The 230686-nt window shown below is 72.0% G+C and carries 194 protein-coding genes and 2 pseudogenes (2 of these 196 running past the window's edge); 112 read left to right on the top strand and 84 right to left on the bottom strand.

The window, feature by feature from the left end:
* Positions 1 to 1136, top strand: the end of a protein-coding gene (locus K1T35_RS18770; protein WP_220261417.1) for an FtsX-like permease family protein. It extends 1327 nt beyond the left edge of the window; only the last 1136 of its 2463 coding nucleotides appear in the window; its start codon lies beyond the left edge, outside the window; its stop codon occupies positions 1134 to 1136.
* A 102-nt stretch (positions 1137 to 1238) separates the two neighbouring features.
* On the opposite strand, the gene K1T35_RS18775 is transcribed toward K1T35_RS18770, so the two are convergent.
* Together K1T35_RS18775 and K1T35_RS18780 are read right to left on the bottom strand one after the other, a co-directional pair.
* On the bottom strand, positions 1239 to 2849 hold the full coding sequence (locus tag K1T35_RS18775; protein WP_220261418.1) for an MFS transporter: 1611 nt from the start codon (positions 2847 to 2849) through the stop codon (positions 1239 to 1241).
* Positions 2850 to 3768: 919 nt separating this feature from the next.
* A complete protein-coding gene (locus K1T35_RS18780) occupies positions 3769 to 4221 on the bottom strand; it encodes a hypothetical protein (RefSeq protein WP_255622204.1) in 453 nt (150 codons plus the stop codon).
* Positions 4222 to 4385: 164 nt separating this feature from the next.
* On the opposite strand from K1T35_RS18780, the gene serA reads away from it, so the two are divergent.
* Positions 4386 to 5576 carry a phosphoglycerate dehydrogenase gene (serA, locus tag K1T35_RS18785; RefSeq protein ID WP_370645512.1) on the top strand — a complete coding sequence of 397 codons (1191 nt, stop codon included), beginning with the start codon at positions 4386 to 4388 and terminating at the stop codon, positions 5574 to 5576.
* A gap of 42 nt (positions 5577 to 5618) precedes the next feature.
* On the opposite strand, the gene K1T35_RS18790 is transcribed toward serA, so the two are convergent.
* The gene (locus K1T35_RS18790) at positions 5619 to 7466 is read right to left on the bottom strand and encodes an ABC transporter ATP-binding protein (protein WP_220261420.1); all 1848 of its coding nucleotides are present in this window, start codon (positions 7464 to 7466) and stop codon (positions 5619 to 5621) included.
* Between the two features lie 35 nt (positions 7467 to 7501).
* Between K1T35_RS18790 and K1T35_RS18795 the strand changes: the two genes are divergently transcribed.
* Complete coding sequence (locus K1T35_RS18795) at positions 7502 to 7918, top strand: MarR family winged helix-turn-helix transcriptional regulator (protein WP_220261421.1); 417 nt, start codon at positions 7502 to 7504, stop codon at positions 7916 to 7918.
* Between the two features lie 78 nt (positions 7919 to 7996).
* Here K1T35_RS18795 and K1T35_RS18800 read toward each other — a convergent pair whose 3' ends face one another.
* Complete coding sequence (locus tag K1T35_RS18800; protein ID WP_220261422.1) at positions 7997 to 9013, bottom strand: SDR family NAD(P)-dependent oxidoreductase; 1017 nt, start codon at positions 9011 to 9013, stop codon at positions 7997 to 7999.
* A gap of 73 nt (positions 9014 to 9086) precedes the next feature.
* On the opposite strand from K1T35_RS18800, the gene K1T35_RS18805 reads away from it, so the two are divergent.
* Positions 9087 to 10025: an AraC family transcriptional regulator gene (locus K1T35_RS18805; RefSeq protein WP_255622209.1), complete on the top strand. Its 939-nt coding sequence runs from the start codon at positions 9087 to 9089 to the stop codon at positions 10023 to 10025.
* A 19-nt stretch (positions 10026 to 10044) separates the two neighbouring features.
* On the opposite strand, the gene K1T35_RS18810 is transcribed toward K1T35_RS18805, so the two are convergent.
* Positions 10045 to 11439, bottom strand: coding sequence for an FAD-binding oxidoreductase (locus K1T35_RS18810; RefSeq protein WP_220261424.1), 1395 nt, complete (start codon positions 11437 to 11439; stop codon positions 10045 to 10047).
* Positions 11440 to 11445: 6 nt separating this feature from the next.
* The gene (locus tag K1T35_RS18815) at positions 11446 to 12120 is read right to left on the bottom strand and encodes an HAD family hydrolase (protein WP_220261425.1); all 675 of its coding nucleotides are present in this window, start codon (positions 12118 to 12120) and stop codon (positions 11446 to 11448) included.
* A 216-nt stretch (positions 12121 to 12336) separates the two neighbouring features.
* Here K1T35_RS18815 and K1T35_RS18820 point away from each other — a divergent pair, with 216 nt between their 5' ends.
* Positions 12337 to 13692 (top strand): MFS transporter, encoded by a 1356-nt coding sequence (locus K1T35_RS18820; RefSeq protein WP_220261426.1) that lies wholly within the window; start codon positions 12337 to 12339, stop codon positions 13690 to 13692.
* 33 nt (positions 13693 to 13725) lie between these two features.
* A complete protein-coding gene (locus tag K1T35_RS18825) occupies positions 13726 to 15336 on the top strand; it encodes a PucR family transcriptional regulator (protein WP_255622214.1) in 1611 nt (536 codons plus the stop codon).
* A 79-nt stretch (positions 15337 to 15415) separates the two neighbouring features.
* On the opposite strand, the gene K1T35_RS18830 is transcribed toward K1T35_RS18825, so the two are convergent.
* Positions 15416 to 16333, bottom strand: a complete 918-nt coding sequence (locus tag K1T35_RS18830; RefSeq protein WP_220261427.1) for a LysR family transcriptional regulator — start codon at positions 16331 to 16333, stop codon at positions 15416 to 15418.
* Positions 16334 to 16435: 102 nt separating this feature from the next.
* Between K1T35_RS18830 and K1T35_RS18835 the strand changes: the two genes are divergently transcribed.
* From K1T35_RS18835 to hpaD, 10 genes are read left to right on the top strand one after another with little or no spacing between them, the layout of a single operon-like run.
* Positions 16436 to 17626: a cytochrome P450 gene (locus K1T35_RS18835; RefSeq protein WP_220261428.1), complete on the top strand. Its 1191-nt coding sequence runs from the start codon at positions 16436 to 16438 to the stop codon at positions 17624 to 17626.
* Between the two features lie 14 nt (positions 17627 to 17640).
* Complete coding sequence (locus K1T35_RS18840; RefSeq protein WP_220261429.1) at positions 17641 to 17967, top strand: 2Fe-2S iron-sulfur cluster-binding protein; 327 nt, start codon at positions 17641 to 17643, stop codon at positions 17965 to 17967.
* Positions 17945 to 19180: an NAD(P)/FAD-dependent oxidoreductase gene (locus K1T35_RS18845; protein WP_220261430.1), complete on the top strand. Its 1236-nt coding sequence runs from the start codon at positions 17945 to 17947 to the stop codon at positions 19178 to 19180. The genes K1T35_RS18840 and K1T35_RS18845 overlap by 23 nt, the downstream gene beginning before the upstream one ends.
* A gap of 8 nt (positions 19181 to 19188) precedes the next feature.
* The gene (locus K1T35_RS18850; protein WP_220261431.1) at positions 19189 to 20367 is read left to right on the top strand and encodes a cytochrome P450; all 1179 of its coding nucleotides are present in this window, start codon (positions 19189 to 19191) and stop codon (positions 20365 to 20367) included.
* Positions 20368 to 20420: 53 nt separating this feature from the next.
* Positions 20421 to 21443, top strand: a complete 1023-nt coding sequence (locus tag K1T35_RS18855) for an MFS transporter (protein ID WP_370645456.1) — start codon at positions 20421 to 20423, stop codon at positions 21441 to 21443.
* 12 nt (positions 21444 to 21455) lie between these two features.
* Positions 21456 to 22883, top strand: a complete 1428-nt coding sequence (locus K1T35_RS18860; RefSeq protein WP_220261433.1) for a fumarylacetoacetate hydrolase family protein — start codon at positions 21456 to 21458, stop codon at positions 22881 to 22883.
* A complete protein-coding gene (locus tag K1T35_RS18865) occupies positions 22880 to 23539 on the top strand; it encodes a GntR family transcriptional regulator (protein WP_220261434.1) in 660 nt (219 codons plus the stop codon). Before K1T35_RS18860 ends, K1T35_RS18865 begins: the two co-directional genes overlap by 4 nt.
* Complete coding sequence (gene dapA / locus K1T35_RS18870; RefSeq protein WP_220261435.1) at positions 23536 to 24468, top strand: 4-hydroxy-tetrahydrodipicolinate synthase; 933 nt, start codon at positions 23536 to 23538, stop codon at positions 24466 to 24468. The genes K1T35_RS18865 and dapA overlap by 4 nt, the downstream gene beginning before the upstream one ends.
* Positions 24465 to 25958, top strand: a complete 1494-nt coding sequence (gene hpaE / locus K1T35_RS18875; protein ID WP_220261436.1) for a 5-carboxymethyl-2-hydroxymuconate semialdehyde dehydrogenase — start codon at positions 24465 to 24467, stop codon at positions 25956 to 25958. Before dapA ends, hpaE begins: the two co-directional genes overlap by 4 nt.
* A gap of 2 nt (positions 25959 to 25960) precedes the next feature.
* Positions 25961 to 27031 carry a 3,4-dihydroxyphenylacetate 2,3-dioxygenase gene (gene hpaD, locus K1T35_RS18880; RefSeq protein WP_255622222.1) on the top strand — a complete coding sequence of 357 codons (1071 nt, stop codon included), beginning with the start codon at positions 25961 to 25963 and terminating at the stop codon, positions 27029 to 27031.
* Positions 27032 to 27084: 53 nt separating this feature from the next.
* On the opposite strand, the gene K1T35_RS18885 is transcribed toward hpaD, so the two are convergent.
* From K1T35_RS18885 to K1T35_RS18905, 5 genes are all read right to left on the bottom strand, one after another.
* The gene (locus K1T35_RS18885; RefSeq protein WP_255622225.1) at positions 27085 to 27654 is read right to left on the bottom strand and encodes an ATP-binding protein; all 570 of its coding nucleotides are present in this window, start codon (positions 27652 to 27654) and stop codon (positions 27085 to 27087) included.
* 84 nt (positions 27655 to 27738) lie between these two features.
* Positions 27739 to 28134: an STAS domain-containing protein gene (locus K1T35_RS18890; RefSeq protein WP_220261438.1), complete on the bottom strand. Its 396-nt coding sequence runs from the start codon at positions 28132 to 28134 to the stop codon at positions 27739 to 27741.
* 311 nt (positions 28135 to 28445) lie between these two features.
* A complete protein-coding gene (locus tag K1T35_RS18895) occupies positions 28446 to 28853 on the bottom strand; it encodes a hypothetical protein (protein ID WP_220261439.1) in 408 nt (135 codons plus the stop codon).
* Positions 28854 to 28866: 13 nt separating this feature from the next.
* Positions 28867 to 29043, bottom strand: coding sequence for a hypothetical protein (locus tag K1T35_RS18900; protein ID WP_220261440.1), 177 nt, complete (start codon positions 29041 to 29043; stop codon positions 28867 to 28869).
* A 57-nt stretch (positions 29044 to 29100) separates the two neighbouring features.
* Positions 29101 to 29265: a hypothetical protein gene (locus tag K1T35_RS18905; RefSeq protein ID WP_220261441.1), complete on the bottom strand. Its 165-nt coding sequence runs from the start codon at positions 29263 to 29265 to the stop codon at positions 29101 to 29103.
* Between the two features lie 407 nt (positions 29266 to 29672).
* Here K1T35_RS18905 and K1T35_RS18910 point away from each other — a divergent pair, with 407 nt between their 5' ends.
* From K1T35_RS18910 to K1T35_RS18940, 7 genes are all read left to right on the top strand, one after another.
* A complete protein-coding gene (locus tag K1T35_RS18910) occupies positions 29673 to 31124 on the top strand; it encodes an amidase (protein ID WP_220262701.1) in 1452 nt (483 codons plus the stop codon).
* A gap of 19 nt (positions 31125 to 31143) precedes the next feature.
* Positions 31144 to 31347 (top strand): PfkB family carbohydrate kinase, encoded by a 204-nt coding sequence (locus K1T35_RS18915; protein WP_255622608.1) that lies wholly within the window; start codon positions 31144 to 31146, stop codon positions 31345 to 31347.
* A 140-nt stretch (positions 31348 to 31487) separates the two neighbouring features.
* Positions 31488 to 32141: a dienelactone hydrolase family protein gene (locus K1T35_RS18920; RefSeq protein WP_220261442.1), complete on the top strand. Its 654-nt coding sequence runs from the start codon at positions 31488 to 31490 to the stop codon at positions 32139 to 32141.
* Between the two features lie 183 nt (positions 32142 to 32324).
* Positions 32325 to 32807: an ATP-binding protein gene (locus tag K1T35_RS18925; protein ID WP_255622229.1), complete on the top strand. Its 483-nt coding sequence runs from the start codon at positions 32325 to 32327 to the stop codon at positions 32805 to 32807.
* 1 nt (position 32808) lies between these two features.
* Positions 32809 to 33576 (top strand): tRNA(His) guanylyltransferase Thg1 family protein, encoded by a 768-nt coding sequence (locus tag K1T35_RS18930; RefSeq protein ID WP_220261443.1) that lies wholly within the window; start codon positions 32809 to 32811, stop codon positions 33574 to 33576.
* Positions 33577 to 33850: 274 nt separating this feature from the next.
* Positions 33851 to 34765, top strand: a complete 915-nt coding sequence (locus tag K1T35_RS18935) for a serine protease (RefSeq protein WP_220261444.1) — start codon at positions 33851 to 33853, stop codon at positions 34763 to 34765.
* Positions 34762 to 35016: a carboxypeptidase-like regulatory domain-containing protein gene (locus tag K1T35_RS18940; protein WP_220261445.1), complete on the top strand. Its 255-nt coding sequence runs from the start codon at positions 34762 to 34764 to the stop codon at positions 35014 to 35016. Before K1T35_RS18935 ends, K1T35_RS18940 begins: the two co-directional genes overlap by 4 nt.
* 156 nt (positions 35017 to 35172) lie before the next feature.
* On the opposite strand, the gene K1T35_RS18945 is transcribed toward K1T35_RS18940, so the two are convergent.
* Positions 35173 to 36024 carry a helix-turn-helix domain-containing protein gene (locus K1T35_RS18945; protein ID WP_220261446.1) on the bottom strand — a complete coding sequence of 284 codons (852 nt, stop codon included), beginning with the start codon at positions 36022 to 36024 and terminating at the stop codon, positions 35173 to 35175.
* Between the two features lie 190 nt (positions 36025 to 36214).
* Between K1T35_RS18945 and K1T35_RS18950 the strand changes: the two are divergent.
* Positions 36215 to 37351, top strand: a pseudogene (locus K1T35_RS18950) (MFS transporter); the annotation flags it as partial.
* Positions 37352 to 37600: 249 nt separating this feature from the next.
* Here K1T35_RS18950 and K1T35_RS18955 read toward each other — a convergent pair.
* Entirely contained in the window at positions 37601 to 38386 is a 786-nt protein-coding gene (locus K1T35_RS18955; protein WP_220263339.1) for an IclR family transcriptional regulator, read from the bottom strand.
* 90 nt (positions 38387 to 38476) lie between these two features.
* On the opposite strand from K1T35_RS18955, the gene hutH reads away from it, so the two are divergent.
* From hutH to hutI, 6 genes are read left to right on the top strand one after another with little or no spacing between them, the layout of a single operon-like run.
* Positions 38477 to 40021, top strand: a complete 1545-nt coding sequence (hutH, locus tag K1T35_RS18960) for a histidine ammonia-lyase (protein ID WP_255622237.1) — start codon at positions 38477 to 38479, stop codon at positions 40019 to 40021.
* 26 nt (positions 40022 to 40047) lie between these two features.
* Positions 40048 to 41715, top strand: a complete 1668-nt coding sequence (locus K1T35_RS18965) for a urocanate hydratase (RefSeq protein ID WP_220261448.1) — start codon at positions 40048 to 40050, stop codon at positions 41713 to 41715.
* Positions 41716 to 41770: 55 nt separating this feature from the next.
* Positions 41771 to 43201, top strand: a complete 1431-nt coding sequence (locus tag K1T35_RS18970; protein WP_220261449.1) for a cytosine permease — start codon at positions 41771 to 41773, stop codon at positions 43199 to 43201.
* The gene (locus K1T35_RS18975; RefSeq protein WP_220261450.1) at positions 43198 to 44376 is read left to right on the top strand and encodes an allantoate amidohydrolase; all 1179 of its coding nucleotides are present in this window, start codon (positions 43198 to 43200) and stop codon (positions 44374 to 44376) included. The genes K1T35_RS18970 and K1T35_RS18975 overlap by 4 nt, the downstream gene beginning before the upstream one ends.
* Positions 44373 to 45701 carry a formimidoylglutamate deiminase gene (locus K1T35_RS18980; protein ID WP_220261451.1) on the top strand — a complete coding sequence of 443 codons (1329 nt, stop codon included), beginning with the start codon at positions 44373 to 44375 and terminating at the stop codon, positions 45699 to 45701. Before K1T35_RS18975 ends, K1T35_RS18980 begins: the two co-directional genes overlap by 4 nt.
* The gene (gene hutI, locus K1T35_RS18985) at positions 45698 to 46879 is read left to right on the top strand and encodes an imidazolonepropionase (RefSeq protein ID WP_220261452.1); all 1182 of its coding nucleotides are present in this window, start codon (positions 45698 to 45700) and stop codon (positions 46877 to 46879) included. Before K1T35_RS18980 ends, hutI begins: the two co-directional genes overlap by 4 nt.
* 120 nt (positions 46880 to 46999) lie before the next feature.
* Here hutI and K1T35_RS18990 read toward each other — a convergent pair whose 3' ends face one another.
* Positions 47000 to 47950, bottom strand: coding sequence for a LysR family transcriptional regulator (locus tag K1T35_RS18990; RefSeq protein ID WP_220261453.1), 951 nt, complete (start codon positions 47948 to 47950; stop codon positions 47000 to 47002).
* 73 nt (positions 47951 to 48023) lie between these two features.
* Here K1T35_RS18990 and pcaD point away from each other — a divergent pair, with 73 nt between their 5' ends.
* Positions 48024 to 48830 (top strand): 3-oxoadipate enol-lactonase, encoded by an 807-nt coding sequence (gene pcaD, locus K1T35_RS18995; RefSeq protein ID WP_220261454.1) that lies wholly within the window; start codon positions 48024 to 48026, stop codon positions 48828 to 48830.
* A gap of 25 nt (positions 48831 to 48855) precedes the next feature.
* On the opposite strand, the gene K1T35_RS19000 is transcribed toward pcaD, so the two are convergent.
* The 3 genes from K1T35_RS19000 to K1T35_RS19015 form a co-directional block, all read right to left on the bottom strand.
* On the bottom strand, positions 48856 to 50442 hold the full coding sequence (locus K1T35_RS19000; RefSeq protein WP_220261455.1) for a hypothetical protein: 1587 nt from the start codon (positions 50440 to 50442) through the stop codon (positions 48856 to 48858).
* 328 nt (positions 50443 to 50770) lie between these two features.
* On the bottom strand, positions 50771 to 51133 hold the full coding sequence (locus K1T35_RS19005) for a MerR family transcriptional regulator (protein WP_220261456.1): 363 nt from the start codon (positions 51131 to 51133) through the stop codon (positions 50771 to 50773).
* A 426-nt stretch (positions 51134 to 51559) separates the two neighbouring features.
* Positions 51560 to 52312 (bottom strand): MerR family transcriptional regulator, encoded by a 753-nt coding sequence (locus K1T35_RS19015; protein ID WP_220261457.1) that lies wholly within the window; start codon positions 52310 to 52312, stop codon positions 51560 to 51562.
* 128 nt (positions 52313 to 52440) lie between these two features.
* On the opposite strand from K1T35_RS19015, the gene K1T35_RS19020 reads away from it, so the two are divergent.
* Positions 52441 to 53148 carry a DUF3159 domain-containing protein gene (locus K1T35_RS19020; RefSeq protein WP_255622239.1) on the top strand — a complete coding sequence of 236 codons (708 nt, stop codon included), beginning with the start codon at positions 52441 to 52443 and terminating at the stop codon, positions 53146 to 53148.
* A 32-nt stretch (positions 53149 to 53180) separates the two neighbouring features.
* Here the strand turns inward: K1T35_RS19020 and K1T35_RS19025 are convergent, their stop codons facing one another.
* Both K1T35_RS19025 and K1T35_RS19030 read right to left on the bottom strand, forming a co-directional pair.
* Positions 53181 to 54497 carry an MFS transporter gene (locus K1T35_RS19025; protein ID WP_220261458.1) on the bottom strand — a complete coding sequence of 439 codons (1317 nt, stop codon included), beginning with the start codon at positions 54495 to 54497 and terminating at the stop codon, positions 53181 to 53183.
* A gap of 28 nt (positions 54498 to 54525) precedes the next feature.
* Positions 54526 to 55746, bottom strand: coding sequence for a glycoside hydrolase family 1 protein (locus K1T35_RS19030; RefSeq protein ID WP_255622240.1), 1221 nt, complete (start codon positions 55744 to 55746; stop codon positions 54526 to 54528).
* Positions 55747 to 55830: 84 nt separating this feature from the next.
* Here K1T35_RS19030 and K1T35_RS19035 point away from each other — a divergent pair, with 84 nt between their 5' ends.
* The 11 genes from K1T35_RS19035 to K1T35_RS19085 all read left to right on the top strand — a co-directional run bounded on the left by K1T35_RS19035 (position 55831) and on the right by K1T35_RS19085 (position 67063).
* A complete protein-coding gene (locus K1T35_RS19035) occupies positions 55831 to 57045 on the top strand; it encodes an ROK family transcriptional regulator (RefSeq protein ID WP_220261460.1) in 1215 nt (404 codons plus the stop codon).
* Positions 57046 to 57126: 81 nt separating this feature from the next.
* The gene (locus K1T35_RS19040; protein ID WP_220261461.1) at positions 57127 to 59529 is read left to right on the top strand and encodes a tetratricopeptide repeat protein; all 2403 of its coding nucleotides are present in this window, start codon (positions 57127 to 57129) and stop codon (positions 59527 to 59529) included.
* A gap of 47 nt (positions 59530 to 59576) precedes the next feature.
* The gene (locus K1T35_RS19045; RefSeq protein WP_220261462.1) at positions 59577 to 59954 is read left to right on the top strand and encodes a hypothetical protein; all 378 of its coding nucleotides are present in this window, start codon (positions 59577 to 59579) and stop codon (positions 59952 to 59954) included.
* 73 nt (positions 59955 to 60027) lie between these two features.
* Entirely contained in the window at positions 60028 to 60822 is a 795-nt protein-coding gene (locus tag K1T35_RS19050; protein ID WP_220261463.1) for a S9 family peptidase, read from the top strand.
* A 247-nt stretch (positions 60823 to 61069) separates the two neighbouring features.
* Entirely contained in the window at positions 61070 to 61963 is an 894-nt protein-coding gene (locus K1T35_RS19055) for a polysaccharide lyase family 7 protein (protein ID WP_220261464.1), read from the top strand.
* Between the two features lie 143 nt (positions 61964 to 62106).
* A complete protein-coding gene (locus K1T35_RS19060; protein ID WP_220261465.1) occupies positions 62107 to 63015 on the top strand; it encodes a cation diffusion facilitator family transporter in 909 nt (302 codons plus the stop codon).
* Between the two features lie 41 nt (positions 63016 to 63056).
* Complete coding sequence (locus K1T35_RS19065; protein WP_220261466.1) at positions 63057 to 63278, top strand: hypothetical protein; 222 nt, start codon at positions 63057 to 63059, stop codon at positions 63276 to 63278.
* A 258-nt stretch (positions 63279 to 63536) separates the two neighbouring features.
* Positions 63537 to 64139 carry a hypothetical protein gene (locus tag K1T35_RS19070; protein ID WP_220261467.1) on the top strand — a complete coding sequence of 201 codons (603 nt, stop codon included), beginning with the start codon at positions 63537 to 63539 and terminating at the stop codon, positions 64137 to 64139.
* Positions 64139 to 64468, top strand: a complete 330-nt coding sequence (locus K1T35_RS19075) for a hypothetical protein (RefSeq protein ID WP_220261468.1) — start codon at positions 64139 to 64141, stop codon at positions 64466 to 64468. The genes K1T35_RS19070 and K1T35_RS19075 overlap by 1 nt, the downstream gene beginning before the upstream one ends.
* 160 nt (positions 64469 to 64628) lie before the next feature.
* Positions 64629 to 65573 carry a UDP-glucuronic acid decarboxylase family protein gene (locus K1T35_RS19080; RefSeq protein WP_220261469.1) on the top strand — a complete coding sequence of 315 codons (945 nt, stop codon included), beginning with the start codon at positions 64629 to 64631 and terminating at the stop codon, positions 65571 to 65573.
* Between the two features lie 5 nt (positions 65574 to 65578).
* Positions 65579 to 67063, top strand: a complete 1485-nt coding sequence (locus tag K1T35_RS19085; RefSeq protein ID WP_220261470.1) for an NAD(P)/FAD-dependent oxidoreductase — start codon at positions 65579 to 65581, stop codon at positions 67061 to 67063.
* A gap of 30 nt (positions 67064 to 67093) precedes the next feature.
* On the opposite strand, the gene K1T35_RS19090 is transcribed toward K1T35_RS19085, so the two are convergent.
* The 3 genes from K1T35_RS19090 to K1T35_RS19100 all read right to left on the bottom strand — a co-directional run bounded on the left by K1T35_RS19090 (position 67094) and on the right by K1T35_RS19100 (position 71372).
* Positions 67094 to 68539 (bottom strand): serine/threonine-protein kinase, encoded by a 1446-nt coding sequence (locus tag K1T35_RS19090; protein ID WP_255622241.1) that lies wholly within the window; start codon positions 68537 to 68539, stop codon positions 67094 to 67096.
* Between the two features lie 71 nt (positions 68540 to 68610).
* Entirely contained in the window at positions 68611 to 70269 is a 1659-nt protein-coding gene (locus K1T35_RS19095; protein WP_220261472.1) for an iron ABC transporter permease, read from the bottom strand.
* Positions 70260 to 71372, bottom strand: a complete 1113-nt coding sequence (locus K1T35_RS19100) for an extracellular solute-binding protein (RefSeq protein WP_220261473.1) — start codon at positions 71370 to 71372, stop codon at positions 70260 to 70262. Before K1T35_RS19100 ends, K1T35_RS19095 begins: the two co-directional genes overlap by 10 nt.
* A 60-nt stretch (positions 71373 to 71432) precedes the next feature.
* On the opposite strand from K1T35_RS19100, the gene K1T35_RS19105 reads away from it, so the two are divergent.
* The 4 genes from K1T35_RS19105 to K1T35_RS19120 are packed head-to-tail and all read left to right on the top strand — an operon-like array spanning position 71433 to position 75766.
* A complete protein-coding gene (locus K1T35_RS19105) occupies positions 71433 to 72443 on the top strand; it encodes an ABC transporter ATP-binding protein (RefSeq protein WP_220261474.1) in 1011 nt (336 codons plus the stop codon).
* Positions 72440 to 73915, top strand: a complete 1476-nt coding sequence (locus K1T35_RS19110; RefSeq protein ID WP_220261475.1) for a hypothetical protein — start codon at positions 72440 to 72442, stop codon at positions 73913 to 73915. Before K1T35_RS19105 ends, K1T35_RS19110 begins: the two co-directional genes overlap by 4 nt.
* On the top strand, positions 73912 to 74844 hold the full coding sequence (locus tag K1T35_RS19115) for a glycosyltransferase (protein WP_220261476.1): 933 nt from the start codon (positions 73912 to 73914) through the stop codon (positions 74842 to 74844). The genes K1T35_RS19110 and K1T35_RS19115 overlap by 4 nt, the downstream gene beginning before the upstream one ends.
* Entirely contained in the window at positions 74837 to 75766 is a 930-nt protein-coding gene (locus K1T35_RS19120; protein ID WP_220261477.1) for a Gfo/Idh/MocA family protein, read from the top strand. Before K1T35_RS19115 ends, K1T35_RS19120 begins: the two co-directional genes overlap by 8 nt.
* A gap of 29 nt (positions 75767 to 75795) precedes the next feature.
* On the opposite strand, the gene K1T35_RS19125 is transcribed toward K1T35_RS19120, so the two are convergent.
* From K1T35_RS19125 to K1T35_RS19145, 5 genes are all read right to left on the bottom strand, one after another.
* Positions 75796 to 77298 (bottom strand): alkaline phosphatase family protein, encoded by a 1503-nt coding sequence (locus K1T35_RS19125; protein WP_220261478.1) that lies wholly within the window; start codon positions 77296 to 77298, stop codon positions 75796 to 75798.
* A 21-nt stretch (positions 77299 to 77319) separates the two neighbouring features.
* Positions 77320 to 78159: a glycosyltransferase family 2 protein gene (locus tag K1T35_RS19130; RefSeq protein WP_220261479.1), complete on the bottom strand. Its 840-nt coding sequence runs from the start codon at positions 78157 to 78159 to the stop codon at positions 77320 to 77322.
* Positions 78156 to 79433: a hypothetical protein gene (locus tag K1T35_RS19135; RefSeq protein ID WP_220261480.1), complete on the bottom strand. Its 1278-nt coding sequence runs from the start codon at positions 79431 to 79433 to the stop codon at positions 78156 to 78158. The genes K1T35_RS19130 and K1T35_RS19135 overlap by 4 nt, the downstream gene beginning before the upstream one ends.
* A 17-nt stretch (positions 79434 to 79450) precedes the next feature.
* Positions 79451 to 82525 (bottom strand): arabinosyltransferase domain-containing protein, encoded by a 3075-nt coding sequence (locus K1T35_RS19140; protein ID WP_220261481.1) that lies wholly within the window; start codon positions 82523 to 82525, stop codon positions 79451 to 79453.
* Positions 82526 to 82625: 100 nt separating this feature from the next.
* Positions 82626 to 83726, bottom strand: coding sequence for a substrate-binding domain-containing protein (locus tag K1T35_RS19145; RefSeq protein ID WP_220261482.1), 1101 nt, complete (start codon positions 83724 to 83726; stop codon positions 82626 to 82628).
* Positions 83727 to 83873: 147 nt separating this feature from the next.
* Here K1T35_RS19145 and K1T35_RS19150 point away from each other — a divergent pair, with 147 nt between their 5' ends.
* From K1T35_RS19150 to K1T35_RS19185, 8 genes are read left to right on the top strand one after another with little or no spacing between them, the layout of a single operon-like run.
* Positions 83874 to 84893, top strand: a complete 1020-nt coding sequence (locus K1T35_RS19150; RefSeq protein ID WP_255622246.1) for a hydroxyacid dehydrogenase — start codon at positions 83874 to 83876, stop codon at positions 84891 to 84893.
* Positions 84890 to 86755, top strand: a complete 1866-nt coding sequence (locus tag K1T35_RS19155) for a DUF2264 domain-containing protein (protein WP_220261483.1) — start codon at positions 84890 to 84892, stop codon at positions 86753 to 86755. Before K1T35_RS19150 ends, K1T35_RS19155 begins: the two co-directional genes overlap by 4 nt.
* 54 nt (positions 86756 to 86809) lie before the next feature.
* Complete coding sequence (locus tag K1T35_RS19160) at positions 86810 to 88078, top strand: ABC transporter substrate-binding protein (RefSeq protein ID WP_220261484.1); 1269 nt, start codon at positions 86810 to 86812, stop codon at positions 88076 to 88078.
* A 49-nt stretch (positions 88079 to 88127) separates the two neighbouring features.
* The gene (locus tag K1T35_RS19165) at positions 88128 to 89066 is read left to right on the top strand and encodes a carbohydrate ABC transporter permease (protein WP_255622249.1); all 939 of its coding nucleotides are present in this window, start codon (positions 88128 to 88130) and stop codon (positions 89064 to 89066) included.
* Entirely contained in the window at positions 89063 to 89953 is an 891-nt protein-coding gene (locus K1T35_RS19170; RefSeq protein ID WP_220261485.1) for a carbohydrate ABC transporter permease, read from the top strand. The genes K1T35_RS19165 and K1T35_RS19170 overlap by 4 nt, the downstream gene beginning before the upstream one ends.
* Positions 89950 to 90633: a hypothetical protein gene (locus K1T35_RS19175; RefSeq protein ID WP_220261486.1), complete on the top strand. Its 684-nt coding sequence runs from the start codon at positions 89950 to 89952 to the stop codon at positions 90631 to 90633. Before K1T35_RS19170 ends, K1T35_RS19175 begins: the two co-directional genes overlap by 4 nt.
* 34 nt (positions 90634 to 90667) lie before the next feature.
* Positions 90668 to 90856: a LacI family DNA-binding transcriptional regulator gene (locus tag K1T35_RS49785; protein WP_370645513.1), complete on the top strand. Its 189-nt coding sequence runs from the start codon at positions 90668 to 90670 to the stop codon at positions 90854 to 90856.
* Positions 90795 to 91064 carry a hypothetical protein gene (locus K1T35_RS19185; protein ID WP_220261488.1) on the top strand — a complete coding sequence of 90 codons (270 nt, stop codon included), beginning with the start codon at positions 90795 to 90797 and terminating at the stop codon, positions 91062 to 91064. The genes K1T35_RS49785 and K1T35_RS19185 overlap by 62 nt, the downstream gene beginning before the upstream one ends.
* Positions 91065 to 91112: 48 nt before the next feature.
* Here K1T35_RS19185 and K1T35_RS19190 read toward each other — a convergent pair whose 3' ends face one another.
* From K1T35_RS19190 to K1T35_RS48965, 3 genes are all read right to left on the bottom strand, one after another.
* Positions 91113 to 91325, bottom strand: a complete 213-nt coding sequence (locus K1T35_RS19190) for a hypothetical protein (protein ID WP_255622252.1) — start codon at positions 91323 to 91325, stop codon at positions 91113 to 91115.
* A 58-nt stretch (positions 91326 to 91383) separates the two neighbouring features.
* Positions 91384 to 91548 carry a hypothetical protein gene (locus K1T35_RS19195; protein ID WP_220261489.1) on the bottom strand — a complete coding sequence of 55 codons (165 nt, stop codon included), beginning with the start codon at positions 91546 to 91548 and terminating at the stop codon, positions 91384 to 91386.
* A gap of 870 nt (positions 91549 to 92418) precedes the next feature.
* The gene (locus K1T35_RS48965) at positions 92419 to 92547 is read right to left on the bottom strand and encodes a hypothetical protein (RefSeq protein WP_255622254.1); all 129 of its coding nucleotides are present in this window, start codon (positions 92545 to 92547) and stop codon (positions 92419 to 92421) included.
* Positions 92548 to 92692: 145 nt separating this feature from the next.
* On the opposite strand from K1T35_RS48965, the gene K1T35_RS19200 reads away from it, so the two are divergent.
* Both K1T35_RS19200 and K1T35_RS49790 read left to right on the top strand, forming a co-directional pair.
* Positions 92693 to 93421 (top strand): ABC transporter ATP-binding protein, encoded by a 729-nt coding sequence (locus K1T35_RS19200; protein WP_220261490.1) that lies wholly within the window; start codon positions 92693 to 92695, stop codon positions 93419 to 93421.
* Positions 93418 to 94884 carry an ABC transporter permease gene (locus K1T35_RS49790; RefSeq protein ID WP_220261491.1) on the top strand — a complete coding sequence of 489 codons (1467 nt, stop codon included), beginning with the start codon at positions 93418 to 93420 and terminating at the stop codon, positions 94882 to 94884. The genes K1T35_RS19200 and K1T35_RS49790 overlap by 4 nt, the downstream gene beginning before the upstream one ends.
* A gap of 67 nt (positions 94885 to 94951) precedes the next feature.
* Here the strand turns inward: K1T35_RS49790 and K1T35_RS19210 are convergent, their stop codons facing one another.
* The 10 genes from K1T35_RS19210 to K1T35_RS19255 form a co-directional block, all read right to left on the bottom strand.
* On the bottom strand, positions 94952 to 95536 hold the full coding sequence (locus tag K1T35_RS19210) for a TetR/AcrR family transcriptional regulator (protein ID WP_220261492.1): 585 nt from the start codon (positions 95534 to 95536) through the stop codon (positions 94952 to 94954).
* Positions 95536 to 96450 (bottom strand): SDR family oxidoreductase, encoded by a 915-nt coding sequence (locus K1T35_RS19215; protein WP_220261493.1) that lies wholly within the window; start codon positions 96448 to 96450, stop codon positions 95536 to 95538. The genes K1T35_RS19210 and K1T35_RS19215 overlap by 1 nt, the downstream gene beginning before the upstream one ends.
* Before the next feature lie 43 nt (positions 96451 to 96493).
* On the bottom strand, positions 96494 to 98167 hold the full coding sequence (locus K1T35_RS19220; RefSeq protein ID WP_255622257.1) for a bifunctional UDP-sugar hydrolase/5'-nucleotidase: 1674 nt from the start codon (positions 98165 to 98167) through the stop codon (positions 96494 to 96496).
* A 102-nt stretch (positions 98168 to 98269) separates the two neighbouring features.
* Positions 98270 to 101422, bottom strand: coding sequence for an AAA family ATPase (locus K1T35_RS19225; RefSeq protein WP_220261494.1), 3153 nt, complete (start codon positions 101420 to 101422; stop codon positions 98270 to 98272).
* Positions 101412 to 103415: a serine protease gene (locus K1T35_RS19230; protein WP_220261495.1), complete on the bottom strand. Its 2004-nt coding sequence runs from the start codon at positions 103413 to 103415 to the stop codon at positions 101412 to 101414. Before K1T35_RS19230 ends, K1T35_RS19225 begins: the two co-directional genes overlap by 11 nt.
* 16 nt (positions 103416 to 103431) lie before the next feature.
* On the bottom strand, positions 103432 to 104436 hold the full coding sequence (locus K1T35_RS19235) for a serine protease (RefSeq protein WP_220261496.1): 1005 nt from the start codon (positions 104434 to 104436) through the stop codon (positions 103432 to 103434).
* Positions 104437 to 104470: 34 nt separating this feature from the next.
* Positions 104471 to 105370: a DNA/RNA non-specific endonuclease gene (locus tag K1T35_RS19240; protein ID WP_220261497.1), complete on the bottom strand. Its 900-nt coding sequence runs from the start codon at positions 105368 to 105370 to the stop codon at positions 104471 to 104473.
* Positions 105367 to 106980 (bottom strand): S8 family serine peptidase, encoded by a 1614-nt coding sequence (locus tag K1T35_RS19245; RefSeq protein WP_220261498.1) that lies wholly within the window; start codon positions 106978 to 106980, stop codon positions 105367 to 105369. Before K1T35_RS19245 ends, K1T35_RS19240 begins: the two co-directional genes overlap by 4 nt.
* Positions 106981 to 106998: 18 nt before the next feature.
* Positions 106999 to 108741: a M4 family metallopeptidase gene (locus K1T35_RS19250; protein WP_220261499.1), complete on the bottom strand. Its 1743-nt coding sequence runs from the start codon at positions 108739 to 108741 to the stop codon at positions 106999 to 107001.
* Between the two features lie 1366 nt (positions 108742 to 110107).
* Entirely contained in the window at positions 110108 to 111055 is a 948-nt protein-coding gene (locus K1T35_RS19255) for an ABC transporter substrate-binding protein (RefSeq protein WP_255622260.1), read from the bottom strand.
* A gap of 185 nt (positions 111056 to 111240) precedes the next feature.
* Between K1T35_RS19255 and K1T35_RS19260 the strand changes: the two genes are divergently transcribed.
* Genes K1T35_RS19260 through K1T35_RS19280 form a run of 5 tightly spaced genes read left to right on the top strand, consistent with a single transcriptional unit; the run spans position 111241 to position 140180 of the window.
* Positions 111241 to 112566, top strand: coding sequence for a lysine N(6)-hydroxylase/L-ornithine N(5)-oxygenase family protein (locus K1T35_RS19260; protein ID WP_220261501.1), 1326 nt, complete (start codon positions 111241 to 111243; stop codon positions 112564 to 112566).
* Positions 112567 to 112572: 6 nt separating this feature from the next.
* Positions 112573 to 114276 carry an ABC transporter ATP-binding protein gene (locus K1T35_RS19265; protein WP_220261502.1) on the top strand — a complete coding sequence of 568 codons (1704 nt, stop codon included), beginning with the start codon at positions 112573 to 112575 and terminating at the stop codon, positions 114274 to 114276.
* Between the two features lie 50 nt (positions 114277 to 114326).
* On the top strand, positions 114327 to 116081 hold the full coding sequence (locus K1T35_RS19270) for an ABC transporter ATP-binding protein (protein WP_255622263.1): 1755 nt from the start codon (positions 114327 to 114329) through the stop codon (positions 116079 to 116081).
* Between the two features lie 38 nt (positions 116082 to 116119).
* A complete protein-coding gene (locus tag K1T35_RS19275; protein WP_220261504.1) occupies positions 116120 to 139939 on the top strand; it encodes a non-ribosomal peptide synthase/polyketide synthase in 23820 nt (7939 codons plus the stop codon).
* Between the two features lie 19 nt (positions 139940 to 139958).
* On the top strand, positions 139959 to 140180 hold the full coding sequence (locus tag K1T35_RS19280) for an MbtH family protein (protein ID WP_220261505.1): 222 nt from the start codon (positions 139959 to 139961) through the stop codon (positions 140178 to 140180).
* 7 nt (positions 140181 to 140187) lie between these two features.
* On the opposite strand, the gene K1T35_RS19285 is transcribed toward K1T35_RS19280, so the two are convergent.
* A complete protein-coding gene (locus tag K1T35_RS19285; RefSeq protein WP_220261507.1) occupies positions 140188 to 140991 on the bottom strand; it encodes an SDR family NAD(P)-dependent oxidoreductase in 804 nt (267 codons plus the stop codon).
* Between the two features lie 87 nt (positions 140992 to 141078).
* Here K1T35_RS19285 and K1T35_RS19290 point away from each other — a divergent pair, with 87 nt between their 5' ends.
* Positions 141079 to 141930: a helix-turn-helix transcriptional regulator gene (locus tag K1T35_RS19290; RefSeq protein WP_220261508.1), complete on the top strand. Its 852-nt coding sequence runs from the start codon at positions 141079 to 141081 to the stop codon at positions 141928 to 141930.
* Here the strand turns inward: K1T35_RS19290 and K1T35_RS19295 are convergent.
* From K1T35_RS19295 to K1T35_RS19310, 4 genes are read right to left on the bottom strand one after another with little or no spacing between them, the layout of a single operon-like run.
* Positions 141920 to 142831, bottom strand: a complete 912-nt coding sequence (locus K1T35_RS19295; RefSeq protein WP_220261509.1) for an ROK family protein — start codon at positions 142829 to 142831, stop codon at positions 141920 to 141922. The two genes, K1T35_RS19290 and K1T35_RS19295, sit on opposite strands and share 11 nt — an antisense overlap.
* Positions 142828 to 144042 (bottom strand): sugar ABC transporter permease, encoded by a 1215-nt coding sequence (locus K1T35_RS19300; RefSeq protein WP_220261510.1) that lies wholly within the window; start codon positions 144040 to 144042, stop codon positions 142828 to 142830. The genes K1T35_RS19295 and K1T35_RS19300 overlap by 4 nt, the downstream gene beginning before the upstream one ends.
* The gene (locus K1T35_RS19305; RefSeq protein ID WP_220261511.1) at positions 144039 to 144806 is read right to left on the bottom strand and encodes an ATP-binding cassette domain-containing protein; all 768 of its coding nucleotides are present in this window, start codon (positions 144804 to 144806) and stop codon (positions 144039 to 144041) included. Before K1T35_RS19305 ends, K1T35_RS19300 begins: the two co-directional genes overlap by 4 nt.
* Positions 144807 to 144826: 20 nt before the next feature.
* Complete coding sequence (locus K1T35_RS19310) at positions 144827 to 145918, bottom strand: sugar ABC transporter substrate-binding protein (RefSeq protein WP_220261512.1); 1092 nt, start codon at positions 145916 to 145918, stop codon at positions 144827 to 144829.
* A 180-nt stretch (positions 145919 to 146098) separates the two neighbouring features.
* Between K1T35_RS19310 and K1T35_RS19315 the strand changes: the two genes are divergently transcribed.
* Positions 146099 to 147277 (top strand): ROK family protein, encoded by a 1179-nt coding sequence (locus K1T35_RS19315; protein ID WP_220261513.1) that lies wholly within the window; start codon positions 146099 to 146101, stop codon positions 147275 to 147277.
* Between the two features lie 38 nt (positions 147278 to 147315).
* Complete coding sequence (locus K1T35_RS19320) at positions 147316 to 147468, top strand: hypothetical protein (protein ID WP_220261514.1); 153 nt, start codon at positions 147316 to 147318, stop codon at positions 147466 to 147468.
* A gap of 74 nt (positions 147469 to 147542) precedes the next feature.
* Here the strand turns inward: K1T35_RS19320 and K1T35_RS19325 are convergent, their stop codons facing one another.
* Positions 147543 to 148628 carry a M48 family metallopeptidase gene (locus K1T35_RS19325; protein ID WP_220261515.1) on the bottom strand — a complete coding sequence of 362 codons (1086 nt, stop codon included), beginning with the start codon at positions 148626 to 148628 and terminating at the stop codon, positions 147543 to 147545.
* 178 nt (positions 148629 to 148806) lie between these two features.
* Between K1T35_RS19325 and K1T35_RS19330 the strand changes: the two genes are divergently transcribed.
* The 3 genes from K1T35_RS19330 (at position 148807) to K1T35_RS19340 (ending at position 152781) form a co-directional block, all read left to right on the top strand.
* Complete coding sequence (locus K1T35_RS19330) at positions 148807 to 149985, top strand: TerC/Alx family metal homeostasis membrane protein (RefSeq protein ID WP_255622267.1); 1179 nt, start codon at positions 148807 to 148809, stop codon at positions 149983 to 149985.
* 1816 nt (positions 149986 to 151801) lie between these two features.
* A complete protein-coding gene (locus tag K1T35_RS19335) occupies positions 151802 to 151969 on the top strand; it encodes a hypothetical protein (RefSeq protein ID WP_220261517.1) in 168 nt (55 codons plus the stop codon).
* A complete protein-coding gene (locus K1T35_RS19340; protein ID WP_220261518.1) occupies positions 151966 to 152781 on the top strand; it encodes a S9 family peptidase in 816 nt (271 codons plus the stop codon). The genes K1T35_RS19335 and K1T35_RS19340 overlap by 4 nt, the downstream gene beginning before the upstream one ends.
* Here the strand turns inward: K1T35_RS19340 and K1T35_RS19345 are convergent.
* The 4 genes from K1T35_RS19345 to K1T35_RS19360 all read right to left on the bottom strand — a co-directional run bounded on the left by K1T35_RS19345 (position 152741) and on the right by K1T35_RS19360 (position 155660).
* A complete protein-coding gene (locus K1T35_RS19345) occupies positions 152741 to 153760 on the bottom strand; it encodes a LacI family DNA-binding transcriptional regulator (protein ID WP_220261519.1) in 1020 nt (339 codons plus the stop codon). The genes K1T35_RS19340 and K1T35_RS19345 overlap by 41 nt on opposite strands.
* Positions 153761 to 153850: 90 nt before the next feature.
* Positions 153851 to 154255: a tRNA (N6-threonylcarbamoyladenosine(37)-N6)-methyltransferase TrmO gene (gene tsaA / locus K1T35_RS19350; protein ID WP_255622270.1), complete on the bottom strand. Its 405-nt coding sequence runs from the start codon at positions 154253 to 154255 to the stop codon at positions 153851 to 153853.
* Between the two features lie 65 nt (positions 154256 to 154320).
* Complete coding sequence (locus tag K1T35_RS19355; protein ID WP_255622273.1) at positions 154321 to 154830, bottom strand: DUF1772 domain-containing protein; 510 nt, start codon at positions 154828 to 154830, stop codon at positions 154321 to 154323.
* Positions 154827 to 155660: an NAD(P)H-binding protein gene (locus tag K1T35_RS19360; RefSeq protein ID WP_220261522.1), complete on the bottom strand. Its 834-nt coding sequence runs from the start codon at positions 155658 to 155660 to the stop codon at positions 154827 to 154829. Before K1T35_RS19360 ends, K1T35_RS19355 begins: the two co-directional genes overlap by 4 nt.
* A gap of 107 nt (positions 155661 to 155767) precedes the next feature.
* On the opposite strand from K1T35_RS19360, the gene K1T35_RS19365 reads away from it, so the two are divergent.
* Positions 155768 to 156685 carry a LysR family transcriptional regulator gene (locus K1T35_RS19365; RefSeq protein ID WP_255622275.1) on the top strand — a complete coding sequence of 306 codons (918 nt, stop codon included), beginning with the start codon at positions 155768 to 155770 and terminating at the stop codon, positions 156683 to 156685.
* Between the two features lie 6 nt (positions 156686 to 156691).
* Here K1T35_RS19365 and K1T35_RS19370 read toward each other — a convergent pair whose 3' ends face one another.
* Together K1T35_RS19370 and K1T35_RS19375 are read right to left on the bottom strand one after the other, a co-directional pair.
* Entirely contained in the window at positions 156692 to 157270 is a 579-nt protein-coding gene (locus K1T35_RS19370; protein ID WP_220261523.1) for a DUF4232 domain-containing protein, read from the bottom strand.
* Between the two features lie 104 nt (positions 157271 to 157374).
* Positions 157375 to 158148, bottom strand: a complete 774-nt coding sequence (locus K1T35_RS19375) for a methyltransferase domain-containing protein (protein ID WP_220261524.1) — start codon at positions 158146 to 158148, stop codon at positions 157375 to 157377.
* A 54-nt stretch (positions 158149 to 158202) separates the two neighbouring features.
* Here K1T35_RS19375 and K1T35_RS19380 point away from each other — a divergent pair, with 54 nt between their 5' ends.
* The 3 genes from K1T35_RS19380 (at position 158203) to K1T35_RS19390 (ending at position 160601) form a co-directional block, all read left to right on the top strand.
* The gene (locus K1T35_RS19380; protein ID WP_220261525.1) at positions 158203 to 158718 is read left to right on the top strand and encodes a helix-turn-helix domain-containing protein; all 516 of its coding nucleotides are present in this window, start codon (positions 158203 to 158205) and stop codon (positions 158716 to 158718) included.
* A gap of 277 nt (positions 158719 to 158995) precedes the next feature.
* Positions 158996 to 159979: a TerC family protein gene (locus K1T35_RS19385; protein WP_220261526.1), complete on the top strand. Its 984-nt coding sequence runs from the start codon at positions 158996 to 158998 to the stop codon at positions 159977 to 159979.
* A 28-nt stretch (positions 159980 to 160007) separates the two neighbouring features.
* Entirely contained in the window at positions 160008 to 160601 is a 594-nt protein-coding gene (locus K1T35_RS19390; protein ID WP_220261527.1) for a dienelactone hydrolase family protein, read from the top strand.
* Positions 160602 to 160634: 33 nt separating this feature from the next.
* On the opposite strand, the gene K1T35_RS19395 is transcribed toward K1T35_RS19390, so the two are convergent.
* Positions 160635 to 161045, bottom strand: coding sequence for a DUF4870 domain-containing protein (locus K1T35_RS19395; protein WP_220261528.1), 411 nt, complete (start codon positions 161043 to 161045; stop codon positions 160635 to 160637).
* A gap of 201 nt (positions 161046 to 161246) precedes the next feature.
* On the bottom strand, positions 161247 to 161813 hold the full coding sequence (locus tag K1T35_RS19400; RefSeq protein ID WP_220261529.1) for a YceI family protein: 567 nt from the start codon (positions 161811 to 161813) through the stop codon (positions 161247 to 161249).
* Positions 161814 to 161958: 145 nt separating this feature from the next.
* On the opposite strand from K1T35_RS19400, the gene sigJ reads away from it, so the two are divergent.
* Entirely contained in the window at positions 161959 to 162846 is an 888-nt protein-coding gene (gene sigJ, locus K1T35_RS19405; protein ID WP_220261530.1) for an RNA polymerase sigma factor SigJ, read from the top strand.
* On the opposite strand, the gene K1T35_RS19410 is transcribed toward sigJ, so the two are convergent.
* The 4 genes from K1T35_RS19410 to K1T35_RS19425 all read right to left on the bottom strand — a co-directional run bounded on the left by K1T35_RS19410 (position 162841) and on the right by K1T35_RS19425 (position 166315).
* Entirely contained in the window at positions 162841 to 163452 is a 612-nt protein-coding gene (locus tag K1T35_RS19410) for a gamma carbonic anhydrase family protein (RefSeq protein WP_220261531.1), read from the bottom strand. The two genes, sigJ and K1T35_RS19410, sit on opposite strands and share 6 nt — an antisense overlap.
* 68 nt (positions 163453 to 163520) lie before the next feature.
* Positions 163521 to 163898 (bottom strand): DUF6319 family protein, encoded by a 378-nt coding sequence (locus tag K1T35_RS19415; RefSeq protein WP_220261532.1) that lies wholly within the window; start codon positions 163896 to 163898, stop codon positions 163521 to 163523.
* A 63-nt stretch (positions 163899 to 163961) separates the two neighbouring features.
* Positions 163962 to 165623: an amidohydrolase gene (locus K1T35_RS19420; protein WP_220261533.1), complete on the bottom strand. Its 1662-nt coding sequence runs from the start codon at positions 165621 to 165623 to the stop codon at positions 163962 to 163964.
* 110 nt (positions 165624 to 165733) lie between these two features.
* Positions 165734 to 166315 (bottom strand): TetR/AcrR family transcriptional regulator, encoded by a 582-nt coding sequence (locus tag K1T35_RS19425; RefSeq protein ID WP_220261534.1) that lies wholly within the window; start codon positions 166313 to 166315, stop codon positions 165734 to 165736.
* Between the two features lie 164 nt (positions 166316 to 166479).
* On the opposite strand from K1T35_RS19425, the gene K1T35_RS19430 reads away from it, so the two are divergent.
* The 6 genes from K1T35_RS19430 to K1T35_RS19455 all read left to right on the top strand — a co-directional run bounded on the left by K1T35_RS19430 (position 166480) and on the right by K1T35_RS19455 (position 172831).
* Positions 166480 to 167742 (top strand): NAD(P)/FAD-dependent oxidoreductase, encoded by a 1263-nt coding sequence (locus tag K1T35_RS19430; RefSeq protein WP_220261535.1) that lies wholly within the window; start codon positions 166480 to 166482, stop codon positions 167740 to 167742.
* A 15-nt stretch (positions 167743 to 167757) separates the two neighbouring features.
* The gene (locus tag K1T35_RS19435; protein ID WP_220261536.1) at positions 167758 to 168066 is read left to right on the top strand and encodes a hypothetical protein; all 309 of its coding nucleotides are present in this window, start codon (positions 167758 to 167760) and stop codon (positions 168064 to 168066) included.
* Positions 168063 to 169451 carry an APC family permease gene (locus K1T35_RS19440; protein WP_220261537.1) on the top strand — a complete coding sequence of 463 codons (1389 nt, stop codon included), beginning with the start codon at positions 168063 to 168065 and terminating at the stop codon, positions 169449 to 169451. Before K1T35_RS19435 ends, K1T35_RS19440 begins: the two co-directional genes overlap by 4 nt.
* A gap of 77 nt (positions 169452 to 169528) precedes the next feature.
* Positions 169529 to 170455, top strand: coding sequence for a helix-turn-helix domain-containing protein (locus K1T35_RS19445; RefSeq protein ID WP_220261538.1), 927 nt, complete (start codon positions 169529 to 169531; stop codon positions 170453 to 170455).
* Positions 170456 to 170558: 103 nt separating this feature from the next.
* A complete protein-coding gene (locus K1T35_RS19450) occupies positions 170559 to 172001 on the top strand; it encodes an aldehyde dehydrogenase (RefSeq protein WP_220262710.1) in 1443 nt (480 codons plus the stop codon).
* 44 nt (positions 172002 to 172045) lie between these two features.
* Positions 172046 to 172831: an IclR family transcriptional regulator gene (locus tag K1T35_RS19455; RefSeq protein WP_220261539.1), complete on the top strand. Its 786-nt coding sequence runs from the start codon at positions 172046 to 172048 to the stop codon at positions 172829 to 172831.
* Between the two features lie 454 nt (positions 172832 to 173285).
* On the opposite strand, the gene K1T35_RS19460 is transcribed toward K1T35_RS19455, so the two are convergent.
* A complete protein-coding gene (locus tag K1T35_RS19460; protein WP_220261540.1) occupies positions 173286 to 173705 on the bottom strand; it encodes an Imm7 family immunity protein in 420 nt (139 codons plus the stop codon).
* A 462-nt stretch (positions 173706 to 174167) separates the two neighbouring features.
* Here K1T35_RS19460 and K1T35_RS19465 point away from each other — a divergent pair, with 462 nt between their 5' ends.
* The gene (locus tag K1T35_RS19465; protein ID WP_220261541.1) at positions 174168 to 174509 is read left to right on the top strand and encodes a hypothetical protein; all 342 of its coding nucleotides are present in this window, start codon (positions 174168 to 174170) and stop codon (positions 174507 to 174509) included.
* A 461-nt stretch (positions 174510 to 174970) separates the two neighbouring features.
* On the opposite strand, the gene K1T35_RS19470 is transcribed toward K1T35_RS19465, so the two are convergent.
* The 3 genes from K1T35_RS19470 to K1T35_RS19480 are packed head-to-tail and all read right to left on the bottom strand — an operon-like array spanning position 174971 to position 178568.
* Complete coding sequence (locus K1T35_RS19470; RefSeq protein WP_220261542.1) at positions 174971 to 175900, bottom strand: hydroxymethylglutaryl-CoA lyase; 930 nt, start codon at positions 175898 to 175900, stop codon at positions 174971 to 174973.
* Positions 175897 to 177117: a CaiB/BaiF CoA-transferase family protein gene (locus tag K1T35_RS19475; protein ID WP_220261543.1), complete on the bottom strand. Its 1221-nt coding sequence runs from the start codon at positions 177115 to 177117 to the stop codon at positions 175897 to 175899. Before K1T35_RS19475 ends, K1T35_RS19470 begins: the two co-directional genes overlap by 4 nt.
* A 26-nt stretch (positions 177118 to 177143) precedes the next feature.
* Entirely contained in the window at positions 177144 to 178568 is a 1425-nt protein-coding gene (locus tag K1T35_RS19480; RefSeq protein ID WP_220261544.1) for a GntP family permease, read from the bottom strand.
* Between the two features lie 186 nt (positions 178569 to 178754).
* Here K1T35_RS19480 and K1T35_RS19485 point away from each other — a divergent pair, with 186 nt between their 5' ends.
* Positions 178755 to 179390, top strand: a complete 636-nt coding sequence (locus K1T35_RS19485) for a cupin domain-containing protein (RefSeq protein ID WP_220261545.1) — start codon at positions 178755 to 178757, stop codon at positions 179388 to 179390.
* Here K1T35_RS19485 and K1T35_RS19490 read toward each other — a convergent pair.
* On the bottom strand, positions 179315 to 180712 hold the full coding sequence (locus tag K1T35_RS19490) for an amidohydrolase family protein (RefSeq protein ID WP_220261546.1): 1398 nt from the start codon (positions 180710 to 180712) through the stop codon (positions 179315 to 179317). The genes K1T35_RS19485 and K1T35_RS19490 overlap by 76 nt on opposite strands.
* A 123-nt stretch (positions 180713 to 180835) precedes the next feature.
* Between K1T35_RS19490 and K1T35_RS19495 the strand changes: the two genes are divergently transcribed.
* Positions 180836 to 182083 (top strand): NAD(P)-binding domain-containing protein, encoded by a 1248-nt coding sequence (locus K1T35_RS19495; protein ID WP_220261547.1) that lies wholly within the window; start codon positions 180836 to 180838, stop codon positions 182081 to 182083.
* Positions 182084 to 182092: 9 nt separating this feature from the next.
* Here K1T35_RS19495 and K1T35_RS19500 read toward each other — a convergent pair whose 3' ends face one another.
* Together K1T35_RS19500 and wrbA are read right to left on the bottom strand one after the other, a co-directional pair.
* Positions 182093 to 183544 (bottom strand): MFS transporter, encoded by a 1452-nt coding sequence (locus K1T35_RS19500; protein ID WP_220261548.1) that lies wholly within the window; start codon positions 183542 to 183544, stop codon positions 182093 to 182095.
* 25 nt (positions 183545 to 183569) lie between these two features.
* Entirely contained in the window at positions 183570 to 184250 is a 681-nt protein-coding gene (gene wrbA / locus K1T35_RS19505; protein ID WP_220261549.1) for an NAD(P)H:quinone oxidoreductase, read from the bottom strand.
* Positions 184251 to 184325: 75 nt separating this feature from the next.
* Here wrbA and K1T35_RS19510 point away from each other — a divergent pair, with 75 nt between their 5' ends.
* On the top strand, positions 184326 to 184805 hold the full coding sequence (locus K1T35_RS19510; RefSeq protein WP_220261550.1) for a MarR family winged helix-turn-helix transcriptional regulator: 480 nt from the start codon (positions 184326 to 184328) through the stop codon (positions 184803 to 184805).
* A 17-nt stretch (positions 184806 to 184822) separates the two neighbouring features.
* On the opposite strand, the gene K1T35_RS19515 is transcribed toward K1T35_RS19510, so the two are convergent.
* Together K1T35_RS19515 and K1T35_RS19520 are read right to left on the bottom strand one after the other, a co-directional pair.
* Positions 184823 to 185635 carry an alpha/beta fold hydrolase gene (locus K1T35_RS19515; RefSeq protein WP_220261551.1) on the bottom strand — a complete coding sequence of 271 codons (813 nt, stop codon included), beginning with the start codon at positions 185633 to 185635 and terminating at the stop codon, positions 184823 to 184825.
* A gap of 13 nt (positions 185636 to 185648) precedes the next feature.
* The gene (locus K1T35_RS19520; protein WP_220261552.1) at positions 185649 to 187163 is read right to left on the bottom strand and encodes an NAD(P)/FAD-dependent oxidoreductase; all 1515 of its coding nucleotides are present in this window, start codon (positions 187161 to 187163) and stop codon (positions 185649 to 185651) included.
* Positions 187164 to 187306: 143 nt separating this feature from the next.
* On the opposite strand from K1T35_RS19520, the gene K1T35_RS19525 reads away from it, so the two are divergent.
* Both K1T35_RS19525 and K1T35_RS19530 read left to right on the top strand, forming a co-directional pair.
* A complete protein-coding gene (locus K1T35_RS19525) occupies positions 187307 to 189043 on the top strand; it encodes a sigma-54-dependent Fis family transcriptional regulator (RefSeq protein WP_220261553.1) in 1737 nt (578 codons plus the stop codon).
* A gap of 146 nt (positions 189044 to 189189) precedes the next feature.
* A complete protein-coding gene (locus tag K1T35_RS19530; RefSeq protein WP_220261554.1) occupies positions 189190 to 189549 on the top strand; it encodes a hypothetical protein in 360 nt (119 codons plus the stop codon).
* A 10-nt stretch (positions 189550 to 189559) separates the two neighbouring features.
* Here the strand turns inward: K1T35_RS19530 and K1T35_RS19535 are convergent, their stop codons facing one another.
* Positions 189560 to 190219 carry a FadR/GntR family transcriptional regulator gene (locus tag K1T35_RS19535; protein ID WP_220261555.1) on the bottom strand — a complete coding sequence of 220 codons (660 nt, stop codon included), beginning with the start codon at positions 190217 to 190219 and terminating at the stop codon, positions 189560 to 189562.
* A gap of 122 nt (positions 190220 to 190341) precedes the next feature.
* Here K1T35_RS19535 and K1T35_RS19540 point away from each other — a divergent pair, with 122 nt between their 5' ends.
* From K1T35_RS19540 to K1T35_RS19550, 3 genes are all read left to right on the top strand, one after another.
* Complete coding sequence (locus K1T35_RS19540) at positions 190342 to 191226, top strand: fumarylacetoacetate hydrolase family protein (protein ID WP_220261556.1); 885 nt, start codon at positions 190342 to 190344, stop codon at positions 191224 to 191226.
* A gap of 15 nt (positions 191227 to 191241) precedes the next feature.
* On the top strand, positions 191242 to 192003 hold the full coding sequence (locus K1T35_RS19545) for an alpha/beta fold hydrolase (RefSeq protein ID WP_220261557.1): 762 nt from the start codon (positions 191242 to 191244) through the stop codon (positions 192001 to 192003).
* A 74-nt stretch (positions 192004 to 192077) separates the two neighbouring features.
* Positions 192078 to 193307 (top strand): amidohydrolase family protein, encoded by a 1230-nt coding sequence (locus tag K1T35_RS19550; RefSeq protein ID WP_255622290.1) that lies wholly within the window; start codon positions 192078 to 192080, stop codon positions 193305 to 193307.
* Positions 193308 to 193359: 52 nt separating this feature from the next.
* Here K1T35_RS19550 and K1T35_RS19555 read toward each other — a convergent pair whose 3' ends face one another.
* Complete coding sequence (locus K1T35_RS19555; protein ID WP_220261558.1) at positions 193360 to 193797, bottom strand: VOC family protein; 438 nt, start codon at positions 193795 to 193797, stop codon at positions 193360 to 193362.
* Between the two features lies 1 nt (position 193798).
* Complete coding sequence (locus tag K1T35_RS19560; RefSeq protein ID WP_220261559.1) at positions 193799 to 194371, bottom strand: DinB family protein; 573 nt, start codon at positions 194369 to 194371, stop codon at positions 193799 to 193801.
* A gap of 61 nt (positions 194372 to 194432) precedes the next feature.
* Here K1T35_RS19560 and K1T35_RS19565 point away from each other — a divergent pair, with 61 nt between their 5' ends.
* The 9 genes and pseudogenes from K1T35_RS19565 to K1T35_RS19605 all read left to right on the top strand — a co-directional run.
* Positions 194433 to 195398, top strand: a complete 966-nt coding sequence (locus K1T35_RS19565) for a YafY family protein (RefSeq protein ID WP_220261560.1) — start codon at positions 194433 to 194435, stop codon at positions 195396 to 195398.
* A 133-nt stretch (positions 195399 to 195531) separates the two neighbouring features.
* Positions 195532 to 196197 (top strand): hypothetical protein, encoded by a 666-nt coding sequence (locus K1T35_RS19570; RefSeq protein WP_220261561.1) that lies wholly within the window; start codon positions 195532 to 195534, stop codon positions 196195 to 196197.
* A gap of 27 nt (positions 196198 to 196224) precedes the next feature.
* Complete coding sequence (locus K1T35_RS19575) at positions 196225 to 196935, top strand: FadR/GntR family transcriptional regulator (RefSeq protein WP_220261562.1); 711 nt, start codon at positions 196225 to 196227, stop codon at positions 196933 to 196935.
* Between the two features lie 157 nt (positions 196936 to 197092).
* On the top strand, positions 197093 to 198397 hold the full coding sequence (locus tag K1T35_RS19580; RefSeq protein ID WP_220261563.1) for an SLC13 family permease: 1305 nt from the start codon (positions 197093 to 197095) through the stop codon (positions 198395 to 198397).
* A gap of 14 nt (positions 198398 to 198411) precedes the next feature.
* A complete protein-coding gene (locus tag K1T35_RS19585; RefSeq protein ID WP_220261564.1) occupies positions 198412 to 199596 on the top strand; it encodes a CaiB/BaiF CoA-transferase family protein in 1185 nt (394 codons plus the stop codon).
* The gene (locus tag K1T35_RS19590; RefSeq protein WP_220261565.1) at positions 199593 to 201041 is read left to right on the top strand and encodes a carboxyl transferase domain-containing protein; all 1449 of its coding nucleotides are present in this window, start codon (positions 199593 to 199595) and stop codon (positions 201039 to 201041) included. Before K1T35_RS19585 ends, K1T35_RS19590 begins: the two co-directional genes overlap by 4 nt.
* Before the next feature lie 9 nt (positions 201042 to 201050).
* The gene (locus tag K1T35_RS19595) at positions 201051 to 202502 is read left to right on the top strand and encodes a YdiU family protein (RefSeq protein WP_220261566.1); all 1452 of its coding nucleotides are present in this window, start codon (positions 201051 to 201053) and stop codon (positions 202500 to 202502) included.
* Positions 202503 to 202644: 142 nt separating this feature from the next.
* On the top strand, positions 202645 to 203757 hold the full coding sequence (locus K1T35_RS19600; protein WP_220261567.1) for an FAD-dependent oxidoreductase: 1113 nt from the start codon (positions 202645 to 202647) through the stop codon (positions 203755 to 203757).
* Between the two features lie 207 nt (positions 203758 to 203964).
* Positions 203965 to 204635 (top strand): annotated as a pseudogene (locus K1T35_RS19605) (LLM class flavin-dependent oxidoreductase); the annotation flags it as partial.
* Positions 204636 to 204875: 240 nt separating this feature from the next.
* On the opposite strand, the gene K1T35_RS19610 reads toward K1T35_RS19605, so the two are convergent.
* Positions 204876 to 205229 (bottom strand): TetR/AcrR family transcriptional regulator C-terminal domain-containing protein, encoded by a 354-nt coding sequence (locus tag K1T35_RS19610; protein ID WP_304940862.1) that lies wholly within the window; start codon positions 205227 to 205229, stop codon positions 204876 to 204878.
* Between the two features lie 28 nt (positions 205230 to 205257).
* The gene (locus tag K1T35_RS19615) at positions 205258 to 205953 is read right to left on the bottom strand and encodes a GNAT family N-acetyltransferase (protein WP_220261568.1); all 696 of its coding nucleotides are present in this window, start codon (positions 205951 to 205953) and stop codon (positions 205258 to 205260) included.
* Positions 205954 to 206040: 87 nt separating this feature from the next.
* On the opposite strand from K1T35_RS19615, the gene K1T35_RS19620 reads away from it, so the two are divergent.
* Genes K1T35_RS19620 through chrA form a run of 3 tightly spaced genes read left to right on the top strand, consistent with a single transcriptional unit; the run spans position 206041 to position 208335 of the window.
* Positions 206041 to 206517, top strand: coding sequence for a Chromate resistance protein ChrB (locus K1T35_RS19620; RefSeq protein WP_255622296.1), 477 nt, complete (start codon positions 206041 to 206043; stop codon positions 206515 to 206517).
* The gene (locus K1T35_RS19625; protein WP_220261569.1) at positions 206514 to 206957 is read left to right on the top strand and encodes a chromate resistance protein ChrB domain-containing protein; all 444 of its coding nucleotides are present in this window, start codon (positions 206514 to 206516) and stop codon (positions 206955 to 206957) included. The genes K1T35_RS19620 and K1T35_RS19625 overlap by 4 nt, the downstream gene beginning before the upstream one ends.
* 13 nt (positions 206958 to 206970) lie before the next feature.
* Positions 206971 to 208335 carry a chromate efflux transporter gene (chrA, locus tag K1T35_RS19630; RefSeq protein ID WP_220261570.1) on the top strand — a complete coding sequence of 455 codons (1365 nt, stop codon included), beginning with the start codon at positions 206971 to 206973 and terminating at the stop codon, positions 208333 to 208335.
* Here the strand turns inward: chrA and K1T35_RS19635 are convergent.
* Both K1T35_RS19635 and K1T35_RS19640 read right to left on the bottom strand, forming a co-directional pair.
* Positions 208283 to 209548, bottom strand: a complete 1266-nt coding sequence (locus K1T35_RS19635) for a lactate racemase domain-containing protein (protein WP_220261571.1) — start codon at positions 209546 to 209548, stop codon at positions 208283 to 208285. The genes chrA and K1T35_RS19635 overlap by 53 nt on opposite strands.
* Positions 209545 to 211101 (bottom strand): class I adenylate-forming enzyme family protein, encoded by a 1557-nt coding sequence (locus K1T35_RS19640; protein WP_220261572.1) that lies wholly within the window; start codon positions 211099 to 211101, stop codon positions 209545 to 209547. The genes K1T35_RS19635 and K1T35_RS19640 overlap by 4 nt, the downstream gene beginning before the upstream one ends.
* Positions 211102 to 211182: 81 nt before the next feature.
* Here K1T35_RS19640 and K1T35_RS19645 point away from each other — a divergent pair, with 81 nt between their 5' ends.
* Genes K1T35_RS19645 through K1T35_RS19675 form a run of 7 tightly spaced genes read left to right on the top strand, consistent with a single transcriptional unit; the run spans position 211183 to position 216822 of the window.
* On the top strand, positions 211183 to 211734 hold the full coding sequence (locus tag K1T35_RS19645) for a 2-oxoacid:acceptor oxidoreductase family protein (protein WP_255622299.1): 552 nt from the start codon (positions 211183 to 211185) through the stop codon (positions 211732 to 211734).
* On the top strand, positions 211731 to 212792 hold the full coding sequence (locus tag K1T35_RS19650; RefSeq protein WP_220261574.1) for a hypothetical protein: 1062 nt from the start codon (positions 211731 to 211733) through the stop codon (positions 212790 to 212792). The genes K1T35_RS19645 and K1T35_RS19650 overlap by 4 nt, the downstream gene beginning before the upstream one ends.
* Entirely contained in the window at positions 212792 to 213586 is a 795-nt protein-coding gene (locus K1T35_RS19655; protein WP_220261575.1) for a thiamine pyrophosphate-dependent enzyme, read from the top strand. Before K1T35_RS19650 ends, K1T35_RS19655 begins: the two co-directional genes overlap by 1 nt.
* Positions 213586 to 214329 (top strand): GntR family transcriptional regulator, encoded by a 744-nt coding sequence (locus K1T35_RS19660; RefSeq protein WP_255622612.1) that lies wholly within the window; start codon positions 213586 to 213588, stop codon positions 214327 to 214329. The genes K1T35_RS19655 and K1T35_RS19660 overlap by 1 nt, the downstream gene beginning before the upstream one ends.
* Entirely contained in the window at positions 214326 to 214547 is a 222-nt protein-coding gene (locus K1T35_RS19665; protein WP_220261577.1) for a ferredoxin family protein, read from the top strand. Before K1T35_RS19660 ends, K1T35_RS19665 begins: the two co-directional genes overlap by 4 nt.
* Positions 214544 to 215851 carry an MFS transporter gene (locus K1T35_RS19670; protein ID WP_255622302.1) on the top strand — a complete coding sequence of 436 codons (1308 nt, stop codon included), beginning with the start codon at positions 214544 to 214546 and terminating at the stop codon, positions 215849 to 215851. Before K1T35_RS19665 ends, K1T35_RS19670 begins: the two co-directional genes overlap by 4 nt.
* 23 nt (positions 215852 to 215874) lie before the next feature.
* The gene (locus K1T35_RS19675) at positions 215875 to 216822 is read left to right on the top strand and encodes a 2-dehydropantoate 2-reductase (RefSeq protein ID WP_304940863.1); all 948 of its coding nucleotides are present in this window, start codon (positions 215875 to 215877) and stop codon (positions 216820 to 216822) included.
* A gap of 5 nt (positions 216823 to 216827) precedes the next feature.
* On the opposite strand, the gene K1T35_RS19680 is transcribed toward K1T35_RS19675, so the two are convergent.
* Positions 216828 to 217568: an SDR family NAD(P)-dependent oxidoreductase gene (locus K1T35_RS19680; RefSeq protein ID WP_220261579.1), complete on the bottom strand. Its 741-nt coding sequence runs from the start codon at positions 217566 to 217568 to the stop codon at positions 216828 to 216830.
* A gap of 8 nt (positions 217569 to 217576) precedes the next feature.
* A complete protein-coding gene (locus tag K1T35_RS19685) occupies positions 217577 to 218338 on the bottom strand; it encodes an SDR family NAD(P)-dependent oxidoreductase (protein ID WP_220261580.1) in 762 nt (253 codons plus the stop codon).
* A gap of 79 nt (positions 218339 to 218417) precedes the next feature.
* On the opposite strand from K1T35_RS19685, the gene K1T35_RS19690 reads away from it, so the two are divergent.
* From K1T35_RS19690 to K1T35_RS19705, 4 genes are all read left to right on the top strand, one after another.
* Entirely contained in the window at positions 218418 to 219293 is an 876-nt protein-coding gene (locus K1T35_RS19690; RefSeq protein ID WP_220261581.1) for an SDR family oxidoreductase, read from the top strand.
* A gap of 2 nt (positions 219294 to 219295) precedes the next feature.
* Positions 219296 to 220444, top strand: a complete 1149-nt coding sequence (locus K1T35_RS19695) for an acyl-CoA dehydrogenase family protein (RefSeq protein WP_220262713.1) — start codon at positions 219296 to 219298, stop codon at positions 220442 to 220444.
* Entirely contained in the window at positions 220441 to 221550 is a 1110-nt protein-coding gene (locus K1T35_RS19700; RefSeq protein ID WP_220261582.1) for an acyl-CoA dehydrogenase family protein, read from the top strand. The genes K1T35_RS19695 and K1T35_RS19700 overlap by 4 nt, the downstream gene beginning before the upstream one ends.
* Positions 221551 to 221626: 76 nt before the next feature.
* Positions 221627 to 221959, top strand: a complete 333-nt coding sequence (locus tag K1T35_RS19705) for a hypothetical protein (RefSeq protein WP_220261583.1) — start codon at positions 221627 to 221629, stop codon at positions 221957 to 221959.
* A 101-nt stretch (positions 221960 to 222060) separates the two neighbouring features.
* On the opposite strand, the gene K1T35_RS19710 is transcribed toward K1T35_RS19705, so the two are convergent.
* The 3 genes from K1T35_RS19710 to K1T35_RS19720 form a co-directional block, all read right to left on the bottom strand.
* On the bottom strand, positions 222061 to 223308 hold the full coding sequence (locus K1T35_RS19710; RefSeq protein WP_220261584.1) for an MFS transporter: 1248 nt from the start codon (positions 223306 to 223308) through the stop codon (positions 222061 to 222063).
* A gap of 88 nt (positions 223309 to 223396) precedes the next feature.
* Entirely contained in the window at positions 223397 to 224170 is a 774-nt protein-coding gene (locus K1T35_RS19715) for an SDR family oxidoreductase (protein WP_220261585.1), read from the bottom strand.
* The gene (locus K1T35_RS19720) at positions 224167 to 225321 is read right to left on the bottom strand and encodes an acetyl-CoA C-acetyltransferase (protein ID WP_220261586.1); all 1155 of its coding nucleotides are present in this window, start codon (positions 225319 to 225321) and stop codon (positions 224167 to 224169) included. The genes K1T35_RS19715 and K1T35_RS19720 overlap by 4 nt, the downstream gene beginning before the upstream one ends.
* Before the next feature lie 45 nt (positions 225322 to 225366).
* Here K1T35_RS19720 and K1T35_RS19725 point away from each other — a divergent pair, with 45 nt between their 5' ends.
* Complete coding sequence (locus tag K1T35_RS19725; RefSeq protein WP_255622303.1) at positions 225367 to 226929, top strand: FadD3 family acyl-CoA ligase; 1563 nt, start codon at positions 225367 to 225369, stop codon at positions 226927 to 226929.
* Positions 226930 to 226950: 21 nt separating this feature from the next.
* On the opposite strand, the gene K1T35_RS19730 is transcribed toward K1T35_RS19725, so the two are convergent.
* From K1T35_RS19730 to K1T35_RS19745, 4 genes are all read right to left on the bottom strand, one after another.
* Entirely contained in the window at positions 226951 to 227640 is a 690-nt protein-coding gene (locus K1T35_RS19730; RefSeq protein WP_220261588.1) for a DUF899 domain-containing protein, read from the bottom strand.
* A gap of 11 nt (positions 227641 to 227651) precedes the next feature.
* Entirely contained in the window at positions 227652 to 229418 is a 1767-nt protein-coding gene (locus K1T35_RS19735; RefSeq protein ID WP_255622304.1) for an FAD-dependent monooxygenase, read from the bottom strand.
* Positions 229419 to 229455: 37 nt separating this feature from the next.
* The gene (locus tag K1T35_RS19740; protein ID WP_370645467.1) at positions 229456 to 230238 is read right to left on the bottom strand and encodes a dihydrofolate reductase family protein; all 783 of its coding nucleotides are present in this window, start codon (positions 230236 to 230238) and stop codon (positions 229456 to 229458) included.
* Positions 230239 to 230551: 313 nt separating this feature from the next.
* Positions 230552 to 230686, bottom strand: partial view of a DUF2306 domain-containing protein gene (locus K1T35_RS19745; protein WP_220261591.1) — the final stretch only. It continues 576 nt past the right edge of the window; only the last 135 of its 711 coding nucleotides appear in the window; its start codon lies beyond the right edge, outside the window — the gene reads right to left on this strand; it ends in the stop codon at positions 230552 to 230554.

Genomic DNA, 230686 nt, shown 5'->3' on the forward strand with positions numbered 1-230686 from the left:
TGGTGCCCCGCCTGGTCCGGATCGTCGGGGTGCTGCTGGGCGCACGGGGGAGACTCGCGACCGAGAACGCCGTGCGCAACCCGCGCCGGACGGCTGCCACCACCGCCGCCTTGCTGGTCGGGGTCACCCTGACCACCGCGGTGCTCACCGGGATGGCCACCTGGCGGGCGGGGATGGACGAGGTCCGGGTCCGGCACAACCCCATCGACGCCGCGCTCACCTCGCTCGACGAGCCGGTCGGCACCGACCTCCTCGACCAGGTTCGTCGTACCCCCGGTGTCGAGCAGGCCATCGCGGTGGACGGCGCGGTGGCCCAGGTGTCCGGGTTCGACGATCCGCTGCCGGTCCTGACCGCGCCGGGCGCGGCGGGGGTGGCCCGCGACGGCGGGAGTTTCGCCCAGGGGGTGGACTCGGGGACGATCAGGATCGATCTGGGTGCCTTCGTGGACCCGAGCATCAAGCCGGGGGATCAGGTCACGGTGCGGGTCGGGGACCGTCAGGTCCAGTTGAAGGTCATCTCCCTCTCCGGCTGGGGCCGGGCCGGGCTGGTCGCGCCGGAGACCTTGGCACAGCTCACCGACGCGCCCGAACCGCGTGTCATCTGGGTCCGCGCCGCCGCCGACGCCGACCCGTTGACGCTCGTCGACGACCTGGACGGGCTGGCGGACGCGGCCGGGATTCAGCTGGAGGACCAGCTACAGGCCCAGGCGGCGGCGAACCGGGAGCGGGACCTCCTCGCCGGGGCGGCGATCGGGCTGCTGGGTGTCTCGGTGGCGATCGCGTTGATCGGGATCGCGAACACCATGGGGTTGTCGGTGCTGGAACGGGCCCGTGAGCATGCGCTGCTGCGTGCGCTCGGGCTCACGCGTGGGCAGTTGCGGCGAATGCTGGCGGCCGAGGCGGTGTTGCTGTCGGCGGTGGCGGCCCTGCTCGGCACCGTGATCGGAGTCGGGTTCGCCTGGGTCGGTTATGAGACGTTCGTGAAGCGGGCCCTGACCCATGCCACCATGCAGGTTCCGTGGCCGTCGCTGGGCGCGGTCGTCCTCGTCGCCGCCCTTGCCGGGCTCCTCGCCGCGGTTGTCCCGGCACGGCGGGCCGCCCGGGTGACCCCGGCCGCGGGGCTGTCCCTCGACTGAACCTTCGTCAACCGCTCGACCAGCGGCCGACGAAGCCCGCCATGCGCGGCATCGTGCACGGGACTCGTCCATGCTCGGGGGCATGGACGAGTCCCATCCTTCCTAGTTGTCCCGGTGGGCAGGGAAGAGGTGCGCGCCTTCTGGCTCCTCGATGGTCAGGGCGTTGGCGCGTTCCTCCCGTTCCCGATCGGTGCCGGTGAGCCGACCGGTGTGCTGGCGCAGGTGCTCCTCCCAGGTCGGGTACAGCGCGACCAGGACGAACGTCGACGGCTCAGCTCCGTCGCGATACAGCGAGCAGCTCGTCGCGCCCGTGCGAAGGCGGCCCAGCCGTACCAGCTCCATCGCGTCGAGGAACTCCGCTTCGTGTTCCCGGGACACGACGTAGCGCACGGTGACCAGGACGGGGCCTTCGTGCGGGTCCGGTTCGTAGGCGAGTTCTGGTTCGGGCCAGTAGACGGCCGAAGTGCGGTCCCAGTCCGCGACGTCGGGTAGCGGCCAGATCCGCACCGTCGCCGCCCCTGCCGCCATGACCACGGCGGCGGCGACGAAGGTCGGCACCAGCCCGAACCACTGGGCGACGACCCCCCACAGCAGTGAGCCGAACGCCTGTGACGCGGCGAAGGCGACGTTGAACATCGACAGGCCGCGGGCGCGCACCCAGCCGGGCAGGAACACCTGCAGCGCCCCGGTGATGCCCATCAGGACGGCCAGCCATGCCATGCCGGCCGGCACGAGCAGTGCCGCCAGTACGAGCAGGTTGGTCACCGTGACGCAGGCCAGCAGTGACGCGGCGAAGAGACCTCCGGACACCACGAGCAGCTGGTTGGGCGACAGTCGCCCGCCGACCTGCGGCAGGACGGCTGCGCCGAGGACGGCGCCGGCACCGAGGGTGCCCAGCAGCAGGCCGTAGCCGGTGGAACCGGTGTGGAGCAGGTCGGCGGCCACCACGGGAAGCAACGCCCAGATCGCGGCACCGGGTAGTACGAACAGCACGACCCGCAGCAGCATCCGCCGCACGGCGGGCGAGTTGCGCACGTAGCGCCCGCCGGCGCGCAGCGCGCTGGCGAATCGCTCCGGCGGCAGCCCGACGTCGGGTGGTGGCCGGCGGGTGACCGCCAGGCCCAGCACGAACGCCAGCGCGGCCACGGCGGTGACCGCGAAGACGACGCTCGGGCCGACCTGCGCGAGCAGCGCGCCGGCCAGCGCGGGACCGACCGCGCGCGCTCCGTTGACCGCGACCCCGCCGAGCGAGGCGACCGCGCGGACCTGGTCGCGCGGCACCAGTTCCTGCACGACCACCTGATAGGCCGGCAGCGTCGCGGCCAGGCAGGAGCCGAGCAGGAAGGTGAAGGTCAGCAGCAGCGCGGGCGGCATCAGGTCGAGCGCGGTGAGGATGCTGAGGCCGGCGCCGACCGCCAGCTGGAACAGCTGCACCGTGATCAGGAGCCGACGCCGGTCCATGATGTCGGCCAGCGCGCCGGCCGGCAGGGCGAACAGCAGCATCGGCAACGTCGTGGCCACCTGGACGAGGGCGACCAGCGCCGCCGAGTCCGGGGTCCCGACCAGGATCCACTGCGCGCCCACGGTCTGCATCCAGACGCCGAGCATGCTGCCGAGCTGGGCGAACCAGAGCACCCGGAACGAACCGATCCGCAGCGGCGCCCACACCGATTGCGCAGACGCATGGTCCGCGCGCGTTACCCGGTCGGTCACGGATGACGCCCGTTCGCGGCAGCGGGGGAGTTCGACGGAGGTCGCCGACCGCGGACGACCACGCCCATGGCACCCATGGAGCGGACTCTACGTTCGCCGCTCTCGTCGCACCGGGCCGACCACTCCGACCGCGGCCCGGTCTATCGGCCGAAATAGTGGACGAGGACGATCGCTCCGAAGATCACCAGGGTCCAGAGCAATATCATGCCTGTCATCGTGAGTGCATATCCCCAAGCGACTGGCATCTCCGACCATGACCACATCATCGTGCGTCACTCCTCACTGGATTCGAATTCGTCGGGCGATCGACTGCCCGGCCGCGTGGGGTTTCCTGGTCGTGCACCGGGGGAGCACGGGACCTTCCGCGTCGTCCTTCACCGCCATAACGACCAGGGCGGCGGGTCGTCACGGTGGGTAGCTTGATCATTACGGGGAGAGAGGTTCGCTGCGTCGGGCAGTGTTGGTCAGCCCGAGGGTGAAGGCTCAGTGCCCTCGCTGGATCTTGCGGGAGTCCCGCAGGTGGGATGCGTGCCCGCTTCGCGTCGAAGGCAACCGAGACCCGGCCAGTGCGGCGATCAAGGGGCTGTTCGCCGCGATCGAAGATCACCTAGTGGGGTGACCGCATTCGCTCGCCGGGGTCTGGTCGGGCCGGGTGTGGACCTGGGGCATGCAGCGCGGGCTGGCCAGGGGCCTGCCCCTCAGGGCGCGCGGCGCCACCGGAGGCGGTTCAGGCGGGCATGATCGAGGCTTCGGCGCGTTCTCGGGCGAAAATGACCCGGGAACGCGCCGAACTGCTGATCAAGCTGCCCATTCTGGGGGTAATGCGGCGATCAAGGCGAAATGGTCGCTAGATGATCTCCGATCACGACCATTAGCCCTTGATCGCCCCGGTGATCTGCCGGTATCGGGTGCGGATGGGTCAGCTCAGCTGTTCGGCCACCCGCGCGAGGCCATCCCTGATCATCTGCCCGTAGTCGTCGTCGCCCAGTGCGTCGATCGTGGCCTGCGCCTGCTGGAGGTGCTCACGAGCACGGTCGAGGTCGCCCAGCTTCCGATGGCACTCGCTCAAGTTCAGGTGCAATGACGGGTACAAGCCGCCTGCCGGAAGCGGCACCCCGGCCTGCGCCACGCGCTCGTCGGTGATCAGGTCGGCGGCCGCCAGCGCTCGCTGGTCCCAGACCAGCTCCTCGCGCACGTCGTCCTGCACATCGGCCATCGCGTGCGCGAGCGTGCACCGGTGCAGGGGATCCCCCTGCTCGCCGCCGATCTCGTCCCAGATCTCTGCGAAGAGGAGACGAGCGGCCTCTCGCTCGCCCTGGTGGCTCAGCTGCACCGCCTGGCCGATCCGGATGAGCGTCGGATCCGTGATCACCGTTGGTCCTCCCCGGTTTCCTCCCAGGACAGCGACCGTAATCGCCGATCCGAGCAGTCGTGCGCCGCGAGTGCCGCCCCCCGATCGGTCGATCGCCGGTGAGGGCTGCACGAGCCGGCTTCCGCCGCGATGCCGTCCACGCCTAGGTTTGTCGGGTGAAGGCGATGCTGCTGGAGAACATCCACCCGGTCGCGGCGGCGGCGTTCCGGCGCGCAGGCTGGGAGGTCGATGTGCGTTCGAGCTCCCTGAGCGAGGACGAGCTCGTCGCCGAGCTGCCGGGGGTGTCGGTGCTCGGGATCCGGTCCAACACCACCGTCACGCCGGCGGTGCTCGACGCCGGTAAGGACCTGCTGGCGGTGGGGTGTTTCTGCATCGGGACCAACCAGGTGCACCTGGAGAGTGCGGCCGAGCGGGGCCTGGCGGTGTTCAACGCGCCGTACTCGAACACCCGCAGTGTCGTCGAGTTGGTGCTGGGGGAGATCGTCGCGCTGGCGCGCCGGCTCACGGAGAAGACCCAGCGGATGCACGAGGGTGTCTGGGACAAGTCGGCGAAGGGCAGCCACGAGGTGCGCGGTCGCACTCTCGGCATCGTCGGCTACGGCAACATCGGCACCCAGCTGTCCAACGTCGCCGAAGCCGTCGGCATGCGGGTGATCTTCTTCGACACCGCCGACCGCCTGGCCCACGGCAACGCGCGTCGGGTCGGGTCGTTGGAGGAGCTGCTGGCCGAGTCGGACGTGGTGACCATCCACGTCGACGGCAGGCCCGGCAACGCAGGGCTCTTCGGGGCCGAGCGGTTCGCGATGATGAAGCCGGGAGCGGTGTTCATCAACGCCTCCCGCGGAATGGTCGTCGACGACGCCGCGCTGCGCGATCACATCCGGTCCGGGCACCTGTCCGGCGCCGCCATCGACGTCTTCCCGCTCGAGCCGAAGGCGCAGGGCGATCCGTTCGACTCGCCGTTGCGCGGCCTCGACAACGTCATCCTCACCCCGCACGTCGGCGGCTCCACGCAGGAGGCGCAGGAGGAGATCGGGCACTTCGTCTCGAACAAGCTGCTGCAGTTCGTCGAGGCGGGGAGCACGGCGCTCTCGGTCAACCTGCCGCAGGTGGCTCCGCCGCATCCCCAGGGCGCGTTCCGGATGGGGTACCTGCACGAGAACCTGCCCGGCGTGCTGGCCGAGATCAACCGGTTGCTCGCCGACGCCGGGGTGAACGTGGTCGGCCAGTCGCTGTCGACCCGTGCTGGACACGGGTACGTCCTGACCGACACCGACGCCGTGCTGTCGGACGTCACCCTGTCCGCGCTGCGCCGGTCGCCCCAGATGGTGTGGTTGCGATCCTGGCAGCTCTGACTCGCACGCGGTGACACCGGAGCCGGGATCCCGCTGCGGTGGTCAGGCGGCCAGGCCGGCGTAGCGACCGTCACGGGCGACGAGGCTGTCGTGGGTGCCCGTCTCGGCGATCCGGCCGTGATCGAGCACGACGATCTGATCGGCGGCCCGCACCGTGGAGAGCCGGTGGGCGATGGTGATCGTCGTCCGGCCGCGGCTGAGCTCGTCGAGGGCGCGTTGCACGGCGCGTTCGGTCCGGGTGTCGAGCGCGCTGGTCGCCTCGTCGAGGACCAGGATCCGAGGGTCGCGCAGCAGGGTCCTGGCGATCGCGATGCGCTGCTTCTCCCCGCCGGAGAAGCGGTGGCCCCGGGAGCCGACGACCGTGTCGTAGCCGTCGGGAAGGCTCGTGATCAGGTCGTGGATCTGCGCGGCCCGCGCTGCCGCCTCGATGTCGGTGTCGGTGGCGTCGGGCCGGGCGTAGCGCAGGTTCTCGCGGATCGTGGTGTGCAGCAGGTAGGTCTCCTGGCTGACGACGCCGACGATGCGCGCGAGGTCGGCCAGGCGCATGTCTCGCAGGTCGATGCCGTCGATGGTGATGCGCCCGGCGTCGGGGTCGTGGAGCCGCGCGATCAGGGCGGCGAGGGTGCTCTTGCCCGAACCGGTCTCACCCACCAGCGCGAGGGTGGAGTTCGCGGGCACGTCCAGCGTGATCCCGTCGATGGCCGCGGCGGCGCTGCCGGGATAGGTGAACCTGACGTTCTCGGCGCGGACGTGTCCCTCGACCCGAGCCGGGTCGATGTCCACCGGTGTGGCCGGGTCGTCGACCTCCACCAATAGGTCGAGGTACTCGAAGATCCGTGCGAACAGCGCGAGCGAGCTGACCAGCGACACCCCGACGTCGAGGAGGCCGACGATCGGCCGGAACAGCCCCGCCTGCAGGGTGGTGAAGGCGACGAGCGTGCCGATCGTCATCGTCGCGGCGGTGACCGGCAGGCCCGCGCTGAGGTAGATGATCGCCGGGATGGCGGCGAAGACGACGGTGGTGGCGGCCATCCGCCAGCGCCCCGCGAGCTGGGCGCGTAGCTCGAGATCGACCAGTCGTTCCGATGAGGCGCTGAACCGCTGGACCAGCGCCGGCCCGGTGCCCAACGTCTTGGTCAACTGCACGCCGCTGATCGACAGCCCTTCCTCGATGACGACGTTCAGGTCGGCCAGCTCGCGTTGCTGGGCCGCGGTGATGGCCCGCCGCATCCGCGCCACGCGACGGGTCAGCCAGATCGACGGCGGCAGCACCAACAGCGAGACCAGCGTCAGCTGCCAGCTCAGGGCGAGCATCGCGACGAGGGTCGCGACGACGGTGGTGAGGTTCGAGGCGAGCGAGGTGGCCGTCGACGTGACGACGGTCTGCATGCCGCCGATGTCGTTGGTGATCCGCGACTGCACCTCACCGGTGCGCGTGCGGGTGAAGAAGGCGATCGACTGGCGCTGCAGGTGGGTGAAGACGTCGGTGCGCAGCCGGTGCATGACCTTCTGACCGACGTTCGTCGAGATCCAGGCCTGGACCACGCCCATGGCCGCGGTCACGGCGGCGACGGCGACCATGCCGATGACCAGCCAAACGAGGAGGGTCAGGTTCTGGTGCGGCAGGGCATCGTCGATGACGGCGCGCAGCAGGAACGGCGAGGCCATCGCGACAACGGACGACATGACGATGATCGCGGTGACCGTCGCGATGGACCAGCGGTGCGGGATGAACAGCCGTGCGATCCGGCGCAGTGAGACGTCGCGTGCCTGCGCCTTGTCCGCGGCGCTCACGGTGTGCCGGGCCGGCCGGCTCAGCTTGTCGGTGGGGATGTCGGGTCCCAAGTCGGGTACGTCCTTCCGTCGAGATTGTTGAGGTTGCCTCAACATGAGGGAACAACGGTACCTGTTGCTAGGGTATTCCGGTGCCCGAGGAGCCGGAGGAGTCGCTGGCCGAGGCGTTCCGTGGGGTGGCGCGGCAGCTGCGGCACCAGACCCAGCGCACGCTCGCACCGTGGGACGTCACCCCGGCGCAGGCTCGCGCGCTCGGGGTGCTCACCCGGCACGGGCCGATGCGACTCGGCGCGCTTTCCGAGCACCTGCGCATCGCCCCGCGCTCCGCGACCGAGGTGGTCGACGCGTTGGAGGAGGCGCGGCTGGTCGAACGCCGCCCCGACCCCGACGACCGTCGCGCCACCCTCGTCGCGCCCACCGGCCGAGGCGAGGAGGTGGCCGCCGGGATCCGAGCCGCGCGAGCCGCCGAGGCAGAGGGCTTCTTCGCCCGCCTCGACGAGGCCGATCGAGCGTCGCTCGCCCGCATCCTGCACGCGCTGCGGAGCTGATCCGCGTTCGCCGCGAGTCGGGGGACATGACGTCCACATTCGGACGATATGTCCCGATCCTGTCGATCAGGTGACTCCTCACCGTTCGAGCAGTCGCTCGCTCAGCTCCCAGAGCCGCCGTGCCGACTCCGGGTCGACGGCGTGCGGCACGACGTCGGACGAGACGACGGGCTCGGCGCCGAAGTTGATGGGCTTCGGGTCCTCGTCCAGCGGCGAGATGTCGTTGTCCTTCAGGTAGACACCGCCGATCTCGGCGAGCAGCGGGCTGGTCGCGGCGAACACGCTGGTGCTGGCCCCCTGTTGCGGCGTCTTCATCTCACGGTCGGGGTCGCGGACCGGCCGGCCCTGTTCGTCGATCAGTCCCATGGCCCGCAGCTCGTCGTCGCTCTGCCACGGTGTCCGCACCTCGCCGTCGACGAGGAAGGGCCCCAGGTTCGTGCCGAGGACGACGCCCGGGTGCACCGCGTAGCCACGGATGCTCTCCGCGGCCCATCGGCGGTCCAGCTCGACGGCGAACAGGACGTTCGCTGTCTTGGACTGGCCGTAGGCGAGCATGCCGTCGTAGCCGGTGGTGAAGTGCGGGTCGTCCCAGCGAATGTCGGACAGGCGGTGGCCACCGGAGGTCAGGTTGACGACGCGGGCGCCGTGCGCGGCGCGCAGCGCCGGCAGCAGGGCGAGGCTCAGCTGGAAGTGGCCGAGGTGGTTGGTCGCGAACTGCGACTCGTAGCCGCGGGCGTCTCGCACCAGTGGGCCGCCCATGATGCCGGCGTTGTTGATCAGGATGTGGAGGGGGCGGCCGGAGTCGAGGTACCGGGCGGCGAAGGCGTTGATCGATGCGGGGTCGAGGAGGTCCAGCCGACCGACCTCGGCGCGCTCGACCCCGGCCAGCGCGGCTGCGGCGCGGTCCGGGTTGCGCGCGGCGACGGTGACGGACGCGCCCGCCCCGCTGAGTGCGCGGGTGGTCTCGAGGCCGAGCCCGATGTGACCTCCGGTGACCACGACGTTCCGGCCGGAGAGGTCGATGCCCTCGAGGATCTCCTCGGCCGTCGATGCCGCGGTGAACCCGGACCCGAGGGGGTGTTGCTTCTGAGTCATGTCTCCACCCTGCGACCGTCCGTCCGTACTTTGAATGATTGACGGTGCGCATTTCTTGCGCGATCGTACGAACGTGGTCGGCGATCAACTGTCCGAGGTTTTCGACTTCGTCGAGGTCCGCGGAGTGCTGTCGGGCGGGATCGCGGTGCGGGGCCCCTGGGTGTCGCGCGCCGTCATCACCGACTCGCTGAAGTTCATCGCGATGGTGTGCGGCCGGGCCCGGCTGGTCACCGACGGCGTCGACGGGCCGATCGAGCTCGAGCCGGGCGACGTCGCCATCCTGAACAACCGGTCGTGGGTGGAGCTGCGGGGCGGCACCGGGGACGGGTTGCCTCGCGAGGTCGTGCCGGAGGAGAACGATCTCTCGACCCGCCTCGTCGGCGCCTCATGGGACCCTGACGACGACGTCGTCGTCGGCGGTCATGTCGACCTCAATCCGGCCGGACGGGCACTGCTGCTGCAGGCGCTCCCACCGCTGGGGCACGTCCGGGCATCGGCTGCTGCGGGGACCAACCTGCGCGGCACCCTCCACCGGCTGTTCCGCGAGGTCACCGAGAACCGCACGGGCTCCTCGTTCGCGATCCGGCAGTACGGACAGCTCCTGCTGCTCGACGTGCTGCGCGCCTACGTCGACCAGTCCGAGCTGCCCCCGGGATGGCTGCGGGCGCTCACCGACGAACGGTTGCGTCCCGCGCTCACCCTCATGCACGCCGAACCCGGCAAACCGTGGCGGTTGGACGAGTTGGCGCGTGCCGCGGCGATGTCGCGGACCTCGTTCGCCGAACGTTTCCGGACCGTGGCGGGCATGCCGCCGCTGACCTACCTCAGCCGCTGGCGGATGCTGCTGGCGCAGCGCGCTCTTCGGCACGGCGATGCCCGCGTCGGGTCGCTGGCGGCCGAGCTGGGCTATGCGTCGGAGAGCGCCTTCAGCACCGCGTTCAAACGGGAGGTGGGGGAGTCACCGCTGCACTACCGGTTCCGGGTACGCGAGGAGCAGCCGTCACCGATGTGATCTGTGCACTGCCGATCGGTCACGGGCGGCGCGTGACGAGATCGGCGAGCTTCGCGAGCCGGGACTCGCGCCCGCCCCTGAGCTCCTTGCGGTCCGCCCAGCCGTAGGCCAGGTACATCGACCGGACACCGAGCCAGCGCAGCGGCTCGAGCTCCCACTTGCGCGAGGCGTGCCCCACCCAGGGGAGCCGGGTGAGCTCGGTGTCGCGCCCGAGCACGAGGTCCCGCAGGGTGCGGCCTGCGAGGTTGGTGGTGGCCACGCCCTGGCCCACGTACCCACCCGCGTACCCCAGTCCGGTGCGGGCGTCGAAGGCGGCGCTGGAGCACCAGTCGCGCGGCACCCCGAGCACACCGCACCATGCGTGCACGACGCGGTGGGCGCGGGTGGCGGGGAACCGGCGGTGCAGGATCTCGACGAGGGAGCGGATCGCCGCCTGCTGGGTGGCTCCGTCGCGGTCGGTGGCCGATCCGAACCGGTAGGGGATGCCCCTTCCACCGATGGCGATGCGGCCGTCCGACGTCCGCTGGCCGTACATGTGGGAGTAGCACTTGTCGCCGAGGGTCTCGCCGCGGTTCCAGCCGATCTCCTCCCATACCGCTTGGGGCAGCGGCTCGGTGACGATCATCGAGCTGTTCATCGGCAGCCAGGTCCGCCGCTCACCGGCCAGGGAGGCGGTGTACCCCTCGGTGGCGCGAAGGATCATCGGTGCGCGCACCACGCCGCGGTCGGTGTGCACCGACCCGCGCTCGATGCGGGTGGCGGTGGTCGACTCGTGGATGCGCACGCCGAGCGACTCGACGACGTCGGCCAGCGCCCGCACGTACCGCGCGGGTTGGATCCGGGCGCAGTGCGGTGTGTAGGCCGCCGCCACGACCTCGGGGATGCGGATGCGGTCCAGTAGCTCGTTCCGCTCGAGGATGCGCGACTCGTGAACCCCCCAGTGGTGGTCCTCCTCGACACCGGCCCGCAGCCGCCGCGCCTGGGCAGGCGTCGACGCGATGCGGATCGTGCCGCCCTTGACGACGTCCGCCGCGATCCCTTCGGAGGCCGCGACGGCGACGAGCTCGTCGACGGCCTCGTTAATCGACCGCTGCTGCGCCCGGACCGCGTCGGCGCCGTGCAGCGTCGCGAACCGGTCACGCGACCCGGCGATCAACCCCGACGCCCAACCGCCGTTGCGCCCTGAGGCGCCGAACCCGGCGAACTCGCGCTCGACCATCGTGATGTCGAGCGAGGGGTCGGCCTTCTTGAGGTAGTACGCCGTCCACAACCCCGTCAGGCCAGCACCGACGATGCACACGTCGGCGGTGCGGTCGCCGGCCAGCGCTGGCCGTGGCGACGGACGGCCACCCAGGGCGTCGAACCAGAACGAGATGTTGCCGTTGACCAGATCTGTGCTCGTCGCAGTGCTCATGGCCGGTTAGAGCCCCAGCAGCGCAGGGAGTTCGGACAGGTCGCGGATCTCGTCGTAGGGATGGTAATGGTCACTGCCCTTGACGCCGTACCGGTTGACCCAGACGCGGCGATGGATGCCGAGGGCCTTGGTGGGCATGATGTCGTACTCCCAGCCCTGCGCGACGTGGGTGATCTGGTCGCGCGTCTGGGGAAGCACCTCGAAGAGCTTCTCGAAGGCCTCGCGCCGTGGCTTGTAGGCGCGCGCCTGCTCAGCGGTGACGACGTGGTCGAACGGCACGCCGATGGCATCGAGGTGGTAGGGGATCAGGTCGTCGTCGCTGTTGGTCAGGATGGCGATGTCGTAGCGCTCCTTGAGCCTGCGCAGCGCGTCCGGCACCTCGGGGAAGGCGGGGAACCCCTCCGCGGCGGCGATCAACCGGTCGTAGTCCTCGTCGCGGAACTCGACGCCGTGCAGCAGCATGCAGTGCTCGAGCGTGTCGCGGACGATGTCGCGGTAGCGCCGGTAGGGCCGCTGCACGACCCCCTGGAACCGCATGACGCGCAGGTCGTCGAGGAACACGTCGTGGCCGACGCCGATCTCGTCGAGACGGTCGCGGACGATGGGCAGCGTCTCGCGGTTGAGGTCGAAGTCGACGAGGGTGCGATAGCAGTCGAAGGTCACGACTTGCCGTGCGTTCATGGCGGGTTCCTCTGTCTCACTCGCGGACGGGCTCGTGCACTTCCCGGGTGCCTTTCCAACATGTAGCGCAACGGTCATGGCGGGGATACACGGCGGCGGAGACTCGGAACGTCGTGTCAAGTGGACCTGCCGACGAGGTGACAATCTGCGTCTGTCCGCGTGGGGTGACGCCGCGCACAGTGGTCGGAATTCGCCTTCCGACGAGAGGCCGTGCCGATGACGACCAGCTTGGACGATGTCCCCGTCACCCGGTTCCACCGCCGCCTGGTGGCGATCGCGATGGGTGGGCCGTTCTGCGACGGATACCTGCTCGGCATCATCGCGGTGGCGCTGAGCCAGATCACGCCGCAGCTGCAGCTGGGGTCGGTGTGGTCCGGCCTGATCGCCAGCTCCGCGCTGATCGGCGTGTTCGCCGGCGCGATGATCTTCGGCGCGATCACCGACCGGATCGGGCGGCGGTTGATGTACGTGCTCAACCTCGCGGTGTTCGTCGCGGCATCCATCCCCCAGTTCTTCGTGACCGAGGCCTGGCAGCTGTTCGTGCTGCGCCTGGTCATCGGGATCGCCGTCGGCGCCGACTACCCGATCGCCTCGGCCATCACGGCCGAGCTGGTGCCCCGCAAGCTCCGCGGACCCGCGCTCGCCGGGCTGATCCTGTCGTGGTGGGTCGGCTACGGCATCAGCTACTGGGTCGGTCTCGGCATGACCTACCTCGGCGACGACGGCTGGCGCTGGATGCTGCTGTCCGGAGCTGTTCCGGCGTTCCTGTTCCTGCTCGTGCGTGCCGGCGTGCCCGAGTCACCACGCTGGTTGGCGAGCAGGGGCCGGCTGGACGAGGCGACCGCGATCGTGCGGCGCTACGTCGGGCCCGACGTGCGGCTCGACGACCTGGTGCGGGAGGGATCGGCGCCACGGCGGGGCGGCTCCGGGTTGGGCAACATCGGTGAGCTGTTCCGCCGCGGCTACACCAAGCAGGTCGTGTTCTGCTCGACGTTCTTCCTGTGCCAGGTGGCGACGGGCTACGCCATCCGCACCTTCCAGCCGCAGATCCTCGAGTCGATGGGCGTCGGCAACGCGACCGAGAGTGCGGCGGTGATGATGCTGATCCCGATCCTGGGTGTCGCGACCGGCCTGTTCCTGGTCAACCGGGTCGGTCGGCGCCCACTGCTGATCGGCAGCTTCATCGCGATCTTCGTCTCGCTGTTCTGCCTCGCCGTGCTGCCGCTGCACCTGGCCCTGCCGATCGTCCTGCTGTTCGTGGTGTTCCACTTCGCCGAGGCAGCAGGCAGCGCGCTGCAGTTCCTGTATCCCAGCGAGCTCTTCCCCACCGATCTTCGGGCGACGGGGGTGGGGTTCGCGTCGGCGATGAGCCGGTTCGGCTCGGCCGGGGGCACGTTCTTCCTGCCGCTGCTCATCGCCGGGGTCGGCAACACCGCAACGCTGCTGATCGGCGCGGTCATCACACTCGTCGGCCTCGGCGTCTCGCTGGCCATCGCCCCGGAGACGAGGGGCCTTGCGCTGGCCACCGCGAGCGGTACCGCCACGTCCGCGGGGGAGAAGGCGCTGTCGTGACGGTGACGACGTGAACCCGCTGGTCCCACGACCGTGACGCGCGTTGCGGCCGACACCCGGCAGGTGCAGGGTGTGCCGGTGAGTGACGGCGGGACGATGACGGTGGCCGAGGTGCTCGCCCTGCCGGTGCTGGCTCGAGGCCTGCCGAAGGTGCTGGCGGGCCATGACCGGTTGGACCGGCCGGTCCGGTGGGTGCACGTCACCGAATGGGCGAGCCCCGCCTCGGCGCTGCGCGGGGGTGAGCTCGTGCTCACCACGGGACTCGGTTTCCCGGCGCGGCTGGACGACTACGCGGCCGAGCTCGCCGACATCGGCGCGGCAGCCGTCGTGCTCGAGCTCGGCCGTTGCTACCGGGAGACGCCGTACGAGCTGGTCGCCGGGTGTCGCTCGCGAGGCGTGCCGCTGGTCGTCCTGCACCGCGGGGTCAAGTTCGTCGACGTGACCCAGGAGGTGCACGCGATGATCCTCACCGGCCAGCTGCGCACGCTCCGCTCGGCGCAGCGCATCCACGACACGTTCACCGCGCTGTCCCTCCGCGGTGCGGGGGCCGACGAGATCGTCAGGGCAGCGGCGACGATGACCGGCCGGGCCGTCGTGCTGGAGAACCTGGCGCACCAGGCGCTGGTGTGCGCGCCCGGCGAACTTGGCCTGGAAGAGGTGCTCAACCGGTGGGAGGAGCGATCCCGCGCCACGCCGTCGGCCGCGGAGCGCACCGGGGTCTGCGGGCAGGAAGGCTGGCTGGTCACGTCGGTGGAGTTCCGCGGGCAGCGATGGGGCCGGCTGGCCATGCTGCCCGACAACCCCGCCGAGCAGCAGTTCCACAGCGAGCACGTCATGGTCCTCGAGCGCGCGGCCATCGCGCTCACACTGGCTCGGCTGACGCACGAGTCGCGATGGGAGGAGCAGGCCCACCGGGATGCGTTGCTCGACGTGCTCGAGCGGCGGCAGCTGTCATGGCGCGACACCCGGTCCAGGATCACCGCGCTCGGCGTGCCGACGCACGGGCGCAGGCTGGCCGTCGTGATGGTGCGCGCCGACGACCGGGCGGGCCTGCTCGACAAGCTGCGGACGCGGCTGGAAGGCAGCGCACTCGTGGGCGACCTCGGCGAACGGGGCGTCGGCGTGCTGCTGGCGTTCCGCGAACCCGGCGGCTGGCGCCAGCTCGCCGAGGAGATCGCCACGCTGGCCGGCACCGCCGTTCACGTCGGGGCGGAGGTGGGTGAGCTGTCCGAGGTGGCCCTTTCCGCGGCCGAGGCGGAACAGGTCGCGGATGCCGTCCCGGCGGGTGGACCGCGGCAGGTCTACACGGTGAGCGACATCGGCCTTCCCGAGTTGCTCTACTCCCTGCGGGACGACCCCCGGGTGCAGGCCTACGCCGAGCGCCAGCTGGCGCACTTGCTCGCTCACGACCAGCGGCACGGCACCGACCTACTGGCCACATTGCGCCACTTCCTGGGCGCCGCCGGGAACAAGTCGATCGCCGCGCGGCGGAGCCACCTCTCCCGCCAGGCGCTCTACCAGCGGCTGAGCCTCATCGGCCAGATCCTCGACGGCGATCTCGAGTCCGGCGACCTCCGCGCCCAGCTGCACGTCGCGGTGGCGGCACTCGATGCCCAGCGCGCGCGGCGATCGGCCGGTGCCTGAGCGCGGCGGTGCAGCAGCAGCGGACGACCTCGGCGATGCAGGATCCGCACGCAGCTTCTCGGCCGTCAACGGTAGATGATCATCGCATGCGTGGGTCGATCTCGTGGGCGTGTTCGGTGGCGAAGGTGACGAGGGCCGCGGCGCGGTCCGAGAGCCGCACGTGCCGCGGCCAGATCATCCGCACTCCTCCGCTCGGGTCGGCGGGCGTGATCTCCCTGACGGCCAGCGGCAGGCCCTCGTAGGAGCGGTCGACGGCGGGCCGCTGGATGAGGATCGAGTAGCCCAACCCGCGGGCGACCAGCGCACGGGTGAGCTCGAAGTCGGAGGTGCGCTGCGCGACCCGCGGGGTGATGCCGGCCCGTTCGAACAGCAGGAGCGTGTGTTGTGCCGCCGGCGGGATGTCGAGCATGATCATCGGCTCGGCCGCCAGGTCGGCCAGACCGACGACCTCCTGCGCGGCGAGGGGGTGGCCGTCGGGCAACAGCGCGTAGGCGGGTGCCCGGTACAGCAGCACGGAGTCCAGCCCGTCCGGCAGTGCGATGTCGTAGCCGATCGAGAGGTCCAGCGCCCCGGCGAGTAGCCGATCGGGCAGCTCGAGCTGGCTGCCCGTCACGACGGTGAGCTCGACCTTCGGGTGGTGCTTCGTGATCCATTCCATGAGCATCGGCACGATCGTCGGCGCCATGGTGACGTAGCAGCCGAGGACCAGTGGCCCGGCGAGCTCCGTGCCGCCGCTGGCTGCGGCGAGCTCCAGCTCCTCGGCGTCGCGCAGCAGCGTCGAGGCGCGCTCGCGGAGGTAGGCGCCGGTCGGCGTGAGCGCCACGCCGTGCGCCTTGCGCCTGACCATCAGCTGGGTGTGCAGAACGCGCTCCAACTCGGTCATCGCCGACGCCACCGCGGTGGGCGTGACGTGCAGTTTCTCCGCCGCCCCGCTGATCGAGCCCGCCTCGGCGACCGCGACGAAGTAGGCGAGCTGCCGCAACGTGTACGCCGTCATACCGAACTCCTGCTTGGGATTCGTCGAAGTTCTTTGAACTTTACGTGTGGAGATGGCCGCGCTCACACTTCTCCACGTCTCCAATGCGGGAGGACGTCGACGATGACAGTGGAAGCGACCAGGGCCGAGCCCATCCCGGTGGCGGAGTGGGTGACCATCCCGGACCTGTACGCCGACCCGTACCCGATCTACCGGCGGCTGCGTGCGGTGGCCCCGATCCACTGGGTCCCGGCCGTGAACCGCTACCTCGTGATCGGCTACGACGCCTGCCACACGATCGAGTTGGACCAGGAGCGGTTCTCGGCCGACGAGACCGGCTCGTTGATGAAGCGGTCGATGGGGCACAGCATGCTCCGCAAGGACGACCCGGAGCACGACGCCGAGCGGAGATCGTACGGCGGCGTGCTGCGCCCGAAGGCGATCAAGCAGCACTGGCAGGCGGTGTTCGAGCGCAACGCCACGACATACCTGGGCCGGCTGCGTGCCGCCGGGCCGGGCGCGGACCTCGTGGCCGAGTTCGCCGCGCCGTACGCGGCGGAGAACCTGCGGGCTGTCCTCGGGTTCCACGGCGCGACCCAGGAGGACATGCAGCGCTGGTCGCAGACCCTCATCGACGGCACCGGCAACTACGCCGACGACCCGGAGGTGTGGGCGGCAGCGGAGCGGTCGTCCCGCGAGGTCGACGAGGCGATCGACGAGATGCTGCCCCACCTGCGGGCGAACCCGGACGCCAGCCTGCTGTCCCAGCTGAGCGGCATGCCGATGCCACTGGAGGCGCTGCGCGCGAACCTCAAGATGACGATCGGCGGTGGGCTGAACGAGCCGAGGGACGCCGTCGCGACCACGGCGTGGGCGCTGCTCTCGCACCCGGAGCAGCTGGCGAGCGTGCTCGCGGGCGGCCGGTGGGCGGAGGCGTTCGAGGAGTCCATCCGCTGGGTCGCGCCGATCAGCATGTACCCCCGCCAGGCCACCCGCGACACCGAGCTCGCCGGCATGGCCGTACCTGCGGGCGCGCGCATGGGCGTGGTCGTCGGCGCCGCCAACCGCGACCCCGTGGTGTTCACCGACCCCGAGTCCTACGACATCGACCGGCCGAGGAAGCCGCACCTCGCGTTCGGCGGCGGCAGCCACTTCTGCGCCGGCGCCTGGATCGCAAGGGCGTCGGTGGTGGGAGGCGCGTTGCCGAGGCTCTTCGCCGAGCTCCCCGGCCTGCGCCTCGACCCGGCCCGGCCTGCGGTCGTGGGCGGCTGGGTGTTCCGCGGCGTGCTCGGCCTGCCCGTGCTGTGGGACTGACGAAGGAGCATCGCATGCCGAAGGTGATCTACCACCACGAGGACGGCGCGACCGAGACGGTCGCCGCCGACGCGGGCTCGAACGTGATGCGGGCCGCCGTGCAGAACGGAGTCGCCGGCATCGTCGGCGAGTGCGGCGGGCAGGCGATGTGCGCCACCTGCCACGTCTACGTGCGCGAGGCCCACCTCGACTCCCTTCCCGAGATCGGCGAGGACGAGGAGGAGATGCTCGACTGCACGGCCGCGCCACGGGACGAGCGGCGCAGCAGGCTCGGTTGCCAGCTGACGCTCGGCGGTGACCTCGAGGAGGTCGAGGTCGATGTGCCCGCGACCCAGATCTGAGCGAGTCGTCGTCATCGGCGCCGGTCACGCCGGGGTTCAGGTGGCCGACTCGCTGCGGGCCGCCGGTCACGACGGGCCGCTGGCGGTCGTGGGGGACGAGCCCGCGCCGCCGTACCAGCGGCCGCCGCTGTCGAAGGAGCACCTCGCGTCCACCGGGACGGCCATGCCGTTGCGGGCCGAGCGCTTCTTCCGGGAGAACCGGATCGAGCTGCGCACCGGGGTCACCGCGACCGCGATCGACCGCGCCTCGCGGATCGTCCACCTCGACGACGGCGGCACGGTGCCGTACGACGTCCTGGTGCTCGCCACCGGGGCGGCCAACCGAACCCCCGCGGTCCCCGGGGCGGACCTGCCCGGGGTCCACGCCCTGCGCACCCTCGCCGACGCCGATGAGGTGGCTGCTGCGCTGCCTCGGGCGCGGTCGGTGCTCGTGGTCGGCGCCGGGTTCATCGGGCTCGAGGTCGCGGCGGCCGCCCGTGCGCGCGGCCTGCCGGTGACGGTCCTCGAGGCCGCGGACCGCCCGCTGGGCAGGGCCGTGTCGCCGGTGATGGCCGAGCACCTCGCCGACGCCCACCGGCGCATGGGCACGACGTTGCGTCTCGGCGAGGCCGTCGCGGCCTTCACCGGCCGCGGCGTCGTGAGCAGCGTGGGCCTCGAGTACGCCACGGATCTCGTGGTCGTCGGCATCGGCGTGGTGGCGCGCACCGCGCTCGCCGCGGCGGCCGGGCTGCCGGTGTCGGACGGGATCGTCGTGGACGAGAACCTGCGCACCGCCGACCCGGCGATCTACGCCGTGGGCGACTGCGCGAGCCACCCCAGCGCGCACACCGGCACCCGGATCCGGCTCGAGTCGGTGCAGAACGCGACCGATCAGGCTCGGCACGTCGCCACCGCGATCCTCGGCGACAGTGGCTCTGGTCCGTACGCCGAGCTGCCGTGGTTCTGGAGCCACCAGGGCCCGCTGAAGCTGCAGATCGCGGGCGTCCGCCTGCCCGACGACGAGAGCGTGCCGTGCGGCGATCCCGCCACCGGCCGGTTCTCCGTCTGCTGCTTCCGGGACGGCCGGCTCGTTGCCGTCGAGTCGCTCAACCGGCCCGCGGACCACATCGCGGCGCGCCGCCTGCTGAGCGCCGGGCGGTCGCCGCACCCCGGCCAGGTCGGTGATCCGGCGTTCAGCCTCAAGGACTTCGCCCGGCGGCCCGTCGCGGCATGAGGAGCCTCATGACAACTCCGGTTGCAGAGTGGGTCGAGCCCGTCGAGATGCTGGCCGACCCCTATCCCACCTATCGCAGGCTGCTGGACGAGTCACCCATTGCATGGGTGCCGGCGCTGAACCGGTACCTGGCCACGTCCGCGGCGGCCTGCCGGGCGATCGAGGAGGACCAGCAGACCTACACCGCGAACGTGAGCGGTGGCAGCGCGCTGATGGCCAGGGCACTCGGCGCCCGGCCGATGTTGCGCAAGGACGACCCCGAGCACGCCGCCGAGCGGCGGCCGATCAACCCCACCCTCCGACCGAAGACGCTTCGCGGGCGGTGGGCGCCGGTGTTCGAGCGCAACGCGCGCACCCAGCTGGCGGTGCTGCGCGAGCGCGGCCCGGACGACGCCGACCTGAACCGCGACTACGCCGGTCCGGTCGCGGCGCAGAACCTGATCGACCTCCTCGGCCTGACGGGCGCCGGGGTCGACGACATGCAGCGGTGGTCGCACGCGTTCATCGCAGGCACCGGCAACCTGCACGACGACCCCGACATCTGGCGGCGCTGCGACGAGGCCCGCCGCGAGGTCGACGCGCTGCTGGACGAGCTGATCCCGCACTACCGCGCGCACCCCGACGACACGATCACCTCGGCGCTCGTCCACGCCGGGCTCCCGCTGGGCGACGTCGCCGCGAACGTCAAGCTGACGATCTCCGGCGGCATGAACGAGCCGCAGCACGTGGTGACGAACGCGGTGTGGGCGCTGTCGCGGCACCCCGGCCAGCGCGACCGGGTGCTCACCGACCCGTCCCAGTGGCCCGCCGTGTTCGACGAGACCGTCCGGTGGCTCTCGCCGATCGGCATGTACCCGCGGGAGACCACGAGGCCGGTCGTGCTGCACGACGTGCCGCTCCCCGCCAGGGCGCCGATCGGCGTGGTCGTGGCCGCGGCCAATCGCGACGCCACGGCGTTCGAGCGGCCCGACGCGTTCGACATCGCGCGCCCACGCGAGCCGCACCTGGGCTTCGGCAGCGGAACGCACCTGTGCGCCGGGCACTGGGCGGCCCGCATCTCCGTCGGCGAGATCGCCGTACCGCTGCTGTACGCCGAGCTCCCGGGCCTGCGCACCGACCCCCGCCGCGCCGAGGAGTGGCACGGCTGGGTCTTCCGCGGGCTCACCACGCTCCCCGTCACCTGGTAGTCGCACCCAACCCCCGAGGAACCGATATGAACTCCACGAGGCGGCGGGTGGCGATGGCCACCGTCATCGGCACCACCATCGAGTGGTACGACTTCTTCATCTACGGCACGGCCGCGGGCCTCGTGTTCTCCCAGCTGTTCTTCGCCCCGGCAGGCGCGGAGATCGGGCTGCTGCTCTCGTTCGCTACGGTCGGGATCAGCTTCGTCTTCCGCCCGCTCGGAGCGTTCCTCGCCGGGCATTTCGGCGACCGGATCGGGCGGCGCGCGATGCTCGTGCTCACCCTGGTGCTGATGGGCGGCGCGACGAGCCTCATCGGGCTGCTGCCCACCTACGAGACCGCGGGCATGCTCGCGCCCGTCCTGCTGCTCGTCCTGCGCATCCTGCAGGGCATCTCCGCAGGCGGGGAGTGGGGCGGCGCCGTGCCGATGGCCGTCGAGCACGCCCCGCGGGACCGCCGTGGCCGCGCCGGGGCGTTCCCACAGCTCGGCGTGCCGCTGGGCATGCTGCTCGCCTCCGGCGTCACGGCCCTCATGACCGGCGTGATCGCGCCGGGGCCCGCGTTCCTCGAATGGGGCTGGCGCGTCCCGTTCCTGCTGAGCGTGGTGCTGATCGGCGTCGGCTACGTCGTGCGCCGCTCGGTCGACGAGAGCCCCGTCTTCGCCGAGATGGCCGAGAGGAAGCAGCGGACGACGGTGCCGGTCGTGGAGCTGTTCTGCAAGCATGGGCTGCTGGTCGTGCTCGCGGCGCTCATCTTCGCCGGCAACAACGCCGCCGGTTACATGACCACCGGTGGGTTCATCACCAGCTACGCCACCAACCCCGACGGGCCGGTCGGCCTCGGCCGCACACCGGTGCTGCTGGCGATCACCGGCGCCGCCGGGCTGCTCCTGCGGGACCGCCCCGGCATCGACCTCGGGGTGGACAACCAGGCCGAACAGGAGGCCGGCGCGACCGTTCTCGGCGCCCGTCGCGAACTGGGACGGCGCCGGTCACGTGAGGGCACTTCCGTGCGTCCGCGGGGTCGCGTCGTGACCCGAGAAGATATACGATCCCGTACACGATCGGATGCGACGTGAAGGAGCCCGTACATGGACGCGGTGACCGAGTTACTCGGGAGGCGACCGGGCAAGATCATTGCGGTCCACCTCAACTACCCGTCGCGCGCGGCGCAGCGGGGGCGGACGCCCGGCGCGGCGTCGTACTTCCTGAAGCCGTCCTCGTCGCTGGCCGGCTCAGCGGCCGTGGAGCGGCCGCGGGGCACGGAGCTGCTCGCCTTCGAGGGGGAGATCGCCCTCGTGATCGGGAAGCAGGCCCGGCACGTGCAGCCGGAGGACGGCTGGTCGCACGTGGGCTGGGTGACGGCGGCCAACGACATCGGGTTGCAGGACCTGCGCACCGCCGACCGCGGTTCGAACGTGCGCTCCAAGGGCGGTGACGGCTACACCCCGCTCGGGCCGTCGCTGCTGCCCGCGGCCGAGCTGGACCCGGAGCGGCTGCGGGTGCGCACCTGGCTGGACGGGGAGCTGGTGCAGGACGACACCAGCGACACGCTGCTGTTCGGCTTCGCGCACCTGGTGGCCGACCTGTCCCGCATGCTCACGCTCGAGGAGGGCGATGTCGTCCTCACCGGCACCCCGGCGGGCGCATCCGTAGCGCAGCCGGGACAGGTCGTCGAGGTCGAGGTGAGCACCGTCGACGGGACGCGCAGCACCGGTCGGCTGCGCACCGAGGTCGTCGACGGCCTACCGCTCGCACCGTGGGGATCGCCCCCGCACGTCGACGACGCCGTACGGGCCGACGCGTGGGGCACACCGCCCGCGCAGGGGCCGATGCTGCCCGACGAGCTGCGCGAGCGGCTGAACCGCGTCGCCGTCGCCACGTTGTCGGTGCAGCTGCGCAGGCGGGGGTTCGACGACGCGAGCATCGACGGCGTCCGCGCACTCGTGCCGGGCAGGCGGCTGGTCGGCACCGCGCGCACACTGCGTTTCGTCCCGTTCCGGCCCGACCTGTTCGCCTCGCACGGCGGCGGCTACAACGCGCAGAAGCGCGCGGTGGACTCCCTCCGGGAGGGCGACGTGCTCGTCATGGAGGCCCGCCGCGACCCGACCGCGGGCACGCTCGGCGACATCCTCGCGCTGCGGGCCCAGGTCCGCGGCGCGGCCGGGATCGTCACCGACGGCGCCGCCCGCGACGCCGCCGCGATCGCCGCCCTCGACCTGCCGGTCTACACCTCGGGACAGCATCCCGCGGTGCTCGGTCGCCGGCACGTGCCGTGGGAGACGGACGTGACGATCGCCTGCGGCGGCGCCACCGTGCAGGTCGGTGACGTGATCGTCGCCGACGACGACGGCGCGGTCGTGATCCCGCCGGGCCTTGTCGAGGACGTGCTCGCGGCCGCGGAGCAGCAGGAGCGCGAGGAGGCGTGGATCGCGGGCCGGGTGGCGGACGGCGCCGGGCTGGAGGGCCTGTACCCGCTGGCGGGAGAGTGGCGGCAACGCTACGAGGAGTCCCGGTGACCCTCCCGACCGCCTCGAAGGTCGACCTCGCCCACGACCTCATCCGCGGCCGCATCCGCGACGGCGCCTACACCCCCGGCTATCGGCTGGTGCTGGGCACGCTGGCCAAGGAGCTGGGCGTCTCCACGGTGCCGGTGCGCGAGGCGGTGCGGCGGCTGGAGGCCGAGGGCCTCGTCGAGGTGGTGCGCAACGTCGGCGCGACCGTCCGCGGGCTGGACCCCGTCGAGTACCGGTGGACGGTGGAGACGCTCGCCGTCGTCGAGGGCGCCGCCACCGGCATGGCCGCCGCCCACCTGTCCGCCACCGCACTCGCCGAAGCGCGGCGGCTCAACGCCGCAATGCGCGATGGCCTCGACGACCTCGACCCCCTGCGCCACTCACGGCTCAACGAGCGCTTCCACCGGGTGCTCGCCGATCCGTGCCCCAACCCCCACCTGCTCGACCTCGTCGAGCGCGGGTGGACACGGGTGTCCGCCCTGCGCTCGTCGGTGTTCTCCTTCGTGCCGGAGCGCGCGGCCGAGGCCGTGCGCGAGCACGACGCCCTCCTCGGCCTCATCGCACGCGGCGCACCCGCGGCCGAGATCGAGGCCGCCACCCGGGCCCACCGCGAGGCCACCCTGCACGCCGTCCTGCACCACACGAAGGGATCAGCATGAGATTCCGCTCCGACCCCGCGCAGATCCGCGGCTCGATCGCGCCACTGGTCACCCCGTTCACGAATACGGGCGACGTCGACCACGACGGCCTGCGCAGGCTCGTGCGCTGGCAGCTGGAGGCGGGCACCCACGGGATCTCGCTCGGCGGGTCGACCGGGGAGCCGTCGGCGCAGTCGATCGCCGAACGCGCCGAGGCCATCCGGACCGTCGCCGGGGAGATCGGCGACCGCGTGCCGTTCCTGCCCGGCACCGGTTCGGCCAAGCTCGCCGAGACCCTGGAACTCACCGCGGCCGCCCGGGACGCCGGAGCGGACGCGGTCCTCGTGATCACGCCGTACTACGCGCGCCCCACCCAGGAGGCGCTGTACGTGTGGTACTCGACGGTCGCTCGGGAGTTCCCCGACCTGCCGATCGTCGCCTACAACGTCCCCTCCCGCACCGCCGTCGAGATCACCCCGGAGACGGTCGGGCGGCTGTTCCGCGACCACGACAACTTCGTCGGGGTCAAGGAGACCACCAAGGACTTCGAGCACTTCTCCCGCGTGCTGCACGCCGCGGGCCCCGACCTGCTCGTCTGGTCGGGAATCGAGCTCCTGTGCCTGCCGATCCTGCCGCTGGGCGGCGCCGGCTTCGTCTCCGCGCTGGCCAACATCGCGCCTGCCGCCGTCGCCGAGATGTACGACGCGGCCGTGGCGGGCGACGCGCAACGGGCCCGGGAGATCCACTTCGGCGTGCACCCGCTCGTGGACCTGCTGTTCGTCGAGACCAACCCGGCGCCGGCGAAATGGCTGATGAAGGAGCGGGGCCTGATCGCGAGCGACCACGTCCGGCCGCCGCTGATCCCGCTCACCGAGGCCGGCCAGTCGACGGTGCGTGCACTCGCCGCCGCAGGCGAGCGGTACCTCACCCCGGTCGGGGTGCCCGCATGATCCCCACCGGGCTCCCCACCCATCTGCAGCACTTCATCGACGGCAAGCCGTGCGACTCCATCGGTGGCGCCACGTTCGAGGTGCTCGACCCGGTCTCCAACCGCACCTACGCCACGGCGGCCGCCGGCCAGGCCGAGGACGTCGACGCCGCCGTCGCCGCGGCCCAGCGGGCCTTCACCGACGGTCCGTGGCCCACGATGGCGCCCCGGGCACGGGCCCGCGTCCTGAACCGGATCGCCGACCTCGTCGAGGCACAGGACGCCCGGCTCGCCGAGCTGGAGACGTTCGACACCGGCCTGCCGATCACCCAGGCGCTCGGCCAGGCACAGCGGGCCGCGGAGAACTTCCGGTTCTTCGCCGACCTGATCGTCGGCCAGACCGACGACGCCTACAAGGTGCCCGGCCGCCAGATCAACTACGTCAACCGCAAGCCGGTGGGCGTCGCCGGGCTGATCACGCCGTGGAACACCCCGTTCATGCTGGAGTCATGGAAGCTCGCCCCCGCGATCGCGGCGGGCTGCACCGTGGTGCTCAAGCCCGCGGAGTTCACCCCGCTCTCGGCGAGCCTGTGGGCGGAGATCTTCACGGACGCCGGGCTGCCCCATGGCGTGTTCAACCTCGTCAACGGCATCGGCGAGGAGGCGGGCGCCGCCCTTGTCACGCACCCCGGCACGCGGCTGATCTCGTTCACCGGGGAGACCACCACCGGCCAGACGATCTTCCGGGAGGCGGCGTCGCACCTCAAGGGGCTGTCGATGGAGCTGGGCGGCAAGTCCCCTGTGGTGATCTTCGCCGACGCCGATCTGGACGCGGCGCTGGACTCGTCGCTCTTCGGTGTCTTCTCCCTCAACGGTGAGCGATGCACGGCGGGCTCGCGCATCCTCGTGCAGCGCGGCGTTTACGACGAGTTCGTGCGGCGCTACGCCGCGCGGGCGCGCGCCATCGTCGTCGGGGACCCGCACGACCCGAAGACCGAGGTCGGCGCGCTCGTGCACCCGGAGCACTACGAGCGCGTGCTGAACTACGTCGAGATCGGCACGACCGAGGGACGGCTCGTCGCGGGTGGCGGCCGGCCCGAGCACCTCACCGAGGGCAACTACCTCGCCCCCACCGTCTTCGCCGATGTACCGCCGACGGCACGGATCTTCCAGGAGGAGATCTTCGGGCCGGTCGTCGCGCTCACCCCGTTCGACGACGAGGCGGAGGCGATCGCACTCGCCAACGACGTGAAGTACGGGCTCGCAGGCTACGTCTGGACGCGGGACCTGACCCGCGGCCACCGCGTGGCCCAGTCGATCGAGGCCGGCATGGTCTGGCTGAACTCGCACAACGTGCGCGACCTGCGCACCCCGTTCGGCGGGGTGAAGGCATCCGGCCTCGGCCACGAGGGCGGCCACCGCTCCATCGACTTCTACACCGAGGAACAGGCCGTGCACGTCACGCTCGCCGAGGTGCACACGCCCCGGTTCGGCATCACGGAAAGGCCCTGACGATGGCCCAGACGATGGTCCCGCCACCCGACGTCATCCGCTGCGCCTACGCCGAGCTCGTCGTCACCGACCTCGCCGCGGCCCGGTGGTTCTACGTCGACCTGCTCGGTCTCGTCGTCACCGCCGAGGAGCCCGACGCGATCTACCTGCGCGCCTTCGAGGAGTACCTGCACCACTCCCTCGTGCTCCGGCAGGGCGAGGTGGCCGCATGCGCGCGGCTCGCGTACCGCGTGCGATCGGCCGCGGAAGTGGACCGTGCCGAGGAGTACTACCGGGCGCTCGGCGTCCGGGTCGAACGGGTGCCGGCCGGGGCGACCCGGGGCATCGGCGAAGCGGTGCGGATCGAGGACCCGCTCGGCTTCCCCGTCGAGTTCTTCTTCGACGCCGAGCACGTCGAGCGCCTCACCCAGCGCTACGACCTGCACGGCGCGGGGGCGATCAGCCGGCTCGACCACTTCAACGTCGTCACGCCGGACGTCCCGGCCGCGCAGCGCTACTACGAAGGCCTCGGGTTCAGGGTGTCGGAGGACATCGAGGACGCAGAGGGCACCGTCTACGCGGCTTGGCTGTACCGCAAGCCGACGGTGCACGACGTCGCTCTCACCGGTGGCGACGGGCCCCGCCTGCACCACATCGCGTTCGCCACCCACGAACGCGGCCAGATCCTGCACCTGTGCGACCACCTCGGCGCTGCCCGCCGTTCCGACATGATCGAACGCGGCCCCGGCCGCCACGGCGTGTCCAACGCCTTCTACCTCTACCTGCGCGACCCCGACGGCCACCGCATCGAGATCTACACCCACGACTACTACACCGGCGACCCCGACAACCCCGTCGTCCGCTGGGACGTCCACGACAACCAGCGCCGCGACTGGTGGGGCAACCCCGTCGTCCCCTCCTGGTACGCCGAGGCCTCCCCGGTGCTCGACGTCGACGGCACACTGCAGCCGCTGCGCGAGCGGACGGAGGCCCGCGAGGCGGACGTGACGATCGGAGCCGACGGGTTCTCCTACACCCGTGCGGAGGAGGCAGGGGCGGGCCCGCGGGGGTTCAAGCTCGGCAGCCAGGTGTAACTGGCGGGACGGAACTCGGGCCCCCCATGGTGGTGGAGACGTAGGCCGGCGGTTCAGTTTCTGGGTGCTGGGGCACTGGTGATGGTCAGCTCCGTTCCACGCGGCGAATTCTGTTCGCCGCGGCGGACGGTGACGTGGGCGGCCAGTGCCGCGATCGCGGCGAGTCCGTGTCCCCGGTGTCCCTGGGCCGGGTTGACCGGCTTCCAGGCGCCGCGGTCGGCGACCCGCACCTGCACCCGCCAGCGCGGCCGAGCCCGCCCCTCGGGGTGTTCGGGCCGGGAGGGGGGCTCGGTGTCGAATCGCAGCCGGGCCTCGACATGGATCGGGCCCTCCGCGGTGTCCGGCGGATAGGCGTGTTCGGCGGCGTTGCTGATCGCCTCGCTGGTGATGAAGATCAGGTCATCGATCCATGCGGGTGGGAACCGCAACTGTTCCAGCCACCGCCGGAGCCGGGCCCGGCCCAACCAAGCGGCCGCCGGTACGGAACGGAGGGAGAACGAGATCGTCGGATCAGCGAGCGAGCCGTCGCCATCCGCTGCGCTCGGGTTCGATGTCGAGTGAGCCGTGTCGCGGGGTCGAGCCGGTTCCGGCGCGCTGGGGTCGACGTCACAGGGCGGCGCCATGAAGGCCAGTGTCACCCCTCCCGCAAATCGACGCAGCCCAAGCCCGCTGACACGGCTCCCGCCCTTCTTGCCGCGGCGCTGGGCTCAGCTGACGTCGACCTCCGGGCTGCCGGTCAGCGCGTCATCCAGCGTGTGGAACAGGCTCAGGACACGGCCGAGTCCGGACAGCTGCAAGGGGCGGATCACCGGTCTGGCCTCGTCCACCACGACCCGCAACGGCTGCAGAACGCCCGCCGACCGGTGGGCTTCGGCCAGGATGGCCAATCCGCGAGACGCGAGGAACGACACCGCTGTCAGATCGACCACGACCGGACGCATGCCGGCGTCGTTCAGCGCATGATCCAACGCTTCCCGCAGCTGCGCGGCCGTCGCGATGTCGACCTCACCCTCGACCGCCAAGACAACCGCGCCATTACGAGCCGCGCGGTGCAATGACATCAGCTCCTCCGGCGGTGGCATCCCACCGTGCCCGCTGCCCATCGTCCACACCGTACGCCGTGCTCGACCGTCCCCCGCGGTTCTGCCCGGCCCTTGTCGAAGGCGCCGCCTGGGCGCCGCGCAGTAGGCCTGAGTTGATCGGGACGCTAGAAATGCGGGTCCGGAGGAGGCGGCGGCGCCGGCGGAATCGGCGGCGACGGCTCCGGGCCAGGAGTCGGCGGCGGGGTCGGCTCGGGGCCCGGCACCGGCGGGCCCGGGTCCGGAGGCCGCGGCAGCGTGACCTCCGGTGCGAAGCGTGTGCGGTAGACCGCCGAGGTGGTCATATGCAGCACCCCCTTTCGAGTTCAGGAATGTCAGCGGGTGATGCGGGCGGCGAGCATCTGCTTGCCCTGCTCGGCACCCTTGCGGCTCTCGTTCTGCGCGCGCCGGAAGAACTCGGAGAGCTCCTCGTCGCCGGTGCGTTCGGGGTGGGTGTAGCGGGACGGGATCAGGTCGTGTTCGACGAACGCGGTGCTGCGCAGGACGACACCGCTTCGCGCGGCGAGCCGGTCGTCGGCGTCGGGGGTGCCGCGGCTGTCCCCGCCGACACCCGTCGGCCCGGCGGCCCGATCGGGGTCGCCGAGCGGGATGGGTGGGTGGTCGCGCCGGAGCTCCTCGTTCGCCGCTGCGTCCGCGTGGTGGTCGGGTGTGCCCGAGTTGTCGTGCTGCGCCCGGAGGCGGGCGCGTCGGACGTCGTAGTGGTGGCTGCCGGGTCGCGGCATCCGGGCCTCCTCGTCAGGTCTTGCTCTTCCCGCGTGCCGCCGAATGCTCGTGGCGGTCCTTCTTCGTCCGGACGTGGTCGCGTTGCTTGGACGCGCCGGTGGTGGCTCCGGCCTCGCTCGGTGACTCGCCGCGCCGATGCGCATCCCGGGCGGCGGCTCGGGTCTCGTCTGCGTTCGGCTTCTTGGCCATGTCTTGCGGGTTCCCGCGCAACCGGGGCTCATGCGTGGTGGGCTCCGGTCACCCCGATCACTCCCAGTCGTGTGCCTCTCGCTTCGCCTTGATGGGGTCCTCTCCCTTGTCCACCTTGCGCAGGGCCTCTCGCAGCTGCTCCTCGTCCATCTTCGAGTTGCCGCGGATGCCTGCCTCGTGTGCCTGCTGGCGCAGGTCCCGCAGCTCCTTGTCGTCTGCCATGCCGTCTCCTGCTGTCCTCGAGCCCCATCCAGGTCACCCAGGCTGAGCATGCCCACGACCCGGCCGTCCCGGACCACGGGCTCCTTCCTGCTGTGCGCGGTCGCCGTCGGGCTACCCGCGCGTGCCGTGACAGCAACGCGATCGAGCGCGTGCGTGGTTGGTTCGTGCCCTCACGTGCGGGCCGACGACGGCGGCACAGCGCGCAACCTGCCGTCGCCGGTCCACTCGATGAAGGCGATCTGAGTCATCAGCTCGGGCCGCACCAATGGGCGCCGCGCTCGCGCACGTCGTGCAGCGGGCGGGCGACTTTTCTGTGGCCGGAGACCAGCATGACGAGTTGAGACATCTATCCCGTTGTGCGAATCGGCATTTTATGGCCTCTCCAATACGCCGATACGGTCGGATTCATGGAGTGGAATTTTCCGACGGCCGAGGAACTCGTGGCTGCCTTGCGTGCCGGTGAGGTGACCTCGGTGGAGCTGACCGACGAGGCGATTGCCCGCATCGAGCGCGACGACAAGGTGATCAACGCGATCTGCGTGCGGGACTTCGACCGTGCGCGGATCGCCGCGCGCGGTGCCGACCAGGCGCGCGCCCGCGGCGAGGATCGGCCACTGCTTGGTATTCCGGTGACGGTCAAGGAGTCCTACGACATCGCCGGGCTGCCCACGACCTGGGGCATGCCGCTGTACCGGGACCATGTGCCGGCCGAGGATGCGGTACAGGTATCGCGGGTCAAGGCCGCCGGGGCGGTGGTGCTCGGTAAGACCAATGTGCCCTTGGGGCTGCAAGATCTGCAGAGCTTCAACGAGATGTACGGCACCACGAACAACCCGTGGGACCACGATCGTACGGCGGGCGGGTCCTCCGGCGGATCAGCGGCGGCCCTGGCGGCTGGATTCGGCGCGCTGTCCCTCGGCTCCGACATCGGCGGCTCGCTGCGCACGCCCGCACACTTCTGCGGTGTCTACGCGCACAAGCCGACCCTCGGGCTGGCGGCGAACCGCGGCATGATCCCGCCAACCACGCCGGCATTGCCGGTCGACCTCGACCTCGCCGTCGTCGGTCCGATGGCGCGGACCGCCCGCGACCTCACGCTCCTGCTCGACGTCATGGCCGGGCCGGACCCGCTGACGCTCGGCGTGGCGTACGAGTTGACCCTGCCGCCCGCACGCCATGAGAGACTCGGCGACTTCCGGGTCCTTGTCCTCGACGAGCATCCGTTCATTCCGACGGGATCCGCCGTGCTGGCGGGCGTGAACCGGGTGGCCGACGCGCTTGTCGACGGCGGCGCCCGCGTCGAACGGCACAGCCCGCTGCTGCCCGACCTGGCCGAAGCCGCGACGCTCTACACGCAGTTGCTGTTCTCGGGCTCCGTTGCGCGCCTTCCCGGCGAAGCGTACGAGCAGCTGCGGACCCGCGCCGCAGGCCTGAGCGCGGACGACCAGAGTCTCGGCGCGGCGCGGCTGCGCGGGATGGTGTTCAGCCACCGCGACTGGATCGAGGCGAACAACCGTCGCGAGCTCCACCGTCACGGCTGGCGGCAGCTCTTCGCCGAGTTCGACGCCGTGGTGTGCCCGATCACGCCGACTCCCGCGTTCCCGCACGACCACAATCCCGATCTGTTGGAACGCCGGATCGACATCGACGGCGTCGAGTACCCGTTCCTCGACCAGCTCGTCTGGGCTGGTCTGGCCACCATGCCCGGCCTGCCCGCCACCGCCATACCAGCGGGCCGGCCCTCCGAGGGTCTGCCGGTGGGGGTGCAGCTCATCGGTCCGATGTTCGAGGACCGCACCCCGCTGCGGCTGGCCGAACTGCTCGAGCAGAGGATCGGCGGCTTCCAGGCACCGAGGTAGGGCTGACCGTGAGCAGCTGATCGACGCGCCGGTGGTCGAGCCGACCGGGGCGGAGGACACGTTCGTCGCCGGGCTGGTCGCCGGGCTCGACCGCGGTCCGTACGAGGCGGCTCGCTGTGGCTCGGCGGCCGCGGCGCTGACCGTCGGTCATCTGGGCGGGCGCCCCGACCTGTCGCAGGACACGCTGCACCAGCAGGCATCCGGGACAGCCGCTCGAGGATGACGAGCGAGCCGAAGCGACCGACGTGCTGCGCGAGTGCTCGATGTCGCGTGCCGGCTGTGCGCGGAACCACGGCTAGGTGCCTGCATCGATCCGCGCGGGTAGCCCCGGTACGACAGGCAATCCGCTGTGAGGAGACGACCATGGCCCAGGCGAGCGCCACCCCGATTCGCATCACCCAGGCCGACGGCGTCGTCGTGGACGGCGACCTGGCAATCCCGGACGCGGCAACCGGGCTCGTCGTGTTCGCCCACGGCAGCGGCAGCAGCCGGCACAGCCGCCGCAACCGGCACGTCGCCAGCGCGTTGCAGCAACGCGGCCTCGCCACCCTGCTCATGGATCTGCTCACCCCCGACGAGGAAGCGATCGACGCGCAGACCAGCGAGTTCCGGTTCGATATCGAGCTGCTCGCCCGCCGCCTCGTGGGCGCCGCCGACTGGCTCGCGGACGAACCCAGCACCCGAAACCTGCGCCTCGGCTACTTCGGGGCGAGCACCGGCGCTGCGGCCGCGCTCGTCGCAGCCGCGCGCAACGACCGAGCCGCCGCCATCGTCTCCCGCGGCGGCCGCCCCGACCTCGCCGGCGGCCACGCCCTGCACGCAGTACGCGCCCCCACCCTGCTGATCGTCGGCGACCAGCAGGTGATCGAACTCAACGAGGTCGCCGAGGACCGGATGCCCGCCGAACGACAGCTCGTCATCGTCCCTGGCGCGACCCATCTGTTCGAAGAACCCGGCGCGCTGGACCGAGTCGCCGAACTCGCCGGCAACTGGTTCGTCCAGCACCTGACCGAGTAGCTCACTCGTCGGCGAACTCCTCGCCACCGGCCGATCACTCCTGATCACGCTCGGCACGGCGGAACATCCTTAGCGGTGGCGTGCCTAGCGAGTGGCTCCGGCGCCGTTGTGGGCGGCCGAACCGCCATGGACTCACCGAGGCCTTCCGCATCCTCGATGCATGATCGTGCAGACTTGCCCAGCGTGGCTGAAGGTGTCCGAGAGGTAGACGTGGTGATCCTCATCGGCCTGCAGGCATCGGGCAAGACCACCTTCTATCGGCAGCGGCTCGCCGCCGACCACACCCACGTCAGCAAGGACGCCTTCCCCAACGCGCGCAATCGCCAGCGGCGCCAGATGCGCCTCATCCACGACGCCCTGGCCGCCGGACGTAGCGTTGCGGTCGACAACACGAACCCCTCGCCCGAGGAGTGGCAGCCCATCATCGCGGTCGCCCGTGAGCACGCGGCGCGGGTCGTCGGTTACTGGTTCCCACCCGACGTCGCCGTCTCCATGAGTCGCAACGCCGCCCGGTCGGGGAAAGCCCGGGTGCCCGATGTCGGTTTGTACGCCACCCTCACACGGCTGCGGCGTCCGCGGCTGGTCGACGGGTTCGACGGGCTGCACGTCGTGGAGTCCGACGGAACGGGCGGATTCACGATCCGGCCCTTGAACGAGGAGGGTTGAGGTGGACGCCGACGAGTTCGAGGTGCGGCAACGCGCCCGCGAATGGTTCCACTCGATGCGGGTGCTGCCCGGCGCGTGGACGGTCGTCCGGGTGGACGGCCGCAGCTTTTCCCGCTTCACCGAGGAGCGCTTCGACAAGCCGTTCGACCTGCGGTTCTCCGCATTGATGGTCGAGACAGCGCAGACGCTGCTGACCGAGCTCGCAGGTCGCTACGCCTACACCGAGAGCGACGAGATCTCGGTCCTGCTCGATCCGTCGTTCGACCTGTTCGGCCGCGGCGTCGAGAAGATCGTCTCGATCTCGGCGGGCATCGCCTCCGCTGCGTTCACCCACGCCGCGGGCGAACCAGCGCACTTCGACGGCCGCGTCTGGATCGGCACCAGCACCACCGACGTCGCTGACTACTTCTCCTGGCGGCAGAGCGATGCCGCGCGCTGCGCCCTCAACGGCTGGTGCTACTGGACGCTGCGCAAGGACGGCAAGACCCGCGCGGAAGCCACCCGGGCCCTGGAACGAGCGACGATCGCGGACAAGAACGAGCTGCTGTTCGGGTACGGGATCAACTTCAACGACCTGCCCGCATGGCAACGCCGCGGCGTCGGCCTCTGGTGGGAGACCTACCAGCGCCCCGGGTACGACCCGATCCGCGAGATCGACGTCGCCGCCTCCCGACGTCGCGTCCACGTCGAGCGCGAGCTGCCGATGAAGGACGCGTACCGCGACGTCGTCGACCGGTTGCTCGCCGCCGAACGCGGCGCCGAAGCCTGAAAGAGATAATGAGCCGCAGTCACCGGCCGGTGGTTCCTGCCTCGATCGAAGTCCGCGAGCCGACCGGTGTCCGCTGCAAGGCCCCCCGGGCTCCCGCAGTTAGAACAGATTGGTGCGCACGGTCACCAACAGCGTGGACCGCCCGCACTCGCACATCGAATTGGTGTGCGAGCCCCCAGTGCCAATCGGCGAACCCGGGTGGGACACGTATCACCGATGCCGCTGTCGGCCTCATCGGTCAGCCGGCAGACGTGTACGCCACTGGGGAGTCGACATGATCGATCTGAAGTCGGTGACGAAGAGGGTCTCTAGCCTCGAGTCGGTAGTACCGCAGGAGGAGTCGCGGTTCACCACAGGTAGTCCCGGATCCGCGTCCAAAGAGGAGTCGCGCAGCAGCCGGCTGCTGGTGGCCGTCGGGAAGAGCGAGCCGATCGGGCCGATCGGCTCGCCGCTCGAGAGCGTGATCGGGATCGACCAGCGGGTACGCATCCTGGACACCGAGCTGTCGCCGTGGCGGATGATCTGTGCTCTGCGGATGCAGGCTCCGAACGGCGCCGCGGCGATCGGCACGGGTTGGTTCGTGGGCCCGCGCACCATCGTGACCGCGGGCCACTGCGTGCACAGCACGCAGTTCTTCGCCGGCTGGGCCGACACGATCGAGGTGATCCCCGGCCTGATCGGTGCCGGCCCGGTAGCCACCATGCGACCGTTCGGCAGCATCGCGAGCGGCAGGTTCTCCTCGGTGGACCGGTGGATCGACCAGGCAGACCCCGACTTCGACATCGGCTGCATCCACCTCGACGAACCGCTCGGGGATACGGTCGGCTGGTTCGCCATCGGGACGCTCTCGGTCGACGAGCTCACCGGGTTCCTGGTGAACATCTCCGGCTACCCGGGCGATCGAGGCAACGGCAACGAGCAGTACCATGCGGTGAACCGGGTGCTCCAGGTGTCGGACCGGCGGATCTTCTACGACGTGGACACGTTCGGTGGGCAGAGCGGTGCCCCGGTCTGGATCCAGGAGAGCGTCGAGTCGCCCCCGGTCGCGGTGGGCATCCACGCCTACGGGATCGGCGGGACGCCGGGCACCTTCGGGATCACCGCGAACTCCGCACCGCGGATCATCCCGGAGGTCTTCGACACCATCCGCGGCTGGATCGACGAGGACGGCGGGCTGCCGGCGGGATGAACGAAAGCGTGCCCTGCACGGGCCAGGTCGTCGGCCGCGACGGCCGGCCCGTGCCACACGCCTTCATCGTGATCGTCGACGGCCCGGCCCCGGTGCCCGAGATCGCCCTGGTGGCCGACGACGACGGACGCTTCTCCTTCGCCCTCCTGCCGGGGGAGTGGACGGTGCAGGCCCGCGGGGATGGCGGGGCCGGCGAGACCCGGGTAGCCGTGAGCCCGCCGGAGATCGGCTTCGTGATAACCATCCCCTGATCCACCGCGCAGCCCGCTGGTCGAGTAGCGGAGGCGGCCTGCGCCGGAGCGTATCGAGACCCCCTCTGCTTCTGGTGGGAGCGCGGGGAGGTGGTCTCGATACGGGCCGCCGCTGGCGCGTCGGCCCTACTCGACCACCGGGTTTCGCGGGCTTGATCACGCCCGTGCGAGGCGGCATTGGTGCGCCAGGACCTGCAACGCGTCGGCGGAGCTCGGGTCGTTCGGAGTGTAGATCTCGAGCCGGTGGTCGGGACTGTCGGGCTGAAGCCACACCTGGTAGGCGACGTTCGCGGCGCCGACGGTGGGGTGCTGCAGCTCGATGGTCCCGACGGTGCAGTCCGCGACGTCCCCGCCCGCCCACATCCTGGCGAACTCGTCGCTGCGCATCGAGAGCTCCCCGATCAGCGCGGCCAGCCGGGCGTCGGTGGGATACCGGCCCGCGGTGAGCCGGAGGAACGCGACGTGGGCGGCCGCGACCTCGTCCCAGTTGCGGTACAGGTCGCGGGTGAGCGGGTCGAGGAAGACCATGCGCGGCATCGACGGCCGGTGTGCCGGGTCCGCAGGCGCGTCGAAGTCGACGTGCTCGGCCTTGAGCGCGTGACCGGCGCGGTTCCAGGCGAGCACGTCAGCGCGCCTGCCGAGCACGACCGCGGGCGTCGTGTCGCCGAGGGACCGCAGCAGCGCGAGTACGCGTGGATGGGGTTCCTCCGGCGGAGGTTCGGCGAGCCCGCGGCCGGCGGGTTGGCGAGCGAGGTTGTGCAGGTGGACGGTCTCGATCTCGTCGAGCTGCAGGACGCGCGCGATGGCGTCGAGAACCTGGGCGGACGCGGTCTCGGCCTGCCCCTGCTCCAGCCGCGTGTAGTACCCCGCGCTCACCCCCGCGAGCTGGGCGAGCTCCTCGCGGCGCAGGCCGGGCACGCGGCGGGCGGACCCGTGGGTGCGCAGGCCGATCCGGGCCGGGGTGACCCGATCACGACGGCTCTTCAAGAAGGCTCCGAGGCTCTCCACGACGCCGACGTTAGGCGGCACCGAGGCGCGGTGGGTACACCTGCTGGATCTACCCACGGCACGGGGATGGCTGGCCGGCCGGTCCTGCCGCAGCGTCGCATGCATGTCTCGACAGCACGCACAGAACTCCCCGGGCCTGCGGGCATGGCTCGGGCTACTGGTGATCCTCGGGCCCGTACTGCTGGTCTCCATGGACGGGTCGATCCTCTTCCTGGCAATGCCCCGGATCAGCCAGGCTCTCACACCGACCGCCGACCAAGCCCTGTGGATCCTGGACATCTACGGCTTCGCCGTCGGCTCCCTGCTGATCACGTTCGGCGGCGTCGGCGACCGGTACGGCCGGCTGCGGCTGCTCCTGATCGGGGCCACCGTCTTCGGCGCCGGCTCGGCCGCGGCCGCGTTCGCGCCGAGCCCCGAGCTCCTCATCGCCGCCCGTGCGCTGATGGGGGTCGCGGGCGCGACCCTCCTGCCGTCGGCACTGGCGGTGTTGAGCGAGCTGTTCACCGACCCGCGGCAGCGGGCGCGGGCCATCGGCATCTTCGCCGCCGCGTTCGCGGCAGGGTTCGCCGTCGGACCGGTGCTCGGCGGCCTCCTGCTGGAGAGGTTGTGGTGGGGATCGGTGTTCCTGATCAACCTTCCCGTCATCATCGCGTTCCTCGTCCTCGCGCCGATCCTGCTCCGCGAGGTTCGCGCGAGTCGTCCCGGTCGCGTCGACGTCGCCAGTGTCGTGAGCTCAACGGCCGGCCTCCTGTTCACGATCTTCGGTGTCAAGCACACCGCCGCCGAAGGCCTGTCGGCGGTCCCGGTCGTCGTGGGCGTCGCGGGCCTGGTGCTCCTGGTGTGGTTCGCCAGGCGTCAGCGGCACCTCGAGCACCCGCTGATGGAGTTCTCGCTCTTCCGCGACCGCGTGTTCACGGTGGCGATCATCACCGGCCTGCTGCCGTTGGCGGCGTGGTCGGCGGCCGCCTACCTGTCAGGGGTGTACCTCCAGTCCGTGCTCGGCCTGCCGGTCCTGCACGCGGCGCTCCTCGCGATCCCCGGCGCCGTGGTGCTCACCGCGACCTGCGTTGTCACGCCGTTCGTGGTCGACCGCGTCGGCAAGCGCACCGCACTCGTCGTCTGTGCCTTCTCCATCGCGGCCGGCCTGCTGTTGCTGCTGCCCACCACGATCACGGGCGGCGTCGGCTGGTACGTCGCGTCCACGGCCGTCGCGGGTGTCGGCTACGGCATCTCCTTCTCGCTCGTCGCCGACACCGCCGTCGGCGCCGTCCCCGCCGAGCGCGCCGGCTCGGCCGGCGCGATCGCGGAGACCAGCAACGAGATCGGCAACGCACTCGGCATCGCGCTCCTCGGTTCCCTCGCCGCGCTGTTCTTCCGGCTCGAGGGACCCGACCTCGCCCCCACCCTCGGCGAGACGCTCCAGCTCCCGGAGATCGCGGCGGCGACGGTCGTGGACGCGAAGACCGCCTTCGTCACTGGCCTGCACACGGTCGCGGCGGTGGCCAGTCTCCTGCACGTCGCACTCGGGGTCCTCGCCCTCCGCTGGATCCCCGCATCGGCGGCTGGCTCCCCGTCGTCAGAGAGCGGGGGGATGGGTGTGGCCGCTGATCCGCGCGGCGATCGCCCGCGCGGTCCGGGCGACCTCCGCGACGACCACGTCGCTCAGATCCGGGTTGAGCTCCGATCGGGGCATGGTGACGGCGACGCTCGCGACCGGGTGCCGCGTGTGGTCGAGCACGGCCACGGCGATCGAGACGAAGCCCGGTGTCACCTCGCCGTCCTCGACGGCGTGTCCGCGACGCCGGGTCTCGACGAGGAGCTTCCGCAGCGCCGAGAGTGAACGGGGGCCTGGCTCGTGCCGGGTCACGAAGGCCTCCGGCTGCGGGAACAGGGCCCGTACCTGCGCCGCGGGCAGGGCCGCGAGCATCGCGCGCCCGCTGGCGGTGAGCTGGGCGGGAAGGCGGACCCCGACGTCGGTGACCAGCGGTGGGCGACCGGGTGCCCGCTCCTCGATGAGGTAGATGACCTCGCGCCCGTGCAGGACGGCCAGGTGCGCGGTGTACCCGGTGCGGTCGACGAGCCGGGCGAGCGGCACCCGCGCGACGCGTTGCAGCGGCGCCTGGCGGGCGTAGCCGGTCGCGAGCTCGTAGGCCGCCAACCCGAGGCTGTAGCGCCGTTCGTCGGCGAGGTGCACGACGAACCCGCTCTCGGCGAGGGTGGCAAGGAGCTGGTACGTGGTCGAGCGGGGGAGCCCCAGCTCCCGCGCGATGGTCGCCGCCGGCACCGGGCCCGCCTGCCGCCCGAGATGCCCCAGTATGGCCAGAACCTGGTGTGCCGCGGGCGCCTTCACCTGGCGAGGCACGCCGCCGAGGCTAGCAACTGTCCGGTACCCCGGACAGAAACGAGCGTTGATCCATGGTGCGGCGGCGCTGCGAGGGTGTCGGATGCAGCGGTGCATGAGAACACCGTCGAGGTCGGGACCGGGCCGCTGACCCCCGCAGAGATCCTTGCTGTCGCCCGTGGCGGGGCGGGCGTTCGCCTGTCCGCCGATGCCGAGAGCGAGATGGCGGCGGGGCGGAAGGTGGTGGAGGCGCTCGCCGACGACGTGGAGCCCCACTACGGGATCTCGACCGGGTTCGGGGCGCTCGCCGTACGGCACATCCCGGTGGACCGGCGGGCCCAGCTGCAGCGCAGCCTGGTGCGCTCGCACGCGGCCGGGAACGGCCCCGAGGTCGAGCGCGAGGTGGTGCGGGCGCTGATGCTGCTGCGCCTGTCGACGCTGGCGACCGGGCGCACGGGGGTTCGCCCTGAGACGGCGCGGGTGTACGCGGCGATGCTCACCGCGGGGATCAGCCCGGTGGTGCACGAGTACGGGTCGCTGGGCTGCTCGGGGGACCTCGCGCCGCTGGCGCACTGCGCGCTGGCGGCGATGGGCGAGGGCGAGGTGCGCGACGACTCTGGGGTGCTGCGGCCTGCGGCCGACGCGCTCGCCGCCGCGGGCATCGAGCCCGTCGAGCTGGCGGAGAAGGAGGGCCTCGCGCTGATCAACGGCACCGACGGGATGCTCGGCATGCTCGTCCTGGCCTGCCACGATCTGCGCGCTGTCCTGCGCACCGCGGACGTGGCCGCCGCGATGAGCGTGGAGGCCCTGCTGGGCACCGACGCGGTGTTCGCCGCCGACCTGCAGGCGCTGCGCCCGCACCCGGGGCAGGCCGACAGCGCCGCGAACCTCAGGGCGCTGCTGTCCGGGTCCGGGATCATGGCCAGTCACCGCACGCCGGACTGCACGCGCGTCCAGGACGCGTACTCGCTGCGCTGCGCGCCGCAGGTGCACGGCGCCGCCCGGGACACCGTCGTGCACGCCGAGACCGTGGCTGGCCGCGAGCTGGCGGCGGCCGTGGACAACCCGGTCGTCACCGCCGACGGGCGGGTGGAGAGCAACGGCAACTTCCACGGCGCTCCCGTCGCGGCCGTGCTGGACTTCCTCGCGATCGCCGTCGCCGATGTGGCCTCGATGAGCGAGCGGCGCACCGACCGGTTCCTGGATGTGGCCCGCAACCACGGGCTGCCGCCGTTCCTCGCCGACGACCCGGGGGTCGACTCGGGGCACATGATCGCCCAGTACACGCAGGCGGGGATCGTGTCGGAGCTCAAGCGGCTCGCGGCGCCCGCGTCGGTCGACTCGATCCCGTCCAGCGCGATGCAGGAGGACCACGTCTCGATGGGCTGGGCGGCAGGCCGCAAGCTGCGGCGTGCGGTCGACGGGCTCACCCGGGTGGTGGCGATCGAGCTGCTCACCGGCGCACGGGCGCTGGATCTGCGTGCCCCGCTCGCGCCCGCCGCGGCCACGGCCGCCGTCCGGGACCGGGTGCGCGCCGAAGTGGCAGGCCCTGGTCCAGACCGGTGGCTGGCGCCCGAGATCGAAGCCGCCGTGCGACTCGTCGCCTCCGGCGAGGCGCTCGCCGCCGCGGAGCGCGTCACCGGCTCCCTGCATTGAGAGCACTGAACTGAGAGGAGTTCGTCATGGAGGGTGCTCGTCCGGTCCGCGCCGCGCGCGGGACGACGCTGACGGCCCGGTCCTGGCAGACCGAGGCCCCGCTGCGGATGCTGTGCAACAACCTCGACCCCGAGGTGGCCGAGCGGCCCGATGATCTGGTCGTCTACGGCGGCACCGGGCGCGCGGCGCGCGACTGGGCGTCGTTCGACGCGATGGTCCGCACGCTCACCACGCTCGCCGACGACGAGACGATGCTCGTGCAGTCCGGCCGCCCGGTCGGGGTGCTGCGCACGCACGAGTGGGCGCCGCGGGTGCTGATCGCCAACTCGAACCTGGTGGGCGACTGGGCGACCTGGCCGGAGTTCCGCCGCCTCGAGAAGCTCGGCCTGACCATGTACGGCCAGATGACCGCGGGCTCGTGGATCTACATCGGCACCCAGGGCATCCTGCAGGGCACCTACGAGACGTTCGCCGCCGTCGCCGAGAAGCGGTTCGGTGGCACCCTTTCCGGGACGCTGACCGTCACGGGCGGCTGCGGCGGCATGGGCGGCGCGCAGCCCCTCGCCGTCACGCTCAACGGCGGCGTGTGCTTGGTGATCGACGTCGACCCGGTCCGGCTGCGACGCCGCGTCGAGCACCGCTACCTCGACGAGCTCGCCACCGACATCGACGACGCCGTCGCCCGCGTCACGGCGGCGAAGAAGGACCGGCGGGCGCTGTCGGTGGGGCTGGTCGGCAACTGCGCGGCGGTGCTGCCTGCGCTGCTGCGCCGCCGGGTGGAGGTCGACATCGTCACCGACCAGACGTCCGCGCACGACCCGCTGTCCTACCTGCCGGACGGCGTCGACCTCGACGACTGGGACGACTACGCGGGGAAGAAGCCCGAGGAGTTCACCGACCGGGCGCGCGAGTCGATGGCGCGGCACGTCGAGGCGATGGTCGGGTTCCTCGACGCGGGCGCGGAGGTGTTCGACTACGGCAACTCGCTGCGTGACGAGGCCCGCAAGGGCGGCTACGAGCGGGCGTTCGCGTTCCCCGGGTTCGTGCCCGCCTACATCCGGCCGCTGTTCTGCGAGGGCAAGGGCCCGTTCCGCTGGGCGGCGCTGTCTGGCGACCCGGCCGACATCGCCGCCACCGACGAGGCCGTGCTCGAGCTGTTCCCCGACCACGACCGGCTGCACCGCTGGATCCGCGCCGCCCGCGAGCGGGTGGCGTTCCAGGGCCTGCCCGCGCGGATCTGCTGGCTCGGCCAGGGCGAGCGCGACCGCGCCGGGCTGCGGTTCAACGAGATGGTCGCCGACGGACGGATCTCCGCGCCGATCGTGATCGGCCGCGACCACCTCGACACCGGCTCCGTCGCCTCCCCCTACCGCGAGACCGAGGGCATGGCAGACGGCTCCGACGCCATCGCCGACTGGCCGCTGCTCAACGCGCTGGTCAGCACGTCGTCCGGGGCGAGCTGGGTGTCCATCCACCACGGCGGCGGGGTGGGTATCGGCCGCTCCATCCACGCAGGCCAGGTCACCGTGGCCGACGGCACCGACCTGGCCGCCGCCAAGATCGAACGGGTGCTGACCAACGACCCCGCGACGGGCGTGCTCCGCCATGTGGACGCGGGCTACGAGCTGGCGGAGACGACGGCGGTGACCCACGGCATCCGCGTCCCGATGGCCGAGGGAACCGCCGCCCCGTGAGGTTCCTGAACCTCCGGGAGCCCGCCACCCCCTTTGACGACGCCAGGAGGAGCTGATGGATCCGGAGGTTCCGCTGCCCCCGTCCCGCATCGAGCGCCGTTCCATCGACGTGGTCCCGGACGCCGAGCGGCACGGGTCGCCGCTCAACCAGTTCACGCTGTGGTTCGGCGCCAACATGCAGATCACGGCGATCGTCGACGGCGCGCTCGCCGTCGTGTTCGGTGCCGACGCGCTGTGGGCGATCATCGGGCTGCTGATCGGCAACCTCGCGGGCGGCTGCGTGATGGCGCTGCACTCGGCGCAGGGGCCCCGGCTCGGGCTTCCGCAGATGATCTCCAGCCGGGCGCAGTTCGGGGTGTACGGCGCCGTCGTCCCGCTGGTGCTCGTCGTGTTGCTGTACCTCGGGTTCGCGGCCACCGGCACGGTGCTCGCCGGGCAGGCGGTCAACGAGATCGTCGGCGTCGACGCCCCGGTGGTGGGCATCGTCGTCTTCGGCGCGCTCACCGGGATCGTCGCGACGCTCGGGTACCGCTACATCCACATGCTCGGGCGCATCTCCACCGTTGTCGGCGTCGTCGGCTTCACCTACCTCGGCATCCGGCTGCTCGTCGAGCACGACGTGCCCGCCTTGCTCGGCGTCGTGCCGTTCGACCCCGCCACGTTCCTGCTCGCGATCTCCCTCGGCGCCGGCTGGCAGCTGACCTTCGGCCCGTACGTGGCCGACTACTCCCGCTACCTCCCGCGCCACACCAGCGAGCGCGCGACGTTCCACACGACGCTGTGGGGGAGCGTGCTCGGCTCGCAGTGGTCGATGAGCCTCGGCGCGCTGATTGCCGCCATCCCGATGGCAGCCGGCGGCGACTTCCTGGACAACCAGGTCGGCTTCCTCGGCGAGCTGAGTGGCGGGGGTGCCGCGGCGATCGCGATCTTCCTCGTGATCGTGGTCGGCAAGCTCACGGTCAACTGCCTGAACGCCTACGGCGGCTTCATGTGCCTGCTGACCACGGTCACCTCGGTGACGAGGGCCGCATCAGTGTCGCGGGCCGGGCGGGTGGCGTTCATCGGCGCGTTCCTCGCGGCGTCCGTGCTGATCGCGCTGCTCGCGTCGGAGAACTTCCTGGACAACTTCCGGCAGTTCATCCTCGCGCTGCTGATGGTCTTCACACCGTGGAGCGCGGTGAACCTGATCGACTACTACCTGATCTCCCGGGAACGGGTCGACGTGCCCGCGCTCTACGACCCGGACGCCCGCTACGGGCGGTGGAACGCGGTCGCGCTGGTGTCGTACACCATCGGTGTGCTCGCCCAGATCCCGTTCATGGCGCAGGCCCTGTACACCGGTCCGGTGGCCGAGGCGCTCGACGGCGCCGACATCTCCTGGCTGGTCGGCCTCGCCGTCACCGCCGCGGTGTACTACCCGTGGGCGAAGCGGACGACGGACGTGCCCGCCGAGATGATCTACCCGGCCGGGACGGTGGTGCGATGACCTTCGACGCGATGTGGGCCGACCTGCACCCGGTCGGCCGGGATTCCCGCAGCGGCGGCTACCGCCGGTTCGCCTGGACCGCCGAGGACGCGGCCCTGCGGGAATGGTTCACCGGCGAGGCGGCGGCGCGCGGGCTCGACGTCACCTCCGACCGCGCGGGCAACCTGTGGGCCTGGTGGGGCGACCCGGACGCCGACGGGCCCGGCCTCGTCCTCGGCAGCCACCTCGACTCGGTGCCCGACGGAGGCGCGTTCGACGGCCCGCTGGGCGTCGTGTCCGCGCTCGCGGCCCTTGACGCGCTGCGGGAGCGGGGATGGACGCCGGGCCGCCCGCTGGGTATTGCCGTCTTCGCCGACGAGGAGGGGGCGCGGTTCGGCATCGCGTGCGCGGGCAGCCGGATCATCACCGGCGCGCTCGACCCGGATCGCGCCCGCTCGCTCGCCGACGCCGACGGCACGACCGTCGCCGAGGCGATGGCCGCGGCCGGCCACGATCCCGCGCAGGTCGGCCCGGACGCCGCCACCTTGGCGCGAGTGGGCACGTTCGTCGAGCTGCACGTCGAACAGGGCAGGGCACTCGTCGACGCACCGGACAAGGCGGCGGTCGGCGTTGCGAGCGCGATCTGGCCGCACGGCCGCTGGCGCCTGGACCTGCGCGGCCGCGCCGACCACGCCGGCACGACGCGGCTCGAGGACCGGGACGACCCGATGCTGCACCTCGCCGATGCCGTCACCGCGGCACGGCGGGCGGCGCGGGGACACGACGCGCTCGCCACCATCGGGAAGCTGCGGGTGGAGCCCAACGGGGTCAACGCGATCCCGTCCCGCGTCACCGCATGGCTGGACGCCCGCGGCCCCGACGAGGGGGACGTGCGGGCCGTCGTCGCCGCGGTGGCGGCTGCAGCCGGGAGCGAGCCGGTCGAGGAGTCGTGGACCGGGCCGACCGCCTTCGACGCCGGCCTGCGGGAGCGGCTGGCCGCGCTGCTCGGCGCGCCGGTGCTGCCGACGGGGGCGGGTCACGACGCCGGGATCCTCGCCGCGGCCGGGATCCCGGCGGCGATGCTGTTCGTCCGGAACCCGACAGGGGTCTCCCACTCGCCCGATGAGCACGCCGACCCCGCCGACTGCCACCGTGGCGTCGAGGCGCTCACCCGGGTCGTCGAGGAGCTCGGGTGACGGCGGGGTACTGGTGCGAGCGGGCCTGGCTGGAGGGCGGCCCGCGCGACCGGGTCCGCGTCACGACCGACGGCGACCGGATCGCGGACGTGACGACCGGTGTCGACCCCGGCCCCGAGGACGTGCGCCTCGCGGGCCTGGTCCTGCCGGGCTTCGCGAACGCCCACAGCCACGCGTTCCACCGCGCCCTGCGCGGCCGCACGCACGACCGCGGCGGCACGTTCTGGACCTGGCGGGAGCGGATGTACGAGGTGGCGGCGCGGCTCGACCCGGACCGCTACCTCGCACTGGCCCGGGCCGCGTATGCGGAGATGGCGCTGGCCGGCGTGAGCTGCGTCGGCGAGTTCCACTACCTGCACCACGACGAGGACGGCACCCCGTACGCCGACCCGAACGCGATGGGACAGGCGCTGATCCAGGCGGCCGCCGAGGCGGGCGTGCGGCTCACGCTGCTGGACACCTGCTACCTCGCCGGTGGGCTCGGCGCGTCCGGCCACACCCCGCTCGACCCGGTGCAGGCGCGGTTCGGCGACGGTGACGCCCACGCCTGGGCGGAGCGCGTCGCCCGGCTCGCGGACACCGACGGGGTGCGGGTGGGCGCGGCGGTGCACTCGGTGCGGGCGGTGCCCGCCGCGCAGCTGCCCGTCGTCGTGCGGGCCGCGGGCCGGCGGCCCCTGCACGTCCACCTGTCGGAGCAGCAGCAGGAGAACGACGCGTGCCAGGCGTTCTACGGGGCCACGCCCACGGCGCTGCTGGCCGAACAGGGCGTCCTCGGGCCGGGCACGACCGCGGTGCACGCCACGCACCTGAGCGCCGCCGACATCGCCCGGCTCGGCGGCTCGGGCACCAGCGTGTGCGCCTGCCCGAGTACGGAGGCCGACCTCGCCGACGGCATCGGCCCGTTCCGGGCGCTGCGGCGGGCCGGGTCGCCGCTGACGGTCGGCAGCGACCAGCACGTCACGGTCGACCTGCTCGCCGAGGCCCGACTCGTCGAGTCCCACGAGCGGCTGGCCTCCGGCGAGCGCGGCCGCCTGACACCCGCCGCCCTCGTGGATGCGCTCACCGAGCACGGGCACGCCTGCCTCGGCTGGCCGGACGCGGGACGGATCGCCTCCGGCGCGCGGGCCGACCTGGTCGCGGTCGGGCTGGACCGCCCCCGCACCGCAGGCACGGCCCCCGAGCAGGTGGTGATGACGGCCTGCGCCGAGGACATCCACACCGTCGTGGTCGACGGGCGTGTGATCGTGCGCGAGGGCAGGCATGTGCTGGGGGACGTGGGCCGGCTGCTGGCCGACGCCATCGCCCCGCTCTGGGAGGAGCCATGAGCACGCTGGTCACGGGCATCGCCGAGCTGGTCACCAACGACCCCGCGCTCGGCCCCGGCCCGCTGGGGATCGTGGCCGACGCGGCGCTGGTGGTCGACGACGGCCTCGTCGCATGGGTGGGTCCCTCGGCATCGGCTCCCGCGGCCGACGCGCGGATCGACGTGGAGGGCCGGGCCGTGTTGCCCGGTTTCGTCGACAGCCACGCCCACCTGGTGTTCGCAGGCGAGCGCTCGGCCGAGTTCGAGGCGCGGATGTCGGGCGTGCCCTACGACGGCGGCGGCATCGCCTCCACGGTCACGGCCACCCGCGCGGCCGACGACGACCAGCTCCGGGCGCGTCTCCGCGCCCTCGTGGCGGAGATGCGAGCACAGGGCACCACGACGGTCGAGGTCAAGAGCGGCTACGGCCTGACCGTCGCCGATGAGGCGCGCGCGCTCCGGCTCGCCCGCGAGGTGACCGACGAGACCACCTTCCTCGGCGCGCACGTCGTGCCCCCGGAGTACGCGGGCCGGACCGATGAGTACGTCGCGCTGGTCACCGGCCCCATGCTGCGGGCGTGCGCGCCGTACGCGCGCTGGGTGGACGTGTTCTGCGAGCCCGCCTCCCCACACGCTTTCGACGGGGGCGCCAGCCGCGCGGTGCTGGAAGCGGGCCGGGCCGCCGGTCTCGGCCTGCGGGTGCACGGCAACCAGCTCGGGCCCGGCCCCGGCGTGCGGCTGGCCGTCGAGCTGGCCGCCGCGAGCGTCGACCACTGCACGTACCTGACCGATGCCGACGTCGACGCGCTGGCGTCCGGTGACACCGTGGCGACCCTGCTCCCTGGCGTCGAGTTCTCGACCCGGCAGCCCTATCCGGACGCCCGCAGGCTGCTCGACGCCGGCGTCACAGTGGCGCTGGCCACGGACTGCAACCCGGGCACGTGCTTCTCCTCGTCCATGTCGATCTGCATCGCGCTCGCGGTGCGCGAGATGCGGATGACGCCGGCCGAGGCGGTGCGGGCGGCGACGGCCGGTGGCGCGGCGGCGCTGCGTCGCGCCGATGTGGGGCACCTGGGTGTCGGCGCGCGCGCCAACCTCTCCGTGCTGGAGGCGCCGTCCTACCGGCATCTGGCCTACCGGCCCGGTGTGCCGCTGGCCCGTGCGCTGGACATTCCCACCCACTACCCGCAGCTCGAGTAACGCCGACCCCCTCTTCCGGTGGTCGAGTAGCGCCGGCCCGCCAGGGCCGGCGCGTATCGAGACCACATGCCGGTCTCGGTGTTGGTGGTCTCGATACGGGCCGGCGCTGGGGCGCCGTCCCTACTCGACCACCGGGAGTCTGGTTCCCTTCGCCCTCGGCACGCGGCCCAGCCCAGGCCGCAGCACCGGTGCTTCGCGAGCCAGGAAGTCCCACAGCTGGTCGGCGACCGGTCCGTGCGGCCGGTCGCGCCGGCGCGCCGCCGAGAGGTTCTCGACCACACCGGGAAAGTGTCGTCCGGCGATGGACAGCAGGCGCCCGTCGCGCAGCTCGGGCTCGATCATGAATCGGGGCAGGTGGCCCCACGCCATGCCGTGCAGGACCAGCTCCTTCTTCATGAGGTGGTCCGGCACGGAACTCCGGGGTGCGCCCTCGACCAGGAAATGGCCCTGTTCGGTCGGGTGCCGTGCCGAATCCCGGATCACGCACTGGGTGAAGGCCCGCATCCGTTGCGGCGTGATGTCCGAGGCCGGGGGGAAGGGCAGGAACCCGGGCGCCACGACCGGGACCATCGCGACGCGGCCGAGATCGATCCACTCCATCCGCACGTCGCTCTTGGGGACGCGGTGCACGATGAGGTCGGTCTCGTCCTCCAGCAGCCGCTCCCACGGGCCGGTCACGGTCTCGAACTGCAGGTGCATCCGCGTCTGCGGGCAGCTCGCGAAGAAGCGGCTGAGCAGGGCCAGCACCGGCGGCAACGGGCACAGGTCCCCGAGCACCACCCGCAGCTCGGCCTCCTCGCCCATCGCCAGCTGCGTGGCGTAGGTCCGCAGCTCCTCGGCCTCGTGCAGCAGGACGGCCACCTTGCGGTGGAAGGCCTGCCCCGCCTCGGTGAGCCGCACCCGGTAGCCCGAGCGGTCCAGCAGGTTCAGGCCCAGCTGGCGTTCCAGCTTGGCCACCGCCGCGAAGACCGACGGATGCGAGCGGTGCAGCCGCTCGGCGGCGGCCTGGAAGCCGCCGTCGCTCACGACGGCGTCGAAGCACTGCAACTCGTGGAGTGTGAAGCTGGACATTGTCGTGTGAGCCTACATAGCTCGTCCGATCTTTGTAATGGAAATCAGCAACGTCGTGCACGAGGCTGAGGGCATGGACCCCCAGACATACAAGGCAATCACCACCGGTGATGGCGTCCGCATCGCCTACCGCTTCGACGGTGAGCAGGACATGCCGGTGCTGCTGCTCTCGAACTCCATCGGCACCGACCTCCACATGTGGGACGGCCAGGTGGCCGCCCTCACCGAGCACTTCCGGCTGCTGCGCTACGACGCGCGCGGCCACGGCGCCTCCGGCGTGCCGAGCGGCCCGTACTCACTGGACCGGCTGGGGCGCGACGTGGTCGAGCTGCTGGACGCGCTGGGCCTGCAGCGGGTGCACGTGCTGGGTCTGTCGCTCGGCGGGTTCGTCGCGCAGTGGTTGGCGATCCACGTGCCGGAGCGGGTTGACCGCCTGGTGCTCTCGAACACCGCCGCATACCTCGGCCCGCCGCAGCAGTGGGATCCGCTGATCGCCGAGCTGCTGGCGGCCCCCGACATGCAGGCAACCGCGGAGATGTTCCTGCGGAACTGGTTCCCGGCCCACATGTTGGAGGGCGACAACGAGGTCGTCGAGGGCTTCCGCCGCACGCTGCTCGCGACGCGGCGGGAAGGCGTGGCCGGCAGCTGGGCCGTGGTGCGCGACGCCGACCTGCGCCGCACGGCATCGCTCATCCGCAACCCGACGCTGGTGGTCGCGGGCGAGTACGACACGGTCACCTCCGCCGCTCATGGGAAGGAGATCGCCTCGGTCGTCCCCGGCGCGCGGTACGTCGTCCTGCCCGCGGTGCACATGGCGAATGTCGAGCGGCAGGCGGAGTTCCTGGACGCCGTGGTGCCCTTCCTCGCCGAACAGGCTTGACGGTCACCGCGGCCGCCGCCGAGGTTCATCCGCTGTCGGTGCGGCTGTCATCGGTGCCGCTGTCACCGCCGTCGGTGCCGTCCGTCGAGCCGCCGTCGTCGGTGGTGCCGGTGCTGTCGTTGTCGGTGCTGTCGTTGTCGGTGCTGTCGTTGTCGGTGCTGTCGTCGTCGCTTCCGGTGTTCTCGTCGCTTCCGGCGTCGCTTCCGGCGTCGCTGCCAGCCTCGCCGTCGCCGTCGCCGTCGCCGGTGTCGGTGTCGTAGCCGGTGTCGGCGGGAGCTTCGTCGGCCGCCTCGGGTTCGTCGCCGGCTTCGGCGTCCGCGTCGTCGGCGTCGGCCGTGGAAGCGGGGCCGTCCGCCGTCCTCCTCGGCTCGCTCGCGTCCGCGTCGGGGTCCTCGTCGTCCGAGCCGGCGAGCGACACCGCGGGCAGTTCGACGTCGGGGAGCGCTACCGCCACCGGTCCCAGCGCGAGGTCCGGCGTCTCGATCCGCGAGGCCGAGATGGCCACGGCGGGGAGCGTCACCTCCGGTGGCGCGTCGGTGGACAGTGCAACCCGGGCATCGGAGACCTCGACGTCGGGCGTGCTGACGCTCGCCCCGGAGGCGGAGAGCACACCGACCCTGACGTCGGAGACGGCGACGTCCGGCGCGCCGATCTTCGCCTTCGTCGTGGCCGCCTCCACCCCTTCCGGGCCGAGTGCGGCGCTGACCGCGGGCGGGGTGACCGCGCCCGGTTCCACCGTCACCGCGGGGCCGCGAACCGGACCGACCACGGGCAGCTCGACACCCGCGCTCGGCACGTGCACCCCGGGCGTCACCACCGCAGGCGGGGACAGCGCCACGGCGACCCGTGGAGGCCCGGAAGGAGCGGGGCTGCCCGGTGCGCCACCGGGATCGTCGCCACTCGGAGCCCCGCCGCCGGGAGCCCCCGATCCGGGAGCCGGCGCGTGAGGTCCGTCGCTCGGTCCCCACGGCCATGGCGATGCCCCGCCGCCGGGCTGGGTGGTGCCGGGCGAGGGCATGACGGCGGGCTCGGCCGACGCGGGGTGCGGCCCGCCCGCGGTCGGCCGGTCTCCGAGGGCGACGATCCGGCCATCGCCCGGCGCCGCCCCGCCGACCGCCCCGCCGACCGCCCTGGTGTCCACATCGGAGGAGACGGCGTCGACGAAGAGCTGTCGCACCGCTGCCGCGACGAGGCCGTCGGAGGCGGCGGCGTCGACGAGTGCCCCTCGGCCGGGCAGGTCCGTGAGCGGGAGCGGGACGGCGGTGCCGACCCCGGGCTCCGAGTGCCCGGGCCCGTCGTCGAGCACCGAGGGCCCGAGGATCGCGGTGGCGGCGAACAGCGCACCGGCCGCCGCGGTCGCCTTGCGGACGTTGCGGCGGGGCGGACCGGCTGGTGGGACCGCGATACGGGCGTGCCCGCGTGGCAGCAGCGGGCGGTCGGCCTTGTGCGACCCGCGCCCTTCGCGGCGGAGCAGCGCCGCGACCGACACCGCGTCGCCCGTGCCATGTCGCGGTGTCGCGAGAACGGACATTCCCTGGTACTTGGCGAGCAGCTCCGCGACGGTGATCCCGTCGCCGCTGCTGCGGCCGTGCGGGTGGACGGGCGGTTCCAATGGATCGCCTTCCTGGTGCGTTCATGCAGCTCAGTGCGCAGACGATCCGTCGTTTCCGGCCCGGCCCGCGTTGCAGCCGTCCGCAGGCCGTTCGCCCGTTCGACGCACATCACCCGAACGGCCCGGTGGGTCCCCGGGAGCCGTCCGGCGCGCTTCGCGGCCCGTCCATCGGGACGGCCACCGGCAGATCCCCTGCTCGCGGTCGCCGCGGATGTCCGAACGGTGCGTCGGAGGTGGTCGCGGCCGCGGCGCGGCGATCGCGGCGGCGTTACCGTGGGTAACGGCTCTCACTCGTACGGTGCTGTGCGATCCGTGGGGGCGTACCGGCTCAGGCTGATGCGTTGCGGTGGGCGCGGTTGCCCGCGATCAGCCCGTCGAGAACGTCGCGGGCGTGGATCAGCTCGCCGATGTGGGCGTCGAGCCGCTCGCGTTCCTCGATCATCCGCGCGAAGGCGGCGTCGGTGTTGTCGTCGCTGGGTGAGTCGACGCACGGCAACAGCTCGGCGATGGTCCGGCTGGACAGACCGGCGGCGTAGAGCCATTGCAGGAACCTCACCCGCTCCAACGCGTCCTCGGTGTAGTGGCGTTGCCCGCCCGCACTGCGGGCGCTCGCCAGCAGGCCTTGCTCCTCGTAGTAGCGCAGCGCCCGGACACTCACCCCTGCCCGCTCCGCGAGCACTCCGATCCGCACGGCGCCTCCTCCTGCGATCCGCGACGCAAACCCTCGCCTCTGACGTCAGAGTCAGCTTCTAGCGTAGCGCGGGACATTCCGGAGGAGGAAACCGTGACCAGCCTGTTCGACCGCTACCAGCTCGGCGTGCTGACCCTGCCCAACCGCGTGGTGATGGCGCCCATGACCCGGGTCCGCGCCACCGCCGACGGGCGGGCGACGCCATCGATGGCTGGCCCTCGGTGCCGACCTGATCAGCTTCGGGCGGGCCTTCATCGCCAACCCGGACCTGGTCGAACGACTCCGCTCACGCCTGCCGATCACGGAGGACGACCAGGACACCTGGTACCAGGGCGGCAACGCAGGCTACGTCGACTACCCCGCCTACCGGCACACCGCCTGACCACTGTCCGGTGGTCGAGTAGCGCCGGCCCTGGCGGGCCGCCGCTACTCGACCGACGGGAGGCGTCCGTTCGCTCGGGGTTCCGTGAGCAGCGCGTCGACGCGCCGCAGGACGTCCAGCTGTGCGGGGTTGTACAGGTCTCTGACGGCCTTCCCGATCGTCTTCCTCGCGAATTCCTCACCGTGTGGCGCGTCGACGTGCGGTGCGCGCAGTGCCGGGTGCTCGTCGAACAGTTTCCGGACGTGGGGCGCCCAGCGCTCGGCGACGTCCTTGCGGGTCTGCTCGTCGGCATCGGCGGGGAGCGTGTCGAACTCCTTGCCGACGGGGTCGCCGGTGTAGTTCTGCAACATGTCCGCGTAGGCCTGGCGCGGAGCCGATCCGAGGACCCGCGTCATCACCGTGATCAGGGATCGGTCGGCGTCGGACATCTCCGCCGTCGCGGCCGAGGCGAACTCGGGCGGCAGGTCGGTCGGCAGCGACTGGCGCATGATCAGGGCGAGTTCGACGCGGGCCAGCTGGAGGCGTTCGATGGTGGCCGCGAGCTCGGCGTCGAGAGCGCGCAGAGCGTCGTCAGGGTGGTCGTCGGCGTCGCCCATGTCAACGATCTGCGACAGCGAGAAGCCGAGGTCGGTGAGGCGCTTGATGCGCAGTACCCGGATCAGGTGCGCGACGCCGTACTGCTTGTAGCCGTTGGCGCGTCGCTCGGGTTCGGCCAGCAGCCCGACCTCGTGGTAGTGCCGGACCGCTCGCAGGCTGGTTCCGGCGAGCTCGGCGATCTCACGGGTGCTCCAGGCCATGCCCCCAGTTCACACCGTGCCGTAGCGGCATGGTCAAGGCGGCGTGTGACGTCCGCCATGAACATCTTGACCATGCCGCAACGGCACGGGCTGTCGTGGATCCACCGCGCCGACGGAAAGGACGAAACGTGATCGACCAGAAGGACGCCCGCGAGGCGGACCTGCCCACCGAGCCGATGTCCACCGAGCCGATCCCGGTTGCCGGGCAGGCCGCGGCGCAGCCGACGCTGCTCGACCACATGGGCGGCCCGATGGGGTTCGTCTACTCCACCGTCCCGGTAGTGGTGTTCGTGGCGGCCAACGCGTTCCTGCCGCTGCCGATGACGATCGGCGTCTCGGTCGCCGCCGGGCTGGCGCTGACCGGGTTCCGGCTGCTGCGCGGTGAGCGCTTCACGTCGGCGATCGGCGGGCTACTCGGCATCGCGGCCGCCGTGGGCATCGTCGCAGTCACCGGATCCGCGAAGGACTTCTTCGTCATCGGGATCTGGGCAGCGCTGGCAGGCTTCGTCGTCACCGCCGGTTCCGTGCTGGTCCGCAGGCCGCTGACCGGCGCGATCTGGAACCTGATGCACGGCGGCCAGCACGCATGGCGTGAAGACAGGGCCGTGCTACGGGCACACGACGTCGCCACCCTCGCAGCGGCGCTCGTGTTCGGCGCCCGGTTCGCGGTGAAGCAATGGCTCTACCTGGCCGACTCGACCACATGGCTGGCCGTCGCCAAGATCGCGATGGGGACACCGCTGACGGTGCTGGCCGCGCTGGTCATCGTGTGGGCGTTCCGGCGCACCACCAAGCGCCTCGCTACACCGCCGCGGAGTCACCGTCCGGCAGCGTGATCCCGCTCGGCGGCTCGCTCAAGCCACCGAGCTCAGGTCGCACGCAGCGGCTGGTGGGCGGTCTCCCTGATGAGCAACGCGCCGACGAGGGTGAAGAGCAGGGCGGCGACGCAGTAGAACACGACGACCGTGGGGTTCCCGGTGAGCCCGACCAGCCACAGGACGACGAACGGTGCCGTGCCCCCGAAGAGTGCGTTGGCCAGGGTGTAGGCGACCGACAGGCCGCTCATGCGCACGGTGGTGGGGAAGAACTCCGACAGCAGGGTGGGCACCAGGCCCATGATCGCTGCCGCTGCGATGCCGAACAGTGCCTGGCCCGCGGCGATGGCGGGCAGAGTGCCGATCTCGTCAATGCGGAAGATCGGGTACATGAGGACGACGAGGACGGCCGCGCCGCCGATGACGAACGGTTTCCGCCCGTAGGTGTCCGACAGCCGGCCCCAGAGCAGCGCGGCGGCGGCATAGACGAGGATGCCGATCACGTTGCCGCCGAGTGCGACGGGCAGCGGCACGTCCAGCTCGGTGTTCAGGAACGCCGGGATGTAGTTGTGGAAGACGTAGGTGGTCACGGTGCCGCCGGTGACGATCGCGGCGCCGAGCAGGATCAGCCGCCAGTGGTGCCGGAGCGCCTCGGCGATCGGCAGGGACGGCTTGGCCTTCAGGTCGTGCTGCAGCTCGTGGACCCGCCGGTAGTCGGGGGTGTCCTCGAGCTTGAGTCGCATGTAGAGGCCGATCAGGCCGAGGGGCAGGGCGATGGCGAACGGGATGCGCCATCCCCACGAGTCGAGCTGCTCCGGGGACAGGATCGCGGTGAACAGCAGGACGAGCGCGGTGGCGGTGGCGGAGCCGAGGCCGACGGTGGCCGTCTGCCACGAGCCGTAGCGGCCCCGCTTGCCGTCGGGGGCGTACTCGACGATGAAGGTTGCCGAGCCGCCGAACTCGCCGCCCGCGGTGAACCCCTGCAGCGCTCGGATGATCAGCAGGAGCAGCGGTGCCCAGAGACCGATCTGGGCGTAGCCGGGCAGCAGGGCGATCGCCGCGGTGCCGATCGACATCACCAGGACCACGCCGGCCAGCACGTTGCGCCTGCCGACGCGGTCACCGAGGTTGCCCAGCAGCAACGCGCCGAACGGCCGGGCGACGAAGGCGACGCCGAAGGTCGCGAAGGTGGCCAGCAGCGCCGCCTGCGGGTCGGCGTTCGAGAAGAACACCCTGGCGAGGATCGGCGCGGAGGCGCCGTAGAGGACGAAGTCGTACCACTCCACGAAGTTGCCGATCGCGCCGGCGACGACGGCCTTCTTGGACACGGCCTCCCCGGGCCGCTGGACGGGAGGAGTGGGATGCGCCATTGCGGATCCTTCCTGCGAGATGGAGACGTCAGGTGGCGCGGAGCGTGGCGATTCGCCCGGTCGCGGCGATCCGGGCGAAGGCGTAGGCGCTCGGCTTGGGGACGCGGGTGAAGTCCTTGTCACGGTCGACGGCGATCAGGCCGAACTTCGGGCCGTACCCCTCGGACCACTCGAAGTTGTCGAAGGCCGACCAGTGGATGTAGCCGCGGACGTCGGCCCCCTCGGCCCTGGCCTGCGTCACGGCGGCGAGGTGGGATTCGAGGTAGTCGAGGCGTTCGGTGTCGTCCTCGGTGGCGATGCCGTTCTCGGTGACGTAGAGCGGCAGGCCCGTCGCGGCCGCGCGGTGGAGCATCTGCCGCAGCCCGTCCGGGTACACCGCCCAGCCCATCTGGGTGCGGGCGAAGCCGGCAGGCGGGTCGGCGAACAGCCACGGCGAGGCGGGGTCGACCCACTGCTTGCGGTAGTACTGCACACCGAGCCAGTCGCCGGGGTCGTTCTCGGTGAGCCCGTCGAGGTGCAGGTCGACGATCTCGGCCCGCATGCGGTCGCAGAACGCCCGGCACGTCCCGTCGTCGCGCGCGGGCGCCAGCAGCGGGAGCTGGACGGCCAGTCCTGGCCTCGACCCGCCCCGCCCGTCGCGCACGGCACGGACCGCGGCGTGGTGGGCGTCGAGCAGGACGCGCCCGGCCCGCCTCCACAGCACGGCGTTCGTGATCCCCGGCGGGTGGTAGCCCTCCAGGTAGCCGTGCAGCGCGACCATCTGCGGCTCGTTGATCGTGCAGACGAACGGCATCAGATCGCCCAGCTCGGTGACGACGCGGCGGCAGTAACGCTCGAACAGCGGGATCGCCTCGGGCCCGAGCCAGCCGCCCTGCGCGGCGAACCAGCGCGGCAGCGTGAAGTGGTGCAGCGTCACGAACCCGGTCAGTCCGGCGTCGGCCAGCGCCGTGAGCATCCGGCGGTAGTGCGCCAGTGCGCTCTGGCTGAACTCACCGGGCGCAGGCTCGATCCGGGACCACTCCAGGGAGAGCCGGTGGCAGTTGTGTCCCAAGGACTTCAGCAGTGCGAAGTCCTCCGCGTAGCGGTGGAACTGGTCGATGCCGTCGCCGGAGGACTCCCGCGCGGCCGATGCGGGGTCGTGCTCGAAATCCCACCAGTCGTTGTTGGTGTTGCCGCCCTCGACCTGGTGGGCCGCGGTGGCGGCGCCCCAGAGGAAGCCGGCAGGGAAGTCGGCGTCGGTGGCGGTCACACGGGCTCCTAGTGTCGGTCTCGGCGACCTTATGTCCCGTTGGGACATAAGACAACCCGCTGGGACCTTTCTAGGATGCATGCGATGACACGGTCAGCGAGGTTGGTGCCGTCCGAAGGCCTGTTCCTCGTACTCGGCCTGCTCCGGGCGGCGGGCCCGATCACCCGCGCCGAGCTCGCCCGGCGCACCGGCCTGAGCCGGAAGGTCGTGACGCAGCGCGTCGACGAGCTCATCGCGAGCGGGTTGGTGGAGGAAGGTGAGATCGGCCGGTCCACCGGTGGCCGGGCCCCGCGCGAGGTCCGGTTCCGCGCCGGTGCGGCGCACGTGCTCGTGGCCGAGCTGGCCGCGACGAGCGTGACAGTGGGGCTCGCCGACCTCGGCGGCACCATCCTCACGGAGATGCACGAGGACGCCGATCCGGCGGCGGGCCCGGACGCGACCCTCGGGCGCGTCGAGGAGCTGTTCGACAAGCTCCTGGCGGCGCGTCCCCCGCAGCGCCCGCCGCTGCGCGGCATCGGCATCGGCATCCCGGGACCGGTCGCGATCGCCACGGGTCGCCCGGTCGGGGCGTTGTCCGTTCCCGAGTGGGCCGACTACGCGGTCCGCGACCGGCTCTCGACCCGCTACGACGTGCCCGTTCAGGTCGACAACGACGCCAACCTGATGGCGCTCGGCGAGCTCCGCGCGGGGCTCGCGAAGGGGCACGACGACGTGCTCTTCATCAAGGTCGGGCGCGGGATCGGTGGAGCCGTCATCTCCTCGGGTGCCCTGCACCGCGGAGCCGAGGGATTCGCGGGCGAGTTCGGGCACGTCTTCGTCTCCGCCGATGTCGAGGACGCGTGCTGGTGCGGGCACACCGGATGCCTCACGCAGGTCGCGGGCGCACGGGCGATCGGGCGGCAAGGTCATCGGGCGGCCGTCGACGGCCGCAGCGCCATACTCGCAGCCATCAGGGGGCAGGGGCGTGCCATCGGTGCGCGCGAGGTCTTCACCGCGGCCGCGGCGGGCGACCCCGTGAGCGCCGAGATCCTCACGCGGGCAGGTGAGGCGCTCGGTGCGGTGAGCGCGGCGCTCGTCAGCGGGCTCAACCCGTCGCTGGTGCTCGTCGACGCCGGTCTGGTGAGCATCGACGACCCGTTCATGTCCGCGTTCCGCGCGACGGTCCTCGAACGCTCGCTCCCGAGCGCGGCGCGGCGCCTGCGGTTCGCCATCTCGTCGCTCGGCAACTCTGCCGGGCTCGTCGGCGCCGCCTTCGTCGTCGTCGACGAACTGCTCTCGCCCCGCCTGCTCGGCAGGTAGCACCGGGCGCCGAGTCGCGCGGGCGTGGTCGGCGGGTCGCTGGTCGTGGCACGCTGACGGCCACGCTCCGTTCGAGATCGGATGGGTCCCAGCTTGCCGGTCGATCCGCACGCAGTGCCCAGCGACGTCGACGCGCGCTGGGCTCGTGGTGTGCAGGTCGGCGATCAGACCACGCAGATCAACTATTTCCTCGATCGTCCCCGACCGGTCTCCTGGCCGGTACGGGTCGGTGTGATCCCGCCCCTCGCCGACGGCCACCAGCTACGAGCTTCTCCGACACCGCTCACCGAGAACGCCCCGACCGTGGTGCTGTCCGGGCTCGGCGGGGTCGGCAAGACGCAATGGGCGGCCGAGCTCGCCCGAGCAAGGGCAGCGCAGGTCGATCTGCTGGTGTGGATCACCGCGTCCAGCAGGGCGGCGATCATCGAGGGCTACAGCCGCACCGCGGTGGAACTGGGCCACCACCACGGCGACGCGCAGGCCGAGGCGTCGTGGTTGCTGACATGGCTGCAGGGCACCGACCGGACGTGGCTGATCGTCCTGGACGATCTCGCGGATCCGGTCGACCTGCGGGGACTGTGGCCGGACGGGCCGGGTGGCCAGACCCTGGTCACCACGCGGCGCGCCGACTCCGCGCTGTCGACGCGCCGACGGCACCGGATCGACGTCGAGACGTTCACCCCGGAGCAGGCACGGCGCTTCCTGATCGACCGGCTCGGGCTCGATCCCAGTTCCGAGCTCGGCGATGTCGACCTGCTCGCGGCCGACCTCGGGCATCTCCCGCTCGCGCTCGCCCAGGCGGCATCGTTCATCGCCGACCGGGGCGAGACCTGTGCCGGTTACCTGCGGCGTCTGGCCGATCGGCGCCGCGTGCTGGCCGACCTGTTCCCGCCCGACGCGGTGGCCGACGACTACATCAGCACCGTCGCCGCGACCTGGCTCCTGTCCGTGGAGGCCGCCGACCGGCTACCGCCGCGTGGGCTCGCCCGACCCCTGCTCGAGCAAGTCTGCGTGTTCGACCCGAACGGGTGCCCGAGCGCCCTCGTCACCTCGTTCGCCGCCGATCAGCTCGCCATGACCGTCCGGCCCGGGGCGCCGGCTGACGATCTCCGGGATGCTCTGCGGAACCTGGTACGTCTGAGCCTGGTTTCCCTTGGGCAGGGAGACGGGACGGACGTGATCAGGATCCATGCGTTGGTCCAGCGGGCGACGCTGGACGGCGTGGACCCGCAACGGCGAGCCGACCTGGTCCGTGCGGGGGCGCGTGCGTTGGTCGCGATCTGGCCGGAGATCGACCGCGACGCCGAGTACGCCCGGATGCTGCGAAGCAATGCCACTGCCGTTTTCGAGCGGGACGCCGGCGCCGTGTGGGCCGGACACGACGAGCGGCAACTGCTGTGGCGGCTCGGCCGCAGCATCGGTGAATCCGGCCAGTACTCAGCAGGCATCCGGCACTGGGAGATGGTCAGGGATGAGGCCGAGCGTCGATTCGGTGGGGATCATCCCAGCACGCTGTCGGCGCGGTGGAACCTCGGTGAGTGGCTCGGCGAGGCCGGCAGGCATGCCGACGCCGTGGCCGTGCTCGAGAAGGTGGTCGCCGACCAGCAGCGTGTACTGGGACCCGAACACCCCGACGTCCTGCACAGCCGGGGCGGCCTGGTGCTCAATCGCGGGTCGAACGGTGATCCCGCCGGGGCCGCCGCCGCGTTCGAGGAGTTGCTGCGCGACTGCATCGAGCATCTCGGTCCGGACGATGCGTTCACCCTGACCACCCGCTACAACGTGGCCAGCTGGCGCGGGGAGGCGGGCGACGTGGCCGGCGCACTCGCCGGGACCGAGGAGCTGCTGGCCGACCGGCTGCGGGTGCTCGGCGCCGACCACCGCCACACCCTCTTCAGCCGCGCCGGCCTCGCCGATTGGCGCGGAAAGGCCGGAGACCACGACGGGGCGATCCGGGAAGCCGAGCAGCTGGTCCGCGAGTCACGGCGGGCGCTCGGCGCCCGCCATCCCCAGACCCTGGCCGCCCGGGGCATGGTGGCTTGGTGGCGGGGTGAGTCGGGGGACGCGGCAGCAGCCATCGACACACTCACCCCGCTGCTCGCCGAGGCCCGACACGCCCTCGGGGGCGATCACCCGGTGGTCCTCGGGATAGCGCACAACCTCGTCGTGTGGCGCGGCGAAACCGGAGACTTCTCCCGCGGCGTGGCCGAGGCCGAGGTGCTCCTCACCGACAGCACGCGGGTCCTCGGCCCGGAGCACCGGCTCACGCTGGAGACGCGTCACCGGCTTGCTGAATTGCGCGGCCGGGCAGGCGACGTCACGGGCGCGATCACCGGCGCCGACCAGCTGCTGGCCGACGCGACCCGCGCGCTGGGCCCCGATCACCCATTGACCTGGAACACCGGAGAAACGCTCACGTACTGGAACCAGCACGCGAACACCGCGGAATCCGAGCCGTCCGGCAGCGGACCGGCCACGGCATGATGAGCGGCAGTTGTTCGACGAGGGCGGGGGCGGGGCTCATGGATCCGGTGTCGTTGATCGTGGGCGCGTTGACGGCGGGCGCGCTCGCGGCGTTGGAGGGCACGGCCTCCACCGCGGTGACCGACGCGTACAACGGGCTGAAGGCGCTGGTGAGCCGCCGCCTGTCCGGGCGCGGTGCGGGAGAAGTGGCGCTGGCCCAGCACGAGTCGAAGCCCGAACAATGGCAACCCGCCCTCGAGGCCGAACTGGTCGAGACCGACGTCGCGGCCGACGCCTCGGCCGTGCAGGCGGCGCAGCGGCTGATGGCGCTGCTGGACGCGGCCGGTACCGCGGCAGGCAAGTACACCGTCGATCTCCGCGGCGCACAGGGCGTGCAGGTCGGCGACCGCAACACCCAGACCAACACCTTCGGAACATCGTCCTGAAGCGATCGCGTCGGCTTTCGCTGGTGGCGATAACCGATGCCCGGCACGCGGCCCCAGACCTAGCGTGACCCGCATGACGTCACCGATCACGGGCACGGCCGCCGGAGTGCCGTTCACCGCGCTGCCGCCCGCCGGCGACGGCCCCGCGCCGTTGATCGTCACCTGGCACATGCTGGATGCGCCGCGGTCGGACGCCGCGTTCGCCGCCGCGTTGCCGATGAACGGACTGCCCGCGTGGCGGGTGCACCTCGGCATGCCGATGTGTGGGGCGCGCATGGTCGACGGCAGCACGGACGCGATCGTGGCGCTGTTCCAGAAGGACCCGCTGATGTCCTTCCTGCATCCGTTCGTCCGGCAGGCCACCGAGGAGTTCCCGGCCGCGCTGGCGTCGATCCGTGCCCAGCTGCCGGTCGGGGACGGCCCGATCGGCGTGCTCGGCGGCTCGCTCGGAGGGGCCGTCGCGCTGCGGATCCTCGCCGACACCGAGATCCCGGTCTTCGCGGGCGCCGTCGTGAACGGTGCCATCAGGATCCGGTCCGTCGTCGACCTGTTCCCCGGCGACTACCCGTACGACGCCGAGTCCGAGGAGATCGTCGACGCCCTGGACGTCGTCGCCGATGCGGGCCGCATCGCCGCCCGAGCGCCGCTGCTGGTCGTCAGCGGCGAGCAGGACCACCCTGCGCTGCGTGCCGATGCGCTCGACCTCGTCGACGCGATGGGGGATCGGGCCGAACTGCTGTCGATCCCGGGGCTGGCGCATCCGCTCGCCGACGAGCCAGGGATCGAGCCCGCGCCTCAGCTGCCACCGGCCCGCGAGGTGGATGCCGGCCTGGTCGAGTGGTTCCGGCGCCACCTCGCGCCGGCCTGATTCAGGATCGCGGCGTCGAGAGCTGCCTGACCAATCCTCCCGTCGGGGTTCACCCGGGTGGCTGGGAGCCAGCACGTTCGGGTCACGCTGCGAGTGATCCGGCGCGCGGCGGCGGAGCCGGCCATACGATCACGTTCACCGACGACGTGAACCGTCGTCACCGTGAGCGGTTCGGCCATCCGCTCGTCACGAGTCCCCGCCTGCACCTCCGATGACGGGAGAGCCATGCCCGAAACCGTTCCACCCGGTGTTCACGTCCCCCGTCCGCGTCGCGTCGGGTAGCGCCGTGCCGGACCTCATCTCGCCCATGGCCCTGGTCGCGACCGCCGTGCTGGCCCTCCAGCCCGCTCCGGTGCCGGCCGCGGTGTCCACACCCGACCCGTGCGCGATCGTCGTGGCCGCCGGGGTCGGCGGGTTGCTGGATGCGGTACGGCCGCCGTGCCTGCCGCCGGTGATCCCGGAGGCCGAGCCGCCGCGCACGCAGGGCTCCGCCGACCGGCCGGGAGACCTCCTCGATCTCGAGAACTGGTTCCTCACGCTGCCCATCGGCCCCGACGGCGACCCGGACTCGATCGACCAGCCCGAGCTGCTGGACTACCGCAGCGAGTGGTTCGACCTGACACCGGACGGCACCGGTGTGGTGTTCCGCGCCCCGGCAGGCGGCGTGACCACGAAGAACAGCAAGTACCCCCGTTCGGAGCTGCGCGAGATGAACGGGGAGGACAAAGCGGCGTGGTCCAACACGGAGGGCACCCACACGCTCGAGACCCGGCAGGCGATCACCGAGGTACCACGCGCCAAGCCCGAGGTGGTGTCCGCCCAGATCCACGACGGCGGCGACGACGTCCTGCAGATCCGGCTCGAGGGCCCGACCCTCGTCGCCCAGTACGACGACGGGCGAGAACAGATCGTCATCGATCCGGCCTACCGGCTCGGCACCCCATACGACCTGCGGGTCGAGGCGGCGAACGGGCGGATCATCGTCTTCTACAACGGCGAGCAGCGCGCGGAGATCGAGCGCAGCGGGAGCAGCTGGTATTGGAAGATCGGCGCCTACACGCAGTCCAACCCGGAGCGGGGCGAGGACGCCGACTCCGAGGGCGTGGTGGTGGTGTACTCGCTCTCGATCGAGCACCGGTGACGCCGGGCGGCTGAGCCCGAATCGTGAAGCGATGTTGGGCCGCGCTCGGTTCGGCTGCTCCGCCGCGTGATGCTGCACCCCGAGCTAGACATGCACGAGTACGCATGTTTCTATGGTTGGGCTGATCGCGATCGGAGGCGTCGATGGGGCACGGACACGGGCACGGGCATTCGCCCGAGAGCGACCGGAGGCGGCTGGGCGTCGCACTCGCCGTGACGCTCGCGGCGGCGTTGCTCGGGGCGGTCGGTGCCGTGCTGACCGGGTCGCTCGCCCTCCTCGCCGACCTCGGACACCTGCTCACCGACGCGGGTGCGCTGGCCGCGGCGCTCGTGGCGTCCGTGCTGGCCGCGCGGCCCGCGAGCGCACGCCGCACCTACGGGCTCGGCCGGGTGGAGGTGCTGGTCGCGGGGCTCAACGGGATCGCGCTGATCGCCGTCGTCGTCTGGGTCGCCTACGAGGGTGTCAACCGGTTGTTCGAACCCGCTGAGATCCCCGGCTTGCCGCTGCTGGTGATCGGCGCGCTGGGGCTGATCGGCAACATCGTGTCGCTGCTCGTGCTCGCGGGAGGCGACCGGCGGAACATGAACATGCGCGGAGCCGCCCTGCACGTGCTCGGCGACGCGCTCGGTTCGGTCGGGGTGCTCGTGGCGGCGGTGGTGCTGCTCAGCACCGGCTGGCCCTACGCCGACACCGTGGCGTCGCTGTTCATCGCCGCCCTGATCGTGCCGCGCACGATCGGGCTGCTGCGCGAGGTCGGGCACGTCCTGCTGGAGGGAGCGCCGAAGCACATCGACGTGGACGAGGTGCAGCACGCGCTGCGCGGCGTACCGGGCGTGCGTGACGTGCACGACCTGCACGTCTGGGCGATCAACGACCGCAAGCCCTCCGTGTCCGCGCACGTCGTCGTGGACGAGGATGGTCACGGGCCGTGCGGGGAAGGCTCGGTCCTCGACCGGGCGGCCCACGTGCTGCGGGAGCGGTTCGGGCTTTCGCACAGCACGCTGCAGGTCGAGCACCACCCCCACGCCGACCACGAGGACCGCTGCGACTGACTGTCGACCGCCATTGCCGTTAGTGAGGGCTTGCTAGGGCGGTGACCACATTCGTTCGCCGGGTCTGGTCGTGCTCGCCACGACGCACGCAGGCCAAGGGCCTGCCCGATGGGGTGCGCGGCGCCACCGGAGGCGGTCCGACGGGCATGATCAATGTTTCGGCGCGGAAACGGGCGAAAACGACCCGGGAACTCGCCGAACTGCTGATCAAGCCGCCATTCCGGGGTCAATGCGGCGATCAAGGTGAAATGGTCGCTAGATGATCTCCGATCGCGACCATCAGCCCTTGATCACCGCGCTGACCTGCCGGTATCGGGTACAGATGGTTGTTGTCGCGACGAATGTAACGATCACAGCTGGAGTACTGGTCCGGCAATCGCGCTACATCGGTGTCGGGTGATCACCTGACACCGTTCGGGTCGTCTGCTTCGTACGTTTGCGTCAGCCCGCCGGTGTGAGTCGGGTCCGGCTAGGCGGTGCGCGTCCGTCCGAGTGGGGCTGTCGCAGGAACAGGGAGATCAGTGCCAGGTCTGCCACAGCTCACGGGAAAGGCACGCCGGATCGCGATCGGGGTGATCGTGGCGGTCGTGTTCGGCGGACTCGGCGCCGGGATGGCGCTGACCCTCTCGAGGACCCCCGAGACGGTCACCGTCCCGACCACCCCCGAGGGGCTGGCCCTGCCCTCCGACGCGTCTGATCCAGCAGTCGAGGACCTCGAAGCGGCACGCGAGGACCTCGACGCGGCAGGCGAGGACCTCGATGCGGCCACCGAGGAGCTCAATGCGGCCACCGAGGAGCTCGCGGTGAAGCTGTTGGCCAGTCTGCTGCAGGTGCACCTCGGCTTCCAGGACGCCGAAGGGCTGCTCGTGACCCTCTGCGAGGCCGATGCGGACGGCAACCGGGTCCGCAGCGAGCTGATGTCGATCCCATTCCTCGACCCGAGCAGCCCGGAGTACGCCCGCGGGGTCACGTTCTCGAAGCCGACCATCAAGCCGACCGACGAGGGCTACGTGATCGCCTTCAGCGGCACCTACGGCAACACCGGCGAACCGATCGACATCACCTTCCGCGCGAACGTCCATGGGTTCAGCGCGAACTGGTGCGGCGTCGAGGGTCGATGGTGATGGATGCAGCGAAGACCGGTCCCGATCCGGATCGGGGTTCAGAGTCCGAGCGGTCGCCCGCAGCGACGAACGGGACCGTCGCGGACGACGTCGGAGGCCGAGCGGACGGCCCGACCGAGCCTCCGACGCCGGATCAGGGGGCGCCGCGCAGACGGCGCTCGAGGACGATCATCGCCGCGCTGATCGGGGTGGCCGCGATCTCCCCGATCGGCGAGCCCCTCACCGGCCACCGCGAGAACGTGTACGCGGTTGCCACGGCAGAGCTCGAGGGGCGCCTCGTCATCGTCTCAGGCGGGGAGTACGCCACCATCCGCACGTGGGGATCTTGACTGCCCCCGCGCGAGCCGGAGGCCGAGGTTCCACGTGATCCCGACGACGGATCGGGTGGTTTGATCCGATTCGCCGAATCCTTAGGCTAGGGTTTCCACACCTTTTCAGTCGTCGGGGCCGATCAGGGGTTGGTGGGCTGTGGCGCGACCGCGGGCTGTCGTGACGGGCGGGGCCGGGTTCCTGGGCTCGCACCTGTCGGAACGGTTGCTGCACGATGGCTACAGCGTGCTGTGCCTCGACGACTTCTCCACCGGCTCGCCGGCGAACGTCGCCCACCTCGCGGAGGCAGGGCCGTTCCGGCTGGTCCGGGCGAACGTCACCGACTTCGTCCACGTGGTGGGGGACGTCGACGTGGTGCTGCACTTCGCCTCGCCCGCGTCGCCGGTCGACTACCTGCGGATGCCGATCGAGACGCTGAAGGTCGGCTCGATCGGCACCCTGCACACCCTCGGCCTGGCCAAGGAGAAGAAGGCGCGGTTCCTGCTCGCGTCGACGTCCGAGGCCTACGGCGACCCGCAGGTGCATCCCCAGCCGGAGACCTACTGGGGCCACGTCAACCCGGTCGGGCCGCGCGGGGTCTACGACGAGGCGAAGCGGTTCGCCGAGGCGATGACGATGGCCTACCGGCGGTCACAGGGTGTGGACACCGCGATCGTGCGCATCTTCAACACCCACGGCCCCCGGATGCGCCCCGACGACGGCCGCGCGGTGCCGACGTTCATCCGGCAGGCGCTCTCCGACGAGCCGATCACCGTGGCAGGCGACGGCAGCCAGACCCGCTCCATCCAGTACGTCGACGACCTGGTGGAGGGGTGCATGCGGCTGCTGCACTCGCGGGAGGCCGGTCCGGTCAACATCGGCAACCCGCACGAGGTCTCGATGAGCGAGTTGGCGCTGCTCGTGCGCGAACTGGTGGGATCCGCCAGCCCGCTGGAGTACGTGCCGCGGCCCGAGGACGACCCGACCGTCCGCAGACCCGACATCTCACTGGCCCGCGCCGCGCTCGGCTGGGAGCCGCGGGTCGATCTCGCCGACGGTCTGCGCCGCACCATCGGCTGGTTCCGCGCAGCGCTCGACGACCCGGCCGCGGCACGGGCCGTCTGACCTGGATGTCGTCAGAGCCTGAGCCCCGGCCCGACCTGGACGTCGTCGTCATCGGCGCGGGACCGGCCGGACTGACCGCCGCCGCCGAGCTCGTGGCGGCCGGTGTCCCGACGACCGTGGTCGAGGCCGACGCCGTCGTCGGCGGCATCAGCCGCACCGTGGAGCGCGAGGGCTGGCGGTTCGACATCGGAGGGCACCGGTTCTTCACCAAGGTGGAGCGCGTCTCGCGGTTCTGGCACGGCCTACTGGGCGACGACGAGTTCCTGCTCCGCCCCCGGCGCAGTAGGATCCTCTACCGCGGCCGGTTCTTCGAGTACCCGCTGCGGCCGTGGGACGCGCTGCGCAACCTCGGCCTCGTCGAGGCGGTGCGCTGCATCGCGTCCTATCTGTGGGCGCGGGTGCGCCCGCCTGCCGACCAGACGAACCTCGAGGGCTGGGTCTCCGCCCGCTTCGGCTCGCGGCTCTACCAGCACTTCTTCAAGAGCTACAACGAGAAGGTGTGGGGGATGCCCGCCTCGGCGATGCCGGCGGACTGGGCGGCCCAGCGGATCAAGAACCTCTCGCTCGCGGCGGCGGTGCGCAGCGCCGTGTTCCCGAGCCGGCGCCCGGCCGGGATCGTCTCGCTGATCGAGCGGTTCCACTACCCGAACCTGGGCCCCGGCCTGATGTGGGAGCGCTGCGCCGAGCGGGTGGAGGCCGCCGGGTGCAAGGTGCTCCTCGAGCAGCCGGTCACCCGCGTCCACCGAGTCGGCGGGCGGGTCGTGAGCGTGGAGACGACGGCGGCGGGCGCGGCCACGCGATACCCGTGCACGCACGTGATCTCGTCGATGCCGCTGCCGGAGCTGCTCAGGGCCATGGATCCGCCCGCCCCGCCCGCTGTGCTCGCCGCGGCCGACGGGCTGCGGTTCCGCGACTTCCTCACGGTCGCGCTCGTCGTGCCGGACGACTGCGCCTTCCCGGACAACTGGATCTACGTGCACAGCCCGGACGTGGCAGTCGGACGGATCCAGAACTTCGGCGCGTGGTCGGAGGCCATGGTGAAGCCGGGCCGCACCTGCCTCGGGTTGGAGTACTTCGTCTTCGAGGGTGACGAGCTGTGGGAGCTGCCCGACGAGGAACTGGTCGCGCTGGGCACGCGGGAGCTCGCCGGGATCGGCCTGGTCCCGGCGGACCGGGTCGAGGCCGGCTACGTCGTGCGGATGCCGAAGGCCTACCCCGTCTACGAGGAGGGGTTCGCCGAGCGCGTCGCGCTGCTGCGGTCCTGGCTCGCCGAGCACGCGCCGAACGTGCACCCGGTGGGACGCAACGGCCAGCACCGCTACAACAACCAGGACCACTCGATGCTGACGGCGATGCTCGCCGTGGAGAACGTCCTGGGCGTCGGCGACCACGACATCTGGTCGGTGAACGTCGACGCCGACTACCACGAGGAAATCGGCACCGGCCGCGACGCGCCCGTGCTCCCGCGCGTCGGGGGCCGGGAGGGGTAGGCCTCGCCTGCTGTCCCGTCGCCGGTGGCGTCACCGGAAGACGAGGCACGAGGTCGAGGCGTAAGCCGTGGCACTGCTGTTCGTGGCGAGGACGCGGCCTTGGTCGTCTGCGATCGTGCAGGAGACCGTGGTGTCGCCCTTCGACGAGGTCGAGCCGGCGGTGAGCATCGGCCTGGCGTCGGCGCCCCACACGGTGGTGCTCACGTTGACGGTCCACGGCGCGTCGACCGACGACAGGGTGACTTGGTCGCCCTTGCTGTCGGTGTAGATGATCATCACAGGGTAGTTGGACTCGACCGTGTAGACGTAGGTGGCCGGTCTGCTGCCACCGCTCGGGGCGGGCACGACCGGTGCGGCGGTCACCCTCGGTGTGATCGATCCAGCTGCCGGACTCGTGGTCGTCGGCAGTGAGGCCGAGTCGGTCGACGCCGGCCCTGAACTCGCCGCGACCTGCGCTTGTGCGGATCCGGCCGAGTGGCCCAGGGCGAAACCGATGACGCCGGATCCAGCCGCAACTGCGAGGATGCTGGCGACGAGTCCCAGGACCCGCGACCGGCGCGGTGGTGTCGGCGTTGCCTGGACGAGCGTCGCCGCCGGCCGGGCCGGGCCGGTCGGCACGGGTGCGGACGGCAGGCCCCACTGGTGCAACGCGTACTGAGCGGCGGCGGCGAGGTCGCGTGCCGTCGGGTAGCGGGCTGCCGGGTCCTTCGCCATTCCGCGGGCGATGACCTCGTCCATGGCAGCCGGAACGTCTCGCCGTTCCAGGCTGGGGCGCGGCGGCGCGGCCGACAGATGCGCTTTCATCAATGACGGCAGGCTGGTCGCAGCGAAGGGCCTGCGCCCGGTGAGGCATTCGGCGAGCGTGCACGCCAACGAGTAGATGTCGGATCGGCTGTCGGGCGGGCCGCCCTCGAACCGCTCGGGCGCCATGTACGCCAGGGTCCCGATGGTGGCGCCGCTCTGCGTCAGTGCTGTGACATCGCCGTCGACCGCCCGCGCAATGCCGAAGTCGACCAGGTAGACGAAGTCTGATCGAGTCACCAGGATGTTCGACGGCTTGACATCGCGGTGCTGAACGCCATGCGCGTGGGCGTCGGTGAGCGCCTCGGCGACCTGGGCGATCAGCGCGACGGCCCGGCGAGGCTCCAGCGGTCCCGACGCGATGATCTGGTCGAGCCCGACCCCATCGACGAGGCGCATGTCGATGTAGAGCCGACCCTCGATCTCGCCGAAATCGTGGATCGGTATGACGTGCGGATCCTGAAGGCGCGCGGCGCTGTCGGACTCCCGGCGGAAACGAGCGCGGAAGTTGTCGTCTCCCGCCAGCGCGGGCGGGAGGACCTTGAGGGCGACTGCGCGGCCGCGTCGGGTGTCGAACGCTCGATAGACCTCACCCATCCCGCCTCGTCCGAGAAGTCCCTCGAGGCGGTACGGCCCCAGCACGGCATGCCCCTCCGCGACAGCGTCGGCGTTCAAGGGCCCTCCCATCCATCGACATCCTGGGTGGTCGTCGCGTCTCGCCCGAGATCGTTACGAGCGCTGGAATGTCAGGACTGCGGAACGGGAGGGACGGCTCCGTTGGCGGCTGGGCCCCGGCGCCCCCACAGCTTCACGAGGACGACCACCGGGACGAGCCCGACGAGCACGATGAGCAGCGCGGGCAGGGCGGCGGTGTCGAAGCGGGAGTCCTTCGTCGCCTCCCACGTCATGATCGCGAGCGTGTCGCGCCCGAGTGGCCGCAGCAGCGCGGTGGCGGGCAGCTCCTTGATGACCTCGACGGTCACCAGTAGCGCCGCCGTGACGATCCCCGGCCACAGCAGGGGCAGGTGGACGTCGGTGAGCACCCGCGCCCGGTCGGCGCCGAGTGCCCTTGCGGCGTCGTCCAGGTGCGGGTTGATGCGGCCCATGCGCGACTCGACCGCGGAGTAGGCCTGCGCGTGGAAGCGCACCACGTACGCGCCGACCAGGCCGAGGATCGTCCCCGTGAACAGCAGCCCGATCTCGGCGCCGAACCAGGTCTCTGCGGCCGCGATGAGGCGCCGGTCCACCCAGACCAGCGGCACGTAGATCGCGACGGCGATCACGGCGCCGGGCACCGCGTATCCCACCGCCGCGAGGCGGGCGGCGACGGCGCCCACGCGGGTCGGCCGTACCCGCTGGCCGTAGGCGACGGTCGTCGACGTGCAGACCGCGACCGCCGCGGCGGCCACGGCGAGCAGCAGCGTGCTGAGCGCGGCCTCGCCGAGCCGGTCCGCGACCCGCCCGGTGAGGACGGTCTCCACCGACCACGCCGTGAGCTGTACGACCGGGAGGGCGAAGACGAGCACGAGGAGCAGCACCGGGACGGCGCAGGCGATGCCGGCCCGCCAGCCGGTCAACCGGCGGGGGAGCACGGCGTCGCTGTGGGCGAGCGCCTGGTGGTAGCGCGCCCGGCCGCGCAACGCCCGTTCGAGCACGACCATCAGCAGCGCGAGCCCGACCAGCACCGTCGCCAGCTGCAAGGCAGCTGTGGTGTCGAAGGCGCCGTACCAGACGCGGTAGATCGCGTCGGTGAGCGCCTGGTAGCCGAGCAGGTTCACGGCACCGAAGTCGGCGAGCGCCTCCATCACCGCGAGTGCGACGCCGCCGGCGAGCGCCGGGCGCGCCAGCGGCAGCGCCACCGTCCACACCGCGCCGAGGTGGCCGTGGCCGAGGCTGCGGGCGGCTTCGAGGGCCTGCCGGGACTGCCCGAGGAACGCGCTGCGTCCCAGCACGTACACGTACGGGTAGAGCACCGCGGTGAGCACGCCGATCGCGCCGGCCGGGCCGCGCAGGCCCGGCAGCTGGAACCCGCCGCCGAACAGACTGGCATGCAGCGGGTCGGCGTAGCCGAACTGGCCGACGATCACGAACACCAGCACGTAGCCGGGGATCGCGAGCGGGAGCACGAGCGCCCACTCGAGGACGGGGCGGCCCGGGAAGTCGTAGAACGAGACGAGCACGGCGAGAGCCCCGCCCAGGACGAGCGTCCCGACGCCGACACCGACACCGAGCAGGACACTGCGGCCGAGCGCCGGCGGCAGCAGGGTGAGCGTGACCGCGTCGACGTCGCCGAGCACGAAGCTCGCGGGCAACGCGGCGAGCGGTCCGGCGACCCCGAGCGCGACCAGCACCCCGAGGACGGCCCAGCCCGACACCCTCCGCCGGGACGGTGCCGCTACGTCCACCCCACCCTCAGCATCATCTCGACGGCCTGCTGGAGCGTCGGGCCTGCGTGCTGGCCGTCGATCGGGTCGATCTTGACGTTCGCCCAGCCGCTGATGTGCGCGGGCGGCGCGACGGCGGGGTTGGCGGCGAACTCGCTGCCGGCGATGATCTGCTCCTGCGCGGGCGGCGAGGTCAGCCACTCCATCAACGCGACGGCGGTCGGCACCGCGTCGGAGCCCGCGACGACCCCGACTCCGGAGACGTTCGCGTGCGCGCCCGCTGCCTGCTGGTCGGGCCATGCGGGCGCGACCGGGAAGGCCGGGTTCTCCTTCAGCGTCCGGCCGAGGTAGTAGTGGTTGGCCAGGCCGACGTCGCACCCGCCGCCCGCGATCGTCGCGAGCATCTCGCCGTCGGAGTTGATGATCTGCGGCTCGTTGGCCATCCAGGAACGCAGCAGCTGCTCGGTCGCCTCCGGCCCGCGCTTGACGATCATGTCGGCGACCAGCGACTGGTTGTACTCGTTGTTGGACGTGCGCAGGCAGGTGCGGCCGCGGAACCTCGGGTCGGCCAGCGACTCGTAGCTCGTCACCGCGCCCGCCGGGACCCGCTCGGTGGAGACCACGGGCACCCGCAGGCGCGTCGAGACCGCCCACCAGTTGCCGTCGACGTCGTGCAGGCCGTCGGGGACCTGCGCGCGCAGCTCCGGGCTCGTCACGCCCTGCAGGAGGCCCGCGTCCTCGGCCCGCCACAGATTGGCGAGGTCGGTGGTCACGAGGACGTCGGCGGGGGTGTCGGCGCCCTCCCGGCGCAGCCGTTCGAACAGCTCCGGCCCGGTGCCGCCGCGCAGCTCCAGGCGGACGCCGGTGGCGGCCTCGAAGTCGCGGAACACCTGCTCGTCCCCGTAGTGCGAGCGCCCGTTGTAGACGACGAGCGTCTCGGCGTGCTGGATGCCGTCGGTGTTCACCTCGGCCGGTCCCGATCCGGGTGGGGCGGCCGCCGCGTCGGACGGGTCCGGGTCGGACCCGCCGTTCAGCACGGTGACCGCGAGTGTGACGACGAGCGCCACGGCGACGACCGGAACGGCGATCAGCAACCACAGGCGTCCGCGGGAAGATGCGGCCATTCAGCGCTCCGGGTTCAGCGAGGCTCGGGTCCAGCGAGCCTAGGCTAAGTTGAACGCGCTATGGCAGACCTCGCGATCGACGCCACGGGCGTGACGAAATCGTTCGGCGCGAACCGCGCCGTCGATGGGGCTGACCTGCAGGTGGGCCGGGGCGAGCTGGTCGCGCTGCTGGGCCCCAGCGGGTCGGGCAAGACCACGCTGCTACGGCTCGTCGCCGGGTTCGAGACACCGGACGGCGGCACCGTCCGCATCGGCGGGCGCCTCGTGGCGGGGGACGGGGTCTGGGAGGAGCCCGACCGGCGCCGGATCGGCATGGTGTTCCAGGACGGAGCGCTGTTCCCGCACCTCACGGTCGGCGAGAACCTTGCATTCGGCAGGCCGCGCCCCGAGCGGGCGGAGGAGTGTCTCGCCCTCGTCGGGCTCGCCGACCGGGCGAAGTCCTACCCGCACGAGCTCTCCGGCGGGGAACGGCAGCGGGTCGCCCTCGCTCGCGCGCTCGCCGTCGACCCCGACGTCGTCCTGCTCGACGAGCCGTTCGCCGCGCTCGACGAGGGGCTGCGCGCCGGGCTGCGCGAGGAGGTCGCGGCCGTCCTGCGCACGGCCGGGGCGAGCGCACTGCTGGTCACGCACAACCAGGAGGAGGCGCTCTCGCTCGCCGATGTCGTGGCGGTCATGCGCAGCGGGCGGATCGAGCAGGTCGGGGCGCCTCGGGAGATCTACGAGCGCCCGGTGTCGCGCTGGGTCGCGGAGTTCCTCGGCGACGCCGACGCGGTGCCGGGTTCGGTGTCGGGCGACGTCATCTCCACCGAGCTCGGCTCGTTCCCCGCTCCAGGGGTGCGCGACCGGGCTCAGGTCCTGCTGCGTCCCGAGCAGGTCCAGATCGTCGACAACGGGGCAGGCCCTACGGCGACGGTGATCAGCCACTCCTACTTCGGCCACGACCAGATCGTGTGGCTCGAGCTCGCGAGCGGGGTCCGGCTGCGCAGCCGCACGCTCGGCAGGGCGTCGTGGGGAGCGGGGGAGACGGTCCGGGTTCGGCTCAGCGGCGATCCCATCGTCCTTCCTGCATGAGCAGTTCAGCAGGCACCGCCGTCGCCGACGCACCGGAGGCTCCCGCAGCCGCGGATCCGGCCGTTCCACGACGCCGCTACGCGGGGCTCGCCGTGCTCGTCGGGTGCACCGGGGTCGCGACGGCCTCGCTGGCGCTGCCCGCGCTGCTCGGCTTCGACCCCTGGGTGTGGCTGATCTGGGGCCGGGAGGCGCTGCGCGGCGGGATCGCGACCGACGGGTCGGTGGCGTGGAAGCCGCTGCCGGTGCTGGTCACCGCCCCCGCGGCCGTGTTCGGCGAGGCCGCGCCCGCGCTGTGGACGGTCGCGGTGCGGGCATGCGGGCTGTTCGGGCTCGTGCTGGTGGTGCGGCTCGCCGTGCGCATCGCCAAACCGCACTGTGGCGCCATGGCCGGTTCGGTGGCAGGCGTGGTCGCCGCGGCGGCGTTCCTGCTGAGCCCCGACGGGGAGTCGCGCTGGCTACGGCACATGCTGCAGGGCAACATCGAGCCGGTCACCGTGATGCTCTGTCTCTGGGCGGCAGAGCGCCATTTGGACGGGCGGCGCCGACACGCGCTGCTGCTGCTCTGCGCCGCCGCGCTGACGCGCCCGGAGGCGTGGCCGTTCCTCGGCGGGTACGCCGGGTGGCTGCTCTGGTGCGAGCGGCGCCGGTGGTGGTGGGCGGCGCCCACGGTGCTCGCGGTCCTCGCCGCGGTGCCGGTCCTGTGGTTCGCGGGCGACCGGCTGGTCTCCGGGAACGCACTGAGCGGCGCCACCGTCGCGCAGGTGCTCATGGGCACCACACCGACCCAGCGCTGGATCCTCGCGATCGACAACGTCGCCGCCTGCGTGATCGCGCCGGTGTGGGTGGCGGCCGCGGTGTGCGTGGTCTGGGCGGCGCATCGGCGCCGGGGGCTGCCCGCCGCGCTGGCCGCCTGCGCGCTGGTGTGGGCGGCCGAGGTGGCGGTGATGGCAGGTGTGTTCGGCTACGCGGCGCTCGGCCGGTTCCTCGCCCCGGTCTCGGCGCTGCTCTGCGTGCTGGCCGGAGCCGCGGCCGGATGGGCGGTGACCGCGCCGCGCCCGGTGCTCCTGCGGGCCGCGGTCGCCGTCGCGATCGTGGCGGTCGCCGTGCCGTTCGCGGCGCCGCGGGTGGCCTGGCTGCCGCTGCAGCTGCAGCATGCCGAGGAGCGCTCGGCGTACGAGCACGACCTGTACGCGGTCGCGGCGGCCCTCGGTGGCCGCGACGGGCTGGTGGCTTGCGGGAACCTCGCCATCGACGCCGTCCGGCCGGCCGTCGAGCTGCGCCCCGCGCTGGCCTACCGGCTCGACGTGCCGCTCGCCGGGGTGAACCACACCCCGGGCCCCGGCACCACGATCGCCCAGGTCGGCAGCCCGCTGCACGCGCTGCTGCTCCAGCGGCCTGCGGGCGAGGTGACCCTCGTGGCGCGGAGCGCGCGCTGGGCCGTCTACACCGAATCCTGCGGGAGGCCAGGATGATCACCCTGTCGGTCGTGGTGCCCGCCACCGACGCACCCGCCACTCTGCCTGCGTCCCGGGCGGCCCTCGACCGCGCGGTCGCGGCGCTCACAGCTGCGGGCGGGACGGCCGAGGTGGTGGTCGTCGACTGGCCCGCCTACCTCGGCGTCTGCACGGCCCGCAACATCGGGGCGCTGCGGGCGAGCGGCGACGTGGTGGTGTTCGTCGACGCCGACGTCGAGATCCATCCCGACGCGCTGGCCCGGATCGCCGCCGCGTTCGCCGACCCGACCCTCACCGCCCTCTTCGGTTCCTACGACGACTCCCCGTCGCGCGGCGGGCCGGTCGCGGCGTTCCGCAACCTGTTGCACCACCACGTCCACCAGAACGCGGGCGGCGCGGCCCAGACGTTCTGGTCGGGGCTGGGCGCGGTGCGCCGGGATGCGTTCCTGGCCGCGGGCGGGTTCGACGAGGAGCGGTTCCCGGTGCCGTCGGTGGAGGACATCGACCTCGGTGTCCGGCTGGTCGCGGGCGGAGCCCGGATCGTGCTGGACCCGGGAATCCAGGGCACGCACCTCAAGGCGTGGACGCTGCGATCGATGGTGGTCACCGACTTCGCCCGCCGTGGGGTGCCGTGGGTGGCCCTGCAGTTGCGACACGGGCGCGCCCGGTCGACGGCTTTGAATCTCGGGTGGCGGCACCGGGTGAGTGCGCTCGCCTGCCTCGTGGCCGTGCTCGCGGTGCCCGCGCGGCGGCCGGTCGCGGTGGGTGCCGCGCTCGCGGTGCTAGTCGGGCTGAACCGGGACCTCTACCGGCTGCTCGCGCGACGGCGCGGGCCCGGCGAGGCACTGCTCGGCGTCGGCCTGCACGCGGTGCACCACCTCACGGCGGTGGCGTCCGTGCCGTTCGGCATCGTGAGCCACCTGCGTGATCGGAGGAACGATGGGTGACGCCCTGCGGATCGGACTCGTCGGGGCGGGACGCCTCGGCGAGCAGGGGTACGTCCCCGCGCTCGCGGCCGCCGCAGGTGTGCGGCTCGCCGCGGTGGCCGAACCGGACCCCGTCCGGCGCGGCCGGGTCGCGGCCGCGGCGGGCGTGCCAGGGTTCGGCTCGGCGGAGGAGTTGCTGGCAGCCGGCGGGGTCGAGGCGCTCGTGCTCGCCACCCCCGCCGCCGCGCACCTCGCCGACGCCCGGCTCGCCACTACCGCCCGACTGCCGGTGCTCGTCGAGAAGCCCCCCGCGGCCGACCTGGCCGGGGCCGTCGGGCTCGCCGCGCTGGAGCCCACGCCGTGGATCGGGTTCAACCGCCGCTTCGACGATCGTGTCGGGTCACTGCGGGCCGCCGTGCCGCCGAGGGCCGAGGTCGGTGTGTTCCTCGAGATCTCCTACCGCCGGGGTGGCTGGGGCGCGCACACCGTCCGGGACGATGCGCTGGCCGACCTGGGGCCGCACCTCGTCGACATGGCCCGCTGGCTCACCGGGGCGGACGTCACGGAGGTCCGGCGCGCCGCCGTGAGCCCGGAGCGCGCCGAGTTCGACCTGCAGCTGGGGGCGGCAAGGGCCCGGATCCGCTGCGTCACCGACAGTCCCCACCGCGAGCGCATCGAGGTCCGCCACCGCGACGGAGGGCTGGTCGGACGCCTGGTCCGCGGTGGATTGGTCGCCGCCGTGCGCGGCCGCCTCGGCCCGCCCGGCCCGCACCCCCTCGTGGCGTCGCTGACCGCACAGCTGGAGGCGTTCGCCCGCGCGGTACGAGGCGGGAGCGAGCCGACGTTGGGCACGGCGGCAGACGGGGTGGCGGTGATGGCCGTGCTGGAGGCCGTCCGGGTCGCTGCAGCGTCGAAGGGATGCGCTCCCGCACCCCTGCCCTGATCCGACGAACGCGCCGTTCGTCGGAACCGTCAGGAGCGCAGCAGGGGGCGGCCTGGCATTCCGCTCGGGTCCGCGCCGGACAGGGCCGCTGCTGTTGCCGCCACGTCCTCCAGGCGGGGTTTGCGGTCGGGCTGCACCGGGGTCGAAGTCCCGGGGACGACCAGCGCCCACGCCTCGCCCTCGGTGTGGTTGCCCGAGCGGCCGCTGCCCACGCCGTGGCGCAGCACGGTGCCGTACCGCGGCGACGTGACGCCGCGCGAGTTCGTGGCGGGGGTGTCGGCCCACTTCACGATGACGTCGGGCAGCTGGTGGGCGCGCTCGCCTGCGCCGAAGAGGTCGGCGACGCGCTCGATCGAGCGGATCACGGGGGAGCCGTCGAGCTCGGTGAAGGTGAGCAGCCCCGCGGTGATCTCCTCCATGACGTCCTTGGCCTCCTCGGGGGCGACGATCCCGTCGCGCTCGCGCCCGCGGAGGTTCAGCCGGATGTAGCCCTGGTTCTCGGCGGGGTGGGCGAAGGCCTTCGTGGTGCTCCAGTCCACCCCGCGCGTCTCCAGCCGGGACGTCAGCTCGAGCGCGACCTTCTCCGGCAGTGCCGAGGCCACCTTCGCCCGCAACCCGCTGGGCAGCGCGGCGCGCAGCCGCCAGATCGAGCCGCCCTTCGCCGGCGTGTCCCGGGTGGTGTCCGGGTCGAGCACGGCGCGCAGCATCTCCGGCAGCATGTCGGCTCGGCTCGTGTTGATCTCCATGCCGACCGGGGAGATGACCATGAGGTCGGCGTCAGGGGGGAGCACGGCGACGATTCGTCCGATCGCGGCGTCGACGGCCCGGTAGACGTCCTCGAGCGTGGAGCCGAGGACGCGTTCGGTGGCGGCGTCGAGCCCAGCGGGGTCGAGCTGCGACAGGTCCCAGAACTGGTGGCCGGCGACGTGCGCGGCGCAGAACGTGAGCCAGGCCAGGTCGAAGGTCTGCTCACCCAGCAGCAGCGTGGCGGCGTCGGCGACCCGGCCGGGGGCGGCGAGCAGGCGGCGGCGCAGGCCGAGCATCTCGTCGGCGGTGTGCCGGCCGAACACCTCGTCGACCGGCTGGGGCGGGCCGAAGAGGCGTTCCAGCCTGCGGTGCGCGCCGCCCGGGGACGACCACTGGCGCAGCACCACCCGGTCGTGCAGCTGCCACCCGCAGACGAGCGTGCCCGGCGGGGGAGCGGTGGGCGGCCGGCTCTCGTACGGGTCGACGGCGAGGGTGCGCGTGCCCAGCTGCTCCCAGATCGGGGCCGGTGCCTCGAACGCACCCATGTAGCGCACCCGCTGCTCCGCCGCCGACCACTGGAACGGGTAGAACAGCCCGTGCTCGCCCAGCTCCACGCCGCTGTACAGGGTGTGCTGCGCCCCCGCGGCGAACTGCGTGGCCGGAGCGTCGAGCTCGTGCCACTCGCCCCGCTCCCGCAGCGCCGCGAGCGTGGGCAGGTCTCCGGCCGCGAGTAGTCGCCGCAGCACCGAAGCGCTCGCGGCGTCGAACTGCAGGATCGTCAGCACCACGAAAACCTAACAGGCCAGCTATGCCTTACCTCGGTGCTCGATCGCCATGCCCCACGCTGTCGCGACCTGGGCGAGGCACACCAACGCCCCGGCCCGCACGCCCTCGGCGAACCCGCGCCGCAACAGGCCCGCGTAGAACGCGGGCGGCTCGGGGCGGCGGAGCGTGCCGTGGTCGGCGCGGAAGCGGTAGGCGCCGCGCCCGTAGCGGACCTGCTGGCGCCAGAACGTCCGCGCACCGAGCTCCTGGTGGTGCCGCACGACAGCGGCCGGCTCGAAGACGAGGTTGCGCCCTGAGCCGACCAGCCGGGCGCACCAGTCGCGGTCCTCGCCCGCGGCGAGCGGGTAGCGCTCGTCGAACGGGATCGCGGCGAGTACGTCGGCGCGGCAGGCGAGGTTGCTCGTGGGCGCGAACCTCATGTGGCCCGCCGCGTCGATCGACGCCTCGGCGAGGTGACTCGCGATGGTCTGCGCCGCCGCGGCGAAGGGGTTCTCCGGCCGGGCGTTGCGGGTCGGGCCGGCTGCGGCGTGGACGTCGGCGGAGGACGCGATCCGGGCGGCGAGGCCGGCCGCCCACCCCGGCACGGGGTCGCAGTCGTCGTCGGTGAAGCAGACGATCTTCCCCTCCGCGGCGCGGCCGCCGCGGTTGCGGGCCGCCGCGGGTCCGCGGCCCTCGCCACGCACGAGCCGGGCCCGCGGCGCGCCCGCGACGACCTCGGCGACGGCGCGGGAGTCCCGGGAGGCGTCGTCCACGACGACGATCTCCATGTCGGTCGCGGTCTGGGCCTCCAGGGCCGCGAGGCAGACGGCGAGCCGCTCGGGCCGGTCGCGGGTCGGCACGACCACGCTCAGCCCGGTCATCCCAGCACCATGACGGCTGCGACCGCCGCGGCGGTGCACAGGGCGAGCCGGGCGCCGACCGCGCGGGGGAGGAGCAGCAGCGACACGAGCGCGGTGACGGCCGTGCCGGCCAGCGCGGCGGTCGTCGCGCCGGCGGCGCCCCAGCCCGGGACGAGGGTGAGGCACACCGCGACGAACGCCGCGGCGCCGGCGAGGCCCGCGTACAGGGCGGCATCCGGGCGCAGGCGCAGCGCGCTCGCCTGCACCGCCAGCGCGTTGACCGGGGCGAGTACGACCATCGCGATCGCCGGGACGAACGCCGCTGCCGCGTCGGCGTAGGCGACGCCGAACACGACGGGCACGAGCGCGTCGACGACCACGACCGACCCGACGGCGCCCACCGTGACGGGAACGAGCAGGAGCCCGGCCAGCCGTCGCAGCGCCTGCTCTCCGTCGGCACGCGCGGTGAGCACGGGGAGGGCGACCGTGAACAGCTGCGCGACCGCGTAGGTGGCGGCCAGCGCGATCCCGATCGGGAGCGCGGCGAACCCGGTCTGCACGGCCGAGCCGGTGAGCAGGACGACGGCGAGGACGCCGCCGCGGTGCACGAGCTGGGTCAGCGCCCCGCTCGCGGCCTGCAGGAGCCCGAAGCGCATGGCTCCCTCCGGCGGGGTGACCCGCTGTCCGGCACCGGCGCGGAGCGGCCCGGACCCGGCGGCGGCGACCGCCGCTCCCGCCACCGCCGACGCCAGGATCGCGGCCGCGCCGCCTGCGAGCCCGAGATCGTCGTGCAGCACGAGGACGACCGCCACCAGCACCGCGTTCTGCACGGGGTAGCGCAGGGACCACCCCACGGCCCGGCCGAGCCCGAGGTCGGCCTGCAGCACCAGCGTCGCCGCCACGCTCAGGCCGAGCGCGAGCAGCACGGACGCCACCACGAGCGGGGGGAACACCGCGGGCGCGCCGACCGCGAGCGCGGCCCCCGCGAGCACGAGCGCCGCGAACACGGCGGCGCGGTTGCGGGCGAGCCTCAGCGTCAGCGCGATGGCGACGGCCGAGCGGTCTTCCGGTGGGGCGGTCGGCACGTACCGCGACAACGTCGTCGACCCGCCGAGCGTCATGGCGAGCGAGCCGAGCGTCACGATCGTCAGCGCGACGGAGAACCGGCCGTACTCCGCGGGCCCGAGGACCCGCGGCACGACGGTCGCGAGCAGGACGAGGGTGGCGGCCTCGGCGACCTTGCCGACGGCACCGACCAGCACGGGTCCGCGCATGCTCGTCGTTCCCGACCTCACGCGGGGACCTTAAGCCATCACCGGACCGAGATCGACGCACCGGCGACGGTGCGCGACGTCGTGGTGAGGGCGTAGGCGTTGCGGGCGAGCGGGGAGCCGAAGACGTACACCTGCAGGTAGGGATCGGCGGGCGCGACGGTGGCCAGGTGCAACACCGACTGCGTGCGCGGGACCTGGGCGAAGACCCCACCCCGCGCGCCCTGCCACGCGACGTCCCCGAGTCCGCCCAGGGGGAGCGCCGCGCGCAGCACGCCCAGCGCGGGAGGCTCGGTCACCCCGTGGACGACGGCCGATGGGCGCAGGCAGGGGAAGCCGAATGCCACCTGCCATGACAGGGCGACCGGTGCCCTGCGCGGTACGAGCTCGCTCACCGGGACCGGGCGCGCCGCCGCGGGCGCGCTGAACGCGAGCCACCCGTGGGCGCCGGCCAGCGCGTCGGTCGCCTCGAGCCGCACCGTGTCCGCCCCGACGGGCGGGGTGAGGGTGAAGGTGCGCCACGACGGCGATGCGGCGGCGTCGGTGAGGGGCTGCACGCCGACGGGCTCCAGCCCGCGTCCGTAGACAGCCGTGAGGGCGTTGCCGCGGTCGAGCGTGCCCGCCGCGATCACCGCAACATGGGTGTCTCCGGCCGGAAGCCGGTACCACCCGGTCGACATGCTGCCCGTCGGCACGTCGGCGGAGCGTCCGTCGTGGCTTCCCCAGACCTGCCGCGCGACCGACCCCTGCGGGGCGTTGGCCGCGTAGTAGCCGCCTCCCGCCACGAAGATCCCGCTCGGTCCGGCAGGAGCGAGCACCGGCAGGGGGCGGGCGGTGAACGGGTCGAGCACCTGCAGCGCGTCGCCCACCCCGCACGAGGATCCCGCCCACGACTGGACCCACACCGAGTCGCGCGGGGTGCCGGCGGCCGACGCGGCCGTGAACGTGGCCAGCAGGTGCACCGTCGACGCCGCCAGCGAGAGCGCGAGCACGGCGGGCGTCGCCCGCAGCAATGCCTCCCACGCCCCGGTGCGGCGCACGAGGACGAGCGCCCCAGCGGCGAGGGCGAGGGCCCAGAGCAGTGGGTCGCCGAGGGCGAAGGCGCCGAGCGCGGGCGGCCGGTACGCCGACGGCATCCCCTCGAGCCACGCGTACGGCCACGAGTTCGGGCCCCGCCAGGCCAGCGCGGCGACGACCACGGCGGACGCCGCGACCGCGAGCACCGCCGGTGCCGGGACACGGCGCCCGAGCGCGGCACGGGCCAACGGCACGCCGAGCACGAGCATCCCCGCGAGGAAGACCGACCCGACGCCAGCGAGCGAGCCGAAGTGGTGGGTCCACTTCGACGGGGTGACCGCGAGCGACGCGAACCCCAGCGCCGTGGCACCGCCCGCGACGAGCAGCGGCTCCGGGACGGCGACCCGGCGTGCGCGGGCGACGAGGGCGAGCGCGGCGAACCAGGCGATGGCGACCAGGCAGGCCAGCACCGCGGCTCGCTTCGCGTAGGACCCCATGGGGATCTGGTCGAGCAGGAACGCGTAGCGCTCCAGCTCATCGGCCCACCCGTCCTGCGGGTAGATCGACTCCGTCACGAGCTGGCCGCGCAGGAAGTCGCGCAGCGCCCCGTCGGCGAACCCGAGCAACAGCGCGGTTGCGCTGCCGGAGCCGACGGCGAGCGCCCGCAGCACCGTCGCCGTGCGGTCGCCCGGTACCCGGACGCAGCGGGCGAGCAGCGGCAGCCCCGCCGCCAGCGCCGCGAGCGCGACCACCCCACTGGGGTGCGCGACGAGCCCGGCACCGGCGACGGCGCAGGCCGCCCACGCCGCCCATAGCCGCTCACGACCGACCACGAGCACCAGGTGCAGCGTCGCCGCCGCGCAGAGGGCGACCACCGCCTCCGGGCGCACCCCCATGTCGTACGGGAGCCACCACGCGAGGAAGGCGACGGCGAGCGCGGCGCGCGCCACCGCGTCCCGCCGGCGCGAACCCGGTGCGGCGGCCAGCAGCGTCGCGAGCACGCGCCGCAGGACCAGCCACGTCAGGAGGCCGGCGACGAGCGCAGACACGCGCTGGACCACCGGCGCGTGGCCCGCGAGCTGCTGCCACCACGAGAGCCCCTGGTAGACCCACGTGAACGGGGTGAAGCTCTGGTCGTACAGCTGGAAGTAGTTGCCGACGTCCCCGGAGAGCGCGGCGTTGCGGGCCTGGGTGGCGAACCAGCCGTCGTCGTCGGTGGCGGGCGCGACGACGAGCCACAGAGCGAGCGCCCCCGGCACCGCCACGTCGGCGACCCGCGGGGGAGCGAGCCGCGGTCGTCTGCGCGGCGGCCCCCGGCCCGTGAGCATGAGCAGGGCGCCCGTGATCGGCAGTGCCGCGACGGCCGCGACGATGAGGGCAACCTTGAGCGGCGCCGGGCGGCTCGCCGACTCGTCGTCGAGCCGCAGCGCGACCGACAACGGCGCGTCCACGCCGGCAGGCAGCCGCGTGACGTCGGTGACGAGGACGGCGACCTCGGGGAGCTGTGGTGCCTGGTCCGTGGCCAGCTGGATGTCGTTGCGGAGGACGCGCAGCTGCGCGTCGGCGGGCCCGGCGAAGCGGCCGGGGTCCGGTGCCGCGTCAGGGGCGGGGACGGCCGGATCGAACCGCGTGGCGGGGCTCGGCGGCGCGGCGACGTGCACCGGACGCCCCGAGCCTCGGCCGGTGATCCGGTACTCGCACGGGCCCGGCGGGACGGCCACGTCGAGGACGAGCCTGCCCTGCGCCCTGATCTCGAGCCTGCCGTCGACGGCGGTCACGAGGAGGCCTGTCGTCGCTGCCTCGGGAGACCCGGGCACGACGGTCGAGAGCACCGCGCCGTTGGCGCGGGCGAGGGCGCAGCCGAAGCGGACGTCGAGGTCGAGCGGCCGGTGGCCCGTGGTCGTGAGGAGCGTCGACCGGGGCGCCGCCGGGTCGAGCGGCCACCGCACCGTCGGCACGTCGACCTCGACCGGGGCGAACGGCAGCAGGACGGCGCACACCACGGCGACCAGGCCGGCGAGCCCCGCCCACCGGCCCGGAGACCACCGCCTCCTCGCGGCCGGTGCCGGCGCCTCGCGGATGTCGACGCCTGTGGCCACGGTCCCCTCGAGTCTGCGCGTGCCCCGGTCGTGCGGGTGGGACGAACGATGCCACGTCATCCGCCGGAGGAGCAGCCACGGACGGTTGAGGGGCTCCCGCTCACGCGCCGCGCCGTGCCGCCGAGGACTCGCGAACGTTCAGCTCGGGGAGCACGACGATGCGCTGGATCGGGCGGCTCGGCTCCCGCAGCCGGCTGGTCATGGTCTCGAACGCGAGCCGGCCGACGTGCTCCTTCGCCGGCCGCAGTGCGCTGATGGGCGGCGTCCCGTTCTCGGCGACCTCGTCGTCGTACGCGACGATCGCGAGGTCGCCCGGGATGTCGATGCCGTGGTCGGTGCAGTGGTGCTCGAACAGGATCGCCTGCGGGTCGGCGTGCACGATGAGCGCGGTCGTCCGGGTGTCCCGGCACGCCGAGACGATCTCCCCGAAGCGCTGCTCGCGCTCGGTGCCCTCGACGTCGGTGAGCGTCGCGGCGACGACCTCCCTGTCGAGCCCGAGCTCGGCCAGCGCCTGCTCCCAGCCCCGCCGCAGCTGTGGCGCGGTGGGCGAGTCTCGGGCGAGCGCGAGGCCGATCCGCCGGTGGCCCTGCTCGTACAGGTGGTTGACGGCCATCTTCGCGCCGAACTCGTGGTCGGTGCTCACCCACTCGACCCTGCGCAACGCCGCGGAGTGCGGGGCCCTGCGCTCGACGAGCACGACGGGCACGTCGAGCGCGTCGAGCCAGGTGAGGATGGCGAGGCCGTCGCTGCCGCCGACCTCAGGGGCGACGAGCAGGCCGTGGACGCCCGATTCGAGGAGGGCGGCGATCTGCCTGCGCTGGTCGGCAGGGTCGTACGAGGCACCGCGCAGCACGAGCTGGACGCGACCGGCGGCCGCGGCGACGCGCGCACCGTTGACGATCTGGGGCCAGTAGTAGCTGAGTGAGGGCACGACCATGCCGATCCGGTAGAGCGGCGGTCCGGACGCGTCGGGGGTGCGCGCGACCGTCGTGTCGAGCGCGCTGCGCAGCGTCGCGCCGCCGTGCACCCGGGTGACGAGGCCACGGTCGGCGAGTGCGGTGATGTCGCGGCGGATGGTGATCTCGGTGACGCCGAGGCGGGTGGCCAGTTCGCGCACCATGACGGAGCCGCTGCGGCGCAGCTCCTCGAGGATGTGCTCCCGCCGGGCGATGCCGAACATCGGCCCTGCTGACCCGGTCACGGCACGAGCCTCCTCACCGAATCCTGCTTTCCGATCGACTGTGAACGACCATGTTCGTTTCTGTTCGTTCTGCTTGACCGTGATCGTCGAGATCGTATTGTCCTCGCCAACGACGGCGCAACGCCGCACTCGACGAGGAGCTACCGATTGAACGACCCGCAGCGGCCGTCCGCGCTCCTCGTGATGTGGCCGGACACGTTCGCCACCCAGTTCGACGCCCAGCGCACGGAACGGATCGGCGCGCTCTGCCGCCTCGACCGGCCCGCGGTGGCCGCTGACCTCGACGACCCCGCTCTCGCGGACCGGCTCGCGGGCGTCGAGGTGCTGGTCACCTCGTGGGGTGCGCCCGCCCTCACCGCCGAACGACTCGACCGGATGCCCAAGCTGCGTGCGGTGTTCCACGGCGCCGGCACGATCCGCGGCCTCGTGACGGAGGAGTTCTGGGAGCGCGGCATCGTCATCACGTCCGCCGCGGAGGCCAATGCCATCCCGGTCGCCGAGTTCACCTACGCCCAGATCGTCCTGGCCGGCAAGCGGGCCCAGTACCTCGCGCGCCTCCCCCGCCTGCACCGCAACGGGTGGCGTGCCCTGCTCGACTCGGACCGGTACACGAACTACGGGCGACGGATCGGCATCGTCGGGTACTCGCGCATCGGCCGCCGGGTGGTCGCCCAGCTGCGGCAGCTCGACTCCGCCGAGGTGCTCGTCTACGACCCCTACGCCGACCCCGACGCCGTCGCCGCCGCCGGTGCCCGGCTGGCGAGCCTCGACGAGGTGCTCCGGTCGGTCGACGTGCTGAGCCTGCACGCGCCACTGCTGCCGGAGACGATCGGGATGATCGGTGAGCGTGAGCTCGCCCTGCTCCGCGACGGGGCCACGCTCGTCAACACGGCGCGCGGCGCTCTCATCGACACCGACGCGCTCACGCGCGAGTGCGCGAGCGGCCGGCTCGACGCGATCCTCGACGTGACCGACCCCGAGCCGCTCCCCGATGACTCGCCGCTCTACGACCTCCCCAACGTGTCGATCACCCCGCACATCTCCGGCTCGCTCGGGAGCGAGACGTTCCGGCTCACCGATGCGGCGCTCGACGAGCTGCAGCGGTGGGTGAACGGCGAGGCACTCACCTCCCAGGTGACGATGGCGGACCTGGGGATGGCGGCATGAGCCTCGCCCCCTACACGGGACTCGACCGCGCCGACTGGCTGGCGGCGGCCGATCGGCTGCTCGCCGGTCTGAGCCCATGGACGAGCCCGGACCACGCGACCATCACCCCGCCCGGAGCACCCGGCGGCTACGGCACGCGGGTCGACGGGCTCGAGGGCTTCGCGCGCAGCTTCATGGGTGCCGCCTTCCGCATCGCGGGCACCGACGACGCGACGAGCACCGCGCTCGCCGAGTGGTACGCCGAGGGGATCACGGCGGGCGTCGACCCCGGCAACGCGGGGCGCTGGGTGCGACCTGGCGAACACGACCAGGCCAAGGTCGAGGCCGCCGCCCTCGCGCTCGGGCTGCACCTGAGCAGGAGACGGATCTGGGACCGGCTCGACGAGCGGACCCGCGACCGGCTCGTCGGCTACCTGGCCGAGCTGGTGGGGGCGCCCATCCCGCCGATCAACTGGGTCTGGTTCCGCATCGTCACCCAGACGTTCCTGCGCAGCGTCGGCGGCCCGTGGAGCCGGGCCGACCTCGAGCACGATCTCGCGGTGCACGAGAGCTTCGTGCGGGCCGACGGCTGGTTCGCCGACGGGCCCGAGCGGTCGTTCGACCACTACACAGGCTGGGCACTCCATTTCTATCCGGTGATCTGGCTGGAGATGGCGGCGGGGGAGGAGCGTGCCGAAGAGCTGCGGGAGCGCTACCTCGCGCGGCTGGACGCCTTCCTCCCGCAGGCCGCGGCGCTGGTCGGGGCCGACGGCGGGCCGCTGCTGCAGGGCCGCAGCCTGACCTACCGCTTCGCGGCGGCCGCGCCGTTCTGGGCCGGGGCGTTCGCGGGCACCACGGCGCTCTCAGCTGGTGAGCTGCGCCGCGCGGCGAGCGGCATCCTGCGTCACTTCCTCGACCACGGCGTCCCGGACGAGCGGGGCCTGCTCCCGCTGGGATGGCACGGCGCGTGGCGCCCGATCGCCCAGCGCTACTCGGGGCCCGGTTCGCCGTACTGGGCGTTCAAGGGGATGGCGGGCCTCGCCCTCCCGGCCGAGCATCCGGTGTGGACGGCGGCCGAGGAACCGCTCCCGGTCGAGCGCGGCGACGTCACGATGGTCATGCCCGCACCGGGATGGCTCGTGTCCGGCACGCGCGGCGACGGCATCGTCCGCGTGGTCAACCACGGCACCGACCACGGGCAGGAGGGCGTGCTCGTCACCGACTCGCCGCTCTACGCGCGCATCGGGTACTCGACCGCGACGAGCCCGGTGCTGTCGGCGGCCGGCTGGGACGAGCCGCTCGACGCCGGCGTGAGCCTCCTCGACCGGCGGGGCATGGCCTCGCACCGGGCCGGGTTCCGCACGCTCGCCGTCGGCGCGGTCGACGGGGTCTGCTACGGGTTCTCGATCGGCAGGGCGCACTGGGTGGAGCCCACCCCCGGTCAGCCGGACCACGGCTCGGGCCGCTCGGGTGAGATCACGACCGGGCCCGAGATCCTCGTCGGCTCGCTGCTGCGCGGCCCCTGGGAGGTGCGGCTCGTCCGGGTCGATGAGGCGAGCACCGGCCCGTTGCGCGTGACGGGCTGGCCGGTCGCACCCGGCGGCCCGACCTCGCTCGTCGTCGACATGGGTGGCCTTCCGGAGTCCGGGGTCCACACGATCACCGACGCGACGCCGCTCTCGGCGACCACGCGGATCCCGTGGCGGGCGAGCGCGAGCGACGTGCAGGAGGGGCGCTGGTACGTGGCAGGGGTCCTGCTGTGCGGGACCGCGAGTCCCGCGGAGCCGCCCGTCGTCGACATCGCGGACGTCCACGTGGTCGTCACATGGGCGGACGGTGCCAAGAGCCGGGTCGAGCTGCCGGAGGTGTGCCACGGACCCTGATCGCCGTCCGCTCCCCGAGACCTCGCCCCGCCTCCCAGGAATAGAGGAGACGCAATGAAGCGCTACCCATCGGCCCTCGCCGCGATCGCGGCCGCGAGCGCGGTCACGCTCGCAGGCTGCTCGTCACCCGCCTCCGAGACGGCGGATCCGTCGGCTCCCGTGACCCTCACCGTGTCGGCCTGGAACCTGGACAAGACGCCGGAGTTCAACGCGCTGTTCACGGCGTTCGAGGCGGCCCACCCGAACGTCACGATCCAGCCGGTCGAGATCCTCGCCGACGACTACCCGGAGAAGGTCGCGACGATGCTCGCGGGTGGCGACACGACCGACGTGCTCACGATGAAGAACGTCATCGACTACGCCCGCTACGCCAACCGCGGCCAGCTGCTCGACCTCACCGACTTCGTCGGCGAGCTGGAGCGGGACAAGATCGCCGGGCTCGAGCCGTTCGACATCGACGGCAAGTACGCCGCGGTGCCCTACCGCCAGGACTTCTGGGTGCTCTACTACAACAAGGCGCTGTTCGACGCGGCCGGCCTGCCTCACCCGGACCACCTCACCTGGGCCCAGTACAGCGAGCTCGCGAAGAAGCTGACGAGCGGCACCACCGCCGACGGCCAGAAGGTCTACGGCACCTACCACCACATCTGGCGCTCGGTGGTCCAAGCCACCGCGGCCGCGCAGACCGGCGGTGACCAGCTCAGCGGTGACTACGGGTTCTTCAAGGACCAGTACGCGCTCGCGCTGGACCTGCAGAACGCCGGTGCCGCTCTCGACTGGGGGACGGCCAAGACGCAGAAGGTCAACTACCGGTCGATGTTCGAGACCGGGCAGACCGCGATGCTCCCGATGGGCACCTGGTACATCGCGGGCATCAAGGCCGCGATCGAGGCCGGCACGAGCTCGGTCGAGTGGGGGATGGCGCCCATGCCGCAGATCAGCTCCGGCGGCGAGACGGCGACGTTCGGCTCGCCGACGGCGTTCGCGGTCAACGAGAAGGCGAAGAACGCCGAGGTGGCGAAGGAGTTCATCAGGTTCGCGACCGGTGAGGAGGGCGCCAAGGTCCTCGCCGGGATCGGCGTCGTGCCCGCCTACAGCTCCGACGCCGTCACGGCCGCGTTCACGGCGCTGCCGGCCGACGAGCTGTCGAAGACCACCTTCACCGAGAACAAGAAGGTCGCCCTCGAGATGCCGGTGAGCGAGGTGACCAGCGACGTCGACACGATCCTCAACGAGGAGCACGAGCTGATCATGGCGGGCCAGAAGTCGATCGACGACGGGATCAGGGACGCCGGCGATCGCGTGAAGAACGAGGTCCTCTGACCCAGGCAGGCGGGCCCGCTCGAGAGGGCGGGCCCGCCCGGGAGATGCCATGACGATGACCACCGAGCCGGCTCTGCGGAAGCGACGTCCGCCCGAGCCCACGGCCCACCCGCCGCGTCGCTCCCTGCGCCCGATCCTCGTCGGGTGGAGCTTCATCCTGCCCAACTTCCTGGGCTTCGCCCTGCTCACGCTGGTGCCGATGGTGTTCGGGCTCGCGCTGTCCTTCATGGACTGGAGCCCGTGGGGCGACCCGGAATGGGTCGGGTTCGACAACTTCGAGCGGATGTTCCGGAACTCGACGTTCTGGATCGCGCTCTGGAACACCACCTACTACGCGGCGGGGCACATCCCGCTCACCATCGCGGTCTCGCTCGGCCTCGCGCTCCTGCTCAACCGCACGCTCGCCGGCCTCGGCTTCTTCCGCACCGCGTTCTTCCTGCCGTACGTGACGTCGCTGGTCGCCGTTGCGGTGGTGTGGAACATGCTCTTCAACCCGACATCGGGTCCGGTCAACCAGTTCCTGCAGTTCGTCGGGGTGACCGATCCGCCTGGCTGGACGTCGAGCACGGCGTGGGCCATGCCCGCGGTGATCGTCGCGAGCGTCTGGCGGGACATGGGCTACTACATGGTGCTCTTCCTGGCGGGGCTGCAGACGATCCCGACCGAGCTCTACGAGGCGGCCCGCGTTGACGGTGCGAACGCGTGGCAGCGGTTCTGGAACATCACGCTGCCCGGCCTGCGCCCGACCACCTTCTTCGTGCTGATCATGTGCACCGTCGCGAGCTTCAAGGTCTTCGACCTGATCGTCGTGATGACCGACGGAGGGCCCGGCCGCGCGACGAAGGTGCTGTCGCAGCTCATCTACGAGGAGGGCATCCGGGAGGGGCGTTTCGGACTCGCCTCGGCGATCTCACTCGTGCTCTTCGTCCTCGTCGCCGGGTTCACGGTGATCCAGTTCCTGCTCCAGCGGCGGCAGGAGAACCGATGACGGCGAACCTCACGGCGCCCGTGACGCCGAAGTCGAGCCCGGCGAGTGCGCCGCCGCGACCCGCCAACTCGGCCCGCGTCCGGAAGGTCGTCTACTCCGCCCTGCTCACGGCCCTGTGCCTGCTCGTACTGGTGCCGTTCGTGTGGATGATCTCCTCGTCGCTCAAGCACGACAACCAGGTCTTCACGGTGCCGACGCAGTGGATCCCGCGGGAGTTCGTGTGGTCGAACTACGCGGACATCTGGAGCCAGATCCCGATGCTCGCCTACCTGCGCAACTCGGCGTTCCTCGCGATCACCATCTCGTTCCTGCAGGTGATCACCGGCAGTTTCGCGGCGTACGGCTTCGCGAAGCTGCGCTTCCCGGGCCGGGACTGGCTGTTCGTCGCCTACCTCGCGACGATCGCGGTGCCGTGGCAGGCCTACATGATCCCGCAGTACCTGATCATGGAGAAGATCGGCTTGGTGAACACCCACCTGTCGATCATCCTGTTGCAGGCGTTCGGCGCCTTCGGCGTGTTCCTGATGCGTCAGTACTACCAGTCGATCCCGGACGAGCTCATCGAGGCGGCGCGCATCGACGGGCTGAGCGAGTACCGCATCTGGTGGCGCATCATGCTGCCGCTGTCCCGCCCGGCCATCGCCAGCCTCGGGCTGCTCACGTTCGTCTCGACGTGGAACGACTACATGGGCCCGTTCATCTACCTCACGAGCAACGAGCTGTGGACCGTCCAGCTGGGGTTGCGCTCGTTCGTCGGGCAGTACGACGCGGCGTACGCCATGATCATGACCGGCTCGGTGATCTCGGTGCTCCCGGTCGTGCTCGTGTTCCTGCTCGGACAGCGGCAGTTCATCCAGGGCATCGCGACGAGCGGGCTCAAGGGGTGAGCGGCGACCTGCGTGCGGCGCTGCGGCGACCGGATACGTACGAGGCGGTATTCGGCGTCGCCTACCTCGCGCTCGGCGCCGCGGCGTGGCTCGGAGCGGCGGCGCTGCCCCTCGTCGCCGCCGTCATGCTGCTCGCCGAGCCCCTCGCCGCGTGGCCGACGCTGCTGGTCGCGGCGCTCCCGCTGGGTGCCGGCATCGCGGCGGGGTTCCACGCGTTCGCCGCGGCGCGGGAGCGAGGGGTTCCCGCGCCGTTCGGCGACGCGTGGCACGCCGTGCGCCGCCACGGCGGGCGGGCCACCGCGGTGTGGGGCCTGCTGTGCGCACTGCTGTTCGTCGTGGTCGTGGACGTCCTCGCGATCTGGGCGACGCCGTGGGCCGCCGTGATCGGTCCGCTGCTGGGGGTGCTGGTGCTGCTCGGCGTGCCGACCGCGCTCCTCGCACTCGCCGGGCTGTCCCGGATGCCGAGCCGTCCGCTGCGCGCGCTGCTGCTCGCCTCGGCATGGCTGGCGGTCCGGCGGGCCCCGCTGTCCCTGCTCTCGCTCCTCGTGCTGGCCGGCTGGGGCATGGTGCTGTTGGCGCAGCCGGTGGTCGGCGTGCTCGGCGTCGGTGGTTTCGCGCTGTACGTGCTGTGGAGCAACTCCGCGGCGGCCTGGACGAGTCACCCGCAGCCTCGCGCGTGAGTACTCTCCCGGCGTGGCCGTGACCCGGGATGACGTGGCCCGCGCCGCGGGCGTCTCGACCGCGGTGGTCTCGTACGTGCTCAACGACGGGCCGCGTCCGGTGTCGGCAGAGGCGAAGCAGCGAGTCCTGGCCGCGATCAAGGAGCTCGGGCGGGCACAGCATGCCCGTCGAGATCGGCGGGCAGCTCATCCGGCCATCCGACCTGGTCGTGGCCGACGGTGACGGCGTGATCGTCGTGCCGGAGCACCTCATCGACGACGTGCTCACCTACGCCATCCAGGAGTCCGAGAACGACAAGTACGTCCGCGGCCTGATGTTCGACCGGCTCGGGATCCCGCGCAACGCGAGCACCGAGTCCGTGTTCGACGTCAAGCCCCACCCGTACGCGCTGACCCCGGAGAGGCTCGACGAGCGGCTCCGGCGCGCCTGAGGTGACCGCCCGCCGGAGGCACGGCGACTGCCGTGCCCCCGCGGGCGGTCAGGTGGTGACGGAGATGTCGAGCCGGACGACGTCGCCGCGGTACATCCCATCGCCGACGATCCCGCCGGAGATCGGCCCGCCGATGATCCCGGAGATGGCCATGGCCGACAGGAACAGGGCCATGACCCCGGCCCGGCGGCTCGACAGGATCCAGTAGGACAGGTACAGCAGTACGCCGGGGAAGAAGCCGGCCTCGAACACCCCGAGCATGAAACCGGTCGATGGTGACTGACGTCGTCGGCCTCGCCTCTCGGCTGGGATCTGCGGCTCAGACGCAGGCCGTGCCGGCACGCTCGAGTTTCAACATGAGCACGTACCCCGTGTCGCCCCCTACGGTGCCGTAGCGCCGGTTATCAACGTGTACGGGTTCGTCGAGGAGGATGAGAATCTCGCCCTCCTCTGCCCAGCCGATGGGCTGCTTGTCCGCGTCCACGACGTTCCCGCCCTCCGTCACCCGGTATCGCAGGCGTTCCTTGCAGCCGGTACTGCGCGGCGGAACCGCAGGGGCGACTTCAGGGGCCGGTCGTGGGGACGTTCGTGGCGGCGTAGGTGAGGGCGGTTCGGCAGGTATCGAACTCTGCGTGGGAACTGCGGTTGGCGTTGCCGGGCTCGGAGCAGCGTTTGCTGCGGACGGCAGGGGTTTGCCGAGAGCAGAGATTATGGCAAGTGTGAACAGCAGGGCCGCTGTGACGGTGCCCGATGCGAAGACGCCTCGCAGCCTTGTTCTTCGATTCACCCTGGCAAGCGCGAATGCAATCATCGCGCTGAGTGCGAATATTGCAAGATAGAGGATGATCTGCTGTGGTAGTTCCTTGAATGGCAGAACGTCTTTGGCGCCCCAGAATGCTCCCCCTATGGTGAGGCCCTCAGCGATGAGGGCCGATAGTGCCTGCCGAGCGGAAAGGACGCCTTGCGTACCTTGCGGAGGAGCGTCCTCGTCATCGGACGCGCTCGAACTCATTTTTCTGTACCCCTGGAGGCTCGGCCGGTTGATAGCGGTGAGTGACTGTAGTGCTACCCGAATGGAGGTAAGCAAGCTCACACTCGCGACGATCGACTAGCGGAGCGTGCTGAGCGGCTAGCGGATGCACGTGCAGATGCAGATGCAGATCGATCGTGCAGATGGTGGGCCGGACGGTCGTCCGGCGGATCAGTGGGGCGACTGATTGACCGTCGGCACGCGGGTGCAACTACGCCGGCGGGCTGGACACCGCCGAGATGCTGGACCGCACGGTGTGCGCGGATCGGGTGGCGGTGTCCCGCCGCGGGGGCATCCCGCTGTACGCCCAGGACCGCCGCCCGGTCAGGCCGCGCGGGGCGGGTCGACCAGCTCGATCCCGATCGCCACCACGCCCAGGACGGCACCCGCGACGAGCTGAGGGAGCGCTTCGGCGACCTCGTCCAGGTCGTCGTGATTCCGGACGCGAGCCACGCGTTCTTCCCGGAGAAACCGCGGGAGATCATCGCCGCCATCGCAGGCTGGGCGCGCGGTTTGCCTGCGTGAGCTCGAGCCGGGCCTTGTCTCGGCGGTCCTCCACCCCGTATTTTCTACGCATGTTGAGTTTCGGGGGTGCGACGTGGACGACGCGGTCCGGGCCCGGGACCTGAAGGTCGTTCTCGGCGGCAAGGAGATCCTGCACGGGCTGACGTTCGGCGTGCCGGCGGGCAGGGTCACCGGGCTGCTCGGGCCGTCGGGGTGTGGCAAGACGACGATGATGCGCTGCGTCGTGGGCGTCCAGCGGATCGTCTCCGGCCAGGTGACTGTGCTCGGACAGCCCGCCGGGACGCCGGCGCTGCGCAGCCGCGTCGGCTACGTCACGCAGGCCGCGTCGGTGTACACGGACATCACCGTGCGCGCCAACCTCCGCTACTTCGCCGCGATCTACGGGGTGGGAGCGGCCGAGGCCGACCGGGCGCTGATCGACGTCGACATGACCGCGCACGCCGGCCAGGTGGTCAGCACCCTCTCCGGCGGGCAGAAGACGAGGGTCTCGCTGGCCTGCGCGCTGCTCGCCAGGCCACGGCTGCTCGTTCTCGACGAGCCGACCGTCGGGCTGGACCCCGTGCTGCGCCGTGAACTGTGGGTCCGCTTCCACGAACTCGCCGCAGGCGGGACGACGCTGCTCGTGTCCAGTCACGTCATGGACGAGGCGAGCCAGTGCGACCGGCTGCTGCTCATGCGTGACGGGCACATCGTCGCCGACGAGACACCCGACGCGCTACGCGCGAGCACCGGCACCGACGACCTCGAGGAAGCCTTCCTCCGCCTTCTCCAGCGAGCCGCCGAGAGGCAGGCACGACGATGACCCAACTGGACACCCGCCCGTCCCGCACGGCCGAGCGCACGCCGCGTCCCGAGGCCGACTACCGCCCCGTGCGGGCGGTGAGCCCACGACTGGTGCTCGCGACCGCCCGCCGGGTGCTCACCCAGCTGCTGCACGACCGGCGCACCGTGGCGATGCTCGTGGTCGTGCCGAGCGTGCTGCTGACGCTGGTCAGCCAGATGCTCAACTCGCAGACCACCTTCAACGGCACGGCGCTGACGCTGATCGGGATCTTCCCGTTCACGCTGATGTTCCTGATCACCAGCATCGCGATGCTCAGGGAGCGCACCGGCGGCACGCTCGAGCGACTCATGACCACGCCGCTGTCGAAGCTGGATCTGCTGCTCGGCTACGGCATCGCGTTCGCCGTCGCCGGGGTCGTGCAGGCCGGGGCCACCTGCCTGACCGCGTACCTCCTGCTCGACCTCCACACCCCCGGTAGCCCCCTGCTCGTTCTCGCGCTCGCCGTCGCGGGCGCGCTGCTCGGCATGGGCCTCGGCCTGCTGGTGAGCGCGTTCGCCACGAGCGAGTTCCAGGCCGTGCAGTTCATGCCGATCATCGTCTTGCCGCAGGTGTTCCTCGGCGGGCTCTTCGTGCCCCGCGAACAGATGGCGGACTGGCTGCAGAACGTCAGCGACTTCCTGCCGCTGACCTACAGCATCGATGGTCTCGACGAGGTCGGCAGCACGTCGCTGGTCACCGGCGAGCTGCTGCGCGACGCCGCCGTCGTCTCTGGTCTCGCCGTCGTCGCGGTCGCGCTGGCCGCGACCACCCTCAAACGCAGCACCGGCTCCCCGACGAAGGCGGAACGCCGCCGTCGCATGGTGATCCCGCTCGTCGTGGTCGCGCTCGCCGCCGGAATCGCGGTCAACGTCGCCGTGGACGCCGGCCGCTACGTCACCACCGACAACGCGGTCGTCGACGGCGAGCAGATACCGATCAACGCGCCGCGGTCCGGCACGCTGCTGGTCTGGGAGCCCACCCTGGGCAGCGTCCTCGGCAAGGACGAGGTGATCGGGCGCCTGCAGATCGAGGACGAGGTGTTCAAGCCGCAGCAGGTGCTCCGGAGCCCCGGCGACGGCACCGTCGTGCTGAGCTCCGTCACCCAAGGCGCCTACGTGGTCACCGGCACCCAGCTCGCCGTGCTGTACGACCTCGGCGAGGTCTACGTCACCGCTCGCGTCGACGAGACCGACCTGCGCGACGTGCGGATCGGGGCGCTCGCCGACATCAGCGTCGACGGCGACGACCGCACCGCCGCCGGCGTCGTCCGCGAGATCCGCGGCGGGACCACGGCGACCTTCTCCGACCGCCCGCCGGACAACACCGCCGCGGTCTTCGACCGCCCCACGCAGGTTGTCGAGGTGCGCATCGCGATCCACGACCCCAACGGCATCACGTTCCTGCCCGGGATGAACATCACCGTGAAGATCCGTCGAGGGTGACCGCGCCGCCATCCCGAGAATGTGTTCGTGAAGCCCGCATGTGGGCGGCAGATCCACCTCGGCGGCGCTAGATCCCGACCCTGTGTGGCGCGAGCACGGCCTCGACCTGATCGCGCATCCACTCGGAGAGTGGGCGCTCGCGGTGGATCGCCCAGCCGATCATCGCGCCGTGGTACGTGGTCTCGATGAGCGTCGCGAGCGTCGCCACGTCGGTGCCTGCGCACAGCTCGCCCGCATCGAGTCCAGCGCTCAGGTGACGTTCGATGTGGGCGCGGACTGCTCGTGCTCCGCGGAGCGTCTCGGCGTGGAAGTCGGGATCGGCGAGGTCGAGCTGAAGCATTGCGACCGAGTTGGCCATCAGCTCGGGTGTGGCGAGGCGGTCGACGGCGAGCACGAGGCCCTCGACGACCCGCGCGAGCGGCGATGCGGCCGTCGAGCGGTCCAGGGCGCTGACCCAGTGGTCGATGCCCCGCTTGTCGGCCGCGAGCAGGAGCCCGCGCTTCGTCCCGAATCGCTGGACGAGCGTCGCGGCCGACAACCCCACTTCCGCGGCGACCGCGGCGAACGTCAGTCGCGCTGGGCCGATGCGGTAGGCGAGGTCGAGGACGGCGTCAAGGATCGCCTCGTCGCTGATCGTCTGAGGGCGCGGCATCACACGGGATCCGGCATGCCGCTGGTCAGGGTCAGCTGCCGGGCCTCGAGGTCGACGGCGCCCCAATCCGGTCGGGTGCCGTCGATGTCCTCCAGGTCGTACTCGCGCATGAGGTCCCATGAGCCCAGGCACTGGCCGGCGAACCGATCCCGGTCCGGGTCGGCCGCCAGCGCGGCGATCCCGCGACCGAGCAGGTGCGGCGTCTCGGAGTGCTCGAAGTACGGGACGGTCTTCGCCCGTTCACGCCACGTGTCCTTGGTGACGCTGAAGTAGTCGAGCATCGACTCGGACCGCAGCCAACCGGGCGTGACGGTCAAGGCCGTCGCGCCGTGCGGCTCGAGCTCGTGCGCGAGGCCTTTACCCATCCGGACGACCGCCGCCTTGACGATGTCGTAGGACATGTTCGCGCGGTACGGCACATCGCCCTTGCCGTCGCCCACCTCGATCACCAGGGCGCCCGTCCCCTCCAGCATGAGCGGGATCGCGAAGTGGCTCGTGATCAGGTGCGTCTCGATGCCGTTGCGCAGGACGCCGAGCGTCGCGTCGAGCGGGTGTTCCCAGACCGGCTTGTCGAACTGCAGGAACGGGTCCCCGCCCCATATGTCATTGACCAGGATGTCGAGCCGCCCGTGGTCGTTGCGGATGCGGTCCACGAGCGCGGCGACATCGCTCGCGTCGGTGTGGTCGCATCGGACGGCGACGCCTTCGCCGCCGGCGGCCGTGACGAGTTCGGCCGTGTCCTCGATCGTCTCGGGGCGATCCATCGGAGAGCGCCCGGATCGCGTGGAGCGGCCGGTGCCGTAGACGGTGGCTCCGAGCACTCCGAGTTCGATGGCGGTGGCGCGGCCGCAGCCGCGTGCGGCGCCGGCGACGAGGGCGACCTCACCGGCGAGGGGACGTTCGTCGTTGGGCATGCCTCCAAAGTAACCGAACGTACATTTATAAACAACCACATTCTCAGCCGAGGGTGATCCGGTCGGTCGCGGGTGGGGCCACGGGGCGGTTCGCGCCGAGGTAGGCGGTGAGCGCGTCCACGTCCGCGCCGCCGACGAACTCGTTCGCGCCCTGGGCCGCCACGGAGAACCCGTCGCCGCCGCCCGCGAGGAAGCTGTTCATCGTGATCCGGTACGTGGCGCCGGGGTCGACCGGGGTGCCCCCGACCGTGATCCCGTCGACCTTCGTGCCCGCGCAGGGGTCGGCGGCGGTTCCCGGGGTTCCGGCCTGCCGCATGGTGTAGCGCACCGAGGCCGACGGTTGCAGCACCCGCTCGGTGACGAACTGCTGCTCGAGCAGGCAGTCCAGCTGGGCACCGGTCAGTTCCAGGGTGGTCAGGTAGTTGCCGAACGGTTGGACCGTGAACGTCTCCTCGTACGTCACCGGGCCGGCGTCCAGATCGGCGCGCACCCCACCGGGATTCATGAACGCGGCGACGGCGCCCTGCTCGTCGTCGGTGGCGGCGAGCTGCGCGTCGGCGATGAGGTTTCCGAGCGCGGTCTCGCCGGACGGGGCGGCGGCCCGGGTGATCGGCGCGCTGGTCTCGCCCACCTCCTCGGCCGCGACCGGCCCGAGCAGCCCGCGGTAGTGCCCGATCAGCTCCTTCTGCGCGGCGTCCGGGGCCACGTCGCGGGTGACGACCACGTTGCGGGCCCGCGCCTCGACGACGTCGCCTGAGGACGGGTCGATGCGCATGTCGATGTCGGTGACCAGCCGGCCGAACGAGCTCGCGCTGGTGACCACCCGGCCGTCGAGCACGCAGTTGTAGGCCTGGTGGGTGTGCCCGCTGACCACGACGTCGATGGCGTCGGAGAAGGCCGGGACGATGTCCACGATCGGGCCGGTGAGGTTCGTGCAGTCGTTGATGCCGCCGCCACCGGCCTGGGTGCCGCCCTCGTGGAGCAGCACGACGATGGCCTGCACGCCCTGTTCCTGCAGCTGGGCGGCGTAACGGTTGGCCGTCTCGGCCTCGTCGCGGAAGTCCAGGCCCTGGATGCCGGACTGCGTGACGATGTCGGGCGTGCCCTCGAGCGTCATCCCGATGAAGCCGATCCGCACCCCCTGCACCTCGCGGATGGCGTACGGGGGCAGCAGCGGCTCCCCGGTGGCGGTGACGAACGCGTTGGCGGACAGGTACTGGAAGCCGGCGCCCGCGAAGGGGCGGGCCGGGTCGGCGCATCCATCCTGCGGGTGGCAGCCGCCGTTCTGGATGCGCAGCAGCTCGTCAGCGCCCTCGTCGAACTCGTGGTTGCCGACGCTCGCCATGTCGAGCCCGGCCAGCCCCAGCGCCTCGATCGACGGCTCGTCGTGGAACGCGGCGGAGAGCAGGGGGGACGCGCCGATCAGATCGCCCGCCGCGACCGTGAGGGTGTCGGGGCGCTGAACCTCTTCGGCCAGCAGGCGGAGCTGGGTGGCGAGGTACTCGACACCGCCCGCGTCGACACCGTCGATCTTCCCGCTGGACCCGCTGGGCGGCTCGAGGTTGCCGTGGAAGTCGTTCAGCGCGAGCAGCTGCACGTCGACCGGTGGACGGGCGGAGCTCCCGCGCGGGATCACGAGCGCGGTCACGGCCACCGCGACGACGGCGAGACCGACAACGATCAGCAGGGTTCGGCGGGAGGCCGACCATCGGGGCATGCGCTGATCCTTCCGCGGACGATGGTGATCGACCATCCTCGTCGGTGCGGATGCCGGGTGCGCGTCAGGCCGTGGTCCGGCGGCCCACGGCGGAATGAACGATCATGGCCGTCGAGGCATCGGCTCGTCGTCCGGAGCTGCGTGGTCTCGTGCCTGCGACCAGCCCGGCCCGACGAGCCCCCGCACCCGGTCGTGGACGGCGGTCGTGGCGGGGTCGGTCAGTATGGCCTCGACGAGCTCACCGAGGCGCTCGGACCGGACGGCGTTGCCGATCAGCTCCCGGGTGATCCGCCGGACCGAGCTGGTCCAGCTGATCGCGCCGGGGGCGAAACCGGCCCGGTCCGCCAGCGTGCGGACGTCCGTGGGGGACGGGTAGGCGGTCAGCACGATGTCCTCGAGCGCTCGGACCTCCGGTCGGGACCAGTCGATCCTGCGCTCCGCGATGAAGTCCGCATGCGGGGAGTCCACGCGATCATCGTCCGACCCGGATTCGACGTCCCACCACAGGTAGACCCTCCTGAGGGCCTCGCGGACGGGCTCGGGGGGAGCGGCGCTCCACATCAGGTCGAGCAGGAGTCCCGCGTCGGTGCCGAGCCCGGAGAGCGTGGCCCAGGCCCTGCGGATCGCGTCGGCGTCGGCACTCTCGACGCGCAGCCCGCACTGCCGGGCCACCCGGCCCGGCTCCGGCGGCGCGGCGTCCCACGCCGCCAGCTCCGCCACGAGCTCGTCGACCCGGCGCGAGTCCTCCTCGTGTCCGAGGCCGACGAGCCGGGCGGCGTGGCGGATCCGATCCGGCTCCTCCCGGCCCAGCGCGGCGGCGAGCAGCCGGGCGAGCGCGGTGTGCGAGGCGACGGTGCGCGGACCGATCCGCTGGACGAGTGCGCGTACGTCGAGGCCGAGGGTCCAGCGCAGCCTGTCGTCCGGGTGGTGTGCCCGCTCGAGGACGTTGAGCAGGTTGAGCAGCAGCTCGAGGCGGAGCTCGGGATGGCCGAGGAGCAGGGGAGCATCGGCGGTCTCCTGGAGCACCGCCTCGGCCTCCCGCGCACGGCCCTGCCGTTCGAGCAGGCGGGCGAGCCGCACCCCGGCCGCGGCGACGCGCGTGTGCGCCGACGCCGCCATGGCCGCGTCGAGATCCCTGCGGGTCGCGGCATCCGCGGCGGCGAGGTCGCCGAGGCTCTCCTCGAGCCGGGACTCGAGCCGGTAGAGCTCCGTGCCCTCGGATCGCTGGTCGCTGCGCGCCAGCACCTCGCGCGCCCGCTCGGGCTCGTCGTTGCGCAGCGCGGCGTCGGCCTCCGCGAGCTGTATCCGTTCCTGCACGGCGATGTCGCGGGCGGTGGGGAGCGCGGCCGGGTCCCGCAGCGCCCTGCGGATCAGCCGGGCCGACGCCGCGGGCAGATCGGCGACCGACGGTTCCAGCCCGCGCAGGACGGCGGCGTCGAACCCCGTGACCGGGTCGCCGAGCGCCACCCGGTGGTAGGCGAGCTCGACCTCGGCCTCCGGCCCCGCCTGGCCCGCGACGATCTGTGCCGCGAAGTATCGGGCCGCCCGCTCGTGCACCCGCTCGACGAGGCGGTGATCGTCCATCCGGAGCGCCGCCAGCGCGGGACCGCGCAACTCCTCCCGCAGGCGCAGGACACCACCGTCGTGCTCGACGAGCGCCACCTCCGAGCCCAGCTCGTCGAACGCCTCCGTGGCGGGGAAGGCCACCGCGGCGTCGACGACGGGCAGCAGCACCCGCTCCACGAGCGCCGGCGTGATCCACCGCAGCACGAGACCGGCGCGCGCGACCTGCCGCAGTCCAGCCGTCCGCCGCGGATCGCGCGCGGTGACGTGGTCGAGGATTCGCTGGTAGAGGAAGCCGCGCACGACCTCCGAGCGCACCCGGTCCATCGCTCGGGCCCGGTTGGCCGCATCGGCGACGGCGGCCACCCCCTCCCGCACGAGGACGTCCGCCGCGAGGCGCACGGTCAGCGGGATGCGCCCGACGAGCCCGATGACCTCCCGCGCCAGCGCGTCGTCGATCCGGTGCGGGGACGGCCGGGTTGCGACAGGTGGCGACCGGTCGACGAAGGAGTGCAGCAGCGTGACGGCCGCGTCGTGGCCGAGTGGGAGGACGTGCATCCGGCGGTCGGCGCGCAGCGGGTCCACGAACGCGGCCGCGGGCCGGCGTCCCGAGACGACGAGGCGGAAGGTGGGCAGCTCGCTCGCCCACGCGGCGAACAGGTCGTACAGGTCGGCCACCCGATCCGGGTGGTTGCGCTCCAGCTCCTCGAACGTGTCGAGCACGATCACCAGCGAGTCGACGCCCGCCGCCTGCATGGCCGATGCGAAGTCCGCGACCCGCTGCCGGTACGACACGGCCGTGTCGGACGCCTCGAGCCCTGCCCCCTTCGTCTTCCGGTGCGCGACGTCCTTGCTGCGCGCGAGCACGCGGCGCTGGTCCGGGAACTGCGCCGTGATCTGCCTGATGACGTCGGCCAGCACGACCGCCGGGTCGCCCGATTCGAGCGTGGGCCGGTCGAGATCGAGGTAGGCCCACGCCAGGCGCTCACCCCGTTCCGCCGCGTCGTGCAGGTCCATCACGAAGCGGGCGACGAGCGTCGACTTCCCGATGCCGCCGATGCCGTGCACGACCATGGCCGGCTCGTCGACGAGGCTCCGCCGCGCCGTCGACGGCATGCGGTAGGCGGAGAGGCGCGTGAGCTCGCGCTCCCGGCCGACGCACCCGGCGTCCGCGAGCCCGCGAACCGCGCGCGTGACGTCCAGCAGGGCCAGCCGGCTCTCGATGACGTCGCGGGCCGGTTCGATCGGGACCGCCGACGTCAGCTGCGCGCGTGCGACGGCCTCGCTCGCCCAGCGCCACGCCTCGAGCGCGGCCAGCAGGTCGTTCTGGTCGTTCATGTCGACGGGCAGCGCTTCGCCGCGGACGAAGGCGTCCATCATCCGCTGCAGCGGAGTGTCGTGATGGGCCTCGGCGCTCGCGCGTACGCGCGCGAGCTCGGCGAGGCCACCGGCCCGCAGCATGGCCGCGATCGCCTCGATCCGCCAGCGCTCGTCCAGCATCGCCGCCTGGCGGCCGTCGTGCCGGGGGAGCCGCCGGCACAGGAGGCGCACCACGTCACCGGTGTCGTCGCCGGCGAGCAGCAACGGGTCGAAGGTCGCGAGCAGCGCGAGCCGCGCGGTCAGCGGCGAATGCGCGAGCTCCTCCGTGCGCTGGGCCTCGTCGAGGATGAGCTGCGCCTGCTCACGATCCACCGGAGGCCTCCAGCAGGTCGAGCAGCCGCCCCGGCAGCTGGGGGGCGAGCCTGCGCGGTTCGGGCTGCGGCAGGTTCATCGGGAAGAGCTCCGCCATCGCATCCGCGAGTGCCTGCTCGTCGAGGACCCGCCGCTCCTCGCGGGCGCGATCGCGGAACCACGCCTCCACCTCGCTGCGGCCCAGCCCGACGGCGAGGTCCTGCTGGACCCACAGGGAGCGCTCGGCCGCGAACAGCTCCGCCTCGCGTCCCGCGAGGACGACGCGCAGCGGGATCTGCTCGTCCTCTGCGACGAGGACGAGCGCGTGGATCAGCTCGTCCAGGTCGCCCTGCTGGACCGCGACGAGCTGGTCGAGGCCGTCGACGAAGATCCACCATTGCCGGGCCGAATCGCGCAGCCCGGCCCGCAGCGCCTGCCGGAAGGTCGTGATGTTGCGGGCGGTCTGCGCGAGTGCATCGCCGGTGTACGGGAGGCCGAGCCCGACGAGGATGTCGCGGGCGATGCGCTCCCGGCGTTCCTCGACGCCGAACTCGACGTAGTCCGCCACGTTGAGCGGCAGCGCGGCGAGCCCGCCCGGCGCCGCCGCCCGCACCTGCCGCGAGAGCGCCGAGCGGTGGGCGATGTGTGAGATCAGCTGGTAGGAGTAGGAGACCCCGCTGCCGCTCTCCCCCTTGATGGTGAGCAGGCGGCTGCCGTTCCCGCCGCACGCCATCTCCCGGATGCGGCCACGCAGGTTGGTGCGGTTGACGAACGGCCTCCCTCGCAGCGAGTTCGCGAGGAAGGGGTCGCTGTCCTGCGGCGGCCGGACCACGGAGTCCCCGGTGCCCGTCGCGCCGATCGCTTTCGAGATGGCCCCGGCGATCGCGCACAGTGGGACACCCTGGTTGCTCCCGCGCTCGGAGTAGTGGTGCAGGGCGACCAGCCGGCCGCGGATGTCGATCACCGGGGACCCGGACGACCCGGCGAGCGTGTTGCCGCCGTACCGGATCCGCGTCCGGCCCGCGTTCTGGGTGGGCGCGGACCGGATCCACGTCACGCGCTGGAACTGGCCGAGCGGGTGCTGCACGATGAACAGCAGCGGGCTGCGGCCGAAGTCGTACTCGGTCTCGTCCAGCGCATAGCTTCCGCGCGGTTGCGTCCCGTCGGCGCCCTCGGGAGACGGCACGGCGGAACCGAGTCGCAGTAGGGCGAAGTCGAGCCGGTCGGCGGGGGCCTCCCAGTCGACGGAGCGACCCGAGACCTCCCCGTCGGTGGGCAGGCTCGCCGTGACGAAGTCGACCACCGGCACGGGCACGCCGTTCTCCGCGGGGCTGCGTCCCGTCTGCAGGCCGTAGTCGAACCGGGCGACGACCTCGGGGCGCGGGTCCGGCGGCCACACCTTCGGGTCGATGACGTGCGCCGCGGTGAGCAGGAGGTCGGGTCCGACGAGGAACCCCGTTCCCTTGGGCAGGCCGCCGATCTCGATCATCGCGGTGCGGCGGGTCGCGTCGACGATCGCCTGCACCATTGCCCGCGGATCCTCGAGCCCCGCGGTCACAGCGGTGATCGCCTCGAGCCCGCTCGTCGGCTCGTCACCGGGCGCGTTCGGGACCTCCACAAGGCTCTCGACCAGCGGGTCCGGCCCGTCCGGTGGCGGTGGCGCCAGGCCGTGCCGGAAGGTCTGCCGCGCGGTGACCAGCCCCAGCCGGTCACCCAGCAGGTTCTCGATCAGCGGCCGGAAGGCCTCGCTGTCGGTGTCGTGGCGCACCTCCGCGATCAGGTCCAACACCAGACCACCCGCGGCGGCTCGCCCGAGAACACCCGCCCAGGTGGCATGGGTGGAGGCGGCCGCGGGCGGCTCACGCCATTCGATCCCGGCGGAGTCGCTCAGGCGCCGGATCGCGGGGAGGCCCGGGTACGCCGTCGCGAGTACGTCCACCACCAAGCCGGGTTCCCCGCGCAGCCAGTCGGTGTGCGGGCTCTCCCACCAGTCCCGGGGTTTCGTGCCGATCATGACCGTCGTCCCGTGTTCAGGTCAGTACGCGCTGGAGCACTTCGTGGACGCGCGGCGCCTGCACGGCCTCGTTCCGGACGCCCTCGATCCCGCCGAAGTGCAGCCCGATCGCCTTGCCGCTGGCGAGGTCGACGATCAGCGAACCGGAGTTGCCGCCGAGCGTTGTGGCGTCGTGGTGCAGGAGATCGGTGTCGACCACGGCCGTCACCTGGCCGGGCGCGAGCCGCTTGTAGTTGTAGACGCCGTCGAAGATGCGTTGCTGGTCGGCGGCGTTGTTGCGGCTGTCGTGCGCGGGATATCCGATGACGGCGACCCACGACCCGATCCCCGTGTCGTCGAGCTCCGCGCGCGTCATCAGGTCGACGAGCGCGGGTGTCGTCTCGCCGTCCTCGCCGGTCCGGTCGACGCGCAGGAGCGCGACGTCGACGGAGGCGTCCGGCTCGATCCAGAGCACCTCCTCGACGCGGAACCGCGACTCCTCCGGGCGGCCGTACTCCCGGCGCCAGTCGACCGACGCCCGCACCGGTGGTCTCCCGGGGTTCTCCCGGAACGCGAAGACCCCGTTCTCCGACCTGGCGAACTCGGCGGCGACGTGCCGGTTCGTGATCATGATGTCGGGCGTGACCATCCACCCGGTGCCGACCCAGTCGAGGCGGTGGTTGCGCAGCTCGATCCGGCCCACGCTCGGGATGCGGTCCTCGAGCGACGCTTTCGCCGCCGCGAGCTGCGCGTGGATCTCCTCGCTGTTGGGGAAGCTGTCCGCGGGCTTGGTGAAGCTCGACTGCTGGACGAGGTAGACCGGACGCGTGAAGCGTTCGATGATCGCTTCCAGCCCGGGGTTCTCTCCCGGCACGTACACGCCCTCGGCCATGCCCTTGGCGACCTCGCCTGCGGTGTCGACGTCGAGGCCGTCCTCCAGCCCTTCCAGGCCGCCGCTCTGCGCGTGCTCGGCGAGCTCGCCGAACCGGTCGAGGAACTCGGTGCGCACGTTCTCGTCCTGGAACACCTGGCTGACGTCCATGATCGCCTCCGTTGGCGGTTAGAGGACTTGGCGGTTAGAGGACGACGTTCGAGTAGTCGTCCGTGATGAGGACCCGATCGGCGACGGTCTCGAGGCCGATCGACGACAACGGGAGCTCGGCGTCGTGGAGATGGCGGAAGTCGAGCCCGGTCCGCTCTTCCAGGTGGCTCAGGCTGACGCGGTACATCCCCGGGTCGAAGCGCGCCTCGGCGGCGAGGAGGTCCTCGACCAGCCTGGCCTGCTCGAGCAGGTACGCCGCGACGGCGAGCGAGCCGTCCGTCCGGTCGTACGCGACGATCTTCCAGAAGGCGAGCGGGAGCCGGACCCCCTTGTAGAGCGGGTCGTCCTCGTCGAGGACCGGTCCCGTGAATACGGTGAGGCGCCGTTCCCGCACGTCGGCGTTGTCGAGGATGTAGTTCTCCAGTCCCTGCCAGAGGTCGGATCCCTGGTTGAACCGCTCGTGCTGGGGCGAGCAGTTCGTGAAGTGGAACGTGTCGCCGTTCGGCCGGTCCGGCTCCGGTCCCCACACCGGGTCGAGCCGGCGGACGAGGTGCCCCCTGTCCAGCGCGTTGCGCCGGTACAGCTCCTCGCCGATCTGTTCCGACTCCGCGATGCGCGGGTCGAAGAACCACCGGTCGCGGTCGCGGGGGAGGGCGACGAGCTGGGCGCCGTCGATGTTCACGGCCGTGTAGTAGGCGAGCTGCCTGACCCGGTTCACGACCACGCTGAAATGCGTGTACGGCAGTACCGTCGCGTCCTCACCCGGCACGGCGCCGCCGCGCTTCGCCGCGTTGCGCCGCTGTTCCTCGGTCAGCGCCGGCAGCGGGACGGCGCTGTGCAGGAACGCCGGGTCGTATCCGGTGTACCCGTCGTAGTACGACACCGGGCGGGACGCCTCCGTGTCGAGCGGCCGGGTGGCGTCGTCGATCGTCATCTCGTCTCCCCTTGTCGTACGGTGGCCGGGTCCCGGAGTGAGGGCAGCCCGAGTCGTGCGCGCAGCGCGGGGTTGCCCACGGCGGCGGCCAGGTGAGCGGTGACGACGGTGCGCGGCGCGCGCTCCGCCGGACCGGCGAGGCGCGCCTGCAGCACCGTGGTGGCGAGCTCCGGTCCGAACTGGTGCCAGTCGACGGTCTCGTCGACCGCGTCGGCGCCGAAGGCCTCCGCGACCAGCGTCTCGACCGCGCCGGCCCCGGGGGGTTCGACGGACTCCCGCCCGGAGCCGAGGTCAAGGGCGGCGCCCAGCAGCGCGCGGGCGTCCACGATGCCGGCGCCCATCGCCGATGAGTCCCAGCCCGGCGGTCGTTGCGCGGTGGCCTGCAGCAGGCGCCGGAACATCGTCTGCAGCGTCTCCCCGCGGGCGCGGGCGGCCGCGACGAGTGCGGCGCGTCCGTGGTGGGCGAGCCAGAGCGCGGCGACGCCCGCGACCATCGCGACGGCGAAGCTCGTGCCCTGGCCCTGGCCGACCGCAGGCAAGCCGATCCGGGCCCGGACGACGTTCTCGGCGGGCGCGGACACGTCGACGGCGGCGCCGCGGCAGCTGCCGCGCCACTGCTCGCCCCTGATGTTCGTGCCGGCCACGGCGATGCAGTCGTCGTACCGCGCGGGCCATACGACGGTCCGGACGCAGTTGCCCGCCGCCGCCAGCACGATCACGTCGGCCTCGACGGCCCGGCGCAACGCGCGGTGCAGCGAGAAGGACGGGATGCCGCCGAGGCTCATCGTGATGACGTGGGCGCCCGAGGCCACCGCCCAGTCGATCGCCTGGGCCACCGACACCTGCGTGATCCGGATCACGCTCTCGACCGCCCTGATCGGCATGTGCCGGGCCAGCGGGGCCGTCCCGGCCATGACGAGCGACTCCGGGGATACCAGGACGCTGGCCGTGCCCGTGCCGTGCCCCTCGTTGCCCCCGGTGAGCGGATCGGTCGGGTCGTCGTCGCTGTCGATGATGTCCCGGCCCGGCGCGACGGCCACGCCGGCCAGCTCCGGATGAACGGTCACCCCGGTGTCGGGCTGGGCGACGACGACGCCCGCGCCGCGGCCGGGTCGCTGCTGCGCCTGCGAGAACCCCCATGCGTCCGGCACCCGCATCGCCCGCAGCGCCCACCGCGGGTCGGCCTCGATGGCCGGTTCCTCCGGTGCGAAACACCCGGGCGGGAAGCCGCCGACGGACTCCCGGCCCGCGCCGCCCGCTTCCTCCTTCTCCGGGAAGAACGCCGTCGGGAGGTCGGGCTCGGCGGCCGCGAGGTCGAACTCCGCGCGGAGCTCGTGCGCGGCGACGAAGGCGGCCGTCGGGTCGTCCGCGAGGACCCGTCCCGGGAACGTGGCCACCAGCACGTCCGGGTCGAGCTCCGACAGCGGCTCGACCGTGACGTCGAGCTCGTCGAGCCCCGCGAGAGCGGCGCGCACGCGCTCGGCCTGCTTCGCCGGGTCCTGGCCGGGACGAAGCTCCAGCGCGAACCGCGCGGGTGCCGGTGCGCCGTCCGGGCGGACGTGGGTGGCCGTGACGATCGCGTCGCGGGCCGTTGAATGCGGGTCTGCCATCGGGTCTCCTCCGGTCGATCAGCCGATGCCGGCTCGCCCGTAGGCGTCCCGGATCGCGTCGATCTTCACCTGGCGGTTCCGGTCGCCGCCGAAGTAGGACTGCGCGACGTCCACGACCGCCTGCAGGGCGTCGGTGAACGTGGCGAGCTGGGTCAGCCGGGTCATGCCCAGGTAGGTCAGCAACGCCACGTCCTCGACGGTGAACACGCGCTGCCCGTTCCTGCTGGTGGTCAGCAGGTTGTGCACGGCCTTGTTGTGGATGTTGCTGTTGACGTGGACCCAGCCCTGGTCGTTGAGGTCGTTCGGGCGTTCCCCCGGCCGCAGGCGCCGGAAGTCGTCCATGTGTTCGGGGTCCCCGAGCCGGGCGGGGTTCGCGAAGTCCCGCAGCGGCCGGTTGCCGCGATCGAGGCCGGAGCCGATCTCCCAGTTCCACGTCGCCACGTCCTTGGGGTCGGGCGCCGTGTACCAGTTGTTGATGATCACCCCGGCGACGTCGGCGAAGGACTCGTTGAGCGCTCCCGACTGGGTCGCGTACACCAGGTTCGACGTGGTCTCGATGACCCCGTGCGTCAGCTCGTGGGCGATGACGTCCAGGTACTGGGACAGGCTGACGAGCCGGCCTGCCCGCATGACCTGCCCGTACCACATCTTCTTGTCCCACCAGAACGCGTTGAGCAGGCTCGGTGGGGCCTGCATGCTCGCCGCCGTCGTGTTGACCTGGGAGACGAGCACCATGCCCTGGTCGTCGATGCCGTTGCGCTGCAGCACGAGCTTGTAGAAGTCGTAGACCCGGGTGGCGTTGACATGGGCGGACACCGCCGCGCGGTTGACCGTCCCGTAGTCGCTCGTCTCCGCCTCGACCGGCGGCTCGGGCACCGGCGGGTTGGAGTCGATGTCGGAGAACCGCAGGTCGTAGGTGCGGATCGACCGGCGCGCGTCGGCGAGCCTGCACCGGGTGCCGCCCGCGGCCGCCAGCTCCCCGAGGAACGTCTGCTGGGTCTCCGTCTCGTCGATCCCCGTGCACCGGGCCGGCACGGGGCCTGCGGTGGGGACGGCGCTGAAGTGGAAGAGGATCGTGCCGTCGTGGGCGTCCACGAGGTAGGTGACACTCGGCGGCACCGGCCGCCTGCCGAGGCCGTGACCCGAACGCTCGCCGGGGGTCTCGTCCGCGCTCACGGGTGGCGCGGCGGGCAGGCCGGGCAGGAGCCACGCCAGGTGCCATGCCTGGGCTTCTTCGTCCTTGTAGAACGTCAGCCGCCCGGCGACGGCCGCCTCGGCGGCGATGGTCGTGCCGGTGTACTCCTCCACCCGCCGCACCGCGTCGGCGCGGGTGAGCGACTCGACGGCGTCGACCCCGGTGACCGCGTCGAGCTGGGCGTTCACGCTGACGAGGTCGCGCGCGGAGGTGAGCTCGACGACCGCGCTCGCCCCGAAGACCGGGATCGTCCGGTGCGTCTGCGCGAACCGCACCTGCCGGGTCCCGAGTGGCCGGAGGTCCTGCTCGCCCTCGACGACGAGTCCGGGCACGCGTTCCGGGAGTTCAGGTTCGACCACGGACCGCAGGGCGGGGCGCTCGTCCTGGCGGAGCAGCTCGTCGAGGTAGTACCGGGCCGCGGCCTCGTCGCTCGTGAAGGACAGCGCGGTGGCCGGGTCCGGGCCGCCGGGAACCTCCGCCCCGAAGCTCTCCGGCGAGCGGCCCTCGACGTCGCCGGTGCCCGCCTCGTCGGCCACGTGGTAGCGGAAGGTCTCCAGTGCTGACATCGGCCCGATCCCCTCTCATCGCCGGCTTGCGATTCGAAGAGGAGGCGATCTTGCGGCTGATACCGAATGTCCCGGCGGCGTGACGCGGCTGTGACGGTAGAGGTCCCACCGCCACGGGTGTGTCGGCGCTGTTGCCGGGTCCCGTTTTGCCGGTGGCCGCGCCCATGATCCGCAGTATCGGTTGCTCATGGTTGTGCCGGCAGCCATGAGCAACCTATATTCGCGATCTTCGCTCCATGATCCGGAGTTTCGGGTGCTCATGGTTGTGCGGGCAGCCGTGGACAACCGCTAGTTCGGATCATGCCCGCCGCCGGTCGAGCGGCTGAGCGGCCGGGGGCGGGTCAGGGCGCGATCGTGTCGATCCATCGGGGTCGCGTCTGGTCGGGCCCCTGCCGGTGGGCGCGCCGTTCCCGGCCCGGGCCCTCTGGCGTCCGCCCCGTGATCCGGGTCTCGCGCGTGTTCCCGCCGGTTCACGTCGACCCCGTCGCCTTGCGGGTGGCTGGGTTGGGTGCACTACCGGACCCTGGGGTTGCGTGGGCGGCCGTCCCCGACCGGGGGGCACGCCCGTTCTCGACGAGACCGCCGCGGCTTGGGTGCCACGCAACCGGCTGTGGTCCCGACCCTCCACACCCCAGGCCTCTCCCGGATGATCGAGGCGAGACCAACCTCTGGGGCTGGGCCGCGGGCAGGTCCATGATCAGCAGGCACGGGACACCAGCCGCACGGGTGCCGCCCAGGTCCCGATCCCGCTGATCACGCCCCAGGTTCCCGGGGCGGCCACCGGGCGAGAACGGGACCACAGCCAGTCAAGTGGCACCCGACGGCGGTGGTCTCGTCCGGAACGGGCGTGCCCCCGCGTCGGGGACGGCCGCCCGAGCAACCACATGATCCGGTAATGCACCCCACCCAGCCACCCCCAGAAGGCGACAGGGTCGAGGTGAACCGGCGGGAACACGACGGCGGCCGGGGTTGGTGGGCGAGCGCCGGGTGGCCCGGGCGGGGAACGGCGCGCCCACGAAAGCGTCCGGCACCCGGCCGCACCCCGGGGGCGCGTTCCGCGGAACGCGCCGCGGCCCAGGCGGTGATCAGCGGTTCGGCGCGAAACCCGACGCCCCACGTCGGGAAAGGCGCCGGTCTGATGATCACAGGCTGATGCCGGGTCGGCCCGGGCCCCGTGCCGCCCGGCGCGCTCGCTCTCGGCTGGCGCGCCCGGTCGACGGGGTGGCTGGCCGGAGACGGGGTGCGTCTACCGGCACGGGTTGCGTCCTCTACCGAGGACTGGCCCGGCGCGACCTCGGAGTGGATCCGTCACCGGAGCTGACTGCGGTGGTCAGCGTGGCAGGCGGCCTCACGACCAGCGTCACGCTCAGGCGTTGGACAGGTCGGCGACCGGCTTTCCGTTGACGGCGTTCGCCAGCTGCGGCACGAGCTGGTCCAGCGCATACAGCAGTGCATTCGGCCCGCTGTAGGACAGCGCTCCACTCAGGTTGGAGTCGAACGTGGTGTAGAGGGTGCGGTCGCTCTGCACGACGCCAAGCCGGGCGAATACGGGCGAGGCCATCATCTGTTCCTTGGTGGCGCCGTTGACGAACAACACATCGCGGTCCATCAGCGCGAGCTGCTCCTCGCTGAGGTCACCGGTGTGGTCCTGGGCGTCGAATCCGAGCGCGTCGAACAGGGTGCGCCGCGGATCACCCTTGCCGATGAGGTAGTGGCCGCCGTTCTCCGGGCCGAAGTCCTCGACGAGTACCTTGCCCGCGAACGCCGGGTTCGCTGCCTTGGCCTCGTCGATCTTTGCGTTCACCTGGTCGACGAGGGTCTGCGCCTCCGCGTCCTTGCCCAGCGCCCTGCCGGTGAGCTGCAGCTGGACGTTCCACGGAGTCTCTTCGTCCGGGTACTCGGCGGACTGGATCACCGTCGGCGCGATCTGCGACAGCCGATCGTAGGTGGGCCGGTCGATCGTCTCGTAGACGGCGAAGATCACATCGGGCCTCGCGGCGGCGACCGCCTCGTAGTCGATGCCGTCGCCGCCCATTGTGGCGACGCCCTTCCCTCCGGTCGCCTCCTGGACCCATGGGTAGTTGTTGTACTGGTCGAACCACGCCCGGGTCACGATCGGGACGATGCCGAGCGCCAGCACGAAGTCCTGGTCGTTCCAGCCGACGGTGGCGACGCGAGCGGGGTTCTTCGGCACCTTCGTCTCGCCGAACTTGTGCGAGATGGAGACCGTTTCGTCCACGGGGCCCGTGGCCGGGGCGGAGCTGCAGCCGGCCACCAGTCCGATGGCGACCAGGAATGCGATGAGCGCGGCCAATCGGACACCGCGGGCTCCACCCTTGTGACTCGGTTGCATCAACACCCCTTCGAGAAGTTAGCTGAGGCTAGCATTACCCCGCGTGACGAGGTAAGGAGTCCGGAGGTGACCAGCGTCCCGGGCCGGTGATCGCTGCGGGGAGACGTGCTTAGGTTAGGCTTCGCTCAGCTGGGGGAAAGGTGATCATGTCGCTCGTCATGTCCGAGGGGGCACTGCCTCCGGGGATCGCAGGTCGGCACGGCGAGGGCGAGGAGCCCTTGGACATCGTCGGCGTCGGGTTCGGGCCGTCCAACCTCGGCCTCGCCATCGCGATCGAGGAGCACAACGCGGTCAGCCCACGGCCCGTGCGGGCCGAGTTCGTCGAGGCCAAGGAACGGTTCGGGTGGCACAGCGGAATGCTCCTCCCCGGCACCACGATGCAGATCTCGTTCCTGAAGGACCTGGCGACCCAGCGCAACGCGCGCAGCCGCTACAGCTTCGTGAACTACCTGGCCGAGCGGAACCGGCTCACCGAGTTCATCAACCACCAGACCTTCTTCCCGACCCGGCTCGAGTTCCACGACTACCTGTACTGGGCGGCGGAGTCGGTGTCCGCGCGGGTGCGGTACGGCAGCAGGGCGGTCGCCGTGCGTGACGCCGGCCGTTGGCTCGAGGTCGATGTGGACGGGCCCGACGGCCGGGTCGCCATGCGCGCCCGGAACGTCGTCCTCGCGGGAGGGCTGACGCCGCGGATGCCGAGCGGGGTCCAGCCCTCGGTCCGCCAGTTCCACAACCACAGGTTCCTCGACCACCTCGAGGAGCTCCCCGAGCCGCGCCACCAGCGGTTCGTGGTGGTCGGCGCGGGCCAGAGCGCCGCGGAGGTCACCGAGTACCTGCACGACCGGTTCGGTGTGGCTGAGGTGCACGGCGTCTTCGCCCGCTACGGCTACAGCCCGGCCGACGACAGCCCGTTCGCGAACCGTGTCTTCGACCCCGCGGCCGTCGACGACTTCTTCGCCGCGGACCCCGCCGTGCGCAGGCAGCTGCTCGACTACCACCGGTCCACGAACTACTCGTGCGTCGACCTCGACCTGATCCAGAGCCTCTACCGGCGGGAGTACGCCGAGCGGGTTTCTGGTGAGCGGCGGCTCTTCCTGCACGGAGCGTCGAGCCTGCACGCCGCGAAGGAGGAGCCGGACGGCGTGCGCGTGGAGATCGTCCACCACCCGACGATGGCGGTGACGGCCTTCGAGTGCGACGCCGTCGTGTACGCAACAGGATTCGACCCGATGCCGCTGCGGGACATGCTGGCGGACGTCTGCGCCCCGGACCTCCTTGCCGACGAACCGCAGGTCACGCGGGACTATCGCTTGCAGGTCCCGCAGCGGCTCCCTGGCAACATCTACCTCCAGGGCGGCACGGAGCACACCCACGGCCTGACCTCGTCCTTGCTGTCGAACATCGCCGTGCGGTCGGCCGAGATCCTGCAGTCGATCACCGAGTCGCTGCAGCCGGCCGGGGATCCGGCGTAACCACCGATGGAGACGACTGGTTCGCGCGTCCTGATCGGCGGAATCGTCCGCAACCGACGCTGGCTGACCCTCGGGTCGGCGATGTACGGAGCCCATCAGATCTGTGAGGCCATGGTCCCCGTGGTGATCGGTGTGATCATCGACCGGGCGGTGGCCACTGGCGACGTCGCAGCGCTCGTCCTCTGGATCGCGGTGCTCGCCGTCCTGTTCGTCGTGCTGTCGCTCATGTGGCGCTTCGGGGCCCGGTTGCTCACCTACGCCGAGGCGGGCGAAGGCTGCACGCTGCGCGTGGAGGTTGCCGGGAAGATCCTGCAGCCGCGCGGTATCCGCATCGATCTGCGGTCCGGCGAGTTGCTGACGATCTCGAGCAGCGACGCCGACAACGCGTCGTACCTGCTGGACTACATCCCCCGGATCGTCGCCTCACTTACGGCCACGACGGTGTGCGCCGTCGCCCTGCTGATGATCAACGTCCCGCTCGGCCTCGGTGTGGTGCTGGGCACCCCGCTGGTACTGCTGTTCCTCCACTTCAGCGCTCCGCTCATCACCCGCCGGATCCAGCACCAGCAGGAGACGGCCGGACGGGCCGCGTCCGTAGCCACCGACCTCGTCTCGGGACTGCGTCCGCTGCGCGGGATCGGAGCGGAGGCTGCCGCCACGCAGCGGTACCGGGACGTGAGCAGGCGCTCGCTGCGGGCGACCCTGCGCGCGGCACGCACCCAGCGCGGTTTCGAGGGGGCCTCCGCGACCATCAGCAACCTGCTGGCCGCGGGCATCGCCATCGCCGCGGGCTGGCTGGCCCTCGACGGCGCGATCAGCGTCGGGCAGTTCGTCACGGTGATCGGGCTCGCCCAGTTCCTCATCGAGCCGCTCGCCCAGCTGACCGTCGTGCCCAGCTGGATCGCGGAGGCCAGGGCGTCGGCCAACCGCGTCGCGATGGTGCTGTCGGCGCCACCGCTCGCGCCGGAGGGGCAGCGCACGCTCGACGCCCCACCCCACGGCCTCGACATCGTGGACCTGCACCACGGGAGCATCGACGGCCTCGACCTCTCGGTGCGGCCCGGGGAGCTCGTCGGTGTGGTCGCACCGCAGGCCGCCGATGCGGAGGCGCTGGTCACCGTGCTGTCCGGGCAGCTCGCGCCGGAAGACTACCGCGGCACCATCGCGGTCGGCGGCACCGATCTGGCCTCTGTGGAGCATCGGGAGGCGCGCGCGGCGCTCCTGGTCGAGCCGCACAACACGGACATCTTCACCGGCACCGTCGGGTCGAACATCCTCGTGAACGACCCACCTGCCGACGCCGCCTTCCTCGACGGCGTGCTGCGCGCGTCGGCAGCGGACGACGTCGTGGACACCCACAGCGGCGGGCTCGACACCGCGGTGTCCGAGCGGGGCGCGAGCCTGTCCGGTGGCCAGCGGCAGCGGGTGGCACTGGCCAGGGCGCTGTTCGCCCAGCCCCCGGTGCTGGTGCTGCACGATCCCACCACCGCGGTCGACTCTGTCACCGAGCACGCGATCGCCCGCGGCCTGGCGGCCCTTCGCCACGGGCCCGAGCACACCTTCACCACGGTGCTGGTGACCTGCAGCCCGATCCTGCTCGCCACCGCCGACCGGGTCGTGGTGGTCGACGACGGCCGGGTGCGCGCCACGGGCACCCACGACGAACTGGTCGAACGCGACGGCGAGTACCGGAAGGCGGTGCTGCGCTGATGAGTTCCGGGCCGACGAGTTCTGAGCCGACGAGTTCTGGGCCGACGAGCTTGCTTCCCATCGCGGGCGCGCGTGAGTCGTGGTCGTGGCTGTTCGCCGAGCTGCGCAACCACATCGGGCTGACCGCGGGCACGCTGGTGGTCGGGGTCGTCGCGGCGGCCGCGGCGGTGCTGCCGGCGTACGTCTTCGGCGAGCTCGTCGACCGGGTCCGCGGGCAGGAGCCTGCATCGTCGATCGTGACCATCTCGATCGTCCTGGTCGTCGCCGCGGTCGTCGGCGGCATCAGCTCGGGCGCGACGACCTACCTCACGAGCAGCCTCGGTGAGAGGGTGCTGGCCACGCTGCGCGAGCGCGTCGTGCGGCGCGCGCTCACGCTGCCGACCGCCGTGATCGAGAAGGCGGGCAAGGGCGATCTGTTGTCGCGCATCGGCGACGACGTCAACACGATCGGCCGCGCGGTCACCGACGTGCTGCCGAAGGTCATCTCCTCGCTGCTGATGGTCGTGCTCGGCATCGTCGCGATGACCGGGCTGGACTGGCGGCTCGGGCTCGCCGGGCTGGCCGCGATCCCGCTGTACGTGCTCGGTCTGCGGTGGTACCTGCCGCGGTCGGCGCCGATGTACGCCGACCAGCGCAAGGCGGTCGCGGCCCGCTCCCAGGCGTTGATGGAGAGCATGCTCGGCTCCAGGACAGTGCACGCCTACGGCCTGGAACGGCGGCACCTCGCCGAGATCGACGGCGCCGCCGTCCGCGCCCGGGATCTGTCGATCGGGATCGTCACGCTGTTCACCCGGTTCGTCGGCCGCACCAACCGCGCCGAGTTCGTTGGCCTCTCGGTGATCCTGGTCGTCGGGTTCCTGCTGGTCCGGGAGGGGATGGTCACCGTCGGTGCGGCGACGGCCGCCGCGTTGCTCTTCCACCGGCTCTTCGATCCGGTCGGCACCGTGCTGCACAGCTTCGACGAGGTGCAGTCGGCGGGCGCCGGCCTGGCCCGGCTGGTGGGAGTGGTGGGCATCCCCGAGGAGGATCGGGCCGCGCTCAAGGTGGCCCGGCTGCCCGCGGGCTCCTCGCTCGAGCTGACGGAGATCGAGTTCGGTTACGAGCCCGGCGTTCCGGTGCTCCACGGCGTGAGCCTGCGGCTCGAGGCGGGGGAGCGGGTCGCACTGGTCGGTTCCACCGGGGCGGGGAAGACCACCCTCGCGGCCATCGCCGCCGGGCTGCTCGTGCCGTCCGGCGGCTCGGTGCGGCTGGGCGGGGTCCCGTTGCGTGACCTCACCGCCGACCAGGTGCGCGGCCAGGTGGCGATCGTCAGCCAGGAGGTGCACGTGTTCGCCGGGCCGCTGGCCGACGACCTCCGGCTGGCCCGCCCGGACGCCACGGCCGACGACGTCCGCGCGGCACTGGCGCGCGTCGACGCGCTCGGCTGGGTGGACGCGCTGCCCGAGGGCATCGAGACGCCCGTGGGTGAGGGTGGCCGCGCCCTCACCGCGGCCCAGGCGCAACAGCTCGCGCTGGCCAGGCTCGTGCTGCGCGATCCAGCGGTCGCGATCCTCGACGAGGCCACCGCCGAGGCGGGGAGCCTCGGCGCCCGCGGGCTGGAGCAGTCCGCGGCGGCGGCGACGGCCGGCCGCACGACATTGATCGTCGCCCACCGGCTCACCCAGGCCGCTGCGGCCGACCGCGTGATCGTGCTCGAACACGGCCGCATCGTGGAGGCCGGCCGTCATTCCGAACTCCTCACGACAGGTGGGCGGTACGCCCAGCTCTGGGGCGCGTGGCGGTCACGAGCCACGGCCGATCACTAGCTCGCCGCAAGACCTGGCGAAAGGACTGTGGGACAGGCATGACCATCGAGCGGGACTCCGGAGTCGACACCCTGGCCGAACGTCTCGAGGCATTGGCCGAGTGGAACGACTCGACGCCGCCGTCGAACACCACCACCGTCGCCGAGATGTTCGACCGGGCGGTGCGGGAGCATCCGGACGCGCTGGCGCTGGTCGACGGCGCGGCGGGCGTGCAGCTCACCTACACGGAGCTGGCCGAGCGGGTCGACCAGCTCGCGCACCATCTCCTGGACCGTGGGCTCGCCGCCGAGCAGGTCGTTGCCGTGCACCTCCCGCGGTCGGCGGAGATGGTCGTCTCGATGCTGGCGATCATGGTGGCCGGTGGCGCCTTCGTGCCGGTCGATCCGGAATGGCCCGAGCAGCGCCGCACGCAGGTGCTCGACGACGCCGGCGCGGTGCTGATGGTGACCGGCCCAACTGAGAGCACACCAGCCGACCCCGCGCCGCTCGTGCCCGCAGCGGTGGTCGACCTCGACGCGTGGGCGTACGCGGACCTGCCCACCCGGCCGCCCGCGGTGCGGATCGAGCCCGGCCGACTGGCTTACGTGATGTTCACGTCCGGGTCGACGGGCAAGCCGAAGGGCGCCATGATCCGGCACGAGGCGATCTGCAACCGGCTGCAGTGGCAGGTGGAGAAGATCCTCGGCTTCGGGCCGGGGGACGCCTCCCTGTTCAAGGCGCCGCTGTCGTTCGACATCTCGGTCAACGAGATCCTGCTGCCGCTGGTCTCCGGCGGCTACGTGGTCATCGCAGAACCCGGTGGCGACCGCGACCCGCAGTACCTCCTCGACCTCATCGCCACCGAGGGCGTCACGTTCGTCTACCTCGTCTCCTCGATGCTCGACGTGCTGTTGGAGATGGCGCGCGGCACCGCGAAGCTGGACGGGCTGAAGCACGTCTGGTGCGGCGGCGAAGTACTGACGCCGGAGCTGTTCGAGCGGTTCCGGAGCCAGCTGACGACCACGCTGTACCACGGGTACGGCCCCGCGGAGGCGACGATCGGCGTCTCGCATGTGATCTACCGCGACAACGCGGAGCGGATCGCCACCTCGATCGGGCGGCCCAACCCCAGCACCCAGCTCTACGTGCTCGACGAGACCCTGCGCCCTTTGCCCGTCGGCGTCGGTGGTGAGCTCTACGCGGGCGGGTTCCTGCTCGGTCGCGGCTACGTCAACGCGCCTGCCCTGACGGCGTCCCGGTTCGTCGCGAACCCGTTCGCCGCCGACGGTTCCCGCCTCTACCGCACCGGTGACCTGGCGCGGTGGCATGCCGACGGGTCGCTGGAGTTCCTCGGCCGCGCCGACAACCAGGTGAAGATCCGCGGGATGCGCCTCGAGCTCGAGGAGGTCGAGGCGGTGCTGGCCACCCACCCGGCTGTCCGGCAGGCGGTCGTGACGGCGCGGGAGACCACCGCAGGCGCGAAGTACCTGGCCGGGTACGCGCTCGCCACCGCCGTGACGGAGGAGGAGCTCCGGCGGTGGTGTGCCGACCGGCTGCCCGAGTACATGGTCCCCAGCACCTTCACGGTGCTGGACGCGTTCCCGCTGACGCCGAACGGGAAGGTGGACCGGGGCGCCCTGCCTGAACCCCGGCGGGAGGGCACGCGCGGGCGCGCTCCGCGCACCCCGCGCGAGCGGACGTTGTGCGCGATCTTCGCCGAGGTGCTCGGGCTCACCGAGGTGGGCGCCGACGACGACTTCTTCGCGCTGGGTGGCGACAGCATCGTCGCGATCGGCGTGGTCAGCAGGGCCCGGCGGGCCGGGCTCGTCCTGCGGCCGCGCGAGCTGTTCGAGCTGCGCACCCCCGCGGCGCTGGCGCTGATCGCCGGTGACGTCGCCGAGGGGCGCCCCGCCACCGTCGACCCGGTCGGCGAGCTGCCGGCCACCCCCGTCGTCGAGTGGCAATGGGAGACCGGCCCGTCGGCGGGCTTCTACCAGTCCATCGCCGTGCACATCCCGGCCGCGCTCACCCTCGACCGCCTCAGCGAGATGGCCGCGGCGCTGGTCCGGCACCACGAGATGCTCCGCGCGGTGGTCGGCACCGGCGCCGATGGCCGGCCGACGGTCACCGTGCCCGCCGATGTTCCGGCGCCGGAGATCACGCACGTCCGGCTCGGTGCGGAGGATGCGGTCGACGAGCGCGTGCGCCGGGAGACCGCGTCCGCCGCGAAGCGGCTGGACCCTGGCGCGGGCCGGATGGTCGAGTTCGTGTGGCTGGACCGCGGGGGCGAGCTTCCGGGCCGGCTGGTCCTGGTCGTCCACCACGTGGTGGTGGACGGCGTGTCGCTGCGCATCCTGGCCGAGGACCTGCGGGAGCTGTGGGCGGGTCGGCGCCCCGAGGCGGTCCCGACCTCCTTCCGTGAGTGGTCGCTGGCCCTCGCCGACGCCGCACGCGCCGGTGCGTTCGACGACGACCTCGCCTTCTGGCGCGAGGTGGCGGCCACCCCGAACCCGGCGATCGGCCGCCGCGCGCTGGATCCCGCGCTCGACACGGTCGCGACCGAGCGGGAGCTCACCCTGACGCTGACGAGCGCGCTCACCGAGCCGCTGCTGGGCACCGTGCCCGCCGCGATCCACGGCGGCGTCAACGACGCGCTGGTGGCTGCGCTGGCCCTCGCTGTGGTCGAGTGGCGCGACGAGGCGGCAGGCCGGCAGCTCCTCCTGGAGATGGAGGGGCACGGCCGGGAGGCCGAGCTGCTGCCGGGTGACCACCTCGACCTGTCGCGCACGGTCGGCTGGTTCACCACCCTCTACCCCGTCGCCCTCGACGTCCCCACCGCCGGAACGCCCGAGGTCGTGAAGGCGATCAAGGAGCAGCTGCGCGCGGTACCGAGCAACGGGCTGAGCTACGGCGCCTTGCGGTACCTCGCGGGTGCGCGGGATCTCGCGGTGGCGCCCGCGCTGCTGTTCAACTACCTCGGCCGCTTCGCCGAGGGGTCCGACGTCGGTGAGGACCGCGACCCGCGGATGCCGCTGCCGCGCGCGCTCGAGATCAACGCCGTCACCGTCGACACCGCCGACGGCCCGCTGCTGTCGGCCCGCTTCAGCTGGCCCGAAACCGTTCTCGACGAGGACGAGGTCAGGGCGCTGGCCGAGCTGTGGCTGCGGGCACTTGCGGCGATCGCCACCGACGCCACGGTCGCGGGGTTCACGCCGTCGGACTTCCCGCTCGTCGAGCTCACCCCGGCCGACGTCGCGGAGCTGGAGCGCGCGGTCCCCGCCCTGCAGGACGTGCTCCCCCTGCTCCCGCTGCAGCAGGGCATGTACTTCCACGCGAACTACGGGGACGACTCCGACAGCGACACGGTCGACACCTACCGCATCCAGCAGATCGCCGAGCTCACCGGGCCGCTGGACGCCGACGCGCTGCAGGGCGCGGTCGCCGAGATGATCGACCGGCATCCCGCGCTGCGCGCCGGGTTCCGCGATCTCGCCGACGGGCGGATCGTCCAGGTCGTCAGCGGGCACGTCGAGTTCGACTGGCAGGTGGTCGACCTCACCGACCGGGCCCACGCCGACGCCGTTGCCGAGCTGGAGCGGGTGGCCGCCGCCGACCGGGCCCGGCCGTTCGTGCTGTCCGAGCCGCCGCTGCTGCGCTACAGCGTGGTCTCGCTGACCCCGACCGAGCACCGGCTGGTGCAGACGATGCACCACGTCATCGCCGACGGCTGGTCGTACCCCTTGATGTTCAACGACATCGTCGACGCATACCGGGGAACGCTGCGCGGCCTGCCCGCCGTCGCGCTGGGCCAGCACATCGGCGCGATCGCCCGCGCCGACGCGCAGGAGACGAACGAGGTGTGGGCAGGCGCGCTCGCCGGCGTCGACGAGCCCACCCTGCTCGTCGACGCGGATCCGGGCGCAGCGGTCGGCGAGCACCGCATCGCCTCGGAGGAACTACCAGGCGACGTCACGGCGGCGCTGACCAGGACCGCCCGCGACCTCGGCGTCACCCTCAGCACGGTGCTGCACGCCGCGTGGGGGCTGCTGCTGGGCCGCACCCTCGGCGACGACTCCGTCGTCTTCGGCTCGACGGTGTCCGGGCGCGCCGGGCAGTCCGTCCCGGGCGTCGACTCCGTGGTCGGGCTGCTGATCAACACCGTTCCGGTGCCGATGTCGTGGACGAAGGCCGAGCCGGTGGCCGCCGTGCTGCGCCGCCTGCAGGACGAGCAGACCGCGGTGCTGGAGCACCAGCACGCCGGGCTCGCCGAACTCGCCCGGTCGCGAGGGCTGCGCACCCTGTTCGACACGCTCGTGATCGTCGAGAACTTCCCCGAGGTCTACGCCCCGGCGGACGACGGCCTGTCGGTGCGCGGGTTCACCTCCACCACCTTCTCGCACTACCCGTTGTCGCTGGTCGCCTTCCCCGGCGAGCGGGTGCGGCTGGAGGTGAAGTACGACATCGGGCTCGTCGAGGAGGCTCGTGCCCGTCGCCTGCTGCGACAGGTGGTGCGGATCCTCGGCGGGATGGCCGCCGATGCGAGCGTCCCGATCGGCAGGCTCGAGCTGATCGACCCGGCGGAGCGATCGCTCGTCCTCGACACGTTCAACGACACTCGCCATGATCTCGGCTCGCCCACGCTGCGGAGCCGCTTCGAGCACTGGGCGGCGCGCACCCCCGACACGACCGCGGTGGTGTTCGAGGGCGATGCGGTCAGCTATGGAGAACTGAACCGGCGCGCGAACCGGCTGGCGCACAGCCTCATCGCGCGGGGCGTGACCCCCGGGTCCGTGGTCGCGGTGGCCCTCGAACGCTCCGTGGAGCTCATCGTCGCGCTGTACGCCGTGCACAAGGTGGGCGCGGCCTACCTGCCGATCGATCCCGGCTACCCCGCCGAGCGGATCGCCTTCGTGCTCGACGACGCCCGGCCCGCCCACGTGATCGACGACCCGGCGGCCTTCCCGACCGACGGGGACGCTTCGAATCCGGACGTGCCGGTCACACCCGCCGATCCCGCGTACGTCATCTACACCTCGGGGTCCACCGGCCGCCCGAAGGGCGTGGTGGTGCCGCATGGCGCCGCGGCGAACTTCCTGTCGTGGATGCAGGAGACGTACCGGCTGGAGCCGGGCGAGCCCACGCTGCTGAAGACGCCGTCCAGCTTCGACGCGTCGCTGCGGGAGCTGTTCTGGCCGTTGATGTCCGGCGCGACGATGGTGATCGCGAAGCCGGAGGGGCACAAGGACGCGGCCTACCTCGCCGAGCTGATCCAGACCCACCAGGTCACGACCGCCCAGTTCGTGCCGTCGATGTTCTCGGTGTTCCTGGAGGAGCCCGCGGTGCGCGGGTGCACGTCGCTCCGGCGTGTGATCTGTGGCGGCGAGGCGCTGCCAGCGGACGTCGTGGCCCGCTTCGACGGCATCGCCGAACTGCGCGATGCCGAGCTGCACAACGTCTACGGCCCCACCGAGGCCGCCATCGACGTCACCGGATGGGACACCGCCGAGCGGCCGGTCGAGCGGTCGGTGCCCGTCGGGCGGCCGGTCTCCAACACGCGTCTCTACGTACTGGACGGCGCGCTGCACCCGGTACCGCCCGGCACTCCAGGTGAGCTCTACATCGCGGGCGTGCAGCTGGCGTACGGCTACCTCAACCGGCCAGGGCTCACGGCGGAGCGGTTCGTCGCCGACCCGTTCGTCTCCGGCGAGCGGATGTACCGCAGCGGCGACCTCGCCCGCTGGGACGACACCGGCGTGCTGGAGATCCTCGGCCGCAGCGACCACCAGGTGCAGGTGCGCGGCTTCCGGATCGAGCCGGGGGAGATCGAGGCCGCGCTCGTCGCCGCCGCCGAGGTCACCCGTGCGGTGGTGGTCGTGCGGGACGGCCGGCTCGTCGCCTACGTCGTCGGATCCGTCGATCCGGAATGGTTGCGCGAGCGGGTGGCGCAGATCCTGCCCGAGCACATGGTGCCCTCGATCGTCGTGGTGCTCGACGCGTTCCCGCTGACCCCGAACGGCAAGCTCGACCGCAACGCCCTGCCGGACCCCGACTTCAGCAGCCTCGTGTCCGACCGCGAACCCCGCACCGAGCGGGAAGCGCGGCTCTGCGAGCTGTACGCCGACGCGCTGCGGCTCGACCGGGTGGGTATCGACGACGACTTCTTCGCCCTTGGCGGCGACAGCATCACCTCGATCGCGGTGTCCGGCCGGGCCCGGCGCGCCGGGATGCGGATCACGCCGCGGGACATCTTCCGGCTGCGCACCGTGCAGGCCCTGGTCGCCGCGCTCGGCGACGACCTCGAACCGGCCCCCGCGCCGGCAGCGGACGACGGCGTCGGGGCGGTGCCCCTCACGCCCGTGATGGCAGAGGCCGCGGCCGAGGGCATTCCCCTCGACAACTTCTTCCAGTCGATGCTGGTGCGCACGCCCGCGTCGCTGACGCGGGACGATCTGGACCGCATCCTGCGCGCGGTGCTCGACCGGCACGCCCTCCTCCGGGCCGTGGTCGACACCACCGGTGGGTGGGCGTTCGACGTGCCCCCGGCCGCGGGCGTATCCGTCCCGATCACCGAGAGCGCCGCCGAACCGTCGCCGGAGGAGGTCGAGCGCGCGACCCGCGACGCCGCCGCGCTGCTCGACGCGCGCCGCGGAATGCTGCTGCGCGCGCACTGGTTCCGGGACGCGCGCTCCCTGCTGCTGGTCGCGCACCACCTCGTCGTCGACGGCGTCTCGTGGCGGATCCTGACCGCCGACCTGGCCGCCGCGTGGCAGGCCGTCGCCGCCGGGCGCGAGCCCGGGCTGGAGCCGGTGGAGACGTCCTACCGGACGTGGTCGCAGGCCCTCCGGCAGGCTGCCGATGTCGGGGCCTTCCGTTCCGAGCTCGGGTACTGGCGCGGGGTGCTGGACACCCCGGACCCGGACCTGGGCGACCGGGCCATCGATCCGCGGATCGACGTCGACGCGACCACCGACACCCTCGGCGTCGACCTGCCCGCCGATGTGTTCGGGACCCTCAGCCGGGCCATCCACGGCGGCGTCGACGACATCCTGCTCACCGGGTTCGCCCTCGCGCTGCGGCAGTGGCGGCTCCGCCGCGGGACGGACGCAGGCTCGGCGGTGCTGCTGCGGGTGAAGGGGCACGGCCGGGAGGGCGACCTCTTCGAGCGGCACATCGACCTGTCCCGGACCGTCGGCTCGTTCACGAGCATCTACCCGGTGCGGCTCGACCCCGGCGAGGTGTCGTGGGCGGAGGTGGAGTCGGGTGGCCCGCGGCTGGCGCGGGCGGCGAAGCTCGTCAAGGAGCAGCTGCGGGTGCCGTCGGCCGGCATCGGCTACGGCGTCCTCCGGTACCTCGACGAGCGCGCCGACCTGGCCGCGGTCACCCCGCAGATCGTGTTCAACTACCGCGGCCGGGCCACCGGCGGACCCGACGAGGACTGGGGCTTCACCACCGTCGGCTCGGGGCTGGACCCGCGGTCGCCCGTCGACGCGCTCGAGATCAACGTCATGGGAGCGGGCCGGGCCGCCCTGACCTGGCCGACCGGGATCCTCCCTGCGGCCGACATCACCGAGCTGGCTGCGCTGTGGGTCGACGCGCTGCGCGCCCTCGCCGGCTGCCCCGAGCTGCGCGGCCACACGCCGTCGGACTTCCCGCTCGTCGACCTCTCCCTCGACGACGTCCAGGCGATCGAGGCGGCCACCCCGCTGCCGATCGCCGACATCTGGCCGCTGTCGCCGTTGCAGGAGGGGCTGTTCTTCCAGTCCCGGATCGCGGCCGACGGCGACGTCTACATCGCACAGGACACGTTCGACTTCGACTCCCCGCTCGACGTCGACGCGCTGACCGCGGCGTGTGCGCTCCTGCTGGAACAGAACTCGGCGCTGCGCACGGGGTTCACCGACACCGGGCTCGACCGTCCGGTCGCGGTCCTCGCCGCCCGGGTCGCGCCGTCGATCACGGAGATCGACCTCTCCTCGCTGACCGCCGAGGAACGCGCCGAGCGCACCGAGGCGATCATGGCCGCCGACCGGCGCACCCCGTTCGACCTCACGCGACCCCCGCTGCTCCGGCTGACGGTGCTGCGCGGCGACGGGCGGGACCGGCTGCTCCTCACCCGCCACCTCCTGCTGTGGGACGGCTGGTCGCGGGAACTGGTGCTGCGCAGGCTCTTCGGCGCCTACGCCTCGGTGCGCAGGGGAGAGGCGCCGCCCGCTCCGGTGCCCGCGCAGTTCCCCGACTACCTGGCCTGGCTCGCAGAACAGGACGACGACGCATCCGCCGGAGCGTGGTCGCAGGCCTTCGCCGACGTCGCCGACCCGACCATCCTCTTCCCGGAGGCCATCGGCACCGACCCGGTGATCGCCACCCGCATGTCGGTGGAGCTCACGCCCGAGGTCACGGCCCGCCTGTCCGAGCAGGCGCGCTCGATCGGCGTCACCCTGAACTCGGTCGTGGGCACCGCGCTCGGGCTCGTGCTCGGGCACGCCGCAGGCAACGACGACGTGGTGTTCGGCATGACCGTCGCCGGTCGGCCCACCGAGATCGAGGGCATCGAGTCGGTGGTGGGCGTCTTCCTCAACACCATCCCGGCCCGCGTCCGCCTGGATCCACGCGCCACCATGGCCGATGCCGTGCGCGGGATGCACGAGCAGCGCGTCGCGATGATGCCCTACGAGTACCTCGGCCTCGGCGACATCCAGCGTGCGGTCGGCAAGGGACAGCTGTTCGACAACCTCTTCGTCCTGCAGAACTTCGTCGACGACGAGACCTTCACCGACCTCGAGGCGGAGCACGGCATCGTCTCGGCGAACGGCGTCGACTCGACCCACTACCCGCTGACATGGGTGATCTATCCGGGCGCGCGGCTGTGGATCAAGCTCGAGTACCGCGGCGACGTCGTGAGCCGCGAGACCGCCGCGGCCCTGCTCGCGCGGCTCGAGCAGCTGCTCATCGGGTTGGCCGAGAACCTCGGGCAGCCAGTAGGCGAGCTCGATCTGCAGACGCCATCGGACGGTGCGGCGTTGCAGGCCGAGTGGGAGAAGGCCGCGCAGCCGATCGGGCCGGCGACCATCGCCGACCTCCTCGCCGAGCGGGCCGCCGCCGTGCCTGGCGAGACAGCGCTGGTGTTCGGCGACGCCCGGCTCACCTACGCGGAACTCGACACGCGCGTCAACCGGCTCGCGCACCACCTGCTGGCCGCGGGCGCCGCGCCCGAGCGGATCGTCGGCCTCGCCCTGCCGCGGTCCGTCGACATGGTCGTGGCGCTGTTCGCGGTGCTGCGCACCGGCGCTGCCTACCTGCCGCTCGACCTGGAATACCCCGACGAGCGCCTGGCGGGCATGATCGCCGACGCGCGGCCGATGCTGGTGCTCTCCACCTCACCCGTCTCGTCGCGGTTCGCGACGACGGCCGCCCCGGTCACCGACCTCGACACCCTCGACCTCACCGGCTACCCGGCCGCGGCCCCGGGTGCGTTCGCCTCGGATCGGCCCGGCCGGCTCGGCCACCCCGCGTACGTCATCTACACCTCGGGCTCCACCGGCCGCCCCAAGGGCGTCGTCACCCCGTACCGCGGGCTGACGAACATGCAGCTCAACCACCGTGCGGAGATCTTCGACCCGACGGTCGCCGCGGCCGGGGGCCGCCGGCTGCGGATCGCCCACACGGTGTCGTTCTCCTTCGACATGTCGTGGGAGGAGCTGCTCTGGCTCGTCGAGGGGCATGAGGTCCACATCTGCGACGAGGACCTGCGCCGCGACGCTCCCGCGCTCGTCGCCTACTGCGAGCGCCACGGGATCGACGTCGTGAACGTGACGCCGACCTACGCCCAGGTCCTCATCGAGGAGGGCCTGGTCACCCGGCACCCCCTCGCGCTGATGCTGCTCGGCGGTGAGGCCGTGCCCGACAGCCTGTGGACCGCGCTGCGCGAGAGCGGCACCCTCGGCTACAACCTCTACGGCCCCACCGAGTACACGATCAACACCCTCGGCGCGGGAACGACCGAGAGCACCACGTCCACGGTCGGGCACCCGATCTTCAACACCCGCGCCTACATCCTCGACGGGTGGCTGCGGCCGGTTGACGCCGGCGTGGTGGGCGAGCTCTACATCGCGGGCGCCGGGCTGGCGCGCGGCTACCTGGACCGGCCCGCCCTCACGGCCGAGCGGTTCGTCGCCGACCCGTGGACGCCGGGCGGACGCATGTACCGCACCGGCGACCTGGTACGCCGCCGCCGGGACGGCAACCTCGACTTCCTCGGCCGCACCGACGACCAGGTGAAGATCCGCGGCTACCGCGTGGAGCTCGGCGAGATCGAGTCGGTGCTCGCCGGGCAGGCCGGGGTCCGGCGGGTGGCGGTGATCGCCCGCGCGGAGGGGGAGATCAAGAGGCTCGCGGCCTATGTCGTGCCGGACGCGGGTGTGGACCGGGCCGAGCTGCCGGCTGCGCTGCAGGCGGCACTGGCGAAGGTACTGCCCGACTACATGGTCCCTGCGCTGTACGGCGTGGTCGACGCCCTGCCGCTGACCGTCAACGGCAAGCTCGACACCGCGGCGCTGCCCGAACCGCGACCGGTGGCGCGCCGGGGCGGCCGCGCCCCGAGCACCGAGGCCGAGCGGGTGCTCGTCGAGATCGTCGCCTCCGTCGTCGGACTCGACGCGGCCGAGGTCGGCGTCGACGACGACTTCTTCACCCTCGGCGGGGACAGCATCTCCTCGATCACGCTGTGCGGGCGGGCCCGAAAAGCAGGTCTCGAGATCGCCCCCCGCGACGTCTTCCGCAAGCGGACGGTGCAGGCGATGGCCGCCGGGATCGCGGTCGAGGTCGCACGCCCGCGCGCCCCGCGTGACGTGGGCGTCGGCGCCGTGCCGAACACCCCGATCCTCGCGGCGTTCGAGCGGATGCCCCTCGAGAACTTCTACCAGTCCATGGTGGTCCGCACCCCCGCCGGAATGACCCGCGCCGGGCTGGAGGCGGTGCTCGGCGCGATCCTCGAACGGCACGACCTGCTGCGGGCCCGCGTCGACGCGGTCGGCTCCACGGGTTCATGGCACCTGTGGGTGCCGGAACCCGGCGCCACGAACGTGGCCCGGCTGCTAGAGGTCACCGAGCGCACCGGCCGCCCCACCCCGGAGGAGATGGCGGCCGCCACCCGCGCCGCGGCCGCCGCCCTGGACGCCCGCGGCGGGACGATGGTCCGCGCACACTGGTTCCGGGACGACGCCGGAACCGGCTGCCTGCTGCTCGTCGTGCACCACCTCGTCATCGACGGCGTGTCCTGGCGCATCCTCACCGCCGACCTCGCCCACGCTTGGTCGGCGGTGCGAGCCGGGCGGGCGCCCGAGCTCGACGAGGTCGCCACGTCCTTCCGCACCTGGGCGCAGCAGGTGCGCTCGGCCGCCGACCGCGGCGCCTTCCGCGGTGAGGCCGGGTACTGGCGCGACATCGTGTCCACGCCGGACGCCGATCTCGGTTCCCGAGCCCTCGACCCGGCCGTCGACGTCGCCGCGACCACCGACACCGTGACGCTGCGCCTGCCCGCCGACGTGACCGGGCCGTTGCTGTCCACGGTGCCCGCCGCGATCTTCGGTGGCGTCAACGACGTCCTGCTGAGTGGCTTCGCGCTCGCGGTGGCGCACTGGCGCCGCATCCGCGGCCGCGCCCGGTCCTCCGCGGTGCTGCTCAGCCTCGAAGGCCACGGCCGCGAGCCCGAACCGTTCGAGACCGGTACGCCGCTGGACCTCTCCCGGACGGTGGGGTGGTTCACCTCCCTCCACCCGGTGCGCCTCGACCCCGGCGCGCCGGCATGGGACGACGTCGTCGCGGCCGGGCCGGGACTGGCCCGCGCCGTCAAGGCCGTGAAGGAGCAGCTGCGAGTGCCCGCCCGCGGCATCGGCTACGGCGTGCTGAACGACCTCGACGCCGACGTCGACCTGCCCGACGTCGAGCCGCAGATCCTCTTCAACTACCTCGGCCGCTTCGGTGCGGGTGCGGAGGCCGACTGGGAGCCGGTCGGCGACTACGACGCGCTCGGCGAGGGCGTCGACCCCAGCTCCGAGGTGCGTGGGCTGTCGGTGAACGCGATCGCGCACGACACCGCCGTCGGCCCCGAGTTCTCGGCGATGCTCACCTGGCCGACCGGCGTCATGTCGCGCGCCGAGATCGAGCAGCTGGCCCGGCTGTGGGAGGACGCGCTGCGGGCCATCGCCGCCTCCGCCGCGCTGGGCGGGCACACGCCGTCGGACTTCCCGCTGGTCACGATGACGATGGACGACGTCGCCGAGCTGGAGGCGACGATCCCCGGCGGCCCCGTCGACGTGCTGCCGCTGCTGCCGCTCCAGCAGGGCATGTACTTCCACTCGGTGCAGGCCGTCTCGTCGGAGGTGGCAGACCGCGACCCGTACGTGATCCAGCACGTCCTTGAGCTGCGCGGTGCCGTGGACCCGGACCTGCTGCGCCGCGCGGCGGAGGCCATGGTGCAGCGGCACCCGGTGCTGCGCGCCGGGTTCCGGGAGCTCACCGACGGCCGGGTGGTGCAGGTGATCGCCGGCCAGGTGGCCCTGGACTGGGAGGTGGTCGATCTCCGGGACCAGGCTGTGTCGTCGCCTCCGGCCGGGGGGCCGGCAGCGTTCGCCGATCTGGCAACCGAGCGGTTCCACACCGTCTTCGACCTCACCGCGCCACCGCTGCTGCGCTACACGCTGGTGACCCTCGACGACGACCGGCACCGCCTCGTCCAGACCATGCACCACCTGCTGGCCGACGGCTGGTCGTACCCGCTGATGTTCGACGACGTCATGGCCGCCTACCGGCAGCTCGCGCGGACCGGCCGGGCCGACCTGCCCGCGCCGGCCGTCACATTCGCCGACCACGTCGCGCGGCTCGCGGAGCGGGATCCGGCCGACTCGCGTGCGGTGTGGGCCGAGGTGCTCGCAGGGGTCGACGGCCCCACGAAGCTGATCGACGCGCCGCGGGGTGCCGAGGTCGGGTCGCACGCCGACGTGCAGCACGAGCTGTCGGCGTCGGTCACGGCGCGGCTCACCGAGCGGGCCAGGGCGGCCGGGGTGACCCTGTCCACCGTCGTGCACGGCGCGTGGGGCCTGCTGCTCGGCCGCACCCTCGGCTGCGAACGTGTGGTCTTCGGCTCCACGGTGTCCGGCCGGGCGGCGAACACGGCCGGCATCGAGGAGATCGTCGGCCCGATGATCAACACCGTGCCGGTGCCGATGGACTGGACCGCGCACGAACCCCTCGACGGCGTACTCGCGCGGCTGCAGGACCAGCAGCTCGCGGTGCTCGACCACCAGCACATGGGGCTCGTGGAGCTGGCCCGGATCGCGGGCGTGGGCGAGCTGTTCGACACCATCGTGGTGGTCGAGAACTTCGCCGTTTCCGAGTCGGCGGAGCCCGCCGACGGGCTCCCGACGGCGGAGTGGATCGACGGCACCGACGCCGCGCACTACCCGGTGGCCCTCGTGGTGCACCCGGACGAGCGGCTGCGCCTCAAGATCACCTATGACACCGGGCTCGTCGAGGCCGGGTCGGCCCGACGCCTCGTCGAGGCGATGGCGCTGTTCCTCGAACAGTTCGCCGATGACCCCGCGATCACGGTCGCCGGGCTCCGCGCGGGCGCCGCGCCCCGGTGGTCGAGTAGGGCCGGCGCCCCAGCGCCGGCCCGTACCGAGACCACCACCCTGGACGACCGGTTCCGGCAGGTCGCGCAGGAACACCCGGCCGCGGTGGCCGCGCGCGACCAGCGCACCGAGCTGACCTACGCCGAGCTGGACGCACGTTCGGACGCGCTGGCCCAGCGGCTCGCGGCGCAGGGGGTGCGGCCCGGCTCGCGGGTCGCGATCGTGCTGCCCCGCTCGGTCGACCTGATCGTCGCGATCGTCGGCGTGCTCAAGGCAGGCGGCTGCTACGTGCCGATCGACCCGGGCTCCCCTGCGGCCCGCATCTCCTACATCCTCGACGACTCGGCACCGGACTGCGTGCTGGTGGTGGCCGAGACGGTGAGCGTGCTGCCCGAGGGTGGTCCGGCCGTGCTGCGGCTGGACGACCCGGCGGCGGCCGGCGGTTCGGCGCCGATCGCCGCGGCTGCCGGTTCCGACGCCTACGTCATCTACACCTCCGGCTCCACCGGTCTACCCAAGGGCGTTGCGGTGCCGCACAGCGCCGTGACCGCGCTGTTCACCGGCGCGGCGGCCGACTTCGATTTCGGCCCCGACGACGTGTGGACGCTGTTCCACTCATCTGCCTTCGACTTCTCGGTGTGGGAGATCTGGGGCGCGCTGCTGCACGGCGGACGGCTGGTGATCGTCGACCACGACGTGGTGCGGGACCCGGAACGGTTCCGCGCGCTGCTGTCCGACGAGCGCGTCACGGTGCTCAACCAGACGCCATCGGCGTTCTACTCGCTGATCGCCGCCGACAGCGACAGCTGGCGGCCGCTCGCACTGCGGTACGTCGTCTTCGGCGGCGAGGCCCTCGACCTGCGCAGGCTGGCGCCCTGGTACGCGCATCATGACGACGTCGCGCTGGTCAACATGTACGGGATCACCGAGACCTGCGTGCACGTGACCGTCCGGGCCCTCACCCGCGACGACGCGTCGTCCGCCGACAGCGTGATCGGCACGCCGCTCGCGGGGCTCTCGGTGCAGGTCCTCGACCAGTACCTGCAGCCGGTACCCGCCGGGGTCACGGGCGAGATCTACGTCGCCGGACCGCAGCTGGCGCGCGGTTACCTCGACCGCCCGGGCCTCACGGCGTCCCGGTTCGTCGCAGGCCCCGACGGGGAGCGGCTCTACCGCAGCGGTGATCTCGCCCGGTGGACCGAGTCCGGGGAACTGGTCTACCTGGGGCGCTCGGACCACCAGCTGAAGCTGCGCGGCTACCGCATCGAACCCGGCGAGGTCGAGGCGGCGCTGCTCCAGCTCGACGACATCGACGGCGCCGCGGTGAGCGTGCAGCGCGACGCCCAGGGACGCCCGCGGCTCGTCGCGCACCTCGTCGCGCGAGCGGCGATTGATGTCGACCAGGTCCGCCGGCATGCGGCGACCGTGCTGCCCGAGCACATGATTCCGGCCGTGTTCGCCGTGGTCGAGCGCCTGCCGCTGACCATCAACGGGAAGCTCGACCGCGACGCCCTGCCCGCCGTCACCGAGCCGCGCCCGTCCGCCCGGCCCGCTGAGCAGACGGCGGCCGGAGCGCTGGCGGAGCTGTTCGGCGAGATCCTCGGTGTCGAGACGCCCGGCGCCGACGCGGACTTCTTCACCCTCGGCGGCGACAGCATCATCGCCCTGCAGCTGGTGAACCGGATGAAGCGGCTCGGGCTGCGGGTGACCCCGCGCGAGGTGTTCACGCACCGGACCCCAGAGGCGCTCGCGGCGCTCGCGGCCCCGGAGGCGCCCGCGGTGCCTGAGGAAGATCCGGACGCCATCGGCTCGGTGATGCTCACCCCGATCGTGCACCGGCTCGCCGAGCTCGGGGGCACCATCGATCGCTTCAACCAGTCGGAGCTGCTGCTCACCCCGCCCGGGGCGACGGCGGAGCGGGTCGGCGCGGTGGTCACAGCGCTCCTGCGCCGGCACGACGCGTTGCGGCTGCGCCTGTCCCGGCCCGCGCCGATGCTCTGGGCGCTCGAGACCCTCCGGGAGCTGCCCGCGCTCGACGACGTGTTCACCGTCGTGGACGCGCGCAACCTCGACGAGGCCGCCCTCGCCGAGCTGCTGGGCGCCGAGTCCGACGCCGCGGCCGACCGGCTGCGACCCGACGAGGGCCGGATGGTCACGGCGGTGTTCTTCGACCGCGGCGCCGAACCGGGCCGCCTCCTGCTGGTGGTGCACCACCTCGCCGTCGACGGCGTCTCGTGGCGCATCCTCCTCGACGACGTGCGCGCGGCGTGGGATGGCAGCGCGCTCGAACCGGTCGCGACGTCGCTGCGGACCTACGCCCGGGTGCTCAACGAGGCCTCCGCGCAGGACGCCCGGCTGGCCGAGTTCACGCACTGGAGCGAGGTGCTCGCACCGGGCGCCGAGCTCGACCCGACCCAGGTCGTGGTGGGCCGCACCGTCGGCGACACCCGGGAGCACCGCTTCCGGCTGACCGTGGACGAGACGCTGCCGCTGCTCACCACCGTGCCGGCCGCCGCGCGTTCCGACGTCACCGAGACGCTGGTGACGGGCCTGCGCGCCGCCGTCTCGCGCTGGCGCGAGGATCGCGGCCTCGCCGACGGTGATCTCACGATCGACCTGGAGCGGCACGGGCGCGAGGACCTCTCCCGCGATGTCGATCTCTCCCGCACGGTCGGGTGGTTCACCTCCATCGCCCCGGTCCGGCTGCCGGTCGGGGCCGGTGAGCTGCTCGACCGCGTCGGCGCGGTGCGCGATCGGCTGCGCGCCGCCCCCGACGGCGGATGCGGCTTCGGGCTGCTGCGCTACTGCAACGCCCGGACCGCCGCGGCACTGGCCCGGCTGGGTCAGCCGCAGGTGCTGTTCAACTACCTGGGGCGTTTCGGGGCACCGGGCTCCGAGGCGTGGGATGCGGCACCGGAGACCGCCGCGTTGCGCGTCGGCCCATCGCCGGACTTAGGCACCCCGTACCTGCTGGAGGTCAACGCCTACTGCGAGGACACGCCGGGCGGGCCGGAGCTGGAGGTGGTCCTGACCTACGCCGACGGCTGGCTCGACGACGGTGAGCTCGGCTCCCTGCGGGACGCCTTCGCCGCGGTGCTGCGGGATCTCGCGGAGTCGTCCGGTGACACCGGTCGCCTGTCCGATGTGCACCACCCCGACCTCACCGCCTCCGAGCTCGCAGCGGTGACGGCGTCGACGCAGGCCGAGGTGGAGGACGTCTGGCCGCTGTCGCCCCTGCAGGAGGGCATCTACTTCCAGTCCGAGCTGGCGGCCGACGCCGACGTCTACCTCGCGCAGAACGCTTTCGACTTCGACCGCGGGCTCGCCGCCGACCGGCTGGCCACCGCCTACGAGCAGGTGCTCGCCGCCAATGCCGCGACGCGGCTGGGCTTCACGACGATCGGTGACGGGCGCGCCGTCGCGTTCGTCGGCGGTGGGCTGCGGTGGCGAGTGACCGAGGTCGACCTCTCGCACCTCGCCGCGGAAGAAGCGGAGCGCCGGATCGCCGAGCTCACCGACGCCGACCGGAGCACGCCCTTCGACCTGCGGGAACCGCCCCTGGCCCGCATGACGGTGATCCACCGCCCGGATGGGCGGGACCGCCTCCTGTTCACCTACCACCTGCTGTTGTGGGACGGCTGGTCGCGGGAGCTGGTGCTCACCCAGCTCTTCGACGCGTACCGCGGGCAGCCGGCCCGGCCGCCGCGGGGGAGTTTCGTCGACTACCTCGACTGGCTGCGGCGGCAGGACGTGGGGGAGTCCACCGAGTTCTGGCGGGAGGCGTTCGCCGATCTCGCCGCGCCGACCCTGCTCTACCCGCAGGCGGTCGGCACCGAGCCGGTGCTGGCCCAGCGGATCTCGGCCGAGATCCCCGAGGCTGTCACCAGCCGGCTCACCGAGCGGGTCCGCGCTGCCGGCGTCACGATGAACGCCCTGGTCAGCACGGCGTTGGCCGTGGTGCTGGGGCACGCGGCCGGCAGCGACGACGTCGTCTTCGGCACCACCGTGGCCGGGCGGCCCAGCGACCTCGACGACATCGACGACGTCGTTGGTGTCTTCCTCAACACCGTGCCCGCCCGTATCCGGCTGGACCGGGCGGGCACGGTTGAGCAGACGATGCGGCAGGCGCTCGAGCACCGACTCGACGCGATGCCGCACGAGTACCTCGGGCTCGGCGACATCCAGCGCGCGGCGGGCCGGGCACCGCTCTTCGACAGCCTCTACGTCCTGCAGAACTTCCTCGACGACGAGACCTTCTCCGATCTCGAGACGCGCAACGGGATCGTCGGGGTGCGCAGCGTCGACGCCACGCACTACCCGCTGACCTGGGTGGTGATGCCCGGCAGGCGGCTGTGGGTGAAGCTCGAGTACCGGCCGGACGTCGTCGACGAGGCGGACGCCGTCGCGCTGCTCGCACGGCTGGAGCGGCTGCTGCACCGCATGGCAGACGACATCAGCAGCCCGGTCGCCGCGCTCCCGGTGCTGACCCCGGCCGAGGTGGAGGCGCGAGAGGCGGCTGACGCCGCCCGCGCCCACCCGTTCGAGGACCTCACGATCGCCGAGCTCCTCACCCGGCAGGCGCTCGCGACGCCGGACGCCCCGGCGTTGACGTTCGGGTCCACGACGCTCACCTACCGGGAGCTGGACGGCGCGGTCTCCCGCATGGCCCGGCTGCTGATCGCGCGTGGCGCCGGGCCGGAGACGATCGTCGGGCTCGCGCTGCCGCGGTCGATCGAGATGGTCGTGGCGCTCTTCGCGGTGCTCCGCGCGGGGGCGGCCTACCTGCCGCTGGAGCTCGACCACCCCGACGAGCGCCTGCGGACCATCGTCGACGACGCCGCACCGGCCCTGCTGCTCACCACGGCGACGGTGGCGCCGCGCCTGGTGCCCTGCGGGCTTCCGATGATCCGCATCGATTCCGGCGACGACGAGTTCTCCGACACCCCGATCGCCCCGGAGGAGATCCCCGGCTTCGCGCCTGGCAGCCCCGGGCGGCTCGACCACCCGGCCTACGTCATCTACACCTCGGGCTCGACCGGGCGCCCGAAGGGCGTTGTCACCCCCTACCGCGGGCTGACGAACATGCAGCTCAACCACCGGGAGGCGATCTTCGCCCCGACGGTCGCCGCCGCCGGGCGCGGGCTGCGGATCGCGCACACGGTGTCGTTCTCCTTCGACATGTCGTGGGAGGAGCTGCTGTGGCTGGTGGAGGGCCACCACGTGCACGTCTGCGACGAGGACCTGCGGCGTGACGCCCGTGCGCTGGTGGAGTACTGCGACCGCCACCGGATCGACGTGGTGAACGTGACCCCGACCTACGCCCAGCACCTGGTCGAGGTCGGCCTGCTCGACGGACACCGGCCCGCACTGGTGCTCCTCGGCGGCGAGGCCGTCCCGGAGAGCCTCTGGGCCACCCTGCGCGACGCCGACGGGGTGCTCGGCTACAACCTGTACGGCCCCACCGAGTACACGATCAACACCCTCGGCGGCGGCACCACGGACAGCCGCACCGCCACGGTGGGCACCCCGATCTGGAACACCCGCGCCCTCGTGCTGGACGAGTGGCTGCGCCCAGTGCCCGTCGGCGTGGCAGGGGAGCTGTACATCGCGGGTGTCGGCATGGCGCGCGGCTACCTGAACCGGCCGGCGCTCACCGCGGAGCGGTTCGTCGCCGATCCGCACGGCTCCGGCACGCGCATGTACCGCACCGGTGACCTGGTTCGGGTGCGCCCGGACGGCAACATCGACTTCCTGGGCCGCACCGACGACCAGGTGAAGATCCGCGGCTACCGTGTCGAGCTCGGCGAGATCGAGGCGAACGTGACCGCGGCGCCCGGGGTGCGGCGGAGCGCCGTCATCGCCGCTGACGACGGCACGGGAGGCAAGCGGCTGGTCGCCTACCTGATCCCGGTGGAGCCCGCCGGCCCCGACCGTGTCGTCGAGGACGTGCGCCGGCACCTGCGGGACCGGATGCCTGCCTACCTGGTGCCCAGCGCGTACGCGGTGGTCGACGAGCTGCCGCTGACCGTCAACGGCAAGCTCGACACCGCGGCGCTGCCCGCGCCGCGCACGGTCTCGGTGAGCAGCCGCGAGGCGCGGACCGACACCGAACGCGTGCTGTGCGCCGTCTTCGCCGCTGCCCTCGGCGAGGCGGCCTTCGGCGTCGAGGACGACTTCTTCGAGCACGGCGGCCACTCGCTGCTGGCGACCCGCGTGATCGGCCGCATCCGCGAGGAGCTGGGCGCCGACGTCTCCCTGCGCCAGCTGTTCGACCACCCCACCCCCGAACGCCTGGCAGGCGTGCTCGATCGGTCGGCGCCCGCGCGGACCGCGGTGACCCGAAGGCCGCGCCCGGAGTGTCTGCCGCTGTCGCCCGCCCAGGAGCGGCTGTGGCTGCTGCACGAGCTCGTCCCGGAGTCGGTGGCCTACAACTACCCCCTGTTGCTGCGGGTGCGGGGGGCGGTCGACGCCGTGGCGTTCATCGCGGCCTTGACGGACGTCGTCGGCCGCCACGAGGTGCTGCGCACCCTGATCGGCGGATCCGATGCTCGGGCCCGCGAGCGACCCTTCGACGTTCCCGAGCAGCGCATCCTCGACCACGCGGTGCCCGAGGTGGAGATCCGGGACGCGGTCGCGCGCGACACCGAGGCAATCGTGGCCGCCGCGATCGCGCGTCCGTTCGCGCTGTCGTCGCAGATACCGGTGCGGGCCACGCTGATCCGCGAGACCGACAGCGGCGACACGGTGGTCGTGCTCGTGCTGCACCACATCGCCGTCGACGAGTGGTCGGACCGCCCGCTGCTCGCCGACCTCGACGCGGCCTACCGCGCCCGCCGGGCCGGTTCGGTGCCCGATCTCGGTGAGCTGCCGGTCCAGTACGCGGACTACGCGCTGTGGCACCGGGAGTTCCTCGGCTCGCCCGACGACCCGGACAGCCGGAGCAGCCGGCAGCGCGACTTCTGGGTCCGCCGGCTCGCCGGCGTGCCGCAGGAGCTGGCACTGCCCCTCCTCACGACCGGTGCTGTCACGACAGGCGCTGGGGGTGGCGGGACCGTCTCGGTCCGGCTCGACGCCGAGCTGATGGACGAACTGCGGGAGCGGGCGCGCGCGTCGTCGTCGAGCGTGTTCCTCGCCCTGCACGCCACGCTGGCGATGCTGCTGTCCCGGATGGGTGCCGGCACCGACGTCCCGATCGGCAGCCCGACCTCCGGCCGCGGCGACGCGGTGCTCGATGACCTGGTCGGGTTCTTCGTCAACACGGTCGTCGTCCGCACCGACCTCACCGGCGCGCCGTCGTTCGCGCAGCTCCTCGACCGCGTGCGGGAGACGGGCCTGGCCGCGCTCGATCACGCCGACCTCCCGTTCCAGCAGGTGGTGGAGGCGGTCAACCCGGTACGGGTGCCGGGGCGCAACCCCCTGTTCCAGGTGATGCTCGGCTACCACCGCCGTCCGGAGGGGAGCGGCGAGATGTTCGGGCTTCCCGTCGCGGAGGCCCCGTCGTTCACCGCCGACCCGAAGGTCGACCTCACCTTCACCGTCGTCGACGCCGGGGCCGGGCAGCCGATGGAGCTGTCCATCGAGTACGACGCGGGCCGCTGCACGGCCGAGATCGCGCGGTCGCTCGCCGCCCGCTTCGAGGTGCTGCTGCGCAGCGCCCTCGCCGACCCCGACGCCCCGTACCCGACCCTCGACCTGCTCACCGACCCCGACGCCCGCGCGATCGCGCGCTGGTCAGGCTCCGACCCCGCGCCGCCGCCGGAGCCCGCGTGGTTCCGCCGGTTCGCAGAGTGCGCCGCGCGGACCCCGGACGCGGTCGCCTGCCGCTTCGGCGACACGACGCTGACCTACGCCGAGCTCGACGCGGCCTCCGATGCGATCGCCGCGGGCCTCGCGGCGCACGGCGCCGGGCCGGAGACGATCGTGGGCGTGGCGCTCCCGCGGTCGGCCGACATGATCGTCGCGCTGCTGGGGATCGCGAAGGCCGGTGCCGCGTTCCTGCCGCTGGACCCGGAGTTCCCCGCGGACCGGTTGCGGTACATGGTGTCGGACGCCGCACCGGCTGTGGTGGTGGTCGACGCCGGGACCCGTGGGTTGTTCGACGGGTGCGCCGCCGGGCTCGTGGCCGTCGGCGAGCTCGCCGGCACCGGCACGGTGCCGCTTCTGGAGCCGGACCCGGCGACCGCGGCGTACGTGATCTACACGTCCGGCTCGACCGGCCGGCCCAAGGGCGTGGTGGTCGAGCACGGCAACCTGGCGAACTTCCTCGCCGCCGCGCGGGACACGCTGCCGCTGACACCGGAGGACCGGCTGCTCGCGGTCACGACGCTCTCCTTCGACATCGCGGTGCTCGAGCTGATGCTGCCGCTCGCAGGCGGGGCGTGCGTCGTGCTCGCCTCGACCGAGCAGGTCCGGGACCCGCGCCTGCTCGCCGACGTGCTCCACGCCGAATCGGTCACGGCGATGCAGGCGACCCCGTCGCTCTGGACCGCCCTGCTGGACGCCGCCGACCCGGACCTGGCCCGGGTCACCGCCCTGGTCGGCGGCGAGGCCCTGCCCACGCGGCTGGCCACCGAGCTGGGGCGGCGCGCGGCCCGGCTGACCAACATGTACGGCCCGACCGAGGTCACCGTCTGGGCGACGAGCGCTGCCGTGGGCCGGGATCCCGGGATCGGGCGCCCGATGGCAGGCACCACCGCCCACGTGCTGAACGAGGCGTTGCGGCCGGTGCCGCCCGGCGTCGTCGGCGAGCTGTACCTCGGGGGACCGCAGGTGGCCCGCGGCTATCTGAACCGGCAGGGGCTCACCGCCACCCGCTTCGTCGCCGACCCGAACCGGCCGGGGGTGAGGATGTACCGCACCGGTGACCTGGTCCGCTGGGCACCGGACGGGACGCTGGAGTACCTGGGGCGCGGCGACCACCAGGTGAAGGTGCGGGGCTTCCGCATCGAGCTCGCGGAGATCGAGACCGTTCTCGAGTCCGTCCCGGGGGTGCGGCGCGCCGCGGTGGCGGTGCACCAGGACCGGATCGTCGCCTACCTCGTGGCGGAGCCCGACATCGAGGCAACCGCTCGGAACGCGGCCGCCGAGCGGCTCCCGGCCTACATGGTCCCGTCGATCGTCACGGTCGTGGACGCGTTGCCTCAGACCCCCAACGGGAAGATCGACCGCGCGGCGCTCCCGGCCCCCGAGGTCGCGGTGAGCGGGTCCGGTAGCGCCCCGGAGTCGGATCTCGAACGGCGGCTCTGCGCGGTTTTCACCGAGGTCCTCGGAGTGGACGGCATCGGCCGCGACGACGACTTCTTCGTCCTCGGCGGGCACTCGCTGCTGCTGGTGAAGCTCGCCACCGCGCTGCGGCGCGACCTGGGCGTCGACGTCGCCGTGCACGAACTGATGGCCACGCCGACGGTGTCGGCGCTGGCCCGGCGGATCGCCGGTACGGCGGAGCGGGCCGGGGGACTGGAGCCCGTTCTCGTCCTGAACGAAGGGGCCGGGCGGCCGCCGCTCTTCGCCGTCCACCCCGCGAGCGGCCTGAGCTGGCAGTTCGCCGCGCTGAAGCGGTACCTCCCCGCGGGCGTGCCGCTCTACGGCCTGCAGTCACCGCGGCTGCGGGACCCGGACGCCGCGCCGGTGACCCTCGCCGAGACGGCGCGGCGGTACGCCGACGAGGTGGCACGACTCGCGCCGGACGGACCGATCCAGCTGATCGGCTGGTCGTTCGGCGGCGCGGTGGCCCACCAGGTCGCGGCCGAGCTCGCCGGGCGTGGCCGCACGATCGGGTTGCTGGCGATGCTCGACACGCACCTGCTCGACGGGGACCGCGAGCTCGACCGGTGGGACGGTGCCGCCGCGATCGAGGGACTGCTCACCGAGCTCGGCTACCCGATCCCCGCCGAGCGCGCCGGTGCCATGACGGTGGCGGACGCGGTGGCCGTGGTGCGCGCCCACGGCGGCACCATCTCCGTGCTCGACGACGACGGCATCGCGCGCGTGGTGCAGACCTACCTCGCCAGCGACCACATGATGGAGCACGCAGAGCTCGCCGTCGTCGCGAGCGACGTCGTCTTCGTCGACGCCACCGTCCCCGAGCGGGGCTTCACCGGCGCCGCGTCGGAGCAGTGGGCCGCCCACGTCGCGGGCGACCTCGACGTGGTGCGCATCGACTGCGCGCATTCGGAGCTGCTCGATCCCCAGGCGATCGCCCGGTGGTTCCAGGCGATCGCACACCAGTTGGCTGACAGCTCGTATTGACATGGAGGTGCGGTAACAGATGTCGACGAACCCGTTCGACGACGAGGACGGCGAGTTCTACGCCCTGATCAACGGCGAGGGGCAGTACTCACTGTGGCCGACGTTCGCCGTGATCCCGGCAGGCTGGACGGCCGTGTACGGGCCCAGCCCGCGCAAGGAGGCACTCGAGCACATCGAGACGAACTGGACCGACATGCGCCCGCGGAGCCTTGTGGAGCAGATGGAGGGCTCTGCCGGGTGACGGCGGCTCAGGCCCGCGCCCCGCCGTCGACCGGCAGAACGGCGCCGGTGACGAACGACGCGCGGTCGCTGAGCAGCCAGGCCGCGGCCTGCGCGATCTCGTCGGGGTCGGCGCCTCGGCGCAGGGGCGTCGCCGCGACGAGCCGCTCCTGCAGGTCGGGCGTGTGCTGTTCCCAGGTGCGGATCATCTCGGTGAGCGTGTTGCCGGGCGCGATGGCGTTGACGCGGATGCCCTCGGGGCCGTAGGTGACGGCAGCCGATTCGGTGAGGCTGTTGACAGCCCGCTTCATGGCGCCGTAGGCGGGTAGGACGGGGTTTCCGCGCAGGCTGCCGACGCTGGAGTTGTTCACGATGGCGCCGGTACCGGCGGTGGCGCGGATGGCGCCGACCTCGGCGGCCATCGCCAGCCACGTCCCGCGGAGGTTCACCTCGTAGAGGTGGTCGAAGTCGGCCTGCGAGACCGCATCGACGGGGACGGGCGCGGTGATCGTCGCGCCGTTGTTGAAGGCCACGTCGAGCCGGCCGAACAGCTCGACGGCGCGGTCGACGGCGGCCCGGACGTCGGCCGGGTCGGCCAGGTCGCACACGACGTGGTCGGCGGTGCCGCCGTCGGCCCGGATCTGGTCGGTGACGGTCTTCAGCTGGGACTCGGTGCGGGCCGCGAGGAGGATCGTGGCGCCCTCGCGGGCGAACAGGCGGGCCGCGGCCGCGCCGATGCCGCGGCCCGCGCCGGTGACGAAGGCGACCTTGCCGGCCAGTAGGCCGGCAGCCGGATGGAGGGGGTTCGGTGTCGTTCTCGGTGTCGTGGTCATGCCTTCGACCCTGCGCCGAGCGGTCGGGGTTTAGCCATGTACTGGCTGTACCTGCCTGAGCCGGCTGGTCCGCGGATACTGGAGGGTATGGCGAGGTCCGGGCTCGGGGCGTTCCTGCGCAGCAGGCGTGAGCGCATCACGCCCGCCGACGTCGGGCTGCCCGCCGGGCGACGGCGGCGTACGCCCGGCCTGCGCCGCGAGGAGGTGGCGCAGCTCGCGTTCATCTCCACCGAGTACTACACGCGCCTCGAGCAGGCGCGCGGTCCGAGCCCGTCGCGCGAGGTGCTGGCCGGTCTGGCCCGGGCGTTGCGGTTGTCGGACGCCGAACGCGACCACCTGTACCACCTGGCCGGAGTGCCGCCGGCCCCGCCGCCGGGACCGCAACGGGAGGTGCGGCCCAGCATCCTGGACCTGGTGCGGCGGCTGCCGCTGGCCGCCGCCACCGTCAACTCGGCGATCTACGAGGTGCTCGCCTGGAACGACCTGGCGGCCGCCCTCATGGAGGACTTCTCGGCGGTGCCGCCCCGGGACCGGAACCTGGCTCGCCGCGCGTTCCTCGGGCCGCACCCGGACGGCCGCCGCCTGTACGGGGTGTCGGACGCCGAGGAGTTCGCGCACTCGGTGGCCGTCGGCCTGCGGGCCGCCACGGCCAGGTACCCCGACTCGCCGGAGGTGGCCGGGCTGGTGGACGAGCTGCGCGCCGGGAGCGACGCGTTCGCCGGCCTGTGGGCGGCCGGCGAAGTCGACGCCCCCAGGATCCTGCGCAAGACCTTCCCACACCCGCTGGTCGGTCCGGTCACCGTCAACTGCGACGTGCTCGACATCGCCGACCGCGACCAGCACGTCGTCATCTACACCGCCGACCCGGGTTCGTCCTCTGAGGAGGCGCTGCGGCTGCTCTCGGTCGTCGGCACCCAACGCATCGACGTCATCGGCTGACCGCGTCCCACGCCAGCGCGGCCGCGCCCACGAGCGGCCCGTTCTGCGCGAAGCGGGCGGTCACCAGCTCGGGCGGGAACGGCACGGCCCGGTCGAGCACGGCCTTCAGCGCGGCGAGCACGACGTCGGCCGCCCGGGCCATCCCGCCGCCGACCGTGATCCGGGCCGGATCGACGAGGATCGCGGCGTTGGCGACGTGCACGGCCAGCTCGTCGATGGTCTCCTCGAGGAAGGCGCGCGCCGCGGGTTCGGTTCTGGCCAGTGCGAACACCGACGCCGCATCGCCGTCGCCGCCGACCTCGCGGCCGCGGGCACCGATCGCACCGCCGCCGACGCGTTGCTCCAGCGGGGCGTGCCCGTCGTGCGGGCCTGCGCGGTCGCCCGCGAGGAGCAGGTTGTAGCCGATCTCGCCGCCCGCGCCGTGTGCACCGGTCAGCACAGTGCCCTCGACGACGACGCCGAGCGCGAGCCCGGTGCCCAGGTTCAGGTGCAGCCCGGTGTGGACACCGTGCAGGTGTCCCCAGCGCGCCTCGGCCAGCGCGGCGGCCTTGACGTCGGTCGCGCATGTCGCAGGTACCCCGAGCGCGTCCTCGAACGTGTCCTGCAGCCGCAGCCGCGACCAGCCCGGCACGTTCGGCGCGAGGAGCACCCGGTCGCGAAGCACGATTCCAGGGCTGGCGACGCCGGAGCCGAGCAGCGTGCCCGCCCCGACGTCGGCGACCAGCGAGCGTGCCACCTCGACGGTGCGGGCGACGGCCTGCTCAGCGCCCCGCTCCGCGTGGATCGGGAGCCGCTCGCTCGCCAGCACGGTGCCCGTCGCGTCGAACGCGGCGAGGCTCGCCTTGGTGCCCCCGAAGTCGACGGCGAGGACGTAGCCCGCTCGTACGTGCCCTTCGGTCACTTCAGCCCGTCCGCCGTCCCGCGGCGCGCCAGTGAGTCGATCGCCACCGCGATCGCGAGCACCGCGCCCGTGACCATGAACCGCACGGAGGAGTCGACGTTGAGCAGCAGCATCCCGTTGGTGATCGACTGGATCACCAGGATGCCGAGCAGCGCGGCGTAGGCGCGGCCACGGCCGCCGAACAGGCTGGTGCCGCCGATCACGGCTGCGGCGATCGCGTTGAGCAGGATGTCGCTGCCGCCGGAGGTCTGGTTGACCGCGGCCAGCCGGGACGCGGCCAGCACCCCGCCGACCGCCGCGAGCGTCGACGCGCCGACGAAGGCCAGTATCCGCACCCGTGTGACGTTGATGCCGGCCCGTCGCGACGCCTCGGCGTTGCCCCCTACGGCGTACATCCGCCTGCCCCACACCGTGCGGCGCAGGGCGAGGTCGAGCAGCACCACCAGCCCGCCGAAGATCACCAGCGTGAGCGGGACCCCGCGGTCGGCGTTCAGCACGATGACCCCACCCGCCAGGAGCGCGGCGAGCCCGGCCGAGCGCGCGAGCACCCACGCCGTACCCGGCACGGCGAGCTCCGCCGCTACCCGCATCCGCCGGGTGACCAGGGACGCCGTCAGGTGCACGCCGGCCAGAACGACCACCAGCCCCCAGCCGAGCCACGGTGGCAGCCACGTGTCGGACAGCGCCGCGATACCCCGGTCGAACGGCAGGTTGACCGTGCCGGCCGGGCCGAGCAGGAACAGCATCAGGCCGAGCCAGCCGATCAGGCCGGCGAGCGTGACCACGAACGACGGCATCGACAGCTTCGTGCGCATCAGGCCGTGCAAGAGGCCGATCACGGCACCGGTGGCGAGCGCGCCGAGCACCGACAGCACCGGGTTCCAGCCCTGCTGCGTGTACAGCAGCGTCATGACGACGGCGGACAAGCCGCTCACGGAGCCGACCGAGAGGTCGATCTCGCCGAGGAGCAGCACGAGCACGATCCCGAGCGCGATCGTGCCGGTGGCGGCCATCTGCAGCGCGAGGTTGGTGAGGTTCTCCGCGGACAGGAAGTGCCGGTTGAGCGACGAGAACACGATCGCGATGAGGATCAGCCCGACCGCGACGGGGAGCGAACCGAGGTCGCCGCGGCGCACGCGGTCCCGCGCCGCGTCGAGCACACGACGGCCGTGCGCACGGGGAGCAGGCACGTTCACGGCCACCTCGGTCACGACGCGATCCCGTACGAGCCGGCGCCCGTGATGGCCGCCACGATCTCCTCCTGCGTGGTCGACGCCGTCTCGAACACACCGGCGTTGCGCCCGAGCCGCAGCACGACCACCCGGTCGCTCACCTCGCGGACGTCGGCGAGGTTGTGCGAGATCAGTACGACGGCGAGCCCGCGCTCGCGCAGCCGCTTGATCAATCCGAGGACCTGCGCGGTCTGCTCGACACCCAGTGCGGCAGTCGGCTCGTCGAGGATGACCATCCTCGGCTCGCCGAGCAGGGCGCGCGCGATCGCCACGGACTGGCGCTGCCCTCCCGACAGCGTCGCCACCGGCGTGCGCACGTCTGCGATCTTCACGTCGAGCGAGCGCAACAGGTCGCGCGCGGCGCGCTCCATCCGGATCTCGCCGAGCACGCTGTAGCTGCGCACCTCGGAACCGAGGTGCAGGTTCGCGACCACGTCGAGGTTCTCGCAGAGCGCGAGGTCCTGGAACACGGTGGTGATGCCTAGCGCCTGCGCGTCCTGGGGTCGGGCGATCCGCACCGGCTCGCCGTCGAACGCGATGGTTCCGCTGTCGGCGGTGATCGCCCCCGAGATCACCTTGACCAGCGTGGACTTGCCCGCGCCGTTGTCGCCGACCAGCGCGACCACCTCGCCCGCGTGGACGTCGAGGTCGGCGCCTGCGAGGGCCTGCACGGCGCCGTACCGCTTGGTGGCGCCGCGGACCGAGAGCACGGGCTTCTGCTCGTCGCCCGAGTCGGTGCTCACTCCGCAAGCTCCGCTCGGGTTCACGACAGCCCTGCCGCCGCACACGCTGCGGCGATGTCGGGCGTGCAGATGTCGGACACCGTGTAGAAGCCGTCAGCGACGATCGTGTCCTTGATCTTGTCCTTGGTGACCGCGATCGGGTCGAGCAGCGTGGTCGGGATGTCCGCCGTGCCGTTGTTGACCGTCGTTGTCGTCTTCGGCTTCTCACCCCTGGCCAGCGCGACGGCCGCCTCGGCGGCGGTCTCGGCCTGCACCTTGATGTTCAGGTAGATCGTCATCGTCTGCTCACCGGTGAGGATCCGCTGCACGGCGGCGAGCTCGGCGTCCTGGCCGGTCAGCGCGGGCAGGGTGGCGTAACCGGCGCGCTTGAGCGCGGCGACGGCGCCGGTGGCCATGCCGTCGTTGGCCGAGTAGACGCCGACGATCGAGTCGCGGCCGAGCGAGGTGATCGCCTGCTCCATCTGCTCCTGCGCCTTGTCGGGGCTCCAGTCGGGGGTGTCGAACTCGCGCCCGATCGTGACCTTGCCGTCGAGCGCGTTGTGAGCGCCCTTCTTGTAGTCGGCCGAGCTCGGGTCGGTGGGCGACCCGTTGATCATCACGATCTGGCCGGTGCCTGCGGTGCCCCGCTTGGTCAGCTCGTCGAGCAGCGCCTGGCCCTGCACCTCGCCGACCTCGACGTTGTCGAAGGACACGAAGTAGTCGTAGCCGATGCCGGAGATCCGCCGGTCGTAGGCGATGACCGGGATCCTCCGCTGCGTGGCCTGGTTGACCAGCGGTGCAACGGCGTCGGCGTCGACCGCGTCGAGGACGAGCACGTCGGCGCCCTGGGTGAGTGCCGACTCCACCTGGCTCTGCTGCTTGGCGGCGTCCTGGTCGGCGTTGAAGTACAGGAACGCGCAGTCGGGGCACAGCTCCTTCAGCTTGGCCTCGAACACCGGCTTGTCGAACTGCTCGTAGCGGGTGGTCTTCGACTCGGGGAGGAAGAGCGCGACCGTCGCGGCCTCCGCGCCCGGGGCGCTGCTCGCGGCGGTCCCCCCGCCGCTATCGGATCCGCAGCCCGCCGCGAGGAGCAGCGCGGCCCCTGCCGCGATGATGAGACGGTCTCGACGCATGGAGTCACCCTCTTGACGGGAGCGGGGCGCCCGGTTGAGCGTTGGTAAGAAAGGTAGTTTACTAATGGCGCTGGTGTCCAGAAGCCCTCGACCGTGGGGGGTGGTCGAGGGCTGTGACCGGCGACCGGGGGTCAGGAAGGCCACCTTCCTGACCCCCGCAGGACGTGGAGAGGGCGGGCGATGAGGAAGCAGGTCGGGAACCCGCAGCTCCTGCGAACCATGAACGAGCGGCTGCTCCTGGAGCACCTGCGCGAGCACGGCCCGTCCTCCCGCGGTGACCTGGCGGCGGCCAGCGGGCTCTCCAAGCCGACCGTCTCCGCGGCGCTCGCCGGGCTGGAGGCGGCCGGTCTGGTGCACCTGGTCGAATCGCGCGGCGGCAAGCCGGGGCCGAGCACGGCGATCTACGACATGAACTCGCGGGCCGGGCTCGTCGCGGGCGTCGACATCGGCCGCAAATGGATCCGTCTGGCCATCGCCGACCTGCGCGGCGAGTTCGTGGGACGGCGCGACGCACGCAACACGGCACGGTCCGGCACCGAGCTGGTGCGGCGCGTGCGCGCGCTCGCCGGTGAGCTCGCGGCCGACGCCGGGATCGAGTGGCCTGCGGTGCGCTACGCCGTGATCGGCAGTCCCGGCGTGCTCAACCGCACCACCGGACGCCTCGACCTCGCGCCCAACCTGCCCGGCTGGGGCAGGGCCGGGCTCGTCGAGCAGCTGCGCACGGCCTTGCAGGTGGAGTCGGCGATCGAGAACGACATCAACCTGGCGGCCGTGGGCGAGCTGACGTTCGGCGCCGGGCGCGGAGTGCGCAACTTCGTGCTCGTCTCCGTAGGCACGGGCGTCGGCATGGGCATCGTGATCAACGGCTCGCTGTACGTCGGCGGCACCGGCGCGGCCGGCGAGGTGTCGTTCCTGCCGAGCGGCGACCTGGAGGTGCCGCGGTTCGACACCCGCCAGCGAGGCATGACCGAGGCAGCGACGTCGGCTTCGGGTCTCGTGCAGGCCGCTCGCGACGCCGGGCTGCCGTTCGGCTCGGCGAAGGAGGTCTTCGCCGCCGCCGCGGCGGATGACGAGCGGGCACAGGTGATCGTGGAGGCCGAGGGGCGCCGGATCGGTGCGCTGATCACCGCCGTGACCGCCATCCTCGACCCCGACCTCGTCGTGCTCGGCGGCGGCGTCGGGCGCAACCTCGACATGCTCGGCGACGCGATCTCGCGCCGGATCGCGGAGCTCGGGCCGCTGCGGCCCCGGATCGTGGCGAGCGAGCTCGGCGACGGGGATGTGCTGTTCGGGGCGGTGGCGCGGGCCCTCGACGTGGCGCGCGACCAGTTGTTCGAGCGCCGTTCCCAGGGCGCGTAGCCCGCCCGGCAGAATGCTCGGACGGGTGATGTCGTCGTGTGCGTCGACGCCGTCACCCCGCTCGAGCAGCGGGTGCGGGTGCACTGGGCAGCGGCGGGTCCGCCGGATGGGCGGCGGACTACACGTTCACCGTTGCCTGCGACGCGATCGGCGCGGAGATCGTCGAGGCGGACCTGCAGTACGCCCGTTGACGGCGGAACAATTGCCGCAGGGGCCGCTCGGTGGGCGGGTGAGGATCGCGATGGCGGCGAGCACGAGCCACGCCTTACTCCGCACGGTCGGCACCGAACCGTCCCCTGATGCGCTCCGCCGTGGTGGATACGGCCGCGCCGACGTCGGTGAAGACCTTCGCGAGCGGATCGGTGGACGAGGCGACGGCGTCCCGGTAGCTCCTGGCGGCCGAGCCGATGTCGGTCGACCAGTGGTCCGACGGGCGCTGGTCGGTCCGGCGCGGGTAGTCGCCTGCCAGGATGGCCCGGTACTCGACCGACGCGGCCCACTGCTGCAGCTGCGCCGCCCGCACCACGGCGAGCGGGTGGCTCAGCCGCTCGGTGTGCCGCAGCTTCAGCAGGCTGTCGCGGATGTCCTCGCCCGCGCTGTACTCGGCGGCCTGCTGCAGGAACGCGGGGATGTCGACCTCGACCGGGCGTAGCCCGCCGGCCAGCACGATATGGGTCTCCAGTGCGGCGCGCGGGTCCTGGGCGCACAGCAGCCCCGCGCGGTCGCACGACAGCTCCGCCTTGCGGTACCACTCGCTCAGCGCGGCCATGATCGCCCGCAGCCCGAGCGCGCTGACCGGCATCCACGACATGGTCAGCTGCAGATCGATCAAGCGCACCATCATCGTCCGGTACACGGCGTGGCCGGACAGGATGTGCCCCATCTCGTGGCCGATCGTGAACCGCAGTCCGTCGGTGTCGAGCAGCTCGACGAGGCCGGTGTTCAGCACGATGAACGGCTCGTCCATGCCGAGCGCCATCGCGTTGGCACTGGCGTCACGGGCGACGAACATCTGCGGCACGGGGTCGATGTCGAGTATCTCAGCGCACTCGTGGCGCAGCCGGTCCAGCTCCGGGTACTGGGTGGGACCGACGCGGATCGCCGACCCGACGGCCCTGAGCCGTTCCCCGCGCTCGTGGAAGAAGCCCGACATCGCCTTGAGCACCTCGGCGAACCCGGGGGCCATCCGGAGCGTGGCGAGCGCACCCCTGTCCACCGGATGCTCGTAGGCGCGCGGGCTGATCCCGGGAAACCGCACCCGTCCCGCGGGCGAGGCGAGCTGCTTGCCGCGGCCCTCGCCCGTCCCATCCGACGTGCGCGGAGCCGGGTTCGATCGCGAGTTCGACGTCATGCCCGGGCCGACCCGGCCCCGACCGGCTGCGTTGGGCGTCAGGGACGGATGTGATCCAACGCACATCGTCGTGGCCTGGGGCTCGATCGGAGGATCACGAGGACCTGTCGCCGCTGCGCCGTTGCTGGTTGTCTGGGACCGTCGCCGGAAACGGTCATCGAGATCCACTGGAGGCGGTGTGGCGGGCGTCCTGTGGTGGGCGACGGTCCTGGGGATCATCGGCCTGCTTGCCTTCGACTTCTTCTTCCACGTCCGCAAGGCGCATGTGCCCACGCTGCGGGAGGCGGCCCTGTGGTCGGCGCTCTACGTGGGGATCGCGCTGCTGTTCGGCGTCGCGGTGCTGGTCTTCGGCGGCGGCGCGATGGGGGCGGAGTACTTCGCGGGCTACGTGACGGAGAAGGCGCTCTCGATCGACAACCTGTTCGTGTTCCTGGTCATCATGACCAGCTTCCGGGTGCCGCGCGCCGACCAGCAGAAGGTGCTGCTGTTCGGCATCGCGATGTCCCTGGTCGTCCGCACCGCGTTCATCTTCCTGGGAGCCACGCTGATCAGCACGTTCGCGTGGGTCTTCTACATCTTCGGGCTCGCGTTGCTCATGACCGCAGGCAACATCATCCGGCCCCGCGACTCCGAGGAGCGGTCCGCCGACAACGTGATGGTGCGGCTCGCCCGCCGCCTGTTCCGCACGTCCGAGGGCTATGACGGCGACAAGCTCTTCTCCGTGGTGGACGGGCGCCGGGTCATGACGCCGATGCTGCTGGTCATGGTGGCCATCGGCAGCACCGACATCCTCTTCGCGCTCGACTCGATCCCCGCGATCTTCGGGCTCACCCAGAACGTGTACGTGGTGTTCACGGCCACCGCGTTCTCCCTGCTCGGGCTGCGCCAGCTCTTCTTCCTCCTGAACGGGCTGCTCGACCGGCTCGTCTACCTCTCCTTCGGGCTGGCCGCCATCCTCGCGTTCATCGGTGTAAAGCTGATCCTGCACGCGCTGCACGAGAACAACGTGCCGTTCGTCAACGGTGGCGAGCCCGTGGCGGTCGTCGAGATCAGCACGGGCGTGTCGCTCGTCATCATCCTCGCGGTGCTGGTCGTCACCGTGATCGCGTCGCTGACCAGCTCGAAGGGACGAGCGGTGAACCTGGTGGCCGCCGCGCGGCGGCACGCAACGGAGTACCTGATGTGCGAGACCGATCCCGCCGTGCGCGAGGACATCTTCCAGAAGCTCCTCGCCGAGGAGGCCCAGCTGCGCAGGCTTCCGGAGAAGCGCAGGGCGCGGATCCGGGAGGAGGAGCAGCTCATGGCGCTCCTGCGCCGCGCCCACGCCGATCACGAGGCATCCGCGGTGACTGGCTAGTACTACAGCCCGGACTTTCGTTCTTCTGATCGCAGGGCTGGGGGAGCATCGCGGCACGGCGGAGCCGACGACACCGGTGCAACCCGTGCCCGTCGACGCACCTGGTCATCGGCCAGCCATCCCGGTCGACCTGGCGCGCCACCCGAGAACGAGCGCGCCGGGCGACACGGGGCCGGGCCGGCGAGGGCCTGTGATCGTCAGATTGGTGCCTTTCCCGACGTGGGGCGTCGGCTTTCGTACCGAACCGCTGATCATCGCCTGGGCCGCGGTGCGTTCCGCGGAACGCGCCCCGGGGGGTGCGGCCGGGTGCCGCGCCTTTCGTGGGCGCGCCGTTCCCCGGCCCGGGCCACCCGGCGCTCACCCACCAGCCCCGGCCGCCGTTGTGTTCCCGCCGGTTCACCTCGACCGCGTCGCCTTGCGGGGGTGGCTGGGTTGGGTGCACTACCGAATCATGTGGTTGCTCGGGCGCCCGTCCCCGACGCGGGGGCACGCCCGGTCCGGACGAGACCACCGCGGCTTGGGTGCCACTTGACTGGCTGTGGTCCCGTCCTCGCCTCCTTGCCGCCCCTGGAATCTGGGGCGTGATCAGCGGAATCGGGACCTGGGCTGTACCCCTGCAGCTGGTGCCCCGTTCCTGCTGATCATGGAGCTGCGCGTCCCAGGGGTGGTCTCGCCCTGATCATCCAAGAGCGGGCTGGGATGTGGCGGGTCGGCACCACAGCCAGTCGCGTAGGCACTCGGCAGCGACGGTCTCGTCGAGAACAGGCGTGCCCCCAAGCCGGGGGCCGTAACTCCGGATCATGCACGGGAAGATCGCGAGTAGCGGTTGCTCATTGCTGCCGGCACAGCCGTGAGCAACCGGTACTGCGGATCATGGGCCGCGGCCCACCGGCGAACGGGCCCCGGCGCCAGCGCCGACACACCCGTGATCGCAAACTCGGCCGCAGGATTCGTGATCTTCTGATGTCCACCAACTGATGATCATCGCGCGGTGGCAGTCCGCATTCCCGCGCCTCGACCAGCAAGATCACGAAGTCGAGCTGTAGTACTAGGGCGATGGCCACGACCGTTCACCGGTTCCTGACGCGAGCCCGGTCCCGCACACCTTCACGTCGTCACACACACCTCCGGACGTGTGCGCCGAGGCCGCCCGCTGGTGCGACGGCCCCGCCGGCGGCCACAGCTGTCGCCCAGGTGGCCTCCATCGCCGCAAGATCGCCGATTCGGCGCGTTCCCGGGTCGTTGTGAGCCTGTTGCCAGATCGAGCCGCCCGCCACCCCGGGGGCGACACCATCATCTGCAGTATCGGTTGTCCACGGTCGCGACAACAACCATCTACACCCGATACCGGCAGGTCAGCGCGGCGATCAAGGGCTGATGGTCGCGATCGGAGATCATCTAGCGACCATTTCGCCTTGATCGGCGCATTACCCCCGGAATGGCGCCTTGATCAACAGTTCGGCGCGTCCCCGGCCTCGATCATGTCCGCCTGAACCGCCTCCGGTGGCGCCGCGCGCCCTGAGGGGCAGGCCTCTGGCTTGCCCGCGCTGTATGCCCCGCACACTGCGCGACGCCGGTAGGGCGTCGGCCCGACTCGACCACCGACAGTCCGCGAGGGTGTCGTCGGGCGTGCGACCGGACGGCCGACGCAGGCCGGCGCCCGCGCTGAAGTCGGTGCGTGAGGGCAGATGTCGGTGTGTGAGCAAGGGCTCGACGACGCCGTGAGTGCAGCCTCTGAAAGCTTTCACAAGCTGGGCTTGACTGTGCTCGGCTCCGCAGCTAGCTTCGGCTGCGGACGACCGCGGGCGGGCTGACCATGGCCTTCGCCCGCGTCGTCGCGGCGCTGGCCGCCTTCGTCACCCCCGCGATCGCGCTGGCCGATCCGAGGCTGCTGTTCGCCTTCACCGTGGTCGCGAACGCGATCGGCCTGTTCTGGGTGCCGCGGCTGCCGAAGGCGCGTGAGCTGGAGGACGTGCCGACGTGATCCGCCATCACGACTTCCGGCACGACGGGCTGACCTTGCGGTCCGCCGTCCACGTCCCCGGCGGTGGGGCGGGGGAGCGCTGGCCGGTCGTGGTGTTCGTCCACGGATTCACGTCCAACCGGATCGAGGTCCCGTCGTTCGTGCGGATGTCGAGGTTGCTGGAGAGCAACGGGATCGCGTCGGTCCGCTTCGACCTGTCGGGTCACGGGGAGAGCGACGGCGACTTCTTCGACGTCACCATCACCGGCGAGATCGCCGAGACCAAGACGGTGGTGCGCACCGTCCGGACCCTCGAGTTCGCAGACCCGGACCGGGTCGCACTGCTCGGGATGAGCATGGGCGGCGTCGTCGCCGGTATCGCGGCGGCCGAGCTGGCGGACATCCGGGCGCTGTGCCTGTGGTCGCCTGCGGCCGTCGCGCCGTTCGACGTGCGGGGCGGGCACATCAAGGGCCGCAACCTCGACGCGGAGTTCGCCCGGCAGGGCTACTTCGACGCCGACGGTCACCGGATGAGCCCGGCACTCGCCAGGGACATCGCCGGTCTCGACGTGTACGGGCGCTCAGCGGGCTACACCGGGCCGGTGCGCATCATCCACGGCGACGCCGACGACGTCGCACCGGTCCTGTACGCCCGCCGCTACCTCGATCACTACACCGGCAACGCCGAACTCGAGGTGGTTCCGGGTGCCGACCACGGCTGGAGCACCGTTCCGCACCGGGCCCGGCTGCACCGGTCCACCCTCGAGTTCCTCGTCGCCCACCTGCGCCCGGTCAGGACGATTCCCGGATCTCGAGGCGGTACTCGCTCTTGATCGGCGCGCCGGGGATCGCCTGACCGGCGAGCGCGGCGACGACGCTGCCCACGTGGTGCTCGGCGATCGCGGTGAAGTCCTGCACCACCGTTGTCAGCGGCGGGTCGGCAACCGCGGCCGCGGGAACGTCGTCCACTCCCACGACCGCGATGTCGTCCGGAACGTGCAGGCCGAGGCGCCGCGCGCCGGCCAGCACGGCCATCGCGAGCTCGTCGTTGAAGGCACAGATCCCCGTCACCGGCGGCTCGGCCGCGAGCCATGACCCGACAGCGGCGGCCGCGCCGTCGGGCCGCAGCGGGACGGTCCGGACGTCCGGTTCGGGCAGGCCCAGCTCGGCGCACACCTCCCGGACGCCCTGCAGGCGCGGGTCGGCGAAGACCGCGACGCGGTGGTCGTCGGGGTAGGCGAATCCGAGCCGCCGGTGAGAGCCCGCGAGGTGGCGGGCCTGCAGGGCGCCGACCGGGTTCTCGGGCTGGAGGAGCTCGCCGGACTGCCGCTCGGCTGCCTGTTGGTCGGTGGAGGCGTGCAGCGCGACGACGACCTCGACGCCTGCTGCGCGCATGGCCGCGGCGTCCTCGGCCGAGATCACGTCGAAGGCCAGCACCGCGACCGGGGTGATGGTCTTCCAGATCTCGGTGAGCGGGCGGGTGCTGCGCGAGTCCGGGTGGACGACGAACGTGAGCTGGTGGCGGGCGAACGCGGTGGTGACCTCCTGCAGGACCCGCCCCACCGCATATCCCACGGGCCAGTCCGGCAGCAGGCCGAGCACGACGTCCGACCGGCCGCGGCGCAGTGCCGTGGCCGCGGCGGAGGGGGTGTAGCCCAGCCTGGCCGCGGCGCCGAGGACCCGCAGGCGCGTGGCTTCGGGGATGGTCTGGTGTGGCGTGTCGTTCAGGACGTAGCTGACGGTGGCGCGGGACACGCCCGCCTCGTGCGCGACGTCCGCGCTCGTGATCCGCCGGCGGCGGGAAGCCCTCATCGTGCGCTCCTCGCATCCCCGGGATGTGCGCCGCCGAGATTACCGATCACGGGATCGGCGGGAACGCGTCGTCGGGCAGCGCGATCATTCTCAGCGCTCCGGGCCGAGCACCGGTTTGATGTCGATCACCGGTGTGCCGTCGATCGCCTCGAGGTCGCGCACGTCGAGAGTGGTGCCCTCGATCCCGGCGATCGTGACGACGTGCAGCCCGACCGGGTTGGGGCGATCCTGCGATCGCGTGGAGAACACGCCGGTCCTCGGCCGGTTGGCGTCGTCGCGGGGGTGCACGGACAGCACGCCGCGGTCGCCCTCGTGGAGCCAGGTCAGGACGATGACGGTCGTACCCGCCGTGAGGTCGGCCATCGCCTCGGCGAGCTCGGGACGGACGACGATGCGAGCGGGCGGCGCACCCTCGTCACCCTGCTTCGGTGCGGCGCCCCGGTCGGTCAGCGGAGACCGGACCCACCCGATCGGTCTCAGCTCGTAGGTCTGCACCCGGCCCATCCTCCTCCCGCCCGGAACGCGGTGTGCCGACCGCCGGAGCGGCCGGCACACCGTGCTCACGCGTTGGCGCTGCTGTGGGCTCCGTACAGGACGAGCGCCCATGCGAGGAGGCCGAAGGCAGCGGTGTGGGCGAGGGTGCGCAGGCCGTTCCACAACACCCAGCGGTTCTCGAAGCGTTCGCGCACCGCGGCCAGGTCGGCGATGCGTTCCGGGGCCCCTGCCGTGTCGAGCTCGTTGTTCAGCGGGACGTTGACGGCCATGGTGATGGCGAACGCCACCACGTAGGCCACGAGCGCGGCGATGATCCATGGCAGTGCGGACACTCCGTCGCCGCGCCATGCCAGCACCGCCGCCAGCGCGGTGACGGGGATCGACCCGACGAACGGCAGCAGGAACCACGGGTTGAGGATCGCGCGGTTGATGTTCTGCATCGTCTCCACGAGGGTGTGATCGGACGAGCGGGCCAGACCGGGCATCACGGAGCAGGCGTAGGCGAACAGCACGCCCGCGGTGAGACCCGTGCTGATCGTGGCCGTCAGGAGCGTGACGGTCTGCAGCGCGTTCACGGCCGGCCCCCGTTCCAGACGCCCGTGGCGGCGGTGTCGCGGGCGTAGTCGGCGAAGTCACGGGCGGGCCGTCCCAGCACCCGCTGGACCCCGTCGCACACGTACTCGTTGCGGCCGTCGAGGACGGAGGTGAACAGGTAGCTCAGCAGTTCGACGACGTCGCCCGGGACGTCGTCGGCCGCGAGGGACGCGGTGAAGTCCTCCACGGGGATCCGGGTGTATCCGACAGTGCGTCCGGTGGCCGCCGAGATGGCGGCGGCGGTGTCGGCGAACGTGAGCAGCCGGGGGCCGGTCAGCTCGTAGACCTCGCCGAGGTGGCCGTCCTGGGTGAGTACCGCGGCGGCGGCGTCGGCGATGTCATCGGCGTCGAGGAACGGTTCCCCGACGTCGCCCGCCGGGAGGTAGAGGTGCCCGGCTACCACGAATTCGCGCAGGTAGTCCTCGCTGAAGTTCTGGTTGAACCAGCTGCACCGCAGGACCGTCCAGTCCGCGCCCGATTCCGCGAGGGCCTGTTCGCTGGCCTGGGCCTCCTCCTCGCCGCGGCCGGACAGCAGCACCAGCCGGCGGGTGCCGGACTTCAGCGCGGTCTCGGCGAACGCGCCGATCACCGCGGGTGCTCCGGGCGCGGCGAGGTCCGGGTAGTACGACACGTAGGCGGCGTCCACGTTCTCGAGTGCGGGCTCCCATGTCGCCGGGTTCTCCCAGTCGAACGGGACGCCGCCGGACCGGGAGCCGATCCGTACCGGCCGGTCGGCGGCGGTGAGCCGCTGCACGACGCGACGGCCGGTCTTGCCGTTGCCGCCGATGACGAGGGTGAGCTGGTCGGTCATGTCGTCGCTCCTTGCGGGCCGCTGGTTTGTATGACTCGACGATCGGCCGGAACGGGATTGGCAACAACGACCAGGTGTGCAAGGGTCGTTAACCCACAGGTTCACGGTTGGGGTTCACGGTGGAACGGCGCGACCTCGAGATCTTCCTGACGCTGGCCGAGGAGCTGCACTTCGGGCGGACCGCCGAGCGGCTGCACGTCTCCACCGCCCGCGTCAGCCAGACGATCAGGAAGCTGGAGCGCCGGATCGGCGCTGCACTGTTCGAGCGGACCAGCAGGCGGGTGGCCCTCACGCCCATCGGAGGCCGCCTGGAGTCGGATCTGCGGCCCGCCCACCAACAGATCCTGGAGGGCATCGACCGGGCGATCGCCGCCGGGCGCGGCATCGACGGCGAGCTGCGCGTCGGCTTCATCGGCACCGCCGTCGGCCAGTTCCTGCACCGGGTGGCGACCACGTTCCACGACCTGCACGCCGCCTGCCACGTCCAGGTCATGGAAGCGCGCTACAACGACTTCCTCGACCTGCTCCGCGCCGACGAGGCCGACCTCGTTCTCGTTCCGGTCAGGGTCGCCGAACCCGACATGGCCGTGAGCCCGGTCCTGTTCGACGAGCCCACGATGCTCGCCGTCTCGTCCCGCCATCCCTTCGCCCGGCGCGAGTCGGTCTCGATGGAGGACCTGGCCCGCGACAAGGTCCTGCGGCCCCGTTCGTTCCCCGACTACATGGAGGAGAGCCTGGTGCCCCGCCGCACCCCGGGCGGCAGGCCGATCGAACGAGGCCAGGAGTTCAGCACGATCCAGGAGATGCTGTCCCTCGTCGGCGCGGGGCAGGGGATGTTCCCGGTGCCCGCGCACGCCGCCCGGTTCGATGCCAGACCCGACATCGTCTACGTCCCGATCCGCGACGGCCTGCGCAGGGAGCGCCGGTTCGTCTGGCGGACCACGGCGGAGAACCACCGGATCCGGGCCTTCACCCGCGTCGCACGGGATGTGGTCGCACGGGACCCGAATCCGCTCGAGGGGTGATGCGGATCAGCCCTCGGCGCCGGGGCCGACCGGCCCGATGTAGGTGCCCGGGTGGGTCGCGCCGTCCTGGCGCAGCACCGCCCCGCCCGGCCAGTCGAGCCGGGCCGAACGGGTCTCGTTCGGCGGCGTCACGAGCATCGCGGTGGGGGTCCAGCCCGGTCCGTCCTGCGGCGGCAGCCACGTGATCGTGGTGTGGGCGGCGCGCCCGGGCGCGAGCGTGAACGACTGCGGGGTCGCGGACGTGCGGGGCAGCGAGTACGTGCGCCCCATCGGGTCGTCCGGGCCTTCGAGGTCGACGCCGCCGAAACCGTCCATCACGCAGTCGGAGGTGGAGGTGTTCGTCCACACGACCGTCGTGTGGCGCTGACCGGCCTCGCCGGTGGTACGGCCCAGCGAGGCCGTCAGCTGGTCGAGCGTGCAGCGCCCGGCCCGCGCCGGCGGCGTCGTCGTCGCGGGCTCGCCGGGCGTCGCCGTCGCGGCGGGCGGATCCGCCTGCGGCGCGGGGGTGACCGTCGTCTGGCACCCCGCGATCGCGGCAGCGGCGGCGAGGGCGAGGACCGCAGGCGAGAGTCGGTTGGTGGGCATGGGCACAGGCTCCGGACCGCTGGTCCGGCTCGCAAACCCCCGACCTCGCGACGGTGAAGGACCACCCGAACGAGATCGTCGGCCGGACGGCTCCCGCTGTCCGGCTATTCCGGCTTGCGGGCCGCCCCGAGATACGTGACGAGCGGCGCGTGGCCGGGGTCGAGCACGAACTCGACGGCCGTGGGGATGTCCTCGTCACACAGGCGCCCGCTCTTGCGGGCGAGCACGGCCCGCACCAGGGCTGCGACGCTGCGTGGGCGGAATCCGCACACGTCCTCGCTGATCAGGCCCGCGGTGGCCAGAGCGGTCGCGATCTCGGCCGGCGGGCGCAACCGCTCGGCCCGATACCGGTGCGGCGGCATGATCCGCGTGACCGGGATGGCCTGGAATGCACCGAGGTAGATCAGCCGCGAGACCGGCGTGCGCGCGACCGTGTCGTAGACGAGCACGCCACCGGGCCGCAACACCCGTGCGGCATGGGCGACCACGCCGTCGAGGGCGGAGGTGATCTCCAACGTATCCGCGCAGTAGGCCACGTCGAACGCGGCGTCCGGGAGGAACCCGAGGTCCTCCGCGGCGGCCGTCCGGTAGCTCGCCGACGACCCCGGGTCCGCCCGGCGGGCCAGCTCCGTGGCGGCGGGGGAGGGGTCGAGCGCCGTGACCGTCATGCCGAGACCGGCGAGCCCACGGGCGAGGTCGCCGCGGCCGCTGCCGACCACGACCGCCGTGGCGCCTTCGGGGGCGAGACCGGTCCTGGCCAGCGTGCGCCGGACGTACTGCAGCCGGACCTCCTGGAACGCCACCGCCCGGATGTGCCGGCCGTCGACGGCGTCGGGTGAGTCGAGCTCGATACGTGCTGCCCCCGGATTCGTCCCCACGGGACCGACCCTAGCGGGGCCGGGTTCCCTGAGGGAACTGACTAGCGTGTCCCCATGACCAGGACCTCGCTCGCAGGTGTCGCGTGCTCCATCGCCCGGGCGGCCGACCTCGTCGCCGACGCGTGGACCGCGTTGATCATGCGGGACGTGCTGCTGGGAGTGACCCGCTTCGACGACATCGCCGAGGACCTCGGCATCTCCCGCAAGGTGCTCGCGGCCCGGCTCGCCCGACTGGTGGCCGAGGGGGTGCTCACCCGCGAGCGCTACCAGGACCGGCCGCCGCGCGAGCACTACCGCGCCACCGAGAAGGGTGCGCACCTCTACCCCGTGCTGCTCGCCCTCATGGACTGGGGCGACCGGTGGTACGGCGCCGAGGCAGGGCCGCCCGTGCGGCTGCGCCATCACCCCTGCGGCCACGACACGGCGCCGGTGATGATGTGCGCGCACTGTCGCGAGCCGCTCACCGTGGCCGACACCGAGGCGCTTCCCGGGCCGGGGGGCCGGGTCGGGCCGGGGACGCGGGTGCTGGCGCCGCGGCTCATGACCAACCAAGAAAATCGGACAAAATAAGTAAACGGGACAGATTGACCTCCTGGGTCATTCGGCGCAGGTGTTGTGGGTCACCCGGAATGGCAATTCGCATGATCTCCGGGCAGGCTGAAGGGGCACCGCAGGGGAGTATCCCAGCAACGGTGGCGCCGTCAGCACGGAGAAGGGCCCGCGGCCCAGGATCGCCAATCACGCGGGTCCCGAACCCGGTGTCATCGATTCGTAGTTCCCCCACAGGGACGCGAAGGGGAGAGACCTCGGGGCGGCTGGCCGCTGCCCGAGACTCTGGAGGCTCCCCTTGAACGTGCCCATCTGGCTGTGGTTCGCCACCATCGGTGGCCTGGCCGCCATCATCCTCGCCGACCTGTTCCTGGTCGATCACAAGCCCCACGAGGTGACGATCAAGGAAGCCACCCGCTGGGTGCTCTTCTACATCGGGCTCGCCGTGCTGTTCGGCCTGGGTATCTGGTACTTCGCCGGTGGTACCTACGCCGGGGAGTTCTTCGCCGGCTACATCACCGAGTACTCGCTCTCGGTCGACAACCTCTTCGTCTTCGTGATCATCATGTCGGCGTTCGCGGTACCGGCCATCCACCAACACCGCGTCCTGCTGGTCGGCATCGTGATCGCACTGGTGATGCGCGGCCTGTTCATCGCCGTCGGCGCCGCCGCGATCAACGCCCTGAGCTGGGTGTTCTACCTGTTCGCCGCATTCCTGATCTACACGGCGGTGAACATGGTCCGCCAGGGCATCGGCGGCGACGAGGACGAGTGGAAGGAGCCGAGGGTCCTCGGCCTGGTCCGGCGAGTGCTCCCCGTCACGGAGAACTACCACGGCTCGAAGACCACGATCCGCGTCAACGGCAAGCGCTGGGCCACCCCGATGCTCATCGTGATGCTCGCGATCGGGCTCACCGACCTGCTGTTCGCGCTCGACTCCATCCCGGCGATCTTCGGCCTGACCCAGGAGGCGTTCCTGGTCTTCAGTGCGAACGCGTTCGCCCTGATGGGTCTGCGCCAGCTCTACTTCCTGCTCGGCGGCCTGCTCAACAGGCTGATCTACCTGCCCTACGGGCTCGCCGTGATCCTGAGCTTCATCGGCGTGAAGCTCGTGCTGCACGCCCTGCACGAGAACGAGCTGCCGTTCCTCAACGGCGGTGAGCCGATCCCCGTGCCGGAGATCGGCATCGGGCTGTCGCTCTCCGTGATCGTCGGCGTGCTCGCGATCACCACGATCGCCAGCCTCGTCGCGGTGAAGCGCAACCCGGCCCTGGCCGAGTGACCCCGAACTGATCGCTACCCTCCGCCGCATGGCCGAGGTCCTGTTCTTCCACCACGTTCAAGGCCTGACGCCCGGTGTGGTCGCGTTCGCCGACCGGCTGCGTGCCGCCGGGCACGTGGTCCACACCCCCGACCTGTACGGGGGCCGGGTCTTCCCGACGATCGCGGAGGGCCAGGCGTTCAACGAGGCCGCGGACGCCCCAGGCCTCGCGGCCCTGGCGGCCTCCGCGGCCTCCGACCTCCCGGCCGAGCTGGTCTACGCCGGCATCTCCGCCGGCGTCGTGCACGCACAACGGCTTGCACAGACACGCCCCGGAGCGGCGGGGGCGGTCCTCATCGAGTCCTGTCTGCCCGTCAGTGGCGAGTGGGCGATCGGTCCGTGGCCGAACGGCGTCCCGGTCCAGATCCACGGCATGGCCGACGACGAGATCTTCGCGGGTGAGGGTGACGTCGAGGCCGCCCGCGAGCTGGTGACCACCGTCGGACCGACCGCGGAGCTGTTCCTGTACCCGGGGGACAGGCACCTGTTCGAGGACAGCTCGCTGGCCTCGTACGACCCCGCCGCCACTGAGCTGCTGACCGCGCGGATCGTGGATTTCCTCGGCCGGCTCCCGAACGCCTGACGGCACCCGGCGGAGGACCGCGACGACCCGGGCTCAGGACAGGACGCGGATCTGGAAGGGGTAGTCGTAGGACCGGTCGTCGGCCGCGCGGACGGCTCCCTTGATGTGGCACCACGCCGACACCAGGAACAGCACGATGAACAGCGGGATCCCGATGACCGCGCCGACGACCGTGAAGATCAGCACCCAGCTGAGCAGGTAGAGCAACCAGAAACTCAGGTTGAAGTTGAACGCCCCCGCCGCTGCTCGGCGGGCGAACGGGTCGTTCTTCTGCACGAGCCACACGATCAGCGGTCCGAGGAGGCTGAGCGAGCCGGCGCTGAGCAGCGCCGCGATTGGCGCCGACAGGTGGGCGAGGATGGCCCCGACGCGGCTGCTCCCCGATGGCCTTCCGACCGGGGTGGTGTCGGGATCGTGTTGGTAGGGCTCATACGGCGACGACATCGGGTTCTCTCCTCCGCCGGTGGTCTCGTCCGCTCAACGACCGGACCGGCCGGGTGGTGCCCGGCCCGGAGCGTTCGACCCGGACATCCCCGGATGCTGGTCGGCACGCTACTCCGGGCGGCCCGATCGGGACCCGGGCAAAACTCGAGGAGGTTCACCGCACGCCCTGACCGGATGTCAGCAAAGCCACCTTGCTGACGCTCAGCGGTCGCCCCGCTGGCGGACGATGGCGATGTCGAGCTCCAGCGTCACCTTCTCGCTGATCAGGACGCCGCCGCTCTCGAGCGCTGCGTTCCAGCTGACGCCCCAGTCCTTGCGGTTGATCGTCGTCCTGCCCTCGAAGCCGACCCGGAAGTTGCCCCACGGGTCGGTCTCGGCGCCGGTCAGTTCGAAGTCCACGGTGACCGGCCTGGTCACACCACGGATCGTCAGGTCACCGGTGACCGCGAACGTGGTGTCGCCGACGCGCTCCACGTCGCTCGAGGTGAAGGTGATGGTCGGGTGGTTCGCGACGTCGAGGAACTCGCTGCCGCGCAGGTGCTCGTCGCGCGTGGCGTTGTGCGACTGGATGCTCGTGGTGCGGATCGTGACCTGGGCGCTGGAGCTCGACGGATCGTCGCCGTCGAGGTGTACGCCGCCCTCGAACTCGTCGAACTGTCCCCGCACTTTGGTGATCATCGCGTGGCGCGCGACGAACCCGATCTGCGTGTGGGCGGTGTCGATGACGTAGTCGCCGGTCAGTGCGCCGATCGTGGTCGCGGTCGTCATGCTCGGTGGCTCCTGGGGGAGAGGGGACCATGTCTCAACGGTCCGACGACACAGCGACGGCGAGTGTGAGGTGGCGACCTCACGAATCGGAGCGCTGTCTCGTCGAACAGGTGAGAGCAGATGTGACCGAGGAGCCGTCGACACGATGACCGATCCGGACCTGAGCGCGATCATGAGCGAGCGGCGGCAGCTGATCAACCTCGCCTACCGGCTGCTCGGCTCACTGGCCGACGCCGAGGACGTCGTGCAGGAGACCTACGCGCGCTGGTACGCCATGTCGCCCGATCAGCAGGACGCCATCGCATCCCCTGGCGCCTGGCTGATGAAGGTCGCCAGCCGCATCTGCCTCGACCAGCTCGGCTCGGCGCGGGCCCGGCGCGAGCGCTACGTGGGCGAGTGGATCCCGGAGCCGGTGCCGGAGCCGACGGAGTGGCGGACCGGCGACCCGGCCGACCGGATCACCCTCGACGAGTCGGTCACCATGGCGTTCCTCGTCGTGCTCGAATCGATGACCCCGGCCGAACGCGTCGCGTTCGTCCTCCACGACGTCTTCGGCTATCCCTTCCCCGAGGTGGCCGAGATCGTCGGCCGCACGGCTGCTGCGTGCCGCCAGCTGGCCTCGTCGGCCCGCCGTCGCATCCGCTCGACGCAGGCTGCCGCACCTCCGGCCGCCGAACGCTCCGGCATCGTCCGCGACTTCAAGCAGGCGTGGGAGGCCAAGGACATCCACGCCCTCATGGGTCTGCTCGATCCCGACGCCACCGTGATCGGCGACGGCGGCGGCCTCGTCAGCGCCGAGCTCCGTCCGGTCGAGGGCAGCGAGCGGATCGCACGCACGCTGGTCGACATCGCAGGCCTCGCCCCCGGCATGACGATCCTGGAGCGCACGGTCAACGGTCAGCCCGGGCTGGTCGTCCAGCACGACGGCAGCACCGTGACGGTGATGGCGATCGACGTCGCGGGCGGTCGGATCAGGAACATCTGGGCGGTCCGCAATCCCGAGAAGCTCCGCCCGTGGACGGGGGAGTCATGAATTCGGGACGTCACCGTCCACGACGCGGTCCGCCCGGTGCGCCCCGTAGAACTCCACCTGTCGCGCCATGATCGTGCGCATCGGGGTGTCCCGCGAGACGCCGTAGACCGTGCCCGGGAAGTCGAGGTCCCGCTGGACCTCCCACAGCGCGTCGTGCCGATCGGGCGAGAACAGCTCGGCCGGGTCGCCTGCCGCGATCCAGCCGATCGGGACCACGGTCCCCGGCCGAAGCCGTGAGCCGACGTGGAGCACGCTGTTGATCCGCAGCTCCGACCCGGCGCCTGCCACCGCGCCGGGGAAGAGGGAGGCGCCGGTGGCCACGAACACCTCGTCCTCGATGGTCGCGCCGTTGACGTGGGCGTGCGGTCCGATCAGGACGGCGTCGCCGAGGATCGCCGGATGCGTGCCGCGCCCTCGGACCAGCGCGTTCTCCATGACCACGACGTCGTCCCCGACGCGGACCTCGCCGTCCTCCGCGGTGAGCACCGCACCGTGCAGGATGCGGGCGCGCTCGCCGAGCACGACCGCACCGCACACCACCGCGGAGGGCGCCACGTAGGCGGAGGCCTGTATGGCGGGTCGGACGCCACGGTGCTCGACGATCATCACGCGAGCCTAGTGACTCGAGGGACGACGAGACGCTCGATCGCCGGACTGCGTCGTCGGACCGCGGGCTACTCCTCGAGCTCTGCCAGCGCCTTGCGCGCGTTCTCCAGCTCGGCCTCCAGCGCCGCGACCCGGGCGGCGCGCTGTTCGCGGGCGGCGTCGATGACCGCGTGGATGGGTTCGGCGAGCTCGGCGTGCAGCTCCTGCACCGCCTTCGACACGGCCGTTGCGGTGACGGGGAGGCCCCGGCTGAGCCACGTGCTGCCCTGCTTGAGCTCGGCCTGCCAGTCGCCGTCGGCCGTGCCCGTGACGGTGAGGGTGAGCTCGATCGTGCGGGTGGTGCGGGCGGTGGAACCCTTCGGTCGGCCACGGCGCGGCTTGGCGGGCTCGTCGGCGGCCGGAGCATCCGCGGTTGTGACGGCGGTTGCTTCCTCGGGGTTGGTCATCGCTGTGTGCTCCCTCGTGCCGGCGCGATAGAACGGGAGCTGATCGTAGAACGCGTGTTCGACTCAGCTCTCGGCGGGGCGTTCGTGGACCTTGCGTCCCGCGAACCAGGTCTGCTCGACGGTGGTCGCGGCGAGCTCGTCGGTGGGGACGGCGAGGGGATCGCGGTCGAGGACGACGAAGTCGGCGGACTTGCCGCGTTCGAGTGAGCCGGTGACGTCGTCGGTGCCCATCGCAATGGCGGCGCCGAGGGTGTAGGCGTGCAGGGCCTCGGCGACCGTGATGCCCTGCTCGGGCCACAGGCGGCCGGGGAGGGTGCCGGTCGGGTCGGAGCGGTTCACCAGGCCCTGGATGCCGTACCAGGGGTTGGGGGAGGGCATGACCGGCCAGTCGGAGCCGCCGGCGACGAGCACGCCGGCGTCGAGGAGGCTGCGGTTGGGGTGCAGCCGCTCCGCGCGGCCTCGGGGGACGCAGGCGCAGATGGCCTCGAAGATGACGGTGGGGAACCACAGGGCGGGGGAGATGTCGGCGACGACGCCGAGTTCGGCGAGGCGGGGCAGGTCCTCGTCGGCGATGTACTGGCCGTGCGCGATGTGGAAGCGGGGGCCGGTGTGCCCGGCGGCGCGGACGGCCGCGATCGCGTCGAGGGTCATGCGCACCGACCCGTCGCCGGTGCAGTGGACCTTCGCGGAGAGGCCCTGCCCGGCGACGCGCAGCAGCCAGCCGGTCAGCTCGTCCTGGGTCATCGTGGTCTCGCCGCGCCACTCGGCGCCGTGCTCGTCGTCGGGCAGGTAGGGGTCGAGGAACGCCGCCGTCCTCGACGTGGGCACGCCGTCCAGGAAGATCTTGACGAAGTCCGGCCGATGGTGGGTGCTGCGGTAGGCCTCGCGCCGGTCGATCAGGTCCTGCCCGAGCGGGTGCGTGCCGAAGATCTTGTCGTTGACCTGCAGCGAGGTCACGACCCACGCGTCGAGGCGCCCGGTGTCGTCGAGGTGCTTCAGCGCCTGGAGCATCTGGAGCGAGGCCGCGGCGTCCTGGAAGGTCGTGATGCCGAAGGAGTGCAGGATGTCGATGCCCCGCTTGCTGGCCTCGGCGTTCTGCTCGACGCTCGTGGGCGCCGACTGGGCGTAGGCCCGCTCGACCGGGATGACGCCAGCCTCGATGAGCAGGCCGACGGGCGCGCGGGTGGCGGGGTCGCGCACGACCGCGCCGTCGGCCGGGTCGGCGGATCCGGCGTCGATGCCGGCGATGGCGAGCGCCGCGGAGCTGACCCAGCGGTTGTGGCAGCTGTCGTCGCGCAGCAGGACGGGTCGGCCGCCCGCGGCGTCGTCGAGCGCGGCGAGCGCCTTCAGGTCGGACAGCGCGGGGATGAGCGTGCTCCCCCAGCCGCCGCCGACCACCCAGGCGTCCGGGGCCAGCGTCGCCGACCAGGCGCGGATCGCGTCGAGCAGCCCGTGCAGGTCCGCGGCTGCGTCGAGTTGGAGCTCGAACAGATCGGCCCTGCCGGCCGTCATGTGGTGGTTGTGGACGTCACCGAGGCCGGGCATGAGGAACGCGCCACCGTGGTCGACGATCTCCGGCTCGCCGGCGACCTCACCGAGCAGGCCCTCGTCGCCGACGGCGACGATGACCCCTTCGGCGACGACCAGGACCGAGGCCGCCGGCCGGGCCGGGTCGAGGGTGTGGATGCGGGCGTTGCGGTGGACCTGATCAGCGGTGATCGACATGGGTTCCCCTCGCGCGTCCGGCCGCACCAACGTAGGCGGGAAGCCCGGCCGGTCGAGCGGAAGCCGCGCTCCGGGACAACCGGCGTGCGCGGACGGACAAGGCCCGGTCCTCAGGACGCGCGGTTCTCCGTGAGGAGCGTGATGATCCCGCGCAGGCGGGCAAGTGCCTCGTCGGTGGGGGTGTTGTTGACCCCGCAGACCTGCTGGAAGACGAGCCCGTCGAGGGCGGCGAAGACGAGCTGGACGAGGGGGTCGTCGGTCCCGACGCCGATGTGGGTGAACTCCTCCCGCAGGGCCTCGCGGTAGCCGTCGTAGAGCGCCGTCAGCGCGGGCCGCAGTTCAGGGCGGCGCCGCGATTCGAGGGCGAGCTCGTACTGGAACGCCTGCGTGTCCGGGTCGTCCGCGACGAGCTGGGCCAGGCCTTCGAAGAGCGCATCGATCCGGCCGCTGCCCGGGGCGGTCGTCATCCCGGCGACGCTGTTGTCGAGCGAGTACTGCAGGGCGCTCTCGATCAGCGCGTCGCGAGAGCCGAAGTGGTGCGTCACGAGGCCGTGCGTCACCCCCGCCTCCTGAGCGACGGCGCGGTAGGTCAGGTGACGCAGGCCCTTCGTGGCCACGACGCGCACCGCCGCGGCGAGCAACGCCGCCCGGCCCTCGCCGTAAGCCCGGCTTCCCCGCTCGGCCGCAGTCACCTGCACAACGCTAGCCGCGCCCGACGCGGCACGTTGGGCCGGCCGGGTGAAGAACTAGCCATCTGGATAGAAGTTCGGAACTTGCCACTTGACTAGGTTCGGACGAGGCCACCACTCTGCCGTCACCGTTCGGCCCCTTCCCCCAGAAGCCATGAGGTCCGTGCATGAACGACACCGATGTCGTGGTCGTCGGAGCCGGCTTCGCCGGTCTGACCGTCGCAAGGGAGCTGCGTCGGCGCGGCGTGTCCGTGCTGGTCCTCGAGGCGCGGGACCGGATCGGTGGCCGCACCTGGACCGACAACCGGCTAGGACGCCCGCTCGAGATGGGCGGGACCTGGGTGCACTGGACCCAGCCGCACATCTGGTCGGAGATCACCAGGTACGACCTCGAGATCACCCGGAGCCCGGTGCCGCAGCGTGCCTTCTGGCACGCGGGTGGGCGAGTGCACGAGGGTTCGCCCGACGAGCTGTTCGGGCTCCTCGACCCGGGCATGACCGCGATGCTGGCCGACACCCGGGAGTGGTTCGACCGGCCCTACGAGCCGTTCCTGCGCGCCGACTGCCACGCGCTCGACGGCCGGACGGTGCTCGACCGGATCGGCGCGCTCGACCTGCCCGCCGACGAGCGGGAGCTGCTCGAGGGCATGTGGGCTCTGAACTTCAACGCGCCGCCGGAGGTGGCGGGCCTGACGCAGGCGCTGCGCTGGTGCTCGGCGGCGTCGGGCAGCTGGCAGCTGCTGTTCGAGTCCTGCGCGACCTACAAGCTGAAGGACGGCACCACGGCCCTCGCCTCGGCGATCGCCGCCGACGCCGGTGCGGACATCCGCTTCGGCACCGTGGTCGCCGCCGTGGACCAGGACGCCGACGGCGCGACCGTCACCGCGGAGTCGGGCGAGACGTTCCGCGCCTCGCAGGTCGTCGTCACGCTCCCGCTCAGCGTCCTCGGCGCGATCCGCTTCGAACCCGGGCTACCCGCGCATGCCAGACAGGCGTCGCAGGGGCTGAAGACGTGGATCGCGGTGCGGGGCGAGGTCGAGCCCTTCGTGGTCATGGGCGGCAAAGACCTCCCGCTGACCTTCGCCCAGACCGAGTACACCGGCGACGGCAACACGATCCTCGTCGGCTTCGGGCCCGAGGCCGCGCGGCTGCGCCCGGACGACGTCGACGCCGTGGCCAAGGCCTTCGCGCTGTGGCGGCCGGACCTCGAGGTCCTCGAGGTGGCGGGCCACGACTGGGTCGCCGACCGGTTCTCCGGGGAGACCTGGCCGATGCTGCGCCCCGGCCAGCTGCGTCGGCTGCAGGCGCTGCAGCAACCCCACGGCCGGGTGCACCTCGCCGGTTCCGACTACGCCACCGGCTGGGCCGGGTTCATCGACGGCGCCGTCGAGAGCGGCCTGCGCACCGCCCGCCGCTTGCTCGACCACTGATCGAAGGAGAACGTCATGACCCACTTCGTCGAGTTCGTGAACTACCGCGTCGAGGAGGCCTCCGAGGAGAAGTTCCTCGCGCTCCGTTCCGCGGCGATCCTGGCTGTCAAGGCCGCCCACCCCGCGCTCGTGTCCGTGCCGGTGCTGGCCCAGCGGCCCGATGGCTCGTGGACCGACGTGTGGATCTACGAGACGCAGGCGGCGGCCGACGCGGCCAACGCCGGCGCGGGCGACATCCCCGAGTTCGTCGCCTTCTCCGTCGTCGTCGATGGCGTCGAGATCGAGACCGGACGCATGCCGGACGCTGCGGTGAGCCCGCTGTGACCGAGACACACCCGCCCAAGAACCTGCGCTGGCACCACGGCTTCATGCTCGCCCTGCCGGTCGCGAACGGGCTGTTCATCTCGCTCGGCTACACGATCGGCGCCATCGGTGCATGGCCCGCGATCGCCATCGGGCTCTGCCTCGCCGTGGTCGCGCTGCTGCAGAACCATCTGTTCGCCGAGATGGCCGGCATGTTCCCGGACAAGCCGGGCGGCATCCCGCTGTACGCCACCGAGGCCTGGAAGCGCTACTTCGCACCGATCGGCCCGCTTGCCGCCTTCGGCTACTGGTGCGGTTGGGCCCTCGTCCTCGCCCTGGTCGGGCTCACCATCGGAGCGCTGGTGCAGGTGCAGTGGTTCCCGGATGCGACATGGGTGCTGTTCTCCACCGGGCCGGTCGACGTGGGGCTGCCGCACGTGATCGCGGCCGCCACCGTGATCGCCTGCACCCTGCTCAACGTCATGGGCATCGACATCGCGGTGCGGTTCAATCAGGCCATCGGCGCCGTCTTCATCGTCGTGCTCGCCGTCCTCGCGATCGGGCCGTTCCTCGCCGGAGGCTGGGACGTCGGCCGGCTCACGTCCCACCTCGACGGCGGCTGGACCGCAGTGGTCGTCTGGCTCTACGTCACAGCGTGGGCGATCTACGGGACCGAGCTCTGCGCGACGTTCGCCCCTGAATACCGCGACACCGTCCGCGACACCGCCAGGGCGCTCCGGACGATCGCGCTGTTCATGGTCTTCGCCTACGGGCTGGTGCCGCTGGCCACGACCGCGCAGCTGGGCGAGTCCGCGGTCGCGGAGAACCCGATCACCTACGGGGTGGTGAGCGTCCAGCAGATGTTCGGTGGCGCGTCCGGGCTCGTGACCGCCGTGCTGTGCGGCGCGCTGTTCCTCAGCATGATCTCCTCGTCCGCCGACGCGGGCCGCGCGCTCTACGGCATCGCACAGGAGGACATGACCATCACACAGTTCGGCCGCCTCAACCGGCGCGGTATGCCGGCCGTGGCCCTCGTGGTCACGATGCTGGTCAACCTGGTGATCGTGGTCTTCGTCGGCAACCCCGTGGCGATCCTCATCGCCAGCAACATCGGCTACATCCTCGCCGTCACCCTCGCCGTCATCGGGTTCCTGCTGTTGCGCAGGGACCGGCCCACGTGGCCACGTCCGATCAAGCTCGGGCGCGCGTGGATCCCGGTCGCGGTCGTCGTCGCGGTGTTCAACGCCGGGATCCTCGTCATCGGCGCGACCAACCCCGCCCTCAGCTACGCAGGCGGCGTCAAGGAGGTGCTGATCGGGCTCGCGCTGCTGCTCTCCGGCGTCGTGCTGTACGCCTACCGCAGGCTGGTCCAGGATCGCGGCCGGCTGACGCTGCGCGAGGGCTGACACCGGGCTCCGTGGTGCTGGCGCGGCACGACAGCGGCTGGAATCGTCTGCGGAACCGCGAGGATCGGAGGAGATCGGTGCCGACACAGCACGCCGAATCGTCCATCGTCGACTTCGCATCGTGGGGAAAGGCGATCACCTCGACATTCCCGCCGCTGGAGTTGGCGGTCCACGGAGGCCGGGCCGCGTTCCGCGGCCGGGTGCGCGTGCAGCACACACCGGAGGTCGTGCTCGGTGACGTGTCCGCCGGCACCGCGCACACCGTCACCCGGACCGCGGCGGACATCGGCCGCGAACGCACCCGGCTGTGCAAGGTCTCCTACCAGCTGGCGGGGAGTTCGGTGCTCGTCCAGCACGGGCGGCGACGCGTCCTCACGCCCGGCGACATGGCGGTTTACGACGTGGACACGCCGTACGCGATCGAGAACGACGCCGGGTTCCGCACCCTGGTCGTCATGGCGCCGACGCGGCTGCTGGACCTGGACGACCGCGGGCTCGCCACGGCCGTCGGGTTGCGGCTCTCCGAGCGCGACGGGCTCGGGCGGCTGGCCGGGCCGTTCCTGCGTGAGCTCGCCGAGCGCCCCGACCACCTGGCCGGGCCGTGCGGGGGACGGACTGCGCGGACGCTGACGGACCTGGTGGCGGCGGCGGTGGTGGAGAAGTACCGGGAGGCGGGCCCGGACACGCCGCTGCAGCGGGTGGTCGGGTGGCTGGAGGCGCACCTGCAGGACCCCGATCTGTCGCCGGGCACGATCGCCGCCGCGAACTTCGTCTCGACCCGGCGCCTGCACGAGCTGTTCCACGACGAGGGGACGTCGGTGTCGGCGTGGGTGCGCAGGCGCAGGCTCGAGGGCAGCCGCAGGGACCTGGAGAACCCGCGGCTGGCCAGGGAGACGATCGCGGCGGTGGCGCGGCGCTGGGGCTTCGTCGGCCCCGCGCACTTCTCCCGCTGCTTCCGGGCGGAGTTCGGAGTCTCGCCCCGTGAGCTCCGCTCGGCCGGCTAGAACCGCGCTCGCGAGCTACTGGCGCGCACGCACGGACAACGGCTGACGGCCGCCCGTCGAGCAGGATCGCGGAAGCGCAGCTCCTCGAGACGGGATCGGCATGATCACGAACAAGCTCCACATCGACGGCCAGTGGGTCGGCGGTTCCGGCGGCGCCGAGGACCCGACCTTCGATCCGGCGACCGAGGCCGTGATCACCACCGTGGCCCGAGCCGAGGTGGCGGACGTCAGCGCGGCGGTGGCGGCGGCTCGGCGCGCCTTCGTCGACCCGGCCTGGCGCGACCTGTCCCCGCGCGACCGGGCCGCGCTGCTGTTCCGGCTGGCCGATCTCATCGACGCCCACGCCGACGAGCTCGCCCGCCTGGAGACCCTCGACCAGGGCCAGCCGCTCGCCGTCTCCCGGCAGGTGTCGGTGCCGATGGCGGCCGATCACTTCCGCTACTACGCGGGCTGGGTGACCAAGATCGAGGGTGCGGTGAACCCGGTGTCGGTCCCAGACACGTTCAACTACACCCGCCGCGAACCGCTCGGGGTGTGCGCCCTGATCACGCCGTGGAACTTCCCGCTGATGATCATGTCGTGGAAGCTCGCTCCCGCGCTCGCCACCGGCAACACCGCGGTGCTCAAGCCCGCCGAGCAGACCCCGCTGACCACGATCCGGCTCGTGGAGCTGGTCGAGCAGGCCGGGTTCCCCCGCGGGGTGGTCAACCTGCTGCTCGGCGACGGCGCGGTGGGTGCGGCGCTGGTGGAGCACCCGGGGGTGGAGAAGGTGTCGTTCACCGGGTCCACCGAGGTGGGCCGGAGCATCGGGCGAGCGGCGGCGGACACGTTCAAGCGGGTCACGCTGGAGCTGGGAGGGAAGGCGCCGTCGATCATCACGGCCGGCGCCGACATCGACGCCGCGGTGGCCGGGAACCTGGGTGGGGCGCTGCTGAACTCCGGTCAGGTGTGCGCGGCCTACACCCGCTTCTACGTCGATGCCCGCCGGGAGGACGAGTTCGTGTCCAAGCTCGCCGCCGGTGCCGAGTCCGTGCGCGTCGGGCCAGGCATGGAGGAGGGCACGGTGATGGGCCCGCTGGTCTCGGCCCGGCACCTCGCGCACGTCGAGAACCTGGTCGAGGTGGCCCGCAAGGAGGACGCCGAGATCGTCACCGGCGGCGCGCGTGCTCGCGACACCGGCTGGTTCTACGCGCCCACCGTGGTCACCGGCGTGACCGACGAGATGCGGATCGCCCGCGAGGAGGTGTTCGGGCCGGTCCTGTCGGTGCTGACCTACTCCGACGAGGACGAGCTCGCCTCGCTGGTCGCGCGCGCCAACGACACCGACTACGGGCTCGCGGCCGCGGTGTGGACGCAGGACCTCCGCACCGCCCACCGCCTGGCCGCCGGCATCCGGGCCGGCTCGGTGTTCGTCAACGGCCTGCCCGTGCCGGACCCGGCCGCCCCGTGGGGCGGGTTCAAGGCCTCCGGGCTGGGCCGCGAGATGAGCCACCACGCCGTCGACGCGTACACCGAGATCAAGAGCGTCTTCGTGAACCTCGCCTGAGCGCGTCCGCTCGGCCCCGCCGCCGCTGCCAGTAGATTCGACGCATGTCGGCGGACGACGCCCCCACCTCGGCGAGCCAGAAGCCCCTGCTCGTGCTCGGCAAGATCACCGAGATCCTCGACGCGTTCTCGCTCGCCCGCCCGTCGCTCACGCTGGGGGAGATCCAGCAGGCCACCGGCATGCCGACCTCCACGGTGCAGCGGCTGGTGACGAACATGGTGACGCAGGGGCTGCTCGACCGGACCGGCGACCAGATCCGCATCGGCGTGCGCATGGCGTACTGGGCGGCCCCGGCCGTCAAGGGCGTCGACGTGCTCACGATCGTCAGCCCGGTGCTGCGCGAGCTCCGCGACGCCACGGGGGAGACGGCCTGCTTCTTCCGGGAGGAGCAGGGCTTCCGCGTGTGCGTCGCTATGGCGGAGACGCGCCACGCCCTGCGCCGCGACATGTACGTGGGCAAGCTCCTCCCGCTGCACGCCGGATCGGCCGGTCGCGTCCTGCTGGCCTGGGACGACGAGCTCGCCGAGCGCATCCTCTCCCGGCCGCTCGAGTCGATCACCGACACGACCGTCACCGACCCGGAGGTGCTCAGGGAGCTGGTCGCGCAGACGCGCAAGGACGGCTACGCGATCACCACCGCCGAGCGCGAGGACGGCTCATCCGGCCTCGCCGCCCCGGTCTTCGACGCCTCCACCGAGCTCGTCGGTGCGCTCGCGCTCAGCGGCCCGACCATCCGGATGCCGCGATCCCGCTGCGAGGAGTGGGTCGACCTGCTCGTCGGGGCCGCGGAGAAGCTCACGCGCACGCTGGGCGGCCGTCCCCCCGGCTAGTGCTTCCAACCTCCGGTGGGAGTACCAGTGCTCCAGCTGGACTTGGCGATCATTCCTCTGATCGCGTACAGCTCGCGCGATGAGGTGTTAAGCGGGCGTCGCCGTGGCTGCGGGACAGCCGGTGCCTGGCCATGTGGGCGGGTCGCCGACAGTCGGCCCGGCAGGCCGCGAACCGTAGTTGGCGCAAGTGGGTGGGGCTCTCCGGCCAGCGCGGCGGCGACTTCTTCGAGGTCGGCGCCGAGGTAGGCGGCGGTGACTACGGCGCCGGCCAGGCCGCCTTCGTGTCCGCCGTAGCCGCGGGCGGCGATCGGGCGGCCGTTGCCGGACTCGTTACGTACGTGATCGGAGCGAAGAACTCCGGTGAGCGACCACGGCCAGACATCAACCCGCCAGCTCAACCCGGCATCGGGGAGGAATTCAGGCATTCGAATATCTACATTGCGCCGGTAACTCGTCAAAGATCAGGGCTAGCGCCACCTACAGGTGCCCAAGCGTCTTCCAGCGACGGGATCACAGGCGACAACAACGTGTCTGCATGTTCGGTGACCACTCCTCGGGCAAGTCGGAAGACGCGGAACGAGTTGCCGTGCCGAGGATCTTCGTCGTCGTACACGTGGAGCAGCCCATAGGATCCCGGAGCCACTTGCCCGACCTTCCTCAGTAGGTCGATGACAACCGAACCGTGACTCCCGCGACGATTTGGGCTCCCGCCCATATGAATGTAGTACTCGCCGTTCATCGGTCGCAGGTCGATCAGCGCGTAGCTCGCGAGCTCATCCACCAGCGCCTGGATCTCCGCTAGCCGCAAAGGTGGCTCGTCATCCACGGCCTCAGGAGTCGATCTCAGCGCTATCCATCCGTGGTACTGGAACACGGCGTAAGCCTACGGGCGGACGGCTGGCGTCGAACAGACGACCGGCATGGGCCACCGGCGCCTCGAATTGACGACTCGCGCCGACGGCACCACGTCCCTTGTGTTCACCCCCGCAACTTCCGATGGATCGCCGGCCGGCGACATCCTGCGCCGGCAGACCTCTGCGCATGATCACGTCCACGGCTATGTCCACGCTCACCGTCGATCAGTGCATGGCCTCACCAATCACCGTCGACGAGGTGGTGCAAGTAACACGTGGCAACCAGCAGCGATCTTGTCGGGGTGAGAATCCCTGGCGCGATCGGCTTCCTGCTCCTTGTGCTCGCCGTCGCGGGTTGCGGAGGTGGAACGGCTGGCACCCCGGCCACCGGTGCTGGCGTATCAGCCGAGCCCCCAGCAGCTGAAGTCGAGTCCTTCTCGGTTGATGCCGCTGCTGCAGTCGGCGAGCTTGTGGCTGCTGGCGTGGCCGTGGACCCGCACTCGTCGACCGCGGAGTCGGACCCCAACCGGCTGCTCGGCCGCCCGAACGGATACACGTCCCGCACCACGTTCACGATCCCGGGAGTCGAGGCGTCCGACATTGGTGGCGACGTCGAGGGCTGCGAGCGCGGTGGCTGCGCCGAGCAGTGGCCCGACGAGGAGGCCGGGCAGGCGCGGGTCGACTACATCAACGAGATCGGGAAGCGGCTGCCGGCGGCCGTGGAGTACAGCTACGTTCGTGAGGATGGGCTGGTGCTGCGGATCGCCAAGGCTGCGACGCCGACGCAGGCTGAACGGGTGTCTGCGGTGTTCCTCGGCGAGTAACTCTTCGTCGCGAAGGAAAGTGCAGGAGTTTGCGAGCGAAGATCGCCCGTGGTGCGGTTCGTGGTGCGAAACGTGGGCCATCGAAGCGAGCAGGGTGGCGTGGTGGACCCGACTTGCTGCCGTAGATGCTGGTAGAGGGCGATGTCGACGGCGACCAACTCCCTTTAGTCCGCGGGTTCAGAGTTCGATCCCCGGGGCCCACCGGTACGACCAGCAGAAACGCGCGCCCGCAGCACCCCCTCGGCGCTGGGACAGCAGTTCACCACGTGGAGCCTGACCAGGCTGGCGGACTACCTGGGCGAGCACTGCCGCCTGCCGACAGCACCGAAACACCCATGATCATCAGGCTGTAGGACTTCACCGAGCTTGACCTTCACCCGGACCGACCGCGCGCTGCTCGACCGCCTGGGCCCTGCAGAGCTGGGCATCACGCACCCGACCGCCGCATGACCCCCGACGAACTAAGGGATCCGACCACTAGCGATCGTCCACGGGAACGCCGTGGCCCGGGACCGGGCGCCCTGCGCCGCCTTCGAGCGGTTCGGTTCCCCGAGCTCGGCGAGAAGGCCTTCCCCCAGCGCGACGAGCCGGGCCATGCGGTCGGGCGTGAGCCAGTCGGGTCGCATGCCGAACACGAGGTCCTCCGTGGCGGTGTTGCCGCTCGCCCCGGGCGCGAACGGGCAGCCGCCCAGCCCGCCGAGGCAGCCGTCGACGACCTGCGCCCCCGCGGCCACGGCGGCGAGGCTGTTGGCCACGCCCTGACCCCAGGTGTCGTGTCCGTGGAACACGATCCGGCGCGGCGGGGTATCGCGGCGCACGCGCCCGACGAGGTTCGCCACCTCGGCCGGTGTCGCCTGGCCGAGCGTGTCGCAGACGACGACGTCCGCTGCGCCCTCGGCCCGCGGGTCGTTCGCGATCGCGAGCACGCGCTCCGGTGCGACCGGCCCCTCGAACGGGCAGGTGAACGAGGTCGCGATGCACAGCTGGACGCGCCCGCCCGCGGCGCGGACCAGCTCGACGGCGGCCGGCATCGCATCGAGGCTCGCTTCGGTGGAGCGGCCGATGTTGGCGCGGTTGTGCGCGTCGGACGCGGAGAAGCAGTACTGGACGTTGACCGCGCCCGCCGCGATCGCCCGTTCCACGTGCCGCGAGGTGGCCACCCAGATCCAGCAGCGGGCGAGCTCATCCGGGGTGAGTGCCTCGACCACATCGAGAGTGCCGCTCATCGGCGGCACCAGGTCGGGCCGGGCCATCGAGCCGATCTCCAGGCTCGGCACGCCGAGGCGCAGCAACTCCCGCGCGATCTCCACCTTGCGATGGGTCGGCAGCACCTTGCCGGTGAGCTGCAGCCCGTCGCGCAGGGTCACGTCGCGGAGCTCGACGGTCGTCACGACCCGGTCACCGCCATGATCTCCTCCTCGTTCATCCCGAGCAGCCCCGAGAGGACCTCCGCGGTGTGCTCGCCGAGATCGGGGCCGAGGCTGCGCACCGGCAGCGACACGTTGCCGATCACCGGGACGACCCCGGGGAATCCGATCTCGCGCGCTCGCCCCTCCCCGGTGTCGACCGGCAGGTACTGGATCATGTTGCGCGCCCGGTACTGCTCGTCCTCGACGATGTCGGCGGCCGTGTAGACAGGGCCTGCCGGCACCCCGGCGGCGTCGAGCGCGGCGAGCACCGCAGGGCGCGGCAGGCCGGCCGTCCAGGAGCCGATCGCGTCGTCGAGCAGGTCGCGCTGCGCCCAGCGCCCGCTGTTGGAGGCGAGCGCGGGGTCCGCGCCGAGGTCGGCCCGGCCGATCACGGTCATCAGGCGCCGGAAGATCCCGTCCCCGTTGCCGGCGATGATCACGCTCGTGCCGTCGGCGCAGGGGTAGGAGTTCGACGGGGCGATGCCCTCCATCCGGCCACCGGTCCGGGTGCGGTGCACGCCGTAGGCGAGGTGGTCGGGCACGAGCGACTCCATCATGGACAGGACGGCCTCGCTGAGCGCGACGTCGACGATCCGTTCGGTGAGCGGAGGTGCGCCGGCCCCCGCGCCGCGCCGGAACAGGCCCATCACGGCACCGAACGCGGCGTAGAGGCCCGCGATCGAGTCGCCGATCGAGACACCGACCCGCGACGGTGGGCGGTCGGGCTCACCGACGAGCTCGCGCATCCCGCCGACCGCTTCGGCGACCGCCGCGAACCCGGGCCGCTGCGCCAGCGGGCCGGTCTGCCCGAAGGCGGAGATCCGCACGATCACTAGGTCGTGGTTGACCGCGTCCAGCTCGTCGGGGCCGAGCCCCCACTTCTCGAGCGTGCCGGGACGGAAGTTCTCCAGCAGGACGTCGCACCGGCGTACGAGATCGAGCACGACGTCGCGCCCCTCGGGCGTCCGCAGGTCCAGCGTGACCGACTTCTTGCCCCGGTTGATCGTGCGGTAGAGCAGCGAGGTCTCTCCCTGGTAGAGCCGCCAGTTGCGCAGCTCGTCCCCGGTGCCCGGACGCTCGATCTTGATCACCTCGGCGCCGAAGTCGGCGAGCAGCCGCCCGGCCGTCGGCGCGGCGATGTAGTTGCCGAGCTCGAGCACCCGGACTCCGCGCAGGGGTTGGATCGGGGCGTCGTCCATTGCGTCCTCTCGAGATACGACTTCGGTCAGACGACCAGGCTCAGCGGCAGGATGAGCAGGATCGCCACGATCGAGGCGACCGAGACCCCCACCGAGCAGGTCTTGAGCGTGCCGCGGGTCGTCTGGCCCATGAGCGATTGGAGCAGCCAGAACGTGTTGCTCGTGACGTGCACCGCGAACAGCGAGCCTGCGCCCGCTGCGAGCGCGATGAGCACCGGGTCGAGCCCGATGACGGGCGCCACCGGGGCGAGGATGCCGGCGGCGGTGATCGCCGAGATCGTCACCGAGCCGACGGCCACGTGCAGCACGGCGGCGATCACCCACACCATCAGCAGCGGCGCCGCGGTCTGCGCCGTGAAGTACTGGCCGAGGATGTCGCCCAGCCCGGCCTCCTTGATCGTGGCGGCGAGCGAGCCGCCGACCGCGGTGAGGATGAGGATCTGCCCGCTCTCGCGGAAGCCGGTGGCGATGGCCCGCTCGATCCGCTTGCGACCGGCCGCGTACCGCCCCACGAGGCTCGTGCCGACCATGGCCGCGAGCAGCGCGATCACCGGCTGCGACACGAAGTCGACGACCGGGTTCTGCAGACCGGCGATCTCGGTGACGGCACCGGCGGCGATGAGCACCAGCGCGCCCAGCAGCGGGCCGAGGAGCACGATCAGCCGGACGTGGCGGCGCTCCTGCACAGCCGGATCGGCGACCGCCACGGCGGCGGCTGTCGCGTCCGACGAGTTCGTGGCGACGGTCGGCGATCCGGCGGCGCCGGCAGGCTCGGCACCCTCCTCGGAAGGCGCCGGGCGGTCGATCCGGCCCTCGTCCTTCGCCGGGTCCCACCACCCCTTCCGGAACAGGAAGGACATGATCGCCACCGCGATGATCACGGTGGGCACCACGAGGATCAGACCGAAGATCAGCATCCTGCCCAGCGGCACGCCGAGCAGTCCGGCCAGTGCGAGGGTGCCGACGCCCGGGATCATCAGCACGATGCCGCACTCCAGGCCGATCGCGAGTGCGGTGGCCATCCGCGCCGTGCCGAGCCTGCCGATCCGGGGGGCGAGGCTGCGGGCGAGCGGGGCGGAGATCACGAGCAGCACGTCGAGGAAGATCGACTGGAGGGCTGTGGCGATCGTGACGGACAGGGCGTAGGGCATCCGCTTCGGCCCGAAGACGCGTAGCAGCATCGCGACGAGCCGTTCGATGGCGCCGATCTCGTGCAGGATCGCGCCGGTCAGGACACCGAAGGCGATCAACAGCCCGACGTCGGCCATGATCTCGCCGAATCCGCCGGTGATCGCCTTGACGGTGCCGTCGACGCCCAGCCCCGTACTGAGCCCCAGGTAGGCCGACCCGAGCACGAGCGCGACCACGGGGTTGAGCTTGAAACGGACGATCAGCAGGACCACCGCGAGCACGGCAACCCCGGTGTTGATCAAGACAACGGTGTCGGACAACGGCTGTTCTCCCCTGTGTGCGCTCGGCGTCGAGCGGAGCGAGGTGTCGACGTCAGGCGGATGCCACCCGACCAGGCCGCTCACAATATGAGCACACATCCACGATGTGGGCAAGCCGTAGCCATCGGGCGGCGGCTACCCTGACCGCGAGCACGCGGGTGGACGCGACGGGCAAGGGGGCAGTGGGTGGAGACCGAGCTCGGTGCGCGCCTGCGTGCGGAACGGCTGCGTCAGGGGCTGTCCCTCCGCGCGCTCGCGCAGCGGGTGGGCGTGTCGGCGAGCATGTTGTCGCAGGTGGAGATCGGGCGCAGTCGCGCATCGGTGTCCACGCTCTACGCCGTCGTCGAGGAGCTCGGCCTGTCGATGGACGCGCTCTTCGCCCGGGAAGGTGCCGGGGCCGAGTGGCCGGACTCGGTCCGGGGCGAGCCGGTGGTGCGCAGCACCGAACGGTCCCGCATCGTGCTCGACACCGGGGTGGTGTGGGAGCGCCTCGCGCACCTCGACCCCGGCGAGCTGGAGTTCCTGGAGGCGACCTACCCGGCGGGGAGCACGTCAGGGGCGTCCGGGCGGTTCAGCCAGCACACGGGCCTCGACTGCTGCTACGTGCTGTCGGGGCAGCTCACGCTCCACCTCGGGTTCGAGGCCTACGAGCTCGGAGTCGGCGACTCCGCGGCCTTCGACGCCACCCGGCCCCACAAGCTCGAGAACACCGGCACCGAGGACTGCCGTGCGCTGTGGTTCATCGTTCACCGGTCCGGACGCACCTGGCCGGGGAACCACTCCCGCTCCGATCCCGCATCGGGGAACGCCGAGACGAGGTGATCGCGGGATCGCACGGCCCGCCGCAGCAGGTCGTCCAGGTCGACGTCGAGCAGCTTGCCCGCGCGCTTGCGGCACCGCCCCGCCACGTACACGGTGTCGACGAGGCCGGGGTGTGCCGCGTAGACCACGGCGCCGAGCGGGTTGTTGAGCGGTGACGTCGCCACCGACGGCGCCAGTACGATCACGTCGGCCTGCTTGCCGGGCGTCAGCGACCCCGTGCGGTCGTCCAGCCCGCACGCCCGTGCCCCGTCGATGGTGGCGAACTCGACGACGTCGCGGCAGGTGAGGTCGAGCCGCTCGGGTGCGGTGCCCTCCTGGACGTGGCGGTCGTTGTCCAGGGCCCGCTGCACGCCGATCGCCGTGCGCATGGTGGCGAACATGTCCCCGCCGTTGAGGCTGCAGACGTCGATCGAGAGGCTGGGGCGCACGCCGGCCCGCAGTAGCCGACCGGTGGCCGGCCAGCCGTGGCCCATCGCCATCTCGACGTCGGGGGCCACCGAGGCGCTTCCGCCCGAGTCGGCGATCATTCGGAGCTCGTCGTCGTCGAGCGTGCAGCAGTGGACGTATGTCGTGCGGTCGCGGAGCAGGCCCTCGCTGCGCAGCCGCCGAATCGGGCCACTGCGGCCCCACTCGCCGTCGCCGACGTGCACGGTGATCGGCAGGTCGAGCTCGGCGGCGAGCTTGTAGTCGTGGGCGTTGACCTCGGCAGTGGTGAACTGCGGGCCGCGCAGGGCGATGGCCATCGTGACCAGGCCGTCGTCCGAGGCGAACTGCTCGGAACGGATCCGGCGGACGTCGCCGGTGTGCGGGACGTCGGAGGGCACGGCGCCCCATTCGTGGGCGCCGCCGCCGTGGGCGAACACCGCCCGCAGCCCCGCGTCCCGCAACGCCTGGACGGCGGCGTCGCCGTGCTGCGGGGTGTAGAGGTTGTGCGACCAGTCGAGCAGCGTCGTGATCCCGGAGTCCAGGGCCTCCACCGCGCCGAGCAGGTTGGCGACGTAGGTGTCCTCGGGACGGAAGTGCCTGCTCAGCCCGCTGTGGATGCCCACCAGGTACTGGCCGAGCGTCCAGTTCGCGGCGTAGCCGCGCACGACCGACTGCCAGGTGTGCCGGTGCGTGTCGACGAAGCCCGGCATCACGATGTGCCCCGGCACGTCGACCACGTCGGTGCCGGCCGGCGGCTCGACCCGCGCGCCGACCGCGGCGATCCGGTCGCCCTCGATGAGGACGTCGCCGCGGGGGAGGACGTCGGTGGCGGGGTCAGCCGTGATGACGACGCCGCCCCGCAGCAGCGTGCGGGCGGGGGGAGCGGTGGGGGACATCGAACAACTCCGTTCGTGTCGAGCCGGCCGGGCTCCCCGAGTGTGCAGCAACACTCGCCTCATGTGAAGTGACACTTGACGGCCTCGCTACGGTCTCCACATGCGACGGGGAAGGGGCCGACCGTGCTGATCGGGTTCGCGGGGATCGGCCGGATGGGCCGTCCGATGGCACGCAACCTGGTGGCGGCGGGCTACCGCGTCCTCGGCCACGACCCCGCGCTCGATCGGATGCCGGACGGGGTCATGCCGGTGGCCGACGCCGCGGCGCTGGCCGAGGCGCCGATCAGCATCAGCATGCTCCCCGACGCCGTGACCACCCGGGATCTCGTGCTGGGCGCGCTGTCGGGCGCCGGAGCGGACCACGTCCACGTCGTCATGGGTACGGTCGGCCCGCAGGTGGTGCGCGAGCTCGCGGCAGGCGGCCCGGTGGCGATCGTCGACGCCCCGGTGTCGGGCAGCGTGCAGCTCGCCGAGACCGCGGCGATCAGCACCATGGTCGGCGGGCACCCCGATCACGTCGAGCGGGTGCGCCCGGTGCTCGCCGCGATGACGTCGGCCCAGTTCCTCACCGGCCCGGTGGGTTCGGGGTCCGTCGCCAAGCTCGCGGTGAACGCGGTGCTGGGCGTGCTCAGCCATGGCGTCGCCGAGGGCATCCTGATCGCCGAGTGCGGCGGGCTGGATCCCGCCGTCTTCTACGAGGTGCTGCGCGGCAGCGCGGCGGGCGCCCCGTACGTCGGGTACAAGGAGCAGGCGTTCCTCGACCCCGACGCTGCGGGCGTCGCGGCACCGGTGTCGCTGATCCGCAAGGACATGGGACTCGCGCTCGACCTGGCGCGCGGGCACGGGCTCGGTCTGCCCGCGTCGGAGGTGGCGTTCGCGGTGCTCGACGATGCCGTGGCGGCCGGGCTGGGGGAGCAGGACATGGCGCGGGTGCTCACCGCGTTGCGCAGGCGAACCGACGAAGGAGACGAACCGATGACCGAGAACGGGGTCGAGGCGACCATCCGGTCCCTCGAAGACGCCCGCTACGACGCCGTGGTGCGCGGCGACATCGCGGCGTTCGTCGAGCTCGCCCATCCCGACCTGACCTACACCCACTCCAACGGCAGCGTGGACACGCTCGACTCCTACCGGGAGAAGCTCGAGTCGGGCTACTACGACTACCACCGGATCGACCACCCGATCGACCGGATCGTCGTGGAGGGGGACACGGCGCTGGTCATCGGCGAGATGCACGCGGACATCACCGCCGGTGGCACGCGCAAGGCGCTCGCCAACCGCGCGCTGGCGGTGTGGGTGCGGGTGGACGGGACGTGGCGGTTGCTGGCCTACCAGCCGACGGTGCTGCCGGAGGGTTCCGGGGCGCGGTGATGCCTCCGGTCATCTCGCCGGCGCCGGCCCGGCGCCGGATTCCTCGCCGGAGTGCGGTAGCAGCGCGCTGACCGCCGCGATGGCCAGGCCGAGCCCGGCCGCGATGAGGAAGACCAGGTCGTAGCCGGCGGCGAGGGCGGCAGGGGAATCCGCGTCGGTCTCCGCCGCGGCTCTGGCGCCGGCGGCCGTCGCGAGCACCGCCAGGCCGATCGACCCGCCTACCTGACTGGCGGTGTTGGCCAGGCCGCCGATGATCCCCGCGTCGCCCTCGGGGGCATCGGCGGTCGCCGCCGCCATGAGAGTGGGGAAGGTCAGCCCGATGCCGACCGCGACGAGCAGCGTGGGCCCGAGCACGCTCGTGACGTAGCCACTGTCGGCGTGGGCCTGGGCGAGCCAGCCGAAACCGGCCAGGAAACAGCCGCAACCGGCCAGCATCAGCGGGCGCACACCGGTGCGCGGCAGCAGGGCGGCGGCCCATCGCGCGACCACCAGGAACGTCACCGCCGCAGGTGTCTGCCCCAGTCCGGCGTCGAGCGCGCTGAAGCCGAGGACGTTCTGCAGGAACAGCGACGTGAAATACCACATAGCGATGGCGATCCCGCCGAACAGCATCAACATGGCGTTGCCGACGGCCACCCCCCGGATCGTGAACAGCCGCAGGGGCATCATCGGGTGAGCGGCGAAACGCGCCTCCACCACGATGAACACGACGAGCAGGACCAGGCCCGCCACGACCGGCCCGACGACCGGTGCGGACGCCCAGCCGTGATCGGCGCTGTGCATGACTCCGTAGATCAGCGCGGCCAGCCCTACCGTCCCCGTGACCGCGCCGACGAGGTCGAGCGGTTCCCGTCGAACGGCTCGCCCGCCGGCCAGCGCGATCATGGCCACTACGATCAGTACCGCGCCGATCGGCACGTTGATCAGGAAGACCCACCGCCACGACAGGCCGGTTGTGAGGGCACCACCCACGACGGCGCCGGCCATCCCGCCCACACCGCCGGAGGCCGCCCACATGCCGAACGCCCGGGCCCGCGCCTTCTCCTCGGTGAAGTAGGTGTTGAGCACGACCAGCGTCGCCGGGGCCAGCATGGCGGCTCCCATGCCCTGCACGACACGGGCCGCCACCAGGACCTCCGGAGCGGAGCTCATGCCGGCGACCAGGCTCGAGGCCGAGAACGAGAACATCCCGGCGATCAGGATCCGGCGGTGGCCGAACAGGTCGGCGGCGCGGCCGCCCAGCAGCATGAAGCCGGCGAAGGTGAGCAGGTAGCCATTCACCACCCGGGCGAGGCCGGTGGGCGTGAAGCCCAGGTCCAGGCGGATCGAGGGCAACGCGACGTTCACGATGGACGCGTCCAGGATCACCATGAACTGGCAGGCACACGCCAGTGAGAGGATCAACCAGGCGGGTCCGGCGTGCCGCCCGGCCCTCTGAGCTGCGGTGCTGGTGCTGGTCATGACTTCCCCGTCTCCGACCGGCCGCTCACGCGGTCCGGGAGGTCGTTCCGGCCATGGCGTCGCGGGCGTTCCCGTTGCCCACGGCGATATCGGTGACGCCGCGGCCCGCCAGCAGCCGGGCCGTGATCTGGGCCAGTCGCCGACCTTGGTACCTGGCCGCCTCCAGCGCCGCGGTGTCCGGGCCGTCCCCGGTCGGGCCGGTCACCGCCGAGGTGCCGTAGGGGTTGCCGCCGGCGGCGGACACGGCCGGATCGGTGAATCCGGGCGGGACGATCAACGCCCCCCAGTGGTAGAAGACGTTGCCCAGCGACAAGATCGTCGCCTCGTTGCCGCCGTGCCGGTTGAACGCCGAAGTGAAGGCCGTCACCGGCTTGTCGGCCAGTCGGCCTTCGTGCCACAGTCCGCCTGCCTGGTCGATGAACTGCTTGAGCTGCGCGGCCGGCGCACCGAACCGCGTCGGCGTCCCGAACGCGAACGCGTCGGCCCACGCCAGGTCCTCGAGCGATGCCAGTGCGACCGATGCGGTGGCATCGGCGTGCTGCCGCCACCGCGGGTCCTGGTCGATCGCACTGTCGGGCGCCAGCTCGGCGACCCGCCGCAGCCGCACTCCGGCCCCGGCGGAGGCAGCGCCCTCGGCGACGGCCTGCGCGAGTGCGTGGACCGCGCCCGTCGCGCTGTAGTAGATGACGGCAACCTTCACAGTCATGCCCGGCTCCTCGACGCAGTAAGGTTAGTTATCTGCATAATAGTTATGCGCGTAACTAACCTGTCAAGGAGGCCCGTGGACTTCGAGCACGCCGACGCCATCAACCAGGCCATCCGCCTGCTGAGCCTGCGCCACCGGGCCAGGGCCGCGGCGCTGCTGGCCCCGCTCGGCCTGCACCCCGGCCAGGAGGCACTCCTGCTCGTGCTCGCCCGGACCGGCCCGATGATCCAGGCCCAGCTCAGTGAGGCGCTCGCGGTCGAGCCGCCCAGCGTCACGCTCATGACCCGCAAGCTCGAAGCATCCGGCCATGTCCGCCGCACACCGGTGCCCTCAGACAAGCGCGCCAGCATCGTGGAACTCACCGACAGCGGCGAGGTGCTCGTCGAGCAGGTCAAGCGGCTGTGGTGTGCTCTGGCGGAGGAAACCGTGGCCGGGCTGCCCGCCCGGACCGTGGCCGAACTACCCGGCGTCCTGACGACCCTGACCGTCAACGTGGACACCAGGCGCCCCGGCTACCCGCGCGGCCGCCGAAACGGGCCGGTCGCGGAATCGTGACCGGAGGGTCCGGTCGATCAGGTCACGACCTGCTCGTCGAGGAAGCCGGTGACGATCCGCACCACGTCGTCGGGGCGCTCGATGTGCAGGCAGTGGCTCGACCCGGGCCCGGTCACCAGCTCGTAGGTGGCCTTGGGGATGGCGTCGGCCACCGCCTTCGCCTGCCGCGGCGGGGTCAGCAGGTCCTGCTCGCCGACGACGACGAGCGTCGGCGCCTCGATCCCACCGAGGCGGTCGAGCGTGTCGAGCGCGAGGTCGGCGTCCCACTGCTCCACGGTGACCGCCATCTGGGCCTCGGTCTGGGGGAAGGCGGGCAGCATCGGTTCCAGCAGCTGCGGGAGGTCCGGCCGGTCCAGCAGCTCGGGGGAGAACGCGAGCCCGGCGACGGCCAGCGCCGCCTCCATGTCCCGCACCGCGTAGGGGAGTCGGAGCGCGGACAGCATCGAGCGCTGGAAGCCGTCGCACCGGCCCCATGTCGCGTACAGGACCGCCGAGGCGACCTGCCGCGGATGCGCCATGGCGAGCTCCTGCACCACGGCTGATCCGAGGGACCAGCCCATGGCATGTGCCCTCGGCACGTCGAGGGCCTCGAGCAGCGCGGATGCGTCCTCCGCCATGGAGGCCGCTGTGATCGGGCCCTCGCCGCGTTCGCTGCCCCCGAGTCCCCGGTTGTCGAAGGCGATGACCCGGTAGCGCTCGGCGAGGCGGGGCAGCAGCTCGCCCCACAGCAGGATGGAGCCGGAGGTGCCCATCACGAGCAGGAGGGGGTCGCCGTCCCCGCTCACCTCGTAGTTCAGCGCGACTCCGGTACGGACGGTCTGCACGGGCACGGGAACCTCCTGCTCAGCGGTAGACGAGCGAACCGTCGTCGAGGTCGGCCTTCGGAAGGATCTCCGCCTCCTGCTCGTGCTCGAGCATGTGCGTCCACGGCTCGCGGTCACCCTGCTTGAACAGGACGTGCTGGGAGCGCATGACGTACCCGGCGTTGAAGTTCTCCGGATCCGACCACGGCCGGATCTCCATGTCGGCGTCCTCCGGCCGCAGCGTCGGGACAACCACCGTGGCGCCCTTGTCCCCCATGTGTCGGAACAGGCGGTCGACCAGATCGATCACCAGGTCCACGCGCAACGTCCAGCTGTGCCGGAAGTAGCCGAACACGTAGGCCATGTTCGGCACATCGCTGATCATGACGCCGCGCCAGGTGAGCCGTCGGGTGAAGTCGACCGGTTCGCCGTCGACGGTGAAGGCCACGTCGCCGAAGGCCGACAGGTTGAATCCGGTGGCCGTCACCACGACGTCGGCCTCGATCTCCTCGCCCGAGCCGACACGGATGCCCTTCTCGGTGAACTCCTCGATGGTGTCGGTGACGATCGAGGCCTTGCCCTCGCGCAGCGCCGCGAACAGGTCGCCGTCCGGGACGATGGCGATGCGCTGCTGCCACGGGCGGTACCGCGGGGTGAAGTGCTTCTCGACGTCGAAGCCATCGGGAAGCAGCGGGCGCATCGAGTCGATGAGGAATGTGTGCAGCTCATCGGGCGCATCCTGCGACATCCGAGTGAGCCAGTGCTGTTGCGCGATGTACTGACGGCGCAGGATCTCGTGCGTCCACTCCTCCGGGATGTCCAGCTCGCGCAGCGTCACGGCGAGCTCGTGGGTGACCGGCGGCGCGAAGTAGTAGGACGGGGAGCGCTGCAGCATCGTCACGTGCTCCGCCTTCTCCGCCATCGCGGGGATCAGCGTCGCCGCGGTGGCGCCGGAGCCGATGACGACGATGCGCTTGCCCGTGTGGTCGAGGTCATCGGGCCAGCCCTGCGGGTGCACGATCAGGCCCTGGAACCGGTCCATGCCCTCCCATCGCGGCTGGTAGGGCCTGGCGTGGTTGTAGTAGCCCTGGCACATCCACAGGAAGTCGGTGGTGAACCGCAGCCGTTGTCCGGTGTCCTCCCGGGTGACCTCGACGGTCCATCGGCGGTCCTCCGTGGACCAGGCGGCCGCGGTGACCCGGTGCCGGTAGCGGATGTGCCGGTCCAAGTCGTCCTCGTCGATGACCTCGTCGAGGTAGGCGAGGATCTCCTCTCCCGCCGCGATCGACGGGCCACGCCACGGCTTGTGCCGGTAGCCGTAGGTGAACAGGTCGCTGTCCGAGCGCACCCCCGGGTACCGGTGCGTCCACCAGGTCCCGCCCCGGTTGTCCTGCGCGTCCAGGATGGCGAAGGTGCGCTCGGGGAAGCGCTCCCGCAGGTGGTGCGCGGCGCCGATCCCGGATACCCCGGCCCCGACGATGAGGACGTCGACGTGACCGGCGTCCTGGGTTTCCGCGATGTCCCGCTCGGGGGCTGTGCCTGGTGCAGTCGTCATGTTTCGACCTTCGACGGGGTGGAGATCGTGACGCAGGTCACCGTATACAGATCTTCCGGAACGCATGATGTCCCAAATTCGGACAGACTCGGACCTTGACCGGGGGCGCACGATGTGAGGTGGGCACGGGGAGGTGCGAACGCATGGGAGACCTCGCGGATCGCAGGCTCCTGCTCACCTCCGCCCGCGCCGCGTTCCTGGAGCGCGCGGACACGGATCTGCGCGGCGTGCCCGGCCACGTGGCCGCGTCATGGCGGCGCAGCGTCTCCAGCGGGGTCCACCCGAGTGTCGTGATCACCGAGTACCACAGCGACCTCGACTTCGGCTCCCGCCTCGTCCGTTGCGCACTGCCGGTGATCGAGCAGCTCGGCGAGCAGATCGCGGACATCCCGACGTGCGTGGCGCTGACCGACGACCGGGCCCGGCTGCTCGTCAGGAGAGACAGCAGCCGGTGGTCCGGCCGCGTCGCCGACCGCCTGTACTTCGCGCAGGGCTTCGGCTACGCCGAGGGGTCGGTCGGCACCAACGGCGTCGGGACGGTCCTGGAGTTCGGCGATTCGGTGCACATCGTCGGAGCCGAGCACTTCGTCGAGAGCCTGCAGCCCTACGCCTGTGCGGGCGCGCCGATCCGCGACCCGTTCACCGGCCGGATCGAGGGCGTGCTGGACATCAGCTGCCTGAGCGAGGACTCCTCGCCGATCCTGCACTCGCTGGTCCGCTCGGCGGCCGCGCGCATCCAGCGCAACCTGCTGGCGGACCGCAACCAGCAGCAGCAGGCGCTGTTCGACACCTACACCCGCGTCGACGCCCGCAGCAGGCAGGCCGTCCTTGCCGTCGGGCCGCGGACGGTGATGGCGAACTCGCCGATGCAGACCCTGCTCGACCCGGGCGACATGCTGGCACTGCAGGACCACCTGCGGTTCCTCATGATCCGCCACGCGACCGTGGACGAGCGGGTCGACCTGCCGTCCGGGGCGCGGGTGCGGCTGCGCGGGTCCACGGTGACCGTCGGTGCCGCCGACGCCGGGATGGTCGCGGTGGTGTCGGTGCTGAACGAGGTCGACGGCGGCGCGGGGGCGCCCGCGCGGGCCGTACGAGCGGCGGAGAGCGGATCGCCGGCATGGCGGGTCGCCTCGGCGGCCGTCGGGCGGGCACTGCGCGCCGGCTCGGCGGTCCTCGTCATCGGAGAGCCCGGCAGCGGGCGGTTCACGCTGCTGTCGGAGCGCTACCGGCACATCCACGAGACGGGCCGCGTCGTCGGCATCGAGGCGGAGCAGGTCGAGGCCGCTCCCATGGACGTCGCCGCCGCGATCCTGCGGCCGGAGCCGTCACCGGCGCTGCCCGTGCTGCGGGACGTCGACCGCCTGTCGGGAGCCGCGATGGACGCGCTGCTCGCCGCGCTCGGCGACGACGTGCCGTCCATCGCGGCCACCGCGGCCGAGCCCACGCACGACGCGCTGCTCACGTTGTTCGGCACATCGGCGACGGTGCCACCGCTGCGGAACCGCTCGGGCGACCTGCCGGCGCTGGTCGACGCCCTGCTAGCAGGGCTGGCCGCGCACCGCGACGTGCGGCTCTCCCGGGAGGCGCTGCGGCTGCTGAGCCGCTACGACTGGCCCGGCAACGTGCGCCAGCTCAGGGATGCGCTCGCGTCGGCGCTGCGCCGCCGTCCCGTGGGCCGCATCGAGGCGGCGGACCTGCCGGCGTTCTGCCAGAGCGCGCCGCGCAGCTCGCTGCGTCCGGTCGACCAGGCCGAGCGCGACGCGATCGTCAACGCGCTGCGCGACGCCGGCGGCAACCGGGTGGCCGCGGCGGCCGCGCTCGGCCTGGCGCGCTCGACGCTCTACCGGAAGATCCGGCAGTACCGGATCACCGTCTGAGCGGAGCCTCGCGCTGTGCGGCGCGAGCGCCCACCCGATCGCCGAACGCGCGACGCCTCGGTGTGAGTATGGTTTTGCCCACACCACTGTAAGCGGCTCGCCAGGGGGACATCATGCGAGTGGTCGGTCTTGCGGCAGGTTCTGCGATGGTGGCGGCAGCGCTGCTCATCGGACCAGGTACCGCGAACGCGGCGACCGGCGCCAGTGCGCCCGTCGCGTCATCCCTGCCCTCGGAGGGTGGCACCGGCGGCGACGCCTGTGCAGGCCTCCCGGTCGGCATGCAGGAGCTGCTCTGCCCGAGCCAGGGCGGTGCGGACGAACAGGCGTCCGATACCTCGGGGGGCTCCGCGACCGGCGGCACCGGAAGCGGCACCGCGCCCACCGGCGGCACGACCGGCACCGCCCCGGCAGCCGGTACCTCGGCTTCGACCCCCACGACCCCGCCCGGCGTCGTCAGCAACTTCCTGATCTGGCTCGCCGGCGTGTTCAAGGCCGCGGGTCTGTAGTAGTACCCGGTCAGCGTCGGCCGAGGAGGCTGTCGGCGACGTTGTGCAGGTGCCGGTGCATGGCGACCTGGGCGCCGTCAGGGTCGCGGTCGCGCAGCGCATCGACGATGGCGGTGTGCTCGGTGTGGTAGCAACGGCGCCGCTCGGGGGTGGAGGTGCGGCGCTTCAGGCTTCCCCACACGGGCAGGTGCCGGGCGGTGTTCATGACGTCGAACATGTTCATGAGCAGGCCGTTGTGGGCGGCCTCCGCGATGGCGCGGTGCAGCCTCGCGTCCCATGCCTCGAAGGCCTCGAACCCGTCGGCCTCGCCGCCGCGGTCGAGGCAGCGCCCGATCCGGTCGAGGTCGGCCTGGGTGGCGACGCGCGCGGCGAGCGCTGCGACGGGAGGCTCGAGGACGAGCCGGACCTGCATGATCTCGGCCGGACTTGTGTCGGGCGGTGCGCCCCGCCGCGGCGCTGGAGCCTCGGCGAGGAAGGTGCCGCGCCCGACGTGGCGGACGATCACGCCCTCGTGCTCGAGTGCCTCCAGGGCACGCCGGATCGCGCTGCGCGGGGCGGAGAGGCGCTCGACCAGGTCGCGCTCCGTCGGCAGCTTGGATCCCGGCCCGAACGTGCCGTCCTCCGCGCCCTGGGCCAACAGGGAGCGCAGCGAGTGTTCCACCGCGGTCACCGCGGCAGTCTAACCAGATAGACCAATATGAACCAATAGTCGCCGGCCATCGACAGGCGCGACGCTCCAGCGTACGGTCTGCGGCGCCTCAATTGGTGTCGATTGGTTCAGATTGGTTGTCCATGAAGCTGGTGACCTTCTCGTCGGGGACCGGCCCGTGCGTCGGCGTGGTGGACGCCGGCGCGCGCCTGGTCCGTGACGCGACCGCGCTGCTTCCGCACGGGGCAGGGGTGCTCGACGTCATCGAGATGTGGGCAGAGCTCGGGCCCGTACTGGCCGAGCGCGCGGGGGAGCTCCCGGCGCAGGCCTTGGACGGGGTCACCCTGCTCGCGCCGGTCCCGGTGCCGCGGCGCAACATCTTCTGCGTCGGCAAGAACTACCGCGACCACGCCGTCGAGTTCGGGCGAAGTGGCTACGACACCCCGGACCGGTCCGAGGCCATCCCGGAGTACCCGGTGGTGTTCACCAAGGCCACCACCGCCGTCATCGGCCCGTTCGCCGACATCGACCCGCACCACGGCGTCACCTCCGAGCTGGACTACGAGGCCGAGCTCGCCGTGATCATCGGGCGCGGCGGTCGCGGCATCGCGAAGGACCGGGCCTTCGAGCACGTGTGGGGCTACACGGCCGTCAACGACTTCACAGCGCGCGACCTGCAGCGCATCCACAAGCAGTGGCTGATCGGCAAATCGCTCGACACGCACTGCCCGATGGGCCCCTACGCGGTCTCGGCCGACGAGGTGCCGGACGTGACCGCGTTGCAGGTCGAGAGCTTCGTCAACGGCGAGCGCCGGCAGTCGGCGCCCGTCAAGGACCTGATCTTCGACATCCCCGAGCTGATCGCCACGATCTCCGCCGGGATCACCCTGCTGCCCGGCGACATTATCGCCACCGGCACCCCGGCAGGCGTCGGCATCGGATTCGACCCGCCGAGGTTCGTGGGCAGCGGCGACGTCGTCGAAGTCGCGATCACCGGGCTCGGCGCCCAGCGCAACCGCATCGCGTGAGGAAGGACGCCATACGTGCAGGTCAACGGTAAAGAACTCGCCGTCGAGGTCGAGGGCAACGGTCCCACGGTGCTGATGGTGCACGGGTTGGGTGGGACGTCGAACGTCTACCAGGTGCAGGCCGAGGCACTGGCCGAGCGGTTCAGGGTGATCCGGGTCGACAGCGCGGGTGCCGGGCGCTCCGGTCTCACCGACGACGTCGGCATCGCGTCGCACGCCGACGACCTCGTCGCTGTCCTCGACGCACTCGAGGTCGACGCCGCGGCGGCCGTCGGCCACTCCATGGGCACGCTCGTGGTCCGCGACCTCGCCGCCCGCCACCCCGGCCGGGTGTCCGCGTTGGCGCTGCTCGGCGCGGTGCGGGCGCCCGCCGACGCGGTACGGCAGGCCCAGCGCGACCGCGCCGCCACCGTGCGGGCACAGGGTACGGCCGCCGTGGCCCCGGCGATCGTCGCGAACGCGCTCTCGGCCGCCACGCGCCGCGACAAGCCGGAGGTGGCCGCGTTCGTCCGCGAGCTGATCATGCGCCAGGACGCCGAGGGCTACGCCCGCAACTGCGAGGCGCTGGCCGCAGCAACCGATCCCGGGCCCGTCGCGGCAGGGCTGCCGCTGTTGCTCGTCACCGGCGCCGACGACGCGGTCGGCCCGCCGCAGGCCGGCCGCGAGATCGCCGACGCCCACGGCACGGCCACCGTCGAGGTTCTGCCCGGTGTCGGCCACTGGACCACTCTCGAGGCCGCCGGCCCCGTCACCGACCTGCTGCTCAAGTTCCTCTGACCGGACTCTGCCTACCCACCCCGCCGGCTCCGCAAGCTCCGCCGGCTTACCGTCCCCTACAGAGGAGGGCAACGATGCCTGTACCGACCAGCAAGATCCTCTTCCGCAACGTCAGCATCCTCGACTCCACCGGAGCCGACCCCTACCCGGGCGACGTCCTCGTCGAGGGCGATCGCGTCGCCGCGGTCGGCACCGTCGACCCGGGCACCACCGATGGTGCACGCGTCATCGAGGGGCGTGGCCGCACCCTGATGTCCGGGTTGTGCGACGCCCACACCCACTTCTCCTGGAACAACTCGGCCGACCTCGACGGGCTGGGCACCATGCCCGTCGAGGAGCACCTGCTGTTCTGCATCGAGTCGGCCCGCACCTACATCGACTCCGGCTACACCATGTGCCTCGGCGCCGCCTCGGCCAAGGACCGCCTCGACGTGGTGTGCCGGGACGCGATCAACGCAGGCCGCATCCCCGGCCCCCGCTACCTGGCCAACGGCCCGGAGATCGCCGTGACCGGCGGCGCGCTGATCAAGTCGATCACCAAGTTCGCCGACGGGCCGGAGGGCATGCGTAAAGCCGTGCGCGAGCTCGTCGACCTCGGGGTCGACCAGATCAAGCTCTCGATGACCGGCGAGGAGATCACCGGCACAAAGCGTGCCGAGGACACCTACTTCTCCGACGAGGAGGTCGCCGCCGCCGTCGCCGAGGCGCACCGACGCGGCAAGCGCGTCTGCGCCCACGCCCGCTCAGCGGAGAGCGTGAAGATGTGCTTGCGGCACAAGGTCGACATCATCTACCACGCCAGCTTCACCGACGCCGAGGGCATGGACATGCTCGAGGCCAACAAGGACTGGGTCTTCGTCGCGCCCGGCATCAACTGGCTCGTCGCGACGCTCTACGAGGCCGAGTCGTTCGGGTTCCCGCAGGAGGCCGCCGAGGCCGTCGGGTACAAGCGCGAGCTGGAGATCGCCACCAAGGGCCTGCGTGAGATGCACCGGCGCGGGATCAAGGTCCTGCCCGGCGGCGACTACGGCTTCGCCTGGACGCCGCACGGCACCTACGCCCGCGACCTGCAGCACTTCGTCGAGCTGCTGGGCTTCACCCCGATGGAGGCGATCATCTCCGCTACCGCGTTGGGCGGCGAGATCATGCTGCGGCCCGACGAGCTGGGCAAGGTGCAGCCCGGCTACCTGGCGGACCTGCTACTCGTCGACGGCGACCCGCTCGCCGACATCACGGTCCTGCAGGAGCACGACCGGCTCCACTGCATCATGAAGGACGGCCAGTTCCACAAGGAACCCGCCTGAGGCTGTCGTCGGATCACTCGTCGATCGGGTCCTCCCGGTCGTCGCCACCGGATCAGTCCAGGCAGAACTCGTTGCCCTCCGGGTCGGCCATCACGATGTGACCGCCCGCGAGCGGGGGAGCGGGCTCGTGGCGCTCGATCCGGGTGGCGCCTCGGGAGACGAGCCGCTCGGCCTCGGCCTCGAGCGCCGCCATCCGCGCATCGCCCTCGAGCCCGGGCGCGGCGCGCACGTCGAGGTGCACGCGGTTCTTGACCTGCTTGCCCTCCGGCACCCGCTGGAAGAACAGCCGCGGCCCTGAGCCGTCGGGGTCGATCACCGCCGAGGCGTCGTTGCGCTTCTCCGGCGGCACGCCGAACGCCTCCAGGGCCTGATCCCACGAGTCGAATCCCTGGGGCGGCGCCTGCACCTGGTAGCCGAGGACGTCGGCCCAGAACGTCGCCAACCCGGCCGGGTCGGCACAGTCGAAGGTGATCTGGACGTCGCGGGCCATGTCAGCTCGCCTCCCGTCGGGTGTGCAGGTAGAGGTCGCGGAGCAGGCAGACCTCGGCCAGGTGGTGGATCAGCTCGCGGTTGATGTGCAGCACCAGCGTTGCGAGGGGAAGCTCCGCATACGGACCCTCCGCCTCCCCGCACGGACGCGTGAGGCCGGCTTCGCCGAGCGACTCGACCCCGGCCAGCCACGTGGCGTACTCGTCGTCGAGCTGGGCCAGCGCCGCGGCCGCGGTCGGGGCGTACTCGAACGACTGGTAGTCGGTGGCCGCACGGCCGAAGTGCGACGCGTTGCGCATCGCGAGCACGCCGACGATCACGTGCCCGAGCCGCCACGCGATGGTCGTGAACGGTGCCGGGACGGGCTGCGGAATCGCGTAGTCGATGGCCACCGTGCCGGATCCGACCTGCATCGGTGCGGTGCCGGTGCCAGGCGGGCGCACGCTCCAGCTGCCGGGCGCCGGTTCCCAGAAGTACTCGTCGTCGGTGAGCCCGTCGAGGCGGTCGCGTAGCTGGTGGGTCCAGTGCCAGTCGATCTGATCGCGTAGCAGGGAGTTCCAGGTCTGGTCGGTCACGGCCACAGCCTCCCGCGAATACCGGACAGATTCGTTCCGTGATTCGTGGAACGATGAACGCGTGTCCGTGGAGGCGACCACCGAGCGGGTGCTGCGGTTGCTGGCGCTGCTGCAGCGGCGGCCGTCGTGGACCGCCGCCGAGCTCGCGGCGGAGCTGGGGGTCACCGACCGCTCGGTGCGTCGCGACGTGGAGCGGCTGCGCGCGCTCGGCTATCCCGTGCACGCGACGGCGGGAGTCGGCGGCGGTTACCAGCTCGGCGCGGGCAGCCGGCTGCCGCCGCTGCTCCTCGACGAGGAGGCGATCGCGACGGCGGTCTCCCTGCGGATGGCGTCGGGCGGCACGGTTGCCGGTGCGGGTGAGGCGGCTCTGCGGGCGCTCGCGAAGCTCGACCAGGTGATGCCGCCGCGGCTGCGCGCCGAGGTGCGGGCGGTGCACGGCGCCACCGAGACCCTCGTCGGCCCTGGCGTCGAGATCGACGCGGAGCTGCTGGTGACGCTCGCGCGGGCGTGCCGGGACGCCGTGCGCGTCCGGTTCCGGTACGCCGCCCGCGACGGTGCGGAACGCGAGCGGACGGTGGAGCCGGTGCGGATGGTCGCCACCGCCCGCCGCTGGTACCTGATGGCATGGGACGTCGACCGCGACGGCTGGCGCACCTTCCGGCTGGACCGGATGCGCGAGGTGGTCGCGACGACGTGGCGCTTCCGGCCGAGGGAGCACCCGGACCCCGTCGCCTACGTGCAGCGTTCGGTCACCGAGGCGCCGTACCGCTACCTCGCCCGAGTGCGGCTGCGCGCCAGAGCCGGTGAGGTGCGGGAACTCGTGCCGCCCCAGGTGGCACGGGTCGAGGATGATCGCGACGGGTGGTGCGTGCTCGTCGTCGGCGGGGTGGACCTGGACTGGCTCGCCGTGCACATCGCGCGGCTGGGCTTCGAGGCCGAGGTGCTGGAACCTCCGGAGCTGCGCGAGGCCGCCGCCCAGCTCGCCCGCCGCGTCGCGGCGCTGTCCTTGCCGGGGCAGACGGCCTAGCTACGTCCCGGAGCGCAGGGCCGCACCGGCAGGTACCGCGGGCGCGGTATCCGGGATCGCCTCCTGAGCGGGACGCGCCGGTATGCCCGATTCCGGATCGTGAGGACTCCGATCCGAACAAGGGAGATGCACCATGGCCGTCCCCGCTTCTGCCCGGAACCGGTCCGCGCCGCAGCTCGGCGCCGCCGTCCTCGCGCCCATCGGCTTTCTCGGGGCGTTCCTCGCGGTGGGCCCGGTGTCCGGCGCGTTCGCGGACAGGCCGTTGCCGATGCCCGACGCGCCGGTCTCGGAGGTGGCCGCGTACTACGCGGCGAACCCCCTCTCGATCATGCTCACCGCGGGTCTGCAGGTCCTCTCGGTGGCCTGTCTGGCGGTGTTCGTCGGCTTCCTCGCGCCGGCCCTGCGCGCGGTCGGCGCCGCGTGGCTGCCGCGCGTCGGCTACCTGTCCGTCGCCGCCATGGTGGTGTCGTCCGCGCTGTCGGTGACGCTCGTGATGCTCGTGACGTCGGTGACCGACGCCGCGGTCGTGGCGCTGCGCCAGGCGAACTTCTACGCGGGCGGCGTGGTCGCCGTCGTGACGCTCGGCGTGTTCGTCCTCGGCTCGGCGATGCTCCTCGGCCGCGAGCGCCTGTTCGGTGCGCCCACCCGCTGGTTCGGCCTCGTGGCAGGCGGGATCGCGGTGCTGTCCGTCCTGTCGCTGGTCATCTACCCCGCCAGCATCGCCCTCCCGGCCGGGCGGGTGCTGTCGATGGTGTGGACGATCGTCGCGGGCGTCGGCGTTTACCGGCGACTGACCTAGCCAGTAGGACACCTGTACTCTTTGACCGTGACCGCAGCTCCGGGGCGTCGCAGGGACGCGCTGCGTCCGTTCGCCCGCACCCGCCTCTACGAGCAGCTCGTCGAGCGATTGCTGGACCACATCCACGCCGAAGGTCTGAAGGTCGGCGACCGGCTGCCGCCCGAACGTGAGCTCGCCACCCAACTGGCCGTCAGCCGGGCGACAGTGAGCCAGGCGCTCGTCGCGCTCGAGGTCCAGGGCGTGATCGACGTCCGGCACGGCGACGGCGCGGTGATCCAGGACATCCCGGCCGACCGCCAGGTGCTCGCCGCGCTGTATGCGCGGCGGCACCGCCTCCGCGAGGTGATCGAGGCCCGCGAGGCGCTCGAGGTGAAGCTCGCCGGGCTCGCCGCGACGCGGCGCACCGAGGACGACCTCGCCGCCATCGACGCCGCGCTCGACGCGATGAACCGCGACATCGAGGGCGGCGGCCGGGGGGTGTCCGGCGACGAGCAGTTCCACGCCGCCGTCACCGCCGCGGCGCACTCGGGCCTGCTCGCCCGGCTCATGGCCGAGATCTCCGAGCTGATCCGGGAGAGCCGGATCGAGTCGCTGGCCCAGCCGGGACGTCCGCGCGAGTCCCTCGAAGCGCACCGCAAGGTCGCCGACGCCATCCGCGAGGGCGACGCGGCCGGCGCGGGCGCGGCGATGGCCGCCCACATCGAGGCGGTTTCCGACGTCGCGCTGCTGCGCGACTAGTGATCTGACGTTCCTCACGTCTCTTCCCTGGGTGACGCACGTCCCTTGACAAGTGTCCCAGAGACCGATTGGCTAGGCCACTCAGCCACGCGTGATCTCAGTCAACGATGACGCGCCTCGTGTGGGCCACCCGGCCCCGGAGACCCAAGGAACGATCATGGCCCCAGAGTGGTTGTCCATCATCGCGCTCGTCGCGCTGTTCGTCGTCGGCACTGTGCTGCCGATCAACATGGGAGCGCTCGGCTTCGTCGCCGCGTGGCTCGTGGGGATGTACGCCCTCGGGCTCTCCGAGCGGGAGATCATCGACGGCATCAGCGGCGACCTGGTGCTGACGCTGGTGGGCGTCACCTACCTGTTCGCCATCGCCCGCAACAACGGCACCGTCGACCTGATCGTCCGCGGCGCCGTACGCCTCGTCGGTGGCCGGGTGGGGCTCGTCCCGTGGGTGATGTTCGCCGTCACGGCCGTCCTCACCGCGATCGGCGCCGCGAGCCCCGCGGCCTGCGCGATCGTCGGGCCGATCGCGCTCGGGTTCGCCGGCCGGCACAAGATCAGCCCGCTGATGATGGGGATGTTCGTCGTGCACGGCGCCCAGGCGGGCGGGTTCTCGCCGATCAGCATCTACGGCGTGATCACCAACTCGGTGATGCGGGAGAACGGCCTTCCCGTGAGCGAGGAGGCCATCTTCCTGGCGAGCCTGGTCTTCAACCTGGCCATCGCGGTGGTGCTGTTCCTCGCACTCGGCGGGCGCGAGCTCATGGGCAGGCGCCTCGGAACCGACGAGCTGGACGTCGAGCCGCCCCCGCCCGTGTCGGGCGGCGGGGTTGCCACGGCGCCGCCCGTGGTCAAGAACAGCCGGAAGATGCTCACCGACCAGGTCATCACCCTCGTCGCCTTCGTCGCGGTGGCCCTCGTGGCGCTCGTGTTCGAGCGGAACATCGGGTTCACCGCCATCACCGCGGCCGTGATCCTGACCGCGCTCTTCCCGAAGGAGCAGAAGGGCGCCATCAAGCAGATCGCCTGGTCGACCGTGCTGCTCGTCGCCGGCGTCAGCACGTTCGCGACGATCCTCAGCACGGCGGGCGCCCCGGAGGCGGTCGGCAACTGGGCCGCCGGACTCGGCACGGTCCTCATCGGCGCGCTGGTGCTGTGCTACGTCGGCGGCGTGACCTCGGCGTTCGCCTCCTCGACGGCGCTGCTGCCGATCATCATCCCGATCGCGATCCCGCTGATCGCCTCCGGTGACGTGAGCGCCGTCGCGGTGGTCGCCGCCCTCGCGGTGTCCTCGACGATCGTCGACGTCAGCCCGTTCTCGACCAACGGCGCGCTGATGGTCGCCAACCGGCCGGACAGCATCCCCGAGGACCGGTTCTACAAGCAGATCCTGGGCTACAGCGTGATCGTCACCGTCGCGGGGCCGCTGCTCGCGTGGGCCGCCCTCGTCGTCACCGGCGTGATCTGAAAGAGGTGAGCTCGATGTCCGATGCTGGTCCGTTGTCCGGCACGCTGGTGGTCGACCTGTCCCGGGCGCTGGCCGGGCCGCACGCCACGATGATGCTCGGCGACCTCGGCGCACGGGTGATCAAGGTCGAGGCGCCGGGCGCGGGTGACGACACCCGCGGCTGGGGCCCGCCGTTCGTCGGCGACCCGGACGCGGAGGAGTCGACGTACTTCCTCTCGGCCAACCGCAACAAGGAATCCATCACCCTGAACCTCAAGGCGCCCGGCGACCGGGCGACGCTGCTCGAGCTGGTCGAGCGCGCGGACGTCCTGGTCGAGAACTTCCGCACCGGGGTGCTGGACCGGCTCGGGCTCGGGTTCGACGTGCTGCACGACGTGAACCCCGGGCTGGTCATCCTCTCGATCACCGGCTTCGGGCACGACGGTCCCGAGGGCGGCCGGGCCGGGTACGACCAGATCGCGCAGGGCGAGGCGGGCCTGATGTCGCTGACCGGGTCTGGCCCGGACGATCCGCAGAAGGTCGGCACCCCCATCGCCGACCTGCTGGCCGGCATGTACGGCGCCTACGGAGCCCTTGCCGCGCTGATCGAACGCGCCCGCACCGGTGCGGGCACCGTGGTGCGCACCTCGCTGCTCGCTGCCACCGTCGGCGTGCACGGGTTCCAGGCCACCCGGTGGACCATGGCCGGCGAGGTCGGGCGGGGGCAGGGCAACCACCACGCGTCCATCGCGCCGTACGGGCTGTTCCGCTGTGCCAACGGCGCGGTGCAGATCGCCGTCGGGAGTGAAGGGCTCTGGCAGCGGTTCTGTGCGGCCTTCGACATCGACGCCGAGATGTCCGGCTTCGCCACCAACCCGGAGCGGGTCGCCCACCGCGAGAAGCTCGTCGACGTCATCGAGGACGCCTTCGGGCGGTGGACGGCCGCCGACCTGCTCGCCCGGCTCGCCGAGGCAGGCGTCCCCGCGGGCAAGGTACGGACCCTCGACGAGGTGTACGCGTGGGAGCAGACCCACAGCCAGGGGCTGCTCATCGACGTCGACCACGCGACACTGGGTCCCGTGCAGCTCGCGGGCCCGCCGCTGCGGTTCTTCGACCGGGACGGCCGGGAAGTCACGAGGACGGCGCACACGGCGCCGCCCACGCTCGACGGTGACGGGGCCTCGGTCCGTGCCTGGCTCGCGGGAACGGAGCGGCGATGATCCGCACTCACCTGCGCGCCAGCGAGCTGATCGAGCTGGTCCTCGGCGACACCTTCGTCAGCTGGGACACACCCGTGGACCTCACCGGGTTCGAACCCGAGTACGCGGCGCAGCTCGTGGCGGCACGGGAACGGGCCGGCACCGACGAGGCCGTCGTGACGGGCGCGGGCACGATCGACGGCACCGGCGTCGCCGTGATCGCAGGCGAGTTCGCCTTCATGGGCGGGTCGATCGGGCGCGCCACCGCACGCCGGATCGTCGCGGCGGTCCGCAGGGCAACCCGGGATCGCCTTCCCCTGCTCGTCGCCACCGCATCCGGCGGCACCCGGATGCAGGAGGGCACTCCCGCGTTCGTCGAGATGATCTCGATCTCGAAGGCCATCGTGGCGCACAAGGCCGCGGGCTTGCCCTACCTCGTCTACCTGCGCAATCCGACGACCGGCGGCGTCTTCGCGTCGTGGGGGTCGCTCGGGCACGTCACGGTCGCGGAGCCGGGTGCGCTCATCGGCTTCCTCGGCCCGCGCATCGTCGAGGCGCTCACCGGCAAACCGTTCCCGAGCGGTGTCCAGGTGGCCGAGAACCTCGTCGCGAAGGGCGTCATCGACGGTGTCGTGGCGCCGGAGGAACTGGCGACGGTGGCCCGGCGAGTGCTGCGGCTCCTCACACCCCACAGCGCGGCACCCCGCGCGGCCGAACCCGCCCCGCCGCCGCGGCGTACCACGTCGACATGGGAGTCGGTGCTGCTGACCCGGCGCCCGGACCGCCCCGGCGTCCGCGACCTGCTGCGGATCGGCGCCGACGACGTCATCCCGCTCAGCGGCACCGGCGACGGCCAGCGCGACGCCGGGTTGCTGCTCGCGCTGACCGCGTTCGACGGCGTGCCGTGCGTCCTGGTGGGCCAGGACCGCCGCCATCAGACCCCCGAGCGGCCGCTCGGGCCGACCGCGCTCCGCGAGGCGCGCCGGGGCATGCGGCTCGCCGAGGAGCTACGCCTCCCGCTCGTCGCCGTGATCGACACACCGGGTGCAGCGCTCTCCCCGCGCGCCGAGGAGGGCGCGCTCGCCGGGGAGATCGCGCGCTGCCTCGCGGACATGTCCGGACTGTCGGTGCCGTCGGTGTCGGTGCTGCTCGGACAGGGCAGCGGGGGAGCCGCCCTTGCGCTGCTGCCGGCCGACCGCGTGATCGCCGCCGAGCACGCGTGGCTGTCGCCGCTGCCCCCCGAGGGTGCCAGCGCCATCCTCCACCACGACATCGCTCACGCACCGCAGATGGCCGAGCGGCAGAAGGTGAGCTCCTTCGACCTGCTCGACGAGGGCATCGTGCACGTCGTGGTGCCGGAACGCCCCGCAGCCCACGAGGACCCCGAGGCGTTCGCGCACGCCATGGTCGCGGCCTGCGTCGCCGCCATCCGGGACGCGACCCGAGATCGGCGTTCAGCCACGTAGCCTCGGGGAATGACCGTCAGCGCCGGACCGCTGCTGGAGTTCGACCACTCCTTCGCCCGCGAACTGCCCCGCCTGTCGGTGCCGTGGACGGCGGCACCGGTGCCGTCGCCCGCCCTACTGGTGCTCAACACGGAGCTGGCCGGTGAGCTGGGGCTCGACGCGGAGGCGTTGCGGACGCCTGCGGGTGTCGCGCTCTTCGTGGGTGCCGGGGTTCCGGAGGAAGCGCGGCCCGTGGCGCAGGTGTACGCGGGCCACCAGTTCGGCGCTTACCAGCCGCGGCTCGGCGACGGGCGGGCGCTGCTGCTCGGCGAGCTCGTCGACCGCGACGGGCGGCGGCGTGACCTGCACCTGAAGGGCTCGGGACGCACCCCGTTCGCGCGCGGCGGGGACGGCAAGGCCGCGGTCGGGCCGATGCTGCGGGAGTACGTGATGGGGGAGGCGATGCACGCGTTGGGCATCCCCACCAGCCGGGCGCTCGCGGTCGTCGCCACCGGCGACCGGGTCGTGCGGGAGACGCTCTTGCCCGGTGCGGTGCTCGCCCGGGTCGCGGCCAGCCACCTGCGGGTCGGCACGTTCCAGTACGCGGCGGGCGACCCGGAGATCGTCCGGCAGCTGGCGGACTATGCGATCGCGCGCCACCACCCGGACGTCGCCGAGGCGGCGAATCCCTATCTCGAGTTCTACCGGCAGGTCGTCGACGCGCAGGCCTCGCTGGTGGCGCGCTGGATGCTCGTCGGGTTCGTGCACGGCGTCATGAACACCGACAACACCACGATCTCCGGGGAGACCATCGACTACGGCCCCTGCGCGTTCATGGACGCCTTCGACCCCGGCACGGTCTTCAGCTCGATCGACCACGGCGGCCGCTATGCCTACGGCAACCAGCCCGGCATCGCCCAGTGGAACCTCGCCCGGCTGGGCGAGACGCTGCTGCCGCTGATCGACGAGGACCTGGACGCGGCGGTCGGCGCCGCCACCGAGGTCGTGAGCTCGTTCGTCGAGCGGTACGACGCGCACTGGGCGAGCGGCATGGCCGCGAAGCTCGGCCTCGAGACACCGGACGCGGCACTGTTCCGGGACCTGCTCGTCCTGCTGCACGACCAGCGCGTGGACTTCACGCGGTTCTTCCGGGCGCTGTCGGCGCAGCTGCGGGGTGGCGAGGCGCGGTCGCTGTTCGTCGAGCCGGACGCGTTCGACGCGTGGGCGGCGCGGTGGGAGGCCCTGCTGCCCCCGGACCGCGGGGCCGTCGCGGCGGCGATGGACCGGGTCAACCCCGTCTACATCCCGCGCAACCACATCGTGGAGGAGGCGCTGACCGCGGCAACCGAGGGGGACATGGCGCCGTTCCACCGCCTCCTCGAGGTCGTCGCGAGCCCGTTCGACGAGCGGGCCGGGCTGGACCGCTACGCCGAACCGGCGCCGGCGGGCAGCCGCGCCCACGTCACCTACTGCGGCACGTGAGTGGATCCGTGGCGTGTCATGTGCTGTCGCCACGGGGCGAGGGCGACATCGGTGGCGGCGCGGATCGCGGCCTTCAGCGTGGCGGGGTCGGCAGGCTGGTCGGCGCCCTCGACCAGGTGCCGGGCGATCTGGCGCCCCCGTCATGACGACTCGCGACGTGTTGATCTCCGGGGCCGGCGTGGCCGGATCGACGCTGGCCTACTGGCTGGCCCGCAACGGGTTCCGGCCCACCGTGGTGGAGCGGTCCCCCGGGCAGCGCTCCAGCGGGAACCCCGTCGACGTGCGCGGTCCGGCCATGCCGGTGGTCGAGGCGATGGGGGTCGTGCCGCGGCTACGCGACGTCGCCACGCGAACGACCATGATGCGACTGCTCGACGCCTCCGGCCGCTCGATCACCACGGTGGGCATGCCGGCGGCCCGCGGCAATGAGATCGAAGTGCCACGTGCTGATCTCGCAGGCGTCCTGTATGAGGCGGCGCGGGACGAGGCCGAGTTCCTCTTCGACGACGCGATCACCGCAGTGCGCCAGGACGAGCACGGTGTGGAGCTCACGTTCGAGCACGGCGCCCCGCGTCGCTTCGACCTGGTGATCGGCGCTGACGGGTTGCACTCCGCGGTGCGGCGCATGGCCTTCGGGCCGGAGGGCGACTTCCTGCGCTCCGCCGGCCTCCACGTCGCGACCATGCCGCTCGGCGAACCGGTCGAGCACCCGCACGAGGTGCTCATCCACAACGCCCCTGGGCGGCTGGTCTCGATCCACCCCGCCCGCGACAAGGCGCTGATCGCGTTCATCTTCCGCAGTAGCAACGGCGACGAGGAGATCGACTACCGGAACGTGGATCAGCACAAGCGGATCGTCACCGAGGCCTACGCGGACGCCGGATGGCGCGTTCCGCAGCTGCTCGACCGCCTCGCCGACGCCGACGACCTCTTCTTCGATGCCGTCAGCGTTGTCGATCTGCCCACGTGGTCCACCCGCCGCATCGCGCTGCTCGGCGACGCCGCCTCCTGCGTGTCCCTGCTCGGCGACGGTTCCAGCCTCGCCATCGCAGGCGCTCACGCCCTGGCCACCGCGCTCGCCGAACAACCCGCCGACCACGCCGCCGCCTTCGGCCGGTACGAGCGTGCCCACCGCTCCCGGGTCACGCCGAAACAGCGCGCGATCACGCGATCAGCGGCCCTGCTCGTGCCGAAGACCAGGCTCGGCCTCGCCGCCCGCAACCTCGCCGCCCGGCTGTGGCCCGGCGGTGCCTGAACGGATTGTCCGTACCGCCACCGGCTCATCCGGCCGCTCGCCCGGATGGCGAGACCGCCTTTGACAGCCGGGCGGCCGTCTGGTCTCGTCGGGACATGACCACGTCGCCGCTCGTCCGCAGGCGCCACGTGGATCATCTGCGCGTCGTCTCCTGCGCGTGTCGCTGACCCGACCACGCCACCCGTTCCCCACTCTCGGGAGACACGCATGTCCACACACGCTCCACTGAAGTTCGCCTACTGGGTGCCCAACGTCAGCGGTGGGCTCGTCACGAGCAAAATCGAGCAGCGCACCGACTGGGGATACGACTACAACAAGCACCTTGCCCGGCTCGCCGAGGACAACGGCTTCGAGTACGCCCTCTCCCAGGTGCGCTACATCGCCAGCTACGGCGCCGCCTACCAGCACGAGTCCACGAGCTTCTCGCCGAGCAGGTCGACGAGGTCAATGCGCACGCCGCCGACGCGAGCCGGGCGGGCGCCGTCCGGTTCGGGCTCAACGCCTTCCTCATCGCGCGTGACACGGAGCGCGAGGCCCGCGAGACGCTCCGCGAGATCATCGCCACGGCGGACGTCGAGGCCGTGGAGGGCTTCCGTAGCGCCGTGCAGCAGGCGGGTGCCTCCACCGCCGACAGGCGCGGCATGTGGGCCGACTCGGCGTTCGAGGACCTCGTCCAGTACAACGACGGCTTCCGAAGCCGGCTCATCGGCACCCCGGAGCAGATCGCCGACCGCGCGGTCGAGTACAAGCGGCGGGGCACGAACCTGCTGTTGCTCGGCTTCCTGCACTACCACGAGGAGGTCGAGTACTTCGGCCGCCACGTGCTCCCGATCATTCGGGAGAAGGAGGCGGAACTCGCCGCCCGCGACGAGCCGCTCGTCCCTGCGCGGTGGGCTGACCAGGCGGCGCCATATCGACTACGCCCTCGTCGGGACGACGTCCTGTCGCCGCCCACGTTCCGACCCGCCGTGCCGGCCGCCCGTCACCCGCTCCGGATGCCGGTGACGCCGACCCGGACACCGGACGCTCCCCGCCCGTCACATCGACGGGCGGGCGGCGGGCACGGCGGCGGTCGGGTGTTCAGCCATCCCCGCCTCAGCACGCGACCGCGCGGATGATCAGGCGGGCGCGAATGCCCGCAGGAACGTGTCGACGGTTGCACGGGCGACCTCGCGCAGCTCCGGCTCGGGCACCCGGCGCGTCCCGAACCGGGTGCGCCCGTCCATCCCGCCGGTCAGCAGGCTGCCGAACTGCTCCGCGGCGAGGGTGGGGTCGTCGACTCGGAGGTGTCCCGCGACGGACAGCGCGAGCAGCCGGTCGGCCAGCGACTGGTTGACGCGGGCCGCGGCCCGGCCGAGGAAGACGTCGACCAGGTCGGGCATCTGCGTGACCTCGGCCATCACGAGCCTGCGCAACGTCCACGACCGCTCGTCGGTGAAGCAGACGAGCAGCTTGAGCGCGACGTCCTCCAGCGCGCCGCGGACGTCCGCGTGAGCTCCCTCAGGCGACGGCCTCGACGAGCGCGCGGAGGCCGACGAACCGGGTGTGCCTGCGCAGCGCGAAGCCCAGCGACTCGTACAGCCGGATCGCGTGCACGTTCGTCGCCGCGGCGTGCAGCAGCGGGGTCTCGCCGCGCTCCCGGATCCCGGCGGCGACGGCCAGCACGAGCCGGGTGGCCAGCCCGTGCCTGCGGAACCGCTCGTCGGTGCAGACGGCGCTGATCTCGGTCCAGCCGGGCGGGTGCAGCCGCTCGCCCGCCATCGCGACGAGCTCGCCGTCGCGCCGGATGCCGAGGTAGGTGCCCATCTCGATGGTGCGGGGCAGGAACGGTCCCGGACGGGTGCGCTCCACGAGGGCGAGCATCTCCGGCACGTCGGCGGGACCGAGGACCACTGCGTCGGGGTCCGGCTCGGCCGCGACACCGGTGTCGACGAGCTGGACCGCCGCGATGTCGGCGAGCACCTCCCAGCCCGGCGGTGGCTCGACGCTCGGAGCCGACACGGCCGCCGTCGCGCCGGGGCCGACCAGCGCGGCCAGATCCATCCACGCGTCGAGGCCCGGCTCGTCGGGCAGCGCCGTGAACGGGCACACGTCGGGCGGATAACGCACGACCGACTCGTGTCGCACCGCGAAGCGCGCGTGGGGGCCGAGGAGCGAGGCGCGGATCGGGTTGTCGAGAACGTGCTGCTCGCTCACGGGCGGGGTCCTCCAGAAGGGGTGAGCGAACCGGAACCGATCACCACAGTACTTGTCGTCACGGTGCAACCGTGGTTACATCTCCCGGTGCCGAATGGCTCGAGCGATGCGGGGGAGTGGGTGCTGCTCTGCTACCGGGTGCCTCGGGAGCCGTCCACGCCGCGGATCGCGATCTGGCGGAGGCTGAAGCGGCTGGGTGTGGCGCAGGTCGGCGACGGCGTGGTCGCGCTCCCGGCCGACGCGCGTACCCGCGAGCAGTTGGAGTGGGTGGCCGAGGACGTGGTGCAGGCCGGCGGGTCGGCGATGCTGTGGACGGCGAGGCCGGAGACGGTCGCGGACGAGCGTCGGCTCGCCGGGCAGATGGCCGCCGCGCGGGCCGCCGAGTACGCCCACGTCCGCGACCAGGCCGAGGCCGGCGGCGGGGTCGCGGCGCTGCGGCGGCTGCGCGGTGAGCTCAGGCGCATCGAGCGACGGGACTTCTTCCCGCCCGCAGAGCGCACGGCCGCCCGGGCGGCCGTCGAGGCACTCGCCGCGCGTGGCGGTGCGCTGACGGAGCAGGCGTGAGGTGGGCGACGCGCCGCGGGGTGCACATCGACCGCGCGGCGTCGGCTTGGCTCATCCGGCGGTTCGTCGACCCGGACGCCGAGTTCGTGTTCGTGGGCGACCGCAGCGAGGTGCCCGGCGACGCCACCCCGTTCGACATGCGCGGGGTGGAGCTGGGCCACCAGCCCGGCCCCACCGGGCAGGACTGCACGTTCGAGACGATCCTGCGCCGCTACGACCTGACCGACCCGGTGCTGTGGAAGCTCGCCGAGGTCGTGCACGAGGCCGACCTTGAGGACGACCGGTTCGACGCCCCCGAGGCGGCGGGGCTGGACGCCGTGCTGCGCGGGTTGTCGATGACCAGCGGCGACGCCGCCGTGCTCGCCGTCACCGGGCCGCTGTTCGACGGTCTCTACGAGTACTTCCGGCGGGCCGTGCTGCTCGGCCGGCCGCCGACGTGACCCAGGAGCGACGATGACGGCTGACGAGCGGGCCACGGCGGATGTCGTGCCCTTCCGGTCCGCGACGCGGGCGTGGTTCGCGATCTCCCTGCAGACCTTCGGCGGACCCGCAGGCCAGATCGCCGTCATGCAGCGCGCATTGGTCGACGACCGCCGGTGGATCAGCCAGCGCCGGTTCCTGCACGCGCTGAACTACTGCATGCTGCTGCCCGGCCCGGAGGCCCACCAGCTCGCGATCTACGTGGGATGGTTGCTGAACGGGCTGCGCGGCGGGCTGGTCGCCGGAGTGCTGTTCGTGCTGCCCGGCATGGTCGCCCTGCTGGCCCTCTCGGCGATCTACGTCGCGTTCGGGGACGCCACCGCCGTCGCCGCGCTGTTCACCGGCCTCGGCGCGGCCGTCGTCGCGATCGTCGCCCAGGCGGTGGTGCGGGTGGCGGGCCGGGCGTTGCGGCACCCCGTGCTCATCGCGATCGCCGTCGCGGCCTTCGTCGCGCTGGCGGTGTTCGGGATCCCGTTCCCGGTGGTGATCGCGGCCGCGGCGCTGATCGGGTGGTGGGCGGCGCGCCGGGTTCCCGGGTTCCACCGCTCCCAGCACGCTGAGGAGGCCGCCGACGGGCCGGAGCCGCTGATCGCCGACGAGGCGCTGCACGCCGAGTCACCATCCACCACGCGCACGCTGCGCGCGCTCGCGATCGGCCTGGTCGTCTGGACCGCGCCGATCGCGCTGGCCGCCCTCGTGCTCGGGACGGCGAGCATCTTCACCGCGCAGGGGCTCTTCTTCGCCGGCACCGCCCTCGTCACGTTCGGCGGGGCGTACGCGGTACTCGCCTTCGTCGCCCAGCAGGCCGTGCAGACCTTCGGCTGGATCACCGCGGGTGACATGGTCCGCGGTCTCGCGCTGGCCGAGACCACCCCGGGACCGTTGATCATGGTGGTGCAGTTCGTCGCCTTCCTCGGCGCGTACGCCGATCCCGGCCCGCTCTCGCCGTGGACGGCGGGTGTCGTCGCGTCACTGCTGGTGACGTGGGTGACGTTCGTGCCGAGTTTCCTGTTCATCTTCCTCGGCGCCCCCTACATCGAGCGGTTGCGCGGCAACACGGCGATCGCGGGCGCGCTGGCCGGCATCACCGCCGCGGTCGTCGGGGTGATCGCGAACCTCGGCGTCTACTTCGCGGAGAGCACGCTGTTCGCGACGGTGCACGCCGGTCCGCTCGCGCTCCAGGTGCCCGAACTCGCGACCCTGCGCCCGGTCCCGCTCGTCATCGCACTCGCCGCGGCCGGGCTGATCTTCCTCGCCCGCTGGCCCGTACTGCGCGTCCTCGGGATCAGTGCGGCACTCGGCCTCGCGGCCGGTCTCGTCGGTCTGCCCGTGGGCTGACCCGGACCAGCTGCGTGACGGCGCACGGGAAGACGGTTACCTCCGCATGCCGGCCGTGGCGCGCCACCAGCCACTTCTCGGTCTGCTCCCACGTGTCGAAGAGCGGGACGGCGTCCCGATCGGGATCGGGCAGGTCACCCGGGGAGACGCCCGGGGCGAAGAACGCGAGCTCGCACTCACCCGGCGGTCGCGGCAGCCGTCCGCCGAACCGCATGCCCGGACCGAACAGGGAGTGGAAGCCGGGGCCCTCGCTGGCGGCGCTCGCCATCACCACCGAGCCGCCGGGTCGGACGAGCGGCTCCGGCGCGCTCTGCAGCGGCGTGAACGCCGCCGCGTACTGCAGGAACTCGTTGTCCTTCGGGTAGCTCGACAGGACGCAGATGTCGGCGCCTGCCGGTGCGGCGGTGTCGTACACCCTGGCCGCGATCTCCACCCCTGCGCGGTGGGCGGCGACGAGGTCGCCCGCGACGACACCGGCGATCCCGCGCCTGCTCGTGGTGACCGTGTTGAGGATGAAGTCGACGCCGACGTGCCGGGCCGCCTCCTCGGCGTCGCGGCGGGCGACGGTCTCGGCGGTGCCGACGGTCTCGCCCGCCACGGGCACCCCGGTGTGGAACGCGGTCGCGGCGTGGATGCTCGACACCGCGGGCAGGACCATCTTGGCGCCACCGGAGAACCCGGCCACGGGGTGCGGCACGATCGATCCGACGAGGATGCGCAGGTCGGCGGCGAGGAACAGGTCGTTGACCTCGATGGGGGTGCCCCGGCTCGTCGTGCCCACGCGGGTGCACCCGGCCCAGGAGAAGTGGTTGCGTACCCGGCAGGTGCGCAGCGCCCGAGCCCCGAGCTTCTTCTCCAGATCGGCGCGCATGAGGGTGCGGTGGTTCGCCACGCCGACGAGGACGCGCACGTCCTGGGGATCGATCCCGGCCGCCGCGAGCTCGTCGAGCACCACGGGGAGCAGCCGGTCGCCGCGCGTGGGGCGGGACAGGTCGTCGATCACGATGCAGGGCGCCCGCTTGCCCCTCGCGAGCTCCCGCAGCGGCGGCGTGCCGATCGGGTTCCGCACCGCCGCGACGATCGCGCCGTCCCCGAGGTCAGGGCCGTCCGCGGGCGGGCACGTGCGCACCGACCAGCCGTCGGGGAAGGTCAGCTCGAGATCGCGGTCGTCGAACCAGGCCGACCAGCGGATCGCGGCCGTCGTGGCGGTCACGATGCCTCGCCGCGCTCGTGAGCCATGCCACCGACCGACGAGCGGCCCGTTCGTCGGATAGGTTCCGACGAACGCGCCGTTGGTCGGAACGCCGCCCCGGCCTTGCCGGTGGCGAGCTCCCGCAGCACGGCATCGCGTATCGCGGATCGCATCACCTGGCCGGTGGCAGGGGTGCGGGGGATTGCCGTTGTCGGCACCACACGGCGTGGGTGCTTGTAGCCCGAGAGGCCCGTCAGCCCGGCGCGCAGCGCGGCGACATCCGGCACGTCGGCACCGGGCTCGGGAACGATGACCGCGCACACGACCTCGCCCCAGCGCTCGTCCGGCAGCCCGATCACGGCCACGTCCGCGATCCCGGGCAGCGTGCGCAGCGCCGCCTCGACCTCGGCGGGCCCCACGGTCTCGCCCCCGGAGCGGATCACCTCGCGCTTGCGGCCGGTGATGTGGACGAACCCGTCGTCGTCGCGGACGCCGAGGTCGCCGGAGTGGTACCAGCCGTCGCGGACGGCGGCCGCGGTCTCCGCGGGCAGGCGCAGGTAGGAGCTCATGAGCGTCGGGCCGCGGAAGAGGATCTCGCCGTCGGGGGCGATCCTCAGCACGCCGGGGGAGATGGGGCGCCCGACGCTGCCGCGCTTCGCGTCGAGGTGCCAGTGCCGCAGCGCGGTCATCGGGCCCGCCTCGCTGCTGCCGTACAGCACGGTGGTCGTGGCGCCGGGCGCGCGTCTGCGCAGCCGCTCGACCAGGTCGTCGGCGACGCGGGACGTTCCGGTGTCGGCGTGCCGCAGGCAACCCAGGTCGCCGGGCGCGGCGAGCACCCGCTCCCACACCGCGGGGATGCAGTACATCGCGGTGGGCCGGTGCCGGGCGACTGCGGCGAGCAGGTGCTCCGCGTCGGCGCGGCGGACGAGGTGGACGGCGGTGCGGTGCAGCCACGCCTCGACCACGTAGTGCCAGCCGCCGTAGTGGTGGAGCGGGAAGCTGGACAGCACACCACCGTCGCCGCGGATCGCGCCCGCGAAGGTGCCGGAGCCCGGCGCCGAGCGCAGCCAGGTGGCGCGGTGGCTCACCAGCACGCCCTTCGGCCGGCCCGTGCTCCCGCTGGTGAGGTAGAGGATGTGCGGGTCGCAGTCGCGGACATCCACGGCGACGGGGGAGTGCGAGGCGCCGCGACCGAGCTCGTCCAGCATGGCGACCGGCCGGCCCGTGTCGTGGGCGGCATCGCGGCGCGGCCCGTCCGCCACCACGAGCCGCGGGTCCACGTAGTCCAGTACGTCGGCGGCCTCGGCCGTCTCCAGCTGCGGTGAGATCGGCGCGAAGACCGCGCCGAGCCGCGCGCAGGCCACCATCCCCGCGAGCGACCGCAGCGAGCCGCCGGTCCACCAGGCGACGAGGTCACCCCGCCGGACGCCCTGGCCGTGGAGCGTGTGCGCGACGCGGTTCGCCTCGTCGTCGAGGTGGGAGAACGAGACGACCTCGTCGCCGAGGGTGGCGGCCGTGGCTCGCGGGGCGATGGCCGCCGCGTCCGCCACCGTGTCGCCGATCAGCAGGTCCACTGGCCGCCCTCCTCGTCCACGTTGACCCCGGCGACAGTTTGAATTAATAATCCAAACGTGACAAGCGCTTGCTTGGGAGAGGTGCAGGTCCTCCTGATCGGCATCGGGGGCCAGGGCATCCAGCTGATCGGCAAGACGCTCGCCCTCGCCGCGACGAACGAGGGGCGGCACGCGATGCTCGCCGCGGACTACGGCGGCGAGATGCGCGGCGGCCCCTCGAACGCCTCCGTCGTGATCGGTGACGAGCCGCTGCGCTCGCTGCCGATCCTGCCGAGCGCGGGCGCCGCGATCGTGGCCAGCCACAAGTTCACCGGTCCCGTCCCGGAGCGGCTGCGCCCCGGCGGGCTGCTACTGGTCAACTCCTCGATCGTCGACGGATCGGTGGGCCGGGCCACCCACCGCGTGGTGGAGGTGCCGGCCACATCGATGGCCGCCGAGCTCGGGGCTCCGCAGGCGGGCGGTTTCGTGCTGCTCGGGGCGTTCAACCGGCTGACCGGTCTGGTGACGCACGACGGGCTGGTCGGGGCGATGACCTCGTTGCTGCCGCCCTACCGCGCCCAGCACGCCGCGAAGAACGCCGAGGCACTCGCTGCGGGGGCGGCAGCGGTGGCCGAGCAGGCGGTGGCGTCATGAGCCTGCAACTCCTAGAAGGCGCTACCGCGATCGGGGAGTCGGCGATCCTCGCAGGCTGCCGGTTCTTCGCCGGCTATCCCATGTCGCCGTTCACGCCGCTGCTCGAGCACATGTCCCGCGCGCTGCCCGCGGCCGGGGGCGTGTGCATCAACGCCGAGAGCGAGATCGAGGGCGTGAACATGGCGCTCGGCGCAGGCGCCACCGGCGCGCGGGCTGCTACCGGCTCGTGCGGGCAGGGCATCGCGCTCATGCAGGAGGCCATCGCAGAGGCCGCGCTGAACGAGACGCCGATGGTCGTGTTCAACATGGCCCGCAATCAGCAGGACTACTTCCAGGCCACCCGGGGCGGCGGCTGGGGCGACTACCGCACGATCACGCTCGCGCCCAAGGACGTCCCGGAGGCCGTCGAGCACACCCAGCTGCTGTTCCACCTCTCGCAGCTCTACCGGGCGCCGACGATGCTCTACGGCGATCCGCTGCTCGCCCAGACCCGGGTCGGCGTCCAACTGCGGAAGATCGACTTCGGCGCGCTGCCGGCCCAGGACTGGGCGCTCGACGGCACCCGCGGCGGCACCGGCAGCTCGCGCCAGATCTGGACGTGGGCCATGGGCAAGGCCACCGACCCCGGCCTCGGTCCGGACGGGCACTGGCGGCAGGTCGCCACCAAGTTCGACTGGATCGCCGAGGTCGAGCAGCGCAGCGAGAGCCGCTACGCCGACGATTGCGACACGCTCGTCGTCTCGTTCGGGTCGGCGGCCAAGTTCGTCGAGTACGTCGTCGAGGAACTGCGCGCGGAGGGCCACCGGGTCGGCTGGTTCCGGCCGATCACGCTGTGGCCGTTCCCCGGACCCGCGCTCGCGACGGCCACCCGCGGTGCCCGGCGCGTGCTCGTGTTCGAGCTCAACGCGGGTCAGATGATCGACGACGTCCGCCAGCACGCCCACGACCGGGACACCATCCGGTTCATCGGTGGGGTGAGCATCCACGAGTCGGGCCTGTCGTTCGGCCCGCTGCTCGACGCGCCGGAGATCCGCGCCCGGATCACGAGGAGCATGTGATGACCCAGGACCTCGAGCTCGTCCCGACCGACCGGCCGCCGGACGGCGCGCGCAAGGTGGCGGACTTCCGCCCGTCGCTGATGCTCGGCGAGCACTCGCTGTGCCCGGGCTGCGGCGAGCCGGTCGCCCTGCGGATCTTGCTGGAGACGCTGCAGGACCTCGGCATCGTCCAGCGTTCGATCGGCGTCGTGGGGCACGGCTGCTACGGCAGCTTCGTGCGGATCATGGACGTCGACGTGCTGCAGTGCCTGCACGGGCGGGCCCCGTCGTGTGCCACGGGGATCAAGCGGATGCGCCCCGAGGCTGCTGTCTTCACGATGCAGGGCGACGGGGACATGGTGAACGAGGGACTGCAGGAGGTCCTGCACACGGCGGCGCGCGGGGAGGACGTCACCGCGATCCTGCTCAACAACGGGGTGTTCGGCGACACCGGCGGCCAGCAGACCGCCACCACCGTGCTCGGCCAGCGCACCAAGACCAGCATCGAGGGCCGCGACGCCGGGCGGCACGGCCACCCCATCCCGGTCGCGGACCTCGTCGCGCGGCTCGACGGGGTCGCCTACGTCGCGCGCGGCGCCGTCGGCACCGCAGGGTCCGTCGCCCGGACCAAGCGGATGATCCGCACCGCCTTCGAGAGCCAGCTCGCGGGCGAGGGCTTCAGCCTCGTCGAGATCCTCACGATGTGCCCCACCGGCTGGTTCGTGGGCGCGCCGCAGGGGCCGGACTACATGGCCGAGTCGATGGAACAGGTCTATCCGCTCGGCGAGCTGCGATCCCGGAAGGGGGCGGCGTGATGGCAGGCCTGACCCCGGCCGAGGCGCGGTCCCGCCTGGTCCGGATCAAGACGAGCGACGCGGTCGCCGATCACATCCTCGACCTGCTGTTCGCGGGCGAGCTGCGTGCGGGCGACCGCATCGACATCGACGGCATGGCGGAGGGGCTCGGCGTGAGCCGGGCACCGGTCCGCGAGGCGCTGGTGATGCTCGAGCGCGACGGGCTGGTGGAGATCCGCTACCACCGCGGCGCGTTCGTCGCGGGCTTCGACGCCACCGCGGTGCGCGAGAGCTTCGAGCTGTACGCGCTGCTCAGCGCGCTCACCAGCAGGCGGGTCGCGGCCCGGCGGGACGAGGCGGTGCTGGCGGGGCTCCGCGCGGCGATCGCGGACGTCGAGGCGGCGGGGAGCGTCGAGGAGTTCGAGGAGCGGGCGCGCGAGTACCGCAGGCTCGTGAACGTCGCGGTCGCGGGGAGCAGGTTGCGGGCGGTGCTGCGGACCTTCGGCGGCCTCGTCCCCGCTGCGTCCCGGCTGTCGATGCCCCGTTCGCTCGACGACGAGCGCAGGCTGCTGCGCGCCGAGCACGAGGCCATCGAGCGCGGCGACCCGGACGCCGCGGCGGCGGCCGTCGTCGACCACATCGGGATGCTGGGCGAGCTCGCGGTGCATACCCTGCGGCAGCGGGGTGTGATCGGCGACGAGGACAGCGGGGGAGCGCCCCGTTCCGACGCGCTCCGTGCTCTTGCGGCGCTGGAGGGGCGATGAGGGAGTCCAGGGGCACGGTCGTCATCGATATTGAGCGCTGTAAGGGCTGCGAGCTGTGCATCAGCGCGTGCCCGCCGAACGTGCTCCTGATGTCCGGCGAGGTCAACGAGACCGGCTACCGCTACCCGCTGCTGCAGCAAGGCTGCACGGGTTGCACCGCCTGCCAGATGGTCTGCCCGGACCAGGTCTTCGAGGTCTACCGGTTGGGGGTTCGGTGAGAGCCAGGACGTTCCTCGCGGTCAACCTCGGCAACGCGCTCGAGTGGTACGACTGGGCGATCTTCGCCATCTTCGCCGTGTACTTCGCCGACGACTTCTTCGACGCGGGCAGCAGCGTCTCCAACCTGCTCTCGACCCTCGCCGTGTTCGCCGCTGGCTTCGTGATGCGCCCGCTGGGCGGCGTCGTGTTCGGCCGGATCGCCGACCGCCGCGGGCGGGGCTTCGTCCTCGTGCTGACGATGTCGCTCGTCGCGGCGTGCAGCATCCTGCTGGCGATCAGCCCCACTTACGCCCAGGTCGGACTGCTGGCCTCCGGGTGGCTCTTCCTCTCCCGGTGCGTGCAGGGCTTCGCGCACGGTGGCGAGCTCGGCGGCTCGTACACCTACATCGCCGAGGTGGCCCGCCCGCACAACCGGGGCTTGTGGGGCAGCACGATCGTCATGTCCACCGTGGCCGGCACCGTGCTCGCCACGCTCGTGGGCGCGCTGCTGCGGGCCGGGCTGCCGCAGGAGCAGATGGCGAGCTGGGGATGGCGGATCCCGTTCGTGATCGGTGGGTTGCTGGGGCTGCTCGCGCTGTGGATGCGCCGGAACCTGCGCGAGCCGGAGGTATTCGCGGCCCAGCCACCCGACCACACGGGTCCGTCGCTCTGGGAGCAGCGCGGCTCCCTGCTGAGGGTCGTCGCGATCGTCGCGGGCACCACGCTGTTCAACTACGTCTGGTCGGTGAGCGCCCCCGCGTATGCCATCAGCTTCCACGGTGTGGACGACGCCGCGGCGCTGTGGGTGGGCGTGGTCGCGAACGTCGTGTTCATGGCGGCGCTCCCGGCGGCCGCGATCGTGTCCGAGCGGTTCGGTCGCCGATTCAACCTGGTCGTCTGGGGTGTCGGCGTCGCCGTGCTGGCGTTCCCGCTCTCGGCGCTGCTCGGCCCGAGCCCGGCGAGCCTGCTGCTCGCGATGTGCCTCGCGCTGGTGCTGCAGTCGCTGGGTGCGAGCATCCAGGTGGCCTGGTTCGCCGAGCTGTTCACCACCCGGTCCCGCGCCACCGGCGTGGGGCTGGCGGTGTCGGTCTCGGCGGCGCTGTTCGGCGGCACGGCGCCCTACCTCAACGCGTGGCTCACCGCGCGCGGCACCCCCGGCTACTTCACGGCGTACACGATCGTCCTGGCGCTGGTGTGCGTAGCGGCGGCAGCGCTGACCCCGGAGACGAGGGGCACGGACCTAGGCACCGATTCCGACGAACGGCGCGTTCGTTGGAACCTATCCGACGAACGCGCCGCTCGTCGGAAGGGGATCGGGGCCTGAGCGCGGTGAGCCGGGTCGCCGTCGTGGGGGTCGGCGCGGTGGGGGCCGTGACGGCTGCGGCTCTGGAGGAGGCCGGCCGTCACGAGGTGCTGCTCTGCGTTCGGCGGCCTCGCCCTGCTCCGACCGTCCGGTGGGAGGAGGGCGGCCGCCACCGCCTGCGGGCGCCGCTCCTGACCGACCCCGCACAGGCGGGCGGGCCCGTCGATCTCGTGGTGCTGGCGGTGAAGGCGCACCAGACCGCGGGTGCCTCGGCCTGGCTGCGGCGGCTGCGCACGGACGGCACCCCGGTTCTGGTGCTGCAGAACGGCGTGGAGCACGCCGAGCGGCTCTCCGGAGTGGTCCCGGCCGACCACGTGGTGCCCGGCATCGTGTGGTGCACCGCCGAGGCGATCACGGACGACGACGTCGTGGTCCGCGCAGGCGACCAGCGGATCGAGGTGCCCGCCGCGGACGGGATCGGGGCCTCGTTCGCCGGGTCGTTCCTGCGGATCGAACCGGTCGCCGACTTCACCACCGCGATGTGGGTCAAGCTCGTCTACAACGCGGTGGTCGCGGTCGAGGCCCTCACCGGCCGCCGCGCCGAGGTGTTCTCCGATCCGGGGATCCGCCGGCTCGCCCGCGACCTCGCCGCCGAGTGCGCCGCCGTCGCGCGGGCGGCGGGGGCGGTGCTGCCCGACGGTTTCGCCGACGAGGTCGTCGACCACCTGGCGGCGCTCCCGCCCGACCACGGGACCTCGATCCTCTACGACCGGCAAGCGGGCAGGCCCCTCGAATGGGATGCCCGCAACGGCGTGATCACCCGGATCGGCGCAAGCCACGGCGTCCCCACACCGATCAGCGACGTGCTGGTGCCACTACTGGCGGCGGCGAGCGCCCCTGGTGTCGCGGATCCGCTCGACCGTGCACATCGCGCGGCGACGGTGCACACGGCAGGACGTGTGCACGGTGGTCCGGAGGTGTGCACCGCCTAGACGTGTCACTGGGTGACCGTCCAGCCGCCGTCCACCGGCACCAGCGCGCCGTTGACGTAGCTCGCCAGCGGGGAGAGCAGGAAGAGCACCACCCACGCGATCTCGTCGGGACGGGCCATCCGGTGCAGCGGCACCCGCCCGAGCACCCGCTGCCCGACGTCGCCAGGAGCGAAGCCGGCGAGGCGCGGGGTGTCGGTCATGCCGGGCGCCACAGCGTTGCTGCGCACGTCGTCGCTGCGGTAGGCGGCGAGATGCCGGGTCCACCCCGCGATGGCCGACTTGGACGCGCAGTACCAGTCGGACGCGGTGCCGATCACGTTGCCGGCCACCGACGCGATGTTGACCAGCGAGGCGCCCTCGGGGGCGCCGGGGGTGAGCCAGCTGTCGACCATCCGCCGCATGCTCCCCACTGAGACGACGAGCGCCTCGTCGAAGTCCAGCTCGACCGCGGACGACGGGCCTGCGTTGTTCACCAGGTGCCGGACGACACCGAGCTCGCGGCTGCGCACGAACCCGGCCTCGACGTGCTCGGGCACGGTCACGTCCGCTGTGACCGCGAGGGCCCGCCCACCTGCCTTCTCGATCTCGGTCGCGGTGTCGGCGACGGTCGCGCCGTCGCGGTCCCACGCGGCGACGGTGAGTCCCAGCTCCGCGGCGTGCACGGCGGTGGCCCGGCCGATGCCGCTGCCGGCGCCCGTGACGACCACGACGTCGCCCGGTGTGAACCCGAACCGCGGTGCACTCATGCGTTCTCCTAGACCCCGTAGCCGCCGTCGACGTCGAGCTTCTGCCCCGTGATGAACCCCGCCCGGTCGGAGGCGAGGAAGACGACGGCCTCCGCCACGTCGATCGCGGATCCGAACCGGCGCAGGGGGATGTTGCCCCTCGCGGCCGCGAGCGCCCGCTCGTCGAGCTCGCCGGAGCCGATCAGCCGCGCGGCCATCCCGTCGGTCAGCATGCCGGGGCCCACGCAGTTGAACCGGACGCCGTACCGTCCCTCCTCCGCGGCGAACGCCCGCACGAGCGCCTCCACCGCGCCCTTCGTGCCTGCCGACAGGCCGTCGCGCACCGGGTACCTGCTGGTCGCCGCGGTCGTGACGGCCACGACCGAACCGCGGGATGCACGCAGCGCGGGCAGCGCCGCGAACGCGAGGTTGTAGAAGGCGGCGGCCTCCTGTTCCAGATGGGTGGCGTACCGCGCGGGCGGCACAGTCGACAGGTGTGCCATCGGGACGTGCGGGCCCGCCGCGTGCACCAAGGTGTGGATCTCGCCGAACCGCTCCCGCACCGAGGCGATGTGATCGGCCGTTGCGGCCGCGTCGGTGAGATCCACCCGCCCGGCGACGGCGTCGGGCCCGAGCTCGGCGACGATGGCATCCGCGGCGCCGGCGTTCGCGCGGTAGGTCAGCGCGACCGTGGCCCCGCGCGCGGAGAGCAGCTGGCAGACCGCCGCGCCGATGCCGCCGGTTCCGCCCGTCACGACGGCGGCTCCCGGGCGGGAAGCGAAGTCCGGCACCGAAGCAACGTAAGGGCCTGCGAAGACGCGCGTCAACCAAGCGCTTGCTTGCGAAAGGCGCCTGTGGTTGTCTGGCGCCGTGACGGCGTTGTGCACGGGACGGTCGGTGATCGTTACCGGCGCCGGGCAGGGGCTGGGGCGCGCTCACGCGCTCGAGTTCGCCCGCCACGGCGCCCGGCTGGTGCTGGGCGACGTGAGCCCTGCCGTCGAGGAGCTGGCCGCGGAGATCCGGGCCGACGGCCGCGAGGCCGTGGCGAGCGTCGGTGACGTGTCCGACTGGGCGTACGCGGCTGGGTTGATCGACACCGCGGTGCGCGCCCACGGCCGGCTGGACACGCTGGTGAACAACGCCGGGATCAACCGCGATCGCATGCTGGTCACCATGTCCGAGGAGGAATGGGACCTGGTGCTGCGGGTCGACCTCAAGGGCCACTTCGCGCCGTTGCAGCACGCCGCCGCCCACTGGCGCGTGCGGTCGAAGGCCGGCGAGCAGGTCACGGCGTGCGTCGTGAACACCTCGTCCGGCGCCGGGCTGATGGGCAGCGTCGGGCAGGGCAACTACGCGGCGGCGAAGGCGGGCGTCGCGGCGCTCACCCAGGTCGCCGCCGTCGAGCTCGCCCGCTACGGCGTCGTCGTCAACGCGATCGCCCCGTCCGCGCGCACCGCGATGACGGAGCAGGTTTTCGGCGAGGCGATGAAGAAGCCCGACACCGGGTTCGACGCGATGGACCCGGCCAACGTCTCGCCGCTGGTCGTGTGGCTCGGCAGCGCCGCGGCCGCGGGCGTGACGGGCCGGATGTTCGAGGTCGCGGGCGGCGAGATCTCCCTCGCCGACGGATGGCGCCACGGGAAGCCGGTCACGCGGGACTCGCGGTGGCCCGCCGAGGAGCTCGGCCCCGTGATCGCGGGCCTCGTCGCGCGGGCCGAGCCTCCGACACCCGTCTACGGAGCCTGATGATCGAGGAGAAGGAGTTCCGCGCCGAGGTGCGGAACTGGCTCGCCGAGAACCTGCGCGGCGAGTTCGCCGCGGTGGTCGGCACCGGAGGCCCGGGCAACGAGCACGAGGCACTCGAACTGCGCCGGGCGTGGGAGCGCAGGCTCGGCGAGGGCCGCTGGATCGGCCTCGGCTGGCCGGTGGAGAAGGGCGGCCGAGGCGCCAGCCTCGTCCAGCAGGTCGTCTTCCACGAGGAGTACGCCCGCGCGGGCGGGCCGGGGCGCCTGGGGCACATGAGCGAGCAGCTGCTCGGCCCCACCCTGCTGGAATTCGGCACACCCGAGCAGCAGGAGCGGTTCCTGCCCGGCATCCTGCGCGGCGAGGTGCTGTGGTGCCAGGGCTACTCGGAGCCGGGCGCCGGGTCCGACCTCGCCGGGGTGCAGACGCGCGCCGTCCGCAGCGGGGACCGGTACGTCATCACCGGGCAGAAGGTGTGGACATCGCTCGCCCACATCGCCGACTGGTGCTTCGTCCTTGCCCGCACCGACCCGGGCTCGACCCGCCACCGCGGGCTCTCGTACCTGCTGGTGCCGATGGACCAGCCCGGCATCGAGGTCCGCCCCATCCAGCAGATCACCGGTACGTCCGAGTTCAACGAGGTGTTCTTCGATGGCGCGGTCACCGGCGTCGAGAACCGCGTCGGCGACGAGGGCGACGGGTGGCGCGTCGCGATGGGCACGCTCGCCTTCGAACGCGGCGTGGCCACACTCGGGCAGCAGATCGGGTTCGAGCGCGAGCTGGACGCCGTGGTCGCGGCGGCCCGCGATACAGGCGCCCTCGACGACCCGGCCCTGCACGCCCGGATCGTCGATGCGTGGATCGGCCTGAAGGTCATGCGCTACACCGCGCTCCGCACGCTGAGCTCGGCAGACGCCGGCCGCGGCCTCGAGGCCTCGATCTCCAAGCTGCAGTGGGCCACGTGGCACCGCGACCTCGGCGAGCTGGCCGTGGACGTGGCGGGTCCTGCCGGCCTCCTCGTCGACGGTGCCCCCTACGGGCTGACCGATGCCCAGCGCCTTTTCCTGTTCACCCGCGCCGACACGATCTACGGCGGGTCGAACGAGGTGCAGCGCACCATCATCGCCGAGCGGATGCTGGGGCTGCCGCGATGATCGCTCCGGCCCGGGACGCCGAGCGGCAGGACATGCGCCGCACGGTGGCGGCCTTCCTCGACCGGCACGCCGGATCGGCGCGGGTGCGGGAGGTGATGGCCGGCGAGCCCGGGCACGACGTCGAACTGTGGCGCCGCGGCGCCGCCGAGCTGGGCCTCACCGCGGTGCTGGTGCCCGAACGCTGCGGCGGGCTCGGCCTGGACTTCACCGACGGCGCAGCGGTGCTCGAGGAGTTCGGCCGCCGCGTGGTCCCGACACCGCTCCCCACCACGCTGGCCGCGACGGCCGTGCTCGCCCGGTGCGGCACGGCCGCCGCGGACCGGCTGCTCACCCGGATCGCCGAGGACGCCGTGTCGGTCTCGGTGGCGGTGGCCGAACCCGCGGCCGGGTGGGGGATCGAGGCGCCGACAACCGAGGCGACGACGACCGCGACCCGGGCCGGAGAGCGCTGGGAACTGCGCGGCGCGAAGGCGTACGTGCCCCACGGGGCGGCCGTCGACGTGCTGCTGGTCGTGGCCCGCGAGGGCGTCCTCGCCGTGGAGGCGGACCAGCCGGGCGTGGTGCGCCGCGGCCGCGTCACGCTCGACCAGACCCGGCGGCTCGCCGACGTCGAGCTGAACGGCGCGGTGGCGACGCCGCTGCCCGGCGCCGACGCGCAGCTGCTCGTCGACCTCTGCCTGGTGGCGCTCGCCGTCGAGTCGGCGGCCGCCGCGTCCGCCTGCCTCGATATGACCGTGGAATACCTGAAGGTCCGCCACCAGTTCGGCCGCCCGCTGGGCTCGTTCCAGGCGCTCAAGCACCGCTGCGCCGACTTGGCCGTTCAGGTGGAGGGAGCGGCCTCGACCGCCTGGTACGCCGCGGCGGCGGTCGCGTCCGGTTCCGACGAGCTGCCGGTCGTGGCCCCGCTCGCCAAGCTGGTTTGCGCCGACACGCTGATGGCGGTGGCCGCCGAGGCAATCCAGATGCACGGGGGTATCGGGTTCACCTTCGAGCACGACGCGCACCTCTACCTCAAGCGCGGCAAGGCCGACCAGCAGCTGTACGGGTCCAGCTCCCAGTTGCGGCGGCGTCTGGCACGGCAGGCGGTGTGTGACGACCGCGGCTGATGCCGGTGCCCACGAGATGGACGGCCGATCGGCGTGGCGCTTGTCCGCTGTCGCGGGACTGGTCAGACTCGGGGACGTGAGCGAGCACCCGGTGAACCTGCGACTCGACGACTCCGGATTGGCGGCCGAGCTCCCCCGACCCGACAACCCGCAGGACCAGATTCACGATGTGCCCTTCCGCCCCGTCCAGTTCCGCGACGACGACCTGCCGACCGCGCTCGAACGGGCCGCAGATTGGTTGCGGCGCACGCAGCAGTGGCTGGGCGAGCCGGTAGACGTGATCGCCATCCACCTCGACTACGACGACCAGGCCGGATCCCCGTACTACGAGGTCAAGCTGCTCTGCAACGACGAGGACCTGGCGGGCGCGCCGGTAGCGATGCGAGCGGCCCGCCGATCGGGCACCTGATCCGATTCCCGGTGGTCGAGTAGGGCCGGTGCCCCGGCGCCGGCCCGTATCGAGACCACCACCCACGAGGGGCCATCGCGTCTCCGGTCCCGACAGGCGCACTACTCGGGACGGGCCTCGGAGGCCGCGGCCGAGGTTCGGCGGCGCAGCGCCGGGGCGATGGCCTTCTGCGCGGCGAACAGCGCGAGCCCGGTCGCCGCGCATGCCGTCCACAGCGCGGTTCGCCCACCGTGGTCGAGCAGTGCGGTACCGACCAGCGGCCCCAGCACGGCGCCGAGGCTCCACGTGGTGGAGGCGATGCCCATGTATCGGCCGCGCAGGTCGGCAGGCGCGAGGTCGGCGAATGTGGCGCCGAACATGACGGAGACGCCGATCTGGCCGAGGGTCCACAGGAGGATCCCGCCGGCATGGGCGGCGCTGCTGTGCACGACAGCGCTGAGTCCGCTGCCGATGCCGACCAGCAGCATCGAAACCGCCAGAACTGTGGCCGTGTCGCGGCCGTCGAGCAGCCGTACCGCAATCGGTTGGACGAGGACGATCACGATCCCGTTCAGGGCGAGCATCGCACCGTAGGTCCCTGGACCGTGGCCGTCACCTGCCATGACGAGCGGGAGCGTCGAGAACGTCTGCAGGAACATCGTGAAGTAGACGACGTGGATCGCCGCCATGGCCAGCATCACGCGATCGCGCAGCAGGACTGGGAGCAGTGCCTGTCGGGTCGCTTTCGGCGTCGCAGGGCGGGTCTCGGGGACGTGCCGCCACACGATCAGCGCCGCGAGGACCGAGGTCGCCGCATTGATCCAGAACAGGATTCCGTATCCGTGTCGGACCAGGATCCCAGCGGCCACCGTCGAGACCGTGAAGCCGACGTTGGCCGCCCAGAAGAGCAACCCGTAGGCACGGATCCGCTCCTGGGCGGGCAGGTCCGCCACGGCAGCCGATCCCACGGGGCGGAACAGCTCCGCCATCAGCCCGACACCGAGGGCTGCCGCACAGATCGCCGGCATCGTTTCCGCCGAGCCGAGCGCGACGAGCGCGACCGCTGTGCCCAAGAACCCGACCAGCATGGTGTGGCGCCGACCGATTCGGTCGCCCAGCCAGCCGCCCAGCAGCTGCGACCCGACATCTCCGACGCCGACCGCCGCGAGCACCGCCCCGGCCGTCGTCGGCGAGAGTCCCCGCTCCTGGGTCAGGTAGAGCACCAGGAAGGACCGCGCCAGCCCGCCGCCCCGACTCACGAACTGGGTTGCCGTGAGGGCCCACACCAGCCTCGACGGCCGGGGCCGCGCCCGATGCGGTCGGGGCTCGATCGCCGGAGCAGCAGGTGCCAGTGTTCCGCGGGCTGTCATAGCGAGGACGCTAGGTCCGCATTCACATCAGGAAAAGCGATTGTTTCCGATGGAATCGATCGCCACGGGCTATGCTTGACGGCCGCAACTACCGGGCGGTTTGCGGCGCCGACGCGAGGTGGCGGGTCGGGATCTCCCCACCGCCGTCCACCAGCAGCTCCGCCCCGGTGGCGTAGCCGGCGAGCGGCGAGGCCAGCAGCAGGCAGGCCGCCGCCACATCGTCGGGTTCGGCCATCCGCCGCATCGGGATCGCGGCGGCCACCCGCTCCTGGCCGGCCTCGTCGCCGTAGTAGACGTGGGCCAGCTCGGTGCGCACCAGACCCACCGTCACCTGGTTGACCCGGACCTTCGGTGCGAAGTCCATCGCGAGCGCCCGGGTGAGGGTGGTCAGCCCGCCCTTCGCCGCCGCGTAGGCGGCGGTCCCGGGCGCCGGGTCGCGGGCCGCGATGCTGCCGATGTTGAGGATCAGGCCGCCATCGTCCTGCTGTTGCATCACGGCGTTGGCGCGCTGGGCAAGGTAGAACGGCGCGAGCAGGTTGAGCGCGACGACCCGCTCGACGAAGCGCGGCGACACGCTCGCCGAGTCGGCCGACGGCGCGCCGCCCGCGTTGTTGACCAGCAAGTCCAACCGGCCGAACCGCTCGACAGCGGCGTCCACGACGGCCGCGGCCTGCTCCGGCTCGCGGATGTCGGCCGGCACGAACGCGGCGCTGCCTGCGGTGCAGGACGGCAGCTCGTCGGGCACGGTGCGGCCGCACACCAGCACGTCGGCGCCCGCGGCGAGGAAGCGGCGCGCGATCGCCGCGCCGATGCCGCGGGTCCCGCCGGTGACGACGACGGCCCGCCCCTCCTGATCGGTCATCCCAGCCGCTCGATGATCGTGACGTTCGCCTGGCCGCCACCTTCGCACATGGTCTGCAGGCCGTACCGGCCGCCGGTGCGTTCCAGCTCGTGCAACAGCGTGGTCATCAGACGCGCGCCGGTGGCGCCCAGCGGGTGCCCGAGCGCGATGGCCCCGCCGTTGACGTTCACCCGCGCCGGGTCGGCGCCCGTCTCCTTCAGCCAGGCGAGTACGACGGACGCGAAGGCCTCGTTGATCTCGACGAGGTCGACGTCGTCGATCGTGAGCCCGGTGCGCGCCAACGCGTGCACGGTGGCCGGGATGGGAGCGGTGAGCATCCAGACCGGGTCGGCCCCGCGGACCGACAGGTGGTGGACGCGCGCCCGCGGGGTGACGCCGTGGTCGGCCACCGCGCGCTCGGACATCACCAGCAGCGCCGCCGCCCCGTCGCAGATCTGGCTGGCCGCCGCAGCGGTGACGGTGCCGCCCTCCTCGAGCGGTGCGAGCGCCGCCATCCGCTCCAGCGAGGTGTCCCGGCGCGGGCACGAGTCGAGAACGGCGTCGCCCAGTGGCAGGAGTTCGCGGTCGAACCGGCCCTCGTTGATCGCCGCGATCGCGCGCCGGTGGCTCTCCAGCGCGAACACCTCCATGTCCTCCCGGGAGACGTCCCACTTGTCGGCGATCATCTGCGCGGAGCGGAACTGCGAGAGCGGGACGCCGCCGTAGCGGCGCCGCCAGCCCTCCGAGCCGGAGAACGGGTCGGGGAAGCCGAACTGCTGCCCTGCGGTCATGGCGGCGGAGATCGGGATCGCGCTCATGTTCTGCACCCCGCCCGCGACGACGACGTCGGCGGTGCCGCTGAGCACCGCCTGCGCGGCGAAGTGCACCGCCTGCTGCGACGAGCCGCACTGGCGGTCGACGGTGACGCCGGGGACCTCCTCGGGAAGGCCTGCGGCGAGCCATGCTGTACGCGCAATGTCGCCCGCCTGCGGCCCGAGCGTGTCGACGCATCCGAGGATGACGTCGTCGACGGCGGCCGGGTCCACCCCCGAGCGTTCCATCAACCCGGCCAGCGCGTGGGCGCCGAGGTCGGCCGGATGCACGCCCGCGAGCGCCCCGCCGCGCTTCGTGACAGGCGTGCGGACCGCCTCGACGATGTAGGCTTCGGCCATGCGCGTACGGTAGCAAGCGCTTGGTTGGCACGCTACGCTGTCGGCGTGACGACCATCCCGGCCTGCCTGCGCACGGCTGCCGCGGAGGCGCCCGACACGGAGGCCGTGGCCGACGGGGCGGTCCGGCTCACCTTCGCGCAGCTGGACGCGGAGGTCACGCGGTTCGCGAAGGCCTGCGTGGCCCGCGGCCTCCAGCCGGGCGATCGGGCCGCGGTGTGGGCCCCGAACTCGGCGAGCTGGGTCGTCGCGGCGCTCGGGATCCTGGCAGCGGGCGGCGTGCTCGTGCCGGTCAACACGCGGTTCAAGGGTGAGGAGGTCCGGTACGCGCTCGGGAAGGTGCGGGCGCGGCTGCTGGTCGTGCACGACGGGTTTCTCGGCACCGACTACCTCGCGATGCTGCGCGGGACGGACCTGGACACCGTCGTCACGATCGACGACACGAGCGATCCCACCGCGCTCGCCTTCACCGCGTTCCTCGCCATCGGGGATGCCGTGCCGGACGCCGAGATCGACCGGCGGATCGATGCGCTGAAGCCGCAGGACGTCTCGGACATCCTCTTCACGTCCGGCACCACGGGCTATCCGAAGGGCGCCATGGTCAGCCACGCCGGCAACCTGCGCGTGAACGCGGCCTGGAGCGACATGGTGGGGTTGCGCCTCGGCGACCGCTACCTGCTGGTCAACCCGTTCTTCCACAGCTTCGGCTACCGAGCAGGCCTGCTCGCCTGCCTGATCCGGCGGGCGACGATCGTGCCGCTCGCGGTCTTCGACGCGGAAGCCGCGCTGCGACTCGTCCAGCAGGAGCGGATCACCGTCTTCCCCGGAGCGCCGACCGTCTACACGACGCTCCTGGATCACCAGCGCCGGTCCGGGTACGACCTGAGCTCGGTGCGCCTCGCCGTCACGGGGGCCACGGTCGTGCCGGTCCCGCTGCTGGAGCGCATGCGCACCGAGCTCGGCTTCACCGACGTGATCACGGCGTACGGCCTCACCGAGTCGTGCGGCACCGCCACCGTCTGCCCGCCGGACACCGACCCGCACCGCCTCTCGACCAGCTGCGGCAGGGCCATCCCGGGCACGGAGGTCGCGATCGTCGATCCGGAGGGCCGTCCGCTGTCTCCGGGCGAGCACGGCGAGATCGTGATCCGGGGCTACAACGTGATGGTCGGCTACTTCGAGGACCCCGACGCCACCGCCGCGGCCATCGACGCAGACGGCTGGCTGCACACCGGCGACATCGGGTGGATGGACGCCGACGGCTTCCTCCGCGTCACCGACCGCATCAAGGACATGTACGTCGTCGGCGGGTTCAACGTCTACCCGGCCGAGGTCGAGCGCATGCTCGCGCGGCACGCGGCCGTAGCGGAGGCGGCGGTGGTCGGTGAGCCCGATCCGCGGATGGGCGAGGTCGGGCACGCCTTCGTGCGCCTGCGACCTGGCACGGCCGCCACCGCGGAGGAGCTCACCGGGTTCTGCCGCGAGGAGATGGCGAACTTCAAGGTCCCGCGGCGGATCACGTTCGTCGACGAGCTGCCCCGCACGGCCAGCGGCAAGGTCCAGAAGTTCCGCCTCCGACCGTCCGGGGGGAGCCCGTGCCCGAGGCCGTGATCGCCGCCGCCCGCTCGTCCATCAGGGGTACTCGTCGTGGCGGCCGAACCAGTAGGGCGGGGTCTGGGGTCGGCCGTCGGGGGTGTCCTCCCAGTCCTCCTGCCGGCCGAGTGGGGTGATGTCGAGGATCGACCAGGTCGGGGTGATGGCCTCCACACCGCGGCCGTTGACGAAGTAGGTGCGGAACACCCGGTTGTTGTCGTCGTGGAGGAACACGTTCAGCCCGAACATCTCCGCGACGCCGAAGTCGTTGCTGAACGCGTCGCCGAGCAGGGTGTACCAGGGCATGTCCCAGCCCATCCGCTGCTTCAGCGCGATGATCTTGTCCTGGTCGGCGGGCGAGACCATCGCGAAGGTGGTGTCGCGGTAGTTGACGTGGGCGAGGTGGGGTATGTGGTCGGCGAGAAAGGAGCAGCCCCCGCAGCCCTTGTCCGGCCAGCCGTCGACGTCGGGTTGGTAGAAGAAGCGGTAGACCACGAGCTGGCGGCGGCCGGCGAACAGGTCGAGCAGGCCGACCTCACCGTCCGGACCCAGGAAGCGGTAGTCGGTCTCCACCGGGGTCATGGGCATCCTGCGGCGCTGGGCGGCGAGCGCGTCGCGGGCCCGGGTGAGTTCTTTCTCCTTGATCAGCATGGCCTCGAAGGCGGCGTTCCAGTCCTTCGCCGAGACGATCGGTGGCAGGGCCGAGTCGGGCAGGGAGGACTTGGCCATCAGGGAACTCCTCACATTGTGGGCGGCAGGGCGGTGCGGGAGGTCGACGAACAAGTCTGGCGAGTGGTGGGGGTGAGCGCGAGGATGTCGAGCGCACGTTCGACGGCGCCGGCGAGCGCGCCGGGACCCGCCAGCTCGATCCGTACGGCGAGATAGCAGTCGGGGCGGACGAGGTACAGCTGGTCGCGGGGACCGGAGTACGCGCTGACAAGGGCCCCGGTGGAATCGCTGATCGCGTCGATGCCGGGCGGGTTCCGGGTCGACGTGTCGGGGCGGGTGAGCAGCCGGCGGCGGACGGCGGCCGGTGTGGGGACCTCCGAGAGGCGCCGGGCCAGATCGTTCCCGGCACCGCCTTCGGCGGGCACGACGAGCAGGCTGACCACGCCGCCGAGCGCCTTGCGGAGTGTCGTCTTGCGCAGTGTCGTCCGCGCTGAGGAGCCGGACACCTGGCAGAGCCCGTCGAGGGCCGGCACCCCGGCGCGCGTGGGGTCGTCGGGACGGGCGGACCGCGGGCTGCCGTCGGCGTCGAGGTCGAGCGTGAGCGGGGACGTGGTGTACGGATGGGGCTCGTACAGCTTCCCGCTGTCGATCCGGTCGGCCTGGGTGGGGTCGGCCGCGGCGGCCTCGAGTACGGCGTCCCGGTGGGCCTTCCCCGCGGCATCGGCCGGGGTCATGAACCTCATCGTCTCGCCGGTGACCTGGATGTGATGGTCGGCGGCGGTGATCCGCTCGATCTCGTAGATGTCGAGCAGGGCCGGATCGGCCTGCCCGGTGAGGACGAACCCGAGTTTCCACGCGAGGTTCTCGGCGTCCTCGAGGCCGCTGTTCATGCCTCGAGCTCCGAACGGGGAGACGACGTGCGCCGAGTCGCCCACGAGGAAGACACGGCCGTCTCGGAACCGCCTGGCGCGGCGTTGCTGGAAGGTATAGGTGTTGGCCCGCAGCACGGCGAACGGGCGGTCACCGATGACGTTGCGCACCCGTTCGCTCATGCACTCCGGGCGCAGCTCGGCGCCCTCGTCCGCGTCGGCATCGATCTGCCAGTCGATCCTCCACGTGCGCTCACCCATGCAATGCATGAGCACGATGCCGCCCGGGGAGAACGGCGGATCGAACCAGAGGCGCCGTTCCACGGCGAGGGGGAGGTCGACCTCGAAGTCGGCCACGAGGAAGCGGCCCTCGGCATCCCATCCGTCGTAGGGGATCCGCAGCGCCTTGCGGGTGGTGCTACCGATGCCGTCCGCACCCACGAGGTACGCACCCGCGTAGCGTTCCGTCCCCGCTGGACCCTCGGCCTCGACGATCACGGAGGCGGCGTCCTGCCGGATCCCGACGACCGTGCGGCCGTGTCGGAACTCGACGAGCCCGCTCCGCGCCGCCTCGGCGTGCAGCAGCTCCTCGATGCGGAACTGCGGGAAGTTCACGAAGGCCGGGTAGACGTCCTCGCCGCTGGCGGGCCAGCGCAGTTGGAGGATCTCCTGGTCGCGGTAGTAGGTGCGGCTCAGCGACCAGCTCGCGCCGTCGTCGAGGATCTCGTTGACGATCCCGAGCCGGTCGAACAGGGCGAGGATGTCCCGCTGCACGGTGAGGGCCCGCGACTGGCCGCAGTGCGTGCTCGTGTTGCGTTCCAGCACGACGCTGCGCACGCCCTGCCGGGCCAGCAGCAGCGCGGTGGCCATGCCGACCGGCCCACCCCCAGAGATGATCACGGGGAATTCGGTCGTGTTCTGACGAGGTGTCACGGTCCCTCCGGGACTCGTTGCAGCACTCCCATTCATCGGCCCCCAACTTCACTTCCGGATCTGGTTGGAACGGTCATCCATTCGAGGTGGACGCCGCGTTCGGTGCTGCCGGTGAGCGCGGAATCGTAGGCCGGTACCTGGTGAAGGCCACACCGGAAGGGAACATCCGTGTCGAGAGGTGCTGCAAGTCCACGAGCGGCTTGCCGGGGCGTAGCAGGGGCTTGCCGTCGCGGAGGAGCACCGGGTGCACGAGTAGGTGGAACTCGTCGACGAGCCCGAGCTCGGTGAGGGTATTGACGAGGCTGAGGCTGCCGTAGACGATGACATCCCGGCCGGGTGAGTTCTTGAGGTCGAGGACGGTGTCGGTGTCGACCGAAGGCCACCGACGAGTGTTCTCCCATTCGGTGAGCTGTCCGGACCCGGAGACGGCGATCTTCTCCATGCCGTCGAGGATCTGCGCATAGCGGGATGAGGCCGGTTGCTCGGCGGAGTTGCGAGCAACGCGCGGCCAGTAGCCGGCGAAATCGTTGAACGTGACTCGGCCGAGCAGGAGGGTATCGGCTGCACTGACAAGATCGATCTCATATGTTTGGACGTCGTCATCGAGGCGAAGCCAGTCCATCTCGTCGTCGGGGCCCGCGACGAAACCGTCCAACGTGGTCCACATCGTCACTATGATCTTTCGCACGAGACCCTCCAGATCTGCTGACGTGATCGCATCACGCTCTTCTCGACAACCTGATATGCCCCCCGCAGCGTCCACGGTTGGCGAATTCACGACGTTCGGTGATCTTCTATTCCGGACTTCGTGAGGGCCTTCGTGCCGAAGAGCGTGCCGGGCGTGCGGCGCGAACACATCCGACCGGGGAAGTATCGGCGTCTACGCCGTAGGGGGTAAGCCCGCTCGCAGCACTTCGCCGCGCCTGTCGGCCACAGGCCCGCCCTCGGCCATCGCGACCGGGAGGCCGACGAGCCGCCGGTCCGCGCCGCCACCGTCACGGCAGTGCCGTCACGGCGTCGATCCTGAAGGCGGTCCGGGAGCCGTCTTGGCCGGGCGGGGGGCGTCGTGGTCGGCTGCGTCAGAGGTGGCGCGTCGCCGAACAGGCCGGCTGTGAGCCCCATTGTGAGGGTGGCGGCCAGCAGGGTGACGACCTGCCAGGATCGCCAGCTCATCGCGTGCTCCCCGGGTTCGGCTGTTCCGTCGGGTTCCAGACGTCGTCCGGGTGCGGGGATTTGCGGATCCACAGTTCGGCGGCGGCAGCGTGTATCAGGAAGGCGAGCCAGAACGCCACGTCGAAGCCGTC

This window comes from Pseudonocardia sp. DSM 110487 (assembly GCF_019468565.1).
GTDB lineage: Bacteria > Actinomycetota > Actinomycetes > Mycobacteriales > Pseudonocardiaceae > Pseudonocardia.

Excerpts from the sequence above, each read along its gene's own strand:
- serA (WP_370645512.1), top strand. The coding sequence starts at position 4,386 with ATGCTGCTGGAGAACATCCACCCGGTCGCGGCGGCGGCGTTCCGGCGC.
- K1T35_RS18790 (WP_220261420.1), bottom strand. The coding sequence starts at position 7,466 with ATGTTGAGGCAACCTCAACAATCTCGACGGAAGGACGTACCCGACTTG.
- K1T35_RS18800 (WP_220261422.1), bottom strand. The coding sequence starts at position 9,013 with ATGACTCAGAAGCAACACCCCCTCGGGTCCGGGTTCACCGCGGCATCG.
- K1T35_RS18810 (WP_220261424.1), bottom strand. The coding sequence starts at position 11,439 with ATGAGCACTGCGACGAGCACAGATCTGGTCAACGGCAACATCTCGTTC.
- K1T35_RS18815 (WP_220261425.1), bottom strand. The coding sequence starts at position 12,120 with ATGAACGCACGGCAAGTCGTGACCTTCGACTGCTATCGCACCCTCGTC.
- K1T35_RS18820 (WP_220261426.1), top strand. The coding sequence starts at position 12,337 with ATGACGACCAGCTTGGACGATGTCCCCGTCACCCGGTTCCACCGCCGC.
- K1T35_RS18830 (WP_220261427.1), bottom strand. The coding sequence starts at position 16,333 with ATGACGGCGTACACGTTGCGGCAGCTCGCCTACTTCGTCGCGGTCGCC.
- K1T35_RS18835 (WP_220261428.1), top strand. The coding sequence starts at position 16,436 with ATGACAGTGGAAGCGACCAGGGCCGAGCCCATCCCGGTGGCGGAGTGG.
- K1T35_RS18840 (WP_220261429.1), top strand. The coding sequence starts at position 17,641 with ATGCCGAAGGTGATCTACCACCACGAGGACGGCGCGACCGAGACGGTC.
- K1T35_RS18845 (WP_220261430.1), top strand. The coding sequence starts at position 17,945 with ATGTGCCCGCGACCCAGATCTGAGCGAGTCGTCGTCATCGGCGCCGGT.
- K1T35_RS18850 (WP_220261431.1), top strand. The coding sequence starts at position 19,189 with ATGACAACTCCGGTTGCAGAGTGGGTCGAGCCCGTCGAGATGCTGGCC.
- K1T35_RS18855 (WP_370645456.1), top strand. The coding sequence starts at position 20,421 with ATGGCCACCGTCATCGGCACCACCATCGAGTGGTACGACTTCTTCATC.
- K1T35_RS18860 (WP_220261433.1), top strand. The coding sequence starts at position 21,456 with ATGGACGCGGTGACCGAGTTACTCGGGAGGCGACCGGGCAAGATCATT.
- dapA (WP_220261435.1), top strand. The coding sequence starts at position 23,536 with ATGAGATTCCGCTCCGACCCCGCGCAGATCCGCGGCTCGATCGCGCCA.
- hpaE (WP_220261436.1), top strand. The coding sequence starts at position 24,465 with ATGATCCCCACCGGGCTCCCCACCCATCTGCAGCACTTCATCGACGGC.
- hpaD (WP_255622222.1), top strand. The coding sequence starts at position 25,961 with ATGGCCCAGACGATGGTCCCGCCACCCGACGTCATCCGCTGCGCCTAC.
- K1T35_RS18885 (WP_255622225.1), bottom strand. The coding sequence starts at position 27,654 with ATGGCGCCGCCCTGTGACGTCGACCCCAGCGCGCCGGAACCGGCTCGA.
- K1T35_RS18890 (WP_220261438.1), bottom strand. The coding sequence starts at position 28,134 with ATGGGCAGCGGGCACGGTGGGATGCCACCGCCGGAGGAGCTGATGTCA.
- K1T35_RS18895 (WP_220261439.1), bottom strand. The coding sequence starts at position 28,853 with ATGCCGCGACCCGGCAGCCACCACTACGACGTCCGACGCGCCCGCCTC.
- K1T35_RS18900 (WP_220261440.1), bottom strand. The coding sequence starts at position 29,043 with ATGGCCAAGAAGCCGAACGCAGACGAGACCCGAGCCGCCGCCCGGGAT.
- K1T35_RS18905 (WP_220261441.1), bottom strand. The coding sequence starts at position 29,265 with ATGGCAGACGACAAGGAGCTGCGGGACCTGCGCCAGCAGGCACACGAG.
- K1T35_RS18910 (WP_220262701.1), top strand. The coding sequence starts at position 29,673 with ATGGAGTGGAATTTTCCGACGGCCGAGGAACTCGTGGCTGCCTTGCGT.
- K1T35_RS18920 (WP_220261442.1), top strand. The coding sequence starts at position 31,488 with ATGGCCCAGGCGAGCGCCACCCCGATTCGCATCACCCAGGCCGACGGC.
- K1T35_RS18935 (WP_220261444.1), top strand. The coding sequence starts at position 33,851 with ATGATCGATCTGAAGTCGGTGACGAAGAGGGTCTCTAGCCTCGAGTCG.
- K1T35_RS18940 (WP_220261445.1), top strand. The coding sequence starts at position 34,762 with ATGAACGAAAGCGTGCCCTGCACGGGCCAGGTCGTCGGCCGCGACGGC.
- K1T35_RS18965 (WP_220261448.1), top strand. The coding sequence starts at position 40,048 with ATGGAGGGTGCTCGTCCGGTCCGCGCCGCGCGCGGGACGACGCTGACG.
- K1T35_RS18970 (WP_220261449.1), top strand. The coding sequence starts at position 41,771 with ATGGATCCGGAGGTTCCGCTGCCCCCGTCCCGCATCGAGCGCCGTTCC.
- K1T35_RS18975 (WP_220261450.1), top strand. The coding sequence starts at position 43,198 with ATGACCTTCGACGCGATGTGGGCCGACCTGCACCCGGTCGGCCGGGAT.
- hutI (WP_220261452.1), top strand. The coding sequence starts at position 45,698 with ATGAGCACGCTGGTCACGGGCATCGCCGAGCTGGTCACCAACGACCCC.
- K1T35_RS18990 (WP_220261453.1), bottom strand. The coding sequence starts at position 47,950 with ATGTCCAGCTTCACACTCCACGAGTTGCAGTGCTTCGACGCCGTCGTG.
- pcaD (WP_220261454.1), top strand. The coding sequence starts at position 48,024 with ATGGACCCCCAGACATACAAGGCAATCACCACCGGTGATGGCGTCCGC.
- K1T35_RS19015 (WP_220261457.1), bottom strand. The coding sequence starts at position 52,312 with ATGGCCTGGAGCACCCGTGAGATCGCCGAGCTCGCCGGAACCAGCCTG.
- K1T35_RS19025 (WP_220261458.1), bottom strand. The coding sequence starts at position 54,497 with ATGGCGCATCCCACTCCTCCCGTCCAGCGGCCCGGGGAGGCCGTGTCC.
- K1T35_RS19035 (WP_220261460.1), top strand. The coding sequence starts at position 55,831 with ATGACACGGTCAGCGAGGTTGGTGCCGTCCGAAGGCCTGTTCCTCGTA.
- K1T35_RS19040 (WP_220261461.1), top strand. The coding sequence starts at position 57,127 with ATGGGTCCCAGCTTGCCGGTCGATCCGCACGCAGTGCCCAGCGACGTC.
- K1T35_RS19050 (WP_220261463.1), top strand. The coding sequence starts at position 60,028 with ATGACGTCACCGATCACGGGCACGGCCGCCGGAGTGCCGTTCACCGCG.
- K1T35_RS19060 (WP_220261465.1), top strand. The coding sequence starts at position 62,107 with ATGGGGCACGGACACGGGCACGGGCATTCGCCCGAGAGCGACCGGAGG.
- K1T35_RS19075 (WP_220261468.1), top strand. The coding sequence starts at position 64,139 with ATGGATGCAGCGAAGACCGGTCCCGATCCGGATCGGGGTTCAGAGTCC.
- K1T35_RS19085 (WP_220261470.1), top strand. The coding sequence starts at position 65,579 with ATGTCGTCAGAGCCTGAGCCCCGGCCCGACCTGGACGTCGTCGTCATC.
- K1T35_RS19100 (WP_220261473.1), bottom strand. The coding sequence starts at position 71,372 with ATGGCCGCATCTTCCCGCGGACGCCTGTGGTTGCTGATCGCCGTTCCG.
- K1T35_RS19105 (WP_220261474.1), top strand. The coding sequence starts at position 71,433 with ATGGCAGACCTCGCGATCGACGCCACGGGCGTGACGAAATCGTTCGGC.
- K1T35_RS19110 (WP_220261475.1), top strand. The coding sequence starts at position 72,440 with ATGAGCAGTTCAGCAGGCACCGCCGTCGCCGACGCACCGGAGGCTCCC.
- K1T35_RS19115 (WP_220261476.1), top strand. The coding sequence starts at position 73,912 with ATGATCACCCTGTCGGTCGTGGTGCCCGCCACCGACGCACCCGCCACT.
- K1T35_RS19120 (WP_220261477.1), top strand. The coding sequence starts at position 74,837 with ATGGGTGACGCCCTGCGGATCGGACTCGTCGGGGCGGGACGCCTCGGC.
- K1T35_RS19130 (WP_220261479.1), bottom strand. The coding sequence starts at position 78,159 with ATGACCGGGCTGAGCGTGGTCGTGCCGACCCGCGACCGGCCCGAGCGG.
- K1T35_RS19155 (WP_220261483.1), top strand. The coding sequence starts at position 84,890 with ATGAGCCTCGCCCCCTACACGGGACTCGACCGCGCCGACTGGCTGGCG.
- K1T35_RS19160 (WP_220261484.1), top strand. The coding sequence starts at position 86,810 with ATGAAGCGCTACCCATCGGCCCTCGCCGCGATCGCGGCCGCGAGCGCG.
- K1T35_RS19165 (WP_255622249.1), top strand. The coding sequence starts at position 88,128 with ATGACGATGACCACCGAGCCGGCTCTGCGGAAGCGACGTCCGCCCGAG.
- K1T35_RS19170 (WP_220261485.1), top strand. The coding sequence starts at position 89,063 with ATGACGGCGAACCTCACGGCGCCCGTGACGCCGAAGTCGAGCCCGGCG.
- K1T35_RS19185 (WP_220261488.1), top strand. The coding sequence starts at position 90,795 with ATGCCCGTCGAGATCGGCGGGCAGCTCATCCGGCCATCCGACCTGGTC.
- K1T35_RS19190 (WP_255622252.1), bottom strand. The coding sequence starts at position 91,325 with ATGCTCGGGGTGTTCGAGGCCGGCTTCTTCCCCGGCGTACTGCTGTAC.
- K1T35_RS49790 (WP_220261491.1), top strand. The coding sequence starts at position 93,418 with ATGACCCAACTGGACACCCGCCCGTCCCGCACGGCCGAGCGCACGCCG.
- K1T35_RS19210 (WP_220261492.1), bottom strand. The coding sequence starts at position 95,536 with ATGCCGCGCCCTCAGACGATCAGCGACGAGGCGATCCTTGACGCCGTC.
- K1T35_RS19215 (WP_220261493.1), bottom strand. The coding sequence starts at position 96,450 with ATGCCCAACGACGAACGTCCCCTCGCCGGTGAGGTCGCCCTCGTCGCC.
- K1T35_RS19220 (WP_255622257.1), bottom strand. The coding sequence starts at position 98,167 with ATGCCCCGATGGTCGGCCTCCCGCCGAACCCTGCTGATCGTTGTCGGT.
- K1T35_RS19230 (WP_220261495.1), bottom strand. The coding sequence starts at position 103,415 with ATGATCGGCACGAAACCCCGGGACTGGTGGGAGAGCCCGCACACCGAC.
- K1T35_RS19235 (WP_220261496.1), bottom strand. The coding sequence starts at position 104,436 with ATGGACGTCAGCCAGGTGTTCCAGGACGAGAACGTGCGCACCGAGTTC.
- K1T35_RS19240 (WP_220261497.1), bottom strand. The coding sequence starts at position 105,370 with ATGACGATCGACGACGCCACCCGGCCGCTCGACACGGAGGCGTCCCGC.
- K1T35_RS19245 (WP_220261498.1), bottom strand. The coding sequence starts at position 106,980 with ATGGCAGACCCGCATTCAACGGCCCGCGACGCGATCGTCACGGCCACC.
- K1T35_RS19250 (WP_220261499.1), bottom strand. The coding sequence starts at position 108,741 with ATGTCAGCACTGGAGACCTTCCGCTACCACGTGGCCGACGAGGCGGGC.
- K1T35_RS19260 (WP_220261501.1), top strand. The coding sequence starts at position 111,241 with ATGTCGCTCGTCATGTCCGAGGGGGCACTGCCTCCGGGGATCGCAGGT.
- K1T35_RS19265 (WP_220261502.1), top strand. The coding sequence starts at position 112,573 with ATGGAGACGACTGGTTCGCGCGTCCTGATCGGCGGAATCGTCCGCAAC.
- K1T35_RS19275 (WP_220261504.1), top strand. The coding sequence starts at position 116,120 with ATGACCATCGAGCGGGACTCCGGAGTCGACACCCTGGCCGAACGTCTC.
- K1T35_RS19280 (WP_220261505.1), top strand. The coding sequence starts at position 139,959 with ATGTCGACGAACCCGTTCGACGACGAGGACGGCGAGTTCTACGCCCTG.
- K1T35_RS19285 (WP_220261507.1), bottom strand. The coding sequence starts at position 140,991 with ATGACCACGACACCGAGAACGACACCGAACCCCCTCCATCCGGCTGCC.
- K1T35_RS19290 (WP_220261508.1), top strand. The coding sequence starts at position 141,079 with ATGGCGAGGTCCGGGCTCGGGGCGTTCCTGCGCAGCAGGCGTGAGCGC.
- K1T35_RS19310 (WP_220261512.1), bottom strand. The coding sequence starts at position 145,918 with ATGCGTCGAGACCGTCTCATCATCGCGGCAGGGGCCGCGCTGCTCCTC.
- K1T35_RS19315 (WP_220261513.1), top strand. The coding sequence starts at position 146,099 with ATGAGGAAGCAGGTCGGGAACCCGCAGCTCCTGCGAACCATGAACGAG.
- K1T35_RS19325 (WP_220261515.1), bottom strand. The coding sequence starts at position 148,628 with ATGACGTCGAACTCGCGATCGAACCCGGCTCCGCGCACGTCGGATGGG.
- K1T35_RS19335 (WP_220261517.1), top strand. The coding sequence starts at position 151,802 with ATGGCCTTCGCCCGCGTCGTCGCGGCGCTGGCCGCCTTCGTCACCCCC.
- K1T35_RS19345 (WP_220261519.1), bottom strand. The coding sequence starts at position 153,760 with ATGAGGGCTTCCCGCCGCCGGCGGATCACGAGCGCGGACGTCGCGCAC.
- K1T35_RS19360 (WP_220261522.1), bottom strand. The coding sequence starts at position 155,660 with ATGACCGACCAGCTCACCCTCGTCATCGGCGGCAACGGCAAGACCGGC.
- K1T35_RS19370 (WP_220261523.1), bottom strand. The coding sequence starts at position 157,270 with ATGCCCACCAACCGACTCTCGCCTGCGGTCCTCGCCCTCGCCGCCGCT.
- K1T35_RS19380 (WP_220261525.1), top strand. The coding sequence starts at position 158,203 with ATGACCAGGACCTCGCTCGCAGGTGTCGCGTGCTCCATCGCCCGGGCG.
- K1T35_RS19390 (WP_220261527.1), top strand. The coding sequence starts at position 160,008 with ATGGCCGAGGTCCTGTTCTTCCACCACGTTCAAGGCCTGACGCCCGGT.
- K1T35_RS19395 (WP_220261528.1), bottom strand. The coding sequence starts at position 161,045 with ATGTCGTCGCCGTATGAGCCCTACCAACACGATCCCGACACCACCCCG.
- K1T35_RS19400 (WP_220261529.1), bottom strand. The coding sequence starts at position 161,813 with ATGACGACCGCGACCACGATCGGCGCACTGACCGGCGACTACGTCATC.
- sigJ (WP_220261530.1), top strand. The coding sequence starts at position 161,959 with ATGACCGATCCGGACCTGAGCGCGATCATGAGCGAGCGGCGGCAGCTG.
- K1T35_RS19410 (WP_220261531.1), bottom strand. The coding sequence starts at position 163,452 with ATGATCGTCGAGCACCGTGGCGTCCGACCCGCCATACAGGCCTCCGCC.
- K1T35_RS19415 (WP_220261532.1), bottom strand. The coding sequence starts at position 163,898 with ATGACCAACCCCGAGGAAGCAACCGCCGTCACAACCGCGGATGCTCCG.
- K1T35_RS19420 (WP_220261533.1), bottom strand. The coding sequence starts at position 165,623 with ATGTCGATCACCGCTGATCAGGTCCACCGCAACGCCCGCATCCACACC.
- K1T35_RS19430 (WP_220261535.1), top strand. The coding sequence starts at position 166,480 with ATGAACGACACCGATGTCGTGGTCGTCGGAGCCGGCTTCGCCGGTCTG.
- K1T35_RS19435 (WP_220261536.1), top strand. The coding sequence starts at position 167,758 with ATGACCCACTTCGTCGAGTTCGTGAACTACCGCGTCGAGGAGGCCTCC.
- K1T35_RS19455 (WP_220261539.1), top strand. The coding sequence starts at position 172,046 with ATGTCGGCGGACGACGCCCCCACCTCGGCGAGCCAGAAGCCCCTGCTC.
- K1T35_RS19475 (WP_220261543.1), bottom strand. The coding sequence starts at position 177,117 with ATGGACGACGCCCCGATCCAACCCCTGCGCGGAGTCCGGGTGCTCGAG.
- K1T35_RS19490 (WP_220261546.1), bottom strand. The coding sequence starts at position 180,712 with ATGTCCCCCACCGCTCCCCCCGCCCGCACGCTGCTGCGGGGCGGCGTC.
- K1T35_RS19500 (WP_220261548.1), bottom strand. The coding sequence starts at position 183,544 with ATGACCAGCACCAGCACCGCAGCTCAGAGGGCCGGGCGGCACGCCGGA.
- wrbA (WP_220261549.1), bottom strand. The coding sequence starts at position 184,250 with ATGACTGTGAAGGTTGCCGTCATCTACTACAGCGCGACGGGCGCGGTC.
- K1T35_RS19520 (WP_220261552.1), bottom strand. The coding sequence starts at position 187,163 with ATGACGACTGCACCAGGCACAGCCCCCGAGCGGGACATCGCGGAAACC.
- K1T35_RS19525 (WP_220261553.1), top strand. The coding sequence starts at position 187,307 with ATGGGAGACCTCGCGGATCGCAGGCTCCTGCTCACCTCCGCCCGCGCC.
- K1T35_RS19530 (WP_220261554.1), top strand. The coding sequence starts at position 189,190 with ATGGTGGCGGCAGCGCTGCTCATCGGACCAGGTACCGCGAACGCGGCG.
- K1T35_RS19540 (WP_220261556.1), top strand. The coding sequence starts at position 190,342 with ATGAAGCTGGTGACCTTCTCGTCGGGGACCGGCCCGTGCGTCGGCGTG.
- K1T35_RS19550 (WP_255622290.1), top strand. The coding sequence starts at position 192,078 with ATGCCTGTACCGACCAGCAAGATCCTCTTCCGCAACGTCAGCATCCTC.
- K1T35_RS19555 (WP_220261558.1), bottom strand. The coding sequence starts at position 193,797 with ATGGCCCGCGACGTCCAGATCACCTTCGACTGTGCCGACCCGGCCGGG.
- K1T35_RS19570 (WP_220261561.1), top strand. The coding sequence starts at position 195,532 with ATGGCCGTCCCCGCTTCTGCCCGGAACCGGTCCGCGCCGCAGCTCGGC.
- K1T35_RS19580 (WP_220261563.1), top strand. The coding sequence starts at position 197,093 with ATGGCCCCAGAGTGGTTGTCCATCATCGCGCTCGTCGCGCTGTTCGTC.
- K1T35_RS19585 (WP_220261564.1), top strand. The coding sequence starts at position 198,412 with ATGTCCGATGCTGGTCCGTTGTCCGGCACGCTGGTGGTCGACCTGTCC.
- K1T35_RS19590 (WP_220261565.1), top strand. The coding sequence starts at position 199,593 with ATGATCCGCACTCACCTGCGCGCCAGCGAGCTGATCGAGCTGGTCCTC.
- K1T35_RS19595 (WP_220261566.1), top strand. The coding sequence starts at position 201,051 with ATGACCGTCAGCGCCGGACCGCTGCTGGAGTTCGACCACTCCTTCGCC.
- K1T35_RS19600 (WP_220261567.1), top strand. The coding sequence starts at position 202,645 with ATGACGACTCGCGACGTGTTGATCTCCGGGGCCGGCGTGGCCGGATCG.
- chrA (WP_220261570.1), top strand. The coding sequence starts at position 206,971 with ATGACGGCTGACGAGCGGGCCACGGCGGATGTCGTGCCCTTCCGGTCC.
- K1T35_RS19650 (WP_220261574.1), top strand. The coding sequence starts at position 211,731 with ATGAGCCTGCAACTCCTAGAAGGCGCTACCGCGATCGGGGAGTCGGCG.
- K1T35_RS19655 (WP_220261575.1), top strand. The coding sequence starts at position 212,792 with ATGACCCAGGACCTCGAGCTCGTCCCGACCGACCGGCCGCCGGACGGC.
- K1T35_RS19660 (WP_255622612.1), top strand. The coding sequence starts at position 213,586 with ATGGCAGGCCTGACCCCGGCCGAGGCGCGGTCCCGCCTGGTCCGGATC.
- K1T35_RS19665 (WP_220261577.1), top strand. The coding sequence starts at position 214,326 with ATGAGGGAGTCCAGGGGCACGGTCGTCATCGATATTGAGCGCTGTAAG.
- K1T35_RS19680 (WP_220261579.1), bottom strand. The coding sequence starts at position 217,568 with ATGAGTGCACCGCGGTTCGGGTTCACACCGGGCGACGTCGTGGTCGTC.
- K1T35_RS19700 (WP_220261582.1), top strand. The coding sequence starts at position 220,441 with ATGATCGCTCCGGCCCGGGACGCCGAGCGGCAGGACATGCGCCGCACG.
- K1T35_RS19710 (WP_220261584.1), bottom strand. The coding sequence starts at position 223,308 with ATGACAGCCCGCGGAACACTGGCACCTGCTGCTCCGGCGATCGAGCCC.
- K1T35_RS19715 (WP_220261585.1), bottom strand. The coding sequence starts at position 224,170 with ATGACCGATCAGGAGGGGCGGGCCGTCGTCGTCACCGGCGGGACCCGC.
- K1T35_RS19720 (WP_220261586.1), bottom strand. The coding sequence starts at position 225,321 with ATGGCCGAAGCCTACATCGTCGAGGCGGTCCGCACGCCTGTCACGAAG.
- K1T35_RS19730 (WP_220261588.1), bottom strand. The coding sequence starts at position 227,640 with ATGGCCAAGTCCTCCCTGCCCGACTCGGCCCTGCCACCGATCGTCTCG.
- K1T35_RS19735 (WP_255622304.1), bottom strand. The coding sequence starts at position 229,418 with ATGAATGGGAGTGCTGCAACGAGTCCCGGAGGGACCGTGACACCTCGT.